At 63.4% G+C, this 227,599-nt stretch carries 201 protein-coding genes, 2 tRNA genes and 1 riboswitch (2 of these 204 cut by a window edge); of the genes, 135 read left to right on the top strand and 68 right to left on the bottom strand.

Features of this window, described 5'->3' with window-relative positions; translation table 11 throughout:
- From KO539_RS02620 to KO539_RS02605, 4 genes are all read left to right on the top strand, one after another.
- Positions 1–1,108, top strand: the 3' portion of a protein-coding gene (locus tag KO539_RS02620; RefSeq protein ID WP_176390288.1) for a GMC family oxidoreductase. 551 nt of this gene lie to the left of the window's left edge; the window shows 1,108 of its 1,659 coding nt (coding positions 552–1,659); its start codon lies off the left edge, out of view; its stop codon occupies positions 1,106–1,108.
- The gene (locus KO539_RS02615; protein WP_219307197.1) at positions 1,105–2,574 is read left to right on the top strand and encodes a cytochrome c; all 1,470 of its coding nucleotides are present in this window, start codon (positions 1,105–1,107) and stop codon (positions 2,572–2,574) included. Before KO539_RS02620 ends, KO539_RS02615 begins: the two co-directional genes overlap by 4 nt.
- Positions 2,575–2,714: 140 nt before the next feature.
- Complete coding sequence (locus KO539_RS02610; protein WP_099400336.1) at positions 2,715–3,116, top strand: GtrA family protein; 402 nt, start codon at positions 2,715–2,717, stop codon at positions 3,114–3,116.
- A gap of 72 nt (positions 3,117–3,188) precedes the next feature.
- The gene (locus KO539_RS02605; RefSeq protein ID WP_099400337.1) at positions 3,189–4,487 is read left to right on the top strand and encodes an NCS2 family permease; all 1,299 of its coding nucleotides are present in this window, start codon (positions 3,189–3,191) and stop codon (positions 4,485–4,487) included.
- Positions 4,488–4,581: 94 nt separating this feature from the next.
- Here the strand turns inward: KO539_RS02605 and KO539_RS02600 are convergent, their stop codons facing one another.
- Positions 4,582–5,289: a GntR family transcriptional regulator gene (locus tag KO539_RS02600; protein ID WP_219307195.1), complete on the bottom strand. Its 708-nt coding sequence runs from the start codon at positions 5,287–5,289 to the stop codon at positions 4,582–4,584.
- Between the two features lie 283 nt (positions 5,290–5,572).
- Here KO539_RS02600 and KO539_RS02595 point away from each other — a divergent pair.
- Positions 5,573–5,648: transfer RNA gene (locus tag KO539_RS02595), tRNA-Asn, on the top strand.
- Between the two features lie 149 nt (positions 5,649–5,797).
- On the opposite strand, the gene KO539_RS02590 is transcribed toward KO539_RS02595, so the two are convergent.
- Positions 5,798–6,181, bottom strand: coding sequence for a hypothetical protein (locus tag KO539_RS02590; protein WP_225241995.1), 384 nt, complete (start codon positions 6,179–6,181; stop codon positions 5,798–5,800).
- A 337-nt stretch (positions 6,182–6,518) separates the two neighbouring features.
- Here KO539_RS02590 and KO539_RS02585 point away from each other — a divergent pair, with 337 nt between their 5' ends.
- A complete protein-coding gene (locus KO539_RS02585; protein ID WP_219307191.1) occupies positions 6,519–7,310 on the top strand; it encodes an alpha/beta fold hydrolase in 792 nt (263 codons plus the stop codon).
- A gap of 16 nt (positions 7,311–7,326) precedes the next feature.
- On the opposite strand, the gene KO539_RS02580 is transcribed toward KO539_RS02585, so the two are convergent.
- Positions 7,327–7,998 (bottom strand): hypothetical protein, encoded by a 672-nt coding sequence (locus KO539_RS02580; RefSeq protein ID WP_219307189.1) that lies wholly within the window; start codon positions 7,996–7,998, stop codon positions 7,327–7,329.
- A gap of 139 nt (positions 7,999–8,137) precedes the next feature.
- Here KO539_RS02580 and KO539_RS02575 point away from each other — a divergent pair, with 139 nt between their 5' ends.
- The 4 genes from KO539_RS02575 to KO539_RS02560 all read left to right on the top strand — a co-directional run bounded on the left by KO539_RS02575 (position 8,138) and on the right by KO539_RS02560 (position 14,770).
- The gene (locus tag KO539_RS02575) at positions 8,138–8,977 is read left to right on the top strand and encodes a M15 family metallopeptidase (RefSeq protein ID WP_219307187.1); all 840 of its coding nucleotides are present in this window, start codon (positions 8,138–8,140) and stop codon (positions 8,975–8,977) included.
- A gap of 217 nt (positions 8,978–9,194) precedes the next feature.
- Positions 9,195–13,004 carry a type VI secretion system membrane subunit TssM gene (gene tssM, locus KO539_RS02570; protein WP_219307185.1) on the top strand — a complete coding sequence of 1,270 codons (3,810 nt, stop codon included), beginning with the start codon at positions 9,195–9,197 and terminating at the stop codon, positions 13,002–13,004.
- Positions 13,001–13,981, top strand: coding sequence for a type VI secretion system-associated protein TagF (tagF, locus tag KO539_RS02565; protein WP_219307183.1), 981 nt, complete (start codon positions 13,001–13,003; stop codon positions 13,979–13,981). Before tssM ends, tagF begins: the two co-directional genes overlap by 4 nt.
- A gap of 9 nt (positions 13,982–13,990) precedes the next feature.
- Positions 13,991–14,770 (top strand): OmpA family protein, encoded by a 780-nt coding sequence (locus tag KO539_RS02560; protein ID WP_099400344.1) that lies wholly within the window; start codon positions 13,991–13,993, stop codon positions 14,768–14,770.
- 50 nt (positions 14,771–14,820) lie between these two features.
- Here KO539_RS02560 and icmH read toward each other — a convergent pair whose 3' ends face one another.
- Genes icmH through tssJ form a run of 3 tightly spaced genes read right to left on the bottom strand, consistent with a single transcriptional unit; the run spans position 14,821 to position 17,607 of the window.
- Positions 14,821–15,606 (bottom strand): type IVB secretion system protein IcmH/DotU, encoded by a 786-nt coding sequence (icmH, locus tag KO539_RS02555; protein ID WP_219307181.1) that lies wholly within the window; start codon positions 15,604–15,606, stop codon positions 14,821–14,823.
- On the bottom strand, positions 15,603–16,973 hold the full coding sequence (tssK, locus tag KO539_RS02550) for a type VI secretion system baseplate subunit TssK (RefSeq protein WP_219307179.1): 1,371 nt from the start codon (positions 16,971–16,973) through the stop codon (positions 15,603–15,605). Before tssK ends, icmH begins: the two co-directional genes overlap by 4 nt.
- A gap of 37 nt (positions 16,974–17,010) precedes the next feature.
- Entirely contained in the window at positions 17,011–17,607 is a 597-nt protein-coding gene (tssJ, locus tag KO539_RS02545) for a type VI secretion system lipoprotein TssJ (RefSeq protein ID WP_219307177.1), read from the bottom strand.
- Positions 17,608–17,885: 278 nt separating this feature from the next.
- On the opposite strand from tssJ, the gene KO539_RS02540 reads away from it, so the two are divergent.
- From KO539_RS02540 to KO539_RS02485, 12 genes are all read left to right on the top strand, one after another.
- Positions 17,886–18,482 carry a hypothetical protein gene (locus tag KO539_RS02540; RefSeq protein ID WP_219307176.1) on the top strand — a complete coding sequence of 199 codons (597 nt, stop codon included), beginning with the start codon at positions 17,886–17,888 and terminating at the stop codon, positions 18,480–18,482.
- 37 nt (positions 18,483–18,519) lie between these two features.
- Positions 18,520–19,029, top strand: a complete 510-nt coding sequence (gene tssB, locus KO539_RS02535; RefSeq protein WP_219307175.1) for a type VI secretion system contractile sheath small subunit — start codon at positions 18,520–18,522, stop codon at positions 19,027–19,029.
- Position 19,030: 1 nt separating this feature from the next.
- The gene (gene tssC, locus KO539_RS02530) at positions 19,031–20,530 is read left to right on the top strand and encodes a type VI secretion system contractile sheath large subunit (protein ID WP_219307174.1); all 1,500 of its coding nucleotides are present in this window, start codon (positions 19,031–19,033) and stop codon (positions 20,528–20,530) included.
- Between the two features lie 31 nt (positions 20,531–20,561).
- Positions 20,562–21,053 carry a type VI secretion system tube protein Hcp gene (locus tag KO539_RS02525; protein ID WP_034750126.1) on the top strand — a complete coding sequence of 164 codons (492 nt, stop codon included), beginning with the start codon at positions 20,562–20,564 and terminating at the stop codon, positions 21,051–21,053.
- Between the two features lie 67 nt (positions 21,054–21,120).
- Positions 21,121–21,594 (top strand): type VI secretion system baseplate subunit TssE, encoded by a 474-nt coding sequence (tssE, locus tag KO539_RS02520; protein WP_035820620.1) that lies wholly within the window; start codon positions 21,121–21,123, stop codon positions 21,592–21,594.
- Positions 21,591–24,230: a type VI secretion system ATPase TssH gene (gene tssH, locus KO539_RS02515; protein WP_219307173.1), complete on the top strand. Its 2,640-nt coding sequence runs from the start codon at positions 21,591–21,593 to the stop codon at positions 24,228–24,230. Before tssE ends, tssH begins: the two co-directional genes overlap by 4 nt.
- 20 nt (positions 24,231–24,250) lie before the next feature.
- Positions 24,251–25,306 (top strand): type VI secretion system protein TssA, encoded by a 1,056-nt coding sequence (tssA, locus tag KO539_RS02510; RefSeq protein ID WP_219307172.1) that lies wholly within the window; start codon positions 24,251–24,253, stop codon positions 25,304–25,306.
- A 42-nt stretch (positions 25,307–25,348) separates the two neighbouring features.
- Positions 25,349–26,140, top strand: coding sequence for an ABC transporter substrate-binding protein (locus KO539_RS02505; RefSeq protein ID WP_257626082.1), 792 nt, complete (start codon positions 25,349–25,351; stop codon positions 26,138–26,140).
- A gap of 21 nt (positions 26,141–26,161) precedes the next feature.
- On the top strand, positions 26,162–26,674 hold the full coding sequence (locus KO539_RS02500; RefSeq protein WP_219307170.1) for a lipocalin family protein: 513 nt from the start codon (positions 26,162–26,164) through the stop codon (positions 26,672–26,674).
- Between the two features lie 264 nt (positions 26,675–26,938).
- Positions 26,939–28,702 (top strand): methyl-accepting chemotaxis protein, encoded by a 1,764-nt coding sequence (locus KO539_RS02495; RefSeq protein WP_219307169.1) that lies wholly within the window; start codon positions 26,939–26,941, stop codon positions 28,700–28,702.
- A 71-nt stretch (positions 28,703–28,773) separates the two neighbouring features.
- Positions 28,774–29,457, top strand: coding sequence for a tRNA-uridine aminocarboxypropyltransferase (locus tag KO539_RS02490; protein WP_219307168.1), 684 nt, complete (start codon positions 28,774–28,776; stop codon positions 29,455–29,457).
- A gap of 80 nt (positions 29,458–29,537) precedes the next feature.
- On the top strand, positions 29,538–30,728 hold the full coding sequence (locus KO539_RS02485) for a PA0069 family radical SAM protein (protein WP_374106318.1): 1,191 nt from the start codon (positions 29,538–29,540) through the stop codon (positions 30,726–30,728).
- Between the two features lie 458 nt (positions 30,729–31,186).
- On the opposite strand, the gene KO539_RS02480 is transcribed toward KO539_RS02485, so the two are convergent.
- The 7 genes from KO539_RS02480 to KO539_RS02450 form a co-directional block, all read right to left on the bottom strand.
- Positions 31,187–31,363, bottom strand: coding sequence for a hypothetical protein (locus KO539_RS02480; protein WP_158301208.1), 177 nt, complete (start codon positions 31,361–31,363; stop codon positions 31,187–31,189).
- 154 nt (positions 31,364–31,517) lie between these two features.
- On the bottom strand, positions 31,518–33,431 hold the full coding sequence (locus tag KO539_RS02475; protein ID WP_219307167.1) for a S8 family serine peptidase: 1,914 nt from the start codon (positions 33,429–33,431) through the stop codon (positions 31,518–31,520).
- Between the two features lie 296 nt (positions 33,432–33,727).
- Positions 33,728–34,441, bottom strand: a complete 714-nt coding sequence (locus tag KO539_RS02470; protein WP_219307166.1) for an aspartate/glutamate racemase family protein — start codon at positions 34,439–34,441, stop codon at positions 33,728–33,730.
- Positions 34,438–35,658, bottom strand: a complete 1,221-nt coding sequence (locus tag KO539_RS02465; protein ID WP_219307165.1) for a DUF917 domain-containing protein — start codon at positions 35,656–35,658, stop codon at positions 34,438–34,440. Before KO539_RS02465 ends, KO539_RS02470 begins: the two co-directional genes overlap by 4 nt.
- Positions 35,633–37,957 (bottom strand): sigma 54-interacting transcriptional regulator, encoded by a 2,325-nt coding sequence (locus KO539_RS02460; RefSeq protein ID WP_219307164.1) that lies wholly within the window; start codon positions 37,955–37,957, stop codon positions 35,633–35,635. The genes KO539_RS02465 and KO539_RS02460 overlap by 26 nt, the downstream gene beginning before the upstream one ends.
- Positions 37,958–38,247: 290 nt before the next feature.
- The gene (locus tag KO539_RS02455) at positions 38,248–38,865 is read right to left on the bottom strand and encodes a gamma-glutamylcyclotransferase (RefSeq protein WP_257626080.1); all 618 of its coding nucleotides are present in this window, start codon (positions 38,863–38,865) and stop codon (positions 38,248–38,250) included.
- 29 nt (positions 38,866–38,894) lie between these two features.
- Positions 38,895–39,830: a LysR family transcriptional regulator gene (locus KO539_RS02450; RefSeq protein WP_035820588.1), complete on the bottom strand. Its 936-nt coding sequence runs from the start codon at positions 39,828–39,830 to the stop codon at positions 38,895–38,897.
- Between the two features lie 126 nt (positions 39,831–39,956).
- Here KO539_RS02450 and KO539_RS02445 point away from each other — a divergent pair, with 126 nt between their 5' ends.
- The 15 genes from KO539_RS02445 (at position 39,957) to KO539_RS02375 (ending at position 51,546) form a co-directional block, all read left to right on the top strand.
- On the top strand, positions 39,957–40,490 hold the full coding sequence (locus KO539_RS02445) for a VOC family protein (protein WP_219307163.1): 534 nt from the start codon (positions 39,957–39,959) through the stop codon (positions 40,488–40,490).
- Positions 40,491–40,540: 50 nt separating this feature from the next.
- Complete coding sequence (locus tag KO539_RS02440; protein WP_219307162.1) at positions 40,541–41,563, top strand: fumarylacetoacetate hydrolase family protein; 1,023 nt, start codon at positions 40,541–40,543, stop codon at positions 41,561–41,563.
- Between the two features lie 20 nt (positions 41,564–41,583).
- Positions 41,584–42,234, top strand: coding sequence for a maleylacetoacetate isomerase (gene maiA / locus KO539_RS02435; RefSeq protein ID WP_219308551.1), 651 nt, complete (start codon positions 41,584–41,586; stop codon positions 42,232–42,234).
- 133 nt (positions 42,235–42,367) lie between these two features.
- Positions 42,368–43,147 (top strand): uracil-DNA glycosylase, encoded by a 780-nt coding sequence (locus KO539_RS02430; RefSeq protein WP_219307161.1) that lies wholly within the window; start codon positions 42,368–42,370, stop codon positions 43,145–43,147.
- 37 nt (positions 43,148–43,184) lie between these two features.
- A complete protein-coding gene (locus KO539_RS02425) occupies positions 43,185–43,736 on the top strand; it encodes an NADAR family protein (RefSeq protein WP_219307160.1) in 552 nt (183 codons plus the stop codon).
- A gap of 189 nt (positions 43,737–43,925) precedes the next feature.
- Positions 43,926–44,402 carry a Fe-S cluster assembly transcriptional regulator IscR gene (gene iscR / locus KO539_RS02420; RefSeq protein WP_034750086.1) on the top strand — a complete coding sequence of 159 codons (477 nt, stop codon included), beginning with the start codon at positions 43,926–43,928 and terminating at the stop codon, positions 44,400–44,402.
- Between the two features lie 40 nt (positions 44,403–44,442).
- Positions 44,443–45,699 carry an IscS subfamily cysteine desulfurase gene (locus KO539_RS02415; protein WP_219307158.1) on the top strand — a complete coding sequence of 419 codons (1,257 nt, stop codon included), beginning with the start codon at positions 44,443–44,445 and terminating at the stop codon, positions 45,697–45,699.
- Positions 45,700–45,754: 55 nt separating this feature from the next.
- On the top strand, positions 45,755–46,144 hold the full coding sequence (iscU, locus tag KO539_RS02410; protein WP_034779562.1) for a Fe-S cluster assembly scaffold IscU: 390 nt from the start codon (positions 45,755–45,757) through the stop codon (positions 46,142–46,144).
- Between the two features lie 51 nt (positions 46,145–46,195).
- Positions 46,196–46,516: an iron-sulfur cluster assembly protein IscA gene (gene iscA / locus KO539_RS02405; protein WP_010399774.1), complete on the top strand. Its 321-nt coding sequence runs from the start codon at positions 46,196–46,198 to the stop codon at positions 46,514–46,516.
- Positions 46,517–46,582: 66 nt separating this feature from the next.
- The gene (hscB, locus tag KO539_RS02400) at positions 46,583–47,098 is read left to right on the top strand and encodes a Fe-S protein assembly co-chaperone HscB (RefSeq protein ID WP_099378267.1); all 516 of its coding nucleotides are present in this window, start codon (positions 46,583–46,585) and stop codon (positions 47,096–47,098) included.
- A gap of 108 nt (positions 47,099–47,206) precedes the next feature.
- A complete protein-coding gene (hscA, locus tag KO539_RS02395) occupies positions 47,207–49,093 on the top strand; it encodes a Fe-S protein assembly chaperone HscA (RefSeq protein WP_219307157.1) in 1,887 nt (628 codons plus the stop codon).
- 61 nt (positions 49,094–49,154) lie between these two features.
- On the top strand, positions 49,155–49,496 hold the full coding sequence (fdx, locus tag KO539_RS02390) for an ISC system 2Fe-2S type ferredoxin (RefSeq protein WP_219307156.1): 342 nt from the start codon (positions 49,155–49,157) through the stop codon (positions 49,494–49,496).
- A gap of 1 nt (position 49,497) precedes the next feature.
- Entirely contained in the window at positions 49,498–49,692 is a 195-nt protein-coding gene (gene iscX, locus KO539_RS02385) for a Fe-S cluster assembly protein IscX (protein ID WP_034750067.1), read from the top strand.
- Positions 49,679–50,596 carry an SAM-dependent methyltransferase gene (locus tag KO539_RS02380; RefSeq protein WP_374106315.1) on the top strand — a complete coding sequence of 306 codons (918 nt, stop codon included), beginning with the start codon at positions 49,679–49,681 and terminating at the stop codon, positions 50,594–50,596. Before iscX ends, KO539_RS02380 begins: the two co-directional genes overlap by 14 nt.
- Positions 50,597–50,787: 191 nt before the next feature.
- A complete protein-coding gene (locus tag KO539_RS02375; protein WP_219307155.1) occupies positions 50,788–51,546 on the top strand; it encodes an rRNA pseudouridine synthase in 759 nt (252 codons plus the stop codon).
- On the opposite strand, the gene KO539_RS02370 is transcribed toward KO539_RS02375, so the two are convergent.
- The 5 genes from KO539_RS02370 to KO539_RS02350 all read right to left on the bottom strand — a co-directional run bounded on the left by KO539_RS02370 (position 51,543) and on the right by KO539_RS02350 (position 54,299).
- Positions 51,543–51,971 (bottom strand): group III truncated hemoglobin, encoded by a 429-nt coding sequence (locus KO539_RS02370; protein WP_176388401.1) that lies wholly within the window; start codon positions 51,969–51,971, stop codon positions 51,543–51,545. The genes KO539_RS02375 and KO539_RS02370 overlap by 4 nt on opposite strands.
- A gap of 63 nt (positions 51,972–52,034) precedes the next feature.
- A complete protein-coding gene (locus KO539_RS02365) occupies positions 52,035–52,571 on the bottom strand; it encodes an RDD family protein (RefSeq protein WP_219307154.1) in 537 nt (178 codons plus the stop codon).
- Positions 52,561–53,328 (bottom strand): DUF3106 domain-containing protein, encoded by a 768-nt coding sequence (locus KO539_RS02360; RefSeq protein WP_219307153.1) that lies wholly within the window; start codon positions 53,326–53,328, stop codon positions 52,561–52,563. The genes KO539_RS02365 and KO539_RS02360 overlap by 11 nt, the downstream gene beginning before the upstream one ends.
- Positions 53,329–53,733, bottom strand: a complete 405-nt coding sequence (locus KO539_RS02355; RefSeq protein WP_035820561.1) for a DUF3619 family protein — start codon at positions 53,731–53,733, stop codon at positions 53,329–53,331.
- On the bottom strand, positions 53,730–54,299 hold the full coding sequence (locus KO539_RS02350) for an RNA polymerase sigma factor (protein WP_034750048.1): 570 nt from the start codon (positions 54,297–54,299) through the stop codon (positions 53,730–53,732). The genes KO539_RS02355 and KO539_RS02350 overlap by 4 nt, the downstream gene beginning before the upstream one ends.
- Before the next feature lie 495 nt (positions 54,300–54,794).
- Between KO539_RS02350 and KO539_RS02345 the strand changes: the two genes are divergently transcribed.
- From KO539_RS02345 to KO539_RS02305, 9 genes are all read left to right on the top strand, one after another.
- Positions 54,795–56,525: an acetolactate synthase 3 catalytic subunit gene (locus KO539_RS02345; RefSeq protein ID WP_219307152.1), complete on the top strand. Its 1,731-nt coding sequence runs from the start codon at positions 54,795–54,797 to the stop codon at positions 56,523–56,525.
- A 2-nt stretch (positions 56,526–56,527) separates the two neighbouring features.
- On the top strand, positions 56,528–57,019 hold the full coding sequence (ilvN, locus tag KO539_RS02340) for an acetolactate synthase small subunit (protein ID WP_010399754.1): 492 nt from the start codon (positions 56,528–56,530) through the stop codon (positions 57,017–57,019).
- A gap of 74 nt (positions 57,020–57,093) precedes the next feature.
- Positions 57,094–58,110 carry a ketol-acid reductoisomerase gene (gene ilvC, locus KO539_RS02335; RefSeq protein WP_034750044.1) on the top strand — a complete coding sequence of 339 codons (1,017 nt, stop codon included), beginning with the start codon at positions 57,094–57,096 and terminating at the stop codon, positions 58,108–58,110.
- A 149-nt stretch (positions 58,111–58,259) separates the two neighbouring features.
- Complete coding sequence (locus KO539_RS02330) at positions 58,260–58,670, top strand: hypothetical protein (protein WP_219307151.1); 411 nt, start codon at positions 58,260–58,262, stop codon at positions 58,668–58,670.
- 192 nt (positions 58,671–58,862) lie between these two features.
- Positions 58,863–60,101 (top strand): MFS transporter, encoded by a 1,239-nt coding sequence (locus KO539_RS02325; protein ID WP_219307150.1) that lies wholly within the window; start codon positions 58,863–58,865, stop codon positions 60,099–60,101.
- A 206-nt stretch (positions 60,102–60,307) separates the two neighbouring features.
- The gene (locus KO539_RS02320; protein WP_219307149.1) at positions 60,308–61,063 is read left to right on the top strand and encodes an SIMPL domain-containing protein; all 756 of its coding nucleotides are present in this window, start codon (positions 60,308–60,310) and stop codon (positions 61,061–61,063) included.
- 111 nt (positions 61,064–61,174) lie between these two features.
- Positions 61,175–61,930 (top strand): SIMPL domain-containing protein, encoded by a 756-nt coding sequence (locus tag KO539_RS02315; protein ID WP_219307148.1) that lies wholly within the window; start codon positions 61,175–61,177, stop codon positions 61,928–61,930.
- A gap of 157 nt (positions 61,931–62,087) precedes the next feature.
- Positions 62,088–62,939 carry a CDP-diacylglycerol--serine O-phosphatidyltransferase gene (gene pssA / locus KO539_RS02310; protein ID WP_219307147.1) on the top strand — a complete coding sequence of 284 codons (852 nt, stop codon included), beginning with the start codon at positions 62,088–62,090 and terminating at the stop codon, positions 62,937–62,939.
- A gap of 48 nt (positions 62,940–62,987) precedes the next feature.
- Entirely contained in the window at positions 62,988–64,532 is a 1,545-nt protein-coding gene (locus tag KO539_RS02305; protein WP_219307146.1) for a 2-isopropylmalate synthase, read from the top strand.
- A gap of 11 nt (positions 64,533–64,543) precedes the next feature.
- Here the strand turns inward: KO539_RS02305 and bamE are convergent, their stop codons facing one another.
- A complete protein-coding gene (gene bamE / locus KO539_RS02300; RefSeq protein WP_219307145.1) occupies positions 64,544–65,041 on the bottom strand; it encodes an outer membrane protein assembly factor BamE in 498 nt (165 codons plus the stop codon).
- Positions 65,042–65,226: 185 nt separating this feature from the next.
- Between bamE and rpsO the strand changes: the two genes are divergently transcribed.
- The 33 genes from rpsO to KO539_RS02135 all read left to right on the top strand — a co-directional run bounded on the left by rpsO (position 65,227) and on the right by KO539_RS02135 (position 94,856).
- Positions 65,227–65,496 (top strand): 30S ribosomal protein S15, encoded by a 270-nt coding sequence (rpsO, locus tag KO539_RS02295; RefSeq protein ID WP_010399743.1) that lies wholly within the window; start codon positions 65,227–65,229, stop codon positions 65,494–65,496.
- A 220-nt stretch (positions 65,497–65,716) separates the two neighbouring features.
- Positions 65,717–67,834, top strand: coding sequence for a polyribonucleotide nucleotidyltransferase (pnp, locus tag KO539_RS02290; RefSeq protein WP_010399742.1), 2,118 nt, complete (start codon positions 65,717–65,719; stop codon positions 67,832–67,834).
- A 213-nt stretch (positions 67,835–68,047) separates the two neighbouring features.
- Complete coding sequence (locus KO539_RS02285) at positions 68,048–68,743, top strand: hypothetical protein (protein ID WP_219307144.1); 696 nt, start codon at positions 68,048–68,050, stop codon at positions 68,741–68,743.
- Between the two features lie 9 nt (positions 68,744–68,752).
- The gene (locus KO539_RS02280; protein WP_219307143.1) at positions 68,753–69,049 is read left to right on the top strand and encodes a hypothetical protein; all 297 of its coding nucleotides are present in this window, start codon (positions 68,753–68,755) and stop codon (positions 69,047–69,049) included.
- A 122-nt stretch (positions 69,050–69,171) separates the two neighbouring features.
- Positions 69,172–71,121, top strand: a complete 1,950-nt coding sequence (locus tag KO539_RS02275; RefSeq protein WP_219307142.1) for a methyl-accepting chemotaxis protein — start codon at positions 69,172–69,174, stop codon at positions 71,119–71,121.
- 153 nt (positions 71,122–71,274) lie between these two features.
- Positions 71,275–71,484, top strand: a complete 210-nt coding sequence (locus KO539_RS02270) for a hypothetical protein (protein WP_219307140.1) — start codon at positions 71,275–71,277, stop codon at positions 71,482–71,484.
- A 109-nt stretch (positions 71,485–71,593) separates the two neighbouring features.
- Complete coding sequence (locus tag KO539_RS02265) at positions 71,594–72,355, top strand: GIN domain-containing protein (RefSeq protein WP_219307138.1); 762 nt, start codon at positions 71,594–71,596, stop codon at positions 72,353–72,355.
- Positions 72,356–72,417: 62 nt separating this feature from the next.
- A complete protein-coding gene (locus tag KO539_RS02260) occupies positions 72,418–73,026 on the top strand; it encodes a tetratricopeptide repeat protein (protein WP_219307136.1) in 609 nt (202 codons plus the stop codon).
- A 70-nt stretch (positions 73,027–73,096) separates the two neighbouring features.
- Positions 73,097–74,077, top strand: coding sequence for an NAD(P)H-quinone oxidoreductase (locus tag KO539_RS02255; protein ID WP_219307134.1), 981 nt, complete (start codon positions 73,097–73,099; stop codon positions 74,075–74,077).
- 72 nt (positions 74,078–74,149) lie between these two features.
- Complete coding sequence (gene tpiA / locus KO539_RS02250; protein WP_081922519.1) at positions 74,150–74,899, top strand: triose-phosphate isomerase; 750 nt, start codon at positions 74,150–74,152, stop codon at positions 74,897–74,899.
- Between the two features lie 28 nt (positions 74,900–74,927).
- Complete coding sequence (gene secG, locus KO539_RS02245; RefSeq protein ID WP_034749996.1) at positions 74,928–75,332, top strand: preprotein translocase subunit SecG; 405 nt, start codon at positions 74,928–74,930, stop codon at positions 75,330–75,332.
- 192 nt (positions 75,333–75,524) lie between these two features.
- Positions 75,525–75,609: transfer RNA gene (locus KO539_RS02240), tRNA-Leu, on the top strand.
- Positions 75,610–75,786: 177 nt separating this feature from the next.
- Positions 75,787–76,146: an NADH-quinone oxidoreductase subunit A gene (locus tag KO539_RS02235; protein ID WP_010399734.1), complete on the top strand. Its 360-nt coding sequence runs from the start codon at positions 75,787–75,789 to the stop codon at positions 76,144–76,146.
- Between the two features lie 3 nt (positions 76,147–76,149).
- The gene (locus KO539_RS02230; protein WP_010399733.1) at positions 76,150–76,626 is read left to right on the top strand and encodes an NADH-quinone oxidoreductase subunit B family protein; all 477 of its coding nucleotides are present in this window, start codon (positions 76,150–76,152) and stop codon (positions 76,624–76,626) included.
- Positions 76,627–76,643: 17 nt separating this feature from the next.
- Entirely contained in the window at positions 76,644–77,237 is a 594-nt protein-coding gene (locus KO539_RS02225; protein WP_100873792.1) for an NADH-quinone oxidoreductase subunit C, read from the top strand.
- On the top strand, positions 77,237–78,490 hold the full coding sequence (locus KO539_RS02220; protein WP_034749992.1) for an NADH-quinone oxidoreductase subunit D: 1,254 nt from the start codon (positions 77,237–77,239) through the stop codon (positions 78,488–78,490). The genes KO539_RS02225 and KO539_RS02220 overlap by 1 nt, the downstream gene beginning before the upstream one ends.
- A 12-nt stretch (positions 78,491–78,502) precedes the next feature.
- A complete protein-coding gene (gene nuoE / locus KO539_RS02215; protein ID WP_034749989.1) occupies positions 78,503–78,982 on the top strand; it encodes an NADH-quinone oxidoreductase subunit NuoE in 480 nt (159 codons plus the stop codon).
- Positions 78,979–80,274 carry an NADH-quinone oxidoreductase subunit NuoF gene (nuoF, locus tag KO539_RS02210; RefSeq protein WP_010399729.1) on the top strand — a complete coding sequence of 432 codons (1,296 nt, stop codon included), beginning with the start codon at positions 78,979–78,981 and terminating at the stop codon, positions 80,272–80,274. The genes nuoE and nuoF overlap by 4 nt, the downstream gene beginning before the upstream one ends.
- Positions 80,275–80,296: 22 nt before the next feature.
- Positions 80,297–82,630 (top strand): NADH-quinone oxidoreductase subunit NuoG, encoded by a 2,334-nt coding sequence (nuoG, locus tag KO539_RS02205; protein ID WP_219307132.1) that lies wholly within the window; start codon positions 80,297–80,299, stop codon positions 82,628–82,630.
- On the top strand, positions 82,630–83,712 hold the full coding sequence (gene nuoH / locus KO539_RS02200; protein WP_219307130.1) for an NADH-quinone oxidoreductase subunit NuoH: 1,083 nt from the start codon (positions 82,630–82,632) through the stop codon (positions 83,710–83,712). The genes nuoG and nuoH overlap by 1 nt, the downstream gene beginning before the upstream one ends.
- Positions 83,713–83,726: 14 nt before the next feature.
- Complete coding sequence (gene nuoI / locus KO539_RS02195; protein WP_010399726.1) at positions 83,727–84,215, top strand: NADH-quinone oxidoreductase subunit NuoI; 489 nt, start codon at positions 83,727–83,729, stop codon at positions 84,213–84,215.
- A 65-nt stretch (positions 84,216–84,280) separates the two neighbouring features.
- Positions 84,281–84,913: an NADH-quinone oxidoreductase subunit J gene (locus KO539_RS02190; protein ID WP_034749981.1), complete on the top strand. Its 633-nt coding sequence runs from the start codon at positions 84,281–84,283 to the stop codon at positions 84,911–84,913.
- Positions 84,910–85,218: an NADH-quinone oxidoreductase subunit NuoK gene (gene nuoK / locus KO539_RS02185; protein WP_010399724.1), complete on the top strand. Its 309-nt coding sequence runs from the start codon at positions 84,910–84,912 to the stop codon at positions 85,216–85,218. The genes KO539_RS02190 and nuoK overlap by 4 nt, the downstream gene beginning before the upstream one ends.
- 46 nt (positions 85,219–85,264) lie before the next feature.
- Positions 85,265–87,349, top strand: a complete 2,085-nt coding sequence (gene nuoL / locus KO539_RS02180; RefSeq protein WP_219307129.1) for an NADH-quinone oxidoreductase subunit L — start codon at positions 85,265–85,267, stop codon at positions 87,347–87,349.
- A 29-nt stretch (positions 87,350–87,378) separates the two neighbouring features.
- On the top strand, positions 87,379–88,878 hold the full coding sequence (locus KO539_RS02175) for an NADH-quinone oxidoreductase subunit M (protein WP_035820511.1): 1,500 nt from the start codon (positions 87,379–87,381) through the stop codon (positions 88,876–88,878).
- Positions 88,879–88,894: 16 nt separating this feature from the next.
- Positions 88,895–90,397, top strand: coding sequence for an NADH-quinone oxidoreductase subunit NuoN (gene nuoN, locus KO539_RS02170; RefSeq protein WP_219307127.1), 1,503 nt, complete (start codon positions 88,895–88,897; stop codon positions 90,395–90,397).
- Between the two features lie 3 nt (positions 90,398–90,400).
- The gene (locus KO539_RS02165; RefSeq protein WP_035820507.1) at positions 90,401–90,724 is read left to right on the top strand and encodes a DUF2818 family protein; all 324 of its coding nucleotides are present in this window, start codon (positions 90,401–90,403) and stop codon (positions 90,722–90,724) included.
- 57 nt (positions 90,725–90,781) lie between these two features.
- Complete coding sequence (locus tag KO539_RS02160) at positions 90,782–91,354, top strand: NUDIX domain-containing protein (RefSeq protein ID WP_219307126.1); 573 nt, start codon at positions 90,782–90,784, stop codon at positions 91,352–91,354.
- Between the two features lie 8 nt (positions 91,355–91,362).
- Positions 91,363–92,058: a hypothetical protein gene (locus KO539_RS02155; RefSeq protein WP_219307125.1), complete on the top strand. Its 696-nt coding sequence runs from the start codon at positions 91,363–91,365 to the stop codon at positions 92,056–92,058.
- Positions 92,059–92,070: 12 nt separating this feature from the next.
- On the top strand, positions 92,071–92,772 hold the full coding sequence (gene ispD / locus KO539_RS02150; protein WP_219307124.1) for a 2-C-methyl-D-erythritol 4-phosphate cytidylyltransferase: 702 nt from the start codon (positions 92,071–92,073) through the stop codon (positions 92,770–92,772).
- Positions 92,773–92,792: 20 nt separating this feature from the next.
- Positions 92,793–93,296 (top strand): 2-C-methyl-D-erythritol 2,4-cyclodiphosphate synthase, encoded by a 504-nt coding sequence (gene ispF, locus KO539_RS02145; RefSeq protein WP_219307123.1) that lies wholly within the window; start codon positions 92,793–92,795, stop codon positions 93,294–93,296.
- Positions 93,297–93,332: 36 nt separating this feature from the next.
- On the top strand, positions 93,333–94,496 hold the full coding sequence (locus KO539_RS02140) for a PQQ-dependent sugar dehydrogenase (protein ID WP_219307122.1): 1,164 nt from the start codon (positions 93,333–93,335) through the stop codon (positions 94,494–94,496).
- A 57-nt stretch (positions 94,497–94,553) separates the two neighbouring features.
- Positions 94,554–94,856: a hypothetical protein gene (locus KO539_RS02135; protein ID WP_035820495.1), complete on the top strand. Its 303-nt coding sequence runs from the start codon at positions 94,554–94,556 to the stop codon at positions 94,854–94,856.
- 3 nt (positions 94,857–94,859) lie between these two features.
- Here KO539_RS02135 and KO539_RS02130 read toward each other — a convergent pair whose 3' ends face one another.
- The gene (locus tag KO539_RS02130; protein WP_219307121.1) at positions 94,860–96,074 is read right to left on the bottom strand and encodes an MFS transporter; all 1,215 of its coding nucleotides are present in this window, start codon (positions 96,072–96,074) and stop codon (positions 94,860–94,862) included.
- Between the two features lie 92 nt (positions 96,075–96,166).
- Between KO539_RS02130 and KO539_RS02125 the strand changes: the two genes are divergently transcribed.
- Positions 96,167–96,787 carry a TetR/AcrR family transcriptional regulator gene (locus KO539_RS02125; protein WP_219307120.1) on the top strand — a complete coding sequence of 207 codons (621 nt, stop codon included), beginning with the start codon at positions 96,167–96,169 and terminating at the stop codon, positions 96,785–96,787.
- Here the strand turns inward: KO539_RS02125 and KO539_RS02120 are convergent, their stop codons facing one another.
- Positions 96,788–97,126 (bottom strand): MmcQ/YjbR family DNA-binding protein, encoded by a 339-nt coding sequence (locus tag KO539_RS02120; protein WP_034779482.1) that lies wholly within the window; start codon positions 97,124–97,126, stop codon positions 96,788–96,790. It abuts the gene before it with no gap.
- A gap of 518 nt (positions 97,127–97,644) precedes the next feature.
- Between KO539_RS02120 and KO539_RS02115 the strand changes: the two genes are divergently transcribed.
- Positions 97,645–98,301, top strand: coding sequence for a CCXG family PEP-CTERM protein (locus tag KO539_RS02115; protein WP_219307119.1), 657 nt, complete (start codon positions 97,645–97,647; stop codon positions 98,299–98,301).
- Positions 98,302–98,399: 98 nt separating this feature from the next.
- Here the strand turns inward: KO539_RS02115 and KO539_RS02110 are convergent, their stop codons facing one another.
- From KO539_RS02110 to KO539_RS02085, 6 genes are all read right to left on the bottom strand, one after another.
- Positions 98,400–99,380 carry an FHA domain-containing protein gene (locus KO539_RS02110; RefSeq protein WP_219307117.1) on the bottom strand — a complete coding sequence of 327 codons (981 nt, stop codon included), beginning with the start codon at positions 99,378–99,380 and terminating at the stop codon, positions 98,400–98,402.
- A complete protein-coding gene (locus KO539_RS02105; RefSeq protein WP_219307115.1) occupies positions 99,377–100,780 on the bottom strand; it encodes a serine protease in 1,404 nt (467 codons plus the stop codon). Before KO539_RS02105 ends, KO539_RS02110 begins: the two co-directional genes overlap by 4 nt.
- 71 nt (positions 100,781–100,851) lie before the next feature.
- Positions 100,852–101,505, bottom strand: coding sequence for a GTP cyclohydrolase II (gene ribA / locus KO539_RS02100; protein WP_035820484.1), 654 nt, complete (start codon positions 101,503–101,505; stop codon positions 100,852–100,854).
- 220 nt (positions 101,506–101,725) lie between these two features.
- Positions 101,726–103,963: a PhoX family phosphatase gene (locus tag KO539_RS02095; RefSeq protein WP_219307113.1), complete on the bottom strand. Its 2,238-nt coding sequence runs from the start codon at positions 103,961–103,963 to the stop codon at positions 101,726–101,728.
- Positions 103,964–104,119: 156 nt separating this feature from the next.
- A complete protein-coding gene (locus KO539_RS02090) occupies positions 104,120–104,506 on the bottom strand; it encodes a DoxX family protein (RefSeq protein ID WP_099400387.1) in 387 nt (128 codons plus the stop codon).
- A 27-nt stretch (positions 104,507–104,533) separates the two neighbouring features.
- Positions 104,534–105,235, bottom strand: a complete 702-nt coding sequence (locus KO539_RS02085) for a pirin family protein (RefSeq protein WP_176388373.1) — start codon at positions 105,233–105,235, stop codon at positions 104,534–104,536.
- A 162-nt stretch (positions 105,236–105,397) separates the two neighbouring features.
- Between KO539_RS02085 and KO539_RS02080 the strand changes: the two genes are divergently transcribed.
- Positions 105,398–106,324, top strand: coding sequence for a LysR family transcriptional regulator (locus KO539_RS02080; protein ID WP_046683873.1), 927 nt, complete (start codon positions 105,398–105,400; stop codon positions 106,322–106,324).
- A 165-nt stretch (positions 106,325–106,489) separates the two neighbouring features.
- Positions 106,490–108,646 carry a bifunctional diguanylate cyclase/phosphodiesterase gene (locus tag KO539_RS02075; protein ID WP_035820474.1) on the top strand — a complete coding sequence of 719 codons (2,157 nt, stop codon included), beginning with the start codon at positions 106,490–106,492 and terminating at the stop codon, positions 108,644–108,646.
- 11 nt (positions 108,647–108,657) lie between these two features.
- Here the strand turns inward: KO539_RS02075 and KO539_RS02070 are convergent, their stop codons facing one another.
- The gene (locus KO539_RS02070) at positions 108,658–109,191 is read right to left on the bottom strand and encodes a DUF4256 domain-containing protein (RefSeq protein WP_219307111.1); all 534 of its coding nucleotides are present in this window, start codon (positions 109,189–109,191) and stop codon (positions 108,658–108,660) included.
- A 64-nt stretch (positions 109,192–109,255) separates the two neighbouring features.
- A complete protein-coding gene (locus tag KO539_RS02065) occupies positions 109,256–110,164 on the bottom strand; it encodes a LysR family transcriptional regulator (RefSeq protein WP_219307109.1) in 909 nt (302 codons plus the stop codon).
- A gap of 98 nt (positions 110,165–110,262) precedes the next feature.
- On the opposite strand from KO539_RS02065, the gene KO539_RS02060 reads away from it, so the two are divergent.
- Positions 110,263–111,495: an MFS transporter gene (locus tag KO539_RS02060; RefSeq protein WP_219307108.1), complete on the top strand. Its 1,233-nt coding sequence runs from the start codon at positions 110,263–110,265 to the stop codon at positions 111,493–111,495.
- Here KO539_RS02060 and KO539_RS02055 read toward each other — a convergent pair.
- Positions 111,460–112,353 (bottom strand): LysR family transcriptional regulator, encoded by an 894-nt coding sequence (locus KO539_RS02055; protein WP_219307107.1) that lies wholly within the window; start codon positions 112,351–112,353, stop codon positions 111,460–111,462. The genes KO539_RS02060 and KO539_RS02055 overlap by 36 nt on opposite strands.
- A 98-nt stretch (positions 112,354–112,451) precedes the next feature.
- Here KO539_RS02055 and KO539_RS02050 point away from each other — a divergent pair, with 98 nt between their 5' ends.
- On the top strand, positions 112,452–113,669 hold the full coding sequence (locus tag KO539_RS02050; RefSeq protein ID WP_374106312.1) for an MFS transporter: 1,218 nt from the start codon (positions 112,452–112,454) through the stop codon (positions 113,667–113,669).
- 15 nt (positions 113,670–113,684) lie between these two features.
- Here KO539_RS02050 and KO539_RS02045 read toward each other — a convergent pair whose 3' ends face one another.
- Positions 113,685–114,578: a DMT family transporter gene (locus KO539_RS02045; RefSeq protein ID WP_219307106.1), complete on the bottom strand. Its 894-nt coding sequence runs from the start codon at positions 114,576–114,578 to the stop codon at positions 113,685–113,687.
- A gap of 77 nt (positions 114,579–114,655) precedes the next feature.
- On the opposite strand from KO539_RS02045, the gene KO539_RS02040 reads away from it, so the two are divergent.
- Complete coding sequence (locus tag KO539_RS02040) at positions 114,656–115,144, top strand: Lrp/AsnC family transcriptional regulator (protein ID WP_219307105.1); 489 nt, start codon at positions 114,656–114,658, stop codon at positions 115,142–115,144.
- A gap of 3 nt (positions 115,145–115,147) precedes the next feature.
- Here KO539_RS02040 and KO539_RS02035 read toward each other — a convergent pair whose 3' ends face one another.
- A complete protein-coding gene (locus KO539_RS02035) occupies positions 115,148–115,672 on the bottom strand; it encodes a hypothetical protein (protein WP_219307104.1) in 525 nt (174 codons plus the stop codon).
- 123 nt (positions 115,673–115,795) lie between these two features.
- Between KO539_RS02035 and KO539_RS02030 the strand changes: the two genes are divergently transcribed.
- Positions 115,796–116,179: a glutaredoxin gene (locus tag KO539_RS02030; protein ID WP_035820452.1), complete on the top strand. Its 384-nt coding sequence runs from the start codon at positions 115,796–115,798 to the stop codon at positions 116,177–116,179.
- A 19-nt stretch (positions 116,180–116,198) separates the two neighbouring features.
- On the opposite strand, the gene KO539_RS02025 is transcribed toward KO539_RS02030, so the two are convergent.
- Positions 116,199–116,435 (bottom strand): DUF3820 family protein, encoded by a 237-nt coding sequence (locus KO539_RS02025; RefSeq protein ID WP_034749909.1) that lies wholly within the window; start codon positions 116,433–116,435, stop codon positions 116,199–116,201.
- Between the two features lie 250 nt (positions 116,436–116,685).
- On the opposite strand from KO539_RS02025, the gene KO539_RS02020 reads away from it, so the two are divergent.
- The 17 genes from KO539_RS02020 to KO539_RS01940 all read left to right on the top strand — a co-directional run bounded on the left by KO539_RS02020 (position 116,686) and on the right by KO539_RS01940 (position 149,316).
- The gene (locus KO539_RS02020; RefSeq protein WP_225241940.1) at positions 116,686–118,629 is read left to right on the top strand and encodes a triacylglycerol lipase; all 1,944 of its coding nucleotides are present in this window, start codon (positions 116,686–116,688) and stop codon (positions 118,627–118,629) included.
- Positions 118,630–118,814: 185 nt separating this feature from the next.
- Positions 118,815–120,026, top strand: a complete 1,212-nt coding sequence (locus KO539_RS02015) for an MFS transporter (protein ID WP_219307102.1) — start codon at positions 118,815–118,817, stop codon at positions 120,024–120,026.
- A gap of 86 nt (positions 120,027–120,112) precedes the next feature.
- Positions 120,113–121,330, top strand: coding sequence for a YeeE/YedE family protein (locus KO539_RS02010; RefSeq protein ID WP_219307101.1), 1,218 nt, complete (start codon positions 120,113–120,115; stop codon positions 121,328–121,330).
- An 81-nt stretch (positions 121,331–121,411) separates the two neighbouring features.
- Positions 121,412–122,890 (top strand): sodium:solute symporter, encoded by a 1,479-nt coding sequence (locus KO539_RS02005; protein WP_219307099.1) that lies wholly within the window; start codon positions 121,412–121,414, stop codon positions 122,888–122,890.
- A gap of 75 nt (positions 122,891–122,965) precedes the next feature.
- Entirely contained in the window at positions 122,966–124,840 is a 1,875-nt protein-coding gene (gene sppA / locus KO539_RS02000) for a signal peptide peptidase SppA (RefSeq protein WP_219307097.1), read from the top strand.
- Between the two features lie 74 nt (positions 124,841–124,914).
- Entirely contained in the window at positions 124,915–125,454 is a 540-nt protein-coding gene (locus KO539_RS01995) for a GNAT family N-acetyltransferase (protein ID WP_219307095.1), read from the top strand.
- A 407-nt stretch (positions 125,455–125,861) separates the two neighbouring features.
- Positions 125,862–127,199: an efflux RND transporter periplasmic adaptor subunit gene (locus tag KO539_RS01990; RefSeq protein WP_219307092.1), complete on the top strand. Its 1,338-nt coding sequence runs from the start codon at positions 125,862–125,864 to the stop codon at positions 127,197–127,199.
- Positions 127,196–130,315, top strand: coding sequence for an efflux RND transporter permease subunit (locus tag KO539_RS01985; protein WP_219307090.1), 3,120 nt, complete (start codon positions 127,196–127,198; stop codon positions 130,313–130,315). Before KO539_RS01990 ends, KO539_RS01985 begins: the two co-directional genes overlap by 4 nt.
- On the top strand, positions 130,312–133,563 hold the full coding sequence (locus KO539_RS01980; protein WP_219307088.1) for an efflux RND transporter permease subunit: 3,252 nt from the start codon (positions 130,312–130,314) through the stop codon (positions 133,561–133,563). Before KO539_RS01985 ends, KO539_RS01980 begins: the two co-directional genes overlap by 4 nt.
- Positions 133,560–134,990, top strand: coding sequence for an efflux transporter outer membrane subunit (locus KO539_RS01975; protein WP_225241936.1), 1,431 nt, complete (start codon positions 133,560–133,562; stop codon positions 134,988–134,990). Before KO539_RS01980 ends, KO539_RS01975 begins: the two co-directional genes overlap by 4 nt.
- Before the next feature lie 126 nt (positions 134,991–135,116).
- The gene (locus KO539_RS01970) at positions 135,117–137,711 is read left to right on the top strand and encodes a chemotaxis protein CheB (RefSeq protein ID WP_219307086.1); all 2,595 of its coding nucleotides are present in this window, start codon (positions 135,117–135,119) and stop codon (positions 137,709–137,711) included.
- The gene (locus KO539_RS01965; protein ID WP_225241935.1) at positions 137,708–139,831 is read left to right on the top strand and encodes a PAS domain S-box protein; all 2,124 of its coding nucleotides are present in this window, start codon (positions 137,708–137,710) and stop codon (positions 139,829–139,831) included. The genes KO539_RS01970 and KO539_RS01965 overlap by 4 nt, the downstream gene beginning before the upstream one ends.
- Positions 139,832–139,918: 87 nt before the next feature.
- Complete coding sequence (locus KO539_RS01960) at positions 139,919–142,066, top strand: S46 family peptidase (RefSeq protein ID WP_374106311.1); 2,148 nt, start codon at positions 139,919–139,921, stop codon at positions 142,064–142,066.
- A gap of 143 nt (positions 142,067–142,209) precedes the next feature.
- Complete coding sequence (locus KO539_RS01955) at positions 142,210–144,987, top strand: type VI secretion system Vgr family protein (protein WP_219307082.1); 2,778 nt, start codon at positions 142,210–142,212, stop codon at positions 144,985–144,987.
- Positions 144,988–145,012: 25 nt separating this feature from the next.
- Positions 145,013–147,067: a phosphatidylserine/phosphatidylglycerophosphate/cardiolipin synthase family protein gene (locus KO539_RS01950; protein ID WP_219307080.1), complete on the top strand. Its 2,055-nt coding sequence runs from the start codon at positions 145,013–145,015 to the stop codon at positions 147,065–147,067.
- 2 nt (positions 147,068–147,069) lie between these two features.
- A complete protein-coding gene (locus tag KO539_RS01945) occupies positions 147,070–148,731 on the top strand; it encodes a tetratricopeptide repeat protein (RefSeq protein WP_219307078.1) in 1,662 nt (553 codons plus the stop codon).
- A 42-nt stretch (positions 148,732–148,773) separates the two neighbouring features.
- On the top strand, positions 148,774–149,316 hold the full coding sequence (locus tag KO539_RS01940; RefSeq protein ID WP_219307076.1) for a hypothetical protein: 543 nt from the start codon (positions 148,774–148,776) through the stop codon (positions 149,314–149,316).
- A gap of 65 nt (positions 149,317–149,381) precedes the next feature.
- Here the strand turns inward: KO539_RS01940 and KO539_RS01935 are convergent, their stop codons facing one another.
- On the bottom strand, positions 149,382–149,975 hold the full coding sequence (locus KO539_RS01935) for an acyl-homoserine-lactone synthase (RefSeq protein WP_225241929.1): 594 nt from the start codon (positions 149,973–149,975) through the stop codon (positions 149,382–149,384).
- 319 nt (positions 149,976–150,294) lie between these two features.
- Here KO539_RS01935 and KO539_RS01930 point away from each other — a divergent pair, with 319 nt between their 5' ends.
- Positions 150,295–150,984: a LuxR family transcriptional regulator gene (locus tag KO539_RS01930; RefSeq protein ID WP_158299994.1), complete on the top strand. Its 690-nt coding sequence runs from the start codon at positions 150,295–150,297 to the stop codon at positions 150,982–150,984.
- Positions 150,985–150,996: 12 nt separating this feature from the next.
- Here the strand turns inward: KO539_RS01930 and fabF are convergent, their stop codons facing one another.
- The 6 genes from fabF to KO539_RS01900 form a co-directional block, all read right to left on the bottom strand.
- On the bottom strand, positions 150,997–152,313 hold the full coding sequence (gene fabF / locus KO539_RS01925; protein ID WP_219307074.1) for a beta-ketoacyl-ACP synthase II: 1,317 nt from the start codon (positions 152,311–152,313) through the stop codon (positions 150,997–150,999).
- 95 nt (positions 152,314–152,408) lie between these two features.
- On the bottom strand, positions 152,409–153,626 hold the full coding sequence (locus KO539_RS01920) for an MFS transporter (protein WP_081922513.1): 1,218 nt from the start codon (positions 153,624–153,626) through the stop codon (positions 152,409–152,411).
- 51 nt (positions 153,627–153,677) lie between these two features.
- On the bottom strand, positions 153,678–163,241 hold the full coding sequence (locus KO539_RS01915) for a non-ribosomal peptide synthetase/type I polyketide synthase (protein WP_219307072.1): 9,564 nt from the start codon (positions 163,239–163,241) through the stop codon (positions 153,678–153,680).
- Complete coding sequence (locus tag KO539_RS01910) at positions 163,228–164,739, bottom strand: FAD-dependent oxidoreductase (RefSeq protein ID WP_219307070.1); 1,512 nt, start codon at positions 164,737–164,739, stop codon at positions 163,228–163,230. Before KO539_RS01910 ends, KO539_RS01915 begins: the two co-directional genes overlap by 14 nt.
- An 8-nt stretch (positions 164,740–164,747) precedes the next feature.
- Entirely contained in the window at positions 164,748–166,604 is a 1,857-nt protein-coding gene (locus KO539_RS01905; protein ID WP_219307069.1) for a non-ribosomal peptide synthetase, read from the bottom strand.
- Complete coding sequence (locus KO539_RS01900) at positions 166,582–167,799, bottom strand: alpha/beta fold hydrolase (RefSeq protein ID WP_219307068.1); 1,218 nt, start codon at positions 167,797–167,799, stop codon at positions 166,582–166,584. Before KO539_RS01900 ends, KO539_RS01905 begins: the two co-directional genes overlap by 23 nt.
- Positions 167,800–167,975: 176 nt before the next feature.
- Here KO539_RS01900 and KO539_RS01895 point away from each other — a divergent pair, with 176 nt between their 5' ends.
- A complete protein-coding gene (locus KO539_RS01895; RefSeq protein ID WP_219307067.1) occupies positions 167,976–169,553 on the top strand; it encodes a hypothetical protein in 1,578 nt (525 codons plus the stop codon).
- Positions 169,550–170,272: an SDR family oxidoreductase gene (locus KO539_RS01890; protein WP_219307066.1), complete on the top strand. Its 723-nt coding sequence runs from the start codon at positions 169,550–169,552 to the stop codon at positions 170,270–170,272. The genes KO539_RS01895 and KO539_RS01890 overlap by 4 nt, the downstream gene beginning before the upstream one ends.
- A gap of 7 nt (positions 170,273–170,279) precedes the next feature.
- Here the strand turns inward: KO539_RS01890 and KO539_RS01885 are convergent, their stop codons facing one another.
- The 3 genes from KO539_RS01885 to KO539_RS01875 form a co-directional block, all read right to left on the bottom strand.
- Positions 170,280–171,074, bottom strand: coding sequence for a 4'-phosphopantetheinyl transferase (locus KO539_RS01885; protein WP_219307065.1), 795 nt, complete (start codon positions 171,072–171,074; stop codon positions 170,280–170,282).
- Positions 171,075–171,418: 344 nt separating this feature from the next.
- Positions 171,419–171,910, bottom strand: a complete 492-nt coding sequence (locus KO539_RS01880; protein WP_219307064.1) for a hypothetical protein — start codon at positions 171,908–171,910, stop codon at positions 171,419–171,421.
- A gap of 41 nt (positions 171,911–171,951) precedes the next feature.
- Entirely contained in the window at positions 171,952–172,599 is a 648-nt protein-coding gene (locus KO539_RS01875; RefSeq protein WP_219307063.1) for a TetR/AcrR family transcriptional regulator, read from the bottom strand.
- A gap of 67 nt (positions 172,600–172,666) precedes the next feature.
- On the opposite strand from KO539_RS01875, the gene KO539_RS01870 reads away from it, so the two are divergent.
- The 3 genes from KO539_RS01870 (at position 172,667) to KO539_RS01860 (ending at position 174,419) form a co-directional block, all read left to right on the top strand.
- Positions 172,667–173,185 carry a DUF2867 domain-containing protein gene (locus KO539_RS01870; RefSeq protein WP_219307062.1) on the top strand — a complete coding sequence of 173 codons (519 nt, stop codon included), beginning with the start codon at positions 172,667–172,669 and terminating at the stop codon, positions 173,183–173,185.
- 74 nt (positions 173,186–173,259) lie between these two features.
- Positions 173,260–173,871, top strand: a complete 612-nt coding sequence (gene pnuC / locus KO539_RS01865) for a nicotinamide riboside transporter PnuC (RefSeq protein WP_219307061.1) — start codon at positions 173,260–173,262, stop codon at positions 173,869–173,871.
- Positions 173,871–174,419, top strand: coding sequence for an AAA family ATPase (locus KO539_RS01860; RefSeq protein WP_219308541.1), 549 nt, complete (start codon positions 173,871–173,873; stop codon positions 174,417–174,419). The genes pnuC and KO539_RS01860 overlap by 1 nt, the downstream gene beginning before the upstream one ends.
- Here KO539_RS01860 and KO539_RS01855 read toward each other — a convergent pair.
- Positions 174,416–176,581 carry a TonB-dependent siderophore receptor gene (locus tag KO539_RS01855; RefSeq protein ID WP_219307060.1) on the bottom strand — a complete coding sequence of 722 codons (2,166 nt, stop codon included), beginning with the start codon at positions 176,579–176,581 and terminating at the stop codon, positions 174,416–174,418. The two genes, KO539_RS01860 and KO539_RS01855, sit on opposite strands and share 4 nt — an antisense overlap.
- Before the next feature lie 85 nt (positions 176,582–176,666).
- Positions 176,667–176,764: riboswitch (TPP riboswitch) on the bottom strand.
- Between the two features lie 67 nt (positions 176,765–176,831).
- A complete protein-coding gene (locus KO539_RS01850) occupies positions 176,832–177,989 on the bottom strand; it encodes an iron-containing alcohol dehydrogenase (protein ID WP_219307059.1) in 1,158 nt (385 codons plus the stop codon).
- Positions 177,990–178,131: 142 nt separating this feature from the next.
- Here KO539_RS01850 and KO539_RS01845 point away from each other — a divergent pair, with 142 nt between their 5' ends.
- Positions 178,132–178,437, top strand: coding sequence for a hypothetical protein (locus tag KO539_RS01845; RefSeq protein WP_035827789.1), 306 nt, complete (start codon positions 178,132–178,134; stop codon positions 178,435–178,437).
- Between the two features lie 93 nt (positions 178,438–178,530).
- Positions 178,531–179,010, top strand: a complete 480-nt coding sequence (locus KO539_RS01840) for an Imm26 family immunity protein (RefSeq protein ID WP_219307058.1) — start codon at positions 178,531–178,533, stop codon at positions 179,008–179,010.
- Between the two features lie 44 nt (positions 179,011–179,054).
- Here the strand turns inward: KO539_RS01840 and KO539_RS01835 are convergent, their stop codons facing one another.
- Together KO539_RS01835 and ompR are read right to left on the bottom strand one after the other, a co-directional pair.
- On the bottom strand, positions 179,055–180,413 hold the full coding sequence (locus tag KO539_RS01835; RefSeq protein ID WP_219307057.1) for a sensor histidine kinase: 1,359 nt from the start codon (positions 180,411–180,413) through the stop codon (positions 179,055–179,057).
- 13 nt (positions 180,414–180,426) lie between these two features.
- Positions 180,427–181,128, bottom strand: coding sequence for a two-component system response regulator OmpR (gene ompR, locus KO539_RS01830; protein ID WP_223278807.1), 702 nt, complete (start codon positions 181,126–181,128; stop codon positions 180,427–180,429).
- Between the two features lie 263 nt (positions 181,129–181,391).
- Between ompR and KO539_RS01825 the strand changes: the two genes are divergently transcribed.
- Positions 181,392–181,781, top strand: a complete 390-nt coding sequence (locus KO539_RS01825; RefSeq protein WP_219307056.1) for a hypothetical protein — start codon at positions 181,392–181,394, stop codon at positions 181,779–181,781.
- Between the two features lie 158 nt (positions 181,782–181,939).
- Positions 181,940–183,799, top strand: coding sequence for a flagellar assembly protein A (locus KO539_RS01820; protein ID WP_374106310.1), 1,860 nt, complete (start codon positions 181,940–181,942; stop codon positions 183,797–183,799).
- Here the strand turns inward: KO539_RS01820 and arfB are convergent, their stop codons facing one another.
- The gene (arfB, locus tag KO539_RS01815; protein ID WP_034749850.1) at positions 183,800–184,198 is read right to left on the bottom strand and encodes an alternative ribosome rescue aminoacyl-tRNA hydrolase ArfB; all 399 of its coding nucleotides are present in this window, start codon (positions 184,196–184,198) and stop codon (positions 183,800–183,802) included. It lies immediately after the preceding gene.
- 196 nt (positions 184,199–184,394) lie between these two features.
- Between arfB and KO539_RS01810 the strand changes: the two genes are divergently transcribed.
- Positions 184,395–184,877 (top strand): chemotaxis protein CheW, encoded by a 483-nt coding sequence (locus KO539_RS01810; protein WP_219307054.1) that lies wholly within the window; start codon positions 184,395–184,397, stop codon positions 184,875–184,877.
- Between the two features lie 36 nt (positions 184,878–184,913).
- Here KO539_RS01810 and KO539_RS01805 read toward each other — a convergent pair whose 3' ends face one another.
- The 9 genes from KO539_RS01805 to dapC all read right to left on the bottom strand — a co-directional run bounded on the left by KO539_RS01805 (position 184,914) and on the right by dapC (position 194,857).
- Positions 184,914–186,905 (bottom strand): ATP-binding cassette domain-containing protein, encoded by a 1,992-nt coding sequence (locus KO539_RS01805; protein ID WP_035820391.1) that lies wholly within the window; start codon positions 186,903–186,905, stop codon positions 184,914–184,916.
- A 134-nt stretch (positions 186,906–187,039) separates the two neighbouring features.
- Entirely contained in the window at positions 187,040–187,930 is an 891-nt protein-coding gene (prmB, locus tag KO539_RS01800) for a 50S ribosomal protein L3 N(5)-glutamine methyltransferase (protein WP_219307053.1), read from the bottom strand.
- A 56-nt stretch (positions 187,931–187,986) separates the two neighbouring features.
- Positions 187,987–189,123: a succinyl-diaminopimelate desuccinylase gene (gene dapE, locus KO539_RS01795; RefSeq protein ID WP_219307052.1), complete on the bottom strand. Its 1,137-nt coding sequence runs from the start codon at positions 189,121–189,123 to the stop codon at positions 187,987–187,989.
- A gap of 40 nt (positions 189,124–189,163) precedes the next feature.
- Positions 189,164–189,520 (bottom strand): ArsC family reductase, encoded by a 357-nt coding sequence (locus KO539_RS01790; RefSeq protein ID WP_035820383.1) that lies wholly within the window; start codon positions 189,518–189,520, stop codon positions 189,164–189,166.
- Positions 189,521–189,658: 138 nt separating this feature from the next.
- Positions 189,659–190,213 (bottom strand): RES family NAD+ phosphorylase, encoded by a 555-nt coding sequence (locus tag KO539_RS01785; protein ID WP_219307051.1) that lies wholly within the window; start codon positions 190,211–190,213, stop codon positions 189,659–189,661.
- 64 nt (positions 190,214–190,277) lie between these two features.
- On the bottom strand, positions 190,278–190,994 hold the full coding sequence (locus KO539_RS01780) for a hypothetical protein (RefSeq protein ID WP_219307050.1): 717 nt from the start codon (positions 190,992–190,994) through the stop codon (positions 190,278–190,280).
- A 118-nt stretch (positions 190,995–191,112) separates the two neighbouring features.
- Positions 191,113–192,660: an FAD-dependent monooxygenase gene (locus KO539_RS01775; protein ID WP_219307049.1), complete on the bottom strand. Its 1,548-nt coding sequence runs from the start codon at positions 192,658–192,660 to the stop codon at positions 191,113–191,115.
- A 121-nt stretch (positions 192,661–192,781) separates the two neighbouring features.
- On the bottom strand, positions 192,782–193,609 hold the full coding sequence (gene dapD / locus KO539_RS01770) for a 2,3,4,5-tetrahydropyridine-2,6-dicarboxylate N-succinyltransferase (protein WP_035820379.1): 828 nt from the start codon (positions 193,607–193,609) through the stop codon (positions 192,782–192,784).
- Between the two features lie 18 nt (positions 193,610–193,627).
- A complete protein-coding gene (dapC, locus tag KO539_RS01765; RefSeq protein WP_219307048.1) occupies positions 193,628–194,857 on the bottom strand; it encodes a succinyldiaminopimelate transaminase in 1,230 nt (409 codons plus the stop codon).
- A gap of 186 nt (positions 194,858–195,043) precedes the next feature.
- On the opposite strand from dapC, the gene tsaB reads away from it, so the two are divergent.
- From tsaB to KO539_RS01745, 4 genes are read left to right on the top strand one after another with little or no spacing between them, the layout of a single operon-like run.
- Positions 195,044–195,769 (top strand): tRNA (adenosine(37)-N6)-threonylcarbamoyltransferase complex dimerization subunit type 1 TsaB, encoded by a 726-nt coding sequence (gene tsaB, locus KO539_RS01760; RefSeq protein ID WP_219307047.1) that lies wholly within the window; start codon positions 195,044–195,046, stop codon positions 195,767–195,769.
- A complete protein-coding gene (gene rimI / locus KO539_RS01755; RefSeq protein ID WP_219307046.1) occupies positions 195,766–196,263 on the top strand; it encodes a ribosomal protein S18-alanine N-acetyltransferase in 498 nt (165 codons plus the stop codon). Before tsaB ends, rimI begins: the two co-directional genes overlap by 4 nt.
- Complete coding sequence (locus KO539_RS01750; RefSeq protein WP_219307045.1) at positions 196,260–197,126, top strand: uracil-DNA glycosylase; 867 nt, start codon at positions 196,260–196,262, stop codon at positions 197,124–197,126. Before rimI ends, KO539_RS01750 begins: the two co-directional genes overlap by 4 nt.
- Positions 197,119–198,057: a DUF1853 family protein gene (locus KO539_RS01745; protein WP_374106309.1), complete on the top strand. Its 939-nt coding sequence runs from the start codon at positions 197,119–197,121 to the stop codon at positions 198,055–198,057. Before KO539_RS01750 ends, KO539_RS01745 begins: the two co-directional genes overlap by 8 nt.
- A 53-nt stretch (positions 198,058–198,110) precedes the next feature.
- Here KO539_RS01745 and lplT read toward each other — a convergent pair whose 3' ends face one another.
- Positions 198,111–199,373 carry a lysophospholipid transporter LplT gene (lplT, locus tag KO539_RS01740; protein ID WP_219307043.1) on the bottom strand — a complete coding sequence of 421 codons (1,263 nt, stop codon included), beginning with the start codon at positions 199,371–199,373 and terminating at the stop codon, positions 198,111–198,113.
- A 247-nt stretch (positions 199,374–199,620) separates the two neighbouring features.
- On the opposite strand from lplT, the gene alr reads away from it, so the two are divergent.
- From alr to fliD, 4 genes are all read left to right on the top strand, one after another.
- A complete protein-coding gene (gene alr / locus KO539_RS01735; protein WP_219307042.1) occupies positions 199,621–200,712 on the top strand; it encodes an alanine racemase in 1,092 nt (363 codons plus the stop codon).
- A 79-nt stretch (positions 200,713–200,791) separates the two neighbouring features.
- A complete protein-coding gene (radA, locus tag KO539_RS01730) occupies positions 200,792–202,168 on the top strand; it encodes a DNA repair protein RadA (protein ID WP_035820366.1) in 1,377 nt (458 codons plus the stop codon).
- Between the two features lie 131 nt (positions 202,169–202,299).
- A complete protein-coding gene (locus KO539_RS01725; RefSeq protein ID WP_225241901.1) occupies positions 202,300–202,620 on the top strand; it encodes a PilZ domain-containing protein in 321 nt (106 codons plus the stop codon).
- A 229-nt stretch (positions 202,621–202,849) separates the two neighbouring features.
- The gene (gene fliD / locus KO539_RS01720; protein ID WP_219307041.1) at positions 202,850–204,235 is read left to right on the top strand and encodes a flagellar filament capping protein FliD; all 1,386 of its coding nucleotides are present in this window, start codon (positions 202,850–202,852) and stop codon (positions 204,233–204,235) included.
- On the opposite strand, the gene KO539_RS01715 is transcribed toward fliD, so the two are convergent.
- The gene (locus KO539_RS01715) at positions 204,232–205,032 is read right to left on the bottom strand and encodes a helix-turn-helix domain-containing protein (protein ID WP_219307040.1); all 801 of its coding nucleotides are present in this window, start codon (positions 205,030–205,032) and stop codon (positions 204,232–204,234) included. The genes fliD and KO539_RS01715 overlap by 4 nt on opposite strands.
- Before the next feature lie 100 nt (positions 205,033–205,132).
- Between KO539_RS01715 and KO539_RS01710 the strand changes: the two genes are divergently transcribed.
- Together KO539_RS01710 and rraA are read left to right on the top strand one after the other, a co-directional pair.
- A complete protein-coding gene (locus KO539_RS01710; protein WP_219307039.1) occupies positions 205,133–206,368 on the top strand; it encodes an MFS transporter in 1,236 nt (411 codons plus the stop codon).
- Between the two features lie 32 nt (positions 206,369–206,400).
- Positions 206,401–206,895, top strand: coding sequence for a ribonuclease E activity regulator RraA (gene rraA / locus KO539_RS01705; protein WP_099400446.1), 495 nt, complete (start codon positions 206,401–206,403; stop codon positions 206,893–206,895).
- On the opposite strand, the gene KO539_RS01700 is transcribed toward rraA, so the two are convergent.
- Together KO539_RS01700 and KO539_RS01695 are read right to left on the bottom strand one after the other, a co-directional pair.
- A complete protein-coding gene (locus KO539_RS01700; RefSeq protein WP_219307038.1) occupies positions 206,892–207,089 on the bottom strand; it encodes a DUF4952 domain-containing protein in 198 nt (65 codons plus the stop codon). The genes rraA and KO539_RS01700 overlap by 4 nt on opposite strands.
- Before the next feature lie 37 nt (positions 207,090–207,126).
- A complete protein-coding gene (locus tag KO539_RS01695) occupies positions 207,127–207,510 on the bottom strand; it encodes a MerR family transcriptional regulator (RefSeq protein ID WP_219307037.1) in 384 nt (127 codons plus the stop codon).
- A gap of 80 nt (positions 207,511–207,590) precedes the next feature.
- Between KO539_RS01695 and KO539_RS01690 the strand changes: the two genes are divergently transcribed.
- From KO539_RS01690 to KO539_RS01680, 3 genes are all read left to right on the top strand, one after another.
- Entirely contained in the window at positions 207,591–208,028 is a 438-nt protein-coding gene (locus tag KO539_RS01690; protein ID WP_219307036.1) for a hypothetical protein, read from the top strand.
- A 102-nt stretch (positions 208,029–208,130) separates the two neighbouring features.
- On the top strand, positions 208,131–209,948 hold the full coding sequence (locus KO539_RS01685; RefSeq protein WP_219307035.1) for a DUF4153 domain-containing protein: 1,818 nt from the start codon (positions 208,131–208,133) through the stop codon (positions 209,946–209,948).
- 542 nt (positions 209,949–210,490) lie between these two features.
- Positions 210,491–212,083, top strand: a complete 1,593-nt coding sequence (locus KO539_RS01680; protein ID WP_219307034.1) for a hybrid sensor histidine kinase/response regulator — start codon at positions 210,491–210,493, stop codon at positions 212,081–212,083.
- A 26-nt stretch (positions 212,084–212,109) separates the two neighbouring features.
- On the opposite strand, the gene KO539_RS01675 is transcribed toward KO539_RS01680, so the two are convergent.
- On the bottom strand, positions 212,110–216,120 hold the full coding sequence (locus tag KO539_RS01675; RefSeq protein ID WP_219307033.1) for a response regulator: 4,011 nt from the start codon (positions 216,118–216,120) through the stop codon (positions 212,110–212,112).
- A gap of 8 nt (positions 216,121–216,128) precedes the next feature.
- Entirely contained in the window at positions 216,129–217,286 is a 1,158-nt protein-coding gene (locus KO539_RS01670) for a two-component system response regulator (RefSeq protein WP_219307032.1), read from the bottom strand.
- Positions 217,287–217,652: 366 nt separating this feature from the next.
- On the opposite strand from KO539_RS01670, the gene KO539_RS01665 reads away from it, so the two are divergent.
- Positions 217,653–217,850 carry a hypothetical protein gene (locus tag KO539_RS01665; RefSeq protein ID WP_219307031.1) on the top strand — a complete coding sequence of 66 codons (198 nt, stop codon included), beginning with the start codon at positions 217,653–217,655 and terminating at the stop codon, positions 217,848–217,850.
- On the opposite strand, the gene KO539_RS01660 is transcribed toward KO539_RS01665, so the two are convergent.
- On the bottom strand, positions 217,821–219,038 hold the full coding sequence (locus KO539_RS01660; protein ID WP_099400450.1) for an MFS transporter: 1,218 nt from the start codon (positions 219,036–219,038) through the stop codon (positions 217,821–217,823). The genes KO539_RS01665 and KO539_RS01660 overlap by 30 nt on opposite strands.
- A 59-nt stretch (positions 219,039–219,097) precedes the next feature.
- Here KO539_RS01660 and KO539_RS01655 point away from each other — a divergent pair, with 59 nt between their 5' ends.
- Positions 219,098–220,093, top strand: a complete 996-nt coding sequence (locus tag KO539_RS01655; RefSeq protein WP_219307030.1) for an AraC family transcriptional regulator — start codon at positions 219,098–219,100, stop codon at positions 220,091–220,093.
- A 304-nt stretch (positions 220,094–220,397) separates the two neighbouring features.
- Here KO539_RS01655 and KO539_RS01650 read toward each other — a convergent pair whose 3' ends face one another.
- Positions 220,398–221,054, bottom strand: coding sequence for an HAD family phosphatase (locus KO539_RS01650; RefSeq protein ID WP_219307029.1), 657 nt, complete (start codon positions 221,052–221,054; stop codon positions 220,398–220,400).
- 309 nt (positions 221,055–221,363) lie between these two features.
- Between KO539_RS01650 and KO539_RS01645 the strand changes: the two genes are divergently transcribed.
- The 4 genes from KO539_RS01645 to KO539_RS01630 all read left to right on the top strand — a co-directional run bounded on the left by KO539_RS01645 (position 221,364) and on the right by KO539_RS01630 (position 224,436).
- Positions 221,364–221,675 carry a hypothetical protein gene (locus tag KO539_RS01645; protein ID WP_219307028.1) on the top strand — a complete coding sequence of 104 codons (312 nt, stop codon included), beginning with the start codon at positions 221,364–221,366 and terminating at the stop codon, positions 221,673–221,675.
- 266 nt (positions 221,676–221,941) lie between these two features.
- Complete coding sequence (locus KO539_RS01640; protein WP_219307027.1) at positions 221,942–222,526, top strand: LysE family translocator; 585 nt, start codon at positions 221,942–221,944, stop codon at positions 222,524–222,526.
- Between the two features lie 10 nt (positions 222,527–222,536).
- Entirely contained in the window at positions 222,537–223,979 is a 1,443-nt protein-coding gene (locus KO539_RS01635) for a PLP-dependent aminotransferase family protein (RefSeq protein ID WP_219307026.1), read from the top strand.
- A gap of 58 nt (positions 223,980–224,037) precedes the next feature.
- Positions 224,038–224,436: a VOC family protein gene (locus KO539_RS01630; RefSeq protein ID WP_219307025.1), complete on the top strand. Its 399-nt coding sequence runs from the start codon at positions 224,038–224,040 to the stop codon at positions 224,434–224,436.
- A 22-nt stretch (positions 224,437–224,458) separates the two neighbouring features.
- Here KO539_RS01630 and motA read toward each other — a convergent pair whose 3' ends face one another.
- Complete coding sequence (gene motA, locus KO539_RS01625) at positions 224,459–225,322, bottom strand: flagellar motor stator protein MotA (protein WP_035820336.1); 864 nt, start codon at positions 225,320–225,322, stop codon at positions 224,459–224,461.
- Between the two features lie 42 nt (positions 225,323–225,364).
- A complete protein-coding gene (locus KO539_RS01620) occupies positions 225,365–226,285 on the bottom strand; it encodes a LysR family transcriptional regulator (protein ID WP_176390023.1) in 921 nt (306 codons plus the stop codon).
- Positions 226,286–226,382: 97 nt separating this feature from the next.
- Here KO539_RS01620 and KO539_RS01615 point away from each other — a divergent pair, with 97 nt between their 5' ends.
- On the top strand, positions 226,383–227,552 hold the full coding sequence (locus KO539_RS01615; protein ID WP_219307024.1) for a mandelate racemase/muconate lactonizing enzyme family protein: 1,170 nt from the start codon (positions 226,383–226,385) through the stop codon (positions 227,550–227,552).
- A gap of 2 nt (positions 227,553–227,554) precedes the next feature.
- Here KO539_RS01615 and KO539_RS01610 read toward each other — a convergent pair whose 3' ends face one another.
- Positions 227,555–227,599, bottom strand: partial view of a hypothetical protein gene (locus tag KO539_RS01610; protein WP_219307023.1) — the final stretch only. Its footprint extends 660 nt past the window's final position; the window shows 45 of its 705 coding nt (coding positions 661–705); its start codon lies off the right edge, out of view; its stop codon occupies positions 227,555–227,557.

Below are 227,599 nucleotides of genomic sequence, written 5' to 3'. Positions count from 1 at the left end.
GCCCTGGGGCTATGGCGACAAGCGCTTCGCCGAAGTGGTCAACCCGCACGGCTACCGTTCCGTGCCCATTCCGCAAGGCCGTTCGACGCGTCCATGGCAGGGCCGCCCTACCTGCTGCGGCAATAACAATTGCCAGCCGATCTGCCCCATCGGCGCCATGTACAACGGCATCCATCACGTGGAGCGGGCCGAGCTGAAGGGCGCCGGCGTGCTGGCCGAGGCCGTCGTCTACCGCATCGACACGGACCAGAACAACAGAGTCACCGCCGTGCACTGGTATGACGCCAAGAAACAGTCGCACATGGCGACCGGCAAGGCTTTCGTGATTGCCTGCAACGGCATCGAAACGCCGCGTTTGCTCTTGCTGGCGGCGAACCAGAACAATCCGAACGGCATCGCCAACAGTTCCGACCAGGTGGGCCGCAACATGATGGACCACTCGGGTTTCCACTGTACCTTCCTCGCCAATGAGCCGATCTGGACGGGCCGTGGCCCGGCGCAAAGCAGCTGCCTGGTGGGACCGCGCGACGGCGCTTTCCGCGCGCAGTATTCGGCCAACAAGATGATCCTGAACAATATCACTCGGGTCGGACCTGCCACCCAGCAATCGTTGAAGCTGGGCCTGGTAGGCAAGGATCTCGATGACGAGATCCGCCGCCGCGCCGCGTTTGGCGTGGACTTGTCGATCAGCCTGGAACCGCTGCCCGAAGCGCACAACCGCTTGACCCTGAGCAAGACGCGCAAGGATCCGCTGGGCCTGGCCTGTCCCGACATTTACTACGACGTGGGCGACTATGTGCGCGATGGCGCGAAGGCCGCGCATGCGCAGCTCAAGCACATCGGCAAGCTGTTCGGCGCCGTGGAATTCCACATCACCGACAGCCTGAACGCGAATAACCACATCATGGGCGGCGTCATCATGGGTTCGAATCGTCTTGACTCCGTGGTCGACGGCAATTGCCGCGCCCACGATCACGCCAACCTGTGGCTGCCCGGCGGCGGCGCCATGCCGTCGGCCAGCGTCGTCAATACCACCCTCAGCATGGCCGCGCTCGGTTTGCGCGCGGCCGACGACATCGCCCGCACTCTGGCAAGGGAGGCAGCATGATGCGCCGCCTCTTACTGACGCTGACCCTGGCGGCCGGCTTGCCGCTGGCCGCGCACGCTGTGCCATCTGTTCCGCCGGCGCCTCCCGTCACCCTGACGCCGGACCGCCCGGCCGCGCCCGTGGCCGCCAAGCCCGATGCGCGCCTCGAACGGGGCCGCTACCTCGCCATCGCCGCCGATTGCATGGCGTGCCATACGGCAGCGGGCGGCAAGCCGTATGCGGGCGGCTACGCCATCGACTCGCCGCTGGGCACGATCTACGCGACGAATATCACGCCATCGAAAACAGGCGGTATCGGCCATTACACGGAAGCCAACTTTGCGCGCGCCTTGCGCGAAGGCGTGCGCGCCGATGGCAGCCACCTGTATCCGGCCATGCCTTACACCAGCTATGCGCAGCTGACGGATGCGGACGTGGGCGACCTGTATTACTACTTCATGCAGGCCGTCAAGCCTGTCGACGAGCCGGCGCGCCAGACGGCGTTGCCATTCCCGTTCAATGTGCGCCTGTCCATGCTGGGCTGGAATACCTTGTTCCTCGACAATAAGCGCTTCGTGCCGGATCCGGCGAAGAGCGCGCAGATCAACCGGGGCGCCTACCTGGCCGAAGGCCTGGCGCACTGCAGCGCCTGCCACACGCCGCGCAACGCGCTGATGGCGGAAATCGGCAGCCAGACCCTGGCCGGCGCCTCGCTCGGTTCCTGGCATGCGCCGAACATCACGTCCGACAAGGTCAGCGGTATCGGCGCCTGGACGGATGCGGAACTCACGGCTTACCTGAAGACGGGCCACGTGGAAGGCAAGGGGCAGGCGGCGGGCGGCATGGCCGAAGCCATCCAGAACAGCCTGCAGTTCCTGCGCGATGACGACGTGGCCGCCATCGTGGCCTGGCTGCGCACGGTGCCGCCCGTGCGCGCGCCGGGCCAGACGAAAGCGGCATTTAGCCATGGCAGCGCGGCCAGCGAAGAGGCCGCATTGCGCGGCATGGCCAGTTCCACCGAGCATCACTCGCTCAACAGCGGCGCCGTGCTGTTTTCCGGCTATTGCGCCAGCTGCCATTCGGCCAGCGGCGCCGGCAGCACGGGACAAAGCTATCCCGCCCTGTTCAACAATACGGCGACGGGCGGCAATACGCCGGCCAACCTGGTGTCGGCCATCTTGTTTGGCGTCGAGCGCAAGATCGAAGGGGAGGAGCACGAAGCGTTCATGCCCCGTTTCGACCAGCGTTCCTACGTGCAACCGTTGACGGACGAGCAGATCGCCTCGATCGCCAATTACGTATTGAAACAGTATGGCAACCCGGATGTGTCCGTCACGCCCGCGTATGTGGCGCAGGCGCGCAGCGGTGGCGAGAAGCCCGTGCTGGCCCGTGCTCAGCCGTTCATGCTGCCGGGGGGCATCGTGGGCATCTTGCTGCTGATCGCGCTGTTTGTGTGGCTGCGCCGGCGCCGTCAGCGCAAGGAATAAGTACTGAAACGGCGGCGAATATGAACGTTGGGCGCAACTTGCAGTAAAATGCAGGCTGAAAAATGGTTACGAGCAATCGTAGCCATTTTTTATTCTGGCACTATCCTGGCGAGTGTGTTCGCCTTATTTTAAAATTGACAATGTCCCATTCCCTGCATCACCAATTTTTACGTTTCGCCGCCGTCGGCGCTTCCGGCACGGCCGTGCAATACAGCGTGCTGTGGGGGGGCGTGGAATGGGCCGGCATCAGCGCCGCCGCCGCGTCCGGCATCGGCTACATCCTCGGTTCCGTCGTCAACTACCTTCTCAATTACTTTTTCACGTTTAAAAGCGACAAGGGCCATGGCGAGGCGGCCAGCAAGTATTTTGCCTTGCTGGGCATCGGCTGGTGCATCAATACGGGCCTGATGTGGCTGCTCGTGCACCAGCTGGGCTGGTATTACTGGCTGGCGCAGGTGCTGGCGACGGGCATCGGGCTGGTCTGGAATTTCGCGGGCAGCCGCTGGTGGGCCTTCAAGCCGGCCGGCGCAGCGACCAAATAAATAGTTGCAAGAAAAAAAGATGCGCATAGTCCAAGACCAGGCGCGCGGTTTTACCAAAACAAGGGGTTAATCATGCAGTTCCTGGAACGCTATTTCAAACTGAAGGACAACGGAACCAATGTGCGCACGGAGCTGCTGGCCGGCCTGACCACGTTCCTGACGATGGCCTACATCATCTTCGTCAACCCGTCCATCCTCGGCGACGCGGGCATGCCGAAAGACTCCGTTTTCGTTGCCACCTGCCTGGCGGCCGCCATCGGCACCCTGATCATGGGCCTGTACGCAAACTATCCGATCGCGCTGGCGCCGGGCATGGGCTTGAATGCGTATTTCTCGTACACGGTGGTCAAGGGCATGGGCATGAGCTGGGAAGTGGCGCTGGGCGCCGTTTTCATTTCCGGCTGCCTGTTCATCCTGGTGAGCCTGTTCAAGGTGCGCGAGATGATCATCAACAGCATCCCGCCCGCGCTGCGCACGGCCATCACGGTGGGTATCGGCTTGTTCCTGGCGATCATTTCGCTGAAAAGCGCCGGTATCGTGGTGTCGAACCCGGCCACCATCATCGCCCTGGGCGACTTGCACCAGGCGGCGCCCATCCTGGCCATCCTCGGCTTTTTCATCATCGTTGCGCTGGACCGCCTGAAAGTGCCGGGCGCCATCCTGATCGGCATCCTCGCCATCACGATTGCCAGCTTCTTCTTTGGCGGCAACCAGTTCAACGGCATCGTCTCGGCGCCGCCGGCCATCGAACCGACCCTGTTCAAGCTCGACATCATGGGCGCGCTGTCGATCGGCATCGTCAACGTGGTGCTGGTGTTTTTCCTGGTGGAGTTGTTCGATGCGACGGGCACCCTGATGGGCGTGGCCAACCGCGCCGGCTTGCTGAAAGACGGCAAGATGGAGCGCATGAACAAGGCCTTGCTGGCCGATAGCACGGCGATTGCCGCCGGCGCCTGCCTGGGCACGTCGAGCACGACGGCCTTCGTGGAAAGCGCGGCCGGCGTGCAAGCGGGTGGCCGCACGGGCTTGACGGCCGTGGCCGTCGCGCTGCTGTTCCTGGGCAGCCTGTTCTTCGCCCCGCTGGCGCACACCGTGCCGCCGTACGCGACGGCGCCCGCGCTGCTGTACGTGGCCTGCCTGATGCTGCGCGAACTGACCTTCATCGACTGGGATGACAGTACGGAAAGCATTCCCGCCGCCATCACGGCCCTGATGATGCCGTTTACCTATTCCGTGGCCAGCGGCGTCGCCTTCGGCTTCATCACCTATGCCGTATTGAAACTGTTGACGGGCAAGGGCAAGCAGGTATCCGTGGTGGCTTACATCATCGCCGCCATCTTCCTGTTCAAGTTTATTTACCTGGGTGAGTAGCGTGGGCGAATAGCGCGTTTGCCGCTGCATCTGACATGTAAAAAGGCAAGGCCGCCCGTGCATCCGCACCGGCGGCCTTTTTTGATGGCGCCGCCTACATCAGCAGCGCGGCCACCAGGTCTTTCTTGTCGTCATACACGCTGCCGTCGAAGCGCAAGGCCGCTTCCACGTGCGCCAGGTGCTCCACCATCAGGCGCGCCGCCAGGTCCGCGTCGCCGCTGCGCGCCGCCTCGAGAAAGCGGCCGTGTTCGTCGCACGAGCAGGCCGCGGCGTGGCCCGACTGGTACAGCATGGTGATGAGCGAGCTGCGGCCCACCAGTTCGCGCACGATGTCGCGCAGCACGGCGTTGCCGGCTATATCGGCCAGCAACACGTGGAAGTCGCCCAGCAGTTGCGAACGCAGCGGCGTCGCTTGCGCCAGCGCCAGGCGTTCCGCTTTCAGGTGGCGCTCCAGCATCCGGTAATCGGCGGGTTTGGCCCGCGCGACGAATGCGCGCGCCAGGGCCGCTTCGATGATGCGCCGCGCGGCAAAGATATCGCGCGCCTCCGCTTCCGTCGGTTGGCTGACGAAGGCGCCCTTGTCGGGCACTATGCGTATGAGTTTGTCTTTGGACAGGATCAGCAGGGCGGCGCGGATCTTGGTGCGGCTGACGCCATACAGCCGGCACAGCGCCTCTTCGCGCAGCCGTGTACCGGGCGGCAATTGGCGCGCCACGATGGCGGCCGCCATATGCTCGGCGATTTCCGCCGAGCTGTCGCCGCTGCCGGCATGGTCCACCAGGGGTGCGCTTGATTCTGTCATGTCGGGTGAGAGCAGTCAGCCAGGGGCAAGGATGAACCTTGCAAGCGCATGTCCGCGCGACGGCGTGGTTGACGCCCCGCTGCCGGCATGCCGTTGTCCGCCTTCCGCGTCGGCAAGGCCTGGCTATTCTACTATCTTGCGTGGCGCCGCGCAGACGAACGCAGCCACCAGGCGAGGCAGGCGCCGCAGGCGGCCTGTTTTGCTGGCCATGCAGCAACCATGCAGCAACCACGTAGTAACAACTGGACATGAGAAATTTTGACGTATATAATTCGGCCTCCTTTCCCTGATAGCTCAGTTGGTAGAGCGACGGACTGTTAATCCGCAGGTCCCTGGTTCGAGTCCAGGTCGGGGAGCCAGAACAAGTAGTAGCAAAGGGCCACGTGGCAACACGTGGCCCTTTTGTCATGCGCGCACGGTTTCCGTCCACGCTGGCGATCCCTTCAGTCTCTTAGCGACGTGCGCGTGCTCCCCGCTGCTGCCAGGGGCACGCGCAGTATTTCCCGCATCAGGGATCGACGAACACGTCGAAACGGACCTTGAGCGGGCTGCCCCACGAGATTTCCACCCAGGCCCGGAAGCCGCCGTTGTACGGCGCGATGTTGTACACGGCCATGCGGGCGGCGCCGATGAAACGGTCCTGGGCATTCGCGCCATATTCGCTGATGTTGAGAAATACGCGGGAATTGGCTTTCACGTTGGCATTGGCGAAGTTGACCGAAGGATGCACGCCATTGGCGGTCCACGTGTAATAGGTGGTGAAGGCGGCCGGGCTCAGGTTCAAGTCCTGTGCGGCCGCGCCTTTGGCGCTTTTTCCTTCCTGCTCCGTCGGCAGATCGGTTTCTTCCAGTGCCAGGTTGCTACCTGTGCGATGTTCCACTTTCATTTCCATGATGTACTCCTGATCGATAGTTTGGACGCCGCGCCTGTCGTCGTGCGGCAAGACGCCCTATCTGTTGCCGTGACGGCCAGTGTCACGTCCTGGCTGATAAGGTAGCCGCCTGCTCCATGCTGTTGGAGTAAGCCATTCTAGGCAAACGCGCGGGCAAAAAGCACGCAAGGCGGCCGGAAAAACGGTGCTCATTTGTGCTGGCGCAAACACCTTGCAGGAAGGCGGCAAGGTCTTTTCCTGCAGGCTATTTTTACGGGCCGCCACGCATGCCGCGCAGGACGATGGCACAATAGGCGCAGCCGATCTGTCGATGCGCAACCCGTTGCGAGCCTAGCCTATGCCGATACTGAACCTGAGTGCCGAAACCGATATCTATTACGAATTGATCGAAGGCGACCCCGCCAAGCCCTGCCTGGTGTTCCTGCACGAGGGGCTGGGCTGCTGTGCGATGTGGAAAGATTTTCCCGCGCAGCTATGCCAGGCGACGGGCTGCCGCGGCTTGCTGTATGACCGGCAAGGCTATGGGCAGTCGTCGCCGCTGGCGGCGCGCCGCCAGCTCCATTATTTGCACGACTACGCGCTGTGCGAGCTGCCGCAAGTGCTCGCGGCACTGCTGCCGGGGCAGGACCATTTTCTCGTCGGCCACTCCGATGGCGGCAGCATCGCCCTGATCTATGCGGCGCAGCAGCCGCCGCGCTTGCGCGGCATCATCACCGAAGCGGCGCACGTGTTTGTCGAAGGCATCACGCTCGATGGCATCCGCGTGGCGGACGCGGCGTTTGGCGCGGGCAAGCTGCGCGCGCTGGCGAAATACCATGGCGACAAGACGGAGACCATCTTCAAGGCCTGGTCGGATACCTGGCTCAGCTATGGCTTCCAGTTCTGGAACATCGAGTACCTGCTGCCTTCCGTCGAATGCCCGGCGCTGGTGGTGCAGGGCAGCGAAGACCAGTACGGCAGCGCGGCCCAGGTCGACACCATCGTGGCGCAGGCGCTCAACGCCGTGCCCGCCATCGTCGAACAGTGCGGTCACACGCCGCACCAGGAGCAGCCGCAGGCATTACTGGCGCTGATGGAAGGCTTTTTGCAAGGCCGCATGGACGCGGCCGCTCACCCGAGAAACACGTGATAATCCGCGCAGGCGCTCAATGGCAGGCGGGATCGCTGTCCCAGCGGCCCGAGCAGATGCGCGAACGGCACAGCATGCCTTCGATCAAGCCCAGCTGCTGACAGCGCCGCAACAGTTCCGCCGTTTCCTGTTCCTGTTCCTGCTGGCGCAGCACCACGTCGCGCACGGGCTTTGCCGTGCCTTCCTGCCCGTGCGCATGGGCCACCATCGCCGTCAGCAAGGCGACGTCGCTGTCGCCGGGCGCGGCGGCCGGCCTTGTCCCTTGTGGCCGCGCGGCCGTCTGGCGCGCGGGCGGCGGCGTCTTGCGCGGCGCGCTCGCGGCGGCCACCTCGGGCAAGGGCGGTGCCGCCGTATTGACGATGGTGGCCGCCTGCGCCGCCTGTTGCGGCACGGCTGGCGCTGGCATGATGGGCGGAACCATGGCCGTGGCGGGTGCGGGCGGCAGGAGGATGACCTCCGTATCGTAGGCGAGCACGGCCGTGATCAGCACCGTCAGGCACAGCGCGCCAGCGGCCCAGTGCCGCCAGCCGGGGCGCCAGCGCAGGGCCGGCATTGCTGCGGGCGCGGCGACGCCGTGTTCGAGCTGCGACAGGATGCCCTTGCCTTCGATGCGCGCACCAGCCGCGCCGGCCTTGCTCAACAGGTCGGGACCGCGCGCCTGGCCATCCCCGGTTTTCAGTAAAGACAAAATATCACCTCCGTAGTGGATCAAATTCGACTGACCTTGATGTAAACCGCGCTCATGCGGGCCGCGCACGCCTACGATCTAGCGATACCACCGAGCAATGGATTGCCCGGTCCCGCCGATTTCCGTCACGGAGCGCCCCATGTTCGTCGCCCTGGTCCTGATGTATTTCCTGCTCGCCTGTTTTGCCTGCTGGCTGCTGTTGTTTCCCGGTGGTCGCGCCACCGTGCTGCACACGCTCGTCAACCTGGGCTGGCGCATGCAGCGGCGCGCGCAGCACCTGAAGGGCGGCAGCGGCGCGCAGTGGCAGCGGGTGCAGCGGCATACGGGCTCGGGCATGGCGCGCGCCTGGCAGCTGCTGTGGCGGCATCGTTGGCTGAGCCTGGCAGGCAGCGTGCTGGTGATCGTGCCGCCGCTGCTGGCCTGGCTGTCCAGCGACCGCATCGCCCTGCGCGGCTATGCCGATCAGCAACACGTCATCAACGACCAGGTCAGCGACCTGCTGAAAGGCGAGCAGCTGGTGCCGCCGCCAACCCTGCCGCCGCTGCTGTTTTCCACGGCGGAAGTAACGCAGCTGCGTCCGCTGTTGGGCGGCGCCAGCCGCAACTGGCAATTGCTCGACCACGATTTCGCGCAGCGTTTGCTGCTGGTCTTCAAGATCATGAAAGACGTGCATGGTTACGACATGGTCTTGCTGGAAGGCTATCGCAGCCCCGCGCGCCAGGATCAACTGGCGGCGGCCGGCCCGAACGTGACGAACGCGAAGGCGTTTCAAAGCTATCACCAGTATGGCCTGGCGGCCGATTGCGCATTCATGCATGAAGGAAAGCTCATCATTTCTGAAAAAAATGCCTGGGCCATGCGCGGTTACCGTTTATATGGCGTGACGGCCGAATCGGTGGGCCTGCGCTGGGGCGGACGCTGGACCATGATGGACTTTGGCCACACGGAATTGCCGCAACCGCGCGTGCTGGGCAAGTAAGCCGCGCCAGCCATTCTAGCGCCGCGCGGCGGCTAGATTTTCACCGCTGCAAGCTTGCTTGCGCAGCGTCAAGGGCACACCGGCGCCTGCCGCGCGCTGGCGCCTGGTACTTGTCATATGTCAACAAAGGCGTGCCGCATTGCTGTCAGCATGGGCCGACTCCGCCTCGCTGCGCGGCGGCGTTCCTCCTGCTTTGCGACCTCACCCTGGGCTCATCATGCTGCGAAGAATCTGGCATTTCCTCACCGACAGCCGCAATCTGACCATCCTTGGCTTCGTGGCGCTGGCCGTGTCCCTGTACCTGGGCGCCGAGGTGCTCGAAGTGGCGCTGATCTGGGCGCTGGCCTTGCTGCTGCTGGCATTTCTTACCTGGCTGGGCCTGTGGCTGTGGCGCCGGCGCCGCGCGCGGCGCGATGCGCAGGCGCTGGGCCAGGCCATCCTCAACGAGGCCGAGATCGCCGCCGCGCAAGCGGCCTCGGCGTCCACGGCCAGCAGCACCCAGCAGGGCGAACTTGGCGCCGTGCGCACGGGCATGCTGGCCGCCATCGAGACCATCAAGACATCCAAGCTGGGCCTCAAGTCGGGCGCCGCCGCCCTGTACGAACTGCCGTGGTACATGATCATCGGCAATCCGGCCGCCGGCAAGAGCAGCGCCATCCTGCATTCGGGCCTGCAATTTCCTTTCGCCGACGGCAAGGTCGTGCAAGGCGTGGGCGGCACGCGCAACTGCGACTGGTTTTTCACCACGGACGGCATCGTGCTCGACACGGCAGGGCGCTATTGCGTCGTCGACGAGCACCGCGGCGAGTGGTTCGGCTTTCTCGACCTGCTGAAAAAATACCGGCGCAAGGCGCCCGTCAACGGCATCCTCATCGCCGTCAGCATAGCCGAATTGGGCGGCGATCCTGATGTCGGCATGCAACTGGCGCGCAGCCTGCGCAAGCGCGTGCAGGACGTCATCGAGCGCCTGGAAGTGTTCGCGCCCCTGTACATCGTGTTTACCAAGGCGGACCTGATCGCCGGCTTCACGGAGTTTTTCGCCGATGCCGAGCGCAGCGAGCGCGAGCGCGTCTGGGGCGCCACCATGCCCTACCAGCGCAAGCTGCCGACGGCCGACTTGCTGGCGTTTTTCGACCAGAGTTTCGATGAATTGCACGATGGCTTGACGGAGCTGAGCCTGGCCAATATGGCGCACCGGCAACGCAAGACGATGGCGCCCGGCGTGTTCACCTTTCCGCTGGAGTTTGCCGCCATCAAGCCGGCCCTGCGCGCTTTTATTGCCACCCTGTTCGAGGAAAATCCGTTCCAGTTCCAGCCCGTGTTCCGCGGCTTTTACTTTACCAGCGCGCTGCAGGAAGGCGAGCCCGTCAGCTCCTCCTCGCAGCAGGTGGCGCGCCGCTTCGACCTGGCCTTTGCGCCGGCCCCGGCCGCCGCGCCCACGGGCGCGCGCCAGCATGGCTATTTCCTGCTGGAGCTGTTCCGCAAGGTGATTTTTGCCGACAAGCACCTGGTGGCCAACTATGCCAACCGCGCCAGGCTGCGCTTCAAATATGCCGTGTTCTTTGCCGCCACCGTGTCGCTGGGCGCCTGCCTGGGCGGCTGGAGCTGGTCCTACCTGGGCAACCGGCAACTGGTGGCCAACGTCGAGGCCGACTTGAATAAAGTGGTGAAACTGCAGGAGCGGCGCCTGGACTTGCAGTCGCGCCTGGAAGCGCTTGAAATATTGCAGGACCGTATCGAGCAGCTGGAAGCGTACCGCACGCAACGGCCGTGGTCATTGCGCCTGGGCCTGTACCAGGGCGAACTGCTTGAACGCAAGCTGCGCGAGGAATATTTCGCCGGCGCGCGCCAGGTCATGCTGACCCCGGTGGCGGGTGCGCTGGAAGCCTTGCTGTTCGAGATGAACGCCAGCGCCGACCAGCTGCAGCCCACGGCGCGCACGCCGCAGACGCCGGCCGCCGCATCCTCTGCGCCACGCAATGTCCAGTACCAGGCGGCCAGCGCGACGAATGTGGAAGACGCCTACAACGCGCTGAAAACCTATCTGATGCTGGCCGATAAATCGCATGCGGAAAGCAGTCACCTGAACGACCAGCTGACGCGTTTCTGGCGCGCCTGGCTGGAGGGCAACCGGGGCGCCATGCCGCGCGAACAGATGATACGCAGCGCCGAACGGCTGCTGACGTTTTACCTGGCGCAGATCGGCGACCCGTCCTGGCCGCGCATCGAGCAGAAGCTGGCGCTGGTCGACCAGGCACGCGAGAACCTGCGCCGCGTGGTGCGCGGCATGCCGGCGCGCGAGCGCGTGTATGCCGACGTCAAGGCGCGCGCCTCGACGCGTTTTCCCGGCATGACGGTGGCGCGCATCGTCGGCGAGCAGGATCAGGCGCTGCTGGCGGGCAGCTATGCCGTCTCCGGCGCCTTTACGCGCCAGGCCTGGGAAAAGTTCGTCGAGGGCGCGTTTCGCGACGCCGCCAACCGCGAGCTGCAAAGCGCCGACTGGGTGCTGAAAAGCGCCTCGACCGACGACCTGACCCTGGAAGGCAGTCCGGAGCAGATCGAGAAAAACCTGGTGGCCATGTACAAGGCCGACTATGCGCGCGAGTGGCAGAAATTCGTGCAGGGCGTGGCCGTCGCCGACCTGAAAGGTTTTGACGGCGCCGTGCAGGCGATGAACCGCCTGGGCGACCCGCAGTCGTCGCCGATCGCCAAGCTGCTGACGACCATTTATGAAGAAACCTCGTGGGACAACCCGGCGCTGCAGAACGCCCAATTGCGCAAGGCGGAACGGGGCCTCATCGCCTGGTTCAAGGAAACCGTGCTGCGCCGCGCGCCGTCGCAGCTGACGGCCAATCCCGGCGTCAATGCGCAGCTCGACCCGGCCCGCCTGGACAAGCCCATGGGCCCCGTGGGACGCGAATTTGCCGGCGTGGGCAAGCTGGTGGCGGCTAGGGACAACAATGCCTCGCTGATGCGCGCCTATCTGGAAGCGCTGTCGAAACTGCGCAGCCGCCTGAACCAGCTGAAGAACCAGGGCGACGCGGGACCGGGCGCGCGCCAGTTCATGCAGCAGACCCTGGAGGGCAGCGGTTCCGAGCTGGCCGACGCCCTGAAACTGGTCGACGAGCAGGTGCTCACGGGGATGAGCGACGCGCAAAAGCAGGCGATTCGTCCCATCCTCGTGCGCCCGCTGATGCAGACCTTTGCCGTCATCGTCGCGCCGGCCGAACTCGATATCAACAAGACCTGGGCGGCGCAGGTATATGAACCGTTCCAGAAATCGCTGGCCAACAAATATCCGTTCGCGCCCACGGCGCGCATCGAGGCGAGCAACCTGGAAATCGGCCAGTTCTTCGGCCCGGAAGGACTGGTGGCGAAATTCGTCACGACGTCGATGGGCCCCTTGGTGGTGCGGCGCGGCGACGTGCTGGCGCCGCGCACCTGGGCCGACATGGGCATCAGCCTGGCGCCGCAGGTGGTGGCGCGTTTCCCAGGCTGGATCGCGCCGCTGGGCGCGGGCGGCGTGGCGGCCACCTCGACGGCGGCGCAAACCGTCTTCCAGATCCAGCCGTCGCCCGCGCCCGGCACCCTGGAATACACGGTGGAGATCGATGGCCAGCAGCTACGCTACCGTAACACGCCGGCGCAGTGGACGAACATGGTGCATCCGGGTCCGCAGGGCGCGGCGGGCGCCCAGGGCGCGCGCATCACGGCCGTCACCTTCGACGGGCGCACGGTGGAACTGTTCAACGAGCCGGGGCAATTCGGCCTGAAGCGCATGATCGACGCGGCGAGCAAAAAGCGCAAGGAGGGCGGCGTGTTCGAACTGCGCTGGGCGCGCGGCGAGGTGGCCGTGGCGGTCGACCTGAAAATCACCAGCAGCGCCGAAACCTCGGGCGCGGGATCCGCCACGGCGCTGCAGGAGCAGGGTTTTCGCGGCATGCAGCTGCCCGAGACCATCGTCGGCATGCCGGGCGCGCCTGTGCCAGTCGTCGCTGCAGTTGCGGCGACCGGAGTGGCGCCATGATGCGCGCGCAACAGCAGGTGCGCCTCGGTTACTTTGGCAAGATCCCCGCGCGCGGCGATTTCATCAAGGCTTGCGACAATCACGCGCTGGTGCAACTGCTCGACGACTGGCTGGCGCAGGTGATGACGGCCCTGACGGTGGAACCGCGCTGGAAGCTCAATTACGACGCCTTGCCGCCGCTGCGCTTTGCCTTTGTCGGCACGCGCAGCCGACGCGCCATCGCCGGGCGCCTGGAAGCGAGCAACGACCAGTCGCTGCGGCGCTTTCCTTTCATGGCCATGGGCGCGCTGGAAGTCGATGACGCCGAAGCCTTTGTCGCCTGCAGCCCGCTGGCGCTCGCGCCCCTGTGGCAGCGCGTGGAGCAGCTGTCGCACGGCATCGTGGCCAGCGCCGAACCGGGGCCGGCGTTGCTGGCGCTGGCCGGCAACGTGGTCGAAGTCGAACCGGCCGCACCGGATCACGCGGCGCGGCTGGCCGCCTTTTTGCAGGCGCAGACCGTGCATGGCCTGCAAACGCTGCTCGCTTCGCCCGCCTTCCCTGTGACGGTGCGCGAATTGCTGCTGGGCCTGGGCCTGCTGCTGCAGCCGGTGCGCCAGAGCGGCTTGCCGCGCCTGGAAAAAAGCCTGGTGCTGCCGCTGCCGCAGGACGCGCAGCTGCGCGAGCTGGTGGCCAGCTTCTGGCTGCATTTGATTGCGCCTTTCCTGCGCCAGGCCGATTTCGAACTGGCGCTGTTCTTTTCCCACCTCGACGAGGCGCCCGTGCTGGTGATCGGCTTTTGCGGCGCCGACCCGCATGGCTTGCGCGCGCTGATCGATCCGCAGGCCGGCTGCGAACGGCTGATCGTCTTCGACCAGCTGGACTGGGTCGAGGAGCAGCTGGGACACGATGCGGCGCTGCGCCGGTTTTCCGCCTGCCTGCAGCAGGAGCAGCTGTCGCTGCGCTCGGCCTGCGCCATGTTTGCCGATACCTTTGTCTGAAGGATTGCGATGAAGTCACCTATTTTCCTGTTGCTATTCGCTGTGGCCACTGCCTGCCACGCCCAGGCGCAAGCGCCCCAGACGCCGATGCCGGGACAGATCCTCGTCACGGGCACCCTGGCCGACGAGGCGGGCAAGGCGGCCGTGCTGGCCCGCCTGCGCGAACTGTATGGCGCCGAGCGCGTGGTCGATCAGATCGCCATCGGCAACGTGGCCGTGCCGGCCAACTGGAACGGCTACGTGCACAAGCTGATCGCGCCGAACCTGAAGCTCATTTCACGGGGGCAGATCAGCATCGACGGCAACAACGTCAGCGTGCGCGGCGAAGTGGCGAACGAGGCGCAGCGCCAGCAGATCGCCAGCGACATCGCCACCAGCCTCAATCCCACGTATGTCGTCAACAATGGCTTGCGGGTCAGGGCGGCCGAGGCCGAGCAGGGCTTGCTCGATGCGGCGCTCGATAAACGCATCATCGAATTCGACAGCGGCAAGGTTTCCATCACGCCGGCCGGCCTGGCCATTCTCGACGAGATGGCGGCCGCCATGCTCCGGCTGCGGGGCCGCAAGGTGGAGGTGATCGGCCACACGGACGACACGGGCCTGCGCGCCAGCAATGTGGCCCTGAGCCAGGCGCGCGCCGAAGCCGTGCGCGCCTACCTGGCCAGCAAGGGCGTCGCGGCCGATTCGGTGCTGGTGTCGGGCCAGGGGCCGGACCGTCCCGTGGCCAGCAACGCCACGGCCGATGGCCGGGCGAGAAACCGGCGCATCGAGTTCAGGATCGCGCAGTAGATTGGGTTGACACCTCACAAAACCGACGCGCAGTAGGTTTTGTGAGGTGTTCAAGGCAGGGTGATGGTCAGGTGCGCCGGGCGTGGCGCCAGCTTGACCAGGTCAGTATACGCGGCCAGGGTCGTTTGCGTGCCGCGCGTCAGATGCGTTTTCAGGCCCAGGTAGGCGCAGATGGCCAGCAGGGCGAAAAAGCTCGACAAGGCCCACAGCGGCACGTCGCTGCCGCGTTTGTTGACCACCTGGTCGGGGCGTTCCGCGCGTGGCGCGAAGCCGCGGCTCTTGCCCTTGATGTGGGCGATTTCGTCGCCCAGGCGCGCCGTCAGGTAGCTGAGTTTTTCGCCGCCGTCGATCGCATACTTGCCCTGGAATCCCAGCAATAAACACATGTGGAAGACCTGCAGCGCCTGCACGCGCATGGCGCCCTTGCCGCGCAAGGCGTCGAGACGGTCGAAAAAGTGTTCGCCGGCCAGCTGGTCGCCAAAGATCAGCAACTGCAGCGGGCGCCGCTCCCACTGCTTGCGCAGCGTGAAAGGCGAGGCCAGGATGATTTCATCGACGGCCGCGCAGAACGCATACTTGGCCGCCTCGATATCGTCGCCATCGGCGCGGATCTTTTTCGCTTCGCGTTCGAAGTCGTCGAGGAAGGTTGTGATGCGGTCCATGAAGCTTTGCTCGTCGCCGGGCGCCGAACCGTGCTTCAGCATGAACAGCATATAAAAGCCTTCGTGCATCAGGTCCAGCAGGGCGCTGCCGGCATGCCGGCCGCTGCCTGCGGGAGCGGAACCGCGTTGTCCCAGCAGGGAAGGCGCCGCGCGCCGTTCGATGAGCTGGCTCATGCCGTCACCGCGATCAGTTCCAGCTGCAGGTCGCGTATGCCGGCCGGCACGTAGACGGAAATCGACTGCGCCTTGAGCATCTGTTCATACAACACGCCGCGGTTTTCAATCGCAAAATAATAGGTGTCGGGGCGCACGGGAATGGCGGCCGGCACTTGCGGCGCATGCGACAGCTTCAGACCGGGCATGGCCGTGAGCACGCATTTTTCCACGTCGTCGGGCGCGCCCACTTTCACGCGCAGCGGCACCACGTCGACCAGTTCGATGGCGGGCATGGCGGCGCGAATGGCCAGGTACAAGGTGGTGTGCTGGTCGATCTTGCCCGAATCGAGCTTGCCCAGGTAGTACGACGGCTTGTCTTCAAGCAGGGCGATGGAAAAGTATTTCGACGAGATGACGGTATCGAGCAGTTCGCGGATGATCGCATCGATGGCGTCGAAGCAGGCGCCTGGCTGCGCATGGTCGTAGGCGGGCAGGCTGGCCAGGGTGTAATGCTTGGAGTAGCTGAGCAGGCCGCCAGCCAGGCCCAGCAGCGCTTCGTACAGGCGCTCCGGATGCAGGGCCGGATGGCGGACATAGTGCATCAGCGCGGCGGCGGCCGTGCTGACCGTGTGCAGCAGCCAGAACGAGGACACGTCGCCCGAGCGGAACTCGATCACGTTGCGGCTCGGCTCGCGGTGGTGGCCGTGCAGCGCGCTCACTTTCGCCTGCAGCGCGTCGAGCAGGTGTTCCAGCACGCCCTGCAGGCGCGGCGCGCCGGCGATCGCCAGGCTGGGCGCCATGAACGAGGGCACGGGCTCGAAGCCGCCCGACACCGTGCGCCGCAGGGCGATCAGCGGCAGGCAGTCGTAGGAGCCGCGCGCCTCGCTGTCGGGAATCAGGCGCACGGTCTTCTTCAGGTAAGCCACGTCGGCCACGGCGGATTCCGTGAACAGGTCGGGCGTGGCGCGCATGGCGTGCGCAAAGCGCGTGGCCGCCGGCGTGCCTGCCGTTGACGCCTGCGCCGTGTAATTCATGCCTTCGCGGTTGAGGATGGGCAGCGCCGCGTAATACGTCACTTCCTGCACCGCCGGCGGCAGCGCTTCCAGGTCCACCGGCGGGGGCAGGGTATCGCTGCCCGGTGCGCCGTCGCCCAGCGCCTCGAACACTTCGCCGTCGCGGAAGATCGCCGACAGGGCGTGCAGGCGCAAGCGGCCCGTCTTCAGCGCCGCCAGATCCCATTCCATGTGCGCCACGCCCCACAGGTAGGGATGCAGCGCGCTGGCCGTGTGATGCAGGCGCGCTTCGTGATATTGATCCTGGCGCTGGAAATGCTGCGGCCGCAGGAACAGGCCCTCTCCCCACAAGACTTTCGCTGCCATGCCCATCTCGTTTCTCCTTGAATGTGTGGCGTGTTTGTGTGTGCTACTGGCAGCGCGGGGCCGACAGCGCGGCCATGCCGCTGACGCTCAGCGCGCAGGCGTGCAGGCCGACCGTGATGCCGCCGCGCTCCGCGTCGGCGGCGGCAAAGGTGGCGCGCCAGCGCTGCGCCGCCGGCGCGCGGAACAGGGCCACGACGCCGATGAAATACGCTTCCTTGCTGACTTTCTCCTGGACCTCGTAGCGCTGGCCCGGTACCAGCAGCACTTCCTTCACTTCCATCAGGTCGGCGCCCAGCGTGGCCTTTTCGCGTTGCGCATCGAGAAAGCTGTCGTAGGGCGCCTGTTCGAAGGCGGCGTTCTGGCGCAGCTTGTAGATGCGCGCCACCAGCGCCAGCGGCCGGCCGTCCGCATCCGTGTTGAGGCGCTGCGCCGCATGCAGGCGGATGCTGACGTTGCGCGGTGGCTTTTGCGCGTCGGGCAGTTCCGGCGGCGGCTTGGCCACGCCGGCCATCTGCAGCGCCGCGTTGGCGAGGGTGCCGATGGCGCCGCCCGCACAGCCGGCCAGCAGCAGCGGCTGCAGCACCAGCAGCAGTGGCGCGGTGGCGCGGATGAGGCGGCGGAGCGGGGCGTCAGGAGGCATGGGCGATCTTTGCAAGGTGAAGGATGGAAATAAAAGTGTTGCATTCATTTAAGCGCATGCACGGGCGGCCTGCTTGCGTTGGCACAAAGTCCACCTGCGATCAAGATAATTACTGCGCCAGATCAGGCTTCGTGTCGCTGTACGCGGCTGTGATGTGGAACTTCTTCTTTGCTGATTAATCTCAATTTGGCAAAAAAATTGGCGATCAATAATGGCCTCCACCAAGGCGCCGCCCATCTTTCCCAGCGGTAGCGTCCTCCACGTGAAGGAATGCCCCGATGAAGCCAGCCACCATATTGCCCCGTATTGCCTGCCTCGCCAGCGCCTTGCTGCTGGCCGCCTGCGCCACGCCGGACCAGCCGGCACCCAAGAAACCTGCCGCGCCGACCCTGGCGCAAGTGATGAGCGAGGCCGATGCGGCCGCGCGCGCCGGCCAGTACGAGCGCGCCATGACCCTGCTCAAGGGTGGCGGTGCCAGCTACCCGGCCGACAAGGCGCCGTGGCTGCAAATGGCGCAGATGAAGTTCGACCGCGCCCAGTACGGCGAGGCCATCGGCCATGCGCTTGAAGCGCTGGAGCGCGACCCGGACGACAAGGTCGCCAACAGCATCGTCGCCGTCAGCGGCTTGCGCCTGTCCGGCAAGGCGCTGGCCGACCTGTCGCGGCAAAACAATCTGAATGGCTCGCTGCGCTCGGAAGCGCAGGACCTGGCCAAGCTGCTGCGCGCGAGCATCGGCGAAGAGGTGCTGGTGCCGCCGGCCAGGCGCCCGCCGGCGGCCGGCAAGCGTGCCGCCAGCGCCAGCTCCGGCACGCCGGCGGCGAAGGGCGCGGCAGCGCCAGCCAGTGCGGCCGACCCGTTCAGCGGCCTGAAATAAGCGAGCATCCCCACCATTCCCTTGCAAAGGAAGCGCCATGCCCAAGTCCGACAGCGTGCAAAAACGCCTGCAAAAGATACGCGCGCCGCGCGTGCAAATGACCTACGACGTCGAGATTGGCGACGCGATTGAAAACAAGGAGCTGCCCTTCGTGGTCGGCGTGCTGGGCGACTTCGGCGGCAATCCGGACAGCGAAAAAAAGCGCCTGAAGGATCGCAAGTTCGTCGCCATCGACCGCGACAATTTCGACGAAGTGCTGGCTGGCGTGGAGCCGGTGGCCCGTTTCGCCGTGCCGAACCGCCTCAGCGAGGCGGGCGGCACGTTCGCCGTCGACCTGCACTTCCGCTCGATGGACGACTTCCGCCCGGAATCGGTGGTGCGCCAGGTCGACCCCTTGCGCAAGCTGCTCGAAGCGCGCACCAAGCTGGCCGACCTGCGCAACAAGCTGGCCGGCAACGACAAGCTGGAAGACTTGCTGACGGAAGTGCTGAACAACACGGACAGTCTGGCCACCCTGAAACCGCACTTCCCAGCGCAGGAGGATTGAGATGAGCGCCCAGGCAGAAGCCCCAGAAGCCTTTGCGGTATCCACGCCGGACGCGCCGGCCACCACCGACTTGCTCGATCAAATCGTCGAGCAAAGCCGCGTCGCCAAGTCCGGCGCCGAACATGCGCGCGCGCGTGACCTGATTTCGGAACTGGTGGCGCAGGTGCTCGATGGCACGGTGCTGATGTCCAGCAGCCTGTCGGCGACCTTGGACGGGCGCGTGGCGGAAATCGACCGCCTGATCTCGGCCCAGCTCAGCGAAATCATGCACGCGGCGCCATTCCAGCAGCTCGAACAAAGCTGGACGGGGTTGCGCTACCTGGTCGGCAACTCCGATACGGGCACGCGCCTGCAGATCCGCATGTTCAACGCCACCAAGCGCGAACTGGTGAAGGATTTCCAGGCCGCGCTGGAGTTCGACCAGAGCAGCATGTTCAAGAAGGTGTATGAAGAGGAATTCGGCACCTTCGGCGGCGCGCCATTCGCCGCGCTGCTGGGCGACTTCGCCATTTCGCGCCAGCCGGAAGACATGTATTTCGTCGAGCAGATGTCGCACATCGCCGCCGCCGCGCATGCACCCTTCATCGCTTCAGCCGCGCCGGAACTGTTTGGCCTGGAAAGCTACGGCGACCTGGGCAAGCCGCGCGACCTGGCCAAGGTGTTCGACACCATCGAGTACGCGAAATGGAAAGCCTTCCGCGAATCCGAGGATGCGCGCTACGTCGGCCTGACCTTGCCCCGTTTCCTGGGCCGGTTGCCCTTCAATCCCGTCGACGGCACCACGGTCGAAGGTTTCAATTTTGTCGAGGACGTCGACGGCAGCGACCATCACAAATACCTGTGGTGTAACGCCGCGTATGCGTTCGGCTGCAAGCTGACGCGCGCCTTTGCCGACTACGGCTGGTGCGCCGCCATCCGCGGCGTGGAGGGCGGCGGCCTGGTGGACGACCTGCCGACCCACACCTTCAAGACGGACGAGGGCGACGTGGCCCTGAAATGCCCGGCCGAAGTGGCGATCACCGACCGCCGCGAGAAGGAATTGTCGGACCTGGGCTTCATCTCGCTGGTGCACTGCAAGAACACGGCGTATGCGGCGTTTTTCGGCGCGCAGTCGGCGCAGAAAAGCCGCAAGTACAACAGCGACGCGGCCAACGCGAACGCGGTGCTGTCGTCGCAGCTGCAGTACATCTTCGCCGTCTCGCGCATTGCCCATTACATGAAGGCCATGATGCGCGACAAGATCGGCAGCTTTGCCGCCGCCTCCAACGTGGAAGATTTTTTGAACCGCTGGCTGATGCAGTACGTGCTGCTCGACGATAACGCCAGCCAGGAGCAGAAGGCGCAGTTCCCGCTGCGCGAGGCGTCCGTGCAGGTGCATGAAGTGCCGGGCCGGCCCGGCGTGTACCGCGCCGTGTCGTTCCTGCGGCCGCACTTCCAGCTCGATGAATTATCCGTTTCGCTCCGACTGGTCGCGGAGTTGCCGAAGTCGACCAATTCCTGATTCATCCATCTTTCAACCACAGGAGCACACCATGGCAATCGATGTATATCTGCAGATAGACGGCATCAAGGGCGAGTCCACCGATGACAAGCACAAGGACTGGATCGAGTGCAAATCGGTCAGCTGGAGCGTCGAGCAGCCGAAGTCCGCCACCGCTTCGACGGGCGGCGGCCACACGGCGGAACGCTGCGAGCACAAGGACATCGTCATCTCCAAGCTGGCCGACCTGGCCTCGCCGGTGCTGCTGCAGACCTGCTCGGCCGGCAAGACCATCCCCAAGGCGCGCTTCGAATTCATGCGTGCCGACGGCCAGGGCGAGCGCGTCAAGTACTTTGAAATCGAAATCGAAAATGTCCTGATCGGCGCCGTCACGCCGAACGTGGAAGAGGGCGACATCCTCGGTGAACACGTCGGCTTCAAGTTCTCGAAAGTGAAGTGGAAATACACGCAGCAAAAAGTGACGGGCGGCGCCGGCGGCAATACCTCGGGCGGCTGGGACCTGGCCGCGAACCGCGTGGCCTGATCCATCCTTGCGCGGCGCGCGGCGGACATCCTCCTGCGCGCGCCGCGCCGACTTTTCAGGAGAGCGCATGGACAGTTATGTACCTGGCCTGTTCGACCGCCTGATGGGCGACGGCGGTGCGGCGGGCGGCGTGGCCGTGCGCCTGTCGCTGGAACAATTGAAGGATGCGGTGGCGCGCGACCTGGAAGAGCTGCTCAACACGCGCGTGGCCCTGCCGCCCGGCGCGCTCGACGCTTATCCGGAATGCGCGGCGTCCATCGTCAACTATGGCCTGATCGATTTCGCCGGCATGTGCTTATCCAGCAGCGATGACCGCGCCCGCATCTGCGCCGCGCTGAAGGCCGCCATTGAACGCCACGAACCGCGGCTGCGCAATGTGCGCGCCCGCCTGGAACGCGAAGCGGGCGCCATCAATCGCGTGGGCTTTGTCATCAGCGGCACCCTGGCCGTGAGATCCGGCGGGGAGACGGTCAATTTCGACGCCGTGCTGCAGCCGTCGTCGCTGCGCTATTCGATCAACCGCAAGGGAGCCGCCGCATGAGCCATAACCTGAAAACCTTGATCGCCAAACTGAATGATACGGCGCGCACGGCCGCCACCCGGGCCGCCGCCATCTGCGTGGGACTGGGCCAGTACGAAGTCGATATCGAACACCTGTTCCTGGCGCTGCTGGAGCAGGATCGCAGCGATTTCGTCACCATCGCGAAGCGCAGCGAAATCAGCCTGACGGCGCTGGAGGCGGACCTGCGGCGCGAGATCGGCGGCTTCCGCACGGGCAGCGCACGCACGCCCGTCTTCTCTCCTCATTTGCCGCTGCTGTTCGAACATGCCTGGCTGATCGCCTCGCTGGACACGGCGCAGCCAGGACCCATCCGCAGCCGCCATCTGCTATTGGCGCTGCTGACGGAGCCGGAACTGGCGCAGCTCGCGTACCGCGGCTCGAAGCTGTTCGCCCGCTTCAGCGTGGAGCAATTGAAGCACCATCCGGACAAGCTGACGGCCGGCTCTGCGGAGGAAAGTGCGGCAGTGCCGCAGCTTTCCGCCACAGCGGACGACCCGGTGACTGTCCTAGCCAGCAAAACCCCGGCGCTGGACCAGTTCACCACCGACCTGACGCAGCTGGCGCGCGACGGCAAGCTCGATCCCGTGATCGGCCGCGAGGCGGAGATACGCCAGGCCGTCGATATCCTGCTGCGCCGGCGCCAGAACAATCCGATACTCACGGGCGAGGCGGGCGTGGGCAAGACGGCCGTGGTGGAAGGCCTGGCCTTGCGCATCGCCGCCGGCGACGTGCCCGAGGTGCTGCAGGGCGCGCACATCCACGCGCTCGACATGGGCTTGCTGCAGGCCGGTGCCAGCGTAAAAGGCGAATTCGAAAGCCGCTTGAAGAACGTCATCGACGAGGTGACGAAAAGCCCGCACCCGATCATCCTCTTCATCGACGAGGCGCACACGATGATCGGCGCCGGTGGCCAGGCGGGGCAGAACGACGCGGCCAATCTGCTGAAACCGGCGCTGGCGCGCGGCGCCCTGCGCACCATTGCCGCCACCACCTGGAGCGAGTACAAAAAGTATTTTGAAAAGGATGCGGCGCTGGCGCGGCGCTTCCAGGTGGTGAAGGTGGAAGAGCCGAGCGAAGACATCGCCTGCGCCATGCTGCGCGCCATGGCGCCGCTGATGGAGCGCCATTTCGGCATCCGCGTGCGCGACGCCGCCATCGTTGATGCCGTGCGCCTGTCGCACCGCTACATCAGCGGGCGCCAGCTGCCCGACAAGGCCATCAGCGTGCTCGATACGGCGTGCGCCAAGGTGGCGCTGGGCCAGCGCGCCACGCCGGCGCAGCTGGAAAACGCGCACCGGCGCCAGGAACGCATCGGCGCGGAAATCGCCGCCCTGGCCCGCGAGACGGCCGATGGCGAAGTGCCCGACAAGGCCGGCGCCGCGCGCCTGGCGCAGCTGCGGCGCGAGCATGAGGAAGGGCAGGCGGCGGTCGCGGCGCTGGCGCAGCGCTGGGAGCGCGAAAAGGCGCTGGTGGCGCAGATCGGCGACTTGCGCGTGCAGCTACGCGGCGAGCGGCCGGGCGAGATCGGCGCGGCGCGCCTGCTGGCGCTGAAGGAAGAACTGGCGGCGCTGCAGGGAGAAGCGCCACTGTCGCCACTGGAAGTCGATGCGCAGGTGGTCGCTGGCATCGTCGCCGGCTGGACCGGCATCCCGCTGGGGAAAATGCTCAAGGATGAAATCCGCACGGTGCTGACCCTCGACGGGGCGCTGCGCGAACGGGTGCTGGGACAGGAGCACGTCATCGAGGCGGTGGCGCAGCGCGTGCGCACGGCGCGCGCCAGCCTGGACGACCCGAACAAGCCGCAAGCCGTGTTCCTGTTCACGGGGCCGTCCGGCACGGGCAAGACGGAAACGGCGCTGGCGCTGGCCGACCTGCTGTATGGCGGCGAGCGCAAGCTCATTACCATCAACATGAGCGAGTACCAGGAGGCGCACAGCGTGGCCGCTCTGAAAGGCTCGCCGCCCGGCTATGTCGGCTATGGCGAAGGCGGCGTGCTGACGGAAGCCGTGCGGCGCCAGCCCTACAGCGTGGTGCTGCTCGATGAAGCGGAAAAAGCCCACCCCGACGTGCTGGAGCTGTTCTTCCAGGTCTTCGACAAGGGCGTGCTCGATGATGCGGAAGGGCGCGAAGTCGATTTTCGCAACACCATCATCATCGCCACCTCGAACCTGGGGTCCGGCGCGATGATGGCCGCCTGTCTGAATCGTGCGGCGCAGGACTTGCCCACGCCTGCCGCGCTGGAAGAACTGGTGCGCCCGCAACTGGTGGCGCGCTTCAAGCCGGCCCTGCTGGGGCGCCTGAAGGTGCTGCCTTTCTATCCGCTCAACGACGCGGTGCTGGCCGAAATCATCGGGCTGAAGCTGGCGCGGATAGGCGCGCGCATCGCGCGCAACCACCAGGCGCAGTTCAGCCATGACGCGGGCCTGGTCGACGCCGTGCTGGCGCGCTGCACCGAGGTCGATTCGGGCGCGCGCAATGTCGACCAGATCCTCAACGGCAGCCTGCTGCCGGCGATCGCCGAAGCGGTGCTGGCGCGCATGGCCGCAGGCGAGCCAGTGGCGTCGATACGCGTCAGCGCAAATAAACAGGGGCAGTTCAAGTACACGATCCGATAATCCACCTTCCGGAGAGCGCCATGTTCAATCTGGAGCAGTTGCTGCACCCCGTCAGCGCCGTCAGTCCCTGCGGCGAAGACCTCACTTTCAGTCAGGAGCTCGACGCCATCGCGCGCGCGCGCCAGCACGATGATCCCAGCCTGGACCAGGGCGAATGGGTGACGGCGCTGAAGGAAGCCGACTGGCCGTTCGTGGCGACGCGCTGCGAACAGCTGATCGCCACGCGCAGCAAGGATTTGCGCGTGGCCGTGTGGCTGGCCGAGGCGCACGCGAAGACGCGCCACTTCCGTGGCCTGGGCGATGGCTACGCGCTGCTGGCCGGCCTGTGCGAACGTTACTGGGATGGCCTGTACCCGCCGGCGGAAGAGGGCGACCAGGAACAGCGCATCGGCAATGTCTTCTGGCTGCTGTCGCGCACGCCGCAGCTGCTGCGCGAGATCCCGCTGACCGACGGCACCGACGGCCTGTATTCGCTGCAGGACTTCGATGCGGCGCGCCAGCGCGCGACCGCCAGCCTGGCGCAGGGCGCGACCGCCAGCCTGGCGCAGGGCGCGGCGGATCAGGGCTGGGGCGATGCGCGGCATGAAGAAGGCACGACCCTGGCGCAGATGGAGGCGGCGCGGCAAAGGAACACGCGCGCCTATTCCGACGGCCTGCTGGCCGATGCGCAGTACTGCATGCAGTCGCTGCTGGCGTTCGAGCGCAGCGTCGATGCGCGTTTCGGCGCAGATGGCCCGAGTTTTCGCGCCGCGCGCGAAGTGCTGGAAAACGCCATTCACTTCATCGCGCCGCTGTCGCCCGGTGCGGATTTTGCCGGCGCGCCGCCCGCCGCTGGCCAGGGCGCCGGCGGCAGCGGGGGCGCCATCGTGCAGCGCCAGCAGGCGCTGGCCCAGCTGCGCCAGGTCGCCGATTTCTTCCGCCGCACGGAGCCGCACAGCCCCGTCGCCTACCTGGCGGACAAGGCGGCCAGCTGGGGTGAGCTGCCGCTGCACCTGTGGCTGCGCGCCGTCGTGAAGGATTCAAGCACCCTGGCGCAGCTCGATGAAATGCTGGGCACGAACAGTGCAAACGGATGATGGCCCTGGCCCCTTCCATGCTACTCTTCGGGCATGTTCAGAATGCTCATCTTGCCTGCCGCGCTATGCCTGTTCATCGCTGCCAGCGCGCAGGCCGAGGGGGTAACGCCGTTGGTGATTTATGGCGACGACGATTATCCGCCGTACTCCTATGTTGAAAACGGCCAGATGAAAGGCATTTACACGGAGATCGTGCGCGAAGCGATGCAATCGATGCCGCAGTATGCGGTGCAGCTGCGTCCCGTGCCCTGGAAACGGGGTTTGCTGATGCTGCAGACGGGTGATGCCTTCGCCCTGTATCCGCCGTATTCGTGGCGCAGCGAGCGGCCGTACGTGCGCTATTCCGTGCCGCTGCTGATGGAGCAGCTGGTGGTGCTGTGCAACCAGGACGTGCTGGCCAAACGCGCGCTGCGGCAGTGGCCCGCCGATTACGGTGGCCTGCACATCGGCGTGAACGCGGGTTTCCTGCCAGGCGACGCGGGCTTGATGGCATCCTTGCGCGCTGAAAAAATCGTGCTCGACCCTGCCAAGGGCACGCGCACGAATCTGCTCAAGCTGATGCGCGGGCGCATCGATTGCTATGTCAGCGACCGCCTGTCGGCGCAGTGGGAATTGCAGCGCATCCGGCGCGAGGGGGCGCCTGGCACGCCGATGCAGGCGATACAGGAAACGGCGCAGCTGGCCAGCCAGCAGGGCCACCTGGGTTTTACGGCGCGCCAGCTTGCCGCCTATCCTTATCGCGATGACTTTATCGAACAATTCAATGCCGCCATCGAGCGCATGCGGAACAGTGGCGCGATCCGCCGCATCGTTGACCACGCGCTGCAACCCTGACTCAACCGGACGGAGAAAAACATGAAAAGACTGTTATTGCTAAGTGTGCTTGTACTGGCCGGCTGCGTGGGCCGTCCCGAGAATATTGTGCCTGTTAGCAACTTCGACACGACCCGCTATCTTGGCAAGTGGTACGAGATCGCGCGCCTCGACCATTCGTTCGAACGCGGCCTGAGTCATGTGACGGCCGATTACAGCTTGCGCCAGGATGGCGGCCTGAAAGTGCTCAACCGCGGCTACAAGGATGCGGACGCCGTCTGGAAGGACGCGGAAGGCAAGGCGTATTTCGTTGACAAGAAAGACGTGGGCTACCTGAAAGTGTCGTTTTTCGGCCCCTTCTATGGTTCCTACATCGTTTTTGATTTGGACCAGCAAGATTACAGCTATTCCATGATCAGCGGTCCCGACAAGTCCTACTTCTGGCTGTTGTCGCGCACGCCAACCATGGATCCGGCCTTGCAGCAGCGCCTGATCGGGAAAGCCGCTGGCCTGGGTTTCGATACATCAAAATTGATTTACGTGAAGCAAAACTGACACTGCTTGCCTGCCGCCCGTTCGTGGCGGCATTTCACCTTATGGTTGTTGCTTTTCTGCATGTTATTTCTTGCAATACCATTCTGATTCACTCACAATCTGCTCCAAAGTAGTGCGCTGCGGCGCGCTGCCATTCCGGTGGCGACGTGTCCGTCGCGCCACCGTTCGTGATTGCCGCACGGCAGATGCCTGCTATATTGGTACGTAGCAGCAGGTCGGTTTCGTGGCGTCTGTGCATCGTTTTCTTCAGATAGGAATCACGCAATGAAAAACCTCAAAATCGGCGTACGTCTCGGTGGCGGTTTTGCCGCCGTCCTGTTCCTGTTGACCAGCCTGACCGTGGTGGGCATCGTGCAGATGCAAAGCGCCAGCAAGGAAACCGATGCGCTCGTCAACGTCAAGGTGCGCAATGAGCGCCTGATCGCCGAGTGGACCAAGGTCATCGAGGTGAATGCGGCGCGCACGGCGGCCGCCTGGAAAGTGGGCGATCCCGAGCACCAGAAGCAGTTTGAAAAGGAAATGGCGGTCTCGTCGGCACGCGCCACGGAAATCCAGAACGATATCGGCAAGAGCGAGCTGAATGCCGAAGAGCAATCGCTGTACCAGGAAGTACTGAGCACGCGCAAGGCCTACACGGAAGTGCGCAAGAACGTGTTCAAGGCCAAGAATGCGGGCGACCTGGAACTGGGCAAGCGCCTGTATGAAGGCGACATGGCCGTCAAGCGCGACATCTACCTGGCGTCGCTGAAGAAGCTGGAACTGCTGGAAGCCAGATTGCTCGATGAAACGGCCGCGCAAATCCGTTCGCGCTACGAAAGCGGCCGTTTGCTGCTGATCTCGCTGGGCGGGGTGGCCATCTTGCTGGGTATCGCCTGCGCATACTGGATCACGCGCTCGATCACGCGTCCCATCACGCGCGCCGTCGAGGTGGCGGAAGCCGTTTCCGCTGGCGATCTGACCAGCCATATCGTCGTGGAAAGCCGCGATGAGACGGGGCAATTGATGCATGCGCTGAAAAACATGAACGATAAACTCGTCAGTATCGTGGGCCAGGTGCGCGCCGGCACCGAATCGATCAGCACGGCGTCGAGCGAAATTGCCGCCGGCAACCTGGACTTGTCGTCGCGCACGGAAGAGCAGGCCAGTTCGCTGGAAGAGACGGCGTCGTCCATGGAAGAGCTGACCTCCACCGTGAAACTCAATGCCGACAATGCGCGCAGCGCCAATCAGCTGGCCATCGACGCTTCGCAGATCGCCAGCAAGGGCGGGGTGGTGGTGTCGGAAGTGGTCAGCACCATGGGTTCGATCAACGATTCCTCGCGCAAGATCGTCGACATCATCAGCGTCATCGACGCCATCGCCTTTCAGACGAATATCCTGGCTCTGAACGCGGCCGTGGAAGCGGCCAGGGCCGGCGAGCAGGGCCGTGGTTTTGCCGTCGTGGCCTCCGAAGTGCGCAACCTGGCGCAACGCTCCAGCGCGGCGGCCAAGGAAATCAAGGGCTTGATCGACGATTCCGTGCAAAAGGTCGAGGCCGGTTCGCAACTGGTGGACAAGGCTGGCCGCACCATGGATGAAATCGTGCAAAGCATCAGCCACGTGACGCAGATCATGAACCAGATCACGGATGCCAGCGATGAACAGCGCGCCGGCATCGAACAAGTCAACCAGGCCATCGGCCAGATGGACCAGGTGACGCAGCAAAATGCGGCCTTGGTGGAAGAGGCTGCCGCGGCGGCCGAATCCATGCAGGAACAGGCCGCCAAGCTGGCCGAGGTCGTGGGCGTGTTCAAGCTCGATGCAACGCAACAATATGTATCGGCCAGTGCTGGCCCGTCCGTGACGGCGTCTGCACCAGCTGCGATGCGAGCTGCCATGCGTCCCGCCATTCAGCCTGCCAAGCGACGCACACCGGCGCCTGCCGTGACTGCGCCTACGCCGGGCAAGGCGGCGCAAGCGGACGCTGTGCGTGCACGCGCGTCGAAGGCGCCGGTGGCATCGGGCGCCGACGAATGGGAAGAGTTTTAAGCGCAGTTTCCTCCTAGCATCGCGCGGGCGCTACAATCGCGGCTTGAAGACAGCCGCGAACGCGCTCCGCCATGACCACCCGCCGTACCTCCAGCCTTACCCTTAGCGCTACCGCTGCATCGTCCTCCCAGGCGGAACCCGCCAAACGCGCGCGCTGCCCAGCCTGCCTGCGCGCCGCATCCAGCTGCATCTGCCGCTGGATCGCCCCCGTTGCCCACGCGGTGGACGTGCTGATCCTGCAGCATCCGCTGGAAGTCCACAATGCCAAGGGCAGCGCCCGCTTGCTGCACCTGAGCTTGCCCAACAGCCGCATGCTGACGGGCGAGCAGTTTGCCCCCGATACGCTCGCCGGACTGCTGGCCGACAAGCACAACGTGCTGCTATACCCGGATACGCCCGGCGACCGTTCGCTGGGCATCGCGCCGCCGCCAGCGCTCGACCCCGCCATCTTGCTCGATCCCACCTTATTGCGGCTGGTGGTGCTGGACGCCACCTGGCGCAAGAGCCGCAAGATGCTGTACCTGAATCCCCTGTTGCAACAGTTGCCGCGCCTGCCCCTGCGCGATACGCCCGCTTCCCATTACCTGATCCGCAAGGCGCACGCGCCAGACCAGTTATCGACCCTGGAAGCGACGTGCTATGCCTTGATGCAGTTGGAGCAGGACGAGGACCGCTTCGTTCCCCTGATCACGGCATTTGACGGTTTTGTCGCGCAGCAGTTGAGTTATGTCATGCCGCAGGGGGAAAAAGCTTGAAATAGCACCATGGCAGCCCTTGATATTGGCCGCACAGCGGCATAGTATACTGTACGTATATACAGTTGATGGGGCCGTTCATGAAAGCAATCATTCCAGATCACGATGACAGCTTCGCCGGGCAAGCCATGTTGCCGCCGCAATCGCTGAAAGCGCACAAGGGGCGCGGTGCCGTCTCGAACCTGCAGGGGCGCTACGAAGTGCACGCGCGCGCCGGTTTCGATGATGGCTGGAGCGTGGGCGGCCTGGATACGGCAGATGGTGAGGCGCCGGCGCCGGCCTGGAAGACGCAGGTCAGCGACGAGCAGGCACGCACCATTCTCACGCGCAACGCTTCGCCCGATTTGCCGTTCAACGTCTCGTTGAACCCATATCGCGGCTGCGAACATGGCTGCATTTATTGCTTTGCCCGCCCCACGCACAGCTATCTGGGTCTGTCGCCGGGCCTGGACTTCGAAAGCCGCATCTACGCCAAGGTGAATGCTCCCGAGCTGTTGCGGCGCGAGCTGGCCAGGCCCTCGTATGTGCCCGAACCGATCGCCCTGGGCGTCAACACGGATGCGTATCAGCCATGCGAACGCGAACGGCAGCTGACGCGGCGCGTGCTGGAAGTGCTGCACGAGTGCGACCATCCCGTGGCGCTGATCACGAAATCGTCGTTGATCGAACGCGACATCGACATTCTGGCACCCATGGCGGCCAAGCGCCTGGCGGCCGTGGCCGTGACTGTCACCACACTTGACCCGGCCATCGCGCGCACCCTGGAACCGCGCGCAGCCGCCCCCGCGCGGCGGCTACGTACCATCCGCACCCTGACGGAGGCAGGCATTCCCGTGGGCGTGAGCATCGCGCCCATCATCCCGTTCGTGACGGAGCCGGAAATCGAACAGCTGCTCGAAGCCGTGCGCGATGCGGGCGCCATCCACGCCCATTACGTGGTGCTGCGCCTGCCGTGGGAAGTGAGCCCCTTGTTCCAGCAATGGCTGGAAGCGCACTTCCCGGAACGGGCCCAGCGCGTGATGAACCGGGTACGTGAAATGCGTGGCGGCAAGGATTACGACAGCGCGTTCGGTGCGCGCATGCGGGGCGAAGGCGTGTGGGCCGACCTCATCCGCCAGCGCTTTGAAAAGGCCGTGCACCGGCTGGGGCTGCACGGCAAGGGCGGTCGCTTCAAGCAGCTCGATTGCACGCAGTTCCGCCGGCCGCTGGTGGTGCCGCCGCTGGGAAACAAGGCAAAAGGGGGAAATGCGGGGCAGCTGGATTTGTTCTAACGCATGGCGTGACCGGACTGCGGTCAATGCAGTTCCCGCTTCCGGCAGCGGCCAGGGGGCGGGAATCTGGCGAGCGGAATCGGTGCTCAGTGGCAGATGGCAAAGGTGCCATTCACGCCTTGCCAATGAATTGCGCCGCGCCGGGCGCAGCAGGCGCTGCAATGATGGGCTGTCGGTCCGCCTATCGGCCCGTGTGTATCGAAGTACTGGCCTTGGCCCGTGTTGGTCGGTCAGCAGGCGGACGGCTGCATGCCGCTGGCTTGTACGTTGGCTTGTGCGTTGCTTGTGCGTTGATAGGGCCACGCGCGCTGCGCGAAACAGGCGGGCTTTATAGTGGGAGTCGCATCGCTGTCCTTTCTCAATCGTGGGTGACGCCAGCTGGCTGAACGGGCGACGAGAAACTCATCGCCCGCAGGCATGCCGGGTTTAGCCGGGATGGCTCGATCCTGCTGGCTTGATCAGCAAACGGTGGCGTTGCAAGCCATCAGGCAGAGTTGCTGTGCGGTGCCGCTCAAGGCGCCGCAAGCCGCTTTGCACAGGGTGCAGGTAATGCCGGAAGGGGCGACACCCTGGCTGATGGCGGAGATGCTGGGGCTGCGTTGTACGGCTTTGGCTTGCAATGGCAGATTGTTCATTTTAAAACTCCTTGTGGTGGCGCCGCCGCGGGCAACGGCAGTGGGTGTGCGTACCGAAGTACGGTGCTGATCGTTTCCCGCCAACGACCGTATGCTGAAGCGCGTGCACGCATCGCTGCGCCCACGTGCCCCGACAATTCAAATGCTGTTGACGTTAGCGTTGCGACCAGTAGCGCACTGCGCCAACGCTGACCGGTATCACGTCGCTGACGTCGACGGCGAAACGGGCGACCGTGTTGGCTATCTGCAGGTTTTCCGGGTTGAAGAAGGTCATGATGATGTCGTAGCATTCGGAGCCCGGGCGGCAGACAGGGCTCTGTTGCACCACGATGGTATCGAGCTGCATGCTGGTGGTCTTGGCCAGCATTTCCGCCGCTTGCATGGCATTCGTGGCCGAGAAGTTGAGCGCGCGGTCCATGCCCGTGACGCCCAGGTTGCGGAAGTCGTAATAAATGCGGTTCAGGAAGTTTTCCAGGCGCGCGCCCGTGTTGCTGCTGTTGATTTCCAGGCTGTCCTGCACCGCCATCAGGCTATCGATCAGCTGCGGCACATTCCAGCTGAACATGCCCCGGATGGCTGGCTGGATCACGGGCACGACCTGGCCGGACATCAGCCTGGCGGCGCCCGAGATTATGCCGGGAAACGAATTCATGACGACCAGGCCATCGATGGTGCCGACATAGGCCTCGAACAGCAGTTCATAGGTCAGGTCGGCATATGGGCCGACGGGAACGACCGCGTAAATCGGCGTGGCGTCCAGGTTGACGGTCCAGGTCAGCGATTGGCGGAAATATGGCTTGGCGCGCAGGAATTCGATCAATTGCTGCGGATCGCCAGGATTGTTCCTGTCCGATGGCATGGCCTGGACGAAGGAATCGCGGCGCGCTTCACTGCCGAAGTCGATGCCCAGGTTGCCCAGCGCATACACCAGCGTCGGGCCCTTGGCACTGCCGCCGCCGCAGCCGCAATCGGAGGCATCGATGCCGGAAGCGGCGATGCCTTGTCGCGTCGCGCCGGAAGGGCCCGCGAGGTTGGCCAGGGAGGGGGTTTCCAGCATGGGAATGCTGAGCGGATGCACCTGCGCGGAAGTGTCGGCATTGGCTGGGCTCGCTTCAATCACAGTATCGTCTGACATTTCAATTTTCCCTTTTAATAATAGTTGAGTGGCGCCCGGCACATTCAATGTCCCAGTCAGGAGGCGGCGACAGTCCTGCTCGCCATTGGTGTTGCAACGCGTTGCGCTCTGCAGCAATGCGCTGCAAACTCCACGAGGGTCAGGACGATCCCCATGTTGGTGTTGCCGGCATAGCAGCAAGGCTGCGATGGCCGAGACGATCGGGGTGGCAAAGCTGGTGCCGCTGCTGAGCCGCACGCGCCCTGCGGGAGCGGCGCCGAGGATGTCGGTGCCGGGCGCCATGATGCCGCGCGCGCGATAGGCTTCGCCCCAGTTGCTGTTGGGCATGGGCGCGCCTTGCCGGTTCAGGGCGCCGACCACCAGGGTGTACTCGATGGAGGCGGGAATATGCAGGCAATCGCAGCCGTCATTGCCCGCCGCGGCGATCAGCAGGACGTTGCGTTCATGGCACAGCTGTATGGCTTTTTGCAGCAGGCCATCGGCGCTGCCGCTGTCGGACAGTTCACCGCCGCTGACATTGATGATGTGCGCGCCGTGCTCGACGGCCTGGGTGATGGCGCGGGCCAGGTCGAGCTGCGTGCATTGTGTCAGTGCGCCGTCGGCACGGTCGGCAAAGATGGGCAGGATCAAGCCCCGACAATGGGGGGCCAGGCCCGTGACGGGGCTGCCGGGCTGGCCAAAGATGATGCTGGCGACATGGGTGCCATGTTGCGATGCCCGGCCGCTGCCGCTGGTACCCGTGGCGAGCGTGTCAAGCAGTTGCAGCCTGGCGCCGGCAAAGCAGGGATGGCTGGTATCGACGGGACCGTCGAGCACGGCGATGCAGATGTCGGCACAGCCGGTGTTGCCATCTTGCAAGGCAGCCAGGCCGGGCAGCAAGCCATGATTGGCCAGACTGTCGTGGGTGGTGGATACTTCCATAGTCGTCGGCACGGCGGCGCTCCTTGCTGGGTCCTGGAGGGCGTGCGGCTCACCGCTTGAGGTGCTCCGCCCGCCTGCTGCGGCGCCTGTTGCTCTAGCGCCGATAGCATGATCTTTAGCAAGGGGTGTGCCAGAAGGCCAAGTGCTTGATTTTCAAGGGATGGGGCGGATTTGCATTGTCGTGACGCAACAATGATGGCGGATATCGTCCACCCTTTTTGGCCGGGATGGACGAAAACGGCAGGCGGCAAGGACGGGGAGGGGGCGCCCGGGACACGGCATGGCGTGACGCGGGCGCGTGCGGCGGTTCAGCGATCCTTGCTGTAGCAGGCGCGGCTGGGCCGCAGGCGCATGCGCACGAGGGACACCAGGAAGCTGAAGCCTGCCTGGTTCGGATCGATCACCGGCACATAGGTGTGCAGCGCTTCCTCTAGCAGCGCGCTGACGCGCGCGGCGACGCCGACAAATCCGGTGCAGCCGAGCAGGATGGACTGGGCGCCGTCGTCCTGTATCGCCAGCATGGCGGCCTGGAAAGTTTTTTCGACCACCGTGTCCAGCTTGCCGAGGTCGGCGACGGGACAGTCGATGGAACGGATCGAGGCGAAGCTGTCCTGCAAGCCGTAAGCCTGCATGTGGCCCCGCTGCATGGCGAGTGTGCTGGGCAGTATCGTCATGATCGACAGGCGCTGGCTGAGGGCCAGCGCCGTAAAGGCGGCGGGCGGGAAGCCGCCGAGGATGGGAATGTCGATCACTTCGCGCGCGGCCTCCACGCCGCACATGTCGAAGTCGCTGAGCCAGATGCCGTCATAGCCTTCGCCTTCGATTTCCCTGGCCAGTTGCACCACCGGATAACCGTTTTGCAGCCAATCAACGCGGTATTCGATGCAGTCGTGCCCGCTCGAAATATTGCGCACGGACACTTCGACATCGGGCGGCATCACGGGTTCGATGGCGGCGAGCAGGCGCTGGTTGTAGGTGGCCGTGGCCACCGGCGCCACGATACAGATGCGCAGCGGCTTCATGCGGCGCTCCCTGCCGCAGCGCCAGCGTTGCCCGTGAGCGGCACATAGGGTCCCAGGTAGCCGATGGTGTTGAGCAGTTGCATGAAGCTGTCGAGTATCAGGCCGCCCCGTTCCCGCAATGCCGGGTGGGCTTGCAGGCCCAGCAGCGTCACCTTGCGCTGCAGGAGGGCCGGGTTGAGCGTGCCGTCAGGCAGCAGCAAGTCGCCATTCGAATACACGGCCTGGCCATCGCCCTCGACAAAGTAACTGATGGTGTCGGGCGCCATGCAGAGGGGCGTGCTGCGGCTGCTATCCCAGGCCAGCAGCGATTCGTTCTGGTACAGGACCGTGCATAGCCGTTCACCCGCGCGGATGGTGATCTTGCCCAGGTCGAAGCCATTGCGCGAGTCGACTTCGGCGGCGGCGAATGTGCCCTGAGGAAACAGGGGCCAGGCGCGCATGTCGCATTGCCGCGCAAGATAGTCGACCAGTTCGTCCGCGCTGCGCAAGCGGCCTGCCTGCAGTTCGCGGCCCAGGCGCAGGGCGCGTCCCAGGGTGCCGCGCACGGGCAGCGCCCGGGCCAGTTCCGCCGGCGCCATGATCCACATGGCCAGCCCGCCGAACTGCTTGAAATCGGCCTGCGAGACGATGGGGCGCATCATCTGGTCGATGATCGTTGCCACGTCCTGCTGGTGGGCGTGGGCGCCATTCACGCCCTGGCTCGGCTGGACGTCGAGTTCCACGCGCAGTCCCGACTGGCTGACGAGGAAGGCCGGGCGCGGATTGATCTGCTCGGCCGCATACGTCAGCTGCGGCAGCGAGGGAACGGCACGGCCGGCGCCATCGGCGTCGATCACCGCCAGCCCCAGGTGGGCGGCGACCAGGCAGGCGACGAGAAACCCCAGCGCCCCGCTCTCGGGTGGCGCCAGGTAGGCCAGGGTGCGGTTTTCCAGCGCCAGGCGCTCCCTGACGGCGATCACGGCATCGACGGGACCTTGCGGAAGTTGGGCGCCATTGATCGCCACGGGCGAACCCAGGTAAGCCACCATGACCGTCTCGCCATCGGTGGCTTCGTCGACGCTGACCACGCGCACTTGGGCGTCCGGATAGTAATCGCCGGCGTGGAATTGGGCCAGCAGGCTGCGCGCGGAAGTGAGCGTGCCGCCACCACCGCTGCCGAAGAAGCAAGCTCCCAGCAGTAGCGATTCAAGGTCATCGTGATTCAGCACATAGCTCATGTTGCGGATCCTCAGGTTGGCATGGCATGGAAATGGTTTGCGCCAGGGTGGTCTGCAACTGCAGCGCCTGGGCAAACCGGGGGAAAGCCGTGTCACGTTCCACGCCGCGCAAGGCGCGCGTGAGGTGTTCGAGTGCTTCGGGCCGGCGTCCGCGCTGCTGCAGCAGTTGCGCCAGACGGGTCGCCACCAGCAGGCCGCCGGCCGTCGCGCCCAGCGCCTTGGCGGTCGACAGTGCACTGCCCAGTTCGCGTTCCGCGTTGTCCAGGTCACCCACCGCGATCCACGTCTGCGCATGCATGTCGAGCAGTTCGACCAGGTAGGCCCGTTCGCCATGTTCCAGCGCCAGTTCGATGGCGCCGTGCAGCAGTTGCCGGGCTTGCGATGGCTGGCCTGCCGACAGCAGCAGTTCGCCCCGTTTCCAGGCCTGGAATGAATGGAAGAGCATGCCGCCTTCGCACAGCATGTATTGCTGGTAGCCATCGGCGATGCGCTGTTCGGTCTGTGCATCGATGTTGCCCGACGCCAATGCGCAGGCATGGAATATCTGGCCCACCCCCAGGTAGAACTGATAGCCATATTCGCTGGCGACGGTTTGCAGGTCCGCCGCCAGGTTTGCCAGCCGGCTCCAGTCCTCGAACATGCAGGCGAGCCATGCGGCACCCTGCAGTGCGATGGCGCGATGGAAGGGATGCGGGTTGTCGGCGCCGCCGCGCAATGCCAGCTGGTCCATTACCTGGCGCGCGCGCCGGAAGGCGCCGCTCTGAAAGCAGGACAGGCCTTCGAAAGTGCTCGACAGCACGGCGATGTCCAGGCCCTGTCTTCCGGTGTCGGCCGATGCCGCGCCGCATAGCAGGTGTCCGCGCTCCAGGCAGGCGAGCGTCTCGCGGTAATCGCCGAGCCAGAACAGCGTATTGGCCAGGGCCAGATGGGCCTGCGACAGCAAGTCCGTGTCACCTATGGCTTGCGCCCGCTGCAGCATGTCTTGCGCCGTAGCCCGCGCCGCCACCAGGTCCAGCGCCATCAGTTGCGAGCTCCAGATGCCGAAGCGCAGGGCGGTGATTTCCACCTCGTCGCCCAGCGCCGCCGCTTCCTGCAATGCCTGCTGGTAGCAGGCGAGCGCTTCGGCGCTTTGCCAGCCGCTGATGCCGCGGTGCGAAATGGCGAGCCAGCGGTGCAGGTCGCAGCTCAGGCGGCGCGCGGTGCAGGGGTGGGCGTCGGCGGCCAGCAAGGTGAGGCCGCGACGCAATACTTCGATGGCCTCCTTGAAACGGGCCGCCTCGATCAGCGCACGTCCCTCCAGCAGGCAGACGCGGGCAAAATTGCTGCGCTCCTCGTCGCCATGCACGCGGCGTTCGATGACCTTGCGGTTGATGCCCAGGTGGCGCGCCGCGATCGTCTTGTTGCCATCGGCAAGGCGCATCGCATAGTCGATCAGCAACTGTTCCGCGGCCTCCAGCTTGTCGTCGCCTTCCAGCCGCATGAGGGCTTCCGCCAGCAGCGTGTGATCCGCGTCTTCCGGCATGCCCGCCGACAGGAAGGCGTCCAGGCTGTGGGCATCGATCAGCGCCGATTCGGCCAGTATCGACAGCCGTTCAACCAGGTTGCGCAGTTCGCGGATATGGCCGGGCCAGGCATGCCGGCCCAGGCGTTCCATGGCGGTAGCGGTAAAGCGGATGGGCCGCTTCTGCAGGCTGGCAAAGTGGGTGGCGAGGGCGGCGACGTCGCCGCGGCGCTGGTCCAGGCCCGGCACGTCGAGTTTCAATACCGCCAGCCGGTAATACAGGTCTTCGCGGAAACGGCCCGCTTGCACCATCGCGGCCAGGTCGCAGTGGGTGGCGGCCACGATGCGGCCGTTGAACGGCTGGATATCACCACCGCCCAGTGGCCGGAAACAGCGTGCTTCGAGTACGCGCAGCAGCTTGCTCTGTACACCTAGCGGCAATTCGCCTATTTCATCGAGAAACAGCGTGCCTTGTCCCGCTTGGGCGAAGAACCCGGTGCGGCTGTTGAGCGCTCCCGTAAATGCGCCCTTGGTATGGCCGAAGAGTTCCGCGTCGATCAGGTGTTCCGGCAGTGCGCCGCAGTTGAGATCGACAAAGGGCGCAGCGGGATCGCCGCTGTGCCGGTGCACGAGCTGGGCGATGATTTCCTTGCCGGAACCGGTTGGGCCACTGATGAGCACCGTGCAGCGGGTCGGCGCCACGGCTTCGACCATGCGCAGCAGGCGTTGGAATATTGGGGAACTGCCAATGATGTTCAGCCCGCCCCCGGCGCTGCCGCAGTGGACGGGGACATGCACAGGGGCAATAGCGCCTGCTCCGGGAAGCATGCAATGCGGCTGCCTCCCATGCTGTTGCAGCATAGACCTTTCGGACATGGTCGTCTCGCTCCGGTGATTTCGCTCCGATCATGCAGGGCCGTATTTTTTGTTCTGCCCCGCTGCCTGCTGACGCGTACCGTTGCTCCACTCATGCATAAAGGAATCGCGCGTTCCGATTATGGCCGCTAATAAAACGGCGATAGTCGCCAATTGTCACAATGAAAATATATTCATCGCTTGCATCATGCAAGCTGCTTGCCCGCCGTCACTCACTGCGCTGCTGGCGGCGCATCCTTCAATTGCGCCAGATGTTGCTCGATGGCAAAGACGTGCGGATCGCTCTTGCCCAGCTCGCGCAGGGCGCTGGCCAGGTGCAGCAGGTACTCGCTGTTCGGGCCGCTGGGGCCGGCAGAGCGGGCGATCTGGCGCGCGATGTCCAGTTCCGGGGCGGCGCCGAGGAAGGCGGCGTTTTCCTCGTTGGCGATGTACACCAGGCCTTCGACCTTGCCGCCATCGTCGAAGGTGATGTCGGTGGCCAGGCGCAAATAGCCGTTCTTTTCGCGGTGGTCGAGGTGGGCGAAGACTTCGGGCGTGATCAGGTAAGCCATGCCGTCGCACACGGCGCCCGCCTGCGGCACGATGGTGGCGACCCGGCCCGGCGCCATCGGCGTGCCCCGGTGGTCGTGCGAACCTTGCCAGAAGCGCCGCGTCCAGCCTTCGATGCTGGCCGGGCGGCGCTCGATGTAAGGGAAATCGGCCTTGTAGATCAGCGAGCCATAGCCGAACAGCCAGACCTGTGCATGGCCGTCGAATTTGTTCATGCGCTGGTTGATGGCGATGGTGGCGGCGTCGATGGCGGACAGATCGTTCTGGTGAGGCTGGGTCATGGTGCGAGCGGTGAAAGGGCGATGCCCGATTATAAAGCGGCGCCAGCCGTGCCGCCCGCTCCCACGTTCCACTCGTGCGTCTCGACAAAGCGGAACAAAAAGGCCATGAAGCTTTCAGCGGCCGGCGACAGCGACCGCCCCGTCTTCGTGTAGACGAAAAAGCGCCGCGTCAGTTCCGGCTCGTGCAGGGCGCGCATCTGCAATTGATATAGTTTGACCATCGGTTCCGCGTACGGCAGGCAGACCGTGATGCCCAGGTTGGCGCTGACCATGGCCAGCGCCGTCGTCATGAAGGTCACCTCGTTGTAGGGATTGAGCGACAGTTCGCGAAACGCGCCGTGCATGTCGCGCAGCAGGCGTTCCGTGAACTGGCCTTGCAGCGAAATGAACGGATAGTCGCCCACGTCGGCCCAGGTGACCCTGTCCTTTTGCTGCAGCGGGTGCTGCTCGGGGAAGACCAGCACGAAGGGCATTTCGAACAGTACTTGCGCGGCGATTTCCGCCGTCGGGTCGCGCTCGGGGCCGATGCCGAAATCGACTTCGCCGCTGAAGACGCGCGCCGAGACATTTTCCACGGGGCAGTCGACGAGGCGCAGCTGCACATCCGGGTGCGCCTGGCGATAGGCGGCGATCACTTCCGGCAGCAGGGTGCAGGCCATCATCTGCGGCGCGGCGATGCGCACCATGCCCGTTTTCAGCGCCTTGCGCTGGGCGATGCCGGCCATGGCGCCATCGAGATCCTCGATCATCTTTTCAAACAGCGGATACAGCTCGCGGCCGATTTCCGACAGCTGCGTCTTGCGCGTGCTGCGCTCGACCACGCGCACGCCCAGCACGCTTTCCAGCTCCTTGATCAAGCCGCTCAAGGCGGACTGCGTCACGTGCAGGTATTCGGCGGCCAGGGTAAAACTGCCGGTCTTGGCCAGCGCCACGAAGGCGCGCATCTGTCGCAGGCTGGGACTCATAAGATAATCCGATAAATCAATGGTTAAAAATTGTTTGTATGATAGCTGGAACTCGATTCTAATGGTGAAAAGCTGAAAAACAGGCCAGCCAACGCGCCCACGGCGCCATCCATTGGAGACAAGCACATGAAGATCAAGCAAATCCACCACGTCGCCTACCGCTGCATCGACGCGAAGAAAACCGTCGAGTGGTACGTCAAGCATTTGAACATGAATTTCGTCCTCGCCATCGCCGAAGACCTGGTGCCGTCGACCAAGGCGCCGGACCCGTACATGCACGTCTTCCTCGACGCGGGGCAGGGCAATGTGCTGGCCTTTTTTGAACTGCCGACGCAGCCGCCGATGGACCGCGACCGCAATACCCCGGCCTGGGTGCAGCACCTGGCGCTGGAAGTGGGCAGCATGGAAGAACTGCTGGCCGCCAAGGAGCGCCTGGTGGCCGGCGGCATCGAGGTGCTGGGCCCCGTCAACCACGCCATCTTCCAGTCGATCTATTTCTTCGACCCGAACGGCCACCGCCTGGAACTGGCGGCCAACGTGGGCACGCCCGACATGATGGCCAAACTGGACGCCGTCAAGTGGGAAATGCTGGAAGAATGGTCGCAGACGCGCCGCGCTCCCAAGCACGCCGCCTGGATGCATGCGCCGGCCGAAGCCTGAGCGCCCCAGACCGGCAACCTCTCTGAAACAACCACCGAACAAGGAATACCATGAAACTCGCAACCCTGAAAAACGGCAGCCGCGATGGCGCCCTGATCCTCGTCAGCCGCGACCTGCGCCAGTACCAGCGCGTGGCCGCCATCGCGCCGACCCTGCAGGCGGCGCTCGACAACTGGGACGCCGTGGCGCCGAAACTGGAGCAGGCGTATGCCGACCTGAACGCGGGCCAGGCGCCGGACGCGCAGCCGTTTGATGCGGCGCTGTGCCACTCGCCGCTGCCGCGCGCCTACCAGTGGGCCGACGGTTCCGCCTACATCAACCACGTGGAACTCGTGCGCAAGGCGCGCAACGCGGAAGTGCCGGCCTCGTTCTACACGGACCCGCTGATGTACCAGGGCGGCTCCGACAGTTTTATTGGCCCGCGCGACCCGATCTTCGCCCTGTCGGAAGAGTGGGGCATCGACCTGGAAGCGGAAGTGGCGGTGATTACGGGCGACGTCGCCATGGGCGCCGGCGTGGACGATGCGGCGCAAGCGATCCGCCTGGTCATGCTGGTCAACGACGTCTCCTTGCGCAACCTGATTCCGGGCGAGCTGGCCAAGGGTTTCGGTTTCTTCCAGTCGAAGGCGGCCAGCGCGTTTTCGCCCGTCGCCGTCACGCCCGATGAACTTGAAGGCCACTGGGCTGGCAGCAAGCTGCACCTGCCGCTGCTGGTGGACCTCAACGACAAACCGTTCGGCAAGCCGAATGCGGGCGAAGACATGACCTTCGACTTTGCCCAGCTGGTGGCGCATGCGGCGAAGACGCGCGAACTGGGCGCCGGCAGCATCATCGGTTCCGGCACCGTGTCGAACAAGCAGGGCAACCTGTTTGGCTCGAGCATCGAGAACGGCGGCGTCGGCTACTGCTGCCTGGCCGAAGTGCGCATGTATGAAACCATCGAACACGGCGCGCCGAAAACGGCGTACCTGAAGTTCGGCGACACGGTGCGCATCGAGATGCGCGACGCGGCCGGCGCCAGCATCTTCGGCAGCATCGAGCAGACGGTCGCGCTGTACGCCGGCCGCGCCTGAAAGGACGCCTCGCCATGAGCATGAAGCTGTACACCTACTTTCGCAGTTCGGCCGCCTACCGCGTGCGCATTGCCTTGAATCTCAAGGGCATCGCCTACGACAGCATCCCCGTGCACCTGCTGCAGGATGGCGGCCAGCAACTGCTGCCAGCCTACCGCGCCGTCAATCCGTCGGCCCTGGTGCCGGCGCTCGACGACGACGGCGCCATCCTGACGCAGTCGCTGGCGATGCTCGAGTATCTGGACGAGACGCGCCCTGACGTGCCGCTGCTGCCGCCGGACGCGCTGGGAAGGGCCAGGGTGCGCGCGCTGGCGCTGGCGATTGCCTGCGACGCCCATCCGCTGACAAATCTGCGCGTGTTGAAATACCTGAAAAACACCCTGGGGCTGTCGGACGAGGCCAAGCAGGAGTGGTATCGCCACTGGATGGCCGAGGGGCTGGCGGCCGTGGAGGCGCTGCTGGCGCAGGGCGATCCGGCCGGCACGGGCCTGTTCTGTCATGGCGACAGCCCGACGATGGCCGATTGCTGCCTGGTGCCGCAGGTATTCAATGCGCAGCGCTTCGCCATCGACCTGGCGCCATACCCGCGCGTGGCGCGCATCCATGTCCACTGCGCCGGCTTGCCGGCGTTTGCGGCCGCCCATCCGTCGCAACAGCCTGACGCCGAATAGATTTTCTAAGCCGCAAGGCAGGAGGCCCCGTCTGGCAACAGGCGGGGCTTTTTTATGCGTGCTTGATTTTTGGTGGGTAATGCACGCTTGCCGGTGCGCTACAATTTGCGTTTGCCCAAATACTTTACGCGCCATGACTGCAACAACCGTTCCTGCCAGCATCATCGATGCCCTGTCCCTGGCGCACGCTACCTGGCGTCCCATCCTGCTGCGCGGCTTGCACGCCGTGATGGCGGCTGATCCCGCCTACCTGCCGGCACTGGCCATCGACGACTACCTGCCCACGCAGGGCCGGCTGTTCGCCGCCTTTGCCCTGCCGCTGGCGCAGGTGCGCTACGTGCTGGTGGGCGAGGGGCCGTATCCGCGCGCCGACAGCGCCACGGGCGTGTGCTTCATGGACGGCGCCGTCGGCAGTCTGTGGTCGGCCACGGGCCTGTCGAAGCCCGTCAACCGCGCTACGTCCCTGCGCAACTTCATGAAGATGCTGCTGGTGGCCGATGGCCAGCTGCAGGGAGGCGACACGTCCGGCGTAGCCATGGCGCCCGTGGCGGCCGCCGCGCAACTGCCTGGCAGCGGCGTGATCCAGACCTTGCCCGACTTGCAGCGCAAGATGACGGAACAGGGCTTCTTGCTGCTCAACGCGGCGCTGGTGTTCCGTTCCCACGTGCCGCCCGTGCAGGATGCGCGCGGCTGGCTGCCCTTCCTGCAGGTGGTGCTCGAAGCGCTGGCGCGGCAGGGTGGGGCGGCCTTGCCGCAACTGGTGTTGTGGGGCAAGATCGCCGAGCTCATCAAACGTTTGCCGGTGGCGGCGGCCTTGCCGCAGGTGACGGCGGAACATCCGTATAATCTGTCCTTTATCGGCAATCGTGACATGCAGGCCTTGTTTGGCCCGATGCAACTATTGCGTGCTTGAGATTGAATTGACGCCATCTGGCGGAAGTGCGGGGAATATGCAAATCAGTAACGTGGAAGAATTGAAGGTGTGGATCGCGGCGGGCGGCGTGCCCGACTATCTGTATTTCTGGGGACACACGCCGGCGCAGCCGCAGGTGCCCGACAAAAGTTGCTTCAGCCAGTGGTTCCCATCGCCATTCAGCCTGGCCGGCGTGACGTATGCGACGGCCGAGCACTACATGATGGCGCAAAAGGCGGCCCTGTTTGGCGACACGGCGGTGCAGGCGCGCATCGTGGCGGCCGGGCGGCCGTCGGAAGTGAAGAAGCTGGGGCGCGAAGTGGCGAATTTTAACGCCAAAGTATGGGAAGCGGCCCGCGCCGGCATCGTCTTCGATGGCAACTTTGCCAAGTTTTCGCAAAAGGCCGCGCTGCGCAAGTTTTTGCTGGGCACGGGCGAGCGCGTCATCGTCGAAGCCAGTCCCGTCGACCGCATCTGGGGCGTGGGCCTGGCGTCGGACAACCCGCGCATCCTGAGCCCCGCCACCTGGGATGGCTTGAACTTGCTGGGATTTGAACTGATGAAAGTACGCAGCGCCTTGCGTGCTTGACGAGTACTGTTGTTTTCCTGATGCCGCCGCGCCTGGCGCGGCCGGCCATGCCCCTGCCAGCCCTGTGGTCATCGAGGGGCGCTCTGACAAACCCCGCCGAATTTGTTATACTTGACTAAATCATTCAACTACTCAGGGTTTGAGAAGTTGAAAAGCCGCAATATTTTAAACCAGTTGACCAGAGGATGTATGCGTCTGACTACAAAAGGCCGTTTTGCCGTGACCGCGATGATCGATCTTGCCCTGCGCCAGGGTAAAGGTCCGGTCACCTTGTCCGGCATCAGCCAGCGCCAGTCGATTTCCCTGTCCTACCTGGAACAGCTGTTCGGCAAGCTGCGCCGGCATGAGATCGTCGAATCGATCCGTGGTCCCGGCGGCGGCTACAGCCTGGCGCGCCGTGCCGACAAAGTGACGGTGGCCGACATCATCATCGCCGTCGACGAACCGCTGGACGCCACGCAGTGCGGCGGCAAGGAACATTGCCACGGCGCCGATGCGGCCACGGGTGCGCGCTGCATGACGCATGAATTGTGGTCCACACTCAACGAAAAAATGGTCGATTATCTGGATTCTGTGTCCTTGCAGGACCTGGTCGACCAGCAGAGACAAAAGATTGCCGAACAAAGCGTGATGGTGATGCATCGTAACCACGCCGCCATCGGTTGAATATTACAAAATACTAAGTTGCTGATTGCAGGAGTTATTGATGAACGCCCCAGAAAAAAACGTAGGCCAAGTGCACTTTGAAACCGCACCGCATTTCCCGATCTACATGGATTACTCGGCCACCACGCCGATCGATCCACGCGTCGCCGACAAGATGATTCCCTACCTGCGCGAGCAGTTCGGCAATCCGGCATCGCGCAGCCACATGTATGGCTGGACGGCGGAAAAAGCCGTGGAAGAGGCACGCGGCTACGTGGCGGCCCTGGTGAACGCCGATCCGCGCGAAATCATCTGGACCTCCGGCGCGACGGAAAGCAACAACCTGGCCATCAAGGGCGCGGCGCAGTTCTACAAGACCAAGGGCAAGCACATCATCACCGTCAAGACCGAGCACAAATCGGTACTCGACACGGTGCGCGAACTGGAACGCATCGGCTTTGAAGCGACCTACCTGGAACCGCAGGACAACGGCCTGATCACCGTCGAGCAGCTGGCCGCGGCCGTGCGCCCGGACACCATCCTCGTGTCGGTCATGCTGGTGAACAACGAAATCGGCGTGATCCAGCCGATCGACGAGATCGGCGTATTCTGCCGCTCGAAAGGCATCATCTTCCATTGCGACGCCGCGCAAGCGACGGGCAAGGTCGTCATCGACCTGCAAAAGACCAAGGTCGACCTGATGACCTTCACGGCACATAAAACCTACGGCCCGAAAGGCGTGGGCGCCCTGTACGTCTGCCGCAAGCCGCGCGTGCGCCTGGAAGCGCAGATGCACGGTGGCGGCCATGAGCGTGGCCTGCGCTCGGGCACCCTGCCAACGCACCAGATCGTCGGCATGGGCGAAGCGTTCCGCATCGCCAAGGAAGAAATGGACAGCGAAATCGGCCGCATCCTGGCCTTGCGCGACCGCCTGGCCAAGGGCCTGCAAGAGATCGAAGAAGTCTACATCAACGGCGACATGGATCACCGCGTGCCGCACAACCTGAACGTGAGCTTCAACTACGTCGAAGGCGAGTCGCTGATCATGGCGATCAAGGATATCGCCGTGTCGTCCGGTTCGGCCTGCACCTCGGCCAGCCTGGAACCATCGTACGTGCTGCGCGCCCTGGGCCGCAGCGACGAACTGGCGCACAGCTCGATCCGCTTCACCATCGGCCGCTTCTCGACCGAGGAAGACATCGACTTCGCCGTCAACCTGCTGAAATCGAAAGTACACAAGCTGCGCGAACTGTCGCCGCTGTGGGACATGTTTAAAGATGGCATCGATATTAATTCGATCCAATGGGCAGCCCACTAACCAACACCGTGGCCCCTGTTGACGGGGCCGGCAAGAATATTAAAGGAGCATCAAAATGGCTTACTCGGACAAAGTACTCGATCACTACGAAAACCCGCGCAACGTGGGCGCTTTCGACAAGGGTGATGAAACCATCGGTACCGGCATGGTCGGCGCGCCTGCCTGCGGCGACGTGATGAAACTGCAGATCAAGGTCGGCGCCGATGGCTTGATCGAAGATGCGAAATTCAAGACCTACGGCTGCGGTTCGGCCATCGCGTCGAGCTCGCTGGTGACCGAATGGGTCAAGGGTAAAACCCTGGATCAGGCGCTGGCCATCAAGAACACGCAGATCGCCGAAGAACTGGCCCTGCCGCCAGTGAAGATCCACTGCTCCATCCTGGCGGAAGACGCCATCAAGGCGGCAGTACTGGATTATCAAACCCGTCACCCGGCAGCAGCTTAAACGTTGGTAGCCCGCCCCAGCCGCAAGGCCGGGGCAGTTACGGAGAAATACATGATCACACTGACCGAAAAAGCGGCGAAACACATCAACCGTTATATCGAACGGCGCGGCAAGGGCATGGGCCTGCGCTTTGGCGTGCGCACCACGGGCTGCTCGGGCCTGGCTTACAAGCTGGAATATGTCGATGAAGTGGCGGCCGAAGACAGCGTTTTTGAGTCGCACGGCGTGAAAGTCTTCGTCGACCCGAAAAGCTTGCCTTACATCGACGGCACGGAACTCGATTTCGCGCGCGAAGGCTTGAACGAAGGTTTCAAGTTCCACAATCCGAACGAAAAAGACGCCTGCGGCTGCGGCGAGTCCTTCAGGATTTAAACAGCTGGCAAGACCCCGGTCGGTGCGCTGTACCCATCGATTGCGGTACAGCGACCACTGACCATTATGCAAAACCACTTCGAATTATTCCAGTTGCCGGCGCAGTTCTCGCTCGACATGAGCGCGCTCGACGCGGCCTACCGCGACGTGCAGGGCAAGGTCCACCCGGACCGCTTCATCAACGCCAGCAGCGCTGAAAAGCGCGTGGCGATGCAATGGGCCACGCGCGCCAATGAAGCCTACCAAACCCTGAAAAGCCCGCAAAAACGCGCGCAATACCTGTGCGAACTCAATGGCGTCGACCTGCAGACGGAGTCGAACACGGCCATGCCGGTCAGTTTCCTGATGCAGCAGATGGAGTGGCGCGAAGAACTGGGCGACGCGCGTGCGGGCAAGGATGCCGACGCGCTCGACGCCCTGGACCGCCAGCTGCGCGGCGAACGCAAGGCCTTGCTGGCGCAGGTGGCGGCCCAGCTCGACGCCGCCGACTATGTGAATGCCGCGCAAAGCGTGCGCGCCCTGATGTTCCTCGACAAGTTCGGCGAGGAAGTCCGTTTTGCCTACGAAGCCATGGAAGCCTGACTGGCTAATCGCTTGACCGGCGTGCCAAGCGCCAGTCTGGCGCGCGTCTTATAATGCGCGACAGGCATCAACCGCATCACGCAAAAAATTAATCGAGGCACGAATACAATGGCACTTCTGCAAATTTCCGAACCAGGCATGTCGACCGCGCCGCACCAGCATCGCCTGGCCGTCGGCATCGATCTGGGCACCACCAATTCCCTGGTCGCCACCGTCCGCAACAGCATCCCCGAGGTGCTCAACGACGAAGACGGGCGCTCCCTGCTGCCCTCCGTCGTGCGCTACCTGCCGAACGGCCACGCCAACATCGGCTACAAGGCCCTGGCCGCGCAAACCACCGACCCGAAGAACACCATCGTTTCCGTCAAGCGCTTCATGGGCCGCGGCCTGGCCGACATCGCCTACGCGGAAAACCTGCCCTACGACTTCCAGGATACGCCTGGCATGGTGCAGCTGAAAACCGTGGCCGGCGTGAAAAGCCCCGTCGAAGTGTCGGCGCAAATCCTCGCCACCCTGCGCCAGCGCGCGGAAGACTCGCTGGGCGACGACCTGGTCGGCGCCGTGATCACCGTACCGGCCTACTTTGACGACGCGCAGCGCCAGGCCACCAAGGATGCGGCGCAGCTGGCCGGCATCAACGTGCTGCGCCTGCTGAGCGAGCCGACGGCCGCCGCCATCGCGTATGGCCTCGATAACGCTTCCGAAGGCGTGTACGCCGTGTACGACCTCGGCGGCGGCACCTTCGACATCTCGATCCTGCGACTGAGCAAGGGCGTCTTTGAAGTCTTGTCCACGGGCGGCGACTCGGCCCTGGGCGGCGACGATTTCGACCGCCGCCTGTTCTGCTGGATCAGCGAGCACGCCAAGCTGGCGCCCCTGTCCGACGAAGACACGGCCATCCTGATGGTGAAAGCGCGCGAGATCAAGGAATTGCTGTCGACCAAGTCGGAAACGACGATCGACGCCAAGCTGAACTCGGACGAAGAGATCCATCTGCGCATCACGGCAGCGGACTTTGCCGCCATGACGCAGCACCTGGTCGCCAAGACCATGAACGCCATCAAGAAAGCTTTGCGCGACGCGAACGTGGATGCGGACGACGTCGACGGCGTGGTGATGGTGGGCGGCGCCACGCGCATGCCGCACGTGCAGCGCGCCGTGAGCGAATTCTTCCACACGACGCCGCACGCGAACATCGACCCGGACAAAGTGGTGGCGCTGGGCGCCGCCATCCAGGCGAACTTGCTGGCCGGCAACCGCGCCGCCGGCGACGACTGGCTGCTGCTGGACGTGATCCCGCTCTCGCTGGGTATCGAAACCATGGGCGGCCTGGTGGAAAAGATCATCCCGCGCAATTCGACGATCCCGTGCGCCCGTGCGCAGGAGTTCACGACGTTTAAAGATGGCCAGACGGCGCTGGCCGTGCACGTGCTGCAGGGCGAGCGCGAACTGGTCAGCGACTGCCGCTCGCTGGCGCGTTTTGAATTGCGCGGCATTCCGCCGATGGTGGCGGGCGCCGCGCGCATCCGCATCACCTACCAGGTCGATGCGGACGGCTTGCTGTCCGTCTCGGCGCGCGAATTGCGCTCGGGCGTGGAAGCGTCGATCAGCGTCAAGCCGGCGTATGGCCTGGGCGACGACGACATCGCGCGCATGCTGCAGGATTCGTACACGTCGGCCGACGTCGACATGGTGGCGCGCGCGCTGCGCGAAGAGCAGGTGGAAGCGGAACGCATCCTGCTGGCCACGCAATCGGCGCTGGACGAAGACGGCGGCTTGCTCGATGACGCCGAACGCGTCACCGTCGACGGCCTGATGCAGCGCGTGCGCGACGCCATCGTGCAGTCGCAAAGCGGCGCCATCGACCACCAGGCCTTGAAGCTGGCGATCGAAGCGCTGGCCGACGGCACCGAGGATTTCGCCTCGCGCCGCATGGACCGCAGCGTGCGCACGGCTCTCACCGGCAAATCGCTGGACCAGGTCGTACAAGACTAATTGAACAGCGCGCCGCCGAAACTGCGGCCGCGCTCCGAATGACAGACTGAAAGAAGAAACCATGCCACAAATCGTTATCCTGCCGCACGCCAAGCTTTGCCCGGACGGCGCCGTCATCGAAGCCCCTGCCGGCAAGTCCATCTGCGACATCCTGCTGGAAAACGACATCGACATCGAGCACGCCTGCGAAAAATCGTGCGCCTGCACCACTTGCCACGTGCTGGTCCGCGAAGGCATCGAATCGCTGAACGAAGCGACGGAACTGGAAGAAGACATGCTGGACAAGGCCTGGGGCCTGGAAGCCGTGTCGCGCCTGTCGTGCCAGTCCATCGTGGCCGAGGCCGACCTCGTCGTCGAAATCCCGAGATACACGATCAACCAGGTCAGCGAAGGCAGCCACTAAGATGAAATGGTCCGACATCACCGCGATCGCCGAAGCCTTGTTCGACACGCATCCGGACATCGATCCCCTGACCGTGCGTTTCACCGACCTGCATAACTGGGTGGTGGAACTGGACGGCTTCGACGATGACCACACGCGCGGCGGCGAAAAAGTGCTCGAAGCGATACAGATGGCGTGGATCGATGAAGCGCGCTAAGGGCGCGGCAGCCGCCGCCACCGCAGTCGCTGTGCCGAAAGACGTCATCACGGCCGCCAGCAACATGCCCGAGATCAAGGATGGCCAGTCGGTCGCCTTGCTGCAGGAATTGCACATCCTGACGCGCGACGGCAAGATGAACCAGGACAGCCGCCGCAAGCTCAAGCAGGTGTATCACCTGACGCAGTTCATCGAACCGCTGCTGCGTGAAGTGCAGCTTGACCATCCTGGCGTCTCCCTGGTCGACCACGGCGCAGGCAAGTCGTATCTGGGCTTTATCCTGTACGACCTGTTCTTCAAGAATGGCAACGATGGCTCGCACATCTACGGCATCGAGACGCGCGAAGAGCTGGTGCAGCGCTCGCAAGAGCTGGCGAAGAAATTCAAGTTCCCCGGCATGTCCTTCCTGCCGCTGTCCGTGGCCGAATCGACGGAATCGAATTTGTTGCCCCAGCAGATCGACATCGTCACGGCCTTGCATGCGTGCAACACGGCCACCGATGACGCGATCCACTTCGCCTTGAAAAAGAAGGCGAAATTCATGGTGCTGGTGCCATGCTGCCAGGCGGAAGTCGCGTCCGTGCTGAAGAAGAACAAGGGCAAGAGCCTGGGCAAGAGTGTCTTGACGGAACTGTGGCGCCACCCGCTGCACACGCGCGAGTTCGGCAGCCAGATCACCAACGTGCTGCGCTGCCTGCAGCTGGAAGCGCACGGCTACCAGGTCAGCGTGACGGAACTGGTGGGCTGGGAACATTCGATGAAGAATGAACTGATCATCGCCAGCTACAAGAACTTGCCGCGCCAGCGTCCGACGGAGCGTCTGCAGGAAGTGCTGCAGACCTTGGGCCTGGAAGAGATGGGCCACCGTTTCTTTGCCGAGGAATTGGCCAAGGCGCAGGCCTGACTTGTTGGATTACGCGTTCCGCTAATCCAACCTACCATATTCGCCATCGCCGCGCAGGCCGGGTAGGTCGGATTAGCGCGGTAGCGCGTAATCCGACAATCAGCGGGCAATCAGCAACAACGTCAACAAGAGGGGAGGAGCGGGTCGGTTACAATACCGGCTTTCTCCTCCCTTGCTTTTTGCGCCTCTTCATGACCACACCAATCGAAATGCCCACCGTCCGCCTGGCCAAGCGCCTGTCTGAAGACGTACCCTGTTCGCGCCGCGAGGCCGAGCTGTATATCGAGGGCGGCTGGGTCACGGTCGATGGCGTGCTGGTGGAAGAGTCGGGCGCGCGCGTGGCCGACAATCAAACGGTGGTGCTGCTGCCGAACGCGACCCTGGAAGAAATGCCGCCCGTGACGATTTTGCTGCACAAGCCGGCCTGGATCAACGGCGGCGTGGGTAGCGAAGGCAAGCCGGCATTGAGCTGTTTGCGTCCCGAAGAGATTTTCACGCCGGAAAATGTGGCGCCCAGCTCCGTCACGCGCTTCCTCAAGCGTCATCTGATCGGCCTGACCATCACCAATCCGCTCGAGACCATGGCCTCCGGTTTGCTGGTGTTTACGCAGGATTTTCGCGTGGCCCGCAAGCTGGTCGACGAAGCGAAAACGGTGGAGCAGGAATTCATCGTGGAAGTGTCGGGTGCCATCGCCGAGAATGGCCTGGCGCTGCTGAATCACGGCTTGCCCTTCAATGGCAAGCCTTTGCCGCCGATCAAGGTCAGCTGGCAAAATGAAACGCGTTTGCGCTTTGCCTTGAAAAACGTGCAGCCGGGCCAGATCGCCCATATGTGCAAGATGGTGGGACTGGACGTCGTCGCCATGAAGCGCTTGCGCATCGGCCGTATTTCGATGGGCGCCATGCCGTCAGGCCAGTGGCGCTATCTGCAAGGCTACGAACGCTTCTAAAGCTGCGGCGCCACGATGGAATGGCTTTCCGCAAAGCTTTTCCAGAGCCGTTCGGCGATATTCAAGGCGATGGTATCGGCCTTCTCTTGCAGGGCCGCATTGCCCATGCTTTCCGTCGTGGCGAAGAACAGGGTCAGCCAGCGGCGGAACATGCAGGGCGTGAGGTGTTCCATTTGCGCGTGCTGGGCCAGCGGCTTGCCGTGGTAGCGCATGGTGCCGCGCAGCAAGCCTGACCAGAAATCGACCAATGTTGCCAGGTGGGCATCCCAATCCTTGACCTCGGCGGCAAAGATGGGGCCCAGCATGGCGTCGTCGCGCGCGGCCGCATAAAAGGTGTGGACGAGGTGTTTGACTTCGTCTTCGCTGCAGACTTCCTCGCGGTAGGGAGCGAAGCGGGTGTGGGGGAGGGGGGCGGTATTATTCATGGCATGCCATGATCGCAGAGCCCCCGTGGCGCTTCAATGACCCAGGTCAAGCCGCATAAAAACTCAGGCGGCGACTTTCTTCGACTTCTTCGCCGGTGCCGGCAATTGCACGATTTGCGTGCCCGCCAGCTTGTCGTGCAGGAATTGCCCATTGCCCGTGAACAGGGCTGTGCCAGACCAGGCCAGGATGCCGACGCCGATGGCGCCCAGAGCTGTCCAGTGCTGCAGGTCGAAGGCATACGCCGCCACGAGCGCGGGCAGCAGCCACATCCATGACAGGACGTAACGGTAGGCGGCCACGCGCAGCGGCACGTGGGCGTGGCCCGGCAGCACGACTTTCAGGCGCCACGTCTTCATGGCCAGGGTTTGCCCTTCGCGGCTCCACTGATGGATGAAATACGCGCCCATGACGAGGAAGGCCAGGCATTGGCGCATGTGTTCCGTCAACGGCGTATGTGCGCCTTGCACGGCCAGTTCAAACAGCAGAAACGGTAAAAAGAGCACGGCCAGAGCCAGCAGCGACTCGTACACCATGGAAATCAGGCGGCGCTTGATCGTGGGATGGGAAGTGATGCTGGCGGCAGGCGTGCTATTTGACATTGCTTGGCAGTGGGGCAGACGTAACAGGTGGCGTGACGGGCACGGCGGCGGCGGGTGGTGTGGTGGCGGCAGGGTCGCTTGCCGGCACGGCCGTCGCTGCGGGAGCGGGCGGCAGGACGGGTGCGGCGACGGCAGGCGCTGCCGGCGTGGCGGGCGGCAGAATCACGGGCGGCTTGCTCGTATTCGAATTGATCGCCGGCACTTTACCCAGCGGTTTTTTCGGCACGAGTTCCGTCGCCAGCTTTTTCTTTTGATCTTCCGGCAATTGCTGGTATTGCTCCCATTGCGCGGTTTTTTGACCCGGATCAATCTTTTTCGTGCGCGTATAGTTTTCGCGCACGAGGCGGCGCTGTTCCGGCGTCAGCTTGACCCATTCGCGCATGCGGTCATGCACGCGGGTTTGCTCGTCTGGTGTCATGGACGCGAAACGGTTGGCGATATCGAGCCATTTCTGCTTGCGCAGCGGTTCCAGCTTGTTCCATTCGCCGGCCAGCGGCTGCAGGGCTTCCTGCTGCGCGCGCGACAGCTTGTTCCACGATGGATTCTCGCCCGCCTTGGGCGTGCTGCCTTTGCCGGCCGTGCGGGGCGAGCCGGGCTTGGCGGCCGGGGCTGGCGCCACCACGGGCGCGGCCGCCACGGGAGGGGCGGCGGGAGCGGCATGTTGCTGCGCGCCTACCCAGGCGGCGCCCGCCAGGGCGCAGGCACCCAGGCCGATGCCGCCGGCCAGCCAGCCTTTGCGTACGCTCGTGCGTGCCATTTATTGCTCGCGTTTCGTCAGGTAGGCGTTGAAGCCATGGTCCATATAGGCGGAGAGCGGCAATTCGTCCGACAGGACGGCGGCGTCGATTTCTGCCAGTTCGGCAATATGTTGTTCCTGCTCAAACTGATAGATGCCCACCAGGCCGCCAACGAGCAGCAGCAGGGGGATGATGACGCTCATGCGGCCCAGCCACGACAGCGGTTCGACGAACAGGCTGCTGGCGATGCCGGCGAAGACGTCCTTGCGTACGGCGACGGCGGCGGGCGCGTCCGCCTTTTTGCGCGACAGGGCCAGCTTGCGTGCCGCTGCCAGGCGATCGGTGGCCGATGCGGGCAGGTCGTCGAGTTTTTCGTTCAGTGCATGGCGCACTTTGTAAGCGAAATTGAGATCGTCGGTGTTCATAATTTAATTCCCTTGGCTTTCAGCGATTCGGCGAGCGTGTGGGTAGCTCTAGAGCAATGTGTTTTCACGCTACCTTCGGAGCAACCCATCGCTTCCGCTGTTTCAGCCACATCCATGTCCTGCCAGTAACGCATGAGGAAGGCTTCGCGTTGACGTGAAGGCAGTTTTTGTACCTCTGCATCAATCAAATCAAGCATTTGCGCGCGTTCGACCTGGTCGGCCGACGATTCGGCGGCGCTGGAGCCCTGTTCCGATTCATATGTGTCAAGTATATCAAAATCTTCATGCTCGTCGCCCGAAGGCTTCATGCCGGAAAACAGGCTGACCCAGGTGTTGCGCACTTTTTCGCGGCGGAAATAGTCGAGTATGGTGTTCTGCAGGATGCGCTGGAACAGCATCGGCAGTTCGGCGGCCGGCTTGTCGCCGTACTTTTCGGCCAGCTTGATCATGGCGTCCTGCACGATGTCGAGTGCCGACTCTTCCTTGCGGACCGCGTAGGCGGCTTGCTTGAAGGCGCGCCGCTCGACATTTTCTAGAAAGTCGGATAATTCTTTGTCTGTTGCCATGCGGTATTGGGGATCTTAGCGGCTGCGGGGGCGGTGGGCGAATTGGGGCGGGTATGCTTTTTGCAACCCCGTGCATGCTAGCAAAAAATGTGCGTTTCCGCAGGGTTTTTGCACGGCGTGCGGGCGAAATGGCCTTTCGGCCGACATTTTCCTTGACCATAATGGTGCAACGCGATAACGTATGGGACGCTTTGAACACCCCAAAGCCCTATGGTCAGGTCGCGACCGGCACACAAGGCCATCCGCGGCAAGACGCGCTTTCATTTGTAGGCAGTTTGTTCTAACCCGCGCCACAAGCGCGAGCGGTTCGTACAGGCGCCACAGAAACTCCGGCCAAACGAGTTGCGTTAAGCGTTGTTTTGTAAGGTATCTATGGGTGCCCAAAGAAATGTCGTGACCGCATGAAAAGGGAAGCAGGAGCACTGTCGCGCACGGCGAACTTCGTCAGGAAAGAACATCCGATCAATCTCCAATGGACCTTGAAAGGAATGTTTCATGAATACCGAAGCAGCAGCAGGACCCATTACCGGCGCAGAAATTGTCGTGCGCTGTCTGGCTGAAGAGGGCGTCGAGCACGTCTTTGGATACCCGGGCGGAGCCGTACTCTACATCTACGACGCCATCTTCCAGCAAAACAAATTCCAGCATATCCTGGTACGCCACGAGCAGGCCGCGATCCACGCCGCCGATGCCTATTCGCGCAGCTCGAACAAAGTCGGTGTCGCCATCGTCACGTCCGGTCCGGGCGTCACGAATGCCGTCACGGGCTTGTCGACCGCGTACATGGACTCGATTCCCATGGTGGTGATCTCCGGCCAGGTGCCGAGCCACGCCATCGGACAGGATGCGTTCCAGGAATGCGACACGGTCGGCATCACGCGCCCCGTCGTCAAGCACAACTTCCTCGTCAAGGACGTCAAGGACCTGGCATCGACGATCAAGAAAGCCTTCTTCATCGCCCGTACCGGCCGTCCGGGACCCGTGCTGGTCGATATCCCCAAGGATATCAGCATGCACAAATGCCATTTCGACTATCCGAAGGAAGTCGAGATGCGTTCCTACCGTCCCGTCGACAAGGGCCACTCGGGCCAGATCCGCAAGGCCGTGCAGCTGTTGCTGCAAGCCGAGCGCCCGATGATCTACACGGGCGGCGGCGTGATCCTGGCGAACGCCTCGGCCGAGCTGAACAAGCTGGTTGACCGCCTGGGTTTCCCGTGCACCAACACCTTGATGGGCCTGGGCGGCTACCGCGCCTCGAGCGAGCAATATGTCGGCATGCCCGGCATGCACGGCACCTATGAAGCGAACATGGCGATGCAGAACTGCGACGTGCTGATCGCCATCGGCGCCCGTTTCGATGACCGCGTGATCGGCAACCCGAAACATTTCGCCTCGCATCCGCGCAAGATCATCCACGTGGACATCGATCCATCGTCGATTTCCAAGCGCGTCAAGGTTGATATCCCCATCGTCGGCAACGTCAAGGACGTGCTGATCGAGTTCCTCGCGCAACTCGACGCGGCCGAAGCCAAGCCGAACGTCAATGCCCTGAGCAACTGGTGGAAGCAGATCGCCGAATGGCGTGGCCGCGAATGCCTGAAATACCCGACTTCCGACCTGGTCATCAAGCCGCAATCGGTGGTGGAAAAGGTATTCCAGATCACCAAGGGCGATGCCTTCATCACGTCCGACGTGGGCCAGCACCAGATGTGGGCCGCGCAATACTATGGCTTTGACAAGCCGCGCCGCTGGATCAATTCCGGCGGCCTGGGCACCATGGGTGTCGGCTTGCCATACGCCATGGGCGTGCAGATGGCCAATCCGGACGCCACCGTTGCCTGCATCACGGGCGAAGGTTCGATCCAGATGTGCATCCAGGAATTGGCAACGTGCAAGCAGTACCACCTGACGCCGAAGATCATCATGCTCAACAACCGTTTCCTTGGCATGGTGCGCCAGTGGCAGGAAATCGATTACGGTTCGCGTTATTCCGAGTCGTACATGGATTCGCTGCCCGATTTCGAAAAGCTGGCGGAAGCGTATGGCCACGTGGGCATGAAAATTGAAAAACCGGGCGACGTCGACGGCGCCCTGAAAGAGGCGTTTGGCATGAAAGACAGGCTGGTATTCATGAACTTCATTACCGACCAGTCCGAAAACGTGTGGCCCATGGTGAAAGCCGGCAAAGGCCTGTCCGAAATGATGCTCGGCTCGGAGGACCTCTAATCATGCGCCATATTATTTCTGTCTTGCTGGAAAACGAAGCGGGCGCCCTGTCGCGCGTGGTGGGCCTGTTCTCGGCACGCGGCTACAACATCGAAACATTGACGGTGGCGCCGACGGAAGACTCGACCCTGTCGCGCATGACCATCGTCACCAGCGGTTCGGACGACATCATCGAGCAGATCACCAAGCACTTGAACCGCCTCATCGAAGTGGTGAAAGTGGTGGACCTGACCGAAGGCCAGCATATCGAACGCGAGTTGATGCTGATCAAGGTTCGTGCCGTGGGCAAGGAGCGCGAGGAAATGAAGCGCACCGCCGATATCTTCCGTGGCCGCATCATCGATGTCACCGAAAAGACGTACACGATCGAACTGACCGGCAACAAGGTCAAGCTCGACGCGTTCATCGATTCGATCGACCGCGCCGCCATCCTGGAAACCGTCCGCACGGGTGGTTCCGGCATCGGCCGCGGCGAACGCATCCTCAAAGTATAAAAAGATAAGCAGCACTACGCGGCCCTGGCGCCGCATTTAAAACAACAACGCATCATCAAATTATAGGAAATACCATGAAAGTTTTTTACGACAAAGACGCTGACCTCTCCTTGATCAAAGGTAAAAACGTTGCCATCATCGGCTACGGTTCGCAAGGCCATGCACACGCACAAAACCTGAACGATTCGGGCGTCAACGTCACCGTCGGCCTGCGCAAGGGCGGCGCTTCGTGGACCAAGGTCGAGCAAGCCGGCCTGAAAGTGGCGGAAGTCAACGACGCCGTGAAAGCTGCCGACGTCATCATGATCTTGCTGCCGGATGAAAACATCGCTCAGGTCTACAACGAAAACATCGCCCCGTTCGCCAAGCAGGGCGCCGTGCTGGCCTTCGCCCACGGCTTCAACGTGCATTACGGCCAAGTCGTGCCACGCGCCGACCTGGACGTGATCATGGTTGCGCCGAAAGCCCCGGGCCACACCGTGCGCGCCACCTACACCCAGGGTGGCGGCGTGCCCCACCTGATCGCCGTGTACCAGGATAAATCGGGCATCGCCCGCGATATCGCCCTGTCGTACGCCTCGGCCAACGGCGGCGGCCGTGCCGGCATCATCGAAACGAATTTCCGTGAAGAAACCGAAACGGATCTGTTCGGCGAACAAGCCGTGCTGTGCGGCGGCGCCGTGGAACTGATCAAGGCCGGCTTCGAAACCCTGACGGAAGCGGGCTACGCGCCTGAAATGGCGTATTTCGAGTGCTTGCACGAACTGAAACTGATCGTCGACCTGATCTATGAAGGCGGCATCGCCAACATGAACTACTCGATCTCGAACAACGCCGAATACGGCGAATACGTGACCGGTCCTAAGGTTGTGACGTCGGCCACCAAGGATGCGATGCGTCAATGCCTGAAAGACATTCAAACGGGCGAATACGCGAAGAGCTTCATCCTGGAAAACAAGGCAGGCGCACCAACCCTGATCTCGCGCCGCCGTCTGACGTCCGAGCACCAGATCGAAGAAGTGGGCGCGAAACTGCGCGCCATGATGCCTTGGATCGCCAAGAACAAGATGGTTGACCAGTCGAAAAACTAAGCAGTTATCGTTCTTTACAAGAAGCCGGCGCAAGCCGGCTTTTTTTATGCGCATCGTTTTGCCAGCAACATCCGTTACAATCAGGCCCATTCAATCCTACCGTCAGCATCATGCTTGTTTTTTCTAAAGTTTTTGTCGGGAATCTTCATGTGCTCAAGCGCCCCTTCCTGGTGACCATCAGCTGCTGGTTTCTGATTTTCGGCTCACTGTCAGCGCTGGTCTCGTCCTACCTCGGCCGCAACGATCCCGCCATGCAGGCCGCAATGGGGCACAGCGTGATTCCCGCCGAGGCGCAATACGCGATTTTGCTTTTCAGCATGAGCATTAACCTGGTGGCAGCGCTGGCCATGCTGCAAAGGCAGCGTGGCGCGCGCACCGTGTATCTGGTGTGGGGCGTGATCGATATTGTGATCTGCCTGGCGACCTTGCCGGTCAAAATGCACGTCTTGCCTGGCGCGCTCCTGTTCGCCGTCATCTGCGCCTTGCTGTACAGTCCGAAATCGAATGCCTGGTTTTCGCCACGCAAGGCGGCCAATGATGCCTGCATGACGCCAGCGTGAGCGCGGTTGTTTTGGCGCGCACGCTTTTCGCCCGCCTCCTGTTTTTTTATATTCCTATATAATCCCGCCCTTCCTTTGCAGTTTTACATGGACTGCATCTGTTTCGGTATCTGCCGACCGCAACGCGCATCACCGCTTTTGTAGCACGCCAGGCGCTAATTGATCAGCCGCTTGGCAACCTGAAGGACCCCTATGACTGACCGCATTACCGCCACAGTACCCATGCCGGGCACTGCAGAATCTTCCATTTCCGAACGGCTTCCCGTCCTGGCCTTGCTGGCCTTGGCCATGACGGCGTTTCTCGCCCTCCTGTCGGAAACCTTGCCGGCCGGCTTGCTGCCGCAGATTGCCCGTGATTTGAATATCTCCGAAGTCATGACGGGCCAGCTGGTGACCGTCTACGCCATCGGCTCCATCCTGACGGCGATCCCGCTGACGGCACTGACGAGCGGCTGGCGCCGGCGCAATGTCTTGCTGCTGGCCATCATCGGTTTCTTGATCTTCAATACGGCGACAGCCCTGTCGCCCAACTATATGGTTGCCCTGGCCTCGCGCTTCGTCACGGGCATGGCCGCCGGGCTGGCCTGGGGCTTGATGGCCGGCTACGCGCGCCGCATGGTGAGCGTGGAACAGCAGGGCAGGGCGATGGCCATTGCCATGATCGGCACGCCGCTGGCTCTGTCGCTGGGCGTGCCGCTGGGCACCCTGATGGGCGGCGTGCTGGGCTGGCGCAGCATCTTCGGCATCATGTCGGGCCTGGCCGTGGTGCTGGTCGCGTGGGTGCTGCTGGTCGTACCCGATTATCCGGGGCAAAAGAATGGCGAGCGCCTGTCGATTCGCCAGGTGTTCCTGACGCCGGGTGTGCGGCCGATTCTGGCCGTCATCGTCGCCTGGATGCTGGCGCATAACATTCTGTATACCTACATCGCACCGTTCCTGGCGCCGTCCGGCCTGCGCCCGCGCGTCGACCTGGTGCTGCTCGTGTATGGCGTGGGTTCGCTGGCTGGCATCTGGCTGGTCAGCCAGCTGATCGACCGCTGGCTGCGCCCGCTCGTGCTGGGCTGCATCGCCGCCTTGGCCCTTGTGATGGTGGCGCTGGGGCTGGCGATGGACTCGCCTGCCGTGATCTATGTCAGCATGGCCATCTGGGGCATCACCTTCGGCGGCGCCGGTACCTTGCTGCAGACGGCGTCGGCGGACGCGGCCGGCGATGGCATGGACGTGGCGCAAGCCATGGTGGCGACCATCTGGAACGTGGCCATTGCGGGCGGCGGCCTGGCCGGAGGCTTGCTGCTCGACGGCTATGGTGCGGCTTCGTTCCCGTGGGCCATGCTGGCCTTGCTGATGGTGGCATTGACCATTGCCTGTCGCGCGCATCGCCACAGTTTCAAGCCGGGCCGGCGCAGCGGCGGCACGGTGGTCGGACACTAATAACATTGTTATTTATGATGACAGTGTGTTGAAATGTGAGCAGATGTGACTGGCGGGCGCATTTTGTGACGATTTGTTAATTTGCGCCACGGTTATGAATGAGGCGTTAGAATCTACACAGTTTGACAAGTTTCTCAGGCGAAAGGGATGGCAAAAGCGTCCCTTTCGCTGGCTGTCAGCCACATTAACTACCTAGGAGTACCCCCATGACCGTGATGAAATCCGTCCTTGTTGCCGCCGCAGCCACCGTTGCCCTGAGCGCGCAAGCCCAATCCTTGCCAACCAACGGCACCCTGGTGGTCGTACCCGCATTTGGCGAAGTCAAGCATGTCAATGACCAGGTGGTCGCTACCCTGGCCGTTGAAGAACAGGACAAGGACAAGGCTGCCGCCGCGTCGCGTGTCAACCAGAAGATGAACAAGGGCATCGCCATCGTCAAGCAGGCCGACCCGTCGGCAGCGCTGAAATCGTACGGCTACTACACCTATCCCGTGTATCCGGAAGAGCGCCCATTGCCGGCTGGCGCCGTGGCCAAGCCGCGCTTGCCTACGGCCTGGCGTGTCGGCCAGTACCTGGAAGTGACGACGGCCAACCTGGCGACCTTGCCAAAAACCGTGTCGGCGGCGCAAGGCGTGCTGACTCTGAATGGCTTGAATTTCGGCCTGAAACCGGAAACCATCCGCCTGCTCGATGACCAGCGCATCGCCGCCACGTATAAAAACCTGAACGAGCGCGTGGCTGCCATCGCCAAGGCCATGGGCCGCAACGTCTCCGACGCCGTGCTCGATACGGTGGACTTCGAAGGTTCGGGCAACTATGTCACCGAAAACCGTGCCGCCGCCGCACCGATGATGATGCGCAGCGCCAAGATGAGCGAAGACAGCACCGTCGCCGAACCAAGCTTCGAACCAGGCGAAACGACGCTCGACATGCGTGTCGTCGGCAAGGTCAAGTTCAAGTAAGCTGAAGTAAGCTTATTAGCGTGGAAATACTTCCACAATAAAATGTTTTAAAAATCATGGGGCTGTTGGCCCCATGCTTGTTTTTGCCCCCATATTTTCCAGGAGAACACCATGACCGTCATGAAATCACTGCTGGCCGCCGCCGCCGCTACCGTTGCCCTGAGCGCCCAAGCCCAGACCTTGCCCACCTCCGGCACCCTCGTGGTGGTGCCCGCGAATGGCGAAGTGGTGCATGCGAACGACCAGGTGACCGTCACCCTGGCCATCGAAGAGCAGGACAAGGACAAGGCCGCCGCCGCCTCGCGCGTGAACCAGAAGATGAACCAGGGCGCGGCCATCGTCAAGAAAGCCGATCCGCAAGCCGTGCTGAAAACCCAGGGCTATTACACGTATGCCGTGTACCCGGAAACGGCGCCGCTGCCGCCTGGCGTCGCCGCCAAGCCCAGAGTGCCGACCGGCTGGCGAGTGGGCCAGTACCTGCAGGTAACGACGACCAACCTGGCCGCCTTGCCGAAAACTGTTTCCGCGGCGCAAGGCGTGCTGACCCTGAACCGTTTGAACTTCGGCCTGGCGCCCGCCACCATCCGCAAGCTCGACGATCAGCGCATCGCCGCCGCCTATAAAAACCTCAACGAACGCGTGGCCGCCATCGCCGGCGCCATGGGCCGCAATGTCAATGACGCCGTGATCGACACCATCGATTTCGAAGGTTCGGGTAATTACGCGCAGCGCGTCAATGTGACCGGCGCACGCAACATGAGCGCCGACGTTGCAAGCTATGGTGGCAGCCAGGTGGCCGAACCGAGCTTCGAGCCGGGCGAAACGACCCTGAACATGGGCCTGGTGGCGAAGGTCAAGTTCAAATAATGCTTGAACAGGCGTCAATATTGCCGGCTTGACGCCGCCGCGCTTTTCTTTGGCGGTGGCTCCTCTATAATGGCAATATCGGCGGGCGCATGCCATGACAGTCATGCACCCGCTATCTGGCACCGATTCCCCCGCAGTACACAAGATATGGAACAACATGGCAAACTTCCCCCGTCGTAGAGGCAAGAACGGCACTCCCGCAACATCCAAAGCGTCCCGCTTCAGCAAATTCGTGCGCCAGCCGGTGGCCGATGGCGCGGGCAAGAAAACCTTGCGCCGCCGCGGCATCTATCTGTTGCCGAATGCCTTCACGACGGCAGCCCTGTTTTGCGGCTTCTACGCCATCGTCATGGCCATGAACCAGAAATTCGAACACGCGGCCTGGGCCATCTTCATCGCCATGATCCTCGACGGCCTCGACGGCCGCATCGCGCGCCTGACGAATACGCAGAGCGAATTCGGCGCCCAGTACGACAGCCTGTCCGATATGGTCTCGTTCGGCGCCGCACCGGCGCTGGTGATCTACGAATGGTCGCTGCGCGGCATGGGCAAGCTGGGCTGGCTGGCCGCCTTCGTGTATTGCGCCGGCGCCGCCTTGCGTCTGGCCCGCTTCAACACGAATATCGCCGTGGTCGACAAGCGCTTCTTCCAGGGCTTGCCCAGCCCGGCGGCAGCGGCCATGGTGGCCGGCTTCATCCTGCTGATGAACGACCTGGAATTTGCCGGCAACCAGCTGGCCTGGGTGTCGTGGACGATCGCCCTGTTCTCCGGCCTGACCATGGTCACCAACGTGCCGTTCTACAGCTTCAAGGATGTGAATTTCCGCAAGTCCGTGCCTTTCATCGTGGTATTCCTGCTGGCATTGTTCTTTGCGCTCATTTCCATCGACCCGCCGAAAGTGCTGTTCCCGATTTTCGTCGCCTATGGCCTGTCCGGCTACGCCGTGTTTTTCTGGCGCATGGCGAAGGGCAAGCCCGTCAGCATCATCCAGACCGACCCCGAGCATTGATGCGCTGAGTCGGTAGCGTCGCCAGTCTTCAGCCAGCCAGGAGCAGCCATGAACACCAGCAACCGACTCATCATTTTTGACACCACCTTGCGCGACGGCGAGCAATCGCCGGGCGCTTCCATGACGCGCGAGGAAAAGCTGCGCATCGCCAAGCAGCTCGAACGGCTGAAGGTCGACGTGATCGAAGCGGGCTTCGCCGCCGCCTCGCAAGGCGACTTCGAGTCGATACGGGCGATTGCCGGCGCCGTGCGCGAGTCCACCATCTGTTCGCTGTCGCGCGCCAACGACCGCGATATCGCCCGCGCCGCCGAAGCCCTGGCGCCAGCCGAGCGCAAGCGCATCCACACGTTCATCGCCACCTCGCCCCTGCACATGCAGATCAAGCTGCGCATGACGCCAGAGCAAGTGCTGACGCAGGCGCAAAACGCCGTGCGCTACGCGCGCCAGTTCACGGACGATATCGAATTCAGCCCCGAAGACGGCAGCCGCTCCGACGAGGATTTTCTCTGCCGCGTGCTGGAAGGCGTGATCGCCGAGGGCGCCACCACCATCAATTTCCCCGATACCGTGGGCTATGCCGTGCCGGAAATCTTTGGCGCCACCATCAAGCGCTTGCGCGAACGCATACCAAACTCCGATAAAGCCATCTGGTCCGTGCATTGTCATAATGACCTGGGCCTGGCTGTGGCCAATTCGCTGGCTGGCGTCATGATCGGCGGCGCGCGGCAGATCGAGTGTACGGTCAATGGCCTCGGCGAGCGGGCCGGCAACACGGCGCTGGAAGAAGTGGTGATGGCGCTGCGCACGCGCGCCGCCTATTACAACTTGACGGTGGGCATCGACACGACGCAGATCGTGGCCGCGTCCAAAATGGTGTCGCAGATCACGGGCTTTGCCGTGCAGCCGAACAAGGCCGTCGTCGGCGCGAACGCCTTCGCGCACGCGTCCGGCATCCACCAGGATGGCATTTTAAAAGCGCGTGAAACGTATGAAATCATGCGCGCCGAAGACGTGGGCTGGACGGCCAACAAGATCGTCCTTGGCAAATTGTCGGGGCGCAATGCGTTCAAGCAGCGGCTGCACGAGCTGGGCATCGCGCTCGAATCGGAGGCGGAAGTCAACGCGGCTTTCCTGCGCTTCAAGGAGCTGGCGGACCGGAAATCCGAGATTTTCGACGAAGACATCATGGCCCTCGTCAGCGAGGAGCAGCAGGCGCAGGAGAGTGAGCACTACCGTTTCATTTCCCTGACACAGCAGTCGACGACGGGCGCCGTACCGCATGCGCGCGTGGAGTTTCTCGTCGGCGGCGTGCAGCGCAGTTGCGAAGGGCAGGGCGACGGTCCCGTCGACGCCACCGTCAACGCCATCGAAAGCGCGGCCGCCAGCGGTGCCGAGCTGGTCCTGTTCTCCGTCAACGCCATCAGCACGGGTACGCAGTCGCAGGGCGAAGTGACGATGCGGCTGTCGCGCGACGGGCGCATCGTCAATGGCGTGGGCGCCGACCCGGATATCATCGTCGCGTCGGCCAAGGCGTATTTGTCGGCATTGAACAAATTACACGCCAAGGATGAGCGGATCGATCCCCAGCCGTGAGGGGGCGCTAACTACCAGAAAAAGCGGCGCTCTTCCTTGGCCGGATCGGGCCCGTTCATCATCATGCGCACGATGCCGTCGTGGTCGAAGTGCACGTGCATCATGGAATCCCACACGCCCGACTCCTTGTAGCGGTAGGACCAGACGTGCAGTTTCGGCAGCGACAGGTACGAGGTTTCCGTCGGGCGGCCCAGGGTGTGCAGCACGTCTTGCTGGGTCGATACGCCCACCTTGATGCGGGCAAAGCCCGGTGTGTCGAGCACTTGCTCGTAGGAAATTAACCTGTCGTCAGGGCCGAAGCGCGCCATGTAGGTGTACTGGCCGTACGGGCCCGTCGCGTATTCGAGTTCCGCACCCGTGGGCAGTTGATAGATATTGCTTGGCCGGCCCAGGCGTGCTTCCACGGCGGCGCGCGCTTCGCCCGGCTGGGGCGCCGGGACGTTCCAGCTGGCGCAGCCGGCCAGCGCGGCAAACAGCAGCGGTGTTGCTGATTTGAGCAGTTTTTTCATGGTTGACCTCCTGAAATGCAGGAAAACCCTATCATGCACCGAGAAAAGCGCGCACGGCAGGATACAGGCGGGCATTTTTCCGATATACTTGCGCGTCTGGTTGGCAGCATAGGCCAGTATTTTAATAATCGTAGTTCACGGTGGATAGGGTTCAGACTCTGTGCACCGCATGTGAAAGGTTTATCATGACAGTAGAAAACATCAACAAAGCCGCTATCATCGCGGACAACGCACGTGGTCAAAACGACACCGGCTCCCCTGAAGTGCAAGTTGCACTGCTGACAGCTCGCATCAACGAACTGAACGGCCACTTCAAAGCCCACTCGAAAGATCACCACTCCCGCCGCGGCCTGATCATGATGGTCAACCGTCGTAAGAGCCTGTTGTCCTACCTGAAGGCTAAAGACGCTACCCGTTATCGCGACCTGATCGCTAAACTTGGTCTGCGCAAGTAATTTTTGCCGTACAAGGTTTATACAGAAATGCCTGCGCCAGTTCGCTGACGCGGGCATTTTGTCATTTGAATTCCGGATTTATGTCGAGAAGTACAGTATTCTCTACCGATATCATGTTTTAAAAGTAAAGTAGTAAAGGCGGCAACGATGTTTCCGCCGCCTGTGGTGAGGTGAACGACAGCCCCTGAAAATCTGTCGGCAATTAGAAAAGGGATACCCCATGTTTAACAAAGTTACGAAAACCTTCCAGTACGGTCAACACCAAGTGACCCTGGAAACCGGCGAAATCGCACGTCAGGCTTCCGGCGCAGTGCTGGTGTCGATCGAAGATACCGTCGTTCTGGCAACGGTGGTGGCACGCAAAGATGCCAAGCCAGGCCAGGATTTCTTCCCTTTGACGGTTGATTATGTCGAGAAAACCTATGCTGCCGGTAAAATCCCGGGCGGTTTTTTCAAGCGCGAAGGCCGTCCTTCCGAAAAAGAAACACTGACATCGCGTCTGATCGACCGTCCTATCCGTCCGCTGTTCCCGGAAGGTTACCTGAATGAAGTGCAAGTCATCATTCACGTGCTGTCGGTCAACCCTGAAATCGATCCGGACATCGCCGCCATGATCGGCGCATCGGCCGCCCTGTGCGTATCGGGCGTGCCTTTCAACGGTCCTATCGGCGCCGCGCGCGTCGGTTACGCGAATGGCCAGTACATCCTGAACCCGACCGTCCAGCAACTGAAAACGTCGGAAATGGACCTGGTTGTCGCCGGTACCGAAACGGCCGTGCTGATGGTCGAATCGGAAGCGAAACAGCTGTCCGAAGAAATCATGCTGGGCGCCGTGGTCTTCGGCCACGACCAGATGAAAGTTGTCATCGACGCGATTCACGACCTGGTGCGTGACGGCGGCAAGCCGGAAGTGGAATGGGCGCCTGCGCCGAAAAACGAAGCACTGATCGCCCGCGTCGCGCATTTCGCCAACGCCAAGATCAATGACGCGTATCAAACCAAGGACAAGCAAGAGCGTACGGCCAAGCTGAAAGCAGCGACGTCGGAAGTGATCGCCGACCTTTCGGCCGAAGCGGCTGCCGCTGGCGGCGCGTCGATTGACAGCGCTGAAGTGAACAACATCCTGTTCGATATCGAAGCGAAAATCGTGCGTACGCAAATCCTGGACGGCGAGCCACGCATCGACGGCCGCGACACGCGCACCGTGCGTCCGATCTCGATCCGCACCAGCGTGCTGCCACGCACCCACGGTTCGGCCCTGTTCACGCGCGGCGAAACGCAAGCGCTGGTCGTGGCAACGTTGGGTACCGCCCGCGACAGCCAGAAGATCGATGCGCTGATGGGCGAGTTCACCGATTCGTTCATGCTGCATTACAACATGCCTCCGTTCGCCACCGGCGAAACGGGCCGTGTCGGTACGCCGAAACGCCGCGAAATCGGCCACGGCCGCCTGGCCAAGCGCGCGCTGATCGCTGCCCTGCCGGCAGCTGAAGAGTTCAGCTACTCGGTGCGTCTGGTATCGGAAATCACGGAATCGAACGGTTCCTCGTCGATGGCTTCCGTCTGCGGCGGCTGCCTGGCACTGATGGACGCCGGCGTGCCGATGAAAGAACACGTGGCAGGTATCGCCATGGGCCTGATCAAGGAAGGCGGCAAGTTTGCCGTGCTGTCCGACATCCTGGGCGACGAAGATCACCTGGGCGACATGGACTTCAAGGTAGCCGGTACCCGCAACGGTATCACGGCGCTGCAGATGGACATCAAGATCATGGGCATCACCAAGGAAATCATGCAAGTGGCACTGGCGCAAGCCAAGGAAGGCCGCGAGCACATCCTGGGCGAAATGCAAAAAGCCATGCCGCACGTCAAAACCGAACTGTCCGATTTCGCACCGCGTCTGATCACCATCAAGATCAACCCGGAAAAAATCCGTGACGTGATCGGCAAGGGCGGCGCCGTGATTCGCGCGCTGACCGAAGAGACGGGCACCCAGATCGACATCAGCGACGAAGGCGTGGTCACCATCGCTTCCGTCGACGCTGCTGCCGGCCAGGAAGCCAAGCGCCGCATCGAAGAACTGACCGCTTCCGTCGAAGTGGGCAAGACCTACGAAGGCACTGTGCTGAAACTGCTGGACTTCGGCGCCATCGTGCAAGTCATGCCAGGCAAAGACGGCTTGCTGCACATCTCGCAGATCGCCAACGAGCGCGTCAACGCCGTGGCCGACTACCTGAAAGAAGGCCAGCTGGTTCGCGTCAAAGTGCTGGAAACGGACGACCGCGGCCGCCTGAAACTGTCGATGAAAGCTGCTGAAGGCAACGAAGCGCCAGCCGCTTAATTTCCTTCAGATTCGCCTGACTGCGGCCTCGGCCGCATGTTCAAGAACCGCCAGCGCGCAAGCCCTGGCGGTTTTTTTGCGCCTTGTTTGCGCTGTATCGAAGGTGGATGCCGGATTGTGCATCGGGCTTGATCCAGCGCGTATCGGCCGCCGCCGCGCCTTGTAGATTCGGAGGGGATTTTCCCCTGAACGAGTCTTCCAAGGAGATGCAGCATGCGCACATTCCGCGGGCTGGCCGCCGCCTTTCTGCTTGCCGTTTCACCCGGCGCCTGGGCGCAGCTGGACAACGCGCCGACGCCGGTGCCGCTGCCCATCCCCATCGCCGCCGCGTCCGCGGCCATGCCGGCGCAAGACCTCGACGCCTTGCGCGCCGTGCATGCGCGCGAAATCAATGACCTCAGCACCTTCAAGACGGCGGGCTTGCAGCGCGCAGCCATCGATCCCTATCTCGATAGTGGGCCAGGGCAGCAATTCCTGCGCGAGCTGCGCACCGCCGATCCCGCCGCGCCGGCCGAGACGATTTATGCGCGCGCGGTCGAGCAGCTCGCTTCCGGCAGCACCTTGCCCGACCTGCAAGCCATGTCGGCCGCATTGGTGAAAATCGTGCCGCATGGCCAGAATGTGTCGCCGTACTCGCCGTATTTCACCACCAGCGCGCAATTGCAGCAGGCATCCAGCCGCTGCGCCACCCTGGCCGACTGCTTCGGCTTGCCCATGAAGAGCGAGGCGCCGCTGTATGATGTGTATCAGATCATGCCCAAGGGCACTGTCAACGTGTTTGTCAGCCAGGTGGCGCCGACGCAAGAGTTGGGCGGGCTGGTGCGGCGCAAGGGTGGGGCGCAGCAGTATTTATTGCCCAACCGCAGCCTGTGGTCGGCCCCTGTGCTGATCGGTACGATCAAGAATTGAGGAGCGATGATGGATCAACAGAGCCTGCAAGCCCGCGCCGCCGAGCTGGAGCAAGTGCTGGGGCGCCTGGCGGGCGCCGATACGGAAGTGGCCGACCTGCGCAGTGCGCTCGAGCCGCTGCTGGCCCTGGCGGGCAGCGGGGCCTTGACCGCGCCGCTGGCATGGGGCGATATCCCCGGCGGGCGCTACTTTAACGAAGGCAGTCTGCGCCGCTACCCCGAGCTGGAGCAGGCATTTGCCCGCTTCCGCATCGAGGCAACGGGTGGCGACTCGCCGGCCCTGCGCAAGCTGCGCGGCGAGACTTGATTTATATATGGTATCAATTGTTGTTTATGGGTAATTGACTGTCAGTATTGCTTGACGACAAAATCTTATTCCCCGACCATGGTGCATCCCTCCCGATTTCCCCTTTTTTTATTGGATGCACCATGTTGTCCTCCCTTAAGGCGCGGCTGATCGCCATCGCCGTTTCCATCGTCGTGCTGGCCATGCTGGCCGTCGCCATCGCCAATTTCTTCACGACGCGGTCCAGCACCCTGGCTGCGCTCGACACGCAGATGCTGCAGTTGTCGCACAGCCACGCGCAAGCCATCGCCGAATGGCTGCGTTCCAAGCAAGCCGTCGTCGGCTCGCTCAAGCAGGGCGCCACGGCGGCCGACCCGCTGCCGGCCCTCAAGGCGGCCGAGCAGGCTGGCACGTTCGACATGGCGTATATCGGCTTTGCCGACAAGCACGCCGTGTTTTCGCAGGAGCGCAAGCGCGCCGCCGACTATGATCCCACGGCGCGCCCCTGGTACAAGCTGGCGTCCGAGGTGGGCGGCCCCATCATTACGGCGCCGTATATCGGCGCCAGCACGGGCAAGCTGGTGGTGACGTTTGCCGAGCCGCTGGGCGGCAAGGGCAGCGTGACGGGCGTGATGGCGGCCGACGTGATGATGGATGCGGTGGTGCAAAACGTTGCCTCGATCAAGCCGACGGCGTCCAGCTATGCCTTCCTCGTCGATGGCGGCGGCAAGATCATCGCCCACCCGGACGGCAAGCTGACCCTGAAACCTTTGGCCGAGCTGGACCCTGGCCTGAGCGCGCAGGCGCTGGCCGATATCGAAAAGAGCGGTGATGGCGCCGCCATTCGTCTGGGCGACCGTAACGGTATCTTGCATGTAAGTAAAGTGCCGGGCAGCGACTGGCTGCTGGCTACCGTGCTCGACCGCGCAGAAGCGACGCAGGCATTGAGCTCCATGCTGCGCGCCTCGGCCTTGACGGCCTTGCTGGTGCTGGCCCTGGCCGCCACGGTATTGAGCGTGCTGGTGGCGCGCGCCCTGCGCCGCCTGGGCCTGGTGCGCGATGCGATGGAAGCGATCGCCACGGGCGACGGCGACCTGACCAGCCGCCTCGACGCGGAAGGTTCGGACGAGCTGGCGCAGATCGCCAAAGCATTTAACTTGTTTGTCGAAAAGATTGCCACCGTACTGGTGCAGATCCGCAGCATCAGCACCCTGGTGCGCAGCGAGTCGGCCGATATTGCCGCCGGTAATGCCGACCTGTCTTCGCGCACGGAAGCGCAGGCGGGCGCGCTGGAAGAAACGGCCAGCTCGATGGATGAGCTGACCTCGACCGTCAAGCAGAATGCGGAAAACGCGCACGCGGCCAATGAGCTGGCCGTATCCGCCTCGGAAGTGGCGGCCAAGGGCGGCCGGGTGGTACAGCAAGTGGTCGGCACCATGGCCGGCATCCAGGAAAGCTCGCGCAAGATCGTCGACATCATCGGCGTGATCGACGGCATTGCCTTCCAGACGAATATCCTGGCCCTGAACGCGGCCGTCGAGGCGGCGCGCGCGGGCGAGCAGGGCAGGGGCTTTGCCGTGGTGGCATCCGAAGTGCGCAACCTGGCGCAACGCTCCGCCGGCGCGGCCAAGGAAATCAAGGAACTGATCGGCGATTCGGTGGAAAAAGTGGATGCGGGCGGGCGCCTCGTTAATGAAGCGGGCCAGACCATGGATCAGGTGGTGGCGTCGGTGCAGCAATTGACGACCATCATGAGCGAGATCACGGTGGCCAGCCGCGAACAGAGCGCCGGCATCGGCGAGATCAATACGGCCGTCACGCACATGGATACCATGACACAGCAAAACGCGGCCCTCGTCGAGCAAGCGGCCGCCGCCGCGGAAAGCCTGCAGGAGCAGGCCGTGGACCTGGCGCAAGCCGTCGGCATGTTCCGCCTGGGCGATGCGCCTGCTGCGGCATCCGCGCCCGTGACGCGCCTCAAGGCGACGCCAGCCGTTCGTGCCCTTGCGCCGCGTGCGCCGGTCCGCGCGCCGTCGCCGGCCAAGTCCGTCAAGGCGGCCAAGTCCGGCGCCGACGAGTGGGAAGAGTTTTAAGAAAACGCTTAGCGATCTGCGCGTTCATCCGCGTTTTTGTCAGGCCAGCCTGCCAAAAGCGCAGTTCGTCGCAATCGGCGTGTCTGCCGGGGGCGGTATGGCTATAGTCACACCATACCGCAAGCCCACTGCCAGACACCCGAGGAGATTCACATGAACGTCGCTAAAAACATGGAAGTCATCGCCGTTGCCGCCGCCATCGTGCTCGGCGCCAGCTGCTACACCATCGCCCCGGCCGCCCCGGCCCTGCAAGTGGCCAGCTCCACCGTCACCCTGGCCGCGCCAGCGGACAAGGCTGCCATGCACGTGGTGGTGGTCAAGGCCAAGCGCCTGAGCGCTACTGAAAAAGCCCGTTTCGCATAATTGATTGTCAGCAATTTTTGCTGCTGCTACAGTGGCAGTCAATGGCAATGCGCGCAAGCCCCACGAGGGTGCCGCGACACATAAAAACAAGATACCGAGGATGCTCTACATGAAAAAGACACTGCAACTGGCGCTGCTGTTCCTGGCGACGTTGGGCCTGGTGCGCGGCGCGGCCGCCGAGACCCGCCTGCTGGAAATGCGCAACGTCGACGCCCGCGTGGTGCGCGTCAAGCTCGATGGTGTGATGGAAGTACGCATTCGCCAGGGCAACGTGGCGTCCTTGAGCATCACGGCCGACAAGCGCTACATCGCCGATGTCAGCACGGCGCAAAGCGGCGATACCCTGCACATCGAAACGGAAGTGCGCGGCTTCAAGATCGGCCCTTCGTCGATCCGCGCCGACCTGGTCCTGCCGAACTTGCGCGAACTCAGTTCGGAAGGCTTCGGCAGCACGGACATCACGGGTTTCAAGGGCGAGGAACTGACCCTGTCGCTGGAAGGGGCGGGCAGCATCAAGCTGGTGGGCGACTACCGCAAGCTCAACGCCAGCCTGGGCGGCGTGGGCAGCATGCAAATATGGATAGGCAACAATGAGCGGGCCGAACTGGACTTGCAGGGCGCCGGCTCGGTGGTGCTGGGCGGACGCGGGCGCATGCTGAAAGCCAGCCTGGGCGGCCTGGGCAGCCTGAATGCGCAGCAATTCGAAGCGGACGCCGTCAACCTGGAATTGAGCGGCCTCGGCAACGCCACGGTGAACGCCCATACGAATGCCAAGCTGAACTTGAGCGGGCTCGGTTCGGTGGTGGTGTACGGCAAGCCGGTCAACCGCGATGTCACCGTCGAGGGCCTGGGCAAAGTCAGCTGGAAGTAAAAGCATCCTGCCGCAGGCCTTTGGCAGGACAAGAACAAGTAGTCAGACCACATCCCATTCCGATGAAAAAACTGATCATTACATTACTCATGCTGTTGACGATACAGCTACCCGCGCGGGCTGGCTTCGCCGAAGGCGCCAGCGCCTACAACAACAAGAATTACGCGCTAGCCTACAAGGAAATATTGCCACTAGCCAAGACTGGCAACGCCGATGCCCAGCATTTGCTGGGCTTGATGTATTACATGGGACGGGGCTTGCCGCAGGACTACAAGCAAGCCATGTTCTGGCACCGCAAGGCGGCCGAGCAGGGCAAGGCCGATGCCCAGTATGTCGTGGGCGCCATGTATTACACGGGCAACGCCGTGCTGCAGGATCATAAACAGGCCGTCGGCTGGTTCCGCAAGGCGGCCGAGCAGAACCATGCCGAGGCGCAGCAGGTGCTGGGCCTGATGTACCGCTACCACATGGGCGGTGTGCAGCAGGACAACGTCATCGCCTACATGCTGTGGAATCTGGCGGCGGCGAATGGCAACGTAAATGCGGCCGACCAGCGCGCCGCCGTAGTGCGCAAGATGACGCATGAGCAAGTCGAGGAAGGGCAAGCGCTGTCGGCGAAATGGAAGCCGGGCACGCCCTTGCCGCGCCAGTCGAAGACGGGCGGCGCCTAGGGCGGGAGGCTCCCTGCAAGGGTGGACGGCTTGGCGTACAATCGCCGTTTTCCCTTGAAAGAGTCCCGCCATGCGTGCAGTTGCCATCAGCCAGCCAGGTCCCGCCGACGTTTTGCAGATCGTCGAGTCTCCCGTTCCCGCCTTCAAAGCCGGAGAGCTGCTGATCAAGGTGCACGCGGCCGGCATCAACCGTCCCGACGTGCTGCAGCGCCTGGGCAAGTATGCGCCGCCACCCGGCGCCTCCGACTTGCCGGGCCTGGAAGTGGCGGGCGAAGTCGTCGATGGCGATTTCAGCAACACTGAATTCAAAAAAGGCGACCTCGTCTGCGCGCTGGTGCAGGGCGGCGGCTATGCCGAATACTGCGCCGCGCCCGCCGGCCAGTGCCTGCCCTTGCCCAAAGGCTTGACGGCGCTGGAAGGCGCGTCCCTGCCGGAAAATTTCTTTACCGTCTGGAGCAATGTCTTCGACCGCTGCGCGCTGGCCGATGGTGAAACCTTATTGGTGCAGGGCGGCACGTCCGGCATCGGCGTGACGGCCATTCAATTGGCTGCCGCCCTGGGTCATCGCGTCTTCGCCACGGCGGGCAGCGACGAAAAGGCGCGCGCCTGCGAGGCGCTGGGCGCCGAACGGGGCATCAATTACCGCACGGAAGATTTCGTCGCCGTCGTCAAGGAATTGACCGGTGGTAAGGGCGTTGACGTCATCCTCGACATGGTGGGCGGCGACTACCTGCCGCGCGAGATCAGCTGCCTGGCCGACGATGGCCGCATCGGCCTGATCGCCGTGCAAGGTGGCACCAAGGCGGAACTGGACCTGGGCACCTTGCTGCGCCGTCGCCTGACGGTGACGGGTTCCACCCTGCGTCCCCGTTCCATCGCCTTCAAGGCGGCCATCGCGAACCATTTGCGCGCGACCGTCTGGCCGCTGATCGAGGCGGGCAAGATCAAGCCCGTGATCTATAAAACTTTCCCGTTGGAAAAAGCCAACGAGGCGCATGCCCTGATGGAAGCGAGCACGCACGTGGGCAAGATCATGTTGCAAGTTGCCTGAAACGGGGCACTGCCTGTTTGACCGGCATCGGTGCCGGAGTTAGAATGACGGGTTATTAGAATTTAGGCTACTATGCGTCGCAAACTCGTCGTCGGAAATTGGAAAATGAACGGCAGTCGCACCTCGAACGCGGTGTTATTGTCTGAAATAGTTGCTGGCCTGGCTGCCTCTGGCGCCGCCAGCGCCGTCTGTGTGCCTGCGCCGTATCTGGCGCAGTGCCAGGCGCAATTGGCAGGCACGGCCCTTGGCTGGGGCGCGCAGGATGTGTCCGCGCATGCCAGCGGCGCTTACACGGGCGAAATCTCGACCGCCATGCTGCAGGATTTTGGCTGCGGCTATGTGGTGATCGGGCATTCCGAGCGCCGCGCCTACCATGGCGAGAGCGATGCGCAAGTGGCGGCCAAGACGGTTGCGGCGCTGGCGGCGGGCATCACGCCTATCGTCTGCATCGGCGAAACGCTGGCGCAGCGCGAAGCGGGCCAGACCGACGCGGTCGTGGCGCAGCAACTGGGCGCCGTGCTGGCGGCGATTTCCGCCGACGACGTGGCGAAACTGGTGCTGGCCTACGAGCCAGTCTGGGCCATCGGTACGGGCAAGACGGCCACGCCGCAAATGGCGCAGGACGTGCATCAGGTATTGCGCGCCCAGCTGGCGGCAAAGAATGCGGTAGCAGCGACCGGCGTGCAAATCCTGTACGGCGGCAGCATGAAGCCGGAGAACGCAAAAGAATTGATGGCGATGCCGGATATCGATGGCGGTCTGATCGGTGGAGCGGCATTGAAGGCGGCGGATTTCCTGGCGATTATTCACGCCGCTGATTGAATTACTTTAAACTAAGAATGGAATTGCAATGAACATGATGTTCAATCTGGTAGTGGTAGTACAGGTTATTTCGGCATTGTCGATTATCGCGCTGGTGTTGTTGCAGCACGGTAAGGGTGCCGACATGGGCGCCGCCTTCGGTTCGGGCGCCTCGGGCAGCCTGTTCGGTGCGACGGGTTCGTCGAACTTCATGTCGAAATCGACGGGCGTTGCCGCCGCGATCTTCTTCGGCGCCACCCTGGCCCTGTCGCTGATGGCGAATCAGCGCGCCACGACGGTCGGCGGCGGCGTGATGGATAAAGTCGTCAAGCCAGTGCCGGTCACCGGCGCGGGCGCGATCCCGACGACGGTGCCTGCGGCAGCTCCGGCTGCCAGCGCTCCGGCAGCGGCGGCACCGGTTGCCAGTACCCCGGCAGGCGCGATCCCTAAGTAATTTTTGTATGAGCTCGATACCTCATCGAGAGTAATTCTCATTACGGGCAGATTATTGCTCAATGTTTCAGCAGCGCGGCAGGAAAAAATCGTGACGCGCTGGAAGATGTAAAAATTTATCGTTTTTATCTGTGTTTTGATGCATTTGTGCATTAACTTTAGCGGCAAAGCAGAGTAGAATACGGGCCTTACCGCCGACGTGGTGAAATTGGTAGACACGCTATCTTGAGGGGGTAGTGGCGCAAGCTGTACGAGTTCGAGTCTCGTCGTCGGCACCAGAAATCAGAAGCCAGCAACGGCGCACGAGCCATGGCTCGTACAAAGTTGCTGGCTTTTTTTACGAGGATGTGTCGTTCGATCCTGGTCTTAGCTTTGATTGGGGTCGTGCGTTAGATACGCTGCAAATGATCGCAGCGTCCTCATTTAACCGATCGTTCAATATAAGCTCATCAATCGTGAACCTCGAAAATTACTTCCCCGTCCTGCTGTTCATTATTATCGGCCTTGGTGTCGGTATCGCTCCCCAGCTCCTGGGGCGCCTGTTAGGCCCTAACAAGCCTGACGCAGCAAAACTCTCCCCGTACGAATGTGGCTTTGAAGCATTCGAAGACGCGCGCATGAAATTTGATGTGCGCTACTATCTGGTCGCAATCCTGTTTATTTTGTTCGATCTGGAAACGGCATTCTTTTTCCCATGGGGCGTTGCAATGCGCGACCTGGGCTGGGCCGGTTTCGTCACGATGATGGTGTTCATCGCTGAATTCGTGGTCGGATTTTGGTACATTTGGAAGAAAGGTGCCCTTGACTGGGAATAAGCCATGGCTATTGAAGGCGTATTAAGCGAAGGTTTCATCACCACCTCGGCCGACAAGCTGATCAACTGGGCGCGCACCGGGTCTATGTTCCCGATGACGTTCGGTCTGGCCTGCTGTGCGGTCGAAATGATGCATGTGGGCGCAGCCCGCTACGATATGGACCGTTTCGGCGTCGTGTTTCGTCCGTCGCCGCGTCAGTCCGACGTCATGATCGTTGCCGGCACCCTGTGCAACAAGATGGCGCCAGCCCTGCGCAAGGTCTACGACCAGATGGCGGAGCCACGCTGGGTCATCTCGATGGGTTCCTGCGCCAATGGCGGCGGGTACTACCATTACTCCTATTCCGTGGTGCGCGGTTGCGACCGCATCGTGCCCGTCGACGTGTATGTGCCTGGCTGTCCTCCGACCGCTGAAGCCTTGCTGTACGGCATCATGCAGTTGCAGAACAAGATCAAGCGTACCAGCACGATCGCACGCTAACCGGGCCGCTTCAGATTATGACAACACATTTAGAAGTATTGCAAAACGCCCTCGGCACTGCCCTGGGCGATCGCGTTAGCACGACGGTTGCACTGGGCGAAGTCACTCTGGTCGTCAAGGCCGAGGACTACCTGGCCGTGATGCTGACCCTGCGCGACGATCCGACCCTGCATTTCGAGCAAATGCTCGACCTGTGCGGCGTCGACTACTCGACCTATGGCGACGGTAGCTGGGATGGCCTGCGTTTCGCGGCCGTCTCGCACTTGCTGTCGGTCAAGCATAACTGGCGCGTGCGCGTGCGCGTGTTCGCACCGGACGACGACATGCCGCTGCTGCCCTCCGTGGTGAGCATCTGGCGCGCCGTCAACTGGTACGAGCGCGAAGCGTTCGACCTGCTGGGCATCCTCTTCGAAGGCCACAACGACTTGCGCCGCCTGCTGACCGACTACGGTTTCATCGGCCATCCGTTCCGCAAGGATTTCCCCGTCTCCGGCTATGTCGAGATGCGTTACGATCCGGAACAAAAGCGCGTGATTTACCAGCCCGTGACGATCGAGCCGCGGGAAAACGTGCCGCGCGTGATCCGCGAAGAACATTACGGGATGAAATAATGGCTGAGATTAAGAACTACACCCTGAACTTTGGGCCGCAGCATCCGGCCGCGCACGGTGTGCTGCGCCTGGTGCTGGAGATGGATGGCGAAGTCATCCAGCGCGCCGACCCGCATATCGGCCTGCTGCACCGCGCCACCGAAAAGCTGGCCGAACAGAAGACCTATCTGCAATCCGTGCCGTACATGGACCGTCTCGACTATGTGTCGATGATGTGCAATGAACATGCGTACGTGATGGCCATCGAAAAGATGCTGGGCCTGGAAGTGCCGCTGCGCGCGCAATACATCCGCGTCATGTTCGACGAGATGACGCGTATCCTGAACCACCTGATGTGGCTCGGTACCCACGCGCTCGACGTTGGCGCCATGGGCCCGTTCCTGTATTGCTTCCGCGACCGCGAAGACTTGTTCGACGCCTACGAGGCAGTGTCGGGCGCGCGCATGCACGCGGCCTACTACCGTCCGGGCGGCGTGTACCGCGACCTGCCGGACGCGATGCCGCAGCACAAGGCGTCGATCATCCGCAACGCCAAGGCCATCGGCAAACTCAATGAAAACCGCCAGGGTTCCCTGCTGGACTTCATCGAAGACTTCGCGCGCCGTTTCCCGAACTCGGTCGACGAGTACGAAACCCTGTTGACCGATAATCGAATCTGGAAGCAACGGACCGTCGGCATCGGCGTGGTTTCGCCGGAAGATGCGCTGGCCATGGGCTTTACGGGCGCCATGCTGCGCGGCTCGGGCGTGCAGTGGGATTTGCGCAAGAAACAGCCGTACGAAGTGTACGACCTGATGGACTTCGACATTCCTATCGGCACCAACGGCGATTGCTACGACCGCTACCTGGTCCGCGTGGAAGAGCTGCGCCAGTCGAACCGCATCATCAAGCAATGCGTGGAGTGGCTGCGCAACAATGAAGGTCCTGTCATGACCAGCAACCGCAAGGTGGCGCCTCCGGGCCGCGTCGACATGAAGACCAACATGGAGTCCTTGATTCACCACTTCAAGCTGTTCACGGAAGGTTTCCACGTGCCGCCAGGCGAGGCCTACAGCGCCGTGGAACATCCGAAGGGCGAGTTCGGCGTGTACCTGGTGTCCGATGGCGCCAACAAGCCGTACCGCATGAAATTGCGCGCGCCAGACTACGCCCACTTGCAGTCGCTCGACGAGATGGCGCGTGGGCACATGCTTGCCGACGCCGTGACCATCATCGGGACGCAAGACATCGTGTTCGGCAGTATTGACCGCTAAGAGGCAAAAAGTATGTTGTTATCAGAGCAATGCTATAAGAAAATTGACCGCGAGCTGGCCAAGTATCCGGCCGACCAGCGTCAGTCGGCCGTCATGGCCGCGCTGGCCCATGCCCAGGATGAACTGGGCTGGCTGGCGCCGGAAACCATGAAGGAACTGGCCGATTACATCGGCATGCCGGCGATTGCCGTGCAGGAAGTGGCCACGTTCTACAATATGTACAACGTGAAACCCGTGGGCAAGCACAAGATCACCGTGTGCACCAACCTGCCATGCGCCCTGTCGGGCGGCGTGCGCGCTGCAGACTACCTGAAGCAGAAACTGGGCATCGATTTCCGCGAAACCACCGCAGACGGCCAGTTCACCCTGGTTGAAGGCGAGTGCATGGGTGCTTGCGGCGATGCGCCTGTCTTGCTGGTCAGTAATAAAACCATGTGCAGCTGGATGTCGAACGAGAAAATCGACGCCATGCTGGAGGAACTCAAGAAATGACGTCACTCCACAACCGCCATATTGATCCATTGATCCTGAAGGATCTGGATGGCAAGAACTGGCATTTGCAAGATTATGTGAACCGCGGCGGCTACAGCGCCCTGCGGCGTATCCTGGAAGAGAAAATCACGCCGGAACAGATCATCGCCGACCTCAAGGCTTCGTCCTTGCGCGGCCGTGGCGGCGCGGGTTTCCCTACCGGCTTGAAGTGGAGCTTCATGCCGCGCCAGTTCCCGGGCCAGAAATACCTCGTCTGCAATACAGATGAAGGCGAACCGGGCACTTTCAAGGACCGCGACATCATTCGTTACAATCCCCATGCCCTGATCGAAGGCATGGCCATTGGCGCTTATGCGATGGGCATCACCGTCGGCTATAACTATATCCACGGTGAAATCTTCCAGGAATACCTGCGTTTCGAAGAAGCGCTGGAAGAGGCGCGCGCCGCCGGTTTCCTGGGCGACAAGATCATGGGCAGCGAGTTCTCGTTCCAGTTGCACGCGCACCATGGTTATGGCGCCTACATCTGCGGCGAAGAAACGGCTCTCCTGGAATCGCTGGAGGGCAAGAAAGGCCAGCCGCGCTTCAAGCCGCCTTTCCCTGCCTCGTTTGGCCTGTACGGCAAGCCGACGACGATCAACAACACGGAAACCTTCGCGGCCGTGCCATTCGTGCTGAACATTGGTCCAGAGAAATACCTGGCGATGGGCAAGCCGAACAACGGCGGTTCGAAGATATTCTCGATCTCGGGCGACGTGGAAAAACCGGGCAACTATGAAGTGCCGCTCGGCACCCCGTTTGCGACCCTGCTGGAACTGGCAGGCGGCATGCGCGGTGGCAAAAAGATCAAGGCCGTGATCCCTGGCGGTTCGTCCGCTCCGGTGATCCGCGGCGACATCATGATGCAGACCGACCTGGACTACGACTCGATCGCGAAAGCCGGTTCGATGCTCGGTTCGGGCGCCGTCATCGTGATGGACGAAACACGCTGCATGGTAAAGGCGCTGGAACGCCTGTCCTACTTCTACTTTGAAGAATCGTGCGGCCAGTGTACGCCTTGCCGTGAAGGCACAGGCTGGATGTACCGCATGGTGCACCGCATCGAGCAGGGGCAGGGTCGTCCAGACGACCTGGACATGCTCAACTCGATCGCCGACAACATCCAGGGCCGCACCATTTGCGCGCTGGGCGATGCGGCTGCCATGCCGGTACGGGCCTTCATTAAGAATTTCCGTGAAGAATTTGAATATCATATCGAGCACAAGCATTGCTTAGTGCCCGCATATATCTAAGCTGCGTCAGGTAACGATCACCATGGTTGAAATCGAAATAGACGGCAAAAAAGTCGAAGTCCCTGCTGGTAGCATGGTGATGGACGCCGCCAACAAATTGGGAACCTACATTCCGCACTTCTGCTATCACAAGAAATTGTCGATCGCAGCGAACTGCCGCATGTGCCTGGTCGAAGTGGAAAAGGCGCCCAAGCCTTTGCCCGCTTGTGCGACCCCGGTCAGTGCCGGCATGATCGTGCGCTCCGCCAGCGATAAAGCTGTGCAGGCGCAAAAGTCGGTCATGGAATTCTTGCTGATTAACCACCCGCTCGATTGCCCTATCTGCGATCAGGGCGGCGAATGCCAGTTGCAAGACTTGGCAGTGGGCTACGGCAAGAGCGAATCGCGCTACAAGGAAGACAAGCGCGTCGTCACGCCGAAGGAAGCCGGTCCGCTGGTCTCCATGCAAGAAATGTCGCGCTGCATTCAGTGCACCCGTTGCGTACGCTTTGGCCAGGAAGTGGCCGGCGTGATGGAGCTGGGCATGATCGGCCGCGGCGAACACTCGGAAATCGTGTCCTTCGTCGGCCAGTCGGTCGACTCGGAACTGTCGGGCAACATGATCGACCTGTGCCCGGTTGGCGCACTGACCTCGAAGCCGTTCCGCTACAGCGCCCGTACGTGGGAACTGTCGCGCCGCAAATCGGTCAGCCCGCATGACGGCCTCGGTACGAACCTGATCGTGCAAGTGAAAGCTGGCAAGGTCAAGCGCGTATTGCCGCTGGAAAACGAAGCCGTCAACGAGTGCTGGATCTCGGACAAGGACCGTTTCTCGTACGAAGCGCTGGACAGCGCTGAGCGCCTGACGTCCCCGATGCTGAAACAAGGCAACGAGTGGAAAGAAGTCGATTGGCAAACGGCGCTGGAATACGTGGCGCACGGTTTGAAAAACATCAAGCACGAGCATGGCGCTGATGCCATCGCCGCGCTGGCAACGCCGCATTCGACCGTCGAAGAGCTGGTACTGCTGCAAAAAGTGGCCAACGGTCTCGGTTCCGAGAACGTCGACTTCCGCCTGCGCCAGACCGACTTCGCGCTGGACGCTGGCGTCAAGCCATGGCTGGGCATGCCGATCAACGAATTTGGCCAGATCAAGCGCGCCTTCGTCATCGGTTCGTTCCTGCGCAAGGATCACCCATTGCTGGCCACGCGTTTGCGCGCGTCCGTCAAGGGCGGCGCCAAGCTGTCGATCCTGCACGCCTCGGACGATGATCAACTGATCACCATCGCCAACAAGATGATCGTGGCGCCAAGTGATTGGCTGGCGGCCTTGTCGGAAGTGGTCGTCGCTGTTGCCAAAGCCAAAGAAATCGCCGCGCCAGCCGGTTTTGAAGCGGTCACCGCTTCGGACGTGGCAGTGGCCATCGCCGCGAGCCTGATGGCTGGCGACCATGGCGCCGTGCTGCTGGGTAACGCCGCAACGCAACACCCGCAAGCGTCGCAACTGCATGCTGCCGCGCAATGGATCGCCGAACAGACGGGCGCCAAGCTCGGTTACCTGACGGAAGCGGCCAACACGGTTGGCGCGCACCTGGTCGCCAAGCCGCGCGCGAATGTGCAAGCTGCTTTTGCCGTGCCGAAAAAAGCCTACGTGCTGCTGCACGCCGAGCCGGAGCTCGATGCCGCCAATCCACAAGCGGCCCGCGCCGCCCTGGATGGCGCCGACATGGTCGTGGCCATGTCCGCCTTCAAGCACGGCATGGATTACGCCGATGTCTTGCTGCCGATCGCCCCGTTCGCTGAAACCTCGGGTACCTTCGTCAACTGCGAAGGCCGCGCGCAAAGCTTCAACGGCACCGTGAAACCGCTGGCGGAAACCCGTCCAGCCTGGAAAGTGCTGCGCGTCCTGGGCAACATCCTGGGCCTGGCCGGTTTCGACTACGACACCTCCGAAGCGATCCGCGACGAAGCGTTTGGTGCTGGCGTGACCGATCTGTCGGCACAGCTGAACAACATCGCCAAGAACGCGCCGGAAGCGGCAAGCTACGCACCGGCTTCACCAAAGCTGCAACGCATCGCCGACGTGCCGATCTACTTCGCCGACGCGCTGGTACGCCGCTCCGAACCGTTGCAACGCACGGTCGATGGCGCCGCGCCGCAAGCGCACCTGTCCCTGGCGCTGGCTGAAAAGCTGGGCATCAAGGCGGGCGACAAGGTCAAAGTGGCGCAAGGCTCCGGCAGCGCCATCCTGGTGGCGGCTATTCACGCCGGCCTGCCAGCCAATGTGGTCAAAGTGTCGGCGGCGCATGCCTCGACGGCTGGCCTGGGCGGCATGTTCGGTGACATCACAGTTGAAACAGCAGAGGGGAAAATCTGATGGCTCTGCCTGAATTTGTAAACGTCATCAACAGTACCGGCCAGGATTTGCTGGGCGCTACCTGGCCGTTCTTCTGGACCCTGATCAAGATCCTGTGCGTGCTGTTGCCGCTGATGGGCCTGGTTGCTTACGCCACCCTGTGGGAGCGCAAGCTGATCGGCTGGATCCAGATCCGCGTCGGCCCGAACCGCGTGGGTCCATTGGGCTTGCTGCAACCGATCGCCGATGCGCTGAAACTCTTGTTCAAAGAGATCATCATCCCGGCCAAGGCCGCCAAAGGCCTGTTCGTCATCGGCCCGATCATGACCATCATGCCGGCCCTGGCCGCCTGGTCGGTCGTGCCGTTCGGTCCGGAAGCCGTGCTGGCCAACGTCAACGCGGGCTTGCTGCTGCTGCTGGCGATTACCTCGATGGAAGTCTACGGCATCATCATCGCCGGCTGGGCCTCGAACTCGAAGTACTCGTTCATGGGCGCCATGCGCGCTTCGGCACAGATGATTTCGTATGAAATCCCGATGGGCTTCGTGATGGTCATCGTGCTGATGGTCTCGGGCAGCCTGAACTTCATCGACATCGTCGGCGGCCAGCAAATCGGCTACTTCGCCGACAAGGGCGTGAACTTCCTGTCGTGGAACTGGCTGCCGCTGCTGCCGATGTTCGTCATCTACATGGTGTCGGGCCTGGCAGAAGCCAACCGTCACCCGTTCGACGTCGTCGAAGGCGAGTCGGAAATCGTTGCCGGCCACATGGTCGAGTACTCGGGCATGGCCTACGCCATGTTCATGCTGGCCGAATACGCCAACATGATCCTGATCGGCGCCCTGACTTCGATCATGTTCCTCGGTGGCTGGTCCGCACCATTTGCCTTCCTCGAGTTCTGGGGTGGTTTCGGCGGCTTCTTCTGGCTGTTCGCCAAGACCTTCTTCATCGTGTCGGTGTTCATCTGGGTACGCGGTACTTTCCCACGCTACCGTTATGACCAGATCATGCGCCTCGGCTGGAAAGTGTTTATCCCGTTGACGCTGGTCTACCTGGTCTTCGTCGCTGCCTGGATGCAGACATCCTGGAATATTTGGAAGTAAGAGAGTGCATACGAATGGATAAGGTAAAAGATTTCTTCAGCAGCCTCTTGTTAGGCGAGCTGATCAAGGGCATGGCGCTGACAGGCAAGTACATGTTTTCGCGCAAGATCACGGTGCAATTCCCGGAAGAGAAGACACCGATCTCGCCGCGTTTCCGTGGCTTGCACGCGCTGCGCCGCTACCCGAACGGCGAGGAACGTTGCATCGCCTGCAAACTGTGCGAAGCGGTTTGCCCGGCGATGGCCATCACGATCGAATCGGAACAGCGTGACGACGGCTCGCGCCGCACCACGCGTTACGATATTGATTTGACCAAGTGCATCTTCTGCGGTTTCTGCGAAGAGTCCTGCCCGGTCGATTCGATCGTCGAGACGCAAATCCTGGAATACCACGGCGAGAAACGCGGGGATTTGTATTACACGAAAGAGATGTTGCTGGCCGTGGGTGATCGTTATGAAAATGACATCGCCGCTGCGCGCGCCGCCGACGCACCTTATCGCTGATGGATGCGCCGTAGCCCTTGGCTGCGGCGCGCCCCTCGTTCATCTGTACGTCTATTGGGTTTTTTATGGACTTTAAAACAATTTTGTTTTACGCCTTCGCGCTGATCTTGATTCTGGCAGCGACGCGCGTCATCACGGCCCGTAATCCGGTCCACGCAGTACTGTTCCTGGTACTGTCGTTCTTTTCCGCAGCGGGCATCTGGATGCTGCTGCAAGCTGAATTCCTGGCCATCGTGCTGGTATTGGTGTACGTCGGCGCCGTGATGGTGCTGTTCCTCTTCGTGGTCATGATGCTCGATATCAATATCGACCGCATGCGCGAAGGCTTCTGGGGCTATCTGCCTTTGTCCGTGACGGTGGGCGTGATCATCGTGCTGGAAATGGCCGCTGTCCTGTGGCACGGTTTCCGCAACTTTGCGCCTAGCATCGCTCCGGTCAACGTCAACCTGGGCGGCACCAAGGAACTGGGCCTGCTGATCTACACGGAATATGTGTTCGCCTTCGAGATCGCCGCCGTCGTGCTGCTGGTGGCCATCGTTGCCGCGGTCGCACTGACCCTGCGCAAACGCAAGGACACGAAGCACTTTGCTCCAGGCGATGCCGTGCGCGTCAAGCGCAACGACCGCCTGAAGATCATCAAGATGGACGCGGTAGTCGAGCGTCCTGCGGCTGAGCCGGAAGTTAAGGAGGCACCATGACATTATCGCTCACACATTTTCTGGTCCTGGGCGCGATCCTGTTCGCAATCTCGATCGTCGGTATTTTCCTGAACCGCAAGAACATCATCGTATTGCTGATGGCAATCGAATTGATGCTGCTGGCGGTGAATATGAATTTCATCGCGTTCTCCCATTTCATGGGCGACGCGGCCGGTCAGATCTTCGTTTTCTTCATCCTGACGGTTGCCGCCGCTGAGTCGGCTATCGGTCTGGCTATTCTGGTGGTGATGTTCCGTAATCTGGATACCATCAACGTCGAAGACCTGGACAGCCTCAAAGGCTGATGTTTTTCAGACTCGATCTCTCGAATAATAACGATTAAGGTTCATCATGGCGGGGCAACTCCTCAACCCTAACCTCCTTCTTGCCGTACCGCTGGCGCCGCTGGCCGGTGCCGCGATTGCAGGCTTGCTTGGCACCCAGTTCCTGGGTAATTTGGTCGGACGCAAGACGTCGCATACCGCGACGATCCTGGGCGTACTGATTGCGTTCATCCTGTCCGTGCAGACACTGCTGGCAGTGATGGATGGCGCGACATTCAACGGCACGATCTATAACTGGATGACGATCGGCACCCTGAAGATGGAAGTGGGCTTCCAGATCGATTCGCTGTCGGCGATGATGATGTGCGTGGTCACCTTCGTCTCCCTGATGGTGCACATCTACACGATCGGCTACATGAAGGACGACGAAGGCTACAACCGCTTCTTCGCCTACATCTCGCTGTTCACGTTCTCGATGCTGATGCTGGTCATGGCCAACAACTTCCTGCAACTGTTCTTCGGTTGGGAAGCCGTGGGCCTGGTCTCTTACCTCTTGATCGGTTTCTGGTACCAGCGTCCGACGGCCATCGTGGCCAACATGAAGGCTTTCCTGGTCAACCGCGTGGGCGACTTCGGCTTCATCCTGGGCATCGGCCTGCTGCTGGCCTACGCCGGCACCATGAACTACCAGGAAGTGTTCGCCAAGAAAGACGAACTGGCGCTGTTGAGCCTGCCAGGTACCGACTGGGCCCTGCTGACCGTGGCCTGCATCTGCCTGTTCATCGGCGCGATGGGCAAGTCGGCGCAGTTCCCGCTGCACGTGTGGCTGCCTGACTCGATGGAAGGTCCTACCCCGATCTCGGCACTGATTCACGCCGCGACGATGGTGACGGCCGGTATCTTCATGGTCTCGCGCATGTCGCCGCTGTTCGAACTGTCCGACACGGCACTGTCCTTCATCCTGGTGATCGGTTCCATCACGGCACTGTTCATGGGCTTCCTGGGCATCATCCAGAACGACATCAAGCGCGTCGTCGCTTACTCGACCTTGTCGCAGCTGGGCTACATGACCGTCGCGCTCGGTTCGTCCGCCTACTCCGTGGCCGTGTTCCACCTGATGACACACGCATTTTTCAAGGCACTGCTGTTCCTGGGCGCCGGTTCCGTCATCATCGGCATGCACCATGACCAGGATATCCGCAACATGGGTGGCCTGCGCAAATACATGCCGATCACCTGGATCACGTCACTGGTCGGTTCGCTGGCCCTGATCGGCACGCCGCTGTTCTCCGGTTTCTACTCGAAAGACAGCATCATCGAAGCCGTCGAAGCAACGCACATCTGGGGTGCTGGCTTTGCCCAGTTCGCCGTGCTGGCTGGCGTGTTCGTCACCGCCTTCTACTCGTTCCGCATGTATTTCCTCGTCTTCCACGGCAAGGAACGTTTCGGCCAGGCGCACGCGCACGGTCATGACGACCATCACGCGCCTGCGGCCAAGCATGATTCGGACGCGCACGATGAAGAAGAGGAAGACGACCACGCGCACCACGGTCTGGAACCTGGCCAGAAGCCGCATGAATCCCCATTCGTCGTGTGGTTCCCGCTGGTGATGCTGGCGATCCCGTCGCTGCTGATCGGTTACCTGACGATCGGCCCGATGCTGCATGGCGATTTCTTCAAGGGCGTGATTTTTGTGGGCGAAAACCATCCAGCAATGGAAGAGTTGTCGCATGAATTCCACGGCGCAATGGCGATGGCGATCCACGGCCTGTCGACGGCACCGTTCTGGCTGGCATTGTCCGGCGTGGTGGCAGCCTACTACTGCTACATGGTCAACCCGCGTGTACCGGCCTGGTTCTTTGCCAAGTTCCACGCGATCCACACCCTGCTGGACAACAAGTACTACATGGACAAGTTCAATGAAGTCGTGTTCGCCGGCGGTGCCCGCTTGCTGGGTAATGGCCTGTGGAACTTCGGTGACAAGAAGCTGATCGATGGCCTGCTGGTCAACGGTAGCGCCAAGGTCGTCGCCTGGCTGTCCTCGCTGTCGCGAGTGTTGCAGACCGGCTACATCTATCACTATGCATTCGTGATGATCCTGGGCGTGCTGGGCTTCCTGATCTATTTCCTGCCATTCTGGCCCGCTAAGTAAGCTGACCTGATAAAAGAATACTGAGAACCATGATGCAGTCTACGATTTCTACACTACCTCCTTACCTGAGTCTGTCGATCTGGGTGCCGATCATTTGCGGCGTCCTGATCCTGGCTCTCGGCCGTGACAGCAAAGCGGGCTTTACCCGCTGGCTGTCGCTGGCTGGCGCCGTGCTCAGCATGCTGTGCACCTTGCCGCTGATCCAGCATTTCGACAACGCCGCACACGGCATGCAATTCGTCGAAAAAGCACCGTGGATAGCAACCTTCAATATCTGGTACTCGCTGGGTATCGACGGCCTGTCCCTGTGGTTCGTGCCACTGACCGCCTTCATCACCGTCATCGTCGTCATTTCGGCCTGGCAAGTGATCGAGAAGCGCATCGCTCAGTACATGGGTTCGTTCCTGATCCTGTCGGGCCTGATGATCGGCGTGTTCTGCGCGCTGGACGGCTTGCTGTTCTACTTCTTCTTTGAAGCAACCCTGATCCCGATGTTCATCATCATCGGTATCTGGGGCGGCTCGAACCGCGTGTACGCGTCGTTCAAGTTCTTCCTGTACACCTTCTTCGGTTCGCTGCTGACCCTGGTTGCCATCATCTACCTGCGCAATGTGTCGGGCACCTTCGACATCCTGGCCTGGCATGCGTTCAAGCTGACGATGAACGAACAGATCTTCATCTTCCTGGCCTTCCTGATGGCGTTTGCCGTCAAGGTGCCGATGTTCCCCGTCCACACGTGGCTGCCTGACGTCCACGTGGAAGCGCCTACCGGTGGTTCCGCCGTGCTGGCCGCCATCATGCTGAAACTGGGCGCCTACGGCTTCCTGCGTTTCTCGTTGCCGATCACGCCGGACGCCAGCCACTACCTGTCGGGCTTCATGATCACCCTGTCGCTGATCGCCGTGATCTACATCGGTCTGGTTGCCCTGGTGCAAACCGACATGAAAAAACTGGTCGCCTATTCGTCGATCGCGCACATGGGCTTTGTGACCCTGGGCTTCTTCATGTTCAACGACATTTCGGTGCAGGGCGGTATCGTGCAGATGGTCTCGCACGGCTTCATCTCCGGCGCGATGTTCCTGTGCATCGGCGTGCTGTATGACCGCATGCATACCCGCAACATCGCCGACTACGGCGGTGTCGTGAACCGCATGCCGAAATTTGCCGCCTTCTTCGTGCTGTTCTCGATGGCCAACTGCGGTCTGCCAGCGACGTCCGGCTTCGTCGGCGAATTCATGGTGATCCTGGGCGCGGTGAAATACAACTTCTGGATCGGTCTGCTGGCTGCAACGGCACTGATCTGGGGCGCGGCGTACTCGCTGTGGATGGCCAAGCGCGTGGTGTTCGGCAAGATCAAGAACAAGCATGTGGCCGAACTGACCGACATCAACAAACGTGAATTCTTCATGCTTGCCGTGCTGGCCATCGCCGTGCTCGTGATGGGTCTGTACCCAGCCCCGTTCACCGACACGATGCAAACTTCGGTTGCTGACCTGCTGCAGCATGTCGCCACCAGCAAGTTGCCTTAAATAGAAGACCGATAACATGACTAATGCACCTAATCTGGTACCGCTGTACGCGGAAATCTTTCTGCTGATCGCCACGTCGGCGCTCTTGCTGATCGATATGTTCTTGCCTGCGGCGAAGCGTTCGATCACCTATGCGCTGTCCTTGCTGACCCTGGCCGGCTGCGCCTTGCTGACCGTGGGCGACTTCAACGCGGGCACCACCGTCTACACGTTCCATAACATGTTCGTGTCGGATCCGATGTCGCAGTTGCTGAAACTGTTCTCGTACGGCGCCGTGGCGCTGACCCTGATCTACTCGCGTGCCTATGCCACCGACCGCAACATGCTGTCGGGTAACCTGGGCGGCGAGTTCTACGTGCTGGCCCTGTTTGCACTGCTGGGCCAGATGATCATGATCTCGGCCAACAACTTCCTGATCATCTACCTGGGTCTGGAACTGATGTCGCTGTCGCTGTACGCACTGATCGCTTTGCGCCGTGACAATGCCAAGGCCACGGAAGCGGCCATGAAATACTTCATCCTGGGCGCGCTGGCTTCCGGTTTCATGTTGTACGGTATCTCGATGCTGTACGGCGCCTCCGGCACCCTGGATCTGGGCGAACTGCGCGTGGCGCTGGAAAACGGCAAGACCAACGGCACCATCATGGTCTTCGGCCTGGTCTTCCTCGTTGCCGGCCTGGCCTTCAAACTGGGCGTCGTGCCATTCCACATGTGGGTGCCTGACGTGTATCAAGGTTCGCCAACGGCCGTGACCTTGCTGCTGGGAGGCGCGCCGAAACTGGCCGCGTTTGCCATCACCCTGCGTTTGCTGGGCGAGGGCTTGCTGCCAATGGCGCATGACTGGCAGCAGATGCTGCTGGTACTGGCCGTGATGTCGCTGGCTATCGGTAACTTCACCGCCATCGCGCAAACCAACTTGAAGCGCATGCTGGCGTACTCGACTATCGCGCAAATGGGCTTCGTTCTGCTGGGTCTGTTGTCCGGTACCGTTGACGCACCGAACAACACCCTGAACGCGGCTGGCGCAGCCACCGCCTACGGCGCTTCGATGTACTACGTCATCACCTACGTGTTCACTACCCTGGGTACCTTTGGCGTGATCATGTTGCTGGCACGTAATGGTTTCGAAGCAGAAGAACTGGCCGACTTCAAGGGCCTGGGCAAACGCAGCCCGATCTTCGCGCTGGTGATGACTCTGTTCATGTTCTCGCTGGCCGGCGTGCCGCCGCTGATGGGCTTCATGGCCAAGTACTCGGTGCTGGCTTCCGTGCTGGCCACGGGCCAGCTGTGGCTGACCATCGCTGCCGTGCTGTTCTCGCTGATCGGCGCCTTCTACTACCTGCGCGTCGTGAAAATGATGTGGTTCGACGAGCCGACCGATAGCAATGCACTGGTCGTGCATGGCGACATGCGCGTCGTGCTGGCACTGAACGGCGTGTTGGTCCTGGCCCTTGGTGTGATGCCTGAGAGCATCCTGGCGGCCTGCGCTTCGGCCATCACCAAGACCCTGGCGTCCTGACCGATGGACGTCACCGTCTCGAGCTGGCTGGTGATCGCCCTGGGCATCCTGGGCGCCAACCTGCCTTTCCTGAACGAGAAGCTGTTTGCCGCCGTGCCGCTGAAAAAGGCGGCGCAAGCAGAGCAGGGCTGGCGCAAGCCGCTGGCGCTGCGCCTGCTGGAGATGGTGATTCTGTATTTCATCGTCGGCGCCGTGGCCTTCGCGCTCGAAGCGCGCATCGGCAACGGTTTCCCGCAGACGTGGGAGTTCTATGCCATCACCGGCTGTCTGTTCCTGGTGCTGGCTTTCCCGGGTTTCGTAACACGTTACCTGCGCAAACGCCGCTAGGCAACATCTCCGAAAGCGGCGCCTCTGGCGCCGTTTTTTATTGAATAAAGGAATCCCATGGATACCCAAGCCACTGATACGCAATTGATTGAAACCAAGGTCGATGGCGAGCTCGTCTACCAAGGCGGCTTCCTGCGCGTGCAGCGCGACCGTGTCGCCCTGCCTGACGGCAAGATCACGGCGCGCGAATTCGTCCTGCATCCGGGCGCCGTCGTCATCCTGCCGCTGCTCGACGATGGCACGGTGCTGATGGAACGCCAGTACCGCTATCCGCTGGACCGGGTCTTCATTGAATTCCCGGCCGGCAAGATCGACGCGGGCGAATCGCACCTGGCGTGCGCCCAGCGCGAGTTGCTGGAAGAGACGGGCTACACGGCCAGCGACTGGCAATTCGTCTCCACCATCCACAACGCCATCGCGTACTCGGATGAACACCTGGAATTGTTCCTGGCGCGCGGCCTGGTCGCCGGCGAACGCCAGCTCGACGAGGGCGAATTCCTGGAGACATTCACGGCCACCGTGCCGCAGCTGCTGGACTGGGTCAGGGATGGCACGATCACGGACGTGAAAACCGTCATCGGCATCTTCTGGCTCGACAAGATCACCAGCGGCGCCTGGCAAGCGGCTTGATACAGCGCATGCGCACGGCAATCTTCCTGCTGCTGGCGTCCGCCAGCCTGGACACCCTGGCGGCTGCGCGCACGCCGTTCCAGGTGCGCTGCGAAGACACGATCAGCAAGACGGTGTCCGTGCTGACGGCGCAGCAGAACGGCTACAGCATCGACACGCATCTGCCATACAAGGCGCTGACGGTGATGAAGGGCACGGCGCGCGCGAATACCTGGGTGCTGGGACTGACGAAGACGGATTCGCGCGTGGCCATCGCCCTGGCTGGCCCCATGCTGCAAGATCCGGCCAGCGGCTATGAATGCGTGGCGCCGCAGATCACCGTGTCCCTCACATATGCACCCGTGGTGATCTATATCGGCCGCGAGTTTGCGCCAGGCACTTGCGCGTATGATGAGATACTTGCGCACGAGCTGCGGCACATGAAAACCTATATGGAACACTTGCCGCGCGTGGAAAAAACCGTGCGCGCGGCGCTGGCCAAGCGCTTCGAGGCGCGGCCCCTGTATGCGCCCAGCGGCACGGCCAAGGCGGCGCTGGCGCGCGAGATCGACACGGGCTGGTTGCCATACGTCAAGGCCGAAATGCGCAAGGTGGAAGCCTTGCAGGCGGCCATCGATTCTCCGCAAGAATATGCGCGCCTGGGCAAGGCCTGCAAGGGCGAGATCCAGAACATCCTGACGGGCAAGACAGCGTCCGCCAACTAGACAAGGAATGGCATGACAGCAGCACCGAACACCATCCGCTACTTTGCGCTGATTCCCGCCGCCGGCGTGGGCGCGCGCATGGAAGCGGGCAGTCCCAAGCAATATTTAGCCATCGCCGGCAAACCCATGCTGCGCCACGCGCTCGACGCCTTTCTTGCCAGTCCCCTGATCGCGCACACGTATGTCGTCGTCAGCGCCGACGATGGCGTGATCGACACGGTCGTGCCGGCGCATGGCGTGACTGTACTGCGCTGCGGCGGCGCCACGCGCATGGACAGCATCCTGAATGGCTTGCACGCCTTGCACGGCAGCATCGCTGCCCACGACCAGGTGCTGGTGCACGACGCGGCGCGGCCCGGCCTGACGCCGGCGCTGATCGCAAAACTCATCACGGAGGTGGGCGACCACCCGGCCGGCGGCTTGCTGGCCTTGCCCGTGGTCGATACCGTCAAGCGGGCCGGCCCTGCCAATGTGTCAGCGCAGACGGTGCCGCGCGACGGCCTGTGGCTGGCGCAGACGCCGCAAATGTTCAGCTATGCGCTGCTGCACCAAGCCTTGTCCGAAGCGCCCGATCCGCAAGCGATCACGGACGACGCCAGCGCCGTCGAAGCGCTGGGCCTGGCGCCCAGGCTCGTCGAGGGTCATCCGCGCAACCTGAAGGTGACCTTGCCGCGCGACATACACACGGCAGAGCTGTATTTGACCCATCCTTGAATCCTGAATCGAAAGACCGCATGACGACCATCACCACTCCCGTATTGCCATTTCGCATCGGCCAAGGCTATGACTGCCACGCGCTGGTGGAAAACCGCGACCTGATCATCGGCGGCGTGAACATCCCCCATCACCTGGGCTTGCTCGGCCACTCCGACGCCGACGTGCTGCTGCACGCCATTACCGACGCCATCTTCGGCGCCGCCGCCCTGGGCGACATCGGCCGCCATTTCCCCGACACGGATGCGCAATTCAAGGGCGCCGATTCGCGCACCCTGCTGCGCGAAGCCGTGCGCCGCGTGCAGGCGACCGGTTATATCATCGGCAATATCGACGCCACCATCATCGCCCAGCGCCCGAAAATGGCGCCGCACATCGCCGCCATGTGCGCCAATGTGGCGGAAGACCTGGGCGTCGCCGTGGGGCAGGTCAACATCAAGGCCAAGACGAATGAAAAACTGGGCTACCTGGGCCGTGAAGAAGGCATCGCGGCCGAAGCCGTGGCCTTGCTGCTGCGCGCCTGATACGCCACAGACCATCGACCACTGACAGGAGAGAGCATGTTCCAGCGACGCCGTATCAGCATTGTGCTTGCATTCGCACTGACCGCCGCGCCATCGGCCTGGGCCGAACTGCAAGCCACGGGCGAGCCGCCCGCCGCGAAACAGGGCTGGAAGGCCGAGACCGTCGCGCAGGGCGTGCGCCAGCCGTGGGGCATCGCCTGGCTGGGCGAGGGGCGCGCGCTCGTCACCAGCAAGCAGGGCACTTTGCACCTGCTGAACGGCAAGAAATTCGAGGATGTGGCGCTGGAAGGCATGCCCAAGGTGTATACGGGCGGGCAGGGCGGCTTGCTCGATATCGTCATTCACCCGCAAGATGCCAGCAAGCCGAATCCACGCGTCTACATGACGGTGTCGACGGGCACGAATGACGCCAACCGCACGACCCTCGTGCGCGGCGTGTTCGACGGCAAAAAGGTGACGGGCATCCAGACCCTGTTCAAGGTCGCCACGGACAAGAGCGGCGGCCAGCACTTCGGTTCGCGCCTGCTGTGGCTGCCGGACGGCACTTTGCTGATGAGCGTGGCCGATGGCGGCAATCCGCCGTTGCGCATCAAAGACCGCCTGGCGCGCGAGCAGGCGCAAAACCTGGCCACGCACCAAGGCTCCATCCTGCGCCTGACGGACGAGGGCAAACCGGCGCCCGGCAATCCGCTGGCGGCCAAGGGCGCCTTGCCGGAAATCTGGTCGTACGGCCACCGCAACGTGCAGGGCATGGCGCTCGATCCCGTTTCCGGCCGCGTGTGGGCCACGGAACACGGCCCGTACGGCGGCGATGAGCTGAACCTGGTGGTAGCGGGCGGCAATTACGGCTGGCCCCTGCAAAGCTATGGCGCCGACTACACGACGCACGAGCCTATCGGCAAGCATGAAGTGGCGGGCATGCTCAATCCGAGCGTGGCCTGGGTGCCATCGCCAGCGCCGTCGGGCCTGGCCGTCTACACGGGCGACAAGATTGCCGCCTGGCGCGGCAGCATCTTCAGCGGTGGTCTGGCGGCCAAGGATATCCGCCGCATCGCCGTCGATGCCAGCGGCAAGGTGACGGGGCAGGACCGTCTGGCCATCGGCGCGCGCGTGCGCGACGTGCGCCAGGGGCCGGACGGCTACCTGTATGCGCTGACGGATGAAGACAACGGCCGCCTGTTGCGCATCGTGCCCCAGTAACACGGCAGGCGCCATCTTCGCTTAAGATGGCGCCTTTACTTCCTTCAAGGTGGCGGCATGGCCCGTGATACTTATGCATACCGGCACGTTGCCGTCGAATCGCGCGCGATTCATGGCAAGGTGGAAATCCGCCCAGTGCCGGGCCAGGCCTTCTCTCCCGAACTGGCCGTGCAGTGCTCGCGCCGCCTGGTCGACCTGCAACAGTACCCGCTGGGCAGCCGCTTTCTGCTCTTTGCCAAGCTGACGGACCGCCTGGGCGGCACGCCCTTTCTGTATGCGTATCACGGCGATGCGGACGTGGTCATGACGCCAGCCGAAGTGACGAAATTCCTTGGCGAATTCCGCCGCGGCCGCATTTGACATCTACGAGGCCATGCAGGCCGCGCCGGTCTTGACGCTGGCGCGCGGCTTGCCGAAAATGGCGATCGTCAGCGCGCAGCCGAGGGCGAACAGGCCACCGATGACCATCGCGCTGGACACGCCCAGCCGGTCGACGGCCATGCCTCCCAGCAAGGCGCCTGACGCCAGCGACACTTGCACGATGGCGACAAACAGCGCGCTGCTGCCTTCCATCAGTTCCGGCGCCGCCTTGAACATCCACGTCTGCACGGCGATCGGCATGGCGCCGAAACCGAAACCCCACACGGCCACCAGCAGCATGGCGGTGAGCGAATGGCTGCCGAACGCGGCCAGGGCCAGGGTGGACAAGCCCAGCACGGCGCCCGTCACCATCAGCGCGGCCCGTTCGTAGCGGCCGGCGGCCCAGCCGCCCGCGAGGTTGCCGATGAAGCCGGAAGCGCCGTAGACGAGCAGCATGGCGCTGACCGTGCCGGCCGCCAGGTGCGAGATTTGCGTGAGGAAGGGCGCGATATACGTGTAGGCGGCGAACTGGCCCGTGAAGAGCATGGCCGTGGCGATCAGGCCCAGCCTGGCCTTGCGGATGCCGAAAATCATCGGCAGCTGGCGCAAGCGGATGGCCTGCGTCGGTGGCAGCTTGGGCAAGAGCAACAACTGGCCGAGGAAGACCAGCACGGCAATGGCGCTGGCAGCGCCGAAAGCCACTCTCCATCCCACCAGTTCGCCCACCAGCGCACCGGCCGGCACGCCCGCTACCGTGCCCAGCGAAACGCCGGCGAAGATGATGGACATGGCGCGCGACGCATGCTGTGGCGCCACGAGGCGCGGGCCGATGGCGCTGCCGATGGCCCAGAAGCCGCCGACGCCGACGCCCAGCATGGCGCGGCCCAGCAGTATCCACGCATACGAGGGAGCCAGCGCCACCAGCAGGTTCGAGGCGACCAGCAGAGCCGTGAGGGCCAGCAGCACGATGCGGCGGTCCAGGCGGCCCGAGCCGACGGTGACGAAGATGGCGGCAAACGCGGCAACGATGCCGGGCGTGGTGATCATCAAGCCCGCCTGGCCCTTGCTGATGGACAGTTCGGCGGCCATGGCCGGCAGCAGGCCGACGGGCAGGAATTCGGAGGTAACGAGGGCGAAGGCGCCAATGCCGACCGACAGGACGGCCAGCCATGGCGCCACGGTGGTATCGTCGCCAGTAGCGTGGGAAGGTGTTTGCATGTGAGGTTCCTGAAAAGCCGGAAGGTTTTTAACCGGTCGGTATATAATCAGGGCAGGCAGACAGTGTTGTCAATAATTTTTTACCGAACGGTATGAAACAAGATAAAGAAGAGGCGCTAGCCAAGGCAAAAACGGGGCGGCCACGCACCTTCGACGAGGACGCGGCGCTCGATTGCGCCATGAAAGTATTCTGGGAAAAGAGCTATGAAGGCAGTTCCTTGCCGGAATTGACGAAAGCCATGGGCATGAACCGGCCCAGCCTGTATGCCGTCTTTGGCAACAAGGAACAATTGTTCCACAAGGCGCTCGAGCGCTACAGCGACACGCGCATGCGGTTTTTCGATGCGGCGCTGGAACAGCCGACGGCGCGCCAGGTGGTGGAAGCCTTGCTGACGCAATATGTCGACGCGCAAACCATGCCCGACGGGCCGCACGGCTGCATGGGCGTCAATGCGGCGCTGGCGTGCAGCGACGATGCCTTGCCGATCCGCGATGAATTGTTCGCGCGCCGGCTGCGCGGTGAAATCAAACTGCGCGACCGCTTGCGGCGTGCCAGGGAAGAGGGGGATTTGCCGCCCGATTCCTGCCCCGAGCAGCAGGCGCGCTTTGTCGTGACCCTGTCGCAGGGCATGGCCATCCAGGCGGCGGCCGGCGTCTCGCGCGAACAGTTGCAGCAGATGGTGGGTTTGCTGCTGCGCAATTGGCCCTTGTAACTACCCTGTCGGGGCGATGGTCTTGGCCAGGTCGCTGGGCGCCTTGCGCCGCCAGGCGGCCGTCAGGGCGGCGGCCAGCATGTCCAGCTCGGCGTCCGCCAGACGCACCGTGATGCCGGCCAGGCGTTCGCCCCACCACAGCTTTTCGCAGCCCGATGGCGTGATGACGGTGGCGATATGCGCCGCTTCCGCATCGAGCAGTACGTTGATGTGCTCGTCATCGGGCAGGGTGGCGAAGATCTTCCCGCCCACGCGGAAGGCCGGACGGTCGTGGTGTTCTTCCTCGGTGGTGTCGGGAAACGACAGTGCCAGATAGCGTAGTTCTTCCAGGTCGACCATTCCTCTTTCCCCCTGTTCGGATAGATAGCAGCGTGACTACATTTTGCCATGCTGTTTCGCCCCGTGGTGCAGCGGCATGCGAAAAGAAATGCGCAAGATGCGACACTGGCGCGCGCGTTTGTGGCGCTAGCGCGACAGGTCCGGCTGGCGCGCGAGGGGCACAATGCCCTTGCAGGCAGGATTGCCCAGCCTGTTTTGGCGTGCTTGCCATAAAAGTATCTTGCATGACTAAAAGAAAAATACTTTTCCTCTAGGGAATTTAAGATAGAATAGATTCAACGTTTCACCTGACCCGTCAATTGTCTGGTTTTGTCCCGGGAACCCGAACCCTTTCCAGGACGCTTGCAGTGCCGCCATGGCACGCCGCAAGTCCGCGCTGTTTTGCGGAAGCCACGTCCCCGGCCGCTCATCCTTGCACTTCCCGCGCTACGCCGACACGCCTCAATGCAGCGTGTATTCAGCTCAAGCGCCTTCACGCCTGTTGCGCCCGTTGAATACTTACTGACTGGATACTTATCATGAAAAACTTGCCTAAAATCGCCCTGTCCCTGATCGTTGCTGGTGTGTTTACCCATGCGAACGCCAGTACCATCACCGTGTCCACCGGCTACTCGAATGCCGGCGCGCAAGCTTCCGCCGCCGCTTACCAGTCCGTGGTGAATGCCGCCGTGGCCACGCCGGGCGCCGGCTATGGCACGACGACGATCGCCAGCTATAACAACTTCACGAACAGCAGCCTGTTCGGCAGCGGTTCGAACGTCGCCTTCAAGTCGGTGATCAATTTTGGTGTCAGCGCAGCCGACGCGGGCGCCTGGAGCTTCCGCAGCGGCGTCGATTTCGGCAAGGGCGGGGCTCTGTTCCTCGACGGCGTGGCGCTGGATTTCAAAAGCAGCGACTTGTGGTGGGCTGGTAATTACAATAACAGCAGCCAGTTCCTCGGCGGTTCGGGCACATTGTCGGCCGGCAACCACACCTTGAGCATCTTTGGCCTGGAAAACTGCTGCGATGGCGGCCAGCAAGTTCAGTTCAAGGCGGGCAACAACAATTTCGCCAGCTTTTCCAGCACCGATGGCCTGGTGTCGGCCGTGCCGGAACCGACCATCTACGCCATGCTGCTGATCGGCCTGGGCCTGCTGGGTTTTACGGCGCGCCGCAAGCAGGATGACAAATTCTAAGCGCCCGTTTTAACAGTACTACTCTGCGCGCCTCAAGGCGCACGTAAAAAAGCCCGCCGGTCTGCCAGGACACGGCGGGCTTTTTGCATGACGGCGGCTCAATCGCCGCTGTCTTCGTCTTCGTCGGCGCCCTTGGCCGCCTTGCCCCGCTCGGCGTCGACGGCGCGCTGCAGGCCGGCCGCGTCGCGGAAGAAGGCTTCCATCGTACTGTCCGGGCTGACACGCAGAACCGGAGGGTAAATGACCGACATGTATGTCTCGTCGGCCAGGCGGCCGCTGATCTGCAGGTTGCTCAGCAGGATCAGGGTCGAGCCAATGATCGCCAGCACGACGGCGACGAGGCCGAAGCGGCGCGGATGCTGCGGCTTGATCGTGCACAAATGGTAGTAGATCATGACGCAGATGATGACGATGAACATGTGCCGTCCGTAGCGCGTCAGCGCTTCCAGTGACAGCGCATACGCCGCCACGTTGCTGCCCAGTTCCCACACTTCCATGGCCAGCAAGCCGCAGCCGATGATGAACAGGTGGCGGCCGAAGCGCGCCACATGGCCGAACAGCCGGTTTGCCACGGCCCAGACCGACGCCCACACGAGGCCGCCGGCCAGCGCGTAGGCGATGATCATCAGGTAGGAAATCGGCTCGAAGGCATCCGCATCACTGAGCCAGTTGCTGAAGGCGGCCGAGGCGCCGATCATGGCCAGGCCGGCGACGGCCGGGCGCAAGCCTTCCCAGTCGTGCCGGGTCGTGTCGCCCAGTTCGGGCGCCACCGGATGATCGCTGGCGCGCACGCGCAGGCGCGTGTGGCCGAGGCGCACGATACTGTTGCCGCTCATGGCCACTTGCAGTTGCCGCTGTCCCCGGTGGATCACGCCATTCTGGCTGCCCAGGTCGCGCAGCAGCAGGCCGCCGTCGCCGTCGTCCTCGACGATGGCGTGCGCGGCCGCCGTATGCGCGTCGTCGAGGATGAAGTCGTTGTCGTAGCCGCGGCCGATGCGGATCGGCAGGGACTCGATCCGCTGGCGCTGCTGCACTTCGCCATTCTCGGCGAGGATTTCGATAAAGTATGGTGCTTTCATGGCTTGCGGCTGCTGGTGGTGGAGGGCGCGCGCGACAGCGCTTCGAGGAAGGTGCGCGTGACGCGCATGCCGTTGGCGTAGGACACGCCGCGCGCGTCGATGCGGCTTTGCAGGCTCATCAGTGGCTCATCGGTGCTGGCGGCCAGCAGGGCAAAGTCGTACAGTCCCGTAAATTTGCGGTAGGCGCGCACGCACAGCACGGCGCGCAGGGGCAGGGTTTTGTTCTTGACGAACTGTTCGGTGCATTGCGGCCCGGTCAGGTTCACGCTCTTGTAGCTGCCGAAACTTTCATTCTTGAACGACGCGCTGGCCAGCTCGGAAAAGCGCAGGGCGCCCAGTTCGCTGCTGCGCAAAAATTCGTGGCGCATCGACACTTGCCCCGTTTGCAGGGCGCCGGAAATGAAGATGGCCGATTCCATGGCGCAGCTGGTGTTGTCGAGCATATAGGGCTTGTCGGACTTGACGTTGGAGCGGCCCCAGCAGCGCATCTGGTCGGACTCGCGCACGGGCACGCGGTACGGCCCCATGGCTTTCAGGCTCAAGGGCGTGTCGAGCAGGCGCGCCAGCATGACTTCCTGGTGCGCCAGCAGTTGCGCCGTCACCAGCGGCTTGAAGTCTTTCGGCGGCTTGCCTTGCTGCGCCACCTTGGCCAGCAATTGCTGGGCATAGCGGGCCGGCACGAGGAAACTGACGAGTTCGCCATCGAGGCGTTTCGAGACATTGATGCCGGCCACGTCGCCATTCGCCGTGACGCTGGGGCCGCCGCTCATGCCGGAATTGATCGGCCCTGTAAACATCAGCTGGTCGTAAAAGCTGCGCGTGACGACGCCGTTGTACGAGCCTTCCGAAATGGCGAAGCCCAGGTCCAGCGGATTGCCCATCGAATACAGATACTGGCCCTGGGTCAGCGGCGCCAGCGGCTCCGGCATCTTGAAGAAACCCGTGCCGTGGCGGTTCACGCGCAATACCGCCAGGTCGTGCAGCACGTCGACGGCCAGCAATTCCACATTGCCGCGCTGGCCGCTCGTGTCGACCCACTCGCCCACGTAGGTATCGGGGTCGAGCGCGAACTGGGACACCACGTGATAGTTGCTGACCACCAGGTCGCCCGTGCCGATCAAGAAGCCCGAGCCGACGGACGATTGCGTGCGGCCGTTTTTCAGCAGCACGCGCACTTGCAGGATGTCGGCGCGCGCGGCCGTGTACAGCTTTTGCGCGGCCGACGAGGGCGGCGGCAAGGCAGCATGTTCGGTGGCGGTGGGCGCGGCGGTGGCCGGCGGCGGTTTGATGGGGGGAGTCGAGGCGGTGGGGGCCGCGGCTGGCGCAGGTACCGGGGCCGCGTGTGCGCCTGCCGCAGCGCACAGGCTGGCCAGCAGGAAGGCGTAGTCAGATAATTTCATGCATCCTTTGTGCGTGAGCCGGAGTGAGGCCGGTGCCCGGGTGACACGCCGTTCCGCGCCAGCCCGGGGGACTACAGGGCGCCGTCTTCCAGCGCCGGCGCCGTTTCCGGCGTCATCATGTGACCGAGCTTGCTTTGCTTGGTATTCAGGTAGTGCTGATTGAAGGCGTTGCGGTTGACCAGCAGCGGCACCCGTTCGGCCACCGTGATGCCCAGCGCTTCCATGGCGGCGATCTTGCGCGGATTGTTCGTCATCAGGCGCAGGCTGTGGATGCCAAATTGCGCGAACATGGGTTTGCACAAGGTGTAGTTGCGCGCGTCGGCCTTGAAGCCCAGCTGTTCATTTGCCTGCACCGTGTCGGCGCCCGCTTCCTGCAGGCGGTAGGCGCGGATCTTGTTGATCAGGCCGATGCCGCGTCCTTCCTGGCGCAGGTACAGCAAGATGCCGCGGCCTTCCTCGGCGATGCGTTTCAGGGCGCCCTCGAGCTGCGCGCCGCAGTCGCAGCGCTGCGAAAACAGCACGTCGCCCGTCAGGCACTCGGAATGCACGCGCGCCAGCACCGGTTCGCCGTTGCCGACATCGCCCAGCACCATGGCCAGGTGTTCCTTGCCCGTCGCGTGCTCGACAAAGGCGTGCAGGGTGAACTGGGCCCACGGCGTCGGCAGTGCGCAGGAAGTCGTGTAATCCAATTCGCCTGTCGCCAGGAGGTCTGCGCCGCTTTGCATGGTTGTGCTCATATAAGTAATTATCAAAAATAAAAGGCGCGCGACACCACTCCGGTGCCGGCGCGCCTTGCCATCATACCAAAAAGCAGGGAAACGTTTTCCCTGGCTGCCATTCGGTCGTTGCAATGTCTGGTGATAAACCTTACTTAGGGGCACTTCCTCCTTTTACAAGGTGCATTGCTGGCTTTGCCTGGCGGATGCCGCCGCCAGGCACGGTCCATCAGCTGCCGATGCGTCCGCCGTCGTTCTTGGTGATCACGATGGTGGCCGAGCGGGGGCGCTTGCCGGCGCCATAACCGGCGTTGGCCGGCCACTGGCTCGTGTATTTGGACGGATCGCCGATATTTGCCAGCTTGGTGTTTTCGCCCGGATGCTGGATGTTGATGAACATGGTCTTGCCATCGGGCGTTTCACTGATGCCCGTGATTTCCGAGCCGACCGGCCCCACCAGGAAGCGCTTGAGCGTGTCGGCCGTGGGTTTCTTGCCGATGAAGGTGTCGACGGCCAGGCTGCCGCCGGCCGCCGTCGCGTAGTTCAGGGTCGACTTGGCGCCGTCGCCGACCTTGCCGGGAATGGCCGCCAGCATCATGCAGTTGGTCACGTCCGTGTACGCGCCATCGTCCGTCTGGATCCAGCAGATGCCCGTGTAGGGACTGAAGGCCAGGCCGTCCGGGCTCGAGAAATCCTGGTCGGCCGTCAGGTTCGACAGGTTGATCTTGCTGGCGTCGGCGCCGCTCTCGGCGCCAAACAGGTAGACGTCCCACGTAAAGCTGGTGGCCGCGGCCGCGCCCGTGCCTTCCTTGAAGCGGATGATGTGGCCGTTCGGATTGCCGTTTTGCGCGCTGCTGCCCTTCATGTCCGTGTAGGCGCGCGGGTTGGCGCTGTCCGGCGCCAGCTGCGACGAGCCGCTCGGATTGACGGTGCGGTTCGAATTGTTGGTCAGCGTGTAATAGATCTCGCCATTCGCCGGGTTGACCGAGCACCATTCCGGACGGTCCATTTTGGTCGCGCCCACGGCGTCGGCCGCCAGGCGGGCATTCACCAGCACGTCGGCCAGGTCGGCGAACTTGTAGGCGCTGTAGGCCTGGATCTGCGCGTTCGACATGGCCAGCTCGATCCACTGGCCCGTGCCGTCGGCGGCCAGCTTGGCCACGTACAGCTTGCCCGAATCGAGGTATTTGTCGCCGGTGGCGATACGGTCAGCCGGGTTCGCATCGGCGGCGGCCCAGACGGCCGTCGTGACGAATTTGTAGATGTACTCGTTGCGCGAATCGTCGCCCATGTACACGGCCAACTGCTGGCCCACGGCCGGCACGCTGAAGGCGGCGCTTTCGTGCGCGTAGCGGCCCAGCGCCGTGCGCTTGCGGATGGCTTTGGTTTTGTCGTACGGGTCCATCTCGACGATGTAGCCCATGCCGTTCAATTCATTGCGGTAGTCGTCGCTGCCGTTGGTCGACGCGCCGATCTTGCTCAGATTCCAGCGCGCGTACTTGTCGTCGCTGCCGCCCGTTTCCCAGCCGTGGCGCGAGGCGCCGCCCTGGCTACGGCCATAGCGGTTCAGCGACACGACGGATTTGTCGCCGCGCGCCGCATTGTCGGTGGCCGAGCGGGTGAAGTAGCCGGCCCAGTTTTCTTCGCCGGACAGGTAGCTGCCCCAAGGCGACTTGCCCGTGCCGCAATTGTTGATGGTGCCGCGCGTCTTGGTGCCGGTCGGCGAATACTTGGTCACCACAAGGGCGTTGCCGCGCACGGGGCCGGCAAGCTCGATGTCCGTCAGCGGCGTGACGCGGCGGTTGAAGGCGGAATCGTTGACGGTGGCCCAGGCGCTGCCCGTCTTTTTGACTTCCACCACGCTCAGGCCGTGGACGGCCACTTCCTTGTCGACTTCGGCGGCAGGGCGGGGCAGCGAGGTGGTGCCGCCATTGACGTGCAGGAAGTGCGAGGACAGTGTTTCGTCCGTGGTCGCTTCGTGGTTCATCGCCAGCAAGCCCCGTTCGGCGCCGGACGCCAGCGGCGCACCGGCGGCGGACAGGCCGTAGTATTCCATGCCGTCGTGGTGGTCGCCGGCGCGGTTGTCGAAATCGGTGTCGCTGCCGTCATTCTTGTACGCTGGCGTGGCCGCGCGCAGCGAGTCGCCCAGCGCATACAGGGCCGTGGCCGTGTAGCCGGCTGGTACCGACACGACGTCGGCCAGGCTTTTCGGCACGGCCGTGAAGGCCAGCAGTTTTTCGGGTGTTGGCGTCGGCGTGACGGCGATGGCGTCGCTGCCGCCACCGCAGGCGGACAGGCCCATCGAACCCATGACGGCGGTAGCGGCCGTGACGGCGCTGCCGCGCAGCCAGTTGCGGCGGCTCAGGCGGGCGTTCAGGATGCTGTTGAAATGGTTGTCGTGGGACGCGTTGCTGTCAATGTCGTTCAGATCGGTGGCGCTGATGGCCAGATCGTTGGGCTTGTTCATGGGCTGCGATGTCCTGTGGTTGCGTGATTTAAAGGCAACCGGATGATAATCAGCTAATGTGACAGCGCCATGTCAGCCTGATGACAAAACAATGACAGGCCGCCGGCCGGGCGGGCCGCGTCAATGACGGGCCCGCCCGGTCAGGCAGCCTTGGTCTTACCTGGCCTGGCGAAAACCGCGTTCCACCAGCAAGAGCATGCCGCCGAAGATGGACAGGTTCTTCAGGAAGTTCGTCAGCTGGTCCTGGAAGTGGGCCGCATCGGCGCTCCAGAAGGCGTGGAAGATTAGCGTCGTCGGGATCAGGAACAGCGCCAGGGCCAGCGCCGCCCAGCGCGCCTGCCAGCCCGTGATCAAGAGCAGGCCGCCGCCCACTTCCAGCACGATCACGCCGACCAGCAAGATATTGGCGATGGGCAAGCCCTGGCTGGCCATGTAGCCGGCCACACCGGCAAAACCGCCGATTTTCAGCAAGCCCGAGACAAAGAACAGCACGCCAAGGGCGGCACGACCGAGGGGGAACAATACGTTGCTTCTGTTTTCCATGATTTTCTCTTTCGTTGTATTTATCAATTATTTAGGCAGGTCGAAGAGCAGGAATTCCGCATCTTCCGGCTGAGTGATGATCACGGCCGCTTCCTGCGTCAATTTCAGCGCATCGCCCGCTTTCAAGGGCGTGCCGTTGACAACCAGGCTGCCGCGGATCAGATGCACATAGGCGAGGCGGCCTTCGTCGAGCGCATGTTCGGCCTGTTCGCCCTCCTGCAGGATGCTGGCGTAGATGGCCGCATCCTGGTGGATCAGCACGGAACCCTGGCGGCCGTCGGAGGAGGCGATCAAACGCAGCTTGCCCCGTTTGCTGTCCGGCGTGAAGTGTTTCTCTTCATAGCTGGGGGGGATACCCGTCACGTTCGGCTGGATCCAGATCTGCAGGAAGTGCAAGCCATCCGTTGCCGAGTGGTTGAACTCGCTGTGGCGCACGCCGCTGCCGGCGCTCATGCGCTGCACATCGCCGTAGTGCAGGACGGAACCGGTGCCCATGCTGTCCTTGTGTTCCAGTGCGCCGTCGAGCACATACGAAATGATTTCCATGTCGCGGTGGCCGTGCGTGCCGAAACCCTGGCCAGGCGTGACCCGGTCTTCATTGATCACCAGCAGGGGGCCAAAGCCCATGTGCAGCGGATCGTGGTAGCTGCCGAAGGAAAAGCTGTGGTGGGAATTGAGCCAGCCGTGGTTGGCGGCGCCGCGTTCTTCGCTATGACGAATCTGTAACATGGTGGACTCCGTTTCTATAAGTTAATGTGCGATAATTTCGAAGAACCGTTGCCTGGCGCTGTGCCGTGGCCTCTGCCATTCGCTGTACGATGAACAAAGTATAGACCCCTGTTTCGAGAAAGAAAAACGGAAAATCTTGCGACCTATGATCGAAAAAATCGAATGTTAAGACTGAGCCTGGAAGCCCTGCAAATCGTTGACGCCATCGACCGCCGCGGATCGTTCTCGTCGGCCGGCAAGGAGTTGCATAAAGTCCCGTCCACCATTTCCTATACGGTGGCCAAGCTGGAAGACGACCTGGGCGTGCAGGTATTCCAGCGCAATGGCCCGAAAGTCATGCTGACGGCAGCCGGCCAGGAATTGCTGAAAGAGGGACGTTATCTGTTGAAGGCGGCGCAGGATCTCGAGCACCGCGTGCGCAGGGTGGCATCCGGCTGGGAAACGGAATTGTCCATCGGCATCGATTCCATGTTTTCCGCCGTGGCCCTGGCCGACGACGTGCGCGCCTTTTACGACGTGGCGCAGCAGACGCGCCTGCGCCTGTCGCAAGACACGCTGTCGGGCACGTGGGAAGCGCTGCTGGACCGGCGCGCCGACTTGCTGGTGGGCGCGCCCGGTGACGGGCCGGCCGGCGGCGGCTATATCGCGCAGCCGATCGGCATGCTCGACTTCGTCTTCACCGTGGCGCCCACGCACCCGCTGGCCCAGGTGCAGGAACCGTTGTCGCGCGGCCACCTGCAGCAGCACCGGGCCGTGGTGGTGGCCGATTCGGCGCGCCAGATGGCGCCGCGCACGGTGGGCTTGCTGCTGGGGCAGGATGCCTTGAGCGTGCCGAACATGCAGGTCAAGTTCGATTACCAGGTGCTGGGGCTGGGCTTTGGTTTCCTGCCGGGGCCGTGCGCGCGGGCCGCCATCGCGCGCGGCTTGCTGGTGGAAAAGGCCGTGGAAGAACCGAAACCGTCGGAAACGTTTTACCTGGCCTGGCGCGTGGGCGAGGACGGCGCCGCATTGCGCTGGTGGATGGCGCGCATGCGCGAACCGGATGTGTTTGCACGTCTGGCGCAGCATCTGCCGGGCCATTCGGCGTAGGTCTTAAAATGTTGACATACGCCAACATTTTTAAGTTACCATATTCGCAGTATTGCAATTGTATTTCTTGCCCGACCTCCACGCCCCACAGTGGGATTTTGATGATTACACACACCGCAGCGCCCCTGATATCTTCCCCTGACCTGGCCCACGAGTGGGGTTGCCATGCTTGAGGCGAAGGTTGCGCTGTGCCTGCGCCTGGCCCAGGATGCCCGTGAACAGGCTGGGCCGCAGCAGGCCGCCACCCTGGCGCGGCTGGAGGAGGAACTGGAGCGGCTGCGCGGCGCCAGCCGCCCCGTGGTGCGCGTGGCGCCCCCCGACGCCTTGCTGGAAATCGATCCCGACGGCTTTTTGATCGGCTGGAACCATGGCGCCGAACAGATGTTCGGCTATTCCGAACTGGAAGCGCTGGGCCAGCACATCCTGTTCCTGTATCCGGAAGACGACGCGGAAGCGAGCGTGCTGGAGTTGCATTTCACGCAGGGCGACGTGGCCACCGATGTGCGCCGGCGCAAGAAGTCGGGCATGGTGACGTGGTTGCGCATGCACCGCCACGTGATCCACGACCAGGCCGGCAAGGCCTGCGGCATGGCCGTGCGCCTGTCTGCCATGAGCGAGCCGCTGTCCGACGTGGACAAGGTGAGGTTGCACGCGCGCATCATCGAAGACAGCGAGCAAGCCGTGCTGATCACGGACGCGGAAGAGCGCATCGTCTCCATCAACAGTTCGTTTTCCCGCATCACCGGCTATTCGCCGGCCGAAGCCATCGGCCGCACGCCGGATTTGCTGCGCTCGGGCGTGCACGACCCGGATTTCCGCGCCAAGGTGCGCGCCGCCATGCGCGGGCACGGCTCCTGGCGCGGCGAAATCATCGGCAAGCGCAAGAATGGCGAACTGTTCCCGCAAGACGTCACCATCAGCGTCGTGCGCGACGAATTCGGCGAAATCAGCCACGTGTTTTCCCTGTTTTCCGATATCTCGGTGCACAAGGATGCCGAGGCGCGCATGCAGCGCATGGCCAACTACGACAGCCTGACGGGCTTGCCCAACCGCTGCCTGCTCAATCAATTGGTCGACCAGGGTCTGGCCGAAGCGAAACGCCAGGGCACGCATGGCGCGCTGATGGTCATCGACATCAGCCGCATCGGTTCCATCAGCGACACCCTGGGCCATGAAGTGGGCGACCAGCTGGTGATCGCCATCGGCCAGCTGTTCCGTGGCGCCCTGCGCGACGCCGACATCCTGGCGCGCGTCGACAACAGCAAGTTCGTCGTGGCGTTGTTGCATATCGAAAAGCGCGAACACGCGGCGAATGTGGCGCAAAAGCTGCTCAACCTGCTCGAGGCGCCGATCAATATCGATGCGCACGCGCTGCACGTGGGTGCCAGCATCGGCATCACCGTGTATCCGGAAGACGGCCTGGAAGCGCCGGCCCTGTTCCGCTTTGCCGACGTGGCCGTGGCCAAGGCGGGGCAGACGATCGAATCGACCTTCCTGTTTTACCGCGAAGACATGAACCGCCGGGCCAAGGAGCATTTGCGCCTGGAAAGCGAAATGCGGCTGGCCCTGGGCGACAAGGAGCTGGAATTGCATTACCAGCCGAAAGTGAGCCTGGCCAGCGGGCGCATCGTCGGCGCGGAAGCCTTGCTGCGCTGGAAGCATCCGATGCGCGGCATGGTCTCGCCCGGCCTCTTCATCCCCGTTGCCGAGGAAACCAGTTTGATCCTGGAACTGGGCACGTGGGTGCTGGACGAGGCCTGCCGCCAGATCCGCAACTGGGAAGACCGTGGCCTGCACATGCCGGCCATCGCCGTCAACCTGTCGGCGCGCCAGTTCGATGAACAGTTGCCGGCGCGCATAGCGGCCGTGCTGGAACGCTACGGCGTGCGGCCCGACCAGATCATGCTGGAAATCACGGAAAGCCTGCTGATGCGCGGCGCCGACAAGGTGATCGACATCATGAACCAGCTGGTGGCCATGGGCCTGGCGCTGGCGCTGGACGACTTCGGCACCGGCTATTCCAGCCTCGCCTACCTGAAAAAATTCCCCATCAGTACCTTGAAAATCGACCGCTCGTTTGTCATCGGCTTGCCGTTCGAGGAAAACGATTGCGCCATCGCCCGCGCCATCGTCACCATGGCGCAGCAGCTGCGCCAGGAAATCGTCGCCGAAGGGGTGGAAACGGCCGAGCAGATGCGCTTCTTGCGCGAACTCGGCTGCGACCAGTTGCAAGGTTATCTGTTCAGCCCGGCCGTGACGGCGGCCGAGTTTGAGCTGATGCTCGACGAAGGCCGGCAGTTGCGGCTGGAAGAGCTGGCCTGAGCCAGCGATTGTCAGACGGTTAGTCGTCCACGGAAACCCCGGCTCGCATAATACGATTCGGCGCCATTGTGGTAGACGAAGACCTGTTCATAGCGGCGGTCGCAAAACAGGGCGCCGCCCAGCGCGCGGATGCTGTCCGGCGTCGCGATCCAGCTTGACGTTTTCCGGTCGAATGGTTCCAGTTCCTGCAACTGGCGGTACTGCGTTTCCGTCAGCAGTGTGACCCCCATCGCCTGCGCCATGGCCATGGCGCTGCCGGCCGGCTTGTTGGCCTTGCGCGCGGCCAGGGCATCAGCATCGAAACATAGGCTGCGCCGGCCGAGCGGACTTTCTGCCGAACAATCGCAAAACGTGACGGCGCCCGTGTCGCCGGCGTGCCCGATGACATCCGGTTCACCGCCCGTGTCTTCCATTTGCTGCAAGACCGCCAGGCTGGTGGGAGCGGCGTTCAGCCGCGCCAGCACCTTGTCCCACGTCCATTGCGGATGGCGATGCATGTGCTGGCTGAAGCGGGTTTGCAAGGTGTGGATCAAGGCCTCATGCATGACGTGGCTCCCTGAAGTTTCAACGATAGGGTCGATTATAAGACGCGATGTGTGTCGGCGGCGCTCACCCCAGCCTGACCTTTTCCAGCAGGTAATCGAGCATCACGCGCACCCTGGCTGGCACTTGCAGGCCTGGTCCGACGAAGACGGCGTGCACGAGTTCCCTGTCGCCGGGATTGTAGTCCTGCAGCACTTCTATTAACTGACCTTGCGCAATGTCGCGCAGCACGTGCTGGCGTGAAAAGCGTCCCAGTCCCATGCCTGCCAGCACCAGCTGGCGCATGCTTTCGCCATCGCTGACGCAGGTATTGCCCTGCGGCGCCACTTGCACGGTGTTGCCCGCTGCATCGAGAAAGGGCCAGGTTTCGTTCTGGCAGCGGAAGTTGAAGGCCAATAAATTGTGTCCGGATAATTCTTGCGGCGTGCGCGGCAGGCCGTGCCGCGCCGCGTAGGCGGGCGAGGCCACCACGACCATCGCGTCTTCACCGAGTTTGCGCGCCACCAGGTTCGATTCCTTCAGCTTGCCCGTGCGGATGGCGATGTCGGTGCGGTCTTCCAGCAAGTCGACGATGGCGTCGCTGACGACGACGTCAAGCACGATGTCGGGATAGCGCTGCGCAAACTCGGGCAGGATGGGCAGCAGATGGCGCACGCCGAAGGGCACGAAACAGTTGATGCGCAAGCGTCCGCACGGCGCCGCACCTTGCGCCGCTTCGCGCTCGGCGCCGTCGATATCGTCGAGGATGCGCTTGCACTGCACGAAGAAGGCGTCGCCCTCGGGCGTCGTGTGCAGCTGGCGCGTGCTGCGCTGGAGCAAGCGGGTGCCCAGCCGCGCTTCCAGGCGGTTGACGAGTTTGCTGACGGCCGACGGCGTCAAGGCCAGACGGCGCGCGGCGGCGGAAAAGGCGCCCGTTTCCACCACGGCCACAAACACGGCCATCTCGAACGCGCGATTGATATCTTGCCTGGCCATTATTGAATCCATTTCACAGGTGTTTCCATTATTGGAGTCTATATCAAAAGCGTTTGCATCGATACACTGGCTGGCTTGAACTCTGCCGGAGAAATACCATGACCACCGCAAGCCCTGTTTCCACTTCAGCCAGCACCATGCCGCCCGGCGTGCTGGCGCTGGCCGTCGGCGCCTTTGCCATCGGCGTCACTGAATTCATCGTCGTCGGCATCCTGCCCACCATCGCGAAAGATTTGCAGATTTCCATCGAATCGGCCGGCTCGCTGGTCAGCCTGTATGCGCTGGCGCTGGCCATCGGCACGCCGCTGCTGGTGCTGCTGATGTCGCGCCTGCCGCGCAAGGCTGCCCTGCTGGGGCTGATGAGCGTGTTCCTGGCAGGTAACCTGCTGGCCGCCTTTTCCCACACGTTCGAACTGTTGCTGGTGGGGCGAGTCATCACGGCCGTGGCGCACGGCACCTACTTTGCCATCGGCGCCACCGTGGCGGCCAGCCTGGTCAGCAAGGAACAGGCGGGCAGGGCGATTTCCGTCATGTTTGCGGGATTGACCCTGGCCATGGTGATCGGCGTGCCGTTCGGCAGTTTTCTGGGCAACCTGATGGGCTGGCGCTTGCCCTTCTTTGCCGTGGTGGTCTTGGCCGCGCTGGGCCTGGGCGCCATGGCGCGCTGGCTGCCTGCCGGTTTGCAGCAGGGCAAGGGCGGCAAGGCCATGACGCAGCTGGCGGCCCTCGGCAGCGGTCCCATCCTGACGATGATGGCAATTACGACGTTCGGCTTTGGCAGCAGCTTTGCCGCCTTCACGTTCATCACGCCCATCCTGACGGATGTGACGGGTTTCTCCGCCACCATGGCCAGCGCCTTGCTGATCGTGTTTGGCGTCGCCACCTTTGTCGGCAACCTGGCGGGCGGCTACCTGACCAGCCACCTGGGATGGCAAAAGGCCTTGCGTGTGATGCTGCTGTTGCTGGCCATTACGCAAGCGGGCGTGGCGCTGAGCATCAGTTCGCCCTGGATGATGACGGCGATGCTGTTCGTCTGGGGCGTGTTCGCCTTCGGCCTGTCGCCCGCCCTGCAGGCCGGCATGCTGGCCACGGCCGAGCGCTACACGCCGCAAGCCGTCGATTTCGCCTCGGGCCTGAACATTTCCGCGTTTAACCTGGGCATTTCCTTCGGCTCCATGCTCGGTGCGCTGATGGTCTCGCGCCACATGATGGCGTCGTCGCCGTGGGCCGGGGTGGCGGCAGCCTTGCTCGCCTTGCTGCCGCTGGCCTGGCTGGCGCGCAGGAATGGGCTGCGGTCAGGCGCGGTAGCGCAGCGCCTCCACGAAGGCTGAAAACGCGGGCGTGGCCTGGCGCCGGTTCGGATAGTACAGGTGGTAGCCCTGGAAGGTGGGGCACCAGTCGGCGAGGATTTCGACCAGGCGGCCATCGGCCAGGTAGGGGGCCAGCAGCGGCTCGGGCACGTAGGCCAGGCCGATGCCGTCGAGCGCCGCATTGAGCACGTGCATGATGCTGTTGAAGACCAGCTGGCCTTCTGCCTTGACGGCAAAGGCTTGCCCATCCTTTTCGAATTCCCACGCGTAGATGGCGCCAGCGGGCCGGTGGCGGATATTCACGCAGGCGTATTCCGTCAGCGCATGCGGCGTCGCGGGTGCACCATGGCGCGCGAAATAGGCGGGCGATCCCACCACGGCCAGGCGCCAGTCGGGGCCGATGCGCACGGCGATCATGTCCTTGCTGATGGCTTCGCCCAGGCGGATGCCGGCGTCGAAGCGCTGCTCGACCACATTCGTAAAGCCGTAGTCGACCACCAGTTCCAGCGTGATGTCGGGATAGTCGTGCAGGAAGCCGGCCAGCATGGGCCGCAGCAGCAATTCGATATGGTCGTCGGTGCAGGTGACGCGGATGGTGCCCCTGGGCTTGTCGCGCAGCGCGCCCAGCGCCTCGACCTCGGCGGCGATCTGCTCGAACAGGGGTGCGATGGCCAGCATGAGCTTTTCACCCGCGTCGGTGGGCGCCACGTTGCGCGTGGTGCGCGCCAGCAGGCGCACGCCCAGCCGTTCTTCCAGGGTGCGGATGGTATGGCTGAGCGCGGACGCGGTGATGCCCAGCCTGGCGGCGGCCCTGGTAAAGCTGCGTTCCCGCGCCACGGCCAGGAAGGCTTGCAGATCGTTGACTTTGGTCTGGCTCATTGCTGAATTTTTCTCATAACTACATCAAGATTGTACCGGCTAATCAAAAGAGCATGCTTGCGTCAAGATGGTGCCCTGACTTTGAAAGGAGCATCAACATGCAACAACAGCAAGGCATGCCGCTGCACGCGCCGCAGGCTGGCGAACAGCCCGCGTTCTGGGGCGGCATCTTTGCCATGACCCTGTGCGTGTTCACCCTGATCGCTTCCGAATTCATGCCCGTCAGCCTGCTCACGCCCATGGCGGCGGATTTGCGCGTCAGCGAAGGCCTGGCCGGCTATGGCATTGCCATCTCGGGCGCCTTTGCCGTGCTGGCCAGCCTGTCCATTTCGAGCCTGGCGGCATCGATGAACCGCAAGACCTTGCTGCTGCTGTTGACGGGCCTGATGTGCGTGTCCGCGCTGGTGGTGGGACTGGCGACGAACTATGCGATGTATATGGCGGGGCGCGCGTTGATCGGCGTGGTGGTGGGCGGCTTCTGGTCGATGTCGGTGGCCGTGGCCATGCGCCTCGTGCCCAACGATAGCGTGCCCAGGGCGCTGGCCATCTTTAACGGCGGCAATGCGCTGGCGACCGTGGTGGCCGCGCCGCTGGGCAGCTATCTGGGCGCCAGCATCGGCTGGCGCGGCGCCTTCCTGTGCCTGGCGCCGGTGGCGCTGCTGGCGCTGGCCTGGCAGTGGCGCAGCCTGCCATCGATGCCGGCGCCGCCGCGTTCGCTGTGTTCTGCCCGCTCCGGCCAGCTGTTGCGCCTGCTCAAACGCCGCCAGGTCGCCCTGGGCATGCTGGCCGTCGGCGCGTTTTTCATGGGGCAGTTCGTGCTGTTTACCTATGTGCGGCCGTTCCTGGAAAACGTCACCCGCGTCGGCGTGCCCACCTTGTCGATGCTGCTGCTGGCGATCGGCGTGGCCGGCTTCATCGGCACGGCGCTGATCGGCGTGGTGCTAAGGCGCGGCCTGTACCGCACGCTGGTCGCCATTCCCTTGCTGATGGCCGCCATCGCGCTGGCCTTGCTGGCGTTCGGCGCCGAGGTCGCGCCCGTATTCGTGCTGCTGGGTTTTTGGGGATTGCTGGCCACGGCCGCGCCCACGGGCTGGTGGTCGTGGCTGGCGCAGACCTTGCCTGATGACGCCGAAGCCGGTGGCGGTCTGATGGTGGCCGTGGTCCAGCTGTGCATCGGCTTCGGTTCCACCGTGGGCGGCATCCTGCTCGATGGCTACGGCTTTCGCGCCACCTTCACGGCCAGCGCCGCGCTGCTCGTGCTGGCGGCGCTGCTGGCCCTGTGGACTTCCCGCTTGCACGGGGCGCAGACAAGGTGAACCGTGCGCCCTGGCTCATGAGTGCAGGGCGCACTGGCTGGACGGCGGTTTTTTCATGCGCTGCGCCATGTAGGAACTGCCCATCGACGCGGCCATGATCATGGCAATCGCCAGCCATTGCCCGGCACCGAGGCGCTCGTCGAGCAGGATGTATGCGAGCATGGCGGCCACGGCCGGTTCCATGCTGCTCATGATGCCGAACGCCTGCGGCGTCAACCGTTTCAGGGCCACCATTTCCAGCGAGATCGGGATGGCGCTGGAAATGAGGGCCACGCCCAGGCCCACGCCCAGCACGACGGGCGAGAGCAGGGCGGCGCCGCTGTGCATGACACCGACGGGCACTACCACCAGCGCGGCCATGGTCAGGCCCAGCGACACGGAATGGCCCGCATGCAAATGGCTGGCGCGCTTGCCGAAGACGATGTACGAGGCCCAGCAAACGGCCGCGCCCAGGGCGAACAGCACGCCAGTGGGGTCGAGGTTGCTGACATCGTGGCCGAGCGGCAGCAGCAATGCCAGTCCCGCCACGGCCAGGGCCACCCAGACGAAGTCGAGCGGGCGGCGCGAGGCCAGCAGGGCCACGGCCAGCGGGCCGGAAAATTCGATCGCCACGGCGATGCCGAACGGTATCGTGCGCAAGGCCATGTAGAAGCACAGGTTGGTCAAGCCCAGCGCGGCGCCGTACAGGGCCACCGTGCGCAGGTCGGCGCGGTTCAGCTGCCAGCGCCACGGGCGCCAGAACAGCAACAGCAGCAGGGCGGAAAAGCCCACGCGCACGGCCGTCGTGCCCTGGGCGCCCACCAGTGGAAACAGGCTGTGCTTGGCCCATGATGTGCCCAGTCCCAGGCAGGTGACGGAGCCGAGGATGGCCAGCAAGGGAATCAGCGAGGAATAGCGGCGTAATGGCATGGTGATAAAAGGCTTGATATCGGAATAGCGAAAGTTTATTGTGTCTGCTCCGAGTTTTGCACTGCAATTTGACCTTCATGACGCAACTTTCGCTCACGCCCTCCCTTGCCCTCGACGCCTTCGACCTGGCGATCCTCGACATCTTGCAGCGCGATAACACGACTTCGCAGCGCGAAATCGCCCAGGCCGTGCATTTGTCGGCGCCGGCCGTGCAGCGGCGCATCCGCCGCCTGCGCGAGAGCGGCGTGATCCGCAAGGAAGTGGCCGTGCTTGACGCCAGCCGCCTGGGCCGCCCCCTGATCCTGACGGTGGAAGTGCATTTGCACGACGAGCATCCGCAACGCACGGCCGCCATGCGCGCGCGCATCATGGCCGAGCCTGCCATACAGCAGTGCTATGGGATCACGGGCGAGGCTGATTATTTGTTGATCATCACGGCCAGCAGCATGGCCGAATACGAGGCGCTGACGGAACGCCTGTTCGGCGGCGACGACAATATTCGCCGCTACCGCACCTCGGTGGCCTTGACTTGCCTCAAGATGGGCTTGCACGTGCCGCTGGGCTAGGGCTTACTGCTCCTCGCGCTCCGCATCGCGTTCGCGGCAGCTCAAGGATGCGTAGTGGCCTTGCGGCAGCCGGGTCTTGATGGCCACCTCGTTCAGTGCATGTTGAATATCGACGGGGTCCGTCAGGGTGCAGCGCTGGGCGCTGGCGAACGCTTGCAGGTTTTGCGTGCTGCCGCGCACTTTCACCGTCACGCCGGCGCCGGGGCTGACGCAGCAGCCTATGTATTGCGTAATGTATTCTTCCTCGATGAGCACCAGTTCATGCCCCATGAAGCTGGCCGGCTTCTTCAGCAGGTAGTAATCGGTGTAGTCGAAGCGCTGCTGGGGGCGCTGGCTGATAAAACCTTCGCGCACATAGGCGCCGATGGCCTTGCCGGAGGTGCCTACTCTGTCCGTCGTGCCCTTTTTCAGGTGCAGGGCATGCCGCAAGCCCATTTCGAGCCCGGGATCGGTAGCGGCGAGGGCGCTGGCGCAACTGGCGGCCAGCAGAAGAGCGCCGAGCAGGCGGCGGGGGCGGCATGCAGGCATGAGAGTGATTTCTTGCATATATTCAGACGAAGGGGAGTAGGGGTGCAGTGTAGCCCACGCCGGCCCGTGTGCGTGGCACAATGCGTGATCCGCACGCCACGTGCCACTCATCCCAGGACTTTCATGACCCGCGCCCTCCTTGACCAAGCCCAGATCCATCCCGCCGCCCGCCCCTTGATCGGCAGCAAGCACAAGGACATCGTGCGCGAGGTGCAGGCGGCCATCGCCGCGCACCAGGTGGTGGTCGTCGGCATGGCGCTCAATCCGTTTCCGCGCAAGGCGCGCAAGATCCTCGACGTGCTGGGCACGCCATATCAATACCTGCAATACGGCAGCTATCTGAACCAGTGGCACCGCCGCAATGCCCTGAAAATGTGGACGGGCTGGCCGACATTCCCCATGGTCTTTGTCAACGGTGTGCTGATCGGTGGCGCCAGCGAGCTGCACAAGCTCGTGGAAAATGGCGAGTTCAGCGCCATGCTGGCCAAGAAGGTGCGCGAGTTTTAAGACCTGCCTTCTATTCTCCTTACTCGCCCGGCCGCCAAGGTGACTTGCGCGTGCGCAGCGGGTCGAGCAAGCTGCGCAAGTCGTTGTGATCGAGTTCGTACATCAGCGCGATTAAACTGCCCAGTTCGCCCGAGGGAAAGCCCTCGCGCGCGAACCAGCCCAGGTAGTGGCCCGGCAAGTCGGCCAGCAGCCGTCCCTGATATTTCCCATATGGCATTTCGCGCGTGACCAGCAGCGCCAGTTTTTCTGAATTCATGTTACTGCCCTCCTTTGCTTGCGGCGCAGTGTAGCAGACGGGCCGGGACGGCCGACACGCGTCAGTTTGTACACCGCGCGCGTGATTTGGTTCCATCGTATTGGGGCCGGCTTTCGCCAAATCAAACTATCATGCATTTCACTACGCGCAAGCGCCGTTGCGCCACATACTGTGTCGTCAGTGCGCCGTGACGCTGACATGCACGGGCAGCAGGTGGGCATCCGTGGTCATGGCATGAAAAGGGGCAAGAATGCGAACAGCTGTCGCACCGCGCCGCCAGCATTGGTGGCTGACACTCATTGCTACTTGCCTGGTCTTGGTGGTCTTGGCTGCGTGCCACCGTTCGGCCCCTGTGAATGGCGAGGATCCAGGCTGGGTAGAGCGGTCCGATACCAGGCATAAAATCGCGGTCGTGTTCGTGCATGGCATCTTTGGCAGCACGCGAGGTACGTGGACGGACGCGCATGGCGAGAGTTTTTTTCGCCTGCTCAAGAATGATGCCACGCTGGGACCGCAAGTCGATACGTATGCCTTCGGTTTCAGCTCCAACATCATGACTGGCGGCTCGCTTGATATCCGCGAGGCAGCCAACAAGCTGCAAAGCTATCTGCAGCCGTCCGGTGTGCTCGACTACCCGGCCATTGTGTTTGTAGGGCACAGCATGGGCGGGCTCGTCATCATGCGCTATCTGGCCAATAATCTGGACAAGGCCCCCGCGCTGGCTGAAAAAGTGCCGCTGATCGTTTTGTTCAGTGCGCCGATGGAGGGAGCACAGGTGGCGCAACTGGCAGCGCTGGTGGCGAGCAATCCTGCGCTGTCGAACTTGCGGCCAGTCGACAGCAATGACATGCTCAAGCAGCTTAGCGACGATTGGGCCAGCCTTGCGGCCAAGCCGCGCGTCAGCTGTGCCTATGAAACGGCTGATGTGGGGGGCGTGCGCATCGTGCAGTGGGGAAGCGCGACGCGCGTGTGCGACGGGCGTCCGGTGGCGATCGATAATGCGGATCACATTTCGCTCGTCAAGCCCGATCGGGCTACGCATCCTGCCTACATGTTTCTGTCCGGGCAGTTGACCGAGCATGTGTTGCCGTTGCAGATGAGTGCCCAGCTGGAGCTGCCCGATTTTCAGCGTGACGAGAATAGTTATATTTTCACCTTGGGCACGCCCGAGGAAAATGCCCGACTGATGAATACGGGGCGTGCCCGCATGAAGTACTGGATCGGGGAAAAGTCCAGCCGTTCCTTGCTGGTTTCGCCTGGCGCAAGTCCGCAGCTGATCAATGGCAACTCCACTGAGTTGCTGACCGTGGCGCTGCGCGTCGATGCCGATGAAAACGCCTACGAATTCACCTTGAAAAGCGATTTGCCCTCGGAGCAAACGGTGCGCGTGCTGGTGCCTGACTTGTCCCGTCTGCGCACGGGCCACCAGCGCAATGCCATCAAGGTGACGACCGGCCTGGCCCAGTACCTGGGCGATCCTGCCAATGCTGAAAAAATCGCGGCATCACAGCACGATCCCGACGAGCTCAATGCGCAACTGGCGGCTGTCGCGCACGCCGCTCTTGGCGAGCCCATCAAGCGCTTGCCCAGCGCCGAGCAATGGCTGCTGACTGCAGACCTGCTGGCCGCCGCCAATCTGAGGAGCATTGCTTCCGCGGCGCTGGCGCAGAGCGCCGGCATCGATGCCTTTTACCTGCAGGCAGAAAAGGAACTGCGCGGCAAACTGCTGGCACAAGGCCGCGCGGAGTTGCTGCTACGTTCAGGCGCCGTGGATGGGCTGCGTGAGCCTTCGCCCGATGGGGATCCCGACAAGCCGCACAGCGCAGGCCAGGCCGAGCTGGTGTCGTTCATGCCTGCCATTCCGGAATGGCTCGACACCGTTGCTTACCGCGACTCGTCGCTGCAACTGGTGCGCAACATGGAGAAAGTCGCCTCGCTGCGGCAGGACGCGGCCACCTTGGAAGTGGCGACGGTAAAAATGCCGGTCGATGCGGCACGGGACGTCATCCTGCGGGCAGAGCGCGAACGCTTTCCACACCTGCCTGCCGCGCAATGGCGCAATTTCGAATCCCCCGCCGCCAAGGCGGAGCGGCGGCGTCCCAGCCTGCCGGAGCTGGATCCGCGCGAAAAGGCGAAAAAGATGGAAAAGCTGGAGCCGCGCAGCAGTCACGGTAACAGCCCTCTGTCACGCTGACAGCCTATCCCAGCAGTAGATGTATTGATCTGCCGGGACGGCGGCTGCCGCTCTATCCATGGCCCGGCACTATTAATTATTGATTGGAGCGCAACTATCTTCTGCCTGCGGAGGTATTTTTCGAAACAAAGAAAGCCCCGATACTGCAAGCCTCGCATTTGCATCCACCTATATCGGAGTCTTTCATGCCCATTGCCTTGCTCGCGCTGACCCTCAGCGCATTTGCCATCGGAACCACCGAGTTTGTCATCGTCGGGCTGTTGCCCACCATCGCCGCGGACCTAGGCGTCAACCTGCCCTCGGCCGGCTTGCTGGTCAGCCTGTATGCGCTGGGCGTCGCCGTCGGCGCACCCGTGCTGACTGCCCTGACGGGCAAGATTCCCCGTAAAACCTTGCTGTTGTCGCTGATGGTCCTGTTCACCCTGGGGAACTTGCTGGCGTGGAAGTCGCCGGGCTACGAGACCCTCGTCATCGCCCGCATCCTGACGGGGCTGGCGCATGGCGTATTCTTTTCCATCGGCTCGACCATCGCCACCTCGCTGGTGCCGAAGGACAAGGCCGCCAGCGCGATTGCCATCATGTTTACGGGCTTGACCGTGGCCCTGGTGACGGGCGTGCCGCTGGGTACCTTCATCGGCCAGCATTTCGGCTGGCGCGAAACCTTCCTCGCCGTCTCGGCCCTGGGCCTGGTCGCCTTCATCGGCAGCCTGCTGTACGTGCCGTCGACCATCAAGCACAGCAAGCCTGCATCGTTGCTGCAGCAAGTGCAGGTGCTGGGCCAGCCGCGCCTGTTGCTGGTGTACGCCATGACGGCCGTCGGCTATGGCGGCTCCTTCATCGCCTTTACGTATCTGGCACCGATTTTGCAGCAAGTGTCGGGCTTCAGCGCGGGCGCCGTGGGCGTGGTGATGCTGGTGTATGGCGTGTCCGTGGCGTTCGGCAATATCTGGGGCGGCAAGCTGGCCGACAAGAAAGGTCCTGTCAGCGCCCTGAAACTGATCTTCCTGCTGCTGGCGTTGGTTTTGCTGCTGTTGACCTTTACTGCGCCGCATCCCGTGCTCGTCGTCATCACCGTGCTGCTGTGGGGCGCCGTGGCTTTCGGTAACGTGGCTGGCCTGCAAGTGTATGTGGTGCAGCAAGCGGAACACTTCACGCCGCGCGCCGTCGATGTGGCTTCGGGCCTGAACATCGCTGCTTTTAATCTGGGCATCGCCGGCGGCGCCTGGGGTGGCGGCCTGATCGTGGAACACCTGGGCCTCGTGCATACGGGCTGGATCGGTGCGCTCGTCGTGCTCGGGGCGTTCGGCTTGACGGCCTTGAGCGGCAGGCTGGACCGGCGCTATCCCATCCCCGTGCGTGCCGGCGGCGAAAAGTCGATCCATGCGGTGGGGCACTAAGCCAGCTTGATCTGCCAGTAAGTTTCTGGCAGAAAACATCAAAACGGGCGAGAATGGCGTTTACTTTCTTCTTGCCCATACTTCCCATGTCCGATACAGCAACGTCACCGCTGCGCCTGCGCGCTGCCATCAATCCGAAACCGCTGGGCGTCGCCCTTTTGCTCATCGTGCTCGGCGCCTGGTATTTGGCGCAAACCGTCGGCGCCACGCTGTCCGCGCTGTATGTGGTGGGCGCCTTGCTCGGCGTCACCCTGTATCACGCGGCCTTCGGCTTTACGTCCGCCTGGCGCGTCTTTATCGCCGATGGCCGCGGCGACGGCTTGCGCGCGCAAATGCTGATGCTGGCCGTCGGCGTGGCGCTGTTCTTTCCCGCGCTGTCGGCCGGCAGCCTGTTCGGTACGCCCATCGCGGGCCTGGTGTCTCCCGCCGGCACCTCGGTGATCTTCGGCGCCTTCATCTTCGGCATCGGCATGCAGCTGGGCGGCGGCTGCGCTTCCGGCACCCTGTACACGGTGGGCGGGGGCAGCACGCGCATGCTCATCACCTTGGCCGCCTTCATCGTCGGCTCCGTGATCGGCACGGCGCACATGCCGTTCTGGACGTCGCTGCCGCAGCTCCAGCCGATTTCCCTCGTCACGACCCTGGGCCTGGTGCCCGCGCTGGCGCTGAACTGGATCGTCTTCGCGTTGATCGCCGGCATCACGGTGCTGGTTGAAAAGCGCCGCCATGGCAAGCTCGTCGCCACGCCCCTGCGCCCGGCGCAAGCGTCGCCCTGGCTGCATGGTCCGTGGCCGCTGGTGGCGGGCGCCGTTGCCCTCGTCGTGCTGAACTTCGCCACCCTGGCGTTGTCGGGCAAGCCATGGGGCGTGACGTCCGCGTTTGCCCTGTGGGGCGCCAAGGCCGCGTCCGTGGTCGGCATCGACACGGCCAGCTGGGCTTACTGGTCGACCAAGGCCAATGCGGCCGCCCTGGCCGCGCCGATCACGCAAGACAAGACGTCCGTGATGGACATCGGCATCGTGCTGGGCGCCATGCTGGCGGCGGCGCTGGCCGGCCGCTATGCGCCCGTGTGGCGCATCCCGCGCCGCTCGATCATCGCCGCCATCGTCGGCGGCTTGCTGCTCGGCTACGGCGCGCGTCTGGCCTACGGCTGCAATATCGGCGCTTATTTCAGCGGCATCGTCTCGGGCAGCCTGCATGGCTGGCTGTGGCTGGTCTGTGCTTTTCTGGGCAACGTCATCGGCACGCGTTTGCGTCCGTGGTTCGGCCTGGAAGTGGAGCGCGTGAAACGCAGCGGCTGCTGATGCCTGATTGACCGGGGGCATTGCTGTACGCTTTGTTGTATATTGCTGCCCCTGTTCACCTTTGCCGCCAGCGCAACGTTCATGTCCCCCCTCATCCTGTTTGCCGTCGTCCTCGCGTATTTCCTGATCCTGCTGGGCGTGGCATGGCGCACCTCGCGCCATGCCACCAATGACAGTTTTTTCATCGGTAACAAGGATAGCAACTGGATGCTGGTGGCCTTCGGCATGGTCGGCACGACGCTTACGGGCGTGACCTTCATCAGCGTGCCCGGCGCCGTGGGCAGCAATGGTTTCGGCTACATCCAGCTGATGATCGGCTATGTGCTCGGCTACTTGGCCATCACCTTCATTTTGCTGCCGCTGTACTACCGGCTGCAGCTGACCTCCATCTACCGCTACCTGGAACTGCGCCTGGGACGGCGCTCCTACCAGAGCGGGGCGGCGTTTTTCATCGTGTCGCGGCTGCTGGGCGCCACGGCGCGGCTGTATCTGGTGGTCAATATCCTGCAGGCGACCATCCTCGACAGCCTGGGCGTGCCATTCTGGCTGACATCGTGCGTCGTGCTGCTGCTGATCCTGCTCTACACCTATGAAGGCGGCGTCAAAACCATCGTCTGGACCGATACCCTGCAAACGGCATGCATGCTGGCCGGTCTTGTCATCTGCAGCGTGTTTTTATTGCGCGCAATGGACCTGTCCCTCGTCGACAGCCTCGAGCGCATGCGCGCGCAAGGTCTCACGCGCATCTTCACCGTCGACCCGGACAGCCCAGCTTATGTGTGGAAGCACATTCTTGCCGGCATGTTCATCACCATCGCCATGACGGGCATGGACCAGGAGATGATGCAAAAGAACATTTCCGTGCGGACCTTGCGCGACTCGCAAAAGAATATGCTCAGCCTGACCGTGGTGCTGACCGGCGTGCTGCTGCTGTTCCTCTTCCTCGGCGGCTTGCTGCACCTGTACGCGCCGCTGGCGGGTGTGACGGCCACGGGCGACAAATTGTTCCCCGCCGTGGTGCTCGGGCACTTTCCGGCCGTGGTGCAGCTGATTTTCTTTATCGCCCTCATTTCCGCCCTGTTTCCCAGCGTGGATGGGGCGCTCACCGCCCTGACGTCCACCTTCTGCATCGACATCCTTGGCGTGCAGCGCAGGCAGGATTTGACTGCGGCGCAGCAGATGCGCTGGCGCCGCCGCGTGCACCTGGGGTTTGCCGCGCTGTTCCTGATCCTGATCATGGCCTTCAAATGGCTGGACGACCCCAGCATGATCGGCGTGATCCTGAAGCTGGCCAGCTATACCTATGGTCCATTGCTGGGCCTGTTTGCCTTCGGCTTGCTGAGCCGGCGCGGCGTGCGCGACCGCTGGGTGCCGCTGGTGGCCGTGGCGGGGCCGCTGCTGTGCGCGCTGATCGAACAGGAGCAGGCGCTGCTGTTCGAGCATTACCGCATCGGCCTGGAGTTGCTGATCCTGAATGGCGCCCTGGTGTTGGGCGGCCTGTTCCTCATTTCCACGCCGCCAGGGCAGGGCGGCCAAGGCGCGGAATACTTGTCAAAATAAGACGAATCCGAAGACGATCACGGCCATTTTCAGCTATATTGATTTCCTTTAGGTATATAACCTCACGGAGCATCAATGTCACTCAACCCCTTCCCGCCGCTACGCCGCGGTTTTGGCGCATTCTGGCGCGCGCTGGACGCCACCCGCCGCGCGGTCATCAATCTGATTTTCCTGCTGATCGTCATCGCCATCCTGATCGCCATCTTTGGCGGCGGCGCCAAGCCTCTGGCGGAAAAGACCACGCTGGTGCTGGACTTGCAAGGCCCGCTGGTCGAGGAAACCCCGGGCGGCGTGCGCGAGGCCGTGCTGGCCAATGTGAGCGGCGAAGTCAAGAAAAACGTGCAGCTGCGCGATGTGCTGGCGGTGCTCGACACGGCGGCCAAGGACAAGAACATCGGTTCGATGGTGATCATGCTCGACGAATTGCAGGGCGGCGGCCTCGCTTCGCTGCGCGAAGTGGCGGCCGGCGTGGAACGCTTCCGCGCCACGGGCAAGAAAGTCACGGCCTGGGGTTCGAGCTATAACCAGCGCCAGTACCTGGTGGCGGCCAAGGCCGACGAGGTATTCCTGCACCCGATGGGCGGCGTCATGCTGGAAGGCTTTGGCCGCTACCGCAATTACTACCGCGACGCGCTCGATAAAGTGGGCGTGACGGTCAACCTGCTGAAAGTGGGCACGTATAAAAGCGCGGCCGAGCCTTTCATCGCCAACGGCCCGTCCGAAGCGGCGTCCGAAGCGGACCGCTACCTGAACAACGGCCTGTGGACCACCTACACGACGGACGTGGAAAAGGCACGCAAGCTGCCGGCCGGCGCCATCATGCAATCGATCGATGCGCTGCCAGCGCTGATGACGGCCGCCGGCGGCGACCTGGGCAAGCTATCGCTGGACGCCAAGCTGGTCGACGGCCTGAAAACGCGCGACGAACTGCGCCAGTTCATGATGGCGCGCGGCGCGAAGAACACGGAAGGCACGAATTTCCGCCAGGTGAACTACACCGATTACCTGGCGCGTTTGCGTCCCGTGCACATTGGCGACGCCGTCGGCGTGGTCATCGCCTCCGGTGAAATCGGCGACGGCATCGCGGCACCGGGTTCCATCGGCGGCCTGTCCACCTCGCGCCTGATCCGCCAGGCACGCGAAGACAAATCGATCAAGGCCATCGTGCTGCGCGTCGATTCGCCGGGCGGCAGCGCCTTCGGCTCGGAACTGATCCGCCGCGAACTGGAATTGACGCGCGCCGCCGGCAAGCCGGTGGTCGTCTCGATGGGCAATGTGGCCGCTTCCGGCGGCTACTGGATCAGCACCTCGTCCGATGAAGTCATCGCCGACGCGGCCACCATCACCGGATCCATCGGCGTGTTCGCGATTCTGCCGACGGCCGACAAGGTGGTGGAAAAGCTGGGCATCCACACGGCCGGTTCGCCGACCACCTGGCTGGCCGACGCGGGCAACCCATTGCGTCCGCTCGACCCCCGCTTTGCGCAAGTGATCCAGGGCTCGATCAACCACGTGTATGGCGACTTCCTGAACCTGGCCGCCAAGGCGCGCAAGACGACGCCGGAAAAGATCAATGAAGTGGCGCAGGGCCGCGTCTGGACGGGCTTGCAGGCGAAAGAGCGCAACCTGGTCGACCGCATCGGCAGCTATGGCGATGCGCTGGCCTCGGCCGCCAAGCGCGCCAATCTGGGCGCCGACTACCGCGTGACGTACCTGGAACAGGAAACGTCGAACGTGGACCGCCTGATCGGCATGTTCGGCTCCAAGGCCATGGCCTCGCTGGGACTGGGCGAACACGTGAAGCTGGGCCTGGCCACGACCGGCTTGCCGGCCGACGCGGCGCTGGGCATGGCGCAGGACCTCTCCTGGCTGTCGGGCATCACGCGTGAACACAAACCGTTCATGGCCCTCACGCACTGCCTGTGCGAGGTGCCCTTGGGCAGCAAGTAATCGCAGTAGTGATATGACCTCAAGCCGGCTTCGCCCGGCTTGTTTTCCTTGAGGAGCGCAATATGCCAAGCGACATGAATACACACACTGACAACGCGATCACCATCCGCCCTTGCGCCAAGGGCGATGAAGCAGCGCTGGCGCTGGTGGGGCAGGCCACCTTCCTGGAAGCGTTTGCCGGCATCCTCGATGGCGCCGACATCATCGCCCATTGCCAGCGCCAGCACGACGTACAACTGTACCGCGACTGGCTGGCGCTGCCGGCCATGCGGCTCTGGCTGGCCGAGGCCACGCCGGGCGGCGCACCCGTCGGCTATCTGGTGCTCAGCCCCGCCAGCCTGCCGGTGGCGGATCCGCGCCCGAATGACCTGGAAATCAAGCGCATCTATCTGCTGCACCGTTTCCAGGGCCAGCGCGTGGGCCAGCGTTTGATGCAGGCGGCGCTGAGCCAAGCGCGCGCCGCCGGAGCGGGGAGGGTGCTGCTGGGCGTGTACGCTGAAAACCATGATGCGCTGGCGTTCTATGCGCGCTGCGGCTTTGCGCAGGTGGGCCGGCGCACCTTCCGTGTGGGCCGCACCGACTACCAGGATGTCATCCTCGGCATGACGCTGTAAGCGCAAACGGCCCGCGTGGCGCCAGGTCAAGCCGGCTGGCGGGAGATTTGTAGCGAGTTTGTATCTGCATGCGAGTCGCCCGCGCGCCGCTGGCGCCGGGGCGCGACGCCCGCCAAGCCTGATTTTTCCACCGTTTCCCCACAGTGGCGGCCCACCTGCCGGCCCGCCCGATCCTCCCATCTCTGCCTGGCTGTGTGTAATTGTTTCAAGTAGAAATGAAACAGTTACATGACTATGCTAGAGTCGTTTGACGCTAGGGAGCGATGTTTTTTCAGCTGACTTTCAGCTCTTGACTCCCCCGGCTTTTTACCGAAACAACCCCGAAAAACGGTCGTTCGGCCTGAGTGTGTCCCACCTCGGCCGGCGCCACAGACTCGCCGTGCCAGCGGCCTAGACAAGGATAAGCGATGGATTCGCAGACTACACCCAACACCCCGCGGCGCAGCCGCCGTTCGAAAATCGTCGGCACGGTCATCGCGCTGGCCGTGATGGCGGCGCTGGGGGGCGGTGCCTGGTATTTGACCCACTCGGGCGTCAGCGCGCAGCCTGGCGCCGGTGGCCCTGGAGGACCGGGAGGCCCCGGCGGGCGCCGTGGCGGCCCTTCGACCACCGTCGGCGTGGCCACGGCCGTCAAGTCCGACCTGCCCGTGGTGCTCGATGCGCTGGGCACGGTGACGGCCGCGTCCACCGTGACGGTGCGCCCGCAAGTGTCGGGTATTTTGAAGGAACTGAAATTCAAGGAAGGCGGCATGGTCAAGGCGGGCCAGGTGGTGGCGCAGATCGACCCGGCCCAGTTCGAGATGGCGCTGATGCAGGCCACGGGCCAGCGCCAGCGCGATGAAGCGCAGCTGGAAAACGCGCGCCTGACCCTGAAACGCTATCAGACTTTGCTGGGCCAGGATTCCATCGCGCGCCAGGAGGTCGACACGCAGGCCGCCCTGGTCAAACAGCTGGAAGGCACGGTCATGACGGACCGCGCCGCCGAAGGCACGGCTAAACTCAATCTGGGCTACACCAAGGTGGTCTCGCCAATCAGCGGGCGCGCGGGCCTGAAGGTGGTCGACATCGGCAACCTGGTCAGCACCAGCGATACGGGCGGCGTGGTGGTGGTGACGCAGCTTTCGCCCATCGACGTGGAATTCTCCGTGCCGCAGGATAAAGTGCAAACCATCCAGGAGCGCCTGAACGCGGGTTCGGCGCTGGCGGCGCTCGCGCTGGACCGCACGCGTACGCATACCCTGGACAAGGGCGGTTTGACGGCGCTGGACAACCAGGTCGACGTGCAGACGGGCACCGTGCGCGCCAAGGCCCGCTACACGAATGACAAGATGGCGCTGTTCCCCAGCCAGTTCGTCAACGTGCGCCTGGAGCTCGGCAACATCACGGGCGCCGTGCTGGTGCCCGTGACGGCCCTGCGCCACAGTAACAACGGCGACTTCGTCTACGTGCTGAAAGCGGATAAAACCGTCACCGTGCGCATGGTCACGCGCGGTCAGGCGACCACCGACATGGTGGAAATCCGCGCCGGCCTGGAAGCGGGAGAACAGGTCATCACGGAAGGCGCCGACCGCCTGAAGGAAGGCGCGAAAGTCACGCTGGCGGGCGACAAGCCTGCCATGGGCGGCGCCGGTGGCGCCGGAGCGAATGGCGAACGCCGCCACCGCCGCCAGCACGCTGAGGGCGCGGCCAGCGCGCCGGCCGCATCGGCACCTGCATCGGCGCCAGCGAAGGGCGCAGCGCAATGAGTCCATCAACGCCATTCATCCAGCGCCCCGTCGCCACGGCGCTGCTGATGCTGGCCATCGTGCTGGCGGGGCTGGTCGGCTTCAAGTTCCTGCCGCTGGCCGCCTTGCCGCAGGTGGACTTCCCCACCATCCAGGTGCAGACCCTGTACCCAGGCGCCAGTCCGGAAGTCATGGGGCAGACCGTCACGGCGCCGCTGGAGCGCCAGTTCGGGCAGATGTCGGGTTTGCAGCGCATGAGTTCCACCAGCGCGGCCGGCGTGTCCCTCATCACCCTGCAATTCACGCTGGGCCAGACTCTGGACGTGGCGGAGCAGGAAGTGCAGGCCGCCATCAACGCGGGCGGTTCCCTGCTGCCGACCGACTTGCCGGCGCCGCCCGTGTACGCGAAGATCAACCCGGCCGATGCGCCCGTGCTGACCCTGGCCATCACGTCGGACACGATGCCGCTGACGCAGGTGCAGAACATCGTCAACACGCGTCTGGCCCTGAAAATCAGCCAGGTCAACGGCGTGGGCCTCGTCTCGCTGTCGGGCGGCCAGCGTCCGGCAGTGCGCATCCAGGGCGACACCAAGCTGCTGGCCTCGTACGGCCTGGGCCTCGACAGCCTGCGCACGGCCATCGCGGCGGCCAACGTCAATAGCGCCAAGGGCAGTTTCGACGGCCCCACGCGTTCGTTCACCATCAACGCCAACGATCAATTGGTCACGGCGGAAGACTACAAGCGCCTGATCATCACCTATAAAAACGGCGCGCCTGTGCGCCTGCTTGACGTGGCGAACGTCGTTGACAGCGCGGAAAACACGCGCCTGGGCGCCTGGTCGGGCAAGCAGCCGGCCATCATCCTGAACGTGCAGCGCCAGCCCGGCGCCAACGTCATCAAGACGGTCGACGCCATCAAGGCCCTGCTGCCCGACCTGCAGGCCAGCCTGCCGGCGGCCATGAAGCTCGACGTGCTGAGCGACCGCACGACGGGCATCCGCGCCTCCGTCGAACACGTGGAACTGGAACTGCTGTTGTCCGTGCTGCTGGTGGTGCTGGTGATTTTCGCCTTTTTGCACAGCGTGCGCGCCACCGTGATCGCCAGCCTGTCCGTGCCGATCTCGCTGATCGGCGCCTGCGGCGTCATGTATTTGCTCGGCTACAGCCTGAACAACCTCTCCTTGATGGCCCTGACCATCGCCACGGGCTTTGTCGTCGATGACGCCATCGTCATGATCGAAAACATCGCCCGCTACATCGAAGAGGGCGAAACGCCGATGGCCGCCGCACTGAAGGGCGCGTCGCAGATCGGCTTTACCATCATCTCGCTGACCGTGTCACTGATCGCCGTGCTGATTCCCCTGCTGTTCATGGGCGACGTGGTGGGCCGGCTGTTCCGCGAATTTGCCATGACCCTGGCCATCACGATTCTGATTTCCGCCGTGGTGTCCTTGACCCTGGTGCCAATGATGTCGGCGCGCTGGCTGAAAAGCCACGCCGATGAAAAAGTCAGCGCCACGGGCCAGCGCATCCAGGCCTTCCTCGACCGCGTGATTGTGCAGTACGACCATGCGCTCGTGTGGGTATTGAAACGCCAGGGATTGACCCTGCTCGTCGCCCTGGCCACCTTGCTGCTGACGGTAATTTTGTACATCACGATTCCGAAAGGGCTGTTCCCCACGCAGGACACGGGGCAGCTGAAGGCGCGCATCGAAACCTCGCAAGCCGTTTCGTACGAACGCATGGCGACCTTGCAGCAGGCCGCCGCCAGCGCGCTGCTGGAAGACCCGGCCGTCGATACCCTGAGTTCCCTCGTTGGCGTCGATGCTGCCAACAACACCATGCTGCACACGGGCAGCATGCTGATCAACCTGAAGCGCCCGCGCAGCGGCAACCAGGACGAGGTCATGGAGCGCCTGCGCAACCGCGTGGCCAAGGTGGCCGGCGTGACCCTGTATCTGCAGCCGACGCAGGATCTCACCATCGATGCGGAATCGGGCCCGACGCAGTACCGCGTCTCGCTCGAAGGGGCCGACACGGCCACCGTCACCGAGTGGGCCGGCAAGCTGGCCGCGCGCATGCGTGAAAAAACGCAGCTGCGCAACGTCGTCACGGACGCGGGCGCCACGGGCGCCGCCGTCACCGTGGCGATTGACCGCGACAGTGCCGCACGCATGTCCGTCACCACGGCCACCGTCGACGACGCGCTGTACAACGCCTTCGGCCAGCGCATCATTTCGACGATTTTCACGGAAACCAATCAGTACCGCGTCATCCTCGAAGCGCAACCGGGCATCGTCACCACGCCGACCGACCTGTCGGACCTGCAGGTGCGCACGGGTTCCGGCAAGTCGACGCCGCTGTCCGCCTTTGCCAGCGTCAGCGAAAAACAGGCGCCGCTGCAAATCACGCACGTGGCGCAGTACCCGGCCACCACCCTCGGTTTCGATACGACGCAGGGCGTGGCCCTGGGCAGCGCCGTCGACGCCATCCGCCAGGCCGCAAAGGATATCGCCTTGCCGCCATCGGTGACCTTGACCTTCCTCGGCGCGGCCGGCGCGTATGAAAACTCGCTGTCGAACCAGCTGTGGCTCATTCTTGCCGCCGTCGTCTGCGTCTACATCGTGCTGGGCGTACTGTACGAAAGCTACATCCACCCGCTGACGATTCTGTCGACCCTGCCGTCGGCCGGCGTGGGAGCCTTGCTGGCGCTGATGATCTCGGGGCAGGACCTGGGCGTGATCGGCATCATCGGCATCATCCTGCTGATCGGCATCGTCAAGAAGAACGCCATCATGATGATCGACTTTGCTATCGAGGCCGAACGCGATGAAGGCAAGAGCCCGCAGGAAGCCATCCACCAGGCTGCGCTGCTGCGTTTCCGTCCCATCCTGATGACGACCCTGGCGGCGCTGTTCGCGGCCGTGCCGCTGATGCTGGGCTGGGGCGAGGGCGCCGAGTTGCGCCGTCCGCTGGGCCTGGCCATCTTCGGCGGCTTGATCGTCAGCCAGGTGCTGACCCTGTTTACCACGCCCGTCATCTACCTGGGCTTCGACCGCCTGGGACAGCGCTTTGCGCGCAAGACACCTGGGGTGAGCCTGGACAAGCCGGCCGATAATGCGGGGAGCGCCGCGTGAACCTGTCTGAACCGTTCGTCAAGCGTCCCATCGCCACCGTGCTGCTGACCATCGGCATCGCGCTGGCCGGTGTCGGCGCCTTCTTCGTGCTGCCCGTCTCGCCGCTGCCGCAGGTCGATTATCCGACCATTTCCGTCAGCGCCAGCCTGCCCGGCGCCAGCCCCGCGACCATGGCCACCTCGGTGGCCACGCCGCTGGAACGGCGCCTGGGCGTGATCTCGGGCGTGAACGAGATGACGTCGTCGTCGGGCACGGGCTCGGCGCGCATCAATTTGCAGTTCGACTTGAACCGCAAGATCGATTCGGCCGCGCGCGAAGTGCAGGCCGCGATTGCCGCCGCGCGCGTGGACTTGCCGGCCACCTTGCGCAGCAATCCCACCTACCGCAAGGCCAATCCGTCCGACGCGCCCGTGATCATCCTGGCGCTGACGTCGAAAACACGCACGCCGGGCCAGATCTACGATGCCGTGTCGAACCTGGTGCAGCAGAAGGTGGCGCAAGTCAAAGGCGTGGGCGACGTGGAACTGGGCGGCGGCTCGCTGCCGGCCGTGCGCGTGGAACTGCTGCCATATCAGCTCAATCACTACAGCGTGTCGATGGAAGACGTGCGCGCGGCCATCCAGGCCAGCAACGCCAACCGCCCGAAAGGGGCGATTTCCGGCGATGAGCGCAGCTTGCAGATCTATTCGGGTGCGACCACCGCGTCGGGCGGGCGCAGCGCCGCCGATTACCGCAGCCTGGTGGTGGCCTGGCGCGACGGCGCCGCCATCCGCCTCGACGACGTGGCCGACGTGGTCGACGGCGTGGAGAACAACAATACCCTGGGCCTGTTCAATGGTGACCCGGCCGTCATCGTGCTGATCACGCGCCAGCCCGGCGCCAACGTCATCGCCACGGTGGACGGCGTGCGCGCGCTGCTGCCGCAACTGCAGGCGCAGCTGCCCGGCGACATCAAGCTGCAAGTGGCGTCGGACAGCACCAATTCCATCCGCTCCTCGCTGCATGAGATCGAGTTCACCCTGATCCTGTCCATCGTGCTGGTCGTGCTGGTGGTCAGCGCTTTTTTGCGCAGCGTGCGCGCCACCATCATCCCGGCTGTCGCCACCATCGTCTCGCTGTTGGGCACCTTTGGCGTCATGTACGTGCTGGGCTTTTCCCTGAACAACCTGTCGCTGATGGCGCTCACGGTGGCCACGGGCTTTGTCGTCGACGACGCCATCGTGGTGCTGGAAAACACGCAGCGCCACATCGAGGCGGGCATGGACCGTTTCAAGGCGGCCCTGCTGGGGGCGCGCGAAGTGGGCTTTACGGTGCTGTCGATCAGCCTGTCGCTGGTGGCCGTCTTCATCCCGCTGCTGTTCATGGGCGGGCAGGTGGGGCGCTTGTTCCGCGAATTTGCCGTGACCCTGTCGGCGGCCGTGATGATTTCGCTGGTCATTTCGCTGACCACCACGCCGATGATGTGCGCCTGGCTGCTGAAAAGCGGGCAGCAGCACAAGCCGCCAGGTCTTGTCGCGCGCTGGTTCGAACGCGGCTTCGAGCGCATGCTGAAAGTGTATGAACACTGCCTGGACTGGGCCTTGTCCAGCGCCGCGCTGGTGATGACCATCCTCGTGTTCGTCGTCGGCTTGAACGTCTACCTGTTCGCCGCCGCGCCCAAGGGCTTCTTCCCGCAGCAGGATACGGGCCAGATCAACGGCGGCATGCGCGCCGACCAGAGCATCTCGTTCCAGGCCATGCAGGGTAAATTGCGCCAGCTGGTCGACATCATCAAGGACGATCCCGCCGTCGCCACCGTCGTCGGGTTTACCGGCGGCGGCAGGGCGGGGGGCGGCTTCATGTTCATCGACCTGAAACCGGCTTCGCAGCGCACGGACAAGGGACAGGCCGTGATCGCGCGCCTGCGTCCGCAGCTGGCCAAGGTGACGGGCATTTCGCTGTTCCTCAATCCCGTGCAGGATTTGCGCATGGGCGGGCGCTCCAGCAATTCCACCTACCAGTACACTCTGATCAGCGATAACCAGGCGGATTTGAAGAAATGGGCGGCGAAACTGGCCGATCAGATGAAGCTGCAGCCGGCCCTGATCGACGTCGACACGGACCAGGCGGAAAACGGCGTGGAAACCTTTGTCAGCATCGACAAGGACCGCGCCACGCAGCTGGGCGTGCAAGTCAAGGATATCGACAATGCGCTGTACAACAGCTTCGGCCAGCGCCAGGTGGCGACCATCTACGATGAACTGAACCAGTACCACGTGATCATGGAAGTGGCGCCGCGCTATGCACAAAGCCCGGAAGCGCTGCGCTCCGTGTACGTGCCGGCGTCGAATGCGGCCGCCGTCGCAGCCAGCACGACGGCCGCCAGCGCCACCACGGCCAGCACCAGCGTTGCCACGACGGCGTCCAACACGACGGCCGCGCGCGACCCGTCCAGCGGCTCGGCCCTGTCCACGACCCTGGCGCACATGGTGCCGCTGTCGTCGTTCAGCACCTTCGCGGAAAGCTCGACGGCCACGTCGATCAATCACCAGGGCGGGGAGCTGGCGACCACCGTGTCGTTCAACCTGGCCGACGGCTATCCGCTCAGCGACGGGCAGGCTGCCGTGGCCCAGGCGGAGTCGGAAATCGGCATGCCCGTCAATGTGCGCGGTAGCTTCCAGGGTTCGGCGAAGAGCGCGCAGGACAGCAACAAGGAGCAGCCGCTGTTGATCCTGGCGGCCATCGTCGTGATCTACATCGTGCTGGGCATCCTGTACGAAAGCCTGATCCACCCGATCACCGTGCTGTCGACCTTGCCGTCGGCAGGGGTGGGCGCCGTGCTGGCCTTGCTGCTGTTCCGCATGGAGTTTTCCATCATCGCCCTGATCGGCGTGTTCCTGTTGATCGGTATCGTCAAGAAAAATGCTATATTGATCATCGACTTCGCGCTGGAGGCCGAGCGTTCGCGCGGCTTGACTGCGGTGGAGGCGGTGCGCGAGGCATGTTTGCTGCGTTTTCGCCCCATTCTGATGACCACCCTGGCGGCGGCGCTTGGCGCCTTGCCGCTGGCGATCGGTTTCGGCGAGGGGTCGGAGCTACGCCAGCCCTTGGGGGTCGCCATCATCGGCGGCCTGATTGCCAGCCAGTTACTCACATTGCTGACCACCCCGGTGGTCTACATCCTGCTCGACAAGCTGCGCACGCGCAGCGCCGACGAGCAGCAATTGAGCCGCATTCCTGGGCCAGATAACCCGAGTACACAATCATGAAGCAAGTAAAACCTATTCCATCCACCGTCCCCGCACGCCACCTGCTGTCGCTGGCCACCGCGGCCGCCTTCGTCCTGCTGGCTGGCTGCGCCGTCAGCCCCGCGTATGAGACGCCGGCGGCCGCCGCGCCGCAAACGTTCAAGGAGGCGGCCGGCTGGCAACCGGCCGTGCCGGCCGACACCCTGGAGCGGGGGCCGTGGTGGACCCTGTTCGGTGACGCGCAGCTGAACCAGCTGGCCGAAGGCATCGACATATCGAACCAGAACGTGGCCGCCGCCATCGCCTCGTACGAGCAGGCGCGCGCGCTGGTGCGCGAACAGCGCGCCTCGCTGTTCCCGACGGTGAACCTGACGGGCAGCGGCGCCCGCTCCGGCGGCGGGGGCGAGCAGCAGACGAACAACAACTTCAAGGCCGCCATCGGCGCCTCGTGGGAACCGGACGTGTGGGGCAAGCTGCGCGCCGGCGTGACGGGGGCGGACGCCAGTGCCAGCGCCAGCGCAGCCGACCTGGCCGCGGCGCGCCTGTCGGCGCAGGGCGAACTGGCCACCAATTACTTTTCGCTGCGCCAGAGCGATGCGCAGATCGCGCTGCTCAATGCCACGATCGACGGCTACAAGCGCGTGCTCGAGATCACCGGCAACCGCTTCAACTCCGGCATCGCCGCCAAGTCCGACCTGCTGCAGGCGCAGACGCAGCTGGCCAATGCGCAGATCGACCTGTCCAGCCAGACGCGTGCGCGCGCCCAGCTCGAACACGCGATCGCGATACTTTTGGGCCGCGCGCCGTCCGACTTCAGTCTGGCCGTGGCGCCGTGGACCCTGACCGTGCCCGAGGTGCCGCTGGGCGTGCCGTCGACCCTGCTACAGCGCCGACCCGACATCGCCGCCGCCGAGCGCCGCGTGGCCGTGGCCAACGAGCAGATCGGCATCGCCCGCTCGGCCTATTACCCGAGCCTGAACCTGACGGGCTCCTATGGTTCCGGCGCCAGCCGTGTGGGCGACTTGTTCAATGCATCGTCGAGCCTGTGGTCCTTGGGCGTGTCGGCAGCGCAAACCCTGTTCAACGCGGGCGCCACCACGGCCAGCGTGGATGCGGCCAAGGCGGGGCATGAAGCGGCCGTGGCCCGTTACCGCCAGACGGTACTCAGTGCCTTTGGCGCCGTGGAAGACCAGTTGTCGGCCACGCGCGCGCTGGCCGAGCAGCTGGCCTTGCGCCAGCAGGCGTCGTCCGCCGCCGACCAGGTCGAGCAGCAGATGCTGAACCGCTACAACGCGGGCCAGGTCGGCTACACGGACGTGGTGACGGCGCAGGTGACGGCCCTGTCGGCGCGCCGTTCGCTGGTGCAGGCGCAGGCGGACCGCCAGACGACGGCCGTGGCCCTGATCCAGTCGCTGGGCGGTGGCTGGCATGCGCCGCAGGCGCAGTAAGGGAGTCGGCAGGCGCAGGGAAACCCCGGCGCCAAATTCGCGTTTTATCGCGCATCTTGAGTGCTAGAATGCAAGATTATCAATTCCCAGCCTGACGCTTTGGCCGTGGCTGGATTCTTGCCGACGATGACACGCAGTAAACACAGCAATGTTTCCGTCCCCGAAGTGGCCACCATCGTTTTTCCTGTGGTGGCCATCGGCGCATCCGCCGGCGGGCTCGATCCCATCGTCGCTTTCCTGGCGAACGTGCCGCAGGAAAGCGGGATTGCCTATGTGGTGATCCAGCATCTTGATCCCACGCAAAAGGCCATGCTGCCGGAACTGTTGCAGCGCGCCACCAGCATTCCCGTCACGGAAATCACGCACCAGGCGGAGTTGCGGCCCAATCATATCTATGTGATCCCGTCGAATGCCGACCTGGGCTTGTCCAAGGGGCGTTTCTTGCTCAGTGAGCCGATGCAGCTGCGCGGGCACCGCTCGCCCATCAACACCTTTTTCGAAAGCCTTGCCAGCGAACTGGGCGAACTGGCTGTCGGCGTGATTTTTTCCGGCATGGGCAACGACGGCACGCGCGGCTTGCTGGCGATCAAGCAGGCAGGGGGCCTGACCCTGGCCCAGCACCCCGATACGGCCAAGTTCGACATGATGCCGCAAAGCGCGATCGCCGCGGAAGTGGTCGATCTCGTCGATTTTTCCGACAAGATGCCGGACAAGATCATCACCTATCTGTTCCGCAGCAGTTTTCTCAGCCTGCCGGGCCATGAGCCGAACGGGCGCAATTCCCTGCAAGAAATTGTCGCCTTGCTGTCCGAACATACGGGCAACAGTTTTACGGATTACAAGATCAACACGGTGCTGCGGCGCATCGAGCGGCGCATGAGCTTGTATCAAATGACGTCGATGGAAGAATACGTGCCGTACTTGCGTGCCAATCCGGCCGAGATCGACTTGCTGTTCAAGGAATTGCTGATCGGCGTGACGAGCTTTTTCCGCGACCCCAAGGTGTGGGAATACCTGAAGATGGTTGCCCTGCCGCAATTGCTGGCGGCCCACCCGGACGGACGCGCCTTCAAGGCCTGGGTGCCCGCCTGTTCCACGGGCGAAGAAGCGTATTCGCTGGCCATGGTCTTCCATGAAGTGGTGGCCAGCATCAATCCGCCGTCGAAGTACAGCTTGCAGATCTTTGCCACCGACCTGTCGGCCGACGCCATCGATCGCGCGCGCCAGGGACGCTTTCCGCACAGCATCAGCAGCGAGGTGTCTGCCGAACGCCTCGGGCGTTTCTTCTTGCGCGACAAGAATGACTACCACGTCAAAAAAGAGATCCGCAACACCATCATCTTTGCCCAGCAAAACATCATCTCGGACCCGCCGTTCACCAAGCTCGATATCCTGTGCTGCCGCAACTTGTTGATTTATCTCAATGCCAAGTTGCAGCAGCGTTTGATACCCTTGTTTCATTACGCCCTGAACCGCGACGGAATTTTGTTGCTGGGAAGCGCCGACACGCCCGGTCATTTTTCCGACCTGTTTTCGCCGCTGACCACGTCGACCCGGCTGTATCGCCGCCTCGACAACCTGGCGCGCCAGCGCCTGCCCACGTATTTTCCCACCAAGGTATCGTTGGCATCCCCCCCTACACCTAGCGACACGAGAGAAGTCAGCATGACTGGAAAGATTCAATCCCATGTCGAGCAATTATTGCTCCAGAAATATTCGCCTGCCGCCGCGCTGCTGAACCAGGATGGCGACATCCTGTACATCAACGGCCGCACGGGCGCCTTCCTCGAACCGGCGGCCGGCAAGGCCAACTGGAATATCCACGCCATGGCGCGTGAAGGCTTGCGCTACGAGCTGGCCGGCCTCATCAAGCAAGCCTTGCAAAGCGAAAGCGTGGTGCGCCTGAAGGGGCTGGTGGTCAAGGATCACCTGGGCCAGTCGCTGGGCGTGGACTTGAGCGCGGAAGCGCTGAGCCAGCCTGAATCCTTGCGCGGCATGGTCTTCGTGACGTTTTCCAGCGCGCCTTTGGCGTCCGAGGTGCGCCGTGGGCGCTCGCCGAACCCGAAGGTGCTGGAACTGGAGCAGCAGCTGGCGCAGGCGCGCAACGAAATTCAGGCCGTGCGCGACGAGATGCAGACCTCGCGCGAAGAACTCAAATCGGCCAACGAGGAATTGCAGTCAACCAATGAAGAGCTGCAATCGACGAACGAGGAGCTGACTACCTCGAAGGAAGAGATGCAGTCGCTCAACGAGGAGCTGTACACAGTCAATGCCGAGCTGCAATCGAAGGTCGATGATTTGTCGCTGGTCAACAGCGACATGAAGAACCTGCTCAACAGTACCGATATCGCCACCATTTTCCTCGACAGCGACCTGCGCATCCGCCGCTTCACGGCGCCGGCCACGCAAATCTACAAGCTGATCCAGACTGACTTGCGCCGCCCGCTCAGCGACATCGTCAACGACCTCGATTATCCGGGTCTGGAAGACGATGCGCTGGAAGTGATCCGCAGCCTTGTATTTTGCGAACGGCAGGTGGAAACCAAGACGGGGCGCTGGTACAACGTGCGCATCATGCCGTACCGTACGATCGAAAATGTGATCGATGGCGTGGTGGTGACTTTCATCAACATTACCGAATCGAAACTGCTGGAAGCCCAGCTGCGCCAGATCCAGGCCGGCGCCACGGCGGCAGGCAATAGCGGCGAGAACGTGTCATGAGCGAACCATTCGACGACGGTAGCGCGCTGGCCAGATTGCGAGAGCAGGCCGAGCAACTGGCGGCGCAGCAGCGCCAGCCCGTGCCGCAGTCGAGTGAAGAGGTGATGCGCCAGCTGCATGAGTTGCAGGTGAGCCAGATCGAGCTGGAAATGCAGAGCGCGGCCCTGGCCGAACTGGAGCAGTTGAAGAATGAATATGAAAGCAGCCGCGACCGTTATGCGCAGCTGTATGAGCAGGCGCCCGTCAGCTATTTCTCGCTGGCGCGCGAAGGCGTCATCACGCGTGTCAACGTGGCGGCCTGCGGCTTGTTGCAACGCGACAAGAACCGGCTGCTGGGGCGGCGTTTCGAGCAATTCGTCGCGCCCCAGGCGCAGGGCGGCTTCCGGCTCTTCCTCGATGCCGTTTTCACGGGTGGCGCGCGCCAGGTGCTCGAAGCGCCGCTGTTCGAAGGCGAAGCGGGCGGCATGCGCGGCATGGTGCGCATCGAAGCCAATTACGATGCGGACAGCGCCACGGCGCGCATGCTGGTGACGGACCTGGGTGACGAGCACGTGCGCGAATCGGCCTTGCGGCGCGCGTTTGTGATACTCGACAGCATACGCGAGGGCGTGCTCGTGACGGATAGCGCCAACCGCATCATTTCCGTCAATCCCGCCTTCACCACCATTACCGGCTACCAGGCGGAGGAAGCCATCGGGCGCGATCCGTCCTTCCTCGGCGGCGGCACGCATTTGCCGCATTTTTATGAAGCCATGTGGCGCAGCCTGCACCAGGATGGCAGCTGGTATGGCGAACTGGTGAACCAGCGCAAGAATGGCGAGCGCTTCGTCGAATCGCTGTCGATCACGCCCATGCGCAGCCCGGATGGGGCGATCAGCCATTTTGTCGGCGTGTTTTCCGACATCACCGAGCGCAAGCTGGCCGAGGCGGACTTGCGCGAGCTGCATCGCGAGCTGGACCAGCGGGTGGTCGACCGCACGGCCGAATTGCTGCGCGCCAACCAGCACCTGCAGCTGGAAGTGCACCAGCGCGAGCGGGCGCAGGAAGCCTTGCGCGATGCCGAGCGCTTCTTTCACGCCACCATCGATTCCTTGACGGACCGGGTGCTGGTGCTGGACCGGGCGGGGCGCGTCGTGCATGCCAACCAGGCTTGCCAGGCCTTCGTCGGGCAAACGCCGCAGCCGCTGCGATACCTGGAATTTTGCGAAACGGACCCGCGCTGGCAGCGCAGCGCCGGGCGCGAGCTGTCCGCCGGCATCCGCGCCGTCATCGCCGGCAATGCGGACGCGTTTGCGCTCGAGTATGAGTTTGCCACGCGCTCAGGCCCCCGCTGGTCGCAGGCCAGGGTCAGCCGTTTTCTTGGCGAAGGGCCGCTGCGCGTGGTGGTGGCGCACACGGACATTACCGAACGCAAGCTGATGGACGGCGCCCTGCGCCAGTCGCATGCGCAGCTGCGCCAGCTGGCGCTGCACCTGGAAACGGCCAAGGAAGACGAGCGCAAGCGCATCTCGCGCGATATCCACGATGAACTGGGGCAAAACCTGTTGGCGCTGCGCATCGATATTTCCATGCTCAGCGCCCGCACGGAAGGTTCCCATCCGCGCCTGCACCGCCGGGTCGGCGCCGTGCTCAGCAACGTCGACACCACCATCAAGAGCGTGCGCGGCATCATGAACGAGCTGCGCCCGATGGCGCTGGACCTGGGCTTGCAGGCGGCCATCGAGTGGCAGGTGGGCGACTTCCGCAAGCGCAGCGGCGTCGCTTGCCAGCTGCTGATACGCGACGAGGCGCTGTTTTCCGCCATCGGCAGCCAGGTCGAGATCGTGCTGTTCCGCATCGTGCAAGAAGCGCTCAGCAACGTCATGCGCCATGCCCAGGCCAGCCAGGTCGAGATCGAACTCAGTTCGGATGCCTGCGCTGTGTACGTGGCCATTAGCGACAACGGCATCGGCATCACGCCGCAGCAGCAGCGTAAAAAACAGTGCTTTGGCCTGATCGGCATCGCCGAGCGGGTGACGGCGCTGGGCGGCCAGTTCGAGGTGGGCGTGCCGGCCTCGGGCGCCGGTTGCCGGCTGTCCCTGCAGATCCCCTTGCAGGGCACGGGGCGGCCGGCCGGCTGATACAGAAATTGCATTGGGATAATTTTTGCCGGCTCATGCCGCCTGGACAGGCTATACTTTCGCCTGCTTTTTATGGAGGAGCAAATCTTGTTCAAGACAATCGTATTACCAGTCGCCTTGATGGGCGCGTTCGCCGGCGCACACGCTGACGAAGGGCAGTGGCAACCACACCAGCTGCCACAGCTGAAAGCCGAACTGAAACGGGTCGGCATCGAAATTCCTGCGGAAAAACTGGCCGACCTGAGCAAACACCCGATGAGCGCCATCGTGTCGCTGGGCGGCTGCTCGGCCGCTTTCGTTTCCGACGCCGGCCTGGTGGTGACGAACCACCACTGCGCGTATGGCGCCGTGCAGCGCAATTCCACGCCGGAACACAATTACATCACCAACGGCTTCCTGGCCAAGACGCGCGCGGCAGAGTTGCCGGGCGGTCCGAACAGCCTCGTGTATGTGACGGACAAGGTGGAGAACGTCAGCGACCGCGTGCTGAAAGGCTTGACGGCCGACATGAGCGGCCGCGCGCGCCACGAAGCCGTGGAAAAGCGCGTCAAGGACCTGATCGCCGAATGCGAAACGGACAAGATGTACCGCTGCTCCGTGCCCGCCTTCCACCGCGGCCTCGAGTACTACCGCATCCGCCAGATGATGATACGCGACGTGCGCCTGGTCTACGCGCCATCGGATAAGATCGGCAACTTCGGCGGCGACATCGACAACTACGAATGGCCGCGCCACACGGGCGATTACTCGTTCCTGCGCGCCTACGTGGGCAAGGATGGCCGTCCGGCCGATCCGTCGCCCGACAACGTGCCGTATAAATCGAAGGATTTCCTGGTGGTCTCGGCCGAAGGCTTGAAAGCCGGTGACGGCATCTTGCTGGCGGGCTACCCCGGCCGCACCAGCCGCTACAAGCTGCCGGCGGAAATCCGCTTCGCACGCGACACGGCCTTCCCCCTGAAAGTATCCGAACTGCAAGCGGACCTGGCCGTGATGGCCGACGCCACGAATGGCGACGCGGCTGCCGCCGTGCGCTATGCCAGCGTGGTGAAAAGCATCAACAACGTGCTGAAGAAAACCCAGGGCTTGCTCGACGGTTTCGCGCGCAAGGACATCGCCGCCATCAAGGACGTGCAGGATGCCGAGTTCCGCGCCTGGTACGCGAAACAGCCGAACGTGTCGACTACCCTGCTGGCGGAACTGGACGCGGCGATCGCCAGCGACATGGCCTTGAGCGAAGAAGAGTTCGCCTGGAGCGTAGCCACCAACAGCGACTTGCTGAAAAGCGCGCGCACCCTCTACCGTTTGTCGCTGGAGCGCCAGAAAGCGGACGCCGAGCGCGAATCGGGCTTCCAGCAGCGCGACCTGGCCTTCATCAAGGCCCGCCTGACCCGTCTGGAACAGTCGTACGTCAACAAGGTCGACCAGGCGCGTTTTGAGGCTGGCCTGAAGCGTTACGCGCAACTGGCGGCGAAGAGCCATCCGCAAGGCCTGGACGCGCTGCTGCCGGCTCCAGGCGCCGTGGCGGCCCTGTACCAGCAGACGCAGCTGGCTGACACGGCCAAGCGTCTGGCCTGGCTGGAAAAGGACCAGGCCGCCGTTGCCCAGTCCGACGACGCCTTCATGGCGCTGGCCATCAAGCTGCAGCCGGTCGAGGCGGCGCTGGAGGAGCGCCGCAAGGAAATCGACGGCAATCTGGAACGCGTGATTCCGCAATACATGCAAGCCGTGATCGCGTGGAAGAAGTCGCAAGGCAAGCCTGTCTATCCTGACGCGAACTCGACCCTGCGCGTGACGTACGGTACGGTCTCGCCGTACTCGCCGCGCGACGGCCTCAGCAAAGGCCCGTTCACGACCGTGGAAGGCATCGTCGAGAAAGTCACGGGCAAGGCCCCGTTCGAAGCGCCGCAAGCGCTGATCGACGCCGTCAAGCAAAAACGCTACGGCCAGTTCCGCGACCCGGCATTGGGCACGGTTCCCGTCAACTTCCTCACCAGCGCCGACACCACGGGCGGCAATTCCGGCTCGGCCGTGATGAACAAGCGCGGCGAACTGATCGGCCTGAATTTCGATTCGACGTATGAATCGATCACCAAGGACTGGTACTTCGACACCGCCATCACGCGCGCCATCCACCTCGACATCCGCTACATGTTGTGGGTGATGAAGGAAGTGGACCACGCCGATAATTTGCTCAAGGAAATGACGATCAAGTATCCGAAAGCTGCCAAGAAGTAATTTTTCCCAGCTGGGATAAAAGCCGCATCCGCCGCAGGGCCGATGCGGCTTTTTTACGTTTGGGCAACTAGTTTGAGTTCCATCAAGATGCCAGCGTTCACCATGGTTAGCATGGCTTAGGGGAACTATCCGAAGGAGGCGATATGGAGGATGATGGCGGGCTGGCAGCCGATCTGGCGCGCCTTTTCGGAGCGAACTGGCGAGACCAGGACAGCCGCTTGCTGCGCATGGATTTTCCGCGCGACGATGGTCCGCCCGATACCGCGTTGCTGGTCAACAGTTTGCGCGCACACGAGGAAATGTCACGCGACTTTCGCTTCGACGTCGAACTGCTGTCCGACAATCTCCACGTTCCCCTGACAGCAATGATGGGACGCATGGTCACGATTTCGATGGTGCGCGATGACGGCAGCTTGCGCCATTTTAATGGTTATGTCGGCGAATTTCGCTTGTTGCGCAGCGATGGCGGTTTCGCGTTCTACCAGATGGTGCTGCAACCCTGGCTGGCGTTGTCCAGGCTGCGCATGGACAACGTCTCGTTCCACGAACGCACGGTCATCGACATCAGCGAAACGACCTTCGATCATTATGTGCAGCGCGACTGGCAAAACCGGCTGCATGAGGAAAAAGCGATATTAAGCTGCGCCAACCAGCATAATGAAACCGATTACAACCATCTGCACCGGCGCTGGGAAGACCAGGGTATTCATTATTGGTATGAACATCGCGCCGACGGTCATACGCTGTGTCTGGGCGACAATACCTGGCTCAGCGACAGCATCGATCCAGGCGACGGCGATGCCAGTGTCGCCGACGAGATGGTGTTTCGCAGCGGCACGGGTTCGCTGGAGGGCGACGGCATACGCGATTGGCAGGCGGTACGGAAGATCGCTTCAGGCTCGCTCACGCTGGCCAGCTTCAACTACAAGCAGCCGTATGCCAGCCGCGCCAGCGGCCATGCGCTGCACCAGCAGGGCGACGTGTTTGCGCATGAACTGTATCAAAACACCGGCTATGGCTATGCCGACATGGGCGACGGCGAAGCGCTGGCGCAACGCCGCCTGGAGGAACATAACTGCCAGGCGCAATACTTCGAAGCTGGCGGCAATCACCGCTGCGCCCAGGCCGGGCGCAGTTTCACGCTGGGCGGACACTTCAGCGGCGAGCAAGCCATGGCCGCCAGAGGGGAAGCGGCGCGCCCGGACGTCCGCTCGCGCGAATACCTGATCCTGTCGGTCGATCATATCGCCAGCAACAATTACCAGACTGGGACGGGCGCGAAGTCGCAGTATGAAAACCGTTTTAGCTGCATCCGCAAGAGCATCCGCTGGTATCCGGGGCGGCAGTTCAACAGCACGCCTTGTGCCTTGCCCGGCGTGCAGACGGCGATCGTCACCGGGCCGGCAGGCGAAACCATCCATACCGACGCGCTGGGCCGGGTGAAGGTGCAATTCCACTGGGACCGGCTGGGCAAGTTCGACGCGGGCAGTTCGCCATGGATCAGGGTCATGACGCCATGGGCGGGCCAGGCGTTCGGCCAGATCGCATTGCCGCGCATTGGCCAGGAAGTGCTGATCCAGTTTCTCGACGGCAATATTGACCGGCCCGTCATTGTCGGCGCGGTGTACAACGGCAACCATGCGCCGCCGTGGAATTTGCCGGGGCAATGCGTACTGGGCGGCTGGCGCAGCGCCGAGCTGATGCCTGGCGGCGGCTACGGCGTGCGCGGCAACCAGCTGGTGCTCGACGACACGCACCAGCGCATCCAGGCGCAACTGAAAAGCGATCACCAGCACAGCCAATTGTCGCTCGGCTGTATCAGCCGCATTGAAGACGCCAGCGGGCGCAAGGATGCGCGTGGCGAGGGCTGGGAACTGGCGTCAGACGCCTGGGGCGTGGCGCGCGCCGGCCGCGGCATGTTGCTGACCACCGAAGCGCGCCCTGGCGCCGCTTCGCATATCAAGAGCATGGATGAAACCTTGCGCCGGTTGGCCGAGGCTGCTGAGCGGCACAAGGCGCTTGCCGCCCTGGCGCAGCATTACGGCGCGCAAGAAAGCGCCGCCCAGCAGGGCGCCGCCGCCGATGTGCTGAAAGCCCAGCATGCCGGGATCAAGGGCGGTGCCGGCGGTGGCGAAAGCGCATTTCCCGAATTGTCAAAGCCGCATCTGGTGCTGGCCAGTCCGGCCGGCATCGAAACGACGACCGCGCAATCGACGCACATCGCCAGCGCCGAGCACACCGCGCTGACGGCCGGGTGCGACCTGTCGCTGGCGGCCGGCGGCGGCCTGTTCGCCAGCATCGGCGCAGCGCTGCGCCTGTTCGTCCACAAGGCGGGAATGAAACTGATCGCCGCAGCTGGCCCGGTACAGATCGCGGCGCAAACCGATGCGGTCGATATCGTCGCCAACAAGGTGCTGGAATTGATCAGCCAGGCCGACTGGGTGAATATTCGCGGCCGCAAAGGCGTGCGCCTGCATGGCGCCGATTGCATGCTTGAAATTAGCGACAAGGTGCAGTTTTTTACCGCGTCGCCGACGCTGTTCCATGGAAACCTGGAAACGCTGGCGCCCAAGAACCGGCCGCAACCGGAGCTGGAACCCCCCATCGCACCGGTAGCGGGGCAATTGCAGCATACGATACAGGCCCATGCGGATGGCGGCCAGTACGCCCATGTGCCGTACACGCTGTACAACGGGGAAGCCGAAGTCGAGCAAGGTCTGACCGACGAATTCGGCCGCATCCTGATCGCGCACCAGGACGGCACGCCGCGCTACCGTGTCGTCCTTGGCAATGGCGAAGAGTTTTCATTGCAGGCGAGCGCACGCTTCGACCCGAACGCGGCGCCGGACGGCGAACACAAGCTGTCGAACCGCGGCTTGCGCGCGTTCGACGACACCGCCGATGGCCGCGGGGTTCAATGATTCACGACACTGACGGGAGAGCACCATGCCGGAATCGACCAGCCGCATCGAAACCACCCATATCGACGAAGTCGGACGCACTGCGACGAGTTCGCTCCAGTGGCTGCTGGAAAACCGCAACCTGAAGGGAAAGGCCAGTCACCCGATCACGCACAACAACAAGCTGACGCTGTTCATTTGCGGACAGGAAGGGTTCGCCGACATCGCCGCCGAGATCGCCAGGGCGGAAGAGTCCATCGACCTGTGCTGCTGGGGCTTCGATCCGGGCATGGAACTGGTGCGCGGCAACAGCGCCACCTGGCCGCGTGGCGACACGTTTGGCGACTTGCTGATCGCCGCCTCACGGCGTCACGTCAGGGTGCGCCTGCTGATCTGGTATGACCGGCTCGGTTCGCCGATGGTGCACAATATGCCGGGCCATTCGCACGGCACCTCGCCCTGGAAAACCGGTGGACAGCGCGCCGACGACATCAGCGCCAGAGCCAGCCTGGCGATGTTGCAGGAGGCAGTCAGGAAAAAACTTGTTTTAAGCAGTGCTTTCAGGGGCGATATCGTCCGGCCCGAGGATATCCCGATGCTGGCGCGTGAAGAATATTGCCACAGCTGGTATGCGGCCGCGTTCCATGGCTTGTTGGAGGGCCTGGAGATTCGCTTGCGGCACGGCGACAGCGCCGCGATCAGCAAGAGTATCGCGACCGAAATCAACCAGCCGCGCGGCTTGACGATGGGGGAAATTGAAAAGCCCGGCATGCAATACCTGGGCACGCATCACCAGAAGCCGGTCCTGATCGATTTCTCCCACGAAAAGGGATCCAAGGCCGTCGGCTATGTAATGGGCCTGAACTCGGTGACCGATTATTGGGATACGACGGCCCATCTGCTCGACGACACGCGCCGCGAACAGGGCGGTGCCAACGAGCGGCGCGAGTGTTTGCAGGGAATGGCCGCGGACGGCGGGTTCGCCACGCTGAAACCGTACCAGGATTATGCCTGCCGCATCGACGGTGGCAAGGCATTGATCGCGCTGTACAACAATTTCGTGAAGGCATGGGACCGCGCGATCGACGACCGCACGCATCAGGCCGCCGGGGAATGCGTGAGTTGGTATTCGTCATGTAAAAACCCGCCGGCCCAGCTGTTGCGCGAGGCCGGGCCGGACGACTCCATCGTGCAGATCGTCCTGACCCAGCCCGAGGAGCAGGACAAGACGATCAAGGAAACCTACTTTCGCGCCGTGACCCAGGCCAGTCTGGCGGCCGGCTACCTGTATGTGGAAAATCAGTATTTCCAGTATGAAGAATGGGCCCGGCACTTGCTGGCCGAGCGCAAGAAGGTGGTCGCCGCCTGGAAGGCCGGCAGTGCCAAGGCGGGCAAGAGTCTTGAAGATATGCCGGTCATGCACGTATTCATCGTCATCCCCGTGCCAGAACGCGCGCAGATGGTGCCGCGCACCCACGACACGCTGGCGGCGCTGGGGCAGCACGCTGGCATGACGGGTCAAAACACCATGATCGACGACTACAACAAGCAGCCGAAAACCCGGCGTGTCAGAGGCGGATTCGGCATCACCAACGAGGTTGAAGTCAAGTTGCCCGATGTGGTGCGGCACTCCAACGGCATCAACAAACCCGGCGTGATGACGCTCGAGAGCGAATTCGGGCTGAAGGTCTCGGTGGCCATGCTCAATGTCAGCGCATTTGACAATGACCGCTGGCGTTACCGTGAAATCTACATCCATTCCAAATTGATGCTGGTCGACGACGTGTTCATGACCTTGGGCAGCGCCAACCTGAACCAGCGCAGCATGGCCGTCGACAGCGAAATCAATATCGCCACCATCGACCGCCGCGTGGCCCGCGATTTGCGCAAGCGGGTGTGGCGCATGCATAGCGGGGGATTGGTCGATGGCGGGGGCGGGACGAAGGCGGAGATTGTGGATGCTTACGGGAACTGGGTGAAATTAATGAATGAGAATCGCGAAAAAAAGATTTCTTATTCTGGAAATTCTACAGATAAAAAAATGACCGGTTTTTTGCTGCCATTGGAAGATAAACGCAGCTCCACGATACGTTTGGGGTGAGCATGAAAAAGTATAAAAATTTCCCCCTTTCCCTGCCTTTTTTTATCTTGGCAGTTTTCCTGATTTTCACTTTAGGTGCCTGCAAAATGTCAAACGACACGAAAGAAGTCCTGCCGCGCAACCAAAGCCTGCCACTTTTCAATCCGCATGTCGCGGATTTTATTTGTGAAACCGAGGCGAGCAAGGTGCCACCCATCGATGCGCAAGCGGAGGACTGGTTCCTCGAAGCGCGCGGCATGGAAGATCCTGAAATTTTCGTGGAAGACCGCGATTACAAAAAAATCGTCGATCTGACGCGTCAAGCGGCGCAGCGATTGCACTGGAAGGCGATGCTCAATCTGGCCAGCCTGTATGTGGAAGGGCGCGATCCTTTAAATGGTGAGGAAGAGGCGGTGCAACTGGTGGAAAAGGCGCTGCGGCTGGGCATACCGGCGGCGTATGACCGGATGGGAACCTATTATGCGAATGGCACGGGCGTCAACGGCGACATCACTCGCGCCTATGCGTTCTGGCAAAAGGCGGCACAGATGGGAAATCCGCAAGCGATGGAATTTTTGGCGGGTAAATTAAAAGTGGGACCGAGTAGTGAGGGCGCGGGTTATTGGTCCAATATTCCGGTAGCGACAAAGATGTTGGAATGCGCTTTTGGCCAAGGAAACGGTTTAGCAGCCTATCAATTGCATTTTTTGTATGTGTCTCCGCGTGCTGCCAGTGGAGAAATAAATGGACGGCGTAACGCTGAAACAAAAAATCGTGCATTAATGGTATTGCATGAAGGTGTTAAGTTTGGTTGTGAGGATTGTGCAAATGCCTTGGCAATTGAATTTGGTGCTCCTTTTGATCTTGCCGATATGCTGGCGCCATATGTGGATAAGGCTCGTGGAGAGCGATATCGTATGCTTAGTAACGCCCTCGGCTTCAACCCCAATCGCCGCTTCCCCAACCTCGATAAAATCTTGCCATTGCCACCGGCCGATCTGCCGCCGTGGGATGGTCAACGAAAGAGCCTGCTCGACGCTGCCATGGGCGTGCGCCCACCGCCAGCCACCCCGAAACCAAGCGCCGCCTCGCTGTTACAAAAGCCGTATTTCCTGGCAGCCGACTATGCGCTGCATCCCACCGGCTTGCACAGCGACGCGCCGACCGCGCCATTTTCCGCATATTGGCAACCGGCCCAAGGGCAGGGTTTGACGGAGCCGGCCCGGCTGTTCCGTAAAGGCGAAGAGTTCCGCCATTTCAGCGTGCTCGATGCCGCTGGCAAGACCCGTTACGGCCCAGTGACATGGGAACAGTGCCTGACGATACGGCACAACCAAGGGGCCGTGGAACCGCGCGCGGTGCACGGCTTGCTGCGCGAGGTGGCGCGGCCCGAGCCATGGTTGAGCTGTGCTTGCGACCAAGCCTGTCCGGTCAGCGGCGTCTGGCAACCGTGGGTAGCGGCCGACCATCCGCTGCAGGCGACCGTCAACCAGTACTGGCGCCAGGCGTGGCTGACCCAGGGCGCGCCGTTCCCGCGACCGCGCCGCGACTGGCTGCTCGATTTGCCAGACGGCGACGTGACGTGGCATTTGATGGATGCGTTCCCCCGTGTCCTGCGGGGTGGGGAACTGGCGCACCTCCTGGTGCTCGAACATCAGCCGGTAGGCCAGGCTAAGCACGTATAATTCCTCGCACTATCCACCGCTATTCTTTTTCGACAGGCCCCCATGCCCCAGACTCCCGATTTGCAGCCGGATTGGCAAACGTTTGAAACGGCCTACGACGTCGAAGCAACCTGGTTCAAGCTGGCCAGCGCCTCGCTGGCAGTGCTTGGCGCCTCTGCTTTCAAGGATCAGGCATTTTCAGCCTTTGCCTTCAACGCCGTATCGTTCCCGTCCCTTTCGCTGAGCTTTGACACCGATCCCGATAACAGAAAGCGTGGTGATTACCCGCCGGACTGGTCGAACGAGTGCATGGAAGTCGACGTGCCGGAAATCGGGCGATTATGGGAGGAGGGGCATGCAAGGATCGAAGCTGCGCTGCTCGAACTGGTCGACGCGGCCGATGACGGGCAGCTCGATGCCATCGAGGAAGGCTATCTGCACAGCCTCAGGAAAACCATGGTGCGCCTTGAAACGCACGGTGCTTTCGGGCAGATCAGGACCTGCGCGCGATTCTGGACCGTGGTCACGCAAGTCGATGCCGACACCGATGAAGAGGAGCGGCTGCTCGACCAGGTGCGGCTGGCGGCCGTGACAAGTCCGGCATGACGCGGCAATTGCGGGCAGGGGCAAAGGCAGGGTAGCCCCCGTCCCGCACATTGCTGGCCAGCCGGCTAAGCGGCGCCGGCGATTTGTCCCCGCAGCGCTGCCGTGCCGCGCACGCCGAGCATGCGCCACAGGCGCGCCGGCAGTGCGCTGATCGGTTCCAGCTGGGCCGGCACATCGATCCAGCACGCGTACAGCAGATGGCCGTTCACGCGCATCGGCGGCCCGGCGCGCTCGGTCGAAAAGCCGCCTTGCCGCAGCAGGCGCTCGATGCCGACGGGGGAGACGGAAATAATCCGGCGCGCGCCCAAGGTCGCCGCCGTGGCGATGGCCTTGCGCAGCAGGCGGAAGGTGTCTTCCAGGGTATTGCGGTTGTCGTGCAGGTCCATCGACGTGAAGCGGGACAATTCCCAGATCTCGTGATGGCGCGGCGGTGCCTGGCCGGCCATTAGCTGGGGAAATATTTCCCCCAGCAAATATTGGCGGTCGGTGGGCAAGAGCCGGGCACAGCCGTTGATGCGGCCCTCGCCATCGCGCGCGATGACATAGTAGGTATCGTCATGATCGAACTGGTCCGTCTCCCTGCCATCCTGCGATGGCAAATCCCATCCCAGGGTTTCCACAAACACTTTGTAGCGGTAGTGCTCCAATTCGGACTTCAAAATACTGCAAAGCGTATCGGATTTGGCTGAAAGGAGTTTCATGATTATTGACGGCTGTGACGGGATGGCTATTACAGTGTAATTGCGGCCGATACAAAACTGTAGGGAACCACAGGTAGCGGGGCTGATTTATGTTGCTGGCAGTGCGTTTTGGTGAGAATTTGAAGCAGACTTTGCTATACCATACGCCGACTTGCCGACGTGCCTTTTTATCATGCGCGATGAGTCCGCGGCAAATTCTCCCCCCTGACTAAGGACTTCTATGTTCGCTTACAACGCCCCAAAAACGCGTCTTCCGGCAGCAGAATGGAAACAAGGTGTGATCGAAAATCTGGCTGCTACCCGCACGCCGGATGACATATTCGAAGTGCTGGTGGGTGTGGCCGGCGACCTGGGATTCGATTATTGTGCCTATGGCCTGCAAGGCCGTCTGCCGATGTCCAGGCCCAAGGTGTTTACGGTGAATAATTACCCGAGTTCGTGGCAGCGCCGTTACTCCGAGCAGTCGTACATGCGTTCCGACCCGACCGTCAGCCGCGCCAACCGCTCCTTGCTGCCCATCCTGTGGGGCGGCGAAATGCTGGACGAGAATCGCGAGTTCTGGGAGGACGCCCACGCCCACGGCTTGCGCTACGGCTGGGGCCAATCGTCCTGCGACATGAGCGGCCAGGTTGGCCTGCTGAGTTTTTCCCGCTCTTGCAAACCCTTGACGGAGCGGGAAATCGACGTGCTCTCCTTGCGCGTGGCCTGGCTTGCCAATGTCGTGCATGAACATTTTGCCGACGCCATCGCCGTGCCGGCCAAGGATGCACCCAAAATCCAGCTGACCGAGCGCGAGGCGGAAGTGCTGCGCTGGTGCGCCGATGGCAAGACCTCGGCCGACATCAGCGAGATCCTGAACATTACCGAACGCACCGTGACCTTTCACATCAGCAACTCCCTGCAGAAGCTCGATACCGTCAACAAGACGGCCGCCGTCATCAAGGCGATGGCCTTGCGCCTGCTGTAACTGACGCTGGCTTCAAGGGGCGGCATCCGGCGGCGCGGCAAAAATCAGCGCAGCATTGGTGCCGCCAAAACCGAACGAATTCGACAGTACATGGCGGATCGGCCTGGCGTATGCCTTGCCGGCCACCAGATCGATGCCTTCGCATTCGGCGGCGCGGTTGTCCAGATTCAAGGTGGGCGGCACGATCTGGTCGCGCAAGGCCAGCACCGACAGGATGGCTTCCACGCTGCCGGAAGCGCCCAGCAGGTGGCCCATGGCCGATTTGGTCGAGGATACCGAGACGCCGCCGTGCAGATGGGCGCCGAACACGTGCTGCAAGGCGGCGATTTCCGCCAGGTCGCCGGCGGGGGTCGACGTCGCGTGCGCATTGATGTAGTCGATGGACTCGGGCGCCAGGCGGGCGCGCCGCAGCGCCGCCTGCATGGCGCGGGCCGCGCCGTTGCCGTCTTCCGGCGGCGCCACGGCATGGTAGGCGTCGCCCGACATGCCGTAACCGATCACTTCGGCGTACATCCGCGCGCCGCGCGCACGCGCGTGTTCGTACTCTTCCAGCACCATGACGCCGCTGCCTTCGCCCATCACGAAGCCGTCGCGGTCACGGTCCCAAGGCCGGGAGGCGCGCTCGGGCGCATCGTTGAACGCCGTGGAGAGGGCGCGGGCGGCGCAAAAGCCCGCCACGCCGAGCTCGCAGATCGTGCCTTCGGTGCCGCCGGCAACCATGACATCGGCATCGTCGAGCGCGATCATGCGCGCCGCATCGCCGATGGCGTGCGCGCCGGAGGCGCAGGCGGTGACGGTGGCGTGCGCCGGGCCGCGCAGATGGTGCTGGATGGCGATGTGTCCAGTTGCCAGGTTGATCAGGTTGGACGGGATGAAGAACGGCGACAGGCGCCGCTGGCTACCATTTTCCAGCGCCCTGGCCGCGCCTTCGATGCCGGGCAGGCCGCCGATGCCGGAACCGATCATGACGCCGCTGCGTTCCTGTTCCGCCAGCTCGGCCGGCGCCCAGCCGGCATCGCGCAGCGCTTCGGTGGCTGCGGCGATGGCGTAGACGATGAACGGATCCATTTTCTTCAGTTCCTTGCGTTCGACCCAGTCCTCGGGCCGAAAACCGCCTTCTTCCCCGGCCGCCGGCAACTGGCCCGCGATGCGCGCCGGCAGGTGAGCGGCGGGAAAGCGATCCAGCACGCCGATGCCGCTGTGGCCGGCCAGCAGCCGTTGCCAGGTGCGCTCGGCGCCCACGGCCAGCGGGGTCAGCATGCCGATGCCTGTAACGACCACGCGGCGCAGGCCGAGTGGATGGGGGAGGACGTAGGGGGACGAAGACATCGCAGTCCTTTCAGCAGGTTAATTCGGACAAAGCCGCAATGTATCAGCAATCCCTGGCCCGCCACCCCTGTAGGAAATGACAGGTGGCGCGCCGTTCACTTGGCGCCGCCCGCTTGCAGCTGGCGCTGGCGCGCGAGCAGCATGCACGCCACGCCAGCGAGCAAGACCAGCGCGGCCACCATGATCGGCAGCAAGGTCGACAGGGGCTGCAGGGCCGCCGTGATCAGCGGCGCGACACCCCAGGCCAGGGCATTGATCGAAGAGATCAAGCCCATCAGCTGTCCCTGGCGTTCCGTCAGCGTGCGGTTGGAAGCAATGCTGAGCAGGCAGACATAGGTCGTGGCGACGGCGATCGCCAGCGGGCCGGTCAGCAGCCATAGCACGGCAGGCGCATCGCCCAGGGCCACGGCAGCGACCAGCGGCGGCTGGATGGACAGGCTGATGGGCAGGATGCGCTCCAGCGCAAAGCGGCGGGTGGCCCAGGGTACGATAAACAGCATGGCAAGGGCAAAGCAGGTGGAGTAATACGCCAGCAGCTGGGCTTCCTGCCAGGCGTCAAAGCTGTAATGCAGCAGCGCAAACGCAGCCATGTAGTTGAAATACATGTAGTAGCCGAGTAGAAAGATGGCCAGCAGCAGCAAGGGATGGCGCAGCTCGGGACGGCACAGCATCTGCCACAGATTGCGCCACGGATGGGTGTTGTCGGTCGACAATGCGCGGGTATCCGTGTAGCACAGCAGGACAAGCACGGCGCTGGCCAGCGGCAGCAGCGCTGCCCAGAGATAGGGCAGCCAGAGCGCCGCGCCCTGCTGGTGCATGATGCCGCCCAGCAGCGGCCCGGCAACGAAGCCGATGCCGTTGGCGGCCGTCACCAGCGCGAGGTTGGCGGCCTTGCTGTCGGTCGTGCTCAGGTCGATGATGGCCGCTTGCGCCACCGGCAGGCTGGCGGCCGTGATGCCGGCCAGCGCCCGCCCGCAGCAGATCAGTACCAGGCTGCCTTGCCAGACGCCAAAGGCGGTCAGCGCCATGCCGCCGGCGTTGCCGAGCAAGCACAGCAGAAGTACGGGCTTGCGGCCCTTGCGGTCCGACAGGGCGCCCAGCCAGGGCGAGCCGAGGCACATCATCAGCGGATAGATGGCCAGCAGCAGGCCGTAGACGGCCGAGCGGAAGGCCGGCCCCTGGCTGGCGTCGAACAGTGGCGACGCATCGCCCAGCAGCAGCGGGGTCAGGGTCGGATAGACGATGCCGATGCCGGCGGCATCGGCGAAAATGGTACTGAACAGGGCGAGATAAACCAGTCTGGATTTCATCATGAACTCATCAAAAATGGGCCGGGGCGCAGCTGCACCCCGGCCGGCAAGGCGTTAATCGGTTGCCTGGGCCAGGCGGCGCAGGCTGCTGACGGCAAAGTTGTGCAGTGTGGCGGCGTCGCGTACCTCGCGCAGTTCGAGTTGCGCCAGTTCGCGCAGGAACTCGTCATTGGCGACCTGCCGCGACGCCGCCTGCGCGGGCTGCGGCTCGCCCAGGTCGGCATACAGCGGCAGCAGGCGGAAGAAGGGATCGTCTTCCGCCGTCTCCTGCCTGCTGCGCTCGACCCAGCGCGCGGCAGGCGTGGCCTGCAGCGTGGGGCGCAGGGCCGCGGCGAGCGCGTCGAACGCCAAGGGCCCGAGGCTGAGGTTGCGTACCCCCGGCGCCGTGCACAACTTGCTGCGCCTTGCCACGTAACTGGCCACCAGCGCCGTGGGCAGCAGCGTGACAGGCATCGGCAGATCCGGGTAGGCATCCATCTGCAGGCATTTGACGGCCAGCGCGACAAAGTGGTTTTGCGTATACAGGCGCGTGTCGCTGTCGTCGAACATCAGGGGCAGGCGGTACACCGTGGCCGGATAGCCCAGTGCCATCGCCTGCGTCACTTGCAGCTCGGCCGCCAGCTTGGACTGCTCGTAGCCGGAAGCGATTGCTTCCAGGCTGGAGGCGGCCAGCGGCGCTTCCGGCAAGTCGGCCAGCTCGGTGAACTGGGTCGACATATGATGCACGTGCGCGGCGCCGGCCTGCGCTGCGAACAGCAGCACATTGCGGGTGGCGCCGACGTTGCCGTCGCGCATGGAGCCATAGTCGGCGGCGTGATTCACGTGCGCCGCCGCGTGGATCACCTGGCCGACGCTGGCGCGGCAGGCGGCATAGTCGGCGGCCGACATGCCCAGCGACGGCAAGGCCAGGTCGGCCTGCAGCACGCTCAGCCGTTGCGAAGGCAATTCCGCATGGAACAGGCGGCGATAGCGGGCCGCCAGGCGTGCCATGCCGTCGTCGCCACGCAGCGGCAGGACGATGCTGGCCGAACTTTCGTTCAGCAGCGCGTGCAGCAGATGCATGCCGAGGTGGCCGCTGGCGCCGGTCAGCATCACGGCCTTGCCCGGCGTCGCGCCGGCGGGGAACGGCGGCAGATCGCCCATGCGTTCCAGGTCGGCCGCGTAGGCGCGCCGGGGCGGTGCCGTATCCTCGGCCGCATCGGCCGCCAGCAAGCCGTTGATGGTGGGATTGCTGACGAAACGGCCGAACTGGATGCGCAGTCCCAGCGTGCGTTCCACGGCCAGCACCATGCGCGTGAGCACCAGCGAATCGCCGCCCAGCTGGAAAAAGTTCTCGTCGACATCCACCACCGGCACTTGCAGCAATTCCTGCCACAGCGCACAGATGCGCTGCTGCAGCGGCGTCAGGGCCGCCGCCGTGGCGGGCAGGCGCTGCTCCCGCTGCTGTGCCAGCCGCTGCGTCAACAGGGCGCTCAGTGCCGCGCGGTCGACCTTGCCGCTGCTGTTGAGCGGGAAGGCGTCGAACTGGAACAGCTGCGATGGCAGCATGTACTCGGGCAGCCGCTGGCGCAGCCGTTGCAGCAGCGCGGCATCGGCTTGCGTGCGGGCGATCACGGCCGCCATGATCTGGCGTGTCGTCGCACCGGGCTGGCCGATTTCCATCACCAGCGCGCACGCATGCTGGACGCCGGGCTGCGCCAGCAGAGCATGCTCGATCTCGCCCAGTTCGATCAGCTGGCCGCGCAGCTTGACGCGGAAATCATTGCGGCCGATGTAGTCCAGTTCGCCCTCGGCGGTCCATCTGACGATGTCGCCCGTGCGGTAGATGCGCCGCTGCGGCGTCTGCTGCGGATTGCCGTAGAACGGATCGGGCTGGCGCACCGTGCCGATGTAGCCGCGCGCGACCCCGCTGTCGCCCAGGTACAGTTCACCTGCCACGCCAGCCGGCACCGGCCGTCCCAGCTTGTCCAGCACCCAGCAATTGACACCGGGACAGGGTTTGCCGATGAGTGCGCCGCTGCCGTGCGGCAAGGCGCGGCAGGCATGGAAGGTGGCGTAGATGGTGGCTTCAGTCGGGCCATACAGGTTGTGCAGCACCGTTGCCGTGCCCGAGGCCAGCCATTGTTCCACCACGGGCCGCATCAGCGCCTCGCCCACGGAGATGACGTGGCGCAGGCTGTGGCAGGCAGCCAGCTCGGTGACCAGCAGGTTGAGCAGCGACGGTACCGTGCTCATCATCGTCACGCCGTGCGCCTGGCAGGCTGCCACGTGCGCGCTGCCAGCGGCGCCATGCGGCAGCAGCACCACGGTGCCGCCGCAGATCAGCGGCAGGCAGTACTCCGGGACGGAAATGTCGAACGTCAGCACCGTGCCTTGCAGGAACTTGTCGCCGGGGCCAAAGCTGAAATATTCCGCCATCCACGCCAGGCGCTCGCTCAGGCCCGCATGCTCGACCAGCACGCCCTTGGGCATGCCGGTACTGCCGGAGGTGTACAGCACATACGCCAGGTCGCCGCCGCCGTCCGCATACGGGCTGTTCGGCTCCAGCCGTTCGGCCGGCGGCACCACGACCGCCTGCCGCACCTGCACCGACAGCGCTTGCCCGAGGACGATTTCCAGCACGCCCAGTTGCGCCTGCGCCCGCAGCAGCGCCTGCATCTCCGTGCCGGGGCGTTCGCCAGCCGTTAGCAGCAAGGCGCAGCGCGCCGTCTGCAGCATGTACAGCGAGCGTTGCGGCGGATGCTGCAGGTCCAGTGCGACATAGGCGGCACCGCATTGCCACAGCGCCAGAATCGCGATCACCGATTCCGGGCAGGCCGCGCGCGGCATCATCAGGCCGACCGTGTGCTCCTTGCCGATGCCCAGCGCCGCCAGTTGCGAGGCCAGTTGCTGGACATGGTGCCGCAATTGCGCATAGCTGAGGCTATGCGCGTCCCATTCCAGCGCCACGGCCGTGGGATGGCGTTCGGCCTGCAGCAGGAATTGCTGGTATACCGGCAATGCCCGCGTGCCGACCGGTGTGGCGGCGGCGAGCGGCGCCGTGCCTGGGCCCTGGCCGCCCAGCAGGTAGTGCTGTTCGGCAGCCGACAGCATCGACAGGTGCGCCACGGCGTCGTCGCTGCCGGCCGCCAGCTGCGCCAGCAGCGCCGCATAGTGCGCCGCCATGCGCGCCATGGCGGGCTGGCTGAAGGCGCTGCAGCGGAACTTCAGCAGCATGTCCCAATGCCCCTGGTATTGCGTGATCCAGAGGCTCAGGTCGAACTGCGCCAGCTGTTGCGGGATCGTCAGCGGCGTCAGTCTGGCGGCGCCTGCCTCCAGATGCATTTCCGTGGCGTCGAAGAAATTGAAATAGCTTTGCAGGGGATCGTGGCCCTGCACGGCCGCCTTCAGCCGTTCGTCGCGCATCAGCTGGGCCAGCGGAATATCCTGGAAGTCGAGCAGGTCGAACAGGGCGCCCGAGACGCTGCGTTCCAGCGCCGTGCTGTTGCCGTTTTCGTCGATGTCGAGCACCAGCGGCAGCACGTTGACGAAGTGGCCGACCGTGTGGCGCCAGCGTTGCTGGGTGCGGCCGTTGAACGCCACGCCGGTGAGCACGCGCTGCTGGCCGCTGTAGCGCGCCAGCAGCAGCAGCCAGGCCGCCAGGCAGACGCTGGCGCGGCGGCTGGCGGGCAGGGCGCGCAGCCGCTGCATCGCTTCGGCGGACAGGGGGATCGCCACGCTGTCGCCGGCGGCGGACGGCGCCGGCGTGCGCTCATACGGCAAATCGAGACGCAGCAGGCTGCCGTCTTGCGCCAGCAGCTGTGGCGCGATGTGGTCTGCCGCCCGTGCCACGGCGTCGGCGCCGAGCTGGCGCTGGCTGGCGGCAAAGTCGCGGTACTGCGCCACCGGTCCGGGGCTGTCGGCCGGCGGCAGTCCGCACAGGGCGCCGGCGAGTTGCTGGCCGACGTAAAACATGGCGCTGGCGTCCATCAGCACATGGTTGGAACTCAGTACCAGGTAGCCGGTGCCGTCGTGCGCGCGCAGTAGCGTCACGCGCGTGGCAAAGCTGTCGTGCAGCGAAGGAGACATCGCCAGCATGTCGGCGATGTGCGCCAGCGCCGCCGCCTCATCCTGCACCGGCTGCTGCCGGATGGCGTTGGCGGCCTGGACCGTGGCGGGCGCATGCACCACATAGGCGGGACCCGTCTCCTGGTCGTCGCCATCGACGGTCGCGCGCAGCAATTCGTGCGCGGCGATCAGTGCCTCCCAACGGGCCTGCAGGGCCGCCATGTCCAGGCCGGTGCCGTCGATGCGCCAGCCGATGGCGCATTGATAGGCGTTGCCCGCATCCTGGCGCTGCTGTTCATACCACAGCGAAAACTGCCCGGGCGACAGGGGAATGCGCGGCGTGGCCGGCCCGGCGTCCGGGACGGTCTCGGGGGCCTGCGCGGCTGCCGCCGGCTGCAGGCCGGCCAGGCGTTGCCGCAGTTCCGCCAGCGTGCCGCCCGCCAGCAGCAGCGCCACGGGGATGCTATGGCCCAGCTGGCTTTGCAGTTCGCTGCGAATGCGGATCAGGCCCACCGAATCAAGGCCCAGCTGTTCCAGCGTGGCCTGCTCGTCGAGCGTGCTTGCGGCATGTCCTGTTTCGCTGGCGATCAGCTGGGCCAGCAGGTCGCCGTCCGCGTTCGTGCCGGCGCTGGCGCATGGCTGCTCCTGGCCTGCCGTGGCGGCGGGCGCCAGCGCGTACACGGCGTAATGGCCGTCGCGTTCCGGGCCGGCCAGCAGCGCGGCGAGCGTGGCGCAGCCGCGTGCCGGCGCCATCGGTGCCAGCTGGCGCAGCGCGCGCGAACGTTTGCCCTGCGCCAGGCCGCGCATCATGCCCGCGCCGTCCCACGGTCCCCAGTCGATCACGGTGGCGGGCAGGCCATCGTGCCGGCGTTGCGCCGCCAGCAGCTGCAATCCGGCATTCGCGGCCGAATAAGCGAGCTGGCCTGGCGATTCCAGCAGCGCGGCCAGCGACGAGAACAGGACAAAATAGTCGAGTTCCGCATGCCGCGCGGCGTGCCGGTGCAGCAGCCATGCGCCGCCAAGCTTGGCGCCGAGCACTTGCTGCAATTGCGCCGCGTCGATGTCGCCGATGGGGCGGTCATCCAGGCTGCCGGCCAGGTGGAACAGGCCGTGCATGGGCGCGCCGCACGCTTCCAGCGCGGCGCTGGCCGACGCCGTATCGTTCAGGTCCGCCAGCAGCAGTTGCAGCGCCACGCCCTGCGTGGCCAGTTGCGCGAGCCAGGCCTGTTGTTCCTCCGTTGGCGCCGCGCGGGTGACGAGGACGAGGCTGCGGCAGCCAGCATGGCGCACCAGGTGCTCGGCCAGGTGGCGGCCTATGCCGCCGAAAACGCCGCTGATCCAGTAGGTGCCGTCGGCGCGGCAGCAAGGCTGATCCGGCGCCGTGGGCTGTGCCACGCGCAGCGTGCGCCGTTGCGCCAGGATGCCGGCGCGCAGCCGCCACAGGCTGGCGGCGATGCCGCCGTCGGCCAGTCCCGCCGGCTGCGCCCGCACGGCGCAGGCCGCGGCGGCGATGGCTGCGCCATCGGCGTCGCTGTCCAGCCAACTGACGTCAAGCGCCGGCAGTTCGCTGCGCAAATTCGTTGCCAGCGCTTGCGCCAAGGCGCGGCGGGTGTGCGCGGCCTCGCCATCGGCGTGCGCGGCCACGTCGGCCAGGCATAGCTGCAAAGGCTGGCCAGGCTGCCGGTCCAGCAGCACTTGCAGCGTTTCGCGCCAGTTGCGTACCCAGTGCGCCAGTGCGGCCGCATCCGCCGGCTGCGGGTGGGCCGGGTCGAGCAATACCAGGATGGTGCGCAGCGGTGCCGTGGCCGATTCCGCGCCATGCAGCTTGCCGTCGGCGTCCCACAGCGCATGGCGGGTATGCACGTCCGCCTCCGCCAGCCATTGCACGCATGCCGCCGGCAAGCTGCTGTTGGCAGCCGCTGCCAGCAGCCATTGCTCGCCGGCGGCGGGCCGGGCCGGAAAGCCTGCGGGCGCCGTGTACGCCACCCAGTCGACCGCGTGCAGCGGCAGGGCGGCAGGCATGGCCGCGGCGCCCAGGGCCGCGCAGCTCACTTCGCTCAAGACGCCGATGCAGCGGCCCTGTCCGGAATACAGCCGCAGTTCGCCATCGAGGAAACCGGCGGGCGCCGGCCGCAGCACGGCCCGGCAAAGGATGCTGGCGTTCCAGGCGGCGCTGGCGTCGAACCAGGCGCTGCCCACCGACACCGGCACGTAGGCCTGCTGCGGGTCGCCGGCGCAGATGCCCAGGGTATGCAGGCAGTTGTCGAGCAGGGCCGCATGCCACAGCGGCAGGCTGGCCGTGGGCGCCTCCGGCGGCAGGATGCGTCCCCACAGTTCGCTTTCCGATACCCGGTGGCTGGCCTGCACCCGCTGGAACAGGGGGCCATAGCTGACGCCGCGGGCACGGTAATGGTCATAGAAGGGCGCGGCATCGTCCCACTGCGCCGCCGCTCCCGGGGCGTCCGCGTTGTCGGGTTGTGGCATTGCGTTCCAGCCGGCGCGCACTTCGGCGTGCAGCGCCCGCGCATGGCCGGGCGCGCTGTAGCGCAGCTGATACGACTGCCGTGTATCCGGGCCGCCGATGTCCACCGTCAGCGCGGCAGGGGCGTCGGCCGCCAGCGCCAGCGGCTGATGGATCAGCAGGTCGCGCAGTGTCAATTGCTGCGCAGCGGCACCCGCCGCCTGCGGCAGCCAGCGCTGCGCCAGGCTGAAGGCGCTGGACAGGTAGTACATGCCGGGCAGGACGGCGGCGCCATCGATGACGTGCTGCTGCAGCCAGCTGTCGCCGGCCTGCGGGTCGAGGTTCAGTTCATGGCGTATCGCCAGCGCCGCGACGGGCGGCACTGGCACCATGGCGGCGCTGCCCAGGGCCGGCAGGCTGGTTTGCCACGACGCCGGCTGGACGTGCTCGCGCTGGAACGGGTACAGCGGCAGTCCGGCTGGCACGGGGCGTTCTGCCTGGACGGCGAATTGCCGCATCGCCTGGCGTGGATCGAGCGCGCCATGTTCGCTCAGGCTGCCCAGCGCGCGCAGCACGGTGGGCACGTCGTCGTGACGCATGTCCAGGCTGGGCAGGCAGACGATGGCGCGGCCGGCCAGGCGCGCGGCGCTGGCCGTCAATGGGGTCAGCACGGCGCGCGGGCCGATTTCCAGCACTAGGTCCGGCCCGTCCGCCAGCAGGCGGGCAATGGCGTCGGCAAAATTGACGGGCGTCTGAATCTGCTCGCTCCAGTAGCGCAGCTGATCGACGCCTTGCTCCAGCGCGGCCGGGTCGTCGCTGTCGACCGAGCTATAAAAGCGCACGGCGGCGGCCGGTGCGCGCAGCGCCGGCGCGATCGCCGCGCAGGCGGCGGCGAATTGCGCGGCGGCCGGCGCCATCAGCGGCGTGTGGAAAGCGCCCCGCGTGGCCAGCGGCGTGCAAACCAGGCCGGCGTCCGCGGCGGCCTGGGACAGTTGCGCGAGCGCCGTGGCGCGGCCCGCCACCACCACCGATTGCGCACTATTGCGCACGGCGATCCAGAGCGCCGGTTCGTCGGCGCAGATGCGCGCCAGCAGTGGCGCCAGCTGCTGCGGCGTGGCGGCCACGGCCAGCATGGCCGAGTCGCTGGCGGCGCAGGCCGCTTCCATGGCGTCGGCCCTGGCCAGCAGCATGCGCACGGCCACGTCGAAGTCCATCACGCCGGCCACGCAGGCAGCGGCGTATTCGCCAACGCTGTGGCCCAGCACCGCCACCGGCCGCAAGCCCAGCGCGCGCCAGAATTCGGCCAGCGTATATTCGATCAGGAAGAGCGACAGCTGGGCGCTGCGTTGACGCTCGCGTCCGCTCGGCTGGCGCAGCTCGGCGTCGCCGGTAAACAGTGCGTCGAGGATGTGCGTATCCTCGCCCGCCAGAAGGTCGAGGCGGGCGGCCAGCGGCTCCAGCAGCGAGCGGAACAGGGTATTTTGCTGGTACAGCTGGCGCGCCATGTTGGTGTACTGGCTGCCCTGGCCGGTAAATACCAGTGCGACCCGTGCCGAGGCCGGCCGGGGGCGCAAGGGCGTGTCCAGGCGCCGGAGCAGTTGCGCTGCCAGCTCGGATGCGTTGTTGCCCGCGACTGACAGCCGGGCCTGGTTCCACTGTTGCCGCTGGAACAGCGCAGCGTGGCAGACGGCCGCGGCGGCGGGCACGTCCGGCTGCGCCAGCCAGCCGGCATAGTCTTGCGCCAGGGCCTGCAGTGCCCCGCTGCTGCGGGCCGACAGCTGCAGCAGCTGCGGACCGTTGGCCGCGACCTCCGGCCCCGCCAGCGGCGCGTCGGCCGCTTCGCCCAGCAGCACGTGGGCATTGCTGCCGCTCATGCCGAAGGAGCTGACGCCGCCGATGCGGCGGCTGTCGCCGGGCCAGGCCAGCGCTTGCGCGGGCAGCACCGCCTGCGGCAGGGCGCTGGCGACGGCCGCATCGATATCGTGCGCAAAGCAGTGCGGCGCGATGCGGCGCCGATGCAGGCTCAGCGCCATCTTGATGATGCCGGCAATGCCGGCGGCCCCCTCGCAGTGGGCGATGTTGGCCTTGGCGGCGCCGAGGAACAGCGGCGTGTCGCGCCGGCCGAATACCTCGCCCAGCGCGTCCAGTTCGATACGGTCGCCCAGCGCGGTGCCGGTGCCGTGGGTTTCAATGTGCGACACCTGTGCCGGCGTCAGGCCGGCGCTGTGCAGCGCCTGTTCCATCAGGCGGCGCTGGGCGCTTTTCGATGGCGCGGTGATGCCGTTGCTGCGGCCATCGCTGTTGATGGCGCTGCCGAGCACGTGGGCGTACGCGCGCATGCCGCGCGCCGCCGCGTCGGCGGCCGGCAGCAGCACGATGGCGCCGACGCCTTCGCCGCGCGAGAAACCGTCGGCATGGCGGGTGAAGGGCTTGCAGCGGCCGTCGGCCGCCAGCATGCCGGCAGCGGCGAGGTCGGCGCTGTAGTCGTGCGCCAGGATCAGCGACACGCCCGCCACGATGGCCATGCCGCAGCGCCCTTCGCGCAGCGCTGAAACGGCCTGGTGCAGCGCCACCAGCGACGACGAGCAGGCCGTGTCGACCACCAGGCTGGGGCCTTCCAGGCCGAAATGGTAGGACAGCCGGCCGGCCGCCATGCTGCCCAGCGCACCGCGGCTGAGGTAGCCGTTGTAGTCGCCGCTGGCAGCCATGCGCCGGCCGAAATCGCTGGTGCTGACGCCGACAAACACCCCGCACGGATTGCCGCGCAGCGCCGCCGGATCGAGGCCGGCATCCTCGAGCGCGTGGTAGGCGCATTCGAGCAGCAGGCGGTGCTGCGGATCCATGTAGGCGGCCTCCTTGGGCGCGATGCCGAAGCAGCCGGCGTCGAACATCCATGGCGAGCGTTGCAGATAGCCGCCATGGCGGGCGGCGGCGGCCAGGCCGTCGCGGGTGGCGCTGTCGAAGCGCTCGGCCGGCAAGGCGCTGGTGGCGTCGATGCCGTGCATCAGCACATGTTCGAAACCGGCCAGGGTATCGGCCTGGCCGGGCAGTTCGCAAGCCATGCCGACGATGGCGATGTCGCTCGGCGAGGGGAGATTAGTGGCATTCATGGTCTGATCCTTGATGGGAGGAAGTCGCGTTCGCCGGCAGCGCCTGCAGCACGCGCTGGGCCGAGCGCAGCGCGCCTTCGAAAAAGCCCTGGAAGTCGGAATAGGCCTCGCCGCAGATATGCACCTGCGGCGCGCGGCCGTCGTCGCCGAGGGCGAATGCGGCCAGGGTGCGCATCACCTGTTCCGAATCGCGTCCGGGTTTCCAGAAATGCACACCGGCGCCGAACGGCGCCGCGCTCCAGTCGCACAAGCCCCATTCGAGCAGTTGCGGCTCGTCGTCGCGGCCAAAGGTCTGCTGCAAGGTGCGCACCAGGGCCTGCCGCAGGCGCTCGTCGCTGCTGTGCACCGGCCGGCCCTTGTGCGGGAAGCGCGCGCCTGGCGTGTCGGTCAGGTTGGCCCAGTAGTGGCACCAGGGGTCGTCGTTGTAGAACATCGCCAGGCCGTAGGCTTCGGGCTGCTCGGGATGCGATTCGAAATGGGCGGCGCGGGTGGTGGCGCCTTCGCCGCTGCCGGGCGGGGTGCCGGGCGCCCACCAGGGATCGGCCATCACGCACGAGGCCCAGACGATGGGGAAGCACAGCACGGCGTCCAGGCTGGCCTGCACCGGCGCGGGCAGCGACGGCGCCAGCGCTTCCAGGGCGCTGCGCGGCAGGGCCAGGATCAGGCGCCGCGTGCGCAGCGTCACGCGTTCGCCGTCATGCAGCAACTGCAGATCGAGTGCGCCATCGGCGCGTTCGCCAAAGGCCAGCAACTGGTGGCGCACGTGGATCTCGACGCCGGCCGCGCGCACGGCCTGTTCGGCGGCGTCGATCAGCTCCTGCATGCCGCCCTGCGGAATGTACGAGGGGCGCTGCATCAGGCGCATGTCGAGCAGCTGGCAGATCCAGTCGGCGGCGTTGGGATTCTGGTTCTTGAAATTGTAGAACGCGCCTTTTTCGCGGGTGAATTCGACGGCTTCATGGCTCAGCACCTCGCTCAGCACGTTCCACATGCCCTGCTGGTACAGCGGGCGTCCGCCAAACTGCGCCAGGCGCCGGAAGCTGGCCTTTTCCGCGGCGCGGGCCGGACGTTCCAGATGGTCGCTGGCCAGCGGCCATTGCGTGCCGATGACCTGCGCGATGCCGTGCCACAGCAGCGCCCAGGCGACGTCGCCGCCGGCGGCCTGCTCGGCCACGGCCCGTTCGGCCGGCGTCAGGCGCGTCAGGTCGGGCCGGATCGCCGAGCAGGCTTCATGCGAGGTGATGGCGCTGGTGGCGATGCCCAGTTGCTGCACAAACTGGTCCATCAAAGGCTGCAGGTCCGGTTCGATGCGCACGGCGCCGAATTCGGCGCGGAACTGGCCGCTCAACATGGGTTCGGTCTGCACGCGGCCACCGACCGCCTCCAGCGCCTCGAACAGCTGGATGCGCAATTGCGGCGCGCTGCGCTTGAGCCGCAGCGCCAGATACAGGCCGCTGATGCCGCCGCCGATGATGCAAATATCGCTGCTGGTTTGCATGCTCATCCTTATGCCCCGGCGTGGGCCAGGGATTCGGCGCCGCTGTCCTGCCGCGCGGCGATGGCTTGCGCCAGCAGTTCCAGCGTGAAGAATTCAAACAGTTCCTCGGCACGCAGGCGCACGCCGAAGTCCGTGCTCACGCGCAGCGCATACACTTGCACGCCGAGCGAATCGAGTCCCAGTTCGGCAAACGGCAGGTCGTGCTCCAGCGCGGCGCCAGGCATGCCCAGGGTGTCGGCCAGGGCCGCCGCCAGCCGCTCTATGCAGGCGCCCGCCTGCGCGGAGTCGCGCGCGGCGTGCGGCAGGGGCGCCGCCACGTTGTCGCTGGCGAACATCGCCTGCAAGGCTTTGCGGTCCGCCTTGCCGCTCAGTGCCTGGCGCGGGATTTCGCGTAGCGGGAGGTATTGCCTGGGCAACCAGGCGGGCGGCAGGGCGCGGGCGGCGTGGGCGGCAAGGCGCTCGAGCCAGCGGGCGTCGTCGGCGGCGCCCGCGCCAGGCACCAGCGCCGCCACCAGGCGTGTGCCCGCCAGCAGGGCGGTGACGTCGTCCAGCAGGCCGGAATCGAGCAGCGTGGCCTCGATTTCCGCCAGTTCGACGCGCTGGCCGTTGACCTTGACCTGGTCATCGACGCGGCCGATGCAATGCAGTTCGCCGTCGGCGTCGACGCGGCAGACGTCGCCGGTCAGGTAGAGGCGCTGGTACAGCAGCGGCGCTTCCGGCTCCGGCAGCGGATTGGCGATGAATTTGCGCGCCGTTTCGGCCGCATCGTTGACATAGCCGTTGGCCAGCGCGGCGCCACTGATGCACAGCTCGCCTTCGAGGAAGGGACTGAGCCGATGCACCCGGCCTTCCCCGTCGCGCAGGTAAAAGCGCGTGTGCGGCACCGGCTCGCCTATCGGCAGCGAATCGGCGGGCTGGCCGTCGTAGCGCCAGGCGCTGGCCATGATGGTCGCTTCCGTGGGACCGTAGACGTTGTAGATGCCGGCCGCCGGCAGCAGCGCGCTGGCGCGTGCCGCCAGCGCCGGCCGGAAGACCTCGCCGCCGACGCACATCGCGCGCATCGAGGTGCAGCGTTCCACGCCCGGCGTTTGCAGGATCAGGGTGAGCATGGTGGGCACCGTGGTCATGTGGGTCGCCTGGTGGCGCTCGATGGCGTCGACGATGCGGTCGCCGTCGATGTTGCGCTCGCCGCCGAGGAAGGCGATGCGGGCCCCGACCATCAGCGGGGCCATCAATTCATGCATCGATGGATCGAAGCACGGATGTATGCTTTGCAGCCAGCAGTCGCCGGCCGTGACGTTCAGGTAGCGCACGATCCAGCTGAAATGGTTGTAGGCGGCGGCGTGCGAGACGGCGACGCCCTTGGGCTGGCCCGTCGAGCCGGAGGTGAAGATGATGTACAGCGGCGCCGTCACCGGCACCAGCGGCGCCATGTCGGCGTCGGACAGGTCGCGGGCAGCGAGCTCGGCTTGCGCGCACGGCAGCACGTTCAGCGTGGTCTCGGCCGCCATGCGGCGCTCGCTCAGCGCCGTCAGCAGCAGGCGCACGCCGGCCTGATGCGCGATGCGCTGCAGGCGCTCGGTGGGGCATTCGATATCCACGGGCACGTACACGGCGCCGCACTTGGCCAGCGCCAGCAACAGCAGCGAACGGCTTGGCTCATGCGCGCTGCAGACGGCGACACTGTCCATCGGCCGCACCTGATGCACCGTTTGCAGCAGCCGCGCCAGGCGGTTGGCGCGTGCATTGAGTTCGCCATACGACACGCTGCCGGCGGCCGAGCACAGGGCTGGCAGCGCGGGTGTCAGGCGGGCCTGGCGCTCGACCAGCCGATGGGGATATTCAGGAGTGTAGGGAGTGGTCATGGTTGGATTCTCGGTGCGTTTGTATCAGTTGGGCCAGGCTGCCGGCATGGGGCTCGGCCAGCATGGAAAAATGGTTGCCTGGCACTTCGATGCCGGGCTGGCGGTGCGCCATGGCCGCCGCGTTCCAGCTGGCGATGAAAGGCTGGCGGGCATGCAGGCGCAGGCAGCTGGCGCCGTCGGCGCCGCCCGGCGTCGGCCGGTAGCGCTGCAGCAGGGCCAGGCAGGCGTGGCGGTTGCTTAACACTTCGTCGATGCGGCCCTTGGGCATGCGCTGCGCGATGCGCGCGGCCAGTTCATCGGTATCCATGTGTCCTGTGACCTGCTGCTCGGTCATCTCGGGATGCAGGGCCAGATACAGGGTCAGCATTTCGTTGCCGGCGTCGCTCTGTCGGTCGCGCGCGGCCATGGCCAGCGACGGATCCAGCAGCACCACCTGGTCGACCTGCTTGCCGACGCTGCGCAATATCGTCGCCATTTCGGCAGCGACGATGGCGCCGAAGGAATGGCCGCCGATACGGTAGGCCGCCGCGGGCGGGCCGCTCAGCATGCGTCTGACGTAGTGCGCCGCCAGGGCCTGTATGCTTGGCTGGCGGCGCCCGGCCTGGCGCAGGTTGAACGCGAACACGCGGCAATCCAGGCGGGCGGCAAGGGCGGCGAAGGGCGCCGCGCTGCCATCGGCGCCATGCACCAGGTACAGCGCCGGCTGCGGCGTGGCGGCCGGCGGCAGGCCCAGCGCGCGCGACAGTTCGACCAGCGATTCGGCCTCCAGCGTCTGCGCCAGGGTGGCGGCGGCCTGTTGCCAGGCCTGTTGCAGCGCCTCTCCGCCGGGCGCGCCGCGGATGCTCCAGTCGTCGGATGGCATCGGATCGCACGGCGCCAGTATCACGCTGCGCTGGGGCGTGCGCACTTCGATCCTGGCCAGCGTCAATGCCTGCGCGGGGCGGCCGGGGGCGCTGCCCGCCGCCGGCGCTTCGCAGGCGTCCAGCAGTTGCCGCAGCCAGGCCGAGGCGTCGTCACCGGCCGGCGTCAAGGGCAGTCCCGTCCAGTGCAGCAATATTTGCGTGCGTTGTCCGTAGATGTGCTGGCAGGCGTGCAGCAGGGCCGCCAGCAGGCTGAGTTGCACCGGCAGGCCGTACAGCCGCGCCATGTGCTGACGCAGTTGTTGCAGGGTGTCGCGTGAAGATGGAGGACTCATGCGGGGATCCAGTGTAGTAGGGGCGGTTGGAGCGGGCCATTGGACTACAGATGGGTTCCCCGTATAACTGGAGGAAATGACAGTTTCGGCGCAGGGGAGAGATTTCTATACTTGTCCGCGATTCGCCCGCCGGCTGCTGCCTGCAGCCCTGACCTTGTCGCCCTATGAGGAATTTAATGGAAACCCCAACCGTCTCCGCCACGCAAGCCATTCTGGACGATGTGCGCGCGTATTTGCAGAGCAAAAGTAATTTGCCGGTCACCGAGGAACACGCCACCACCAAGCTGCTGGCCAAATCCTTTGACGAAGAGGAAATCCGCCATCGCCGTGCCGCATTCGCCACGAACGGCGAGATCGACTGTACTGCCGTGCTGGCCAACTACGAGTTATTGCACGGCATTAAGTACCTGGACCGCCTGATCAACAATAGCGGCCATGCAGTGCCAGCCCGCGCGGCCATCGCCATCTTCCGTGGCGCCGAGATTTGCCTGAATAATCTGGTGGTGCTGGCGCGCCGCATCACGGACGACGTCAAGCGCGGCCACATCGCCGACGCGTCGCTGAAGATCGGCTGGGCCAATCGTTTCCACGAAACCCTGTACAGCCTGTCCCAGTTGCTGGTGCAGGTGGACCAGGGCGGCCAGCAGGGCGACAGCATCAGCATCCGCGATTCGGCCGTCTTCCAGGATTATCTGGTGCAGGCCGCGCGCATGCACGCCATCCTGCGGGCCGAGGCCACCGAGCAGTACAGCGATCTGGGCGACAAGGATCTCGACGATCCGCAGCGTTTTGTCTTCTTCCACAGCTTCGTCAACAGCAATTACGAGTCGATCTGGCTCAGCGCGATGGAGCAGGTGCGCCTGCCCGGCGTGCGGCGCGAGGCGGGCGAGGACGCTGGCCTGTTCTATCAGCGCCTGATTCAAAATGATGAAGTGCGCGAAGCGGTCAACTGCGTCGACCTCAAGGATCCGACCTGCCTGATGCAATTTCGCGCCTATCACCAGATCAGCGAAGTGCTGGTGGGCCTGGTCAATGAAGTGTCCAGCGAGATCATCGTTGCCTTGCTGGGCAACGAGCAAGCCACGTTCGGCACGCATGCGCGCTCGCTGGCGCTGTGCAGCAAGCTGCTGCAAGTGGTGACCGACAACATCCGTCCCATCGTCCGCACGCTCAGCCCGAAAGCGTATTTCGCCATCCGCCCGGCGCTCGGCATCACCAGCGGCTCGCATTCGCACAACTTGCGCAAGGGCTTGTTCCTGACGATTTATCCGTCGCTGGTCAAAGCCCTGCGCCTGCAACTGGCGGCGATGGATGAACAGCTGGCAGGCGATGACGAGCGGCTGCAGCAGATCGTGCTGGCGTTGCTGCAGCAGCACGGCGACCCGCGCGCCGACATACTGCGCCAGGTGGTGTATATGCATCAATACGTGCGCACCTGGCGCGACGAGCACATGCAGTTCGTCAAGACGCAGATCGGCGTCAGCCCCGAGGACATGACGCCTACCGCGTCGATTTCGGGCGCCGAGAACGCCGCGGTGACGGCCAACGGTTTCCGCCAGGCGCACAAGAACGATCCGATTGCGCCGCTGTACCAGGCCCTGCTCGGCAAGCTGCCCGTGCCGCCGCTGCCTATCGTGCAAAAGGGCGGTTTCGACGAATACATGGCGCATTTCACCGCCAATGCGGTCAAGGAAATGTATGCCGACGTGCAGGATCGCGCCCAGCGCAAACGTCCGGCCAGGATGGCCAGTTGAGCCGCCCGCTCGTCGTGGTGAGTGGCGCCGGTTCCGGGATCGGCGCGGCGGTGGCGCGGCAGTTCAGCGCCGCCGGCCATCCGCTGCTGCTGATCGGCCGCCGCAAGGCGGCACTGGAGGCGCTGGACTTGCCGCAGTCCATCTGTGCCGCGCTGGACGTGGCCGATGCGCAGGCAGTCCAGGAAGCCGTGCGCCAGGCGGAGCAGCGCCATGGCACCGTCGACTGCCTGGTCAACAGCGCGGGCATCATGCGGCTGGCCGCGGCCGCCGGGCAGGACGCGGCGGAGTTTGCCGAGATGCTCAATACCAATGTCGTCGGCAGCGTCAACCTGGTTCAGAGTGTGTTGCCAGGCATGCTGCGCCAGCGGCGCGGCACGGTCTTCAATGTCAGCTCGATTGCCGGCCGTCAGGCGTTTCCCATGCATGCCGGCTATTGCGCTTCCAAATTTGCCGTCCACGGCTATACGGCGGCGCTGGGGCTGGACATGGCTGAGCACAACATCCGCGTCAGCACCGTCTCGCCCGGCGTGGTCGATACGCCCCTGTTGCGCAGCACGACCTCGGCGCCCGCCCGCGCCATGTTCGAGGAGTGGCTGGGCACGCTCGACTCCCTGCTGGCTCCGGAAGATGTGGCCGGCATCATCGCGTTTGCCTACCAGCTGCCGCAGAGCGTGTGCATGCGCGAAATATTCGTCACGTCCACGTCGCAGGGATCCTAGCCAGGAATCACACCCATCCGCGCCAGCCGCAGTGCGTGATGACGGTGTGCGCATCGAGCAAGTCGTAATCTACGGAAAACCGGGCGCTGGCGTGCAGGCGCGGCGACAGCGTCTGGTTGATCCGAAACGTCAGGGTGCGCCTGGCCTCGTCGAATGCGGTCAGTGTCACGGCGGTAAAGTCGAAATAGTAGCCGACCGTGGGAAAGGCGGCCTTGAAAAAACTTTCCTTGGCGGAAAACACCACCGTCATCAAAAACTCCAGGGCGTTCACACTGTTGAGCTGATGCAGCAGGGCAAGCTCGGGCAGGCCGATCGCCGTGCTCAGCAAGGCTTCGCGCATCTCCACACCGACCACCGCTTCAATGTCGATGCCGATGGCTTCGTGCCACTGCGCCGGCAAGGCCACCGCAGCGGCATAGCCGCCGCCGTGGCTGATGCTGCCGACCACGCCGGCTGGCCACAAGGGCTGGCGCGAGGCGCCGGTGCCGATCTGCGCGTCGGCGATGCCGAGGCGCGCCAGCGCGGCGCGCGCTGCCAGCCGGCCGAAAAAATACTCCGCTTGCCGTTTTGGCACGCTGCGCGCGATGGCGGCGGGCAGGGCGATGTCATGCGCATGGAAGGCGGCGCTCTGGAATGGATAGGGCTGGAAATGCAGGACGGTGATCTGCAGCGCAGGCGCCATGCCGTCCTCTGCCTGGTGGATGAATGGCAGGGGCAGGGGGGGCAGCCCTTGCCGCTGCGCTTCATCGCTGGCCGGCAAGCGCCCGGACAGCATGTCAACGCTTGCTTCTGCACGCTTCATCGTCGCCGTTCTATACATTGAGATGGGCATAGATTACCCGATTCCTGCCATCGTGCAATGTTTTGCTCACGATGGACGACACGCTTGCTGCAGCGCGTCGCTGGCAGTGCTGGGCGCCTCCCCCTTCAAGGGTCAGGCATTGTCAGCCTTTGCCTTCAACGCCGGTCCCTTTCGCTGAGCTTTGACACGAACGCGTGCATGGAAGCCGACGTGCCGGCAATTGGCCAGCTGTGCCATGCTTTCGAGCAAATCAGAACAGGCGCGCGCTTCCCGACCGTGGTCAAGCAAGTCGATGCCGGTACGGATGAAGAGGAGCGGCTGCTCGATCAGTTGCCTGCCGCATGCTATATCAGGGCTTGCCAGGCTCTGACTTCTTCGTCCGTCAGCACCGGCCCCCAGCCGCCGCGCAGCGCCGCATCGTGCTGCGCATAGTGCGCAAGCTGCGGCACGGCCACATCGTGCCTGGCACAGATGGCAAGGACGGCTTCCAGCTGCCGCCGGCTGGCCGCAAGATCGTTGCCATACCAGCTACAGGCGCTCGTTTCCAGCACATGCTGAACAAGTTCCTCCAGCGTGCCGAGCAGATGCCCGGGGATGGCCATGCGGATGTCATCGGGCCAGGGATCGCCCATGCCGTTCACGGCCAGGGCAGCAAAGCCGCGTTCCCACGCAGCAAAATCCCCAGGCGCGAGCTGCGCCACTTTCCACACGTGGCCGGTGAACGCGGACAGGGCGGGATGGTGAAGGGCATGCTGCTGGCAAAAGCGTTGCAAACAGGTGAGCGCAAGGCATTGTCTTGCAATCACGGAGAGCGTGTCTATCGATATATTGTGCATGAATCATCCGCTCCTGAAGGTGGCGCCTGCCGATAATTGGATTAATGTGACTTGATTGCCGTAGTCCCGCTTGGCAAGGCGGCTTGTCGCAACGCCTCCACCGGCAACTGGAAAAAGCGCGGCACCATCGCGGGCGATAGATCGTCGCCGCCGTCCGCCATGGCCAGGCGGCCGCTCAGCAGCAGCATCACGTAGCCATGGCCCAGCGACCAGCCGGCGCTGGCGGCGGCCTTGTCCCAGCGCGCATCGAGGCCCGCTTCGCGCACGGCCGCGCCGGCCGTTTGCAGCACGTACTGGAAGCACGCCTGCGCCGCTTCCAGCAGGGCGGGGAACTGGCGCACGTCCTGGTGCTCGAACATCAGCCTGTAGTGGGCCGGTGCGGCCAGGGCGAATTCGATGTATTGCTGGCCCAGCAGCTGAAAACGCTGTTCGGAGGGCAGGCTGCCCTGCGGCGGCAGTTCTGCTTCCCACTTGGCGATCAGGCTGGCGAAACCGGCCGCCGCCACGTCGGCCAGCAAGGCTTCCTTGCTGGGGAAGTGGCGGTACACGGCGGCGATCGACACACCCACCGAGCGCGCCAGTTCGCGCAGCGAGAGGGTGGCGTCGTGCTGCTGCGCCAGTTGCGCGATGGTGGCGGCGACCAGGGTGTCGCGCAGGTTGCCGTGATGGTAAGTACTTGTGCTTGTCATTCTATGTTATCGCTGTTCACATTGTCGTGTATGATGCTCATGTTATCACTGAACACATGGAGAGCACATGCAAGAGATGAACAACGCTGTACGCGCCGTGGCCTTGCCGCCCGGCGCCAGCATCGCCCCCTTGTACCCGGGCAGCCACCTGGCCGACGCGTATGCCGTCGACCTGCCGACCGCGCAGGCGCGCCAGATGGACATGGAAAGCCTGGCGCGCATCCTGCTGGGCAGCCAGCCGGGCTGGGCGCGCAAGCTGATGGTGGTGCGCGACGCCATCGTGGCGCGCTTCGGCATCCGCACGGCCAGGCAGATGGAAGCCCGGCCAGGCAAGCGCATCGGCATCTTCCGCATCTTTGCCGTCAGCGACGATGAAATCATCGTGGGCGAGGATGACAGTCACCTGGATTTCCGCCTGTCGGTGCTGCGCCACCGCGACGCGGGGCCGCATGGCCGCATCACCATGTCCAGCGTCGTGCATTGCCATAATGCGGTGGGGCGCGCCTACATCCTGGTGATCCGGCCTTTCCACAAGCTGATCGTGCAGCGCTCGCTGGCGCGCGCCGTGAAGGGCGGCTTCGCCTAAGCGCACTGAGCAGGCAATCTTGCTTATTCAGGGCTGGTATTGCATACTGCACCACCAGCCTCATCACGATTCCCATGAACGATACGCTTCTCCTGCTGGGTTTTGCCACCACGCCGCTTGAACTGATTTCCTTTGTCCTGGCATTGACAACCGTTGCGCTGAACATCCGCCAGAATCACTGGGCGTGGCTGTTCGCCATCATTTCCTCGGCCGCCTACGGTTTTGTGTTTTTCGAGTCGCGCCTGTATGGCGACATGGCCTTGCAACTGCTGTTCATCAGCGTCTCGTTCTGGGGCTGGTACCAGTGGCTGCATCCGGCCAGCGGCGGCAAGACCTTGCCCGTCACGCGCCTCGATGGCCGCGGCTGGCTGGCCTGCGGCATGGGCTGGCTGGTCGGCTTCCTGCTCATCGCCTGGCTGCTGACGACGACGGACACGGACGTGCCCCACGCGGACGGTTTCCTCACGGCAGGCAGCCTGGTGGGGCAATTCCTGCTGTCGCGCAAGAAGCTGGAAAACTGGATCGCCTGGATCATCGTCGACGTGCTGTACGTGTGGCTGTACCTGCACAAGGGCCTGACCCTGACGGCCGTGCTGTATGCCTTCTTTGTCGTGATGGCCATCATCGGCTTGCTGGCGTGGAGAAAGTCGGCACCGGCCGCGCCGAGCGCGATGGTCCTCAAGTGATGGGCCACTGCGTGCGCGTGGCCATCCTGGGCGCGGAATCGTCGGGCAAGTCGACCCTGGCGGCCGCCCTGGCCGAACGCTACGGCAGCGTCTGGGTGCCCGAGTATTTGCGCGAATTCGTCGAAACGCAGGGCAGGGTGCCCGTCGCGGCCGACCAGTATGGCATCGCGCGCACGCAAGTTGAGCGCGAAGCGGTAGCCGCCGCGCAAGCCCGTCACTTCCTGTTTTGCGATACGACGCCGTTGATGACGGTGGTCTACAGCCGCCATTATTTCCATGGCGCCGATGCGCCGCTGGCGGCGCTGGCCGATGCCACGCGGTACGATGTGACGCTGGTGACGGCGCCCGACAGCCCGTGGGTGGCCGACGGCTTGCAGCGCGAATCGGAAGCCGTGCGCCAGCTGATCTATCGCCTGCTGCTGGAGGAACTCGATGCGCGTGGCATCGTCTACCACGTGCTGCACGACAGCCTGGAGGCGCGCCTGGCCCAGGCCGCGCCTTTGCTGCGGCAGGCGCTCACTGCAGCGCCCGCCATTTCCCTCAATTAAAAGTCAAACTGCGCCGACACCTTGAACGTGCGGCTGGCGCCCGGGAACAGGTAGCCGCCGGCTTCCGGCGTCACGTCGCGCCAGTAGAACTTGTCGGTCACGTTGTTGACGCTGGCGCGCAGCACGGCGCGCGTGTCAGCGATGCGCGTGGCCCAGGCGGCGCCCAGGTTGAACACGCTGTACGAGGGCACGAAGGTGGTATTGTTGTTCTCGAACGCCTTCTTGCCCGCATATTCCCAGCTGCCATTCACGCTCAGGCCCGCCACTTGCGGCACGGCATAGTCGGCCCGCACGGCGGCCTTGAAGGCGGGCACGTTGGGCACGCGCTTGCCATCGTAGTCAGCACTGCCCGTATCCGATTGCTGGCTGTTCAGGGCCGTCACGGAGGCGCCCAGGTTCAGGTTGGCGAAAGCCTTGCCCTGCGCCGACAGTTCCAGGCCACGGTGCTGGGCCTGGCCTGCGCGCACGAAGTTGTAGGTGCTCATGCTGCTGTCGAGGTACTGGTTGAATTCCAGGCCCTTGCGGATCTGGAACAGGGTGGCGGCGACCATGAAGTCGGGCGTCAGGTCCGCCTTCACGCCCAGTTCGATCTGCTTCGAGCGGCTAGGCGTCAGTTCCACGTTGGCGTTTTCCGCATAGCGGTCGGCCGTGCCGCCGTGTTCCATGCCCTGCGAGTACGACGCGTAGACAGCGATATTGTCTTGCGGGTTGTACACCAGCGCCACGTTCGGCAGCAGGAAGTCGTGCCTGGCGCGGATTTCCTTGTCGGCCTTGAGCACGTACTGATAGCCATCGACATCGATGTGGCGCACGCCGCCATGCAGCTTCCAGTTCGGTGCCAGGCTGACGATGTCCTGCACGAAGACGGATTTTTCCTTGTCGTTGCGCACCAGGCGCACGGGACCCGTGACGCCGTCGGATGGGGCGACGATGACGGGGCGGTAGATATTGCTGATGCCCACTTCGTCATACACATACTTGCCGGCCCGGTCCTTGCGGTTGAAATACGACACGCCCGCCGTGACTTCATGGCGCAAGCTGCCCGTGGCAAACTTGCCCTGGATCATGGCTTGCGCGCTCAGCGGCTTTTTCGTTTCGCCCAGGCTGCGGAAGTCCCACACGGAGAAATCGCCATTGCTGCAGAACACAGGCATCCAGCCTTCCGGACTGCATCCATACGGGTAGGCCGTGTAGTCGTCGCGCTTGAACGTGTGCTGGTTGGCGGACAGGGTGGCGTGCCAGTCCTCATTGAAGGCGTACTGGAAGCGCAGGCCCAGGTTGCTGGTGACGGTTTCCACCGGGTGCGTCCACGGTTGCTTGTTGAGCATGGCGTCGGCGCTGACGTTGGCCGGCAGGCTGCCATTGCTCAGCAGCTGGAAGCCGGGCGCCGTCACTTGCGCCTTGTCCTGGTAGTCGGCATCGAGCTGCAGCAGCGCTTGCGGGGAAATCTGCCAGTCGAAGGCGCCGGAAATGAATTTGCGGTTGCCGTCCGCGCCCTTGATGTAGGAGCGCAGGCGCTCGGCCGCCACGTTGACCCGGTAGCCGAAGCGCGTGTCTTCCAGGCGGCCGCCCAGGTCGACGGCGCCGTACAGGGTGCCCCGCTCGCGCGTTTCCACCGTGACGGTGCGCAATGGCGCGGCGGTCGGGCGCTTGACGATGAAATCGATCACGCCGCCCGGCGCTGCCACGCCCGCCTGCAAGCCGGCCAGGCCTTTCAGTACTTCGATGCGTTCCTTGTTTTCCAGCGGAATTTGCGTGTCGCCGGGGATCGCCACGCCATCCTTGCGGTAGCTGGAGTTCGTATCGAGCTTGAAGCCCCGGATGGTGAACTGTTCCGCGTAGCCGACGGCGTTGTACGATTCATTGATGCTGGCGTCGAGCTTGACGGCGTCGCTGAGGTTGCGGATCTGCAGATCCTGTATTTCCTTCTGCCCGATGACGGTGACGGACGCCGGCGTCTGCAGCAGCGGCGCGTCGGAAAAACCGCCCACGGAGGCGCGTCTGGCGGCCGGCGCCTTGCTGGCCGTGACGACGACTTCGGCCATGCTTTGCGCCTGCGGGTCGACGGCTTCGGCGGTGTCATTCGCGGCCAGGGCGGGTGCGGCAAACGCGTGCAGGATCGCCAGGGTCAAAACAGAAACGGATAAATTCGGTGTGGACATAGATTGCTCGTGGTTCAAGCCGACTCGGTAAAGAGCACGGCAGGCTGCTTGTTCGGCTGGCGCCAACGCAGGAGCTATCAAAGGAGGGAGGTACTTTGCGCTTTCCTTCGCTGGCATTATCCAGATCAGGTACGAAGGGTATCTCTCACCCGGATGACTGCTCCAGGACCCCTAGCGAAACGACAGCTTAGCATGAACCACGGCCAGCTGTCCCACCCGGCTGACCGTTTTACAACAGTGTGGCTGGAATCTATAAACTCAGTTCCAGCACCTTGCGGCTGACGGCGGGGGTGATTTCACGCTGCTCGCCCAGCGCCGTCATGCCGTGCGCTTCCAGGGCGGAGACGACGGCATCCACGCTGGCGTGGTTCAGGCCATAGTCGGCCAGGCGCGTTTTGACGCCCATGTGGCGGAAGAAGAATTCCGTGCGCGCGATGGCGGCCTCGATGCGGCCATCCTCGTCGCCGCCGTCGAGTCCCCACACGCGGGCCGCGTACTGCAGCAGCTTGGCGCGCTTGGCCTGCTTGCGCACGCGCAGCATGCTGGGCAGGATGATGGCCAGGGTCTGCGCATGGTCAAGCTCGTACAAGGCCGTCAATTCGTGGCCGATGGCATGCGTAGACCAGTCCTGCGGCACGCCCACGCCGATCAGGCCGTTCAAGGCCAGGGTGGCGCTCCACATCACGTTGGCGCGCACGTCGTAGTCGTCCGGGTGCGACAGGGCTTTCGGGCCTTCCTCGATCAGGGTCAGCAAAATGCCTTCGGCGAAGCGGTCCTGCACGGATGCGTTCACAGGGTAAGTCAGGTATTGCTCCATGACGTGCGCGAACGCATCGACGACGCCATTGCCCACCTGGCGCAGCGGCAAGGTGAACGTTTTCGACGGGTCCAGCACGGAGAATTTCGGATATACCTTGCGGCTCATGAACGAGCGCTTTTCCTGCGTCGCCTTGCGCGTGATCACGGCCGAACCATTCATTTCGGACCCCGTGGCCGGCAACGTCAAGACGGTGCCGAAGGGCAGGGCGGCCTCGACGATCTTGCCGCCCTTGGCCAGGATGTCCCACGCCTCACCCTCATGCAGGGCGGCCGCGGCGATGAATTTGGTGCCATCGACCACGGAGCCGCCGCCGACGGCCAGCAGGAAATCGATGCGCTCGCTTTTTACCATGGCCACGGCCTGCATCAGGGTTTCATAGCTGGGATTGGGTTCGATGCCGGCAAATTCCAGCACCGTATGGCCGGCCAGCGCCGCCTTGACTTCATCATAGACGCCGTTCTGCCTGATGCTGCCACCGCCATACGTCATGAGCACTCTGGCCTGCGGCGGGATCAGCGCCGTGATGGCGGCGATCTGGCCCTGGCCGAAAAGGATTTGCGTCGGATTGTAAAAGTCGAAATTGAACATGGGGCTCCTGCCGCTGGGGTTTAGGCTGTTGCTGAGCCATGATTATGGCCGAACGGGTGGAAACGTGTCGTGGACGCTTGAGCTTTTCGTCCGCGCGGTGGAGAATGCAGCCGATGTCACCACTACGCGAAAAGGAATGCGCATGACCAACGTCCCACTGGAAGAATCCGGCTTGCCGGCCACCGCGCTCGACATGCACCGCGCCATCGGCGCCACCATCGCCGCGCTGCAGGCGCTGGACCTGAACAGCCAGCGCTTCGAGGCGTGCACGGACCCGGAACTGCGCCGCGTGCTGGCGCATGCGGGCGACACCAGCCGCAAGGAAGCGGCCATGCTGCTCGAATGGATGCGCCGCCGCGACGCGCGCCTGGACACGGCCATGAAGGAAGCGCTGTTCAAGGCGGGGCCAATTGTTGCCCAGTATCACTATGATGAGAAAATATTGTAACTATTGGTTTGTTGTCGTGGCGTACCATGCGCCACTTTCGCCTTGCTTCGCGTAGACTGTGCCCCGAACACGATTTTGGGGGAGTTTGCAGAAATGAAATCATTACCATACCGAGAAGGCAGCTGGTTTGCCGTGCCCCTGCCGGGCGGCGGTTATGCCGTCGGCGTGGTGGCGCGCAGGGCGCCTGCCGGGCGCATCATGCTGGCGTATATGTTCGGGCCGAAGCGCGACAGCTTGCCCACGCTGGACGAGCTGGAAGGCTTGCGGCCGGAACAGGCCGTGCGCCGCCTGCGCACGGGCGACATGGCCCTGCTCAACGAGCGCTGGCCCCTGCTGGGCGACAGCCCGCGCTGGAACCGTGACGACTGGCCCATGCCGGCCTTTATCCGCCGCAATGAATCCCTGCAGCGCGCCTGGCGCGCCAGTTATGCGGACGCCGACCCTGCCAAGCTGAATCGCGAGGAGTCGATTCCCTTCGACACGCCGGGCATGGAAAGCGATTCCCTGTACGGCTACGGGGCGACGGAATTGCTGATGAACAAATTGCTGGTGCAGGAGCAGGCGTCGGTTTAATCACCCGGGGTCAGGCCCGACGGGACTGACCCCGGCGTGTTAGCTTACGCCGCTGGCAAACTGATCTGAAACGCCAGGCCGCCGCCTTCGCGGTTGCGCACTTGTAAATCGGCGCCATGGCGCAGCAGCACGCGGTCGACGATGGCCAGGCCCAGGCCGGCGCCATTCGCCTGTCCACGCGCCGTGTCGAGGCGGGTGAACGGCTTCATCAACTGCTCGATCTTTTCTGTCGGCACGCCCGTGCCGTGGTCCTGCACTTCGATGATCACCTTTTTCGCGCCGTGGCTGGTGCGTACCTGGCAGGCGATGTCGATTTCCGTCACGTCGCTGCCGGGCGTTTTGCCATAGCGGCGCGCATTCTCGATCAGGTTGTTCAATACGCGGCGCAGGTCGGTGGGGTTGCCCATCGCATGCGCGCCGTCGGCGATGCTGGCGTTGATCTTCACGTCCGGCAGGCGCATCGCTTCGCGCGTCATGTCGCTGAGCAAACCACTGAGGTCGACATCCGTAAAGCTCGACGCTTCCGTCGGCTTGGCATAGTCGAGGAACTGGCCGATGATGGCGTCCATCTGCCCGATATCGGACTGGATGCCTTCGCGGGCCTCGTCCGACAAATTCGCCATTTCCACTTCCAGCTGCATGCGCGCCAGCGGCGTGCGCAAATCGTGCGAAATGCCGGCCAGAATCACGGCGCGGTCCGATTCCACCTGTTTTAAATCATCGACCATCTGGTTGAAGCTGCGGTTCGCCTCGATGATTTCGATCGGGCCTTTTTCCGGCAGCGGCGCTGGCTGCTTGCCCTTGGCGATGTCGCGCGCGGCCGCCGTCAGGCGCGACAGCGGCAGATTGATCAGGCTGGAAATGATGGCCGCGCCCAGCAGGGACAGCAGCGACACCAGGCTGGCCCAGCCCAGCCACTGGAAGCCCGTCAGGCCGCGCAGGCGCTCGCGGTCCAGCATCAGCCAGTACTCGTCGTCGTCGATCTTGAAGCTGACCCAGAAGCCGGCCACGCCGTTGACGCGCGCGGAAAAGCGCGTGTCCTTGCCCAGCTTGGCCTTCACCTGCGCCTCGATCTCGGGCATCAGGTAATTGTCGGGCGGCGGCTCGATGCGGTCGTCCTCTTCCAGCGAGAAGATGCGGATGCCTTCATTGCTGACGAGGTCGAACAGCAGCTCGCGGCGCAGCTCGGGCGCCGAGTGCGTCAATGCCGCATGCGTGATGGTGACGACGGAAATGATCTGGGCGGAAATCTGCTGCGCCTGCGGCTCGCGCTGGATGACGGAAATCATGCCGATCCAGGTGATCATGCTGACGGTGGTCAAAGTACCCAGCAGCAAAAAGGTGCGCCAGAACAGGCCGCTTTTCAGCCGCGCCAGGCTGATATCGGGAACAAGCTTCATCATGCCTCGCCTGCGATCAGCGCGGCTGTCCGTCCGGGATGAAAACGTAGCCGAGGCCCCACACGGTCTGGATGAACAGCGGACTCGACGGGTCGGGTTCGATCAGTTTGCGCAGGCGCGAGATTTGCACATCCAGGCTGCGGTCGAACACTTCGTATTCGCGGCCGCGCGCCAGTTCCATCAATTTTTCGCGCGACAGCGGCTGGCGCGCATGGCGGGCAAACACTTTCAGCACAGAAAACTCGCCCGTGGTCAGCGGCACCGTTTCGCCATTCTTTTTCAGGGTACGCGTGCCCAGGTCCAGCACGAAGTCGCCGAACTCGAAGGTTTGCGGCGTTTCCGACGGCGCGCCGGGGATTTCATCGGGACCCTTGCGGCGCAGCACGGCGCCGATGCGGGCCACCAGCTCGCGCGGATTGAACGGTTTCGGCAGGTAATCGTCGGCACCCATTTCCAGGCCCACGATGCGGTCCACGTCCTCGCCCTTTGCCGTCAGCATGATGATCGGCGTCTGGTCGCCCGCGCCGCGCAGGCGGCGGCAGATCGACAGGCCGTCTTCGCCCGGCAGCATCAGGTCGAGCACCAGCAGGTCGTAGCGTTCGCGCAGCCACAGCTTGTTCATGGCCGTCGCGCTCTCTGCCGTGAAGACATTGAAGCCCTGTTCGGTCAGGTAGCGGCGCAGCAGGTCGCGCAGGCGCACATCGTCATCGACCACCATGATTTTTGCCTGGTGGCCGTGAATCGATTGCGTTGTTGTGTTGCTGCCGGAAGTGGAGGTTGTGGTCATTTAGGGTGTCGTGTTATCTTATATTAGTTGCTATAGTAACGCCTCGCGCGGCGTCGGCAAGGGGCTGTGGCGACCCATTACAAAGTGTTACAAACTTTACCCAATTACTCTTACTGCACCGTGTAAAGCATCATACACTGGGGCCACAGTGGAAATCAGCTTTAGTTTATACGGCATCGCGGAAGAGGAACTCAATGAATATCTTTACTAAAAAAATTCACGCCGCTCCCAGCGCAGCTATCGCCGCACGCACGACTGTGCTGTCCGCATTTGCCATTTGTTCCGTGTTTGCCGTCAGCCTGGCATCGGCGCAAAACCAGCCGCCACCACGCCGTGACGACCAGCAGCAAATGCAGGCCCAGCGGTATGAGCAGGTACAGCGCAGCAACAGCAATGATACGCGACTGCGCGAACAGCGTGACGCACGCAGTTTCGACACGCGCGCCGAAGAGCAGCGCCGCGCCAACGAAGGCGCCGACGCTTCGCGCCGCACGGGCCGCATGACGCCCGACGAGCGCCGCGACCTGCGCCGCCAGATCAACGAAGTGGGCCAGGACATTTACTCGAATCCGCCGCGCCGCTAGGCATCCATCCCCCTCCGACAGGGCCATCTCGCAAGAGGTGGCCCTGTTTGCATTTGGCCGCCAACATTGTTGCTCAGTCAGGCACACGGCCACGCCCCGTGATATTGTTCTAACGCAATGAGGCAATTCTCTGACATTGTTGCTGGGGGAGGCAAGTGGTGAGCGACGACGACACACGCGTTCCGGATGCGGCCCCCGCAGGCGGCCTGCCGCACGGCCTGCTCCAGCGCGACGAGGGCGTGTTCCTGGATCTGTCGCTGGCGCCGGCGCAGTTGCGCGCCGCCGTCGACCAGCTGTTCCAGTCGGGCCAGCTGCTGGCCGGCCTCGATTACGGCTTGTTCCTGCTGACCCTGTTCCATGCCCCCGCTCCCCGCGCCGCGCCCAAGGGCGACGCCTTGCTGCGCATCGCCGTGCGCGTGTCGCCATTCCCGCCCCCGCGCCGCGCGCTGTATCAGCAAATCAAGATCCGTGGCGACAGCGCCGAGTTTTACTTTGAAGCGTTGCCTGCGGACGCGGATGGGCAAGTGCCGGCGCGCCGCGAGTTTGACGAGCTGGTGGCCGACCTGTGGTGCAAGGGCGTGCACTACGGCATCGATAGCGTGGCCGTGCGCGCCATGCTCGCCAGCGGCAAGGCCGAGCGCATCACGGTGGCACGGGTGCTGCCGCCGCAGCCTGGGCGCGACGCCCAGCTGGTCGAAGTGTCGCAAGGCATCCACCGCGACGATGCGCCGCGCGAACGCTCCGATGGTCGCCTCGATTTGCTCAGCTTCAAGAACCGCTTTCCCCAAGTCAAAAAACACGCGCGCCTGCTGCGTCTGCTGCCTGGTACGCCCGGCTTGCCCGGCTACGACCTGGCCGGCAAGGCGCTGCCGCCGCCCGCGCCGCTGGAACTGGACCTGGCCACGGTGGCGGGGCCAGGCACGGCGGTCGAGCATTTCAGCGATGGCGCTTTCCTCGTCGCCACCCAGGATGGCTATGTGAATGTCGATGAGCACGGCAAGATGTCGATCGAAAACAAGATCGTCAGCCGCGAAGGCGTCAGCAGCCGCACCACGGGCAATCTGAAGCTGCGCGCCGCCTACGAGGAATATGGCGAAGTGCAGGAGCAGCGCCAGCTCGACGGCAGCGATATCACCATCCATGGCGATGTGTATGGCCATCTGCACTCGCATGGCGGATTAATATGGCTACGACGCAATCTGGTGGGCGGCACGGCCTTCAATGAACACGGCGACGTGCGGGTCGAGGGCGTCGCGTCCGGTTCCGTGCTGCAGGCGCTGAGCGGCGAAGTGCACGTAAAACGCGCGGAAAGCTGCGTCATTGCCGGCACGCGCGTGGTGGTCGACAGCGCCAGCAATTGCGAGATCATTGCCGACGAGGTCGTCATCGAACTGGCCGAAGGCTGCGCCGTGGCGGCGCGCACCATCCGCATCGGCAGCGCCGGCCCCCGCAGGCAGGTGGAAATGCTGCTGTTTCCCCTCGTGCCCGACCTGAGCGCCCTCGATCAAAAGATTGCGGAAAGCCTGGCGAAGGCGGCGCAATTCCTGCAGGTGCAGCACAAGCGCCAGCAGGAGATCGATGCCATTGCGCAATTGCCCGAGGTGCGCAACTACCTGACCCTGGCGGGCCAGCTGCGGCGCGGCGAATTGCAGTTGCAGCCGGCACAGCAGGTGCAGTACGACAAGCTGGCCGCGCGCATCGCTCCCGTCCTGAAAGAGGTGGCGCGCCTGCGCGTGGAAGTAAAACAGTCGGAAATCCTGCACGCGCAGATGCTGGCGCTGGTGGCGCAGCTGCGCCAGGAACGGCAGGCAACGGCGGGCCAGTCGCGCTGCACCTTGGGCCTGATCGATGGCGAGACGACGGTGCGCGCCCTGGTCGTGCCGCCTGGACCGGCCAAGGTCTACGACCGGCCGCCGAAGGAAATCAAGGCCTTGCTGCGCAGCGCCACGCCGGCCACGCAGCCCGTGTTTGCGGATAGCACGGGCAGCCTGGACTGGACGTACCAGCCACCGCCGTAATCAGTCCGTGACTTTGCCGCGTGATTGTTTCAGCACGCTGTGCGTACTCTTGCTGTCGAGGCGGCGCCGCTGCGAGCTGCGCGTGGGCTTGGTGGCGCGGCGCACGGCGGGCAGGAAGGTCACGCTGTCGATGATTTCCTGCAAGCGCCGCAACGCTTCTTCCTTGTTCTGCTCCTGGCTGCGCGACTGCTGCGCCTTGAGCACCAGCACGCCATCCTTGCTGATGCGGCTGTCGCGCAGGGCCAGCAGCCTTTCCTTGTACGCTTCCGGCAGCGACGAGGCGGCGATGGGGAAGCGCAAATGGATGGCGCTGGACACCTTGTTGACGTTTTGCCCGCCCGGCCCCTGGGCGCGGATGGCGGAAAATTCAACTTCAGCGGGATTGACGAGGTGTTGCATGGCCTGCCTGTGGGGAAACGATGGGGGTATTGTAAGGGAAGATGGCTGCGCCGGCGCAAGGGCGGGGTGGCCAGCCGATGATGTCTTCCGGGAAAGTTGATGTTTCTCAACGCCGTTCGCGGCGATGCTGGTTAGCATGGGGCCAACATTGCGCCACTGCGCATCCTGGCAGCGCTTACCGGACGAAAGGAACATCATGCAGCCCACGATCACGCCTGGCGCCGCAACCGCGCAATACCTGACGCAGTACTTGAGCTTCCGGCTGGGCGGCCTGGAATACGGCCTCGATTACCGCCGCGTGCGGGAATTGCGTCCGCTGAAGGAACTCGACCGTTTTTCCTCGGAAGGGGAAGTGCTGCACAGCGTGGCCGTCTCGCGCGGCGTGATCATCCCCATCGTCGACATGCGCGCCGCGTTCGGCAGCGCCCAGGGCGCGCCCGATCCGGCCACGGACGTGATCATCTTGCAGCTGAGCAATGGCGTGATGGGCATGGTGGTCGATGGCGTCACCGATATCGTCAGCCTGGCGCCCGCCGATATCGTGGCCGTGCCCGGACTGGGCGAGGCGGAAGCCGATTATCTGCTGGGCCTGGGCACGGTGGCGGGGCGCCGATTGATCCTCGTCGACATCGACCGCCTGATGGCGATCCGCAGCCCCAGCCCCATGCAGGCGGCGTAAAAAAAGACGACCCGTGAGTCGTCTTTGTGTTTGGCGTTAGCCGAGTTTCTCTAACTGATCCTGCAAGTCCAGCCATTCCGCTTCCAGCTGCGCCAGGTCCTTGGTAAAGAAGGTCTGGTCGGCCAGCAATTGCTTCAATTTCGCCTTGTTGGCGGCGTCATAGATGGTCGGCTCGCCCAGTTTGGCGTCGGTTTCCGCCTTTTGCGCATTGCGCTTGGCGATCTGCTCTTCCTGGCGCTTGATCTTGTTTTCGATCGGCTTGCGCAGGGCGGCCGTTTTCTGGCGCTCTTCCGCTTCCTTGCGCTTGTCGCGCACGGGCGCGGCAGGGGCTGCTGCGGCAACGACGGGCGAGACCACGGGGAAATCGGTCTTGTTGGCCTTGCCTGCGGCTGGCAGCACATCGGTACCTTTACCCAGCTTGGTCTTGAACAGCCAGTCCTTGTAGTCGTCCAGGTCGCCGTCGAACGGCTGCAGCTTGCCGTCGGCAACGATGATGAATTCGTCCGTGGTGGCGCGCAGCAAGTGGCGATCATGGGACACGACGACCAGCGTGCCTTCGAACTGGGCCAGCGCTTCCGTCAGCGCTTCGCGCGTTTCCAGATCCAGGTGATTGGTTGGTTCATCGAGCAGCAGCAGGTTCGGGCGCTGCCAGACGATCAGGGCCAGCGCCAGGCGGGCTTTTTCGCCGCCCGAGAACGGCGCGATCGAGGCGGTCACCATGTTGCCGGGGAAGTTGAAGCCGCCCAGGAAGTTGCGCAGTTCCTGCTCGCGCACGGTCGGGGCGATCTTCGCCAGATGCCACAGCGGCGATTCGTCGTGGCGCAGCATTTCCACCTGGTGCTGGGCGAAGTAGCCGATGTTAAGGCCCTTGCCCATGGTGGCGTCGCCCGTCAGCGGCATCAGTTCGCCAGCGATGGTCTTGATCAGGGTCGATTTGCCGGCGCCGTTCTGGCCCAGCAGGCCGATGCGCTGGCCGATCTGCAGCGAAAACTTGATGCCGTTGACGATGGTTTTATGCGTGATTTCGCCCGTCGCTTCGTTTTCGATCTTGTAGCCAGCATCGACGTCTTCCATCACCAGCAGCGGGTTCGGCGCGCTCAAGGGCTCGCGGAATTCGAACGAGAATTCGGCAGCGGCGCGCAATGGTGCCAGCTCTTCCATCTTCGCCAGCGCCTTCATGCGGCTTTGCGCCTGGCGGGCCTTCGAGGCTTGCGCCTTGAAGCGGTTCACGAACGATTCCAGATGGGCACGCTTGCGCTGCTGCTTTTCCAGCGCGCCGGCGGCCAGGATCATCTGCGCCGCGCGTTGGCGCTCGAAGCTCGAATAGTTGCCCGAATAGCGTTTCAGCTTGCGCTCGTCGATGTGCACGACCACGTTGACGACTTCATCGAGGAAGTCGCGGTCATGGGAAATGATCAGCAAGGTGCCGGCGTAGCGCTTGAGCCAGTCTTCCAGCCAGATGATGGCGTCCAGATCCAGGTGATTGGTTGGTTCATCGAGCAGCAGCAGGTCGGACGGGCACATCAGCGCTTGCGCCAGATTCAAGCGCATGCGCCAGCCGCCGGAGAAACTGGCGACAGGTTGCTGCATCTGGTCCAGGGTAAAGCCCAGGCCCAGCAGCAATTGCTCGCCGCGCGACTGCACGGTATATGCGTCCGCATCGGCCATGGCGCTGTAGATTTCGCCGATGGCGATGCCGTTTTCCGACGTGGCCGGCTCCGATTCCAGGCGCGCCAGTTCCGCTTCGAGTTTGCGCAAGGTGATGTCGCCATCGATCGCGTAGTCGAGCGCGGCACGGTCCAGCGGCGGCGTTTCCTGCGCCACGTAAGCCACGCGCCACTTGGCCGGGAAATCGATCTCGCCCTGGTCAGGGTGCAATTCGCCACGCATCATGGCGAACAGGCTCGATTTGCCCGCGCCATTGGCGCCGATCAGGCCGATCTTGTCGCCCGGATTGAGGGTGACATCGACTTGTTCGAGCAACGGTTTGATGCCGCGCATCAGGCTTACTTGTAGGAAACGTATCATTTTTTTCTTTGTAAAGGCTGGGGTTTAACCCTCGCCGTAAAATTCAGGTAGGTCGGATTAGCGTAGCGTAATCCGACAAGTAGGCGCTGCCCGTCGGATTACGCCCTTCGGGCTCATCCGACCTACCAAGTCGATCAAACCAGCTTCAACTGCTCGGCCGTCAGCAGGAAGACCATGTCGTCGCCGGCGCTCGTCGTCAGCCAGGTCAGGCCCAGCTCGCCAAAGGCCGCTTCCGCGTACTCGCGTTCGTTGCCGATTTCAATCATCAGGATGCCGTCGTCCGTCAGGCGTTCGGCCGCGCCGGCGATGATCTTGCGCACCAGGTCCATGCCGTCGCTGCCGCCGTCGAGGGCGATTTGCGGTTCGGCCAGGTATTCCTGGGGCAGGGCGCCCATCGACGCGGAATTCACGTACGGCGGGTTGCTGATGATCAAATCATATTTCTTGGCCGGCACGTTCGTGTACAGGTCCGATTCGATCAGGGTGACGCGGTCCTGCAATTTGTAGGTGTCGACGTTGCGCTTGGCCACGGCCAGCGCGTCGGCGGAAATGTCCACGGCGTCGACTGCCGCGTTCGGGAAGGCGTCGGCCATCATGATCGACAGGCAGCCCGAACCGGTGCACAGTTCCAAGATGTTTTCCACGGCTTCCGGTTCGGCCACCCATGGCGAAAAGTATTCAGGGATCAGCTCGGCGATGAAGGAGCGGGGCACGATCACGCGCTCGTCGACGTAGAAGTTATACGTACCCAGCCAGCCTTCCTTGGTGATGTAGGCGGCTGGCACGCGGTCGATGCTGCGGCGGTCGATGACGCTCATCACGCTGGCCACTTCCGATGGCAGCAGTTTGGCGTCGAGGAAAGGTTCGAGCTTGTCGAGCGGCAACTTCAAGGTGTGCAGGATCAGATAGGCCGCTTCGTCGAACGCTTCGGCGCTGCCGTGGCCGAAAAACAGCTTGGCGGTATTGAAACGGGTAACGGCGTAGCGCAGCAGGTCGCGTGGCGTGGAAAACGGGTTCGGGGTCATGGCATTCTCGAAAAGACGGTGTTCTGGCCCGCCGTGACGGGCCTCGGTATTCTGGTTCAGACGGGCAGCAAATGCTCCAGCGTGCGCCGGTAAATATTCTTCAGGGGATCGATGTGGCGCAGTTCGATGTGCTCGTCGATCTTGTGAATACTGGCATTGGGCGGCCCGAATTCTATCACTTGGGGGCAGATTTGCGCGATAAACCGGCCATCCGAGGTGCCGCCCGTGGTCGACAGCTCCGTCGTGAGGCCCGTTTCTTCGAGGATGGCGGACGACAGCGCGTCGCTCAAGGTGCCGCGCGGCGTGAGGAAGGGCAGGCCGCTCAGGGTCCACTGCAAATCATATTGCAAATCATGCTTGTCGAGGATGGCGTGCACCCGCTCCTGCAGGTTTTCCGCCGTGCTGGCCGTGGAAAAGCGGAAGTTGAAGTCGATCACCATGTCGCCGGGAATCACGTTATTCGCGCCCGTGCCCGCGTTGATGTTCGACATTTGCCAAGAGGTCGGCAGGTAATACTCGTTGCCCGCATCCCATTTCTCTTCGACCAGGTCGGCCAGCGCCTGCGCCGCTTCGTGGATAGGATTCTTTGCCAGGTGCGGGTAGGCGATGTGACCCTGCACGCCCTTGATCGTCAGCCGGCCCGACAGCGAACCGCGGCGGCCGTTTTTGATCATGTCGCCCAGCTGCGCGCTCGACGTCGGCTCGCCCACCAGGCAATAGTCGATCTGTTCGCCGCGCGCTTTCAATTTATCGCACACGATGACGGTGCCATCCGTGGCCGGGCCTTCCTCGTCGCTGGTGATCAGAAAGGCGATCGAACCCGTGTGGTCTGGCGTGGCGGCGATGAATTCCTCGCAGGCGATCACCATGGCGGCGATCGAGGTCTTCATGTCGGCCGCGCCACGGCCGTATAGCTTGCCGTCACGGTGCGTGGGAATGAAGGGCAGCGAACGCCATTGCTCGACGGGGCCCGTCGGCACCACGTCCGTATGCCCGGCAAAGACGAACACGGGCGACGTGGTGCCGCGGCGCGCCCACAGATTGGTGACGTCGTTCGACTGTATCGTCTCGCAGACAAAGCCCAGCGGCGTGAGGATATCGATCAGGTGCTGCTGGCAGCCCTTGTCGTCGGGCGTGACCGAGGACAGGGCGATCAGTTTTTCGGTCAGGGCGAGGGTTTTGGAGGTGGTCATGTGTAAGGTCGTGCCGGCAACATCGTGGTCAACTAGGGGGTTACAGCGAGAAAATGGTCTTGTACTGCGCATCGGAAAACGCGACGCTGAACTGGCCATCCTTGTCCAGCACAGGGCGCTTGATAATGGACGGGTTTTCCAGCATCAGCTCCAAAGCGCTGGCCGCATCGACGGTGGACGCCTTGCGCTCGTCGGACAGGGCGCGCCAGGTCGTGCCTTTCTTGTTGACCAGCACATCCCACGGCAATTGCTGCAGCCAGGCTTCGACCGTGGCGCGTTCCAGGCCCTGCTTCTTGAAGTCGTGGAAAGTGAAATCGAGTTGCTGCGCGGCCAGCCAGGTGCGGGCCTTTTTGACGGTATCGCAGTTGGGGATACCGTAGAGTGTAATGGTCGTCATGGGTAGGGCCAAGGGGGATGAATGCGGTTCGCTTGATCGCGGCGCTTGCGCCAGGGAAAAATACGATGTTAGCCGACATTATACAGTCGATGCGTAGTCGATGCGGCGGTGCAACAAGGTTGCATGATCCTGGCAGATTCAGTGCCAGGCGCTGCGGATGCCAAGCAGTGTGGCGACCTGGCCGAAGTCCGGATGGACAGAAAGCGGCGTGGCGGACTTCATCGCGAGCTTGGGCGCGGCGCGGTGGAACAGTACCAGCGCCGTTTCATCATTCTTGTGGCGTGACATGTAGAGCATGCCGTCGACCGCGTCCGGATGCGCATGGATGGCGGCCGACCAGGCCTTGGTCGTTTGATACGACGACGTGCCGCTGAGCCCCGCATGGCCACCCAGTTGCCTGAGGGCGGCACCAGTCAGATCAGCCACGATAAGCGGTTTGCCGGCGAAGCGAATCACAAAGCGTGCCTGTATCACGGCCAGCTCGATCACGAAGCGGTTATGGATGGGTTTGCGGTCATGCAGCAAGGTTTCGGCAAGCGCCACAGCCAGCGACGTGCCCAGGTAGCAGGTGCCGAAGCGGGCCGCCGCCTGTGGGTGGGGATCGTCGAAGCGGTAGGTGTTCGCCCTGCCGAAATACGGTTCGCCCGTGGCGTGGCCGGAGACACGGTACAGCGCTGCGGGATCGCAGCGCACCGTCTGTAGCGCTGCGGGCAGTTACGGCAGACGGGGCAGGCGCAAGGTTGCCACGGTCGCGCGGTTATTCGTCAGCGTAGGCGCGGGCGGCCGCCATCACGGCATCGAGTTTGCCTTTGGCCAGGGCTTCGAGCGGCGACTTGCCGCCCAGCGACAGGCGCGGAGCGATAAAAAAATCCCATTTGGCGGCGCCCGGCAAGTCGCCGAGGATTTTGCTGATTTTTTCCAGGATGTGGCGGTCGTGGCGGGGATCGGCGAAAAATGCCGGATAGACATATTCGCCCGAAGCGCCGCGCAAGGCGAACAGGCGTCTGGCTTTGAGTGCCGCACTGAGCGCCTGCGGCGTGACTTTCAGCCGGGCGCGCAGTTCGGGGCCAGACAGCAAGCTGTGCGAGGCCAGGTCTTTTTGACGCTGCTGCCGCTCCTGCTCTTCCAGGCCGCGCATGAATTGCCGGGTATTGATGTGTCCTGCATGCGCGCCGATATCAGAGGTCAGGTTCAGCTCGCGTTCGGCGACGATATCGAGGTCGCGCCGCATTTGCGCCAGCAGCGCGGGCCGGTCGTCGCGCGGCACGGCGTCCAGCAGCGATGCATAGGCTTCCTGGAACGTATCTTGTGCAATGTTAAAACGCAAGCCCGTGGCATTGGGAGCGAGTGCATTCGCCAGCTGCCTGGCCAGCGAGGGCGCGGCTGAAGCATGCCCGCTGCCGGTGGCGGCCTCATCAATCGTGCTGGTGTCGCCATCGCTGACAGGGGAGCGTGTGTTCGATGTGTTCGACATGGCTGTCTCCTTGAAACGCATGTTTCAGCATAGGACACGAAGTCAAACAAAGCAAACAAAGCAAACAAAGCAAGGAAATTAAATTCCCCACTTTGATTTGCCACAAACCTTGGCTGGCCTACACAGGCCGTGGCGCCGCCTTGCCCGAGTCGGCCGGGCCGAAATGCAGGCCAAGTCGCAAGGCCAGGGCGCGCAGGGCGCCGCTTTCCTGCTGGTGCAGGGCCAGCGCGATATGGCCGTCGGGGCGCACGAGGTAGGCCGCGTCGCGGCCCAGGCCGGCCAGCTTGGCGGCCACGTTATAGGTGTAGCAATGCACGGGCAGTTTCAGCACGCGCGCCTCGTCCAGCAGTTCGGGCGCCGCTTCGCCATAGATGTGCAATTGCCAATCCATGCTGCGCAGGGCGAGAAAGTTGTCTTGCGTGCCGTCCGAGAACCAGGGCAGGCGGTCGCCGCCGCGCAGGTATTCCGCGTGGCCGGCGGAGAGGGCGCTGTCTTCATAATGGATCTGGATTTGCGACACGGTCTGGAACAGTAAACGGCGCGCGCGCGCGAAGCCCGAGAGGAAGGGCAGCGCGTGCGGCACCAGCCAGCGGCGCAGGAATTGCCCGGCGATGCCTTGCGCGACGATGGCCTGGAAGGCGCGGTCGGTGGTGGCGACGAGCTTGCGGGCAAACACGATGCGCTCGCTTTCATAGGTGTCGAGCAGGGCGTCGTTGCTTTGTCCGCGCAGCTTTTGCGCCAGTTTCCACGCCAGGTTGACGGCGTCGCCCAGGCCCGTGTTCATGCCCTGGCCGCCCACGGGGCTGTGCAGGTGGGCCGCATCGCCGAGGATGAAGCAGCGCCGCTCGCGGAACTGCGCCGCCACCCGGTGATGCACTTTATACGTGGAAAACCAGTTCACGTGCTCGACCTCGATACCAAGCAAGGTTTGCACCGATTCCCGCACGTCGTTGAAGACGGGCGCCGGCGCGCCATCGGGGCGGTCGGGCAGGATGCCGATCAGGCGCTGCATGCCGCTCGTGCGCACGGGCAGCATCAGCGCAAACGAGTTCGCGCCCAGGTGGGCGTGCAAATCCGTGTTCTTGCCGGCCACTTGCGCATCGGCCACGTAATACAGGTGGTCGTAGGTGCCGCCGGAAAATTCAAAGCCGGCGATTTCGCGTACCTTGCTGCGGGCGCCGTCGCAGCCGCAAATGTAGTTAAACGTGCAATATTGACGTTCGCCGTCTTTCAGCAGAATGGCTTGCACTTCGCTATCGTCCTGCGTCCACAGGTCCAGCGCGACGTTCCATTCCACGTGCACACCGGCCGCCGCCAGCTTGCTGATGAGGAAGCGTTCATGCTCGTCTTGCGGCAGGCTCAGCACAAAAGGGTAGGGGCTCAGCCCTTCGCCGATCTCGCCCAGCGCCAGTTTCACCAGCTCCTCGCCGCCTTCGTGGATGTGCATGGCATTGATCTTGATGCCCAGGCTGACGAGCTCGTCGGCAAAGCCCAGCTGCTGGTAAAACTCCAGGGTGCGCGCATGCACGGCCATGGCCCGCGACGCCTGGCCCGGGCCGCTATTTTGGTCGATGATGCGGCAATCGACGCCATGACGCGCCAGGCGCAAGGCAAGCATGAGGCCGGTAGGACCGGCGCCGACGATCAATACGGGAGGAGTATTCATGCCATCCAGTATAGGGCAGGATGGGGGATGGCTGCGCGACGATTGAAGTTGCCATTCAGAAATGAAAATGTCCCGCCGAAGCGGGACATTCAGGATGCTGCGTGCGCCTTGCTGCGACTAATTAAATGCCGCGCAGCAATTCGTTGATGCCCGTTTTCGCGCGGGTTTTTGCATCCACGCGCTTGACGATCACGGCGCAGTACAGCGAGTACTTGCCGTCTTCCGAAGGCAGGTTGCCGGACACCACGACGGAACCGGCTGGCACGCGGCCGTAGGTGACTTCGCCCGTGGCGCGGTCGTAGATCTTGGTCGACTGGCCGATGTACACGCCCATCGAGATGACCGAGTTTTCCTCGACGATGACGCCTTCGACGATTTCCGAACGGGCGCCGATGAAGCAATTGTCTTCAATGATGGTCGGGTTCGCTTGCATAGGCTCCAGCACGCCGCCGATGCCGACGCCGCCGGACAGGTGGACGTTCTTGCCGATCTGCGCGCAGGAGCCGACGGTGGCCCAGGTGTCGACCATGGCGCCTTCATCGACGTAGGCGCCGATGTTGACGTAGGACGGCATCAGCACGACGTTCTTGGCGATGAAGCTGCCGCGGCGGGCGACGGCTGGCGGCACCACGCGGAAACCGCCTTTGACGAAGTCTTCCTTGGTGTAATTGGCGAACTTGGTCGGCACCTTGTCGTAGAACTGCATCGTGCCGTCGGACGGCAGGACGACGTTGTCTTCCAGGCGGAACGACAGCAGCACGGCTTTCTTGACCCACTGGTTGACCACCCAGTCGCCCGTGGTTTTTTCCGCCACGCGGATGCTACCGTTGTCCAGGCCATTGATGACATGGGAAACGGCGTCGCGCAGTTCGGCCGTGCCGTTGCCCGGATTGATCTCGGCGCGGTTTTCCCAGGCCTGGTCGATGATGGTTTGCAGTTGTTGGCTCATGATGATGTCTTGTTTAATTTAGTTGGTTGATGCGGATGCGGAAAGCTGCTGGCAGAATTTTACTATGCGCAACGCTGCTTCCAGCCCTTCGGCCGTTTCAGCCACCAAGGCCATGCGGATGCGGTTGCGGCCCGGATTGATGCCGTGTGCGTCGCGCGCCAGGTAGCTGCCAGGCAATACCGTCACATTATATTCGGCGTACAGGCGTTGCGCGAATTCGGTGTCGGACAGTCCCGTGCGGCTGACGTCGGCCCACAGGTAGAAGCCGGCGTCCGGCAATTGCACGTCCATCACCGATTGCAGCAGCGGCGTGATGGCGTCGAACTTGGCGCGGTACTTGGCGCGATTTTCCTCGACATGGGTTTCGTCGTTCCAGGCCGCGACGGAGGCCGCCTGCACGGCAGGGCTCATGGCGCCGCCGTGGTAGGTTCGGTAGAGCAGGAATTTTTTCAGTACTTCGGCATCGCCGGCCACAAAGCCCGAGCGCATGCCCGGCACGTTCGAACGCTTCGACAGGCTGGAAAACACGACCAGGCGCGCATACGGGCGCTCGATGGTGGACAGGCCCAGCATGTGCGCCGCCTGCAGCGCGCCCAGCGGTGGCGTGTCGCCGTGGTAAATCTCGGAATAGCATTCGTCGGCGGCGATGACGAAATCGTAGCGCTCGGACAGGGCGAACAGGTGTTCCCAGTCCGTCAGGGTCAGCACGGCGCCAGTTGGGTTGCCGGGCGAACACAGGAACAGCAGCTTGACCTTTTCCCACACGCTGGCCGGTACGCTGTCGTAGTCGCAGCCGAAATTGCGCGCCGGGTCGGAATTGACGAAATATGGTTCGGCGCCGGCCAGGTAGGCCGCGCCTTCATAGATCTGGTAAAACGGATTCGGGCTGATCACGAGCGAATCGGCCGATGGATCGATCACCGTTTGCGCCAGCGCAAACAGCGCTTCGCGCGAACCGTTCACGGGCAGGATTTGCGTGGCAGGATTGAGCTTGGGGATGCCGTAGCGGCGTTCGAGCCAGCCGGCGATGGCGGTACGCAAGGCTTCCGAACCGATGGTGGTCGGATAGCTGGCCAGGCCGTGGATATTGTCGGTCAGCGCCTGCTCGATGAAGGCCGGCGTCGGGTGCTTGGGTTCGCCCATGCCCAGGCTGATGGGCGCATATTCGGGATTGACCGTCACGCCGGCAAACAGCTGGCGCAGTTTTTCAAACGGGTATGGTTGCAGTTTAGCAAGAAGTGGATTCACGGAGCGGACCAGGGCAAGAGTGGGGTGATAGTGTCGCGTATGGATTGCCGGGCATGGCGCAATGACGCCGGTCAAGCAATCAGCTTGGCCTTTTATTATAGCCGTCCTCGCGCACGGGCTGTGCAAGTAGGCTGTTGTTGACCTGCACGGCATGCCGCTTCCGGGCCTGGCAAGGTAAAATACGCTATGTCTACCTTACTTCCCACCCTGCTTGCTATTGAAACCTCGTCCGAACTCGCCTCCTGCGCCTTGTTGCGCGGCGATGTCGTCCTGTCGCGCGCCTCGTCGGGTGTGCGCACCCATTCTCAGTCCATCTTGCCCATGGTGCAGGAATTGCTGGCTGAAGCGGGCGTGACCCTGGCCGACGTCGACGCCATCGCCTACGGCTCCGGTCCCGGCTCGTTTACGGGCGTGCGCACGGCTTGCGGCATCGCGCAAGGCCTGGCCTACGGCGCCAATCTGCCCGTCGTGCCCGTCGTCACGCTCGACGCCATGGCCCTCGCTTGCCACCAGCAGCATGGCGCGCAGCGCATCGTGACCGTGCTCGATGCCCGCATGAGCGAAGTGTATTGGGCGCAATACGATTACCAGGATGGCTTGCAGATTGTTGCGTCACCGGCCCTGAGCGCGCCGGCCGGTGTGGCGCCGCAAGGCGAGGTCACCGGTTGCGGCAACGGTTTTAGCGCCTATGCCGACGCCCTGGCCGCGCTGCCGTGCGCCGCCAAGGCTGACGCCGCCATCATGCCGCACGCCGTGCAAGTGGCGCAGCTGGCGCGCATCGCCTTTGCGGCCGGTCAGTTCGTGACGGCGGCCGAGGCGCAGCCTTTGTACTTGCGCAACAAGATCGCCTACACGAGTGCGGAACGCCTCGACATGCAGGCCGCCAAGGCCGCTGCGGAGTCGGCACAATGATGGAGGCGGGCAAGGACAAGGACAGCGCGGCAGGCTGGGACTTGCTGCGCCTCGACTATCAGCCGATGGTTGAAGCGGACCTGTTGGAGGTGCTGGCGCTGGAACAGCGCGTGTATCCGCATCCCTGGACGCATGGCAACTTCGTCGACTCCCTCAAGAGCGGCTACCCGGCTTGGGTCTTGCGCGACGTGGATGGCACCTTGCTTGGCTACTTTTTGCTGATGCTGGTCGTCGACGAGGCGCATTTGCTCAACGTGGCCGTCGAGGGCGCCATCCAGGGTCAGGGACTGGGCCGCTTCCTGCTGAACCAGTCCTGCGCCTGCGCGCGCCAGCTGGGCATGGAATCGATGCTGCTGGAAGTGCGCCCGTCGAACGTGCGCGCGCTCGACATCTACCAGCGTTATGGATTTGAACAGATCGGCCGGCGCAAGGGATACTATCCGGCCAGTAACTCGCAACGTGAGGACGCCATCGTGATGCGTTATACCTTATGAGCCGCAGCGCCGTTTTCCTCGATGAAATGGGCGTCGGTCCCCTGTGGCGCTTGCGCCAGGGTGCCGCAGCCGAGGCCGTCGAGGCACCCGTGGAAATGGAAACCGTTGTGGCGGCGCCTGTGGCAGAAGCCTTAGAAGCCGTGATCGAGGTGGTTGCTGAGGCGGTCGCCGAGGTGCCGGCCGAAGCGCCCGTCGCTGTTGCCGTGCTGCCAGTTCCCGCCGCCGAGCCGGACGACACGGCCTGGTTCGACGATGCGCCGCCACCGCCGCCCGTCAAACAGCTGAGCGATGCCGATATCGCCGTCCTCGACTGGGATGGCTTGACGGCGGCCGTCGCTAAATGCGCGCGCTGCGATCTGTGCAAGACGCGCAAGGGCGTTGTCATGGGGCGTGGCGACCGTCAGGGCGCCTGGCTGATGCTGGCCAGCAGCCCGTCGCGCCTGGAAGAACGCGAAGGGCGCGCCTTGCCGGGCGAGCAGGGCAAGTTGCTCGACAATATGTTGAAAGCCATCGAAGTCGACGCGGGCAGCGGCGTGTACATCACGCATTTGCTGAAATGCCGTCCGCTCGACGAGGCGGGGCAGGAGCGCCTGCCCACTGAATCGGAGTCCGCCGCTTGCCGTCCCTATTTTGACCGCGAACTGGCCCTGCTGCAGCCGCGCACCATCGTCACCCTGGGTTCCATGGCCGCCGCCGGCATCAATCCCGGCGAAAAACCCGTGCGCGGCACGGTGCGCCAGCTGGGCAATGCCTCCGTCGTGGCCACCTTCCACCCGGAAATGCTGCTGCAGGACGAGACGGGCAAGGCCAAGGCGCGCGCCTGGGCCGACCTGTGCCTGGCGAAAAGCACGCACGGTGGGTGAGACTGCCGTCGGCACTTTCCAGGCCCGTTTCGAGCAGCGCTGGGGGCATCTGACGCATCCTCGCGTGCGCGCGCTGGCCTGGCTGCTCGACTCGCCCGATTTGCTCGATCCGTCCAGCCGCCACTGGGGCGGACGCATCGCCAGCCTTGCGCCCGTCACGCCTGCCTTGGCGGCGTGGCTGGCGGCGCTGCAGGATGACCCGTCGCCGCTCGATGCGGCGCTGGGGCCGAAATTCTATTCCCGCCTGGGCCTGTACGCTGAAAAGCTGCTGGCCTTTTATTTTGAGCAGCGCGGCGTGCTGGCTGCGCATGGCTTGCAAGTGCAAGTGAACCGTAACGACACGGTGGGCGAGTTCGATTTTCTGCTGCATGATGGAGATGGCTTGCTGCACTGGGAATTCGCCACCAAGTTCTACCTGCTCGAAGGCGCGCCCGATCCGGGTGTCTTCAACCACTTGATCGGCCCGAACCTGGCCGATACCCTGGGCTTGAAGATGCGCAAAATTCTCGACAAGCAATTGGCCTTGTCCCGCCATCCTGCTGCGCAAAGCTTGCTGTCGCAGCCCGTGCGCGCGGCGCAGGCGCTGGTCAAAGGCTGGCTGTTTTATGCACCGGGCGCCACGCCCGCCATGGACGGCATTTCCCCGGAACATGGACACGGCTTCTGGTGCACGCCGGCGCAACTGCCGCAGCAGCGCTACGTCGTGCTGCCGCGCCTGCAATGGCTGGCGCCATACAAGGGGCGCGACGAGGAAGTGCTGGACGTGGATGCCTTGCGGGCGCGCTTGTTTGATCTGGCGCAACCGGTGATGGTGGCCACAGTGGATACTATCGAAGGCTGGGAAGTGGAGCGCACGCGCGGTTTTGTCGTGCCGCATGACTGGACGGAGCAGGCTGCAGCGCGGCGGATTATCGGCACGCTACCAGCTTAGGTCATGTAGGTCGGATTAGCGGCGGCACGCCGCGTAATCCGACACCACCCTAATTAATGTTTCTGCTCGCCAATCAAAGACAGATTGTCGTGCTCCAGCTGGTTCAGCTTGTGCCTGCGCATGATCATGTACATGGTGCCGGCGACGAACAGGCCGAACAGGGTGATGATGATGTTCAGCGGCAGGTGCAGACGGATCATGATGGAATACACGGCCAGCATGGTGAGAATCGACAGGTTTTCGTTGAAGTTCTGCACGGCGATGGAATGACCTGCGCTCATCAGCACGTGGCCGCGGTGTTGCAGCAGCGCATTCATGGGCACGACGAAGAAGCCGGACAGGGCGCCGATCAGTATCAGCAGCGGGTAGGCGATCCACACGGAATGCACTTGCGTCATCATCATGACGATGACGCCCATGGCGATGCCCAGCGGAATGACGGTCAGCGATTTGCGCAGCGGAATGAAGCGCGCCGACAGCACGGCGCCGGCGGCCACGCCGATGGCGACTACGCCCACCAGGCTGGTCGCCTTGTCGAAGGGCATGTTCAAGGATTGCTTGGCCCATTCCAGCACGATCAGTTGCAAGGTGGCGCCAGCGCCCCAGAACAGGGTCGTCACGGCCAGGGTGATCTGGCCCAGTTTGTCTTTCCACAGGATGGAATAGCAATTGGCAAAATCGGTAATCAGTTTGATAGGATTGCGTTCCTGGTGCGCATACACGCAGCCCGTATCGGGAATCTTCAGGTTGGCCAGGGTCGCCAGCACATAGATGCCGACCACCACGCACAGGGCCGCTTCCGTCTTGCTGGTAATGCCCGTATTGATCAGGGGGATGTCGATGGACAGCAGCATGTCGGACACGTGGCCGCTGACGAGTGCGCCGCCCATGACGGTGCCGAGGATGATGGAGGTGACGGTCAAGCCTTCGATCCAGCCATTCGCCGCCACCAGTTTTTCCGGCGGCAGCAGTTCCGTCAGGATGCCGTACTTGGCGGGCGAGTAGACGGCCGCGCCAAAACCGACGACGGCGTAGGCCAGCAGTGGATGTACGTGGAAGAAGACGAGGGCGCAGCCGAAAATCTTGACCATGTTGGCGATGAACATGACCTTGCCTTTTGGCAATGCATCTGCGAAGGCGCCGACAAAAGCGGCCAACAGCACGTAAAACAGCACGAATGACAGTTTGAGCAGCGGCGTGATCCACGCCGGTGATTTCATGGACACCAATAAATCGACGGCGACAAAAAAGAGGGCGTTATCTGCCAGCGAGGAAAAGAACTGCGCCGCCATGATGGTATAAAAACCACGATTCATTCTGGAATGCCTGAAATCATATCTGGCTTGCTTTATACCACGAAAAAACGGCAAACCCCAAGTTTGGAAGGGGCTGCTTTGCATAGTCTTGTCTAAGTGAAGCTTAATTATTCTGCCGTAGAAAAATACACATACATGTAAGCATTTTATAAATGATGTCCTCTGCACACGACCGTCGGCGCCTGCCATGTCCGCATGCGGTGCATCCGGTAAAATACGGCTTTCTCACTCGCCGTACACGACGCATATGCCCAGGCCCCTCATCGCCACCATCCATCTCGATGCCATGCAACACAATCTGGCGCGCGCCCGTGCCGGCGCCCGCGGCGCCAGGGTGTGGGCCGTCGTCAAGGCAAACGCCTATGGCCACGGCCTGGAACGGGCCATGCGAGGCTTTGCCGAAGCCGATGGCCTGGCGCTGGTCGAGGTCGACTACGCCGTGCGCTTGCGCGAGCTGGGCTGGACCAAGCCCATCTTGCTGCTGGAAGGTTTTTTCGACGCCAGCGATTTGCAGGTCATGGCGCAGCACAAACTGAATGGCAGCGTGCATTGCGAAGAACAGATCGCCATGCTGGCAGCGGCGCGCCTGCCGCACGCCATCGATGTGCACCTGAAAATGAACACGGGCATGAACCGCCTGGGTTTCACGCCGGATGCCGTGGCGGGTGCGTATGCGCGCCTGCGCGCCATCCCGCACGTCGGCACGATCACCCTGATGACGCATTTCGCCAATGCGGACGAGGCGGCGCCCACGCGCTTGCCTCTGGCCCAGCAGATGCTGCGTTTCGAGGCGGGCGCGGCCAGCATTGGCACAGCCTTGCCGCGCAGCCTGTGCAATTCGGCCGGCCTGCTGATGCACCATCTGGACAGCGACTGGGTGCGTCCCGGCATCATGCTGTATGGCGGCACGCCCAGTGGCGCTCCCGGCGGCACCTCGGCGCAGGCGTTCGGCTTGCTGCCCACCATGACCTTGCGCAGCAGCATCATCGGCATCCAGGATATCGCCGCTGGCGACGTGGTCGGCTATGGCAGCCGTTACGAAGCGGCCGGCAATATCAAGGTGGGCGTGGTGGCGTGCGGCTATGCGGACGGCTACCCGCGCCACGCGCCCGAAGGCACGCCGGTGCTGGTCGACGGCGTGCGCACGGGACTCATCGGCAGGGTCTCGATGGACATGTTGATGGTCGATCTGACCAACGTGCCGGGCGCAAAAGTCGGCAGTGCCGTCACCCTGTGGGGCCAGGGCTTGCCGATCGACGAGGTGGCCCTGGCCGCCGGCACCATCGGCTACGAGCTGATGTGCGCACTGGCGCCCCGCGTTCCGGTGATCGAGGCGTGACCTCGCCGCCTTGTTTGTATATACTGTGATTCTACTGTATATATAAACAGCATTATTCCTTACCCGGGCAAAGTACACCATGGCAAAAGTCAAGACCGTCTACACCTGCAGCGACTGCGGCGCCGTCAGCAATAAATGGATGGGGCAATGCACCTCGTGCAACCAGTGGAATACCATGGTGGAAAGCCTGCCCGAAACGGGCGGCAACAACCGCTATTCGAATCCGCAGCACATGTCGCTGGCGCAGACGGCGCCCGTGCTGTCGCTTGACGATATCGACGCCATCGACGTGCCCCGTTTCGGCACGGGCATCGAGGAATTCGACCGCGTGCTGGGCGGCGGCATGGTGGCTGGCGGCGTCGTGCTGATCGGTGGCGACCCCGGCATCGGCAAGTCGACCCTGCTGCTGCAGGCGCTGGCCAACATGTCGCACCACAAGCGCGTGTTGTATGTCAGCGGCGAGGAATCGGGCGCGCAAATCGCCCTGCGCGCCAAGCGCCTCGTCATCGATGCCAAGGAACTCAAATTGCAGGCCGAGATCCAGCTGGAAAAGATACTCTCCACCTTGAACGACCTGAAACCGGAAGTGGTGGTCATCGATTCGATCCAGACCGTGTATTCGGACGCCCTCAGCTCGGCGCCCGGTTCCGTGGCGCAAGTGCGCGAATGCGCTGCCCAGCTCACGCGGGCGGCCAAGCAGACGGGCGTGACCATCATCTTAGTCGGCCACGTGACGAAAGAGGGCGCGCTGGCCGGCCCCCGCGTGCTCGAGCACATCGTCGACACGGTGCTGTATTTCGAGGGCGACGCCCATTCCAGCTTCCGTCTCGTGCGCGCCATCAAGAACCGTTTCGGCGCCGTCAACGAACTGGGTGTGTTCGCCATGACGGAAAAGGGCTTGAAGGGAGTGTCGAACCCGTCCGCGCTGTTCCTGTCGCAGCACGATAACCAGGTGCCCGGTTCCTGCGTGATGGTGACGCAGGAAGGCACGCGTCCGCTGCTGGTGGAAATCCAGGCCCTCGTCGACACGAGCCACTTGCCCAATGCGCGCCGCCTGTCCGTCGGCCTGGAGCAGAACCGCCTGGCCATGCTGCTGGCCGTGGCGCACCGCCACGCGGGCATCGCCGCCTTTGATCAGGACGTGTTCATCAATGCCGTCGGCGGCGTGAAAATCACGGAGCCGGCGGCCGACCTGGCCGTGTTACTGGCGATTAACTCGTCGATGCGCAACAAACCGCTGCCACGGGGATTGGTCGTGTTTGGCGAGGTGGGTCTGGCCGGCGAAATCCGCCCCGCGCCACGGGGGCAGGAGCGCTTGCGCGAAGCGGCCAAGCTGGGCTTTACCCTGGCCGTGGTGCCCAAGTCGAACTTGCCCAAGCAAGTCATTGAAGGCCTCAAGGTCATCGGCGTCGAGCGCATCGACGAGGCGTTCAATAAATTGCGCGATCTGGAGTAAAAGTTGGTATGGTTTAAATGCCAAGCTTGAGACAAGTCAAACAAAATTTCCGTTTGGAACTATAATATTTGTCCGATGGATTCACCCCGTGAATCCGCATCGACAATGCATAGTTAGAGAAGCGGAATATAGTGTCAGTTGAGCAAAGGCAGGGCGCACGCAAGATATTGCGTGCCAAGGCAATGTTGGTAATGGATGGCGCGGGTCCCGTGGCGGCGCGCACGCTTGATGTGGGGCCGGGCGGGATGGCGGCCGTCATCGCGGAGCCGGTGCCTACAGGCAAGCAGGGCAAGGTGCTGTTCGAGCTGTTTTACGATGGCGCGGCGCACATCATCGAGGCGCGCGTGTCCGTCTCGCACTGTATTTTCAGCAGCGCAGGTTTCAAGGTGGGACTCACTTTCCTGCACCTGGACATGGCCGTCAGCAGCGCCATTTCGAAATTCATGCGCTGAGGAAAGCCGGGAGCGTGCTGCAGGTGAAATGCGCTAAAATGGTGCATATGGGTTTGCAGTCAGGAAAAACTTGTTCTGTTCGCTGTTTTGATATTCCGGTAATACTGCATAATTATCAACCAGAAGAGGGACGCCGCCGCGCCATGCGCGCCTGCCGTCCGTCTCCAGCGCAGCACGGTCACGACCTGAACCGTGCGCCTTGACCTTACACCCGACGGGAACGCCTACCATGTTTAATTCGACCATCAACAGCAGGGCTTACACCAACAACACGCAGCAGACGACGCAGGGCAATATCTCGGCCGATGTGTATGCGAAGGTGGAGCGCCAGATGCAGTCGCAGAACACGGGCGTCGTCAAGCTCAACGCCAGTCTGGCACGCGACCAGGCCAAGTTCTCGGGCCTGGGCCAGTTGCAATCGGCGCTGGCGAAATTCCAGACCGTGGCCAAGAACATGGCTGGCAGCGGCCTGGCCACATCGGCCACGTCCAGCGCCAAGGATGTGCTGAGCGCCACCACCACCGACAAGGCCGCCAGTGGCAGCCATGAACTGAACGTCAAGCAACTGGCGCAGGGACAGACCCTGCTCAGCGGCGCGCAGAAATCCTCGAGCGCGCCGATCGGCACCGGTGCGCCCGCGCTGGTCAAGATCGAAGTGGGTTCGGCCGACGGCAAGCAATTTACGCCCGGCAGCGGCAAGATCATTTCGCTGACGATTGACAGCAGCAACAATAGCCTCGACGGCATCGCCGCCGCGCTCAAGCAGCAGGGCATCGACGCCAGCGTGGTTAAGGGTCCCGATGGCTACTCGCTGGCCTTGAACGGCAAGAGCGGCACCGACAGCAGCATGCGCATCAGCGTGTCCGGCGACGCGGCCGTCAGCAATCTGCTCAGCTATGCGCCCGGCGCCGGCAAGGGCATGCAGCAGACCGCCGCCGCGCAGGATGCGCTGCTGACCGTCGACGGCAAGGAAATCAAGAGCGCCACGAATACCCTGACGACGGCTGTCGACGGCGCCACCATCGAATTGAAGAAAAAGGGTGTGACGGACCTCGTCATCGCCAAGGACAGCAGTCAGATCGCGACCAACGTGGCCAGCTTCGTCACGGCCTACAATGAACTCAACAGCAAGCTGCAGAGCCTGCAGCAGGGCGACTTGAAGTCCGATACGGCTCTGGGCCAGGTGCGTTCGCAGATGGAGCAAGTGCTGCGCACGGCCAGCACGGGTGTGCCATCGTCGGTGCTGGGCAGCGCCGGCGTGACCCTGGGCAAGAGTGGCGAGCTGGTGCTCGACGATAAAAAACTCAAGGCGGCCATCGCGGCCGATCCGGACGCCGTCAGCAAGATGTTTACCAATAACGGCAAGGGTGTGGCGGATCAGTTCGTCAGCAAGATCGGCGAGCTGACGGGCGAAACGAGCATCATCCGCAAGGAAGTGCAGACGGTCGGCAAGGACATCACCACCCTGACCAACAAGAAAGCCGTGCTGGCCAAGGCGCTGACGGCCCAGGCGCAGGCGCTGGTGAAAGCGTATTCGGCGCAGGAACAGATGGGAACGAACTCGGCCTTGCCGGGTTATACGGGCAAGAACTCTTTATTCGACTTCATGGCCTAAGGGCGCCCGCCTTGGGCAAAGAAGGCTGACGGCGAGCTGCCGAAAGTCTTCTTGAACATGGCGGAAAAGGCTGACTGGCTGGCGTAGCCCAGTTCTTCGGCCACCTGCGACAGCGGCACGCCGCGCGCGATCAGGGGCGCCGCGTGTGCCAGGCGCACTTGCTGGCGCCACTGGCCGAAACTCATGCCCAATTCCCGTTCAAACAACCGCGCCAGGGTACGCTCCGAGGCGCCGACCTGCTGCGCCCAGTGTTCCAGGGTCTGGTGCGAACCCGGTTTCTCGAGCAGGCTGTCGCACAGGGTTTTCAGGCGCTTGTCGCTGGGCAAGGGCACGCGGATGGGATGCGTGGCCGAGCGTTTCAATTCATCGAGGATCAGCTCGGCCAGCAGCGCCTCGCGCGCCGGTTCCTGGCCCGGGTCCAATTGCTCCAGCGCCATGATCAGCTGGCGCAGCAGGTTCGATACTTCCAGCACCTTGCAGTCGCGGCCCGCGAATGGCGCGCGCGCGGCATGGATGCACAGGGGGCGCAAACGGGTTTTTTCCAGTATCGTGACGGCATGCTCCACGTTGGGCGCGATCCAGATGGCGCGCATGGGCGGCAGCACCCAGCTGCTGTTGTTGGCGGTGATGCGCAGCACGCCTTCGAGCGCCATGGTCACCTGGCCCCAGGGGTGGCTGTGCGGCAAGAGAAATTCATCGGTTTGCAAGTCGCGCGCGACCATCGTCACGGGGATGGTCGCGCTGGGCGCTTCCCGTGGCGGACACATGCGGGTATGGTGGAGGATAGGTACACCCATCAGCTTGGCCTTAATTCGATAAATTATGTCGTTCTGTCGGAAAACAGACGATGGTATTTTGCATACACTTGAGCTTCACCAGTATAAGACAGGGTATGACATGATCACAACTCACTCGGCATCCGAAATTCCCACCTTGCGCAGCGATGCGCGCGTCATCGGCCTGGTGGGGCTGGCGCATGGCGTGTCGCACTTCTACCATTTGATCCTCGCGGCCCTGTTCGTCTGGCTGAAACCCGCCTTCGACCTGTCGTATGCCGAGCTGGGCCTGCTGATGACGGTGTTCTTCATCATCTCGGGCGTGGGACAGGCGCTGGCCGGCTTTGTCGTCGACCGCTTCGGCGCCCGTGCCGTGTTGTTTTCCGGCATCTTCTTGCTGGGCGTGTCGGCGCTGGCCCTGTCCTCCGCACACAGCTATGCGGCGCTGATGCTCGGTGCCATGCTGGCAGGCATGGGCAACAGCGTGTTCCATCCGGCCGATTACACCATCCTCAACCAGCGCGTGTCGGCGGCGCGCGTGGCTTACGGCTTTTCCGTGCATGGCATCAGCGGCAATATCGGCTGGGCTTTGTCGCCCCTGTTCATGACGTATGTTGCCACCCATTATGACTGGCGGGTGGCGCTGCAATGCGCGGCCGTGCTGCCGTTCGGCGTGCTGTTGATCCTGTTCCTGAACCGCCACGCCATCCGTCCCGAACCGGTGAAAAAGGCCGCGCCAGGCCAGGCGGCTGGCGGCGAAGGCACCTTGGATTTCCTGCGCCTGCCGGCCGTGTGGATGTGCTTTGCCTTTTTCTTCATTACCGCCATCGCCCTGGGCGGCATCCAGAGCTTTGCCAGCGTGGCCCTTGTCAAGCTGTATGGCATGAGCCTGGCGCTGGCTACCAGCGCCTACACGGCCTATATGCTGGCCTCGGCCGTGGGCATGCTGGCCGGCGGCGTGGTGGGTGCGCGCAGCAAGCAGCCGGACCGCAACGTGGCGATCGCCTTTTCCGCCGCCGCGCTGCTGGCCGTGCTGCTGGCCATGGCCGTCGTGCCAGCCTGGGGCGCGGTGGTGCTGATGGGCGCCATCGGCTTGACGTCCGGCGTGGCGGGGCCGTCGCGCGACCTGATGATACGCGCGGCGGCGCCGAAAAATGCCACCGGGCGCGTGTATGGCGTCGTGTATTCGGGCCTCGACAGCGGCCTGGCCGTCGGGCCCCTGTTCTTTGGCGCGCTGATGGATGGCGACCATCCGGCCATGCTGTTCGTCTTCATCGGCGTGTTCCAGGCGCTGGCGATTGCTACGGCTGTGGGCGTGGGCGGCAAAACACGTGCCGCGGCGTTGCAAAAGGCATAGAATCGTTGCCATCTGCCACTCAAGGAGTCCCCATGACCTTTGCCACCACCGACCTGTGCGACGACTATGCGGCCATGCTGGACGACGGCACCCTGGCTGTGCTGCCGCCCGTGTACCGCGCCTTTGGCCAGCGCGTGCGTTTCAGCGGCCCCGCTACCACCTTGCACGTGTTCGAAGACAACGCGCTCGTGCGCAGCACCCTGGAAACGCCGGGCCAGGGTCATGTGCTGGTGATCGATGGCGGCGGCAGCCTGCGCCGCGCGCTGGTGGGCGGCCAGCTGGGCGTGCTGGCCGAAAGCAACGGCTGGGCCGGCATCGTCGTCGATGGCTGCATCCGCGACAGCGAGGAACTCAATGTCTGCCAGATCGGCGTGCGCGCCCTGGCCACGCATCCGCGCAAGAGCAACAAGACGGGCGCCGGCCAGCGCGACGTGCGCGTGCAGATCAGCGGCGTGGCCGTGCATCCGGGCGACTGGATCTACGCCGATGCGGACGGCATCCTGGTGGCGCGGCAGGAACTCGACTAAGAGCCTGCCCCACCAGGGCAGCGCCGCAGATACGCTTCCATCTGCTGCGCATGCTTGCCATCGACTTCGTAGCGCGCTTCGAACGGCTGGTCCTGGCGCTCCGTGTTTTGCTGGCAACCCTGGTAGACGAGATACGCGGGTTTCTTGCCCAGCCGGGACAGGAAGTCGCCGCATGCCAGTTCGGCGCCCTGCACGCCGCCCGCGTCCAGCAGGAAGAGCTACGGCAGTAATTTAGCGCACTGCATCGGCATCGCCCCGCAATGGACACTCGGCCGCCTGCGGCCCCATACGCAGCACCAGTTCGCCGCGCAATTGCGTCAATCCCGCGATGCGCGCATCGATTTCGCCCAGCTTGCGCGCCAGCGCCGCGCGCAGCAGGTCCGCCGTGGCGGGATCGCCGGCGGCCGCCAGCAGCGGCATGTCGGCCTCGATTTCGGCCAGCGTAAAACCCAGTTGCTGCGCCGTGCGCAGGTAGCGCAGCCAGTCGGCCGCCTCGGACGGGTAGTCGCGGTAGCCATTCGCGCCACGGCGCGCGCGCAGCAAGCCCCGCTTTTCGTAAAAGCGCAGGGTATCGCGGCTCAAGCCCGTCGCCTGCGCCATCTCGCCGATCTGCATGGAATTTCTTTCATAAAATGCTTGACCATGGAGTGTACTCCAAGCTCGATCATGGGTGCTTTCCATAACCAGGAGTTCCCATGTTGTCCATTTCCGCCTTCCGCCGCGTGGTGCGCGCCAGCGCCATTTATGATGTGCTCATGATTGCCCCGTTTACCACGCCATGGACGTTTTTGCTGCTGCGCGAACACTTGAACGCGCTCAACGTGAGCCTGGGCGGCCTGCCGCTGCCCGTCTTCGGACCGTTTCATCTGCTCATCAGCAGCTTGTTTGGCAGCGTGGTGATGGTCTGGTCGGTGCTGCGCATGCTGGACCCGCAGCCGCGCTTCGGCCGCTACGACGCGGCGGCCCGCTATCTGTTTTCCACCTGGATGGCGTGGGCGCTGCTGGTGACGGGCCAACCCGTGCTGTGGCTGTTCCTCGTGCCGGAACTGGCCTGGGGCCTCGCGCAAAGCCTGCCATTGCGCCGCAGCGAAGACGCGCGGGGAGGGCATGCGCGCGAATCGCTGTTGAGATGACGATAACGAAATGCAATAATGGCCGTGCTCGCAGTACAGCAATGACTGCAATGAACGACTATTAAGAGGATGATTATGCAGCAGGATGTCGCAGGAAAAAACATGGCGTTGCTCGATCCGGTGGTGGCGCCGCGCATCGCGGTGACGCGCCTGGTGACGGGCCTGCTGCAGGGCTTGCTGCTGTACTGGCTGTACAGCACGGCCCAGGACAAGGTGTGGCCCGCCACGGAAGCCTACCTGCTCGGTCCGTTGATGCTGATCAGCTTGCTGCTACCGATCCTGTTGGTGTCCAGCCTGGGCCATATGTCGGTCAAGCGCATCGGCCTGTGGATGGCGGGCGCCGCCGTCGTGATGGCCGTGCTGGCCTGGCATGACGTGGCGCGCGGCGCCGAGCACGTGATCTGGGGCAACTACAAGCCGGGCGCGCCCCTGCGCGTCATTTCCGCCCAGCTGTTCGGTTTTTGCGTGGTCGGCTTTTATATCGCCCACGCGCTGGTGCTGGCCAGCGCCCAGGATGGCCAGCGCATCGCCCGCTACCCGACCTACTTTGAAATCGCCTGGAAGCTCGGTATCCAGCTGCTGTTTTCCCTGCTGTTCGTGCTGGGCCTGTGGCTGGTGCTGTGGCTGGGCGGACAATTGTTCTTGCTCATCAAACTGAGTTTCCTGAAAAAACTGCTGGGCCAGGCCTGGTTCGTGATTCCCGTCATCTGCTTCGCGTTTTCGTTTGCCATCCACATCACGGACGTGCGTCCGTCCATCGTGCGCGGCATCCGCACCTTGCTGCTGGTGCTGCTGTCGTGGCTGATGCCGATCGCCGCCGTGCTCGTCTCCGGTTTCCTGCTGACCTTGCCCTTCATCGGCTTCGAGCGCCTGTGGGCCACGCGCCATGCGGCGTCCGTGCTGCTGGGCATGGCCGGCGTGCTGGTGGTGCTGATCAATGCCGCCTTCCAGAATGGCGAAGTGGGCCATGGCGTGGCGCGCGGCATCCGCCTGGGAACGCGCCTGGCTTGCCTGCTGCTGCCGTGGGTGGTGGGCATCGCCATCTATGCGCTGACCCTGCGTGTGATGTCGCATGGCTGGACCTCCGACCGCCTGATCGCTGCCGCCTGCCTGCTGGTCGCCACCTGCTACGCCGCCGGCTATGCCTGGGCGGCCAGCAAGTATGGCGACTGGCTGCACCTGATCGCCAACGTCAACGTGGCCACCGCCTTTGTTACCCTGCTGGTGCTGTTCGCCCTGTTTTCTCCGCTGGCGGACCCGGCGCGCATTTCCGTGGCCAGCCAGATGGCGCGCCTGGACAGCGGCAAGATCGGCGTGGACAAGTTCGATTTCGAATACCTGCGCTTCCAGGGCGCCCGCTATGGCCAGGCAGCCTTGCAGGAGTTGACGAAACGCACGACGGGGCCAGACGCGGCCATCGTGCGGGCCCGTGCCGAAGCCATGCTCAAGCGCCAGAACCGCCTTGACGAGACGGGGGCGCTGAGCGACGTGTCGATCAACCTGACCCTGCGTCCGGCCACGGCGAAGTTGCCGGAGAGTTTCCTGCGCCAGGACTGGACGCAAGTGAGCCCGGCCTGGCGCCTGCCCGCCTGCCTGAAGCGGGCAGGGCCCCAGTGCGATGCCTACCTGCTCGATTTCGATGGCGATGGCAAAGAGGACGTGCTGCTGATCAGCATTGATCCGCGCGCCTCGTCGGTATTGCTAGCGGAAAAGGAAGACGGCAGCTGGACCGCGCGCGGGCAAATCCCCGTGGACGCCCTGCGCTGCAAGCCCCTGCGCGAAAAGCTGCAAGCGGGCCAATTCCAGCTGGTGCCGCCGAAGGTGCGCGAACTGGAAGTCGACGGCCAGCGCGTGCCGATGACCTTATATACGCCAGAGGATGAGGTCAGCTGCCCCGATGAGACGGCGCCGGGGCCGTAAGTGACAGTGAGAGGACTTGGCGCACCGGACCAAACCTCTTGCTGGCGCTGAAGGCAGTAAGTTCGTGCACTGAATCATTTTGACTGTGCGGTATCGGCCAGAAGCCGAAGTTGGCGGCTATTTGGGTAGGAGTCGTTCCGTCACGCGAGCCAATGAACACATCTTAATCCCTGCCAGGCGGACTGAAGTTGAAATGCTGAGTGATTGCTCCTCTTGAGCTTCAGGTGAAGTATTCCGCTAGCCGACGCGGTGAGGCCGTATTCCACCGATTGATAGCCTTCGATGGTACCGCGATTTTTTCTTCGTATTGCGCTGTGGGCCAGTCCTATCTGCTTGAACTGCCGTAGATCGTGGCTAACACGTCGTCGGCTACTAGCGCGAACAAAGCAGAATGGTCACCGTTTTTTCATGTCACACTATTTGTGCCTTATAACATAATAACGATGGGTTGAAATGTTTTTGCTCCAACCCAGCAAAAAAATGCCTCATAATAAATGAGGCGGTCTGCTACGCAATGTAGCAGGCCCGACATGGGGGGCGACATGGCAGAAGTGCTGAGAATACTGGTGGTCGACGACGTCGAAACAATGCGCAAGGTCACTGCTGGCCAACTGACCTCGCTCGGCTATGGGGCGGTGGAGCTTGCATCCGATGGAGCCGAAGCTTGGCGCATGATTGAGCGCAAGCGTTATGATTTGGTGATCTCCGACTGGAATATGCCAGCGTTGACCGGCATCGCCCTACTGCAGATGATACGCTCCAGTCCGCGCCATATGCACATGCCGTTCATTATGATCACCGCCGAGGCCGAGCGCAGCCGCATCGAAACGGCCATCAGCAGCGGTGTCAGCGACCTGCTGGTCAAACCCTACACGGCGGGCCGGCTGGCCACCAGCATCAAGCGCGCGATGGCGCACCAGGTTGCACCACCAGTGCCGGACACGAACATCGATGCGCCGCTCGTTGCTGTAATCGTAGACGATGTCGTCGTCGTGCCACCGGCTGTGGTTCATTTGCCACCGCCGCAACCGTTGCCGCCGACCTTGCTCCTGGTCGATGACACTGCCGACAACTTGTACGTGCTGGCCAATGTGTTCAAGGGCCGCTACCGCATCAAGGCAGCGCACAACGGCGAGAAAGCGTTGGCTCTGTGCTGCAGCGACACGCCACCCGACCTGGTGCTGTTGGACGTGATGATGCCTGGCATGGACGGGTTTGAAGTGGCGCGCCGCATGCGCCAGCATCCCGGCGCGGAAAACGTGCCCATAATCTTCGTCACAGCCCTGACCGACGACGCCGCGCGCCTGCAGGGCATGGAGTTGGGTGCGGTGGACTTCATTACCAAACCAATCGACCCGGTCCAGCTCAAGCTTCGGGTCGACAACTTCATGCGCTACGTCGAGCTGCGGCGTCACTTGCAGACCGACTACGATAATATGCTGGCCATCGCCCGCCTGCGCGATGACGTTGAGGCCATGACGCGGCACGACCTCAAGGGGCCACTAGCCGGCGCCATCGGCATCGTGCAGTCGCTGATCGACGCCGCCGACCTGGACCGACGACAACTTGAGCATTTGCGGCTGGCGGAGCAGGCCATGCTGCAGGTGACAGACATGGTCAACCTGTCGACCGAGCTGTACAAGATCGAGACGGAAAAATACGTGCTCCATGCAGCGCTGCTTCCCATCAGCGACATGCTGCGGCGGGTGGTGGAGACGGCACGCGCCACTTACGCGGGTAAGCAGCTGGTGTTGGCGGTCGACACCGATTTCGATGTCGGCATCGACGCTCCGCTAGCGCTGGGCGATGCCATGCTGACCTATTCGCTGCTGAATAATCTGATCAAGAACGCCTGCGAGGCGGCGCCAGAGCGCACCCGTGTCATTGCCACGCTGTACGCCGGAAGCCCGTTGCGCATCGAGATAGTCAACAAGGGTGTGATCCCGGAACCGATACGCGAACGCTTCTTTGACAAGTTCGTCACCGACGGTAAGTCCGGCGGCACCGGCCTGGGCACGTATTCGGCACGCCTGCTGGCGCGCGCGCAATACGGCGAGGTGGCCTTCGCCGTCGATGACGAGCTCCAGACCACCACCCTGATTGTCAGCCTGCCGTCGGTGCCGCCCCCGGCCTAAGGCAAATCGCGCGGCGGCCTTGCTTGTCAGGCTGGCTGCACCACGGCATCAAGCGCTTCCAGCGCAGCGTCGAAGTCGAAGCGTTCAATTGCCTGGCTGACTTTGCGCAGCTGTCGCGCCAGCGGGTGGCCGGCGGCTTGCGATTCCAATGTCTCCAGCACATCCAGCGCGGCGGTGTCGCTGTCGGCCAGCAGCTTGCGCAGCTGGGCAAGTGTGGCGGCCGCGTCCGGCGGCAGGGCGGGAGCCGCTGCGATGGCCCCGGCCCGGGTGTTCTCTGCCGCTGCAGTATAGTTGCCCAGTGCCGCCAGGCCGAGCAGCACCGGCGCCAGTTCGTTTTCGACCGCCGTCAGCAGCACAGCCAGTTCGGCTTCGGCTACACCAGCTTTGCATGCCAGTTCCAGTGCGGTAGCTGTCGCCGCCACGCCTTTGGCACCGACGTTGCCGGCGGTGCCGCGCAAGGTGTGGGCTACCCGCGCCGCCGCTGTGGGGTCATCGCTTTGCCGCGCAGCCTCAAATTCCCCCCGCAGTCTAGCGTGGCCGTCGCGGAAGCGCACCAGCATGCGCAGGTAAAGGTCCTGCCGGCCCATGCTGGTCGCCAGGCCGGCGCGCTGGTCGATACCGGGGAGTTCGGCAGGTAGGGCCGCAACCACTTTGCCTGCGGAATCTGGCTGCCCCGCTGGGGGCGCTGCTAATGCCGACTGCGCCGGGCGGATCCACTTGCTCATGGTGGCGAACATGGCGGTGACGTTCAGCGGCTTGGAGATGTGGTCATTCATGCCGGCAGTCAACGCCATTTCGCGGTCGCCGGCCATGGCGTTAGCGGTCATGGCGATGATCGGCAGCTGAGCGTAGCGGGGTTGGGCGCGCAGGCGGCGGGTGGCTTCGTAGCCATCCATCACCGGCATCTGGCAGTCCATCAGCACGCCGTCGAAGGCGGCGGTCCCGGCTTGGGTCAGGAGGTCCAGCGCCTGTTGCCCGTCGCTGACGATGGTGAGCACGATGCCGGCGCTTTCAAGCAGCTCGCGCGCTAGTTCCTGGTTCATGTCGTTGTCCTCGGCCAGCAGCAAGCGGGCGCCGGCCAAGCGGGCCTGGTCGGCCACGCTGCGGTCCTGACGCTCGGCCTGTCGTGTCTCCGCCACCACGCCCTTGCCCAGCACCTCACCAATGGCTTCGAGCAGGGTCGACGGCGTGACCGGCTTGGTCAGCACCGCTGGCAGCGCGATCTTCTGGCGCGCCGCCGCTTCCTGGGCGTCGTCACGGCCGAAGGCCGTCACCATGATGACCGATGGGATGTGGTTCACGGCGCCACTCTGCATGCGTTGCAGCGTCTCGACGCCGTCCATGCCTGGCATGCGCCAGTCCAGCAACACCAGGTCGTAGGGCAGGCCCTTGCGCTCGGCCTCGACCATGGTGCGCAGCGCGCTGTGGCCGCTGTCGGCCAGGTCCACCTCCAAGCCGAAACTGCGCGCCATGGTCGACAGGATTTCGCGTGCGCTGGCGTTGTCGTCGACCACCAGCACCCGCAGGCCGAGTAGCTCGTCGGCATGGAACATGCGGCGCGGCTGCACCTCGGCCTGGCGGCCGAAGCGGGCGCTGAAGTGGAAGGTCGAGCCATGGCCCGGGACACTCTCGACCCAGACCCGGCCGTCCATCAACTCCACCAGTTTCTTGGAGATGGCCAGGCCCAGCCCGGTGCCGCCGTACTTGCGCGTGGTTGAGCTGTCGGCCTGGCTGAAGGACTGGAACAGGCGCTCGCACTGTTCGAGCGTCATGCCGATGCCGCTGTCGCGCACCCAGAAGTGCAGCTCGACCTGTTCCCCGGCCTCGGCCGCCAGCTCGACCCCGACCACGATCTCGCCGCGCTCGGTGAACTTGGCGGCGTTGTTGCCGAGGTTGACCAGCACCTGGCCCAGCCGTAGCGAATCTCCCACCAGCGCCGTGGGGAGGTCGGCCGGAGTGGCGAACAACAGTTCCAGGCCCTTGTCCTCGGCCTTCAGGCCGATCATGTTGGCGAAATTCTCCAGCACGTCCTCCAGCCGGAACGGCGCCTGCTCGATGCTCATCTTGCCCGCTTCGATCTTGGAGAAGTCGAGGATGTCGTTGATGATGCCCAGCAGGTTCTCGGCCGAGCGGTGCACCTTCTCGATGTAGTTGCGCTGTTTTTTGTCGAGATCGGTGCGTAGCGCCAAGTGGCTCATGCCGATGATGGCGTTCATCGGCGTGCGGATCTCGTGGCTCATATTGGCCAGGAAGTCACTCTTGGCGCGGGTGGCGTCCTCGGCGATCTCCTTGGCGCGCAGCACTTCGGCCTCGGCCAGCTTGCGGTCGCTAATGTCGCGCACCGAGGCGCACACGCACACGCCGCGCTCGGCGATGGCCGGCAGCCGCGACAGGCCGATCTCGACCGAGAAGCGGCTGCCGTCCTTGCGCATGCCGTGCAGGTCGGCGCCGACCGTGCCCATCTGGCGCGCAGTGCCGTGCGCGATGAAGCCGTCGCGCGAGCCGACGTGGCGCCCGTGCGCCTCCGGCGGCACCAGGACTTCAATCGGCAAGCCGGCCAACTCGCCGGCCTCGTAGCCGAACAGCTGGTCGAGCTGCGGGTTGGTCATCATGATCAGGCCGTGCGCATCGATCACCAGCATGCCGTCCGGCGCCGCCTCGATGATGCCGCGATACCAGGCCTCGGTGGCTTTCAGCACCACCTGCTGCGCTTCGAGTTCGGCGGCCATGGTCTGCACCGCGTGGCTACGCGCCTTGATCTCCAGCGACATCGCCAATTTGGGCAGCAGCTCGTCCATCAGCACGCGGCCCGATTCGCTGGGAGCGTCGAAGCCGGCCAGCTCCAGCACGCCCATCAGGCGCTCGCCGTGTAGCAGTGGCAGCACCTGCAGGTGGCGTGGGCGCGACCGCCCCAGTTGCGAGTGAATCTGCGCGTAGTCGTCCGGCAGGGCGTCGAGCCGGAGCGGTTGGCGGTCCTGCGCGCACTGGCCCAGCAGGCCGCTACCCAGCGCCAGTTGCGGCGCCGGCGGATGGTCCGGATCGGCGGCGTAGCTGGCGGCCAGGCGCAGTGTGGCGGCGTCTTCGTCAAGCAGGTAGAGCGCGCCCTGGCCAGCCTGCACCAGCGGCGCGAGTAGCGTCAACAGGCGCTGCGCGGCCTGGTCCAGGCTGGCCGCCTGCTGCAATTCGGCCTGGATCGAGGCTTCCTGCGACTTGATCCAGCGCTGCATGTCGAGCTGGCGCGATTCGACCTGCAACTTGGCGATGGCGCGGGCCAGGTCGCCCGTTTCGTTCTGGTAGTCAGTGTGCGGAATCACGCTGTCGAGCTGGCCGGCGGCCAGCGCATCGACCGCCTCGCGCAGGCGGTTGACCGGACGCCGGATCGAGATGCTGATCCACCAGGCGCATAGCAGCGCCACCGCCAGGCCACCGATCAGCAGGGCGTAGGTGAGGGTGCTGCTGGTGAGGGCGAATTGGCGAATGTGGTAGATGGTGCTGCGGGCGTTGGAATCCTTCACGGCGGCGATCTCGGCCATCTGCCGGTCGGCGGTGCGCATCGCGTGCTGGAAGCGCTCGCTGTTGAGTAGGGCGTTGGCTTCGCCGTTGCGGTGCAGCCGTGCCAGCTCGATTGCCTCGTCGGCGATGCGCTCGGCGCGCGCCAGCATGCTTTCAAAGACGTTATGGCGTTGCAGGTTGTCGATGCGCAGCAGGGTGGCGCGGGCCTCGTCGACGGCAAAGTGCAGCTGCTCGCGCGCCTTGTCGAGCTGTTCGAGCGCCTCGTCGACGGCAACAGGGTCCGGGGCGTTGGCCACCTTGTGCAGCATTAGCTCGAAGCGGTTGAGCTGGATGCGGGCCTCCTTGACCTGCACGATGCCGATCATGCCCTCGCTGAGCAGGCGCTGCATGTCGCTACTCAACTGGTCCTGGGTGCGCAGGCTTTGCAGTCCCAGCGCCAGGGCCAGCAGCAGCACCGCGCAAAAGCCGGCCGCAAGCTTCTGGCGCAGGCGCAGCCGTTCAAGATAGGCCAAGGGCGAACGCATGCCGGTGCTCACTGTGCAGGCAGGGTGTGCGCGATGGCGGCGGCCTGTTTGGCCATGTCGTGGTCGCTGTCGGCGTAGCGCGCGGCGATCTGCTGGAACACCTGCAGATTGGCCAGGAAGGCGTCGCAGACGTCGGGATCGAAGTGCGAGCCGCGCCCCTCGGCGATGATCTGAACCGCTTTTTCATGCGACATGCCTTCCTTGTAGACGCGGCGGCTGATCAGGGCGTCGTAGACGTCGGCCAGCGCCATCAGGCGTGCCGAAATCGGGATGGCATCGCCGGCCAGGCCTTCGGGGTAGCCGCTGCCGTCCCATTTTTCCTGGTGTGAGTAGGCGATCTCCTTGGCCAGGCGCAGGAAGTCGACGTCCATGCCCAGTTGTTGTTCGGCGTGGGCGATGGCGTCGCGCCCGAGCGTGGTGTGGGTCTTCATGATCTCGAATTCCTCGGGTTCGAAGCGGCCAGGCTTGAGCAAGATGCGGTCGGGGATGCCGATCTTGCCGATGTCGTGCAACGGCGCCGACTTGAACAAGAGCTTGATGGTGTCGGGGTCGAGAAAAGCGCGGAAGCGCGGATGCTCGCGCAAGTGTTCGGCCAGCACCTTGACGTAGTGCTGAGTGCGGCGGATGTGGTTGCCGGTCTCATTGTCGCGCGTCTCTGCCAACGAGGCCATGGCGTGGATCGTGACGTCCTGGATCGCGCCCAGCTCGCGCGTGCGGCGCTGGACTTCCTGTTCCAGGTACTCGTTCTTGTCGCGCAGGAAGTCGGCCGCGTCCTTGACCTTGAGCTGGGTGCGCACGCGCGCCAGCACCACGGGGGGGCTGATCGGCTTGGTGATGTAGTCGGCCGCGCCCAGTTCCAGACCGTGCGTCTCGTCCTCGCTTGAGGCCATGGCGGTCAGGAAGATGATGGGAATGTCGCGCGTGTCCGGGTCGGCCTGCAGTGCCTGCGCCACTTCGTGCCCGCTCATGCCAGGCATCATGATGTCGAGCAGGATGAGGTCGGGCGGCGGTGTATCGCGCGCGATGCGCAGCGCCTTCTCGCCGTTATTTGCAGCTTTGACCGTATAACTATCCTTGAGCAAGTTGGCCATCAACAGGAGATTATCCGGCGTGTCGTCCACGACAAGAATTACAGGCCTGACGGGACGGGTAGAAGATGGGTTCATGCCTAAATGCTCCAATCAGGTCTGCATTAATTTGTTGCCTAGACTATATCTGTGTCCTGTGCGCAAGTAAACTGCATATTAGTTTTGCTATGCGAATCGCTCCTGCTGCATACGCTGCCTTCTCTCGATCCCTGGGTATTGCATAGATTCCTCATCCCGGCATAGAGCCCTTGCGAGATCGCTAACCTCGTATTTTCAATCGAAAAGTCGAAAATGAAGATAGTGTAGTGAGGGTGCGTTTAGAGCGACTACCACCGACAAACTGAACTTCTGCTTTGGGGCCAGAGTGTGTGAAAACGCACCCCAATGTAAACGAGATTTTTTCTGAAGCGTTAATATCTCATTTGACGTAATCAGGAGAGCAGGATGAAGCGTTTTGTCGAGGGAACCGACCGCAGCCAGAGTGTTCTCTTTCCCGAGCATCTGGATGAACGCTCGGTGAGACCGAGGATATCGTACGCTGGCGGTGAACTGGTCATCAGCGAAAAGCAGTATTTTGATCGCCTGAAGTGCGTCTGGCGAACTCGTGGCGGGTCACTGCGGCAGTTCGACTCGAACTCTTGAAGCGATAACGAGAGCCGCGAACAGCATCACCACGCCAGCAATCATGAAAACGCCCGTCACTCCACCAAACCCGAACATCATGCCACCCAATGCAGCGCCGGCAGCTATTGACGATTGCACCGCGGCGACGACCATGCCACCAGCTGTCTCCGCTTGATCAGGGACAGCACGGGCTACCCAGTTGGACCAGGCGACAGGTACGCCGCCGAACGCCAGGCCCCACAGAGCGACCAAAAGCATCAGGCCTGTTCCTTGGACTGGCAGTAAGATCATGCCGAATGCCGTCAAGCCCACCAGCGCAGGCATGAGCACTAAAGTAGCACGCAGGCTACGCTCCATTAGCCAGCCGGCCAGCAGCGTGCCAACGAAGTTGGCGACACCAAAACCCAGGAGCATCAGAGACAAACCGTTTACATCGATATGGACAACGCTTTCAAGAGCGGGGCGAATATAGGTGAACAATGCATATTGCCCGGTATGGGCAAGTACGCAGCCCAACATCCCGATCCCAATTCCCGGGCGACGGAGCAATTGCAGTACCGATGTCGTGCGCATCATCGTGCGCGGCGCCATACGGGGCAGCGTGAACAATTGAAACAAAAGTGTCAGCCCTCCGACAGCCGCGGCTGCTATAAATGCACTGCGCCAGCCATATAGCCCTCCCAGGTAGCTGCCCAACGGTACGGAAACGACCGTCCCGATGGCGATGCCACTGAATATGATGGATAGCGCTCGCGGCACCAACTTTGCCGGCACCAGCCGCATAGCCACGGCTGCCGCCATGCTCCAAAAGCCGCCTAACGCGACGCCCAGAAGAATGCGCATCACCAACAATACTGTCAAGCTTGAGGACAACGCCACTAGCAAATTGGAGGCGATCATCAGCACTGTGAAAGCCAACAAGACGACACGCCGGTCAAAATGACGCGTGAGACCTGGCACCGACAGCCCGGCGAACATGGCCACGACGGCCGTCACCGTCACTGCCTGACCAGCTAGTGCCTCCGATACACCAAGATCGAAGGCCATCGGGGTCAACAGACTGGCTGGCAGGTACTCCGCCGTCAGTAAACCGAAAACCCCCATTGCCAGTGAAAACACGGCCATCCATGCTGCTGTCGCTGGCTCTGAAACAGACGCATCGTTTGCGTTGGGCGTTTGCTCGGTAGCAAAAACATCGTTGTTCATCTCTACAATCCCTAAAACAATCGGAGTCGAAAGTCTAGAGGTAAAATGCAGGATGATCTATGATGGTAACTCCTGATGTTTTGATCGAAACACCTAACATGAGCAAGCAAAATCAAATTTTTCCATCGTCTAATCTCGTCAGCGAACTATTGGCAGGTATGCGCCTGCGTGGAGTCCAGTACCGCCGTATTCAGACCGGCCCAGCTTTCGGCATAGGCTTTGAAGACAAGCCAGGCCATGCCTACTTCCACTTCCTGGCCGTTGGCACTGCCTTCATATGTACCGATGATGGTGAGTTGCACAAGCTGTCTGCCGGTAGCGCGGTGTTCATGCCTCACGGCAGGAGACATCAGCTTCTGTCGGATGCGGATATTGCATTTCAGGACATCGCAAAGTTCGATGCCGCGCCCCTCGGTGAATCCGTTAGCGGAGTCGACACATGTCCCAGTACGCACCCCGTGCCCAGTGCGGTTATTTTTTACGGCTGCATGGAATTCGATCTCGGCGGGATGCAAGGGATCGGCAAGCTGATGCCAACCGTCATGGTGGCTGACACGCAAGCGCAAGGCTATCCTGGCTTACTGCCTGTTCTTGATTCAATGAAACGTGAAATCTGCGCCGGCCGTATTGGCTTTGCAGGCATTCTGGCTCGCCTGGCGGAGGTCGCGGCAGCAATGATCGTGCGCGGCTGGATTGAATGCGGTTGTGAAAACGCTTCTGGTCTCCTCGCCGCATTGCGGGATCCGCGCCTTGCTCGTGCCATATTGGCGCTGCACCGCCAGCCTGGTCGTGAATGGACGGTTGCACAGTTGGCTGCGGAGTGTCATATCTCCCGCTCTGTCTTCGCGCGACGCTTTGAAACCACCATCGGTGTGCCGCCCCTGCGCTATGCCACGGAATTGAGAATGCGTCTTGCCACACAATTGCTCACTCACGAAAGAGTGTCCATCGACGTCGTCGCCCGACGCCTTGGCTATACATCTCAAGCCGCGTTCAGTCGTGCTTTCAAGCGCGTCATCGGCAAGCCGCCGGGTGCCTGTCGGCAAATGCTTTGAGGAGAAGAGCTGAGGGAAGCGCTGATCAATCCATTTTTTCAGCGACATTGGCGCGCGAAGTGGCCGAACAGCACGTCGATCAAGCGCATTTCTCGACGATTTGACGCGATTGCCTTGGCCGCTTAATCTCTGCTTTTAACGCACTCTAAAAATGGGGGGATGACCGGCGGTGAGCGGCTTGCCGATGCAGGGCTGCCCGTTCTGCTCTGCAGTGTCCTGCTGCAGCCAGCGACGGATCGCGGTCTGGCCGATGCCCATGCCGAAGCTTGTAGTTGCTTAGCGTATGTCAGCCAGTCGTTTTCCATCAGCAACTCCGATCGGCCAGTGGAATACCCAGCGCCCTCAGTTTGCATGCCAGCTCGGGGGCACTTTTAAAGTGGATGCCGTGAATCCCTTCTGCTGCGGAAGCTTCAACATTGCAAATATTGTCATCGATAAAGACAGTGGACCCAGGGCGGAGCTGATACCGATCAATCATTAGTTTAAAGATGGCCGGGTCTGGCTTTATCAGTCGCTCCCGGCCAGAGACAATAATACCTTCAAACCAACTCAGGAAGGGGAAGCGGCGCTGAGCGATAGGAAAGGTCTCGTCGGACCAGTTTGTGAGGGCGAGAAGTCGAATATCTAGCGTACGAAGCTGCGCCAGGACATCCACAGTTGCATCAATGGCCCCTGGGATCATTTCCTCCCAGCGCTCATGGAACGCTCTAATATGAGGTTCATGCTCAGGATGCTGTTTGATCGCCGTAGCGATCCCGTCCGCCCATGTCCGCCCGCAATCCTGTTGCTCATTCCAAGCGGTATTGCATACTTCAGAGAGAAAATACTCCATACCGGCCTCGTCAGTGCCAAAAATCTTTCTGTACAGGGCGCGTGGATTCCATTCGATAAGAACATTGCCAAGGTCGAATACGACGGTATCTATGGCGCGAACCGGCTCGGATTGGGTGTTTGAATTCATAAGCCTCTTTGTTGACCTTGGCATGTTACATCAAGGAGAAAAAGGTCGTACCAAGAACCCGCGTCCTGTCAGAAACGCGTTATGTGGAACCGGCAACCGGACTGTCCGACCGCGAAGCCGCCAAGGTCTTCAATATCACCCGTTCCACGGCTAAACCTCTCGCAACGTTAATCTCGGGTTCCACAGGGCGCAGCGCAATTGATTCGGTTTTTCTTTCGCATAATTTCCACTCTGCAACGATGCATTTAAGTTAAAGTGTTGCGTTGATTGATTGAGTCCGCAGCCAGGAGCAGAAGCACAGGAAATATCATGTCCATTGCAAGAAAAGGAAGCCGCCGGATTATTGTCGATTCTTTACCATATCGATGGTCGGTCAGTCTGCCCACCTATACACAGGCCATGGGGGAAGCGAATCTGTCTTTCGCAGTGGAATCTGAAAGCGGTGGCCGAACCACCCTTCTGGTGAGAACAGATATCGCACGTCCGGATATTTGGCTGGGTAATTTTACGCGTGCTATCACGCCCTCAGTCGTGGAACACGCTATTCGACAGGCATTGATGAAGGGGTGGCATCCCGGCCAATGTGGAAGCGCCTTTGAAATGACAATTCGACTCGCTTGAGCCCACTGGCAATCCGCCAGTTGCGTTGTACGCCTGCGGTGGACGCTGAAGTCCGTTATCAATGTTGACAATGCCCTTCGGCGCTGTCGACCGCAACCGGGAAAAAGCAGCGCTTTCCAAATGCTTTTCCGTGCGGAGTGGTCGATATCGCCGCTGTAGCAGTCGTTCGACTGATACAGCATGTGCTTGTATGCGGCGCCTTGTGTCTTGTCCCTGCCGTGCCACGCTTTTAGACTGGGGCCTTCTCCACGCTGCGATTGCCTGCCATGACCGAACTCCTGCCTCTGATGAGCTATTGCTTTGTGATGTCCGCCACGCCCGGGCCGAACAACGTCATGCTGGCCACCACCGGCGCCAATTTCGGCTATCGCGGTGCGCTGCCGGTGATCCTTGGCATCCAGGCCGGCATTTTTGTGCAGACCATGCTCATGTGCGTGGGGCTGGGCAGTGTGTTCGTCGCGTATCCGATGGCGCAGCAGGTGCTGCGCATCGCGGGCGCGCTGTACCTGATGTTCCTGGCCTGGAAGCTTGCCGGCGCCTCGGTGGCGGGAGGCAGCACAGCGAAAGCCGTGTCGTTTGCGCAGGCCGCGCTGTTTCAGGCGCTGAACCCCAAGAGCTGGCTCAAGGCGGTCACCATGGCGTCCGTCTTCATGCCTGCACAGGGCAATATGCTTGCCAACGCTCTGCTGGTGTCGCTGATCGGCACCGTGGTGGGCACGCCGTGCAACGCCATGTGGGCGCTGTTCGGCGTCTCGATTCGCAGCGTGCTGAAAGCGCCCCGCAACCAGCGCATCTTCAATCTCACGATGGGTGCCATCCTGCTGCTCCTCGCCGTGACGTTTTTACGCTAGACTTCCACCCATGCTCGCCATCGACCGTTCCTCTCCCATCGCTCTGTTCAAGCAGATCGAGGCCGCATTGCGCCTGCAGATTGCGCAACGGATCCTGCCTGGCGGGACCCGGCTGCCGTCGATCCGCCAGCTCGCCACGCAGCTCGCGGTCAGCACCAACACCGTGGTGGTGGCGTATGACAGGCTGGTGGCCGCAGGCGTCATCGATACGCACGGTACGACGGGCTTCTTCGTGTGCGCACCCACTGACGCCAGCCGCGCCATTCCCGACGAGGTGGCGCTGGAAGCGGGCCAGGAGCAGGAGCCGGTCTGGCTGAGCCAGCAAGTCAATGACCAGCGGCCGGGCGTGCTGCTGGCCAGCAGCGGCGCCTTGCCGCCCACCTGGCTGCAAGACGCGCTGCCTGCGGCCGCCGTGCAGCGTGGCCTGGCGCGCAGCGCGGCCGGCATGGCCTCGCGCTGTCCGCCGCAAGGGCTGGCCGAACTGCGCGAGCAGATCGCGCTGCTGATGCGCGGCATCGGCATCGCCGCGGACGCCAGCCACATCCTCACCACGTTCGGCGGCACCCATGCCATCGATCTGATCTGCCGCACGTTTCTGCAGCCCGGCGATACGGTGCTGGTGGAAGACCCCGGATACTTCCTGATGTTCGGCAGGCTGCGCCAGGACGGCGTGCGCCTGGTGCCCATCAAGCGCCGCCCCGATGGCCTCGACCTAGACGAACTGGAAGCGGCCTGCCGCGCGCACCGTCCGCGTCTGCTGTTCATGCAGACGGCCTTGCACAATCCCACCGGGTGGAGCAGCAGCGCCGCCAACCTGCACAAGGTGCTGATTTTGGCGCAGCAGCATGGCTTCCTGATCGCCGAAGACGACGTGCACGGCCATTTCCAGCCGGGCCACAGCACGCGGCTGGCGTCGCTGTCCGGACTCGACGGCGTGATCTATTATTCGAGCCTGTGCAAGGCGCTGAGCCCGGCCCTGCGCATGGGCTACCTGGCCGCGGCGCCCAATCTGCTCAAGCTGCTGATGCGCACCAAGATCCATTCCATCATGACCTTGCCTGCGCTGAACGAATACGTGCTGCTGGAAGTGCTCAAGGCCGGCAACCTGCGCAAGCACCTGGAACGGCTGCAACGCAAGATCATGGTGGCGCGCAACGCCAGCACGCGGCAACTGAGCGCGGCCGGCGTGCTGTTCGAGCAGCCCGGCGACGCAGGCATTTTCCTGTGGGGCAGCATGCCCGAAGGGCTGGATGTGGACTTGCTGGTGCAGGACGCCTACCGCAACAAGATCCTGCTGATGCGCGGCGCCGCGTTCTCGGCCAACGACACGCCCGACCAGCACATCCGCTTCAACGTCGCCTTCAGCCAGCATCCGCGCGTGAGCGCCTACCTTGAAGAACGCCTGCGCGCGGTGGCTGGCGCGCGCTCCAGCCTGGCCCGCGCCTTCCTTTAGTTTTTATTGGTATTCTGGAGGTACGGTTTTTTCGTCAACGTGTGAGCAAGGAAGCGCCATGCACAAACAGATCATCCTCAACCTGCCCGTCAAGGACCTGGACACATCCAAGGCCTTCTTTTCCGCCCTTGGCTTTACCTTCGATCCCCGCTTCAGCGGCGAGAACGCGGCGTTCATGAACATCGTCGACGGCAGCATCCAGGCCATGCTGACGACCGAAGCCTTCTTCCAGTCACTGATCGGCAAGCCGGTGGCGAAGGCGAAGGAGGCCAATGAAGTTGTCATTTGCCTCAGTTGCGAAAGCCGGGAAGAGGTGGACGGCCTGATCGCCAGGGCGGCCGCGGCCGGTGGCCGCATACCGCATCCGCCCGAAGACCATGGCTTCATGTATGACCAGGGCTTCGAGGATATCGATGGCCACCTGTGGAACCTGGTCTGGACGGCGCCGGAAGCCTGACGATTGAGGCTAACCGGCCGTATCAGTTCTTCGTGCGCACCTGGCGCACGTGGTTTTCCAGTTCGCTGAACGATGGGCGTTCCGTGGCGGAAATGACCTTGCGGCCGAATTCCACGGCCAGCGCCGGCGCATAGCCGTTCAGGCTGGCCAGCAGGGTCACTTTCACGCACTGGTACATCTTCGCCGTTTCATGGTGCTTGCGGCGCAGCAAGCTGGCCAGCGGCGCGATGAAACCGTAGGCCAGCAGGATGCCGATGAAGGTGCCCACCAGCGCCTGCGCGATCAGCACGCCCAGCTCGGCCGGCGGCAAGCCGACGGACGCCATCGTATGCACCACGCCCATCACGGCGGCCACGATGCCGAAGGCGGGCATGGCGTCGGCCAGCTGCGAAATCGTCTGGATCGGCATTTCCGCATCTTCATGGTGCGTCTCGATCTCGTTATCCATCAGATTTTCGATCTGGTAGGCGTCCATATTGCCCGACACCATCAGGCGCAGGTAATCGGTGATGAATTCCAGGATGTGCTCGTCACCGAGCGTGTACGGGTATTTCACGAAGATGGCGCTGCGGTAGGGGTCGTCGATATCGTCCTCGACCGACATCAGGCCTTCCTTGCGGATCTTGCTGAGGATTTCATACATCAGACCCATCAGCTCCATGTAGCGCGCTTTCGTGTATTGCGAGCCGTGGAACAGGGTGGGCAGGGCGGCGAACGTGGCGCGGATGGCCTTGGCGTCATTGCCGACAAAGAAGGTGCCCAGCGCGGCGCCGCCGATCATCAGCAGTTCCAGCGGCTGGAACAGGGCACCCAAATGCCCCCCCTGCATGGCGAAGCCGCCAAAGACGGAAAACAGCACGACGAGAAATCCGAGTATGACTAGCAAAACCTACTCCTTCATAATATTGCCATATCGCAATATTGTAGTTTAACCTGATTTGGCCGCTGTGGCCGCTTCTGGCTGCAACTGCTCGATGAGAAAATTGATAAAAGCGCGCACTTTGGCGGGCAGCTGGTGGCGGCTCGGGTAGTAGGCGTACAGGTCGGCCGGCGCCAGCGCGTAATCGGCCAGCACCACACGCAGGCGGCCGCTGTCGAGGTAGCGCGTCAGGTCCCATTCCGAGCGCAGCAGGATGCCGTGCCCGTCCAGCGCCCAGCCCAGCACCACGTCGCCATCATTGCTGGCCACCGTGCCGCGCACCTTCACCGTGTGGGTGGCGCGGCCCCGGCTCAAACGCCAGATGCCGTAGGCGTCGTCATTCTGCCGATGCACGATGCAGCGGTGCTGCGCCAGCTCGTCCGGCGTCTGCGGCGTGCCGTGCGCCTGCAGGTAGGCGGGCGAGGCGCACAGGAAGCGCCGGTTCGACATGATGCGCCGCGCCGACAGCCGCGTGTCGGGCAGGTCGCCGAAGCGGATGCCCAGGTCGTACGCCTGCTCGACCAGGTTGATGGGGCTGTCCGTCAGCTGCAGCTGCACTTCCAGCTGCGGGTGGTGCAGGGCGAATTGCGACAGCAGGGGCGCGATCACCGTGCGCCCGAAACCCAGGGTGGCGTTGACGCGCAGCAATCCGCGCGGCTGCGCGCTGCCGCTGGCCAGGGACTCTTCCATGGCGCGGATATCGTCGAGGATCTGCCGTGCCTGCTGCAGATAACTTTCGCCATCGCCCGTCAGGCTGATGCGCCGCGTGCTGCGGTTCAGCAAACGCACGCCCAGGCGCTGTTCCATCAGTTGCAATCGCTTGCTGACGGCGGGCGGCGTGATGTCCAGCTCGCGCGCCGTGGCCGACAGGCTGCCCAGCTTGGCCAGCAGCACAAAGAAGGCCATTTCCGTGGTGGCGTCGCTTTTCATTATTAACTTCAAGTGAAGAATGGTTTAAATTGCTATCGATTATACGACTGCGTATCGCGGTTAAGCTGGCGTCACCATTCAAGCACAGGAGACCCGCATGAAAATCGTTGAAATCCGCGAAAAGACCATCCCCATCTCTTCCCCCATCCGCAACGCCTACATCGACTTCACGAAGATGACCCTGAGCCTGGTGGCCGTCGTCACCGACGTGATGCGTGACGGCAAGCCCGTCGTCGGCTACGGCTTCAATTCGAATGGCCGCTACGGCCAGGGCATGCTGATGCGCGAGCGCTTCATCCCGCGCATCCTCGACGCCGATCCCGCCAGCCTCGTGACGTATGACGGCGCCAACCTCGACCCGCACAAGGTGTGGGACTGCATGTACACCAATGAAAAGCCGGGCGGCCATGGCGAGCGTTCGGTGGCCATCGGCACCGTCGACATGGCCATCTGGGATGCCGTGGCGAAGATCGAGAACAAGCCGCTGTTCCAGTTGCTGGCCGAGCGCCACGGCACGGGCGTGCCCGACAAACAGGTGTTCGTGTATGCGGCCGGCGGCTATTACTATCCGGGCCAGAGCTTGAGTGCACTGCAGGACGAGATGCGCAGCTATATCGACCGCGGCTATACGGTGGTCAAGAAGAAGATCGGCGGCGCTTCGCTGGACGAGGATTTGCGCCGCATCGACGCCATCATGGAAGTGCTGCAGGACGGACAGAAGCTGTGCGTGGACGCCAACGGCCGTTTCGACCTCGATACGTCGATCGCCTACGCCAAGGCGCTGCGCCAGTACGACCTGTTCTGGTATGAAGAGGCGGGCGATCCGCTCGACTTCGAGCTGCAAGCGACCCTGCGCAGCTATTACGACAAGCCGATGGCGACGGGCGAAAACCTGTTTTCCATGCAGGATGCGCGCAACCTGATCCGCTACGGCGGCATGCGCGCCGACCGCGACTGGCTGCAGTTCGACTGCGCCCTCAGCTACGGCCTGGTGGAATACCTGCGCACCCTGGACATGCTGCACCAGCACGGCTGGTCGCGCAGCCGCTGCATCCCGCACGGCGGCCACCAGATGTCGCTGAATATCGCGGCAGGGCTGGGCCTGGGCGGCAATGAATCGTATCCCGATTTATTCCAGCCGTTCGGCGGTTTTCCCGACGGCGTGCGCGTCGAAAACGGCCACATCACCATGCCGGACCTGGTCGGCATCGGCTTCGAGGGCAAGGCGAACCTGTATGCGGAAATGCGCGCGCTGAGCGGGCAGTAAGCTCAGGCCGGCGCCTGGCGTTTGATCTGCGCGGCGGGGCTGGACTT

Origin of the sequence: Janthinobacterium sp. NKUCC06_STL, from assembly GCF_019345455.1 — a bacterium.
GTDB classification, from domain to species: domain Bacteria; phylum Pseudomonadota; class Gammaproteobacteria; order Burkholderiales; family Burkholderiaceae_D; genus Janthinobacterium; species Janthinobacterium rivuli.
This window is presented reverse-complemented; position numbering and strand designations above follow the sequence as displayed.

What these genes read in the sequence shown, in the direction of transcription:
- KO539_RS01870 (WP_219307062.1), top strand. Translation starts at nt 172,667, where the DNA reads ATGCAAGAGATGAACAACGCTGTACGCGCCGTGGCCTTGCCGCCCGGC.
- KO539_RS02560 (WP_099400344.1), top strand. Translation starts at nt 13,991, where the DNA reads ATGAAGTCACCTATTTTCCTGTTGCTATTCGCTGTGGCCACTGCCTGC.
- KO539_RS01655 (WP_219307030.1), top strand. Translation starts at nt 219,098, where the DNA reads ATGATGGTAACTCCTGATGTTTTGATCGAAACACCTAACATGAGCAAG.
- KO539_RS02365 (WP_219307154.1), bottom strand. Translation starts at nt 52,571, where the DNA reads ATGTCAAATAGCACGCCTGCCGCCAGCATCACTTCCCATCCCACGATC.
- KO539_RS01940 (WP_219307076.1), top strand. Translation starts at nt 148,774, where the DNA reads ATGCCCCAGACTCCCGATTTGCAGCCGGATTGGCAAACGTTTGAAACG.
- tssK (WP_219307179.1), bottom strand. Translation starts at nt 16,973, where the DNA reads ATGGGCATGGCAGCGAAAGTCTTGTGGGGAGAGGGCCTGTTCCTGCGG.
- KO539_RS01985 (WP_219307090.1), top strand. Translation starts at nt 127,196, where the DNA reads ATGAGTCCATCAACGCCATTCATCCAGCGCCCCGTCGCCACGGCGCTG.
- KO539_RS02585 (WP_219307191.1), top strand. Translation starts at nt 6,519, where the DNA reads ATGCCGATACTGAACCTGAGTGCCGAAACCGATATCTATTACGAATTG.
- KO539_RS02165 (WP_035820507.1), top strand. Translation starts at nt 90,401, where the DNA reads ATGGACGTCACCGTCTCGAGCTGGCTGGTGATCGCCCTGGGCATCCTG.
- pnuC (WP_219307061.1), top strand. Translation starts at nt 173,260, where the DNA reads ATGAACGATACGCTTCTCCTGCTGGGTTTTGCCACCACGCCGCTTGAA.
- nuoG (WP_219307132.1), top strand. Translation starts at nt 80,297, where the DNA reads ATGGTTGAAATCGAAATAGACGGCAAAAAAGTCGAAGTCCCTGCTGGT.
- ilvN (WP_010399754.1), top strand. Translation starts at nt 56,528, where the DNA reads ATGCGCCATATTATTTCTGTCTTGCTGGAAAACGAAGCGGGCGCCCTG.
- KO539_RS01905 (WP_219307069.1), bottom strand. Translation starts at nt 166,604, where the DNA reads ATGACCACTCCCTACACTCCTGAATATCCCCATCGGCTGGTCGAGCGC.
- KO539_RS02450 (WP_035820588.1), bottom strand. Translation starts at nt 39,830, where the DNA reads ATGAGTCCCAGCCTGCGACAGATGCGCGCCTTCGTGGCGCTGGCCAAG.
- KO539_RS02105 (WP_219307115.1), bottom strand. Translation starts at nt 100,780, where the DNA reads ATGAAATTATCTGACTACGCCTTCCTGCTGGCCAGCCTGTGCGCTGCG.
- nuoI (WP_010399726.1), top strand. Translation starts at nt 83,727, where the DNA reads ATGGATAAGGTAAAAGATTTCTTCAGCAGCCTCTTGTTAGGCGAGCTG.
- KO539_RS02125 (WP_219307120.1), top strand. Translation starts at nt 96,167, where the DNA reads ATGAAACAAGATAAAGAAGAGGCGCTAGCCAAGGCAAAAACGGGGCGG.
- alr (WP_219307042.1), top strand. Translation starts at nt 199,621, where the DNA reads ATGCCCAGGCCCCTCATCGCCACCATCCATCTCGATGCCATGCAACAC.
- KO539_RS02045 (WP_219307106.1), bottom strand. Translation starts at nt 114,578, where the DNA reads ATGCCATTACGCCGCTATTCCTCGCTGATTCCCTTGCTGGCCATCCTC.
- rimI (WP_219307046.1), top strand. Translation starts at nt 195,766, where the DNA reads ATGATGGAGGCGGGCAAGGACAAGGACAGCGCGGCAGGCTGGGACTTG.
- KO539_RS02490 (WP_219307168.1), top strand. Translation starts at nt 28,774, where the DNA reads ATGACCACCCGCCGTACCTCCAGCCTTACCCTTAGCGCTACCGCTGCA.
- rraA (WP_099400446.1), top strand. Translation starts at nt 206,401, where the DNA reads ATGACCTTTGCCACCACCGACCTGTGCGACGACTATGCGGCCATGCTG.
- KO539_RS02455 (WP_257626080.1), bottom strand. Translation starts at nt 38,865, where the DNA reads ATGACCCAGCCTCACCAGAACGATCTGTCCGCCATCGACGCCGCCACC.
- KO539_RS02260 (WP_219307136.1), top strand. Translation starts at nt 72,418, where the DNA reads ATGAAAAAACTGATCATTACATTACTCATGCTGTTGACGATACAGCTA.
- KO539_RS01845 (WP_035827789.1), top strand. Translation starts at nt 178,132, where the DNA reads ATGACCAACGTCCCACTGGAAGAATCCGGCTTGCCGGCCACCGCGCTC.
- tssB (WP_219307175.1), top strand. Translation starts at nt 18,520, where the DNA reads ATGCCCAAGTCCGACAGCGTGCAAAAACGCCTGCAAAAGATACGCGCG.
- KO539_RS02275 (WP_219307142.1), top strand. Translation starts at nt 69,172, where the DNA reads ATGTTGTCCTCCCTTAAGGCGCGGCTGATCGCCATCGCCGTTTCCATC.
- KO539_RS02120 (WP_034779482.1), bottom strand. Translation starts at nt 97,126, where the DNA reads ATGGTCGACCTGGAAGAACTACGCTATCTGGCACTGTCGTTTCCCGAC.
- nuoN (WP_219307127.1), top strand. Translation starts at nt 88,895, where the DNA reads ATGACTAATGCACCTAATCTGGTACCGCTGTACGCGGAAATCTTTCTG.
- KO539_RS02320 (WP_219307149.1), top strand. Translation starts at nt 60,308, where the DNA reads ATGACCGTGATGAAATCCGTCCTTGTTGCCGCCGCAGCCACCGTTGCC.
- KO539_RS02175 (WP_035820511.1), top strand. Translation starts at nt 87,379, where the DNA reads ATGATGCAGTCTACGATTTCTACACTACCTCCTTACCTGAGTCTGTCG.
- KO539_RS01950 (WP_219307080.1), top strand. Translation starts at nt 145,013, where the DNA reads ATGCCGGAATCGACCAGCCGCATCGAAACCACCCATATCGACGAAGTC.
- KO539_RS01670 (WP_219307032.1), bottom strand. Translation starts at nt 217,286, where the DNA reads ATGAACCCATCTTCTACCCGTCCCGTCAGGCCTGTAATTCTTGTCGTG.
- KO539_RS01840 (WP_219307058.1), top strand. Translation starts at nt 178,531, where the DNA reads ATGAAATCATTACCATACCGAGAAGGCAGCTGGTTTGCCGTGCCCCTG.
- KO539_RS01955 (WP_219307082.1), top strand. Translation starts at nt 142,210, where the DNA reads ATGGAGGATGATGGCGGGCTGGCAGCCGATCTGGCGCGCCTTTTCGGA.
- KO539_RS01880 (WP_219307064.1), bottom strand. Translation starts at nt 171,910, where the DNA reads ATGCACAATATATCGATAGACACGCTCTCCGTGATTGCAAGACAATGC.
- KO539_RS01805 (WP_035820391.1), bottom strand. Translation starts at nt 186,905, where the DNA reads ATGATACGTTTCCTACAAGTAAGCCTGATGCGCGGCATCAAACCGTTG.
- KO539_RS01630 (WP_219307025.1), top strand. Translation starts at nt 224,038, where the DNA reads ATGCACAAACAGATCATCCTCAACCTGCCCGTCAAGGACCTGGACACA.
- ompR (WP_223278807.1), bottom strand. Translation starts at nt 181,128, where the DNA reads ATGGTGGTCGATGACGATGTGCGCCTGCGCGACCTGCTGCGCCGCTAC.
- KO539_RS01895 (WP_219307067.1), top strand. Translation starts at nt 167,976, where the DNA reads ATGGAAACCCCAACCGTCTCCGCCACGCAAGCCATTCTGGACGATGTG.
- tagF (WP_219307183.1), top strand. Translation starts at nt 13,001, where the DNA reads ATGATGCGCGCGCAACAGCAGGTGCGCCTCGGTTACTTTGGCAAGATC.
- KO539_RS01825 (WP_219307056.1), top strand. Translation starts at nt 181,392, where the DNA reads ATGAATATCTTTACTAAAAAAATTCACGCCGCTCCCAGCGCAGCTATC.
- iscR (WP_034750086.1), top strand. Translation starts at nt 43,926, where the DNA reads ATGCGTCTGACTACAAAAGGCCGTTTTGCCGTGACCGCGATGATCGAT.
- KO539_RS02280 (WP_219307143.1), top strand. Translation starts at nt 68,753, where the DNA reads ATGGATCAACAGAGCCTGCAAGCCCGCGCCGCCGAGCTGGAGCAAGTG.
- KO539_RS01885 (WP_219307065.1), bottom strand. Translation starts at nt 171,074, where the DNA reads ATGAAGCGTGCAGAAGCAAGCGTTGACATGCTGTCCGGGCGCTTGCCG.
- KO539_RS02040 (WP_219307105.1), top strand. Translation starts at nt 114,656, where the DNA reads ATGACGCAACTTTCGCTCACGCCCTCCCTTGCCCTCGACGCCTTCGAC.
- KO539_RS02380 (WP_374106315.1), top strand. Translation starts at nt 49,679, where the DNA reads ATGAAGCGCGCTAAGGGCGCGGCAGCCGCCGCCACCGCAGTCGCTGTG.
- KO539_RS02375 (WP_219307155.1), top strand. Translation starts at nt 50,788, where the DNA reads ATGACCACACCAATCGAAATGCCCACCGTCCGCCTGGCCAAGCGCCTG.
- KO539_RS02445 (WP_219307163.1), top strand. Translation starts at nt 39,957, where the DNA reads ATGAAGATCAAGCAAATCCACCACGTCGCCTACCGCTGCATCGACGCG.
- fliD (WP_219307041.1), top strand. Translation starts at nt 202,850, where the DNA reads ATGTTTAATTCGACCATCAACAGCAGGGCTTACACCAACAACACGCAG.
- KO539_RS01660 (WP_099400450.1), bottom strand. Translation starts at nt 219,038, where the DNA reads ATGAACAACGATGTTTTTGCTACCGAGCAAACGCCCAACGCAAACGAT.
- hscA (WP_219307157.1), top strand. Translation starts at nt 47,207, where the DNA reads ATGGCACTTCTGCAAATTTCCGAACCAGGCATGTCGACCGCGCCGCAC.
- KO539_RS01780 (WP_219307050.1), bottom strand. Translation starts at nt 190,994, where the DNA reads ATGTCGAACACATCGAACACACGCTCCCCTGTCAGCGATGGCGACACC.
- KO539_RS01915 (WP_219307072.1), bottom strand. Translation starts at nt 163,241, where the DNA reads ATGAATGCCACTAATCTCCCCTCGCCGAGCGACATCGCCATCGTCGGC.
- KO539_RS01990 (WP_219307092.1), top strand. Translation starts at nt 125,862, where the DNA reads ATGGATTCGCAGACTACACCCAACACCCCGCGGCGCAGCCGCCGTTCG.
- KO539_RS02115 (WP_219307119.1), top strand. Translation starts at nt 97,645, where the DNA reads ATGAAAAACTTGCCTAAAATCGCCCTGTCCCTGATCGTTGCTGGTGTG.
- KO539_RS01710 (WP_219307039.1), top strand. Translation starts at nt 205,133, where the DNA reads ATGATCACAACTCACTCGGCATCCGAAATTCCCACCTTGCGCAGCGAT.
- KO539_RS02015 (WP_219307102.1), top strand. Translation starts at nt 118,815, where the DNA reads ATGCCCATTGCCTTGCTCGCGCTGACCCTCAGCGCATTTGCCATCGGA.
- KO539_RS01680 (WP_219307034.1), top strand. Translation starts at nt 210,491, where the DNA reads ATGGCAGAAGTGCTGAGAATACTGGTGGTCGACGACGTCGAAACAATG.
- KO539_RS02035 (WP_219307104.1), bottom strand. Translation starts at nt 115,672, where the DNA reads ATGCCTGCATGCCGCCCCCGCCGCCTGCTCGGCGCTCTTCTGCTGGCC.
- KO539_RS02600 (WP_219307195.1), bottom strand. Translation starts at nt 5,289, where the DNA reads ATGACAGAATCAAGCGCACCCCTGGTGGACCATGCCGGCAGCGGCGAC.
- KO539_RS02315 (WP_219307148.1), top strand. Translation starts at nt 61,175, where the DNA reads ATGACCGTCATGAAATCACTGCTGGCCGCCGCCGCCGCTACCGTTGCC.
- KO539_RS02540 (WP_219307176.1), top strand. Translation starts at nt 17,886, where the DNA reads ATGAAGCCAGCCACCATATTGCCCCGTATTGCCTGCCTCGCCAGCGCC.
- KO539_RS02075 (WP_035820474.1), top strand. Translation starts at nt 106,490, where the DNA reads ATGCTTGAGGCGAAGGTTGCGCTGTGCCTGCGCCTGGCCCAGGATGCC.
- KO539_RS02010 (WP_219307101.1), top strand. Translation starts at nt 120,113, where the DNA reads ATGTCCGATACAGCAACGTCACCGCTGCGCCTGCGCGCTGCCATCAAT.
- KO539_RS02355 (WP_035820561.1), bottom strand. Translation starts at nt 53,733, where the DNA reads ATGAACACCGACGATCTCAATTTCGCTTACAAAGTGCGCCATGCACTG.
- KO539_RS02135 (WP_035820495.1), top strand. Translation starts at nt 94,554, where the DNA reads ATGGCCCGTGATACTTATGCATACCGGCACGTTGCCGTCGAATCGCGC.
- KO539_RS01695 (WP_219307037.1), bottom strand. Translation starts at nt 207,510, where the DNA reads ATGCAGATCGGCGAGATGGCGCAGGCGACGGGCTTGAGCCGCGATACC.
- KO539_RS02055 (WP_219307107.1), bottom strand. Translation starts at nt 112,353, where the DNA reads ATGAGCCAGACCAAAGTCAACGATCTGCAAGCCTTCCTGGCCGTGGCG.
- KO539_RS01910 (WP_219307070.1), bottom strand. Translation starts at nt 164,739, where the DNA reads ATGCAAACCAGCAGCGATATTTGCATCATCGGCGGCGGCATCAGCGGC.
- KO539_RS01860 (WP_219308541.1), top strand. Translation starts at nt 173,871, where the DNA reads ATGGGCCACTGCGTGCGCGTGGCCATCCTGGGCGCGGAATCGTCGGGC.
- iscX (WP_034750067.1), top strand. Translation starts at nt 49,498, where the DNA reads ATGAAATGGTCCGACATCACCGCGATCGCCGAAGCCTTGTTCGACACG.
- KO539_RS02085 (WP_176388373.1), bottom strand. Translation starts at nt 105,235, where the DNA reads ATGTTACAGATTCGTCATAGCGAAGAACGCGGCGCCGCCAACCACGGC.
- dapE (WP_219307052.1), bottom strand. Translation starts at nt 189,123, where the DNA reads ATGACCACCTCCAAAACCCTCGCCCTGACCGAAAAACTGATCGCCCTG.
- KO539_RS01945 (WP_219307078.1), top strand. Translation starts at nt 147,070, where the DNA reads ATGAAAAAGTATAAAAATTTCCCCCTTTCCCTGCCTTTTTTTATCTTG.
- KO539_RS02110 (WP_219307117.1), bottom strand. Translation starts at nt 99,380, where the DNA reads ATGAAAGCACCATACTTTATCGAAATCCTCGCCGAGAATGGCGAAGTG.
- iscA (WP_010399774.1), top strand. Translation starts at nt 46,196, where the DNA reads ATGATCACACTGACCGAAAAAGCGGCGAAACACATCAACCGTTATATC.
- KO539_RS02090 (WP_099400387.1), bottom strand. Translation starts at nt 104,506, where the DNA reads ATGGAAAACAGAAGCAACGTATTGTTCCCCCTCGGTCGTGCCGCCCTT.
- KO539_RS02220 (WP_034749992.1), top strand. Translation starts at nt 77,237, where the DNA reads ATGGCTGAGATTAAGAACTACACCCTGAACTTTGGGCCGCAGCATCCG.
- KO539_RS01715 (WP_219307040.1), bottom strand. Translation starts at nt 205,032, where the DNA reads ATGGGTGTACCTATCCTCCACCATACCCGCATGTGTCCGCCACGGGAA.
- KO539_RS02440 (WP_219307162.1), top strand. Translation starts at nt 40,541, where the DNA reads ATGAAACTCGCAACCCTGAAAAACGGCAGCCGCGATGGCGCCCTGATC.
- KO539_RS02050 (WP_374106312.1), top strand. Translation starts at nt 112,452, where the DNA reads ATGCAACAACAGCAAGGCATGCCGCTGCACGCGCCGCAGGCTGGCGAA.
- nuoE (WP_034749989.1), top strand. Translation starts at nt 78,503, where the DNA reads ATGTTGTTATCAGAGCAATGCTATAAGAAAATTGACCGCGAGCTGGCC.
- KO539_RS02060 (WP_219307108.1), top strand. Translation starts at nt 110,263, where the DNA reads ATGACCACCGCAAGCCCTGTTTCCACTTCAGCCAGCACCATGCCGCCC.
- dapD (WP_035820379.1), bottom strand. Translation starts at nt 193,609, where the DNA reads ATGAGCCAACAACTGCAAACCATCATCGACCAGGCCTGGGAAAACCGC.
- KO539_RS02065 (WP_219307109.1), bottom strand. Translation starts at nt 110,164, where the DNA reads ATGGCCAGGCAAGATATCAATCGCGCGTTCGAGATGGCCGTGTTTGTG.
- KO539_RS02190 (WP_034749981.1), top strand. Translation starts at nt 84,281, where the DNA reads ATGGACTTTAAAACAATTTTGTTTTACGCCTTCGCGCTGATCTTGATT.
- KO539_RS02480 (WP_158301208.1), bottom strand. Translation starts at nt 31,363, where the DNA reads ATGAACAATCTGCCATTGCAAGCCAAAGCCGTACAACGCAGCCCCAGC.
- KO539_RS02350 (WP_034750048.1), bottom strand. Translation starts at nt 54,299, where the DNA reads ATGGCAACAGACAAAGAATTATCCGACTTTCTAGAAAATGTCGAGCGG.
- KO539_RS02575 (WP_219307187.1), top strand. Translation starts at nt 8,138, where the DNA reads ATGTTCGTCGCCCTGGTCCTGATGTATTTCCTGCTCGCCTGTTTTGCC.
- KO539_RS02005 (WP_219307099.1), top strand. Translation starts at nt 121,412, where the DNA reads ATGTCCCCCCTCATCCTGTTTGCCGTCGTCCTCGCGTATTTCCTGATC.
- KO539_RS01615 (WP_219307024.1), top strand. Translation starts at nt 226,383, where the DNA reads ATGAAAATCGTTGAAATCCGCGAAAAGACCATCCCCATCTCTTCCCCC.
- ilvC (WP_034750044.1), top strand. Translation starts at nt 57,094, where the DNA reads ATGAAAGTTTTTTACGACAAAGACGCTGACCTCTCCTTGATCAAAGGT.
- KO539_RS01965 (WP_225241935.1), top strand. Translation starts at nt 137,708, where the DNA reads ATGAGCGAACCATTCGACGACGGTAGCGCGCTGGCCAGATTGCGAGAG.
- KO539_RS01995 (WP_219307095.1), top strand. Translation starts at nt 124,915, where the DNA reads ATGAATACACACACTGACAACGCGATCACCATCCGCCCTTGCGCCAAG.
- KO539_RS02080 (WP_046683873.1), top strand. Translation starts at nt 105,398, where the DNA reads ATGTTAAGACTGAGCCTGGAAGCCCTGCAAATCGTTGACGCCATCGAC.
- KO539_RS02610 (WP_099400336.1), top strand. Translation starts at nt 2,715, where the DNA reads ATGTCCCATTCCCTGCATCACCAATTTTTACGTTTCGCCGCCGTCGGC.
- KO539_RS02020 (WP_225241940.1), top strand. Translation starts at nt 116,686, where the DNA reads ATGCGAACAGCTGTCGCACCGCGCCGCCAGCATTGGTGGCTGACACTC.
- tssJ (WP_219307177.1), bottom strand. Translation starts at nt 17,607, where the DNA reads ATGCCTCCTGACGCCCCGCTCCGCCGCCTCATCCGCGCCACCGCGCCA.
- KO539_RS02305 (WP_219307146.1), top strand. Translation starts at nt 62,988, where the DNA reads ATGAACACCAGCAACCGACTCATCATTTTTGACACCACCTTGCGCGAC.
- KO539_RS02470 (WP_219307166.1), bottom strand. Translation starts at nt 34,441, where the DNA reads ATGAAGCCGCTGCGCATCTGTATCGTGGCGCCGGTGGCCACGGCCACC.
- KO539_RS02615 (WP_219307197.1), top strand. Translation starts at nt 1,105, where the DNA reads ATGATGCGCCGCCTCTTACTGACGCTGACCCTGGCGGCCGGCTTGCCG.
- tssH (WP_219307173.1), top strand. Translation starts at nt 21,591, where the DNA reads ATGAGCCATAACCTGAAAACCTTGATCGCCAAACTGAATGATACGGCG.
- ispD (WP_219307124.1), top strand. Translation starts at nt 92,071, where the DNA reads ATGACAGCAGCACCGAACACCATCCGCTACTTTGCGCTGATTCCCGCC.
- KO539_RS01975 (WP_225241936.1), top strand. Translation starts at nt 133,560, where the DNA reads ATGAAGCAAGTAAAACCTATTCCATCCACCGTCCCCGCACGCCACCTG.
- prmB (WP_219307053.1), bottom strand. Translation starts at nt 187,930, where the DNA reads ATGACCCCGAACCCGTTTTCCACGCCACGCGACCTGCTGCGCTACGCC.
- KO539_RS01875 (WP_219307063.1), bottom strand. Translation starts at nt 172,599, where the DNA reads ATGACAAGCACAAGTACTTACCATCACGGCAACCTGCGCGACACCCTG.
- bamE (WP_219307145.1), bottom strand. Translation starts at nt 65,041, where the DNA reads ATGAAAAAACTGCTCAAATCAGCAACACCGCTGCTGTTTGCCGCGCTG.
- tssA (WP_219307172.1), top strand. Translation starts at nt 24,251, where the DNA reads ATGTTCAATCTGGAGCAGTTGCTGCACCCCGTCAGCGCCGTCAGTCCC.
- ribA (WP_035820484.1), bottom strand. Translation starts at nt 101,505, where the DNA reads ATGCAAAGCGGCGCAGACCTCCTGGCGACAGGCGAATTGGATTACACG.
- KO539_RS02430 (WP_219307161.1), top strand. Translation starts at nt 42,368, where the DNA reads ATGACTGCAACAACCGTTCCTGCCAGCATCATCGATGCCCTGTCCCTG.
- maiA (WP_219308551.1), top strand. Translation starts at nt 41,584, where the DNA reads ATGAAGCTGTACACCTACTTTCGCAGTTCGGCCGCCTACCGCGTGCGC.
- KO539_RS02140 (WP_219307122.1), top strand. Translation starts at nt 93,333, where the DNA reads ATGTTCCAGCGACGCCGTATCAGCATTGTGCTTGCATTCGCACTGACC.
- KO539_RS02030 (WP_035820452.1), top strand. Translation starts at nt 115,796, where the DNA reads ATGACCCGCGCCCTCCTTGACCAAGCCCAGATCCATCCCGCCGCCCGC.
- KO539_RS02265 (WP_219307138.1), top strand. Translation starts at nt 71,594, where the DNA reads ATGAAAAAGACACTGCAACTGGCGCTGCTGTTCCTGGCGACGTTGGGC.
- KO539_RS01750 (WP_219307045.1), top strand. Translation starts at nt 196,260, where the DNA reads ATGAGCCGCAGCGCCGTTTTCCTCGATGAAATGGGCGTCGGTCCCCTG.
- KO539_RS01810 (WP_219307054.1), top strand. Translation starts at nt 184,395, where the DNA reads ATGCAGCCCACGATCACGCCTGGCGCCGCAACCGCGCAATACCTGACG.
- KO539_RS02155 (WP_219307125.1), top strand. Translation starts at nt 91,363, where the DNA reads ATGCGCACGGCAATCTTCCTGCTGCTGGCGTCCGCCAGCCTGGACACC.
- tssC (WP_219307174.1), top strand. Translation starts at nt 19,031, where the DNA reads ATGAGCGCCCAGGCAGAAGCCCCAGAAGCCTTTGCGGTATCCACGCCG.
- KO539_RS02465 (WP_219307165.1), bottom strand. Translation starts at nt 35,658, where the DNA reads ATGAGCTATGTGCTGAATCACGATGACCTTGAATCGCTACTGCTGGGA.
- KO539_RS01690 (WP_219307036.1), top strand. Translation starts at nt 207,591, where the DNA reads ATGTTGTCCATTTCCGCCTTCCGCCGCGTGGTGCGCGCCAGCGCCATT.
- pnp (WP_010399742.1), top strand. Translation starts at nt 65,717, where the DNA reads ATGTTTAACAAAGTTACGAAAACCTTCCAGTACGGTCAACACCAAGTG.
- KO539_RS02485 (WP_374106318.1), top strand. Translation starts at nt 29,538, where the DNA reads ATGAAAGCAATCATTCCAGATCACGATGACAGCTTCGCCGGGCAAGCC.
- arfB (WP_034749850.1), bottom strand. Translation starts at nt 184,198, where the DNA reads ATGCAACACCTCGTCAATCCCGCTGAAGTTGAATTTTCCGCCATCCGC.
- tsaB (WP_219307047.1), top strand. Translation starts at nt 195,044, where the DNA reads ATGTCTACCTTACTTCCCACCCTGCTTGCTATTGAAACCTCGTCCGAA.
- KO539_RS01970 (WP_219307086.1), top strand. Translation starts at nt 135,117, where the DNA reads ATGACACGCAGTAAACACAGCAATGTTTCCGTCCCCGAAGTGGCCACC.
- KO539_RS02370 (WP_176388401.1), bottom strand. Translation starts at nt 51,971, where the DNA reads ATGAATAATACCGCCCCCCTCCCCCACACCCGCTTCGCTCCCTACCGC.
- KO539_RS02500 (WP_219307170.1), top strand. Translation starts at nt 26,162, where the DNA reads ATGAAAAGACTGTTATTGCTAAGTGTGCTTGTACTGGCCGGCTGCGTG.
- nuoH (WP_219307130.1), top strand. Translation starts at nt 82,630, where the DNA reads ATGGCTCTGCCTGAATTTGTAAACGTCATCAACAGTACCGGCCAGGAT.
- KO539_RS02425 (WP_219307160.1), top strand. Translation starts at nt 43,185, where the DNA reads ATGCAAATCAGTAACGTGGAAGAATTGAAGGTGTGGATCGCGGCGGGC.
- KO539_RS02505 (WP_257626082.1), top strand. Translation starts at nt 25,349, where the DNA reads ATGCTCATCTTGCCTGCCGCGCTATGCCTGTTCATCGCTGCCAGCGCG.
- KO539_RS01645 (WP_219307028.1), top strand. Translation starts at nt 221,364, where the DNA reads ATGTCCATTGCAAGAAAAGGAAGCCGCCGGATTATTGTCGATTCTTTA.
- icmH (WP_219307181.1), bottom strand. Translation starts at nt 15,606, where the DNA reads ATGAGCCAGCTCATCGAACGGCGCGCGGCGCCTTCCCTGCTGGGACAA.
- rpsO (WP_010399743.1), top strand. Translation starts at nt 65,227, where the DNA reads ATGACAGTAGAAAACATCAACAAAGCCGCTATCATCGCGGACAACGCA.
- tssE (WP_035820620.1), top strand. Translation starts at nt 21,121, where the DNA reads ATGGACAGTTATGTACCTGGCCTGTTCGACCGCCTGATGGGCGACGGC.
- KO539_RS02025 (WP_034749909.1), bottom strand. Translation starts at nt 116,435, where the DNA reads ATGAATTCAGAAAAACTGGCGCTGCTGGTCACGCGCGAAATGCCATAT.
- fdx (WP_219307156.1), top strand. Translation starts at nt 49,155, where the DNA reads ATGCCACAAATCGTTATCCTGCCGCACGCCAAGCTTTGCCCGGACGGC.
- KO539_RS01775 (WP_219307049.1), bottom strand. Translation starts at nt 192,660, where the DNA reads ATGAATACTCCTCCCGTATTGATCGTCGGCGCCGGTCCTACCGGCCTC.
- KO539_RS01900 (WP_219307068.1), bottom strand. Translation starts at nt 167,799, where the DNA reads ATGAGTCCTCCATCTTCACGCGACACCCTGCAACAACTGCGTCAGCAC.
- pssA (WP_219307147.1), top strand. Translation starts at nt 62,088, where the DNA reads ATGGCAAACTTCCCCCGTCGTAGAGGCAAGAACGGCACTCCCGCAACA.
- KO539_RS02590 (WP_225241995.1), bottom strand. Translation starts at nt 6,181, where the DNA reads ATGGAAATGAAAGTGGAACATCGCACAGGTAGCAACCTGGCACTGGAA.
- KO539_RS02095 (WP_219307113.1), bottom strand. Translation starts at nt 103,963, where the DNA reads ATGAACAAGCCCAACGATCTGGCCATCAGCGCCACCGATCTGAACGAC.
- KO539_RS02525 (WP_034750126.1), top strand. Translation starts at nt 20,562, where the DNA reads ATGGCAATCGATGTATATCTGCAGATAGACGGCATCAAGGGCGAGTCC.
- KO539_RS01635 (WP_219307026.1), top strand. Translation starts at nt 222,537, where the DNA reads ATGCTCGCCATCGACCGTTCCTCTCCCATCGCTCTGTTCAAGCAGATC.
- KO539_RS02415 (WP_219307158.1), top strand. Translation starts at nt 44,443, where the DNA reads ATGAACGCCCCAGAAAAAAACGTAGGCCAAGTGCACTTTGAAACCGCA.
- tpiA (WP_081922519.1), top strand. Translation starts at nt 74,150, where the DNA reads ATGCGTCGCAAACTCGTCGTCGGAAATTGGAAAATGAACGGCAGTCGC.
- secG (WP_034749996.1), top strand. Translation starts at nt 74,928, where the DNA reads ATGAACATGATGTTCAATCTGGTAGTGGTAGTACAGGTTATTTCGGCA.
- hscB (WP_099378267.1), top strand. Translation starts at nt 46,583, where the DNA reads ATGCAAAACCACTTCGAATTATTCCAGTTGCCGGCGCAGTTCTCGCTC.
- sppA (WP_219307097.1), top strand. Translation starts at nt 122,966, where the DNA reads ATGTCACTCAACCCCTTCCCGCCGCTACGCCGCGGTTTTGGCGCATTC.
- radA (WP_035820366.1), top strand. Translation starts at nt 200,792, where the DNA reads ATGGCAAAAGTCAAGACCGTCTACACCTGCAGCGACTGCGGCGCCGTC.
- KO539_RS01675 (WP_219307033.1), bottom strand. Translation starts at nt 216,120, where the DNA reads ATGCGTTCGCCCTTGGCCTATCTTGAACGGCTGCGCCTGCGCCAGAAG.
- KO539_RS02285 (WP_219307144.1), top strand. Translation starts at nt 68,048, where the DNA reads ATGCGCACATTCCGCGGGCTGGCCGCCGCCTTTCTGCTTGCCGTTTCA.
- KO539_RS02160 (WP_219307126.1), top strand. Translation starts at nt 90,782, where the DNA reads ATGGATACCCAAGCCACTGATACGCAATTGATTGAAACCAAGGTCGAT.
- KO539_RS02325 (WP_219307150.1), top strand. Translation starts at nt 58,863, where the DNA reads ATGACTGACCGCATTACCGCCACAGTACCCATGCCGGGCACTGCAGAA.
- KO539_RS01790 (WP_035820383.1), bottom strand. Translation starts at nt 189,520, where the DNA reads ATGACGACCATTACACTCTACGGTATCCCCAACTGCGATACCGTCAAA.
- KO539_RS02255 (WP_219307134.1), top strand. Translation starts at nt 73,097, where the DNA reads ATGCGTGCAGTTGCCATCAGCCAGCCAGGTCCCGCCGACGTTTTGCAG.
- KO539_RS01835 (WP_219307057.1), bottom strand. Translation starts at nt 180,413, where the DNA reads ATGATGAAGCTTGTTCCCGATATCAGCCTGGCGCGGCTGAAAAGCGGC.
- tssM (WP_219307185.1), top strand. Translation starts at nt 9,195, where the DNA reads ATGCTGCGAAGAATCTGGCATTTCCTCACCGACAGCCGCAATCTGACC.
- KO539_RS01855 (WP_219307060.1), bottom strand. Translation starts at nt 176,581, where the DNA reads ATGTCCACACCGAATTTATCCGTTTCTGTTTTGACCCTGGCGATCCTG.
- KO539_RS02345 (WP_219307152.1), top strand. Translation starts at nt 54,795, where the DNA reads ATGAATACCGAAGCAGCAGCAGGACCCATTACCGGCGCAGAAATTGTC.
- KO539_RS02130 (WP_219307121.1), bottom strand. Translation starts at nt 96,074, where the DNA reads ATGCAAACACCTTCCCACGCTACTGGCGACGATACCACCGTGGCGCCA.
- KO539_RS02605 (WP_099400337.1), top strand. Translation starts at nt 3,189, where the DNA reads ATGCAGTTCCTGGAACGCTATTTCAAACTGAAGGACAACGGAACCAAT.
- KO539_RS02360 (WP_219307153.1), bottom strand. Translation starts at nt 53,328, where the DNA reads ATGGCACGCACGAGCGTACGCAAAGGCTGGCTGGCCGGCGGCATCGGC.
- KO539_RS01665 (WP_219307031.1), top strand. Translation starts at nt 217,653, where the DNA reads ATGAAGCGTTTTGTCGAGGGAACCGACCGCAGCCAGAGTGTTCTCTTT.
- iscU (WP_034779562.1), top strand. Translation starts at nt 45,755, where the DNA reads ATGGCTTACTCGGACAAAGTACTCGATCACTACGAAAACCCGCGCAAC.
- nuoF (WP_010399729.1), top strand. Translation starts at nt 78,979, where the DNA reads ATGACGTCACTCCACAACCGCCATATTGATCCATTGATCCTGAAGGAT.
- KO539_RS01620 (WP_176390023.1), bottom strand. Translation starts at nt 226,285, where the DNA reads ATGAAAAGCGACGCCACCACGGAAATGGCCTTCTTTGTGCTGCTGGCC.
- KO539_RS01685 (WP_219307035.1), top strand. Translation starts at nt 208,131, where the DNA reads ATGGCGTTGCTCGATCCGGTGGTGGCGCCGCGCATCGCGGTGACGCGC.
- KO539_RS02225 (WP_100873792.1), top strand. Translation starts at nt 76,644, where the DNA reads ATGACAACACATTTAGAAGTATTGCAAAACGCCCTCGGCACTGCCCTG.
- nuoL (WP_219307129.1), top strand. Translation starts at nt 85,265, where the DNA reads ATGGCGGGGCAACTCCTCAACCCTAACCTCCTTCTTGCCGTACCGCTG.
- fabF (WP_219307074.1), bottom strand. Translation starts at nt 152,313, where the DNA reads ATGTCTTCGTCCCCCTACGTCCTCCCCCATCCACTCGGCCTGCGCCGC.
- KO539_RS02070 (WP_219307111.1), bottom strand. Translation starts at nt 109,191, where the DNA reads ATGCATGAGGCCTTGATCCACACCTTGCAAACCCGCTTCAGCCAGCAC.
- ispF (WP_219307123.1), top strand. Translation starts at nt 92,793, where the DNA reads ATGACGACCATCACCACTCCCGTATTGCCATTTCGCATCGGCCAAGGC.
- KO539_RS02230 (WP_010399733.1), top strand. Translation starts at nt 76,150, where the DNA reads ATGGCTATTGAAGGCGTATTAAGCGAAGGTTTCATCACCACCTCGGCC.
- KO539_RS01650 (WP_219307029.1), bottom strand. Translation starts at nt 221,054, where the DNA reads ATGAATTCAAACACCCAATCCGAGCCGGTTCGCGCCATAGATACCGTC.
- KO539_RS01920 (WP_081922513.1), bottom strand. Translation starts at nt 153,626, where the DNA reads ATGATGAAATCCAGACTGGTTTATCTCGCCCTGTTCAGTACCATTTTC.
- lplT (WP_219307043.1), bottom strand. Translation starts at nt 199,373, where the DNA reads ATGAATCGTGGTTTTTATACCATCATGGCGGCGCAGTTCTTTTCCTCG.
- KO539_RS01640 (WP_219307027.1), top strand. Translation starts at nt 221,942, where the DNA reads ATGACCGAACTCCTGCCTCTGATGAGCTATTGCTTTGTGATGTCCGCC.
- nuoK (WP_010399724.1), top strand. Translation starts at nt 84,910, where the DNA reads ATGACATTATCGCTCACACATTTTCTGGTCCTGGGCGCGATCCTGTTC.
- KO539_RS01850 (WP_219307059.1), bottom strand. Translation starts at nt 177,989, where the DNA reads ATGTTCAATTTCGACTTTTACAATCCGACGCAAATCCTTTTCGGCCAG.
- KO539_RS02495 (WP_219307169.1), top strand. Translation starts at nt 26,939, where the DNA reads ATGAAAAACCTCAAAATCGGCGTACGTCTCGGTGGCGGTTTTGCCGCC.
- KO539_RS02270 (WP_219307140.1), top strand. Translation starts at nt 71,275, where the DNA reads ATGAACGTCGCTAAAAACATGGAAGTCATCGCCGTTGCCGCCGCCATC.